Annotated in this window: 195 protein-coding genes, 6 tRNA genes, 1 other RNA gene and 2 riboswitches (1 of these 204 only partly in view); of the genes, 75 read left to right on the forward strand and 127 right to left on the reverse strand. The window is 45.4% G+C overall.

All coding sequences use genetic code 11. The annotated features are described in order from the left end of the window. On the reverse strand, positions 1-193 hold the 5' end (the start) of the coding sequence (cmoM, locus tag OO774_RS10545) for a tRNA uridine 5-oxyacetic acid(34) methyltransferase CmoM (RefSeq protein WP_264902253.1). 608 nt of this gene lie to the left of the window's left edge; only the first 193 of its 801 coding nucleotides appear in the window; the start codon lies at positions 191-193; its stop codon lies off the left edge, out of view. A 114-nt stretch (positions 194-307) separates the two neighbouring features. On the opposite strand from cmoM, the gene elyC reads away from it, so the two are divergent. Further along, positions 308-1,093, forward strand: coding sequence for an envelope biogenesis factor ElyC (gene elyC / locus OO774_RS10550; RefSeq protein WP_264902255.1), 786 nt, complete (start codon positions 308-310; stop codon positions 1,091-1,093). Positions 1,094-1,399: 306 nt separating this feature from the next. Here the strand turns inward: elyC and torR are convergent, their stop codons facing one another. Continuing rightward, positions 1,400-2,110, reverse strand: coding sequence for a two-component system response regulator TorR (gene torR, locus OO774_RS10555; protein WP_264902256.1), 711 nt, complete (start codon positions 2,108-2,110; stop codon positions 1,400-1,402). A gap of 264 nt (positions 2,111-2,374) precedes the next feature. On the opposite strand from torR, the gene torD reads away from it, so the two are divergent. The 5 genes from torD to OO774_RS10580 all read left to right on the forward strand — a co-directional run bounded on the left by torD (position 2,375) and on the right by OO774_RS10580 (position 6,717). Next, positions 2,375-3,022 (forward strand): molecular chaperone TorD, encoded by a 648-nt coding sequence (torD, locus tag OO774_RS10560; protein ID WP_264902258.1) that lies wholly within the window; start codon positions 2,375-2,377, stop codon positions 3,020-3,022. Between the two features lie 431 nt (positions 3,023-3,453). After that, positions 3,454-4,458, forward strand: coding sequence for an HTH-type transcriptional repressor PurR (gene purR / locus OO774_RS10565; RefSeq protein ID WP_264902260.1), 1,005 nt, complete (start codon positions 3,454-3,456; stop codon positions 4,456-4,458). A 265-nt stretch (positions 4,459-4,723) separates the two neighbouring features. Beyond that, positions 4,724-4,812: riboswitch (cyclic di-GMP riboswitch) on the forward strand. Between the two features lie 116 nt (positions 4,813-4,928). Continuing rightward, positions 4,929-5,519 carry a TfoX/Sxy family DNA transformation protein gene (locus OO774_RS10570; RefSeq protein ID WP_264902262.1) on the forward strand — a complete coding sequence of 197 codons (591 nt, stop codon included), beginning with the start codon at positions 4,929-4,931 and terminating at the stop codon, positions 5,517-5,519. Between the two features lie 182 nt (positions 5,520-5,701). Then, on the forward strand, positions 5,702-6,394 hold the full coding sequence (locus tag OO774_RS10575; RefSeq protein WP_264902264.1) for a TVP38/TMEM64 family protein: 693 nt from the start codon (positions 5,702-5,704) through the stop codon (positions 6,392-6,394). Next, positions 6,394-6,717, forward strand: coding sequence for a DUF2007 domain-containing protein (locus tag OO774_RS10580; protein WP_264902265.1), 324 nt, complete (start codon positions 6,394-6,396; stop codon positions 6,715-6,717). The genes OO774_RS10575 and OO774_RS10580 overlap by 1 nt, the downstream gene beginning before the upstream one ends. Positions 6,718-6,917: 200 nt before the next feature. On the opposite strand, the gene OO774_RS10585 is transcribed toward OO774_RS10580, so the two are convergent. The 4 genes from OO774_RS10585 to topA all read right to left on the reverse strand — a co-directional run bounded on the left by OO774_RS10585 (position 6,918) and on the right by topA (position 14,025). Next, a complete protein-coding gene (locus OO774_RS10585) occupies positions 6,918-7,721 on the reverse strand; it encodes an alpha/beta hydrolase (protein WP_264902266.1) in 804 nt (267 codons plus the stop codon). A gap of 126 nt (positions 7,722-7,847) precedes the next feature. Beyond that, positions 7,848-9,320 (reverse strand): glycogen synthase GlgA, encoded by a 1,473-nt coding sequence (glgA, locus tag OO774_RS10590; protein ID WP_264902267.1) that lies wholly within the window; start codon positions 9,318-9,320, stop codon positions 7,848-7,850. Beyond that, positions 9,310-10,527 carry a glucose-1-phosphate adenylyltransferase gene (gene glgC / locus OO774_RS10595; RefSeq protein ID WP_264902268.1) on the reverse strand — a complete coding sequence of 406 codons (1,218 nt, stop codon included), beginning with the start codon at positions 10,525-10,527 and terminating at the stop codon, positions 9,310-9,312. Before glgC ends, glgA begins: the two co-directional genes overlap by 11 nt. Positions 10,528-11,397: 870 nt before the next feature. Next, positions 11,398-14,025: a type I DNA topoisomerase gene (gene topA, locus OO774_RS10600; protein WP_264902269.1), complete on the reverse strand. Its 2,628-nt coding sequence runs from the start codon at positions 14,023-14,025 to the stop codon at positions 11,398-11,400. Between the two features lie 424 nt (positions 14,026-14,449). Between topA and OO774_RS10605 the strand changes: the two genes are divergently transcribed. Next, complete coding sequence (locus tag OO774_RS10605) at positions 14,450-14,698, forward strand: YciN family protein (protein ID WP_264902270.1); 249 nt, start codon at positions 14,450-14,452, stop codon at positions 14,696-14,698. 74 nt (positions 14,699-14,772) lie between these two features. On the opposite strand, the gene aroA is transcribed toward OO774_RS10605, so the two are convergent. Further along, entirely contained in the window at positions 14,773-16,053 is a 1,281-nt protein-coding gene (gene aroA, locus OO774_RS10610) for a 3-phosphoshikimate 1-carboxyvinyltransferase (protein WP_264902271.1), read from the reverse strand. A 161-nt stretch (positions 16,054-16,214) separates the two neighbouring features. After that, on the reverse strand, positions 16,215-16,691 hold the full coding sequence (locus OO774_RS10615) for a glycine zipper 2TM domain-containing protein (protein ID WP_264906105.1): 477 nt from the start codon (positions 16,689-16,691) through the stop codon (positions 16,215-16,217). A 39-nt stretch (positions 16,692-16,730) separates the two neighbouring features. On the opposite strand from OO774_RS10615, the gene aat reads away from it, so the two are divergent. From aat to infA, 3 genes are all read left to right on the forward strand, one after another. Next, positions 16,731-17,441 (forward strand): leucyl/phenylalanyl-tRNA--protein transferase, encoded by a 711-nt coding sequence (gene aat / locus OO774_RS10620; protein ID WP_264902272.1) that lies wholly within the window; start codon positions 16,731-16,733, stop codon positions 17,439-17,441. Beyond that, the gene (locus OO774_RS10625) at positions 17,438-18,139 is read left to right on the forward strand and encodes an arginyltransferase (protein WP_264902274.1); all 702 of its coding nucleotides are present in this window, start codon (positions 17,438-17,440) and stop codon (positions 18,137-18,139) included. Before aat ends, OO774_RS10625 begins: the two co-directional genes overlap by 4 nt. An 82-nt stretch (positions 18,140-18,221) precedes the next feature. Continuing rightward, positions 18,222-18,440 carry a translation initiation factor IF-1 gene (gene infA, locus OO774_RS10630; RefSeq protein ID WP_006075347.1) on the forward strand — a complete coding sequence of 73 codons (219 nt, stop codon included), beginning with the start codon at positions 18,222-18,224 and terminating at the stop codon, positions 18,438-18,440. 156 nt (positions 18,441-18,596) lie between these two features. Here infA and clpA read toward each other — a convergent pair whose 3' ends face one another. Together clpA and clpS are read right to left on the reverse strand one after the other, a co-directional pair. Next, positions 18,597-20,867 carry an ATP-dependent Clp protease ATP-binding subunit ClpA gene (gene clpA / locus OO774_RS10635; protein WP_264902290.1) on the reverse strand — a complete coding sequence of 757 codons (2,271 nt, stop codon included), beginning with the start codon at positions 20,865-20,867 and terminating at the stop codon, positions 18,597-18,599. Between the two features lie 48 nt (positions 20,868-20,915). Continuing rightward, on the reverse strand, positions 20,916-21,236 hold the full coding sequence (clpS, locus tag OO774_RS10640; protein ID WP_264902291.1) for an ATP-dependent Clp protease adapter ClpS: 321 nt from the start codon (positions 21,234-21,236) through the stop codon (positions 20,916-20,918). Between the two features lie 712 nt (positions 21,237-21,948). Between clpS and cspD the strand changes: the two genes are divergently transcribed. Then, on the forward strand, positions 21,949-22,167 hold the full coding sequence (gene cspD / locus OO774_RS10645; protein WP_264902292.1) for a cold shock domain-containing protein CspD: 219 nt from the start codon (positions 21,949-21,951) through the stop codon (positions 22,165-22,167). 149 nt (positions 22,168-22,316) lie between these two features. Here the strand turns inward: cspD and OO774_RS10650 are convergent, their stop codons facing one another. After that, a complete protein-coding gene (locus tag OO774_RS10650) occupies positions 22,317-24,542 on the reverse strand; it encodes an NADP-dependent isocitrate dehydrogenase (protein ID WP_264902293.1) in 2,226 nt (741 codons plus the stop codon). A gap of 310 nt (positions 24,543-24,852) precedes the next feature. Between OO774_RS10650 and OO774_RS10655 the strand changes: the two genes are divergently transcribed. Continuing rightward, positions 24,853-25,554: a pseudouridine synthase gene (locus OO774_RS10655; protein WP_264902294.1), complete on the forward strand. Its 702-nt coding sequence runs from the start codon at positions 24,853-24,855 to the stop codon at positions 25,552-25,554. Positions 25,555-25,629: 75 nt separating this feature from the next. Here OO774_RS10655 and OO774_RS10660 read toward each other — a convergent pair whose 3' ends face one another. Beyond that, positions 25,630-26,292, reverse strand: coding sequence for a DUF2057 domain-containing protein (locus tag OO774_RS10660; protein WP_264902296.1), 663 nt, complete (start codon positions 26,290-26,292; stop codon positions 25,630-25,632). Between the two features lie 166 nt (positions 26,293-26,458). Beyond that, entirely contained in the window at positions 26,459-27,460 is a 1,002-nt protein-coding gene (locus OO774_RS10665) for a porin (protein WP_264902297.1), read from the reverse strand. A gap of 516 nt (positions 27,461-27,976) precedes the next feature. Here OO774_RS10665 and dinG point away from each other — a divergent pair. The 5 genes from dinG (at position 27,977) to xthA (ending at position 32,474) form a co-directional block, all read left to right on the forward strand. Beyond that, positions 27,977-30,052: an ATP-dependent DNA helicase DinG gene (gene dinG / locus OO774_RS10670; protein ID WP_264902298.1), complete on the forward strand. Its 2,076-nt coding sequence runs from the start codon at positions 27,977-27,979 to the stop codon at positions 30,050-30,052. Positions 30,053-30,066: 14 nt separating this feature from the next. Beyond that, positions 30,067-30,852 (forward strand): TSUP family transporter, encoded by a 786-nt coding sequence (locus tag OO774_RS10675; RefSeq protein ID WP_264902300.1) that lies wholly within the window; start codon positions 30,067-30,069, stop codon positions 30,850-30,852. Next, on the forward strand, positions 30,849-31,394 hold the full coding sequence (locus OO774_RS10680) for a primosomal replication protein (RefSeq protein ID WP_264902302.1): 546 nt from the start codon (positions 30,849-30,851) through the stop codon (positions 31,392-31,394). The genes OO774_RS10675 and OO774_RS10680 overlap by 4 nt, the downstream gene beginning before the upstream one ends. Beyond that, positions 31,394-31,561, forward strand: a complete 168-nt coding sequence (rsmS, locus tag OO774_RS10685; protein WP_264902305.1) for a pleiotropic regulatory protein RsmS — start codon at positions 31,394-31,396, stop codon at positions 31,559-31,561. Before OO774_RS10680 ends, rsmS begins: the two co-directional genes overlap by 1 nt. A 106-nt stretch (positions 31,562-31,667) precedes the next feature. Then, the gene (xthA, locus tag OO774_RS10690) at positions 31,668-32,474 is read left to right on the forward strand and encodes an exodeoxyribonuclease III (protein ID WP_264902307.1); all 807 of its coding nucleotides are present in this window, start codon (positions 31,668-31,670) and stop codon (positions 32,472-32,474) included. A gap of 73 nt (positions 32,475-32,547) precedes the next feature. Here xthA and OO774_RS10695 read toward each other — a convergent pair whose 3' ends face one another. The 5 genes from OO774_RS10695 to OO774_RS10715 form a co-directional block, all read right to left on the reverse strand. Continuing rightward, positions 32,548-33,225: an ABC transporter permease gene (locus OO774_RS10695; protein WP_264902309.1), complete on the reverse strand. Its 678-nt coding sequence runs from the start codon at positions 33,223-33,225 to the stop codon at positions 32,548-32,550. Between the two features lie 3 nt (positions 33,226-33,228). Continuing rightward, positions 33,229-33,969 (reverse strand): ABC transporter permease, encoded by a 741-nt coding sequence (locus OO774_RS10700; RefSeq protein ID WP_264902311.1) that lies wholly within the window; start codon positions 33,967-33,969, stop codon positions 33,229-33,231. Positions 33,970-34,050: 81 nt separating this feature from the next. Continuing rightward, a complete protein-coding gene (locus OO774_RS10705) occupies positions 34,051-34,821 on the reverse strand; it encodes an ABC transporter substrate-binding protein (protein ID WP_264902313.1) in 771 nt (256 codons plus the stop codon). An 83-nt stretch (positions 34,822-34,904) separates the two neighbouring features. Beyond that, positions 34,905-35,675, reverse strand: coding sequence for an ABC transporter ATP-binding protein (locus OO774_RS10710; protein ID WP_014231302.1), 771 nt, complete (start codon positions 35,673-35,675; stop codon positions 34,905-34,907). A gap of 230 nt (positions 35,676-35,905) precedes the next feature. After that, positions 35,906-37,360, reverse strand: coding sequence for a flagellar sheath protein A (locus OO774_RS10715; RefSeq protein WP_264902316.1), 1,455 nt, complete (start codon positions 37,358-37,360; stop codon positions 35,906-35,908). Between the two features lie 457 nt (positions 37,361-37,817). On the opposite strand from OO774_RS10715, the gene OO774_RS10720 reads away from it, so the two are divergent. The 8 genes from OO774_RS10720 to OO774_RS10755 all read left to right on the forward strand — a co-directional run bounded on the left by OO774_RS10720 (position 37,818) and on the right by OO774_RS10755 (position 49,845). Continuing rightward, positions 37,818-39,365, forward strand: coding sequence for a DUF3360 domain-containing protein (locus OO774_RS10720; protein ID WP_264902318.1), 1,548 nt, complete (start codon positions 37,818-37,820; stop codon positions 39,363-39,365). 305 nt (positions 39,366-39,670) lie between these two features. Further along, positions 39,671-41,947 (forward strand): formate C-acetyltransferase, encoded by a 2,277-nt coding sequence (pflB, locus tag OO774_RS10725; RefSeq protein ID WP_264902320.1) that lies wholly within the window; start codon positions 39,671-39,673, stop codon positions 41,945-41,947. 360 nt (positions 41,948-42,307) lie between these two features. Then, complete coding sequence (gene pflA / locus OO774_RS10730; RefSeq protein WP_264902322.1) at positions 42,308-43,048, forward strand: pyruvate formate lyase 1-activating protein; 741 nt, start codon at positions 42,308-42,310, stop codon at positions 43,046-43,048. A gap of 157 nt (positions 43,049-43,205) precedes the next feature. Beyond that, complete coding sequence (locus tag OO774_RS10735) at positions 43,206-43,874, forward strand: energy-coupling factor ABC transporter permease (RefSeq protein WP_264902324.1); 669 nt, start codon at positions 43,206-43,208, stop codon at positions 43,872-43,874. A 155-nt stretch (positions 43,875-44,029) separates the two neighbouring features. Beyond that, complete coding sequence (locus OO774_RS10740) at positions 44,030-44,530, forward strand: YfbU family protein (RefSeq protein WP_264902326.1); 501 nt, start codon at positions 44,030-44,032, stop codon at positions 44,528-44,530. 488 nt (positions 44,531-45,018) lie between these two features. Further along, complete coding sequence (locus tag OO774_RS10745; RefSeq protein ID WP_264902328.1) at positions 45,019-46,953, forward strand: PrkA family serine protein kinase; 1,935 nt, start codon at positions 45,019-45,021, stop codon at positions 46,951-46,953. Between the two features lie 49 nt (positions 46,954-47,002). Continuing rightward, the gene (locus OO774_RS10750; protein ID WP_264902329.1) at positions 47,003-48,274 is read left to right on the forward strand and encodes a YeaH/YhbH family protein; all 1,272 of its coding nucleotides are present in this window, start codon (positions 47,003-47,005) and stop codon (positions 48,272-48,274) included. An 11-nt stretch (positions 48,275-48,285) separates the two neighbouring features. Then, the gene (locus OO774_RS10755) at positions 48,286-49,845 is read left to right on the forward strand and encodes a SpoVR family protein (protein WP_264902330.1); all 1,560 of its coding nucleotides are present in this window, start codon (positions 48,286-48,288) and stop codon (positions 49,843-49,845) included. 76 nt (positions 49,846-49,921) lie between these two features. Here OO774_RS10755 and kdsB read toward each other — a convergent pair whose 3' ends face one another. From kdsB to OO774_RS10780, 5 genes are read right to left on the reverse strand one after another with little or no spacing between them, the layout of a single operon-like run. After that, a complete protein-coding gene (kdsB, locus tag OO774_RS10760; protein ID WP_264902332.1) occupies positions 49,922-50,680 on the reverse strand; it encodes a 3-deoxy-manno-octulosonate cytidylyltransferase in 759 nt (252 codons plus the stop codon). Further along, positions 50,680-50,859: a Trm112 family protein gene (locus OO774_RS10765; protein ID WP_005378451.1), complete on the reverse strand. Its 180-nt coding sequence runs from the start codon at positions 50,857-50,859 to the stop codon at positions 50,680-50,682. Before OO774_RS10765 ends, kdsB begins: the two co-directional genes overlap by 1 nt. Beyond that, positions 50,840-51,847: a tetraacyldisaccharide 4'-kinase gene (lpxK, locus tag OO774_RS10770; protein WP_264902363.1), complete on the reverse strand. Its 1,008-nt coding sequence runs from the start codon at positions 51,845-51,847 to the stop codon at positions 50,840-50,842. The genes OO774_RS10765 and lpxK overlap by 20 nt, the downstream gene beginning before the upstream one ends. 3 nt (positions 51,848-51,850) lie before the next feature. Continuing rightward, entirely contained in the window at positions 51,851-53,599 is a 1,749-nt protein-coding gene (gene msbA, locus OO774_RS10775; protein ID WP_264902365.1) for a lipid A ABC transporter ATP-binding protein/permease MsbA, read from the reverse strand. Positions 53,600-53,621: 22 nt separating this feature from the next. Continuing rightward, positions 53,622-55,889: a DNA internalization-related competence protein ComEC/Rec2 gene (locus OO774_RS10780; RefSeq protein WP_264902366.1), complete on the reverse strand. Its 2,268-nt coding sequence runs from the start codon at positions 55,887-55,889 to the stop codon at positions 53,622-53,624. 8 nt (positions 55,890-55,897) lie between these two features. Between OO774_RS10780 and OO774_RS10785 the strand changes: the two genes are divergently transcribed. After that, positions 55,898-56,407 (forward strand): DUF2062 domain-containing protein, encoded by a 510-nt coding sequence (locus OO774_RS10785; RefSeq protein WP_264902367.1) that lies wholly within the window; start codon positions 55,898-55,900, stop codon positions 56,405-56,407. 175 nt (positions 56,408-56,582) lie between these two features. Here OO774_RS10785 and lolE read toward each other — a convergent pair whose 3' ends face one another. From lolE to lolC, 3 genes are read right to left on the reverse strand one after another with little or no spacing between them, the layout of a single operon-like run. After that, positions 56,583-57,827, reverse strand: coding sequence for a lipoprotein-releasing ABC transporter permease subunit LolE (gene lolE, locus OO774_RS10790; protein WP_264902369.1), 1,245 nt, complete (start codon positions 57,825-57,827; stop codon positions 56,583-56,585). 2 nt (positions 57,828-57,829) lie between these two features. Continuing rightward, the gene (gene lolD / locus OO774_RS10795; protein ID WP_264902371.1) at positions 57,830-58,537 is read right to left on the reverse strand and encodes a lipoprotein-releasing ABC transporter ATP-binding protein LolD; all 708 of its coding nucleotides are present in this window, start codon (positions 58,535-58,537) and stop codon (positions 57,830-57,832) included. Next, positions 58,530-59,738: a lipoprotein-releasing ABC transporter permease subunit LolC gene (gene lolC, locus OO774_RS10800; protein ID WP_264902373.1), complete on the reverse strand. Its 1,209-nt coding sequence runs from the start codon at positions 59,736-59,738 to the stop codon at positions 58,530-58,532. Before lolC ends, lolD begins: the two co-directional genes overlap by 8 nt. Before the next feature lie 252 nt (positions 59,739-59,990). Between lolC and OO774_RS10805 the strand changes: the two genes are divergently transcribed. From OO774_RS10805 to OO774_RS10820, 4 genes are all read left to right on the forward strand, one after another. Continuing rightward, positions 59,991-60,560 (forward strand): PilZ domain-containing protein, encoded by a 570-nt coding sequence (locus tag OO774_RS10805; RefSeq protein ID WP_264902375.1) that lies wholly within the window; start codon positions 59,991-59,993, stop codon positions 60,558-60,560. A gap of 5 nt (positions 60,561-60,565) precedes the next feature. Then, positions 60,566-64,027 (forward strand): transcription-repair coupling factor, encoded by a 3,462-nt coding sequence (gene mfd / locus OO774_RS10810; RefSeq protein ID WP_264902377.1) that lies wholly within the window; start codon positions 60,566-60,568, stop codon positions 64,025-64,027. A gap of 7 nt (positions 64,028-64,034) precedes the next feature. Beyond that, positions 64,035-64,805 carry a peptidoglycan binding protein CsiV gene (locus OO774_RS10815; protein WP_264902379.1) on the forward strand — a complete coding sequence of 257 codons (771 nt, stop codon included), beginning with the start codon at positions 64,035-64,037 and terminating at the stop codon, positions 64,803-64,805. Positions 64,806-64,889: 84 nt separating this feature from the next. Continuing rightward, positions 64,890-65,438: a GNAT family protein gene (locus OO774_RS10820; protein WP_264902381.1), complete on the forward strand. Its 549-nt coding sequence runs from the start codon at positions 64,890-64,892 to the stop codon at positions 65,436-65,438. A 294-nt stretch (positions 65,439-65,732) separates the two neighbouring features. On the opposite strand, the gene OO774_RS10825 is transcribed toward OO774_RS10820, so the two are convergent. The 7 genes from OO774_RS10825 to hinT all read right to left on the reverse strand — a co-directional run bounded on the left by OO774_RS10825 (position 65,733) and on the right by hinT (position 71,954). Next, the gene (locus OO774_RS10825; RefSeq protein ID WP_264902383.1) at positions 65,733-67,022 is read right to left on the reverse strand and encodes an NAD(P)/FAD-dependent oxidoreductase; all 1,290 of its coding nucleotides are present in this window, start codon (positions 67,020-67,022) and stop codon (positions 65,733-65,735) included. Positions 67,023-67,576: 554 nt separating this feature from the next. Next, a complete protein-coding gene (ycfP, locus tag OO774_RS10830) occupies positions 67,577-68,116 on the reverse strand; it encodes an alpha/beta hydrolase YcfP (RefSeq protein WP_264902385.1) in 540 nt (179 codons plus the stop codon). Between the two features lie 75 nt (positions 68,117-68,191). Continuing rightward, on the reverse strand, positions 68,192-69,073 hold the full coding sequence (gene thiK, locus OO774_RS10835) for a thiamine kinase (RefSeq protein ID WP_264902387.1): 882 nt from the start codon (positions 69,071-69,073) through the stop codon (positions 68,192-68,194). Between the two features lie 24 nt (positions 69,074-69,097). After that, on the reverse strand, positions 69,098-69,688 hold the full coding sequence (lpoB, locus tag OO774_RS10840; RefSeq protein ID WP_014231275.1) for a penicillin-binding protein activator LpoB: 591 nt from the start codon (positions 69,686-69,688) through the stop codon (positions 69,098-69,100). A 52-nt stretch (positions 69,689-69,740) separates the two neighbouring features. Further along, the gene (locus OO774_RS10845; RefSeq protein WP_014231274.1) at positions 69,741-70,133 is read right to left on the reverse strand and encodes a YcfL family protein; all 393 of its coding nucleotides are present in this window, start codon (positions 70,131-70,133) and stop codon (positions 69,741-69,743) included. Beyond that, positions 70,133-71,530: a hypothetical protein gene (locus tag OO774_RS10850; RefSeq protein ID WP_264902389.1), complete on the reverse strand. Its 1,398-nt coding sequence runs from the start codon at positions 71,528-71,530 to the stop codon at positions 70,133-70,135. Before OO774_RS10850 ends, OO774_RS10845 begins: the two co-directional genes overlap by 1 nt. A 73-nt stretch (positions 71,531-71,603) precedes the next feature. Beyond that, the gene (gene hinT / locus OO774_RS10855) at positions 71,604-71,954 is read right to left on the reverse strand and encodes a purine nucleoside phosphoramidase (RefSeq protein ID WP_264902391.1); all 351 of its coding nucleotides are present in this window, start codon (positions 71,952-71,954) and stop codon (positions 71,604-71,606) included. A 315-nt stretch (positions 71,955-72,269) separates the two neighbouring features. Here hinT and OO774_RS10860 point away from each other — a divergent pair, with 315 nt between their 5' ends. After that, positions 72,270-74,261 (forward strand): methyl-accepting chemotaxis protein, encoded by a 1,992-nt coding sequence (locus tag OO774_RS10860; protein WP_264902393.1) that lies wholly within the window; start codon positions 72,270-72,272, stop codon positions 74,259-74,261. A 154-nt stretch (positions 74,262-74,415) separates the two neighbouring features. Next, entirely contained in the window at positions 74,416-75,576 is a 1,161-nt protein-coding gene (locus OO774_RS10865) for a DUF1887 family protein (RefSeq protein ID WP_264902395.1), read from the forward strand. Positions 75,577-75,700: 124 nt separating this feature from the next. Here OO774_RS10865 and udp read toward each other — a convergent pair whose 3' ends face one another. The 4 genes from udp to OO774_RS10885 form a co-directional block, all read right to left on the reverse strand. Beyond that, entirely contained in the window at positions 75,701-76,459 is a 759-nt protein-coding gene (udp, locus tag OO774_RS10870; protein WP_014231269.1) for a uridine phosphorylase, read from the reverse strand. 311 nt (positions 76,460-76,770) lie between these two features. Next, positions 76,771-79,074 carry a zinc/cadmium/mercury/lead-transporting ATPase gene (locus OO774_RS10875; RefSeq protein ID WP_264902397.1) on the reverse strand — a complete coding sequence of 768 codons (2,304 nt, stop codon included), beginning with the start codon at positions 79,072-79,074 and terminating at the stop codon, positions 76,771-76,773. 175 nt (positions 79,075-79,249) lie between these two features. Then, positions 79,250-79,669, reverse strand: coding sequence for a CBS domain-containing protein (locus OO774_RS10880; RefSeq protein ID WP_264902400.1), 420 nt, complete (start codon positions 79,667-79,669; stop codon positions 79,250-79,252). 196 nt (positions 79,670-79,865) lie between these two features. Beyond that, on the reverse strand, positions 79,866-81,485 hold the full coding sequence (locus OO774_RS10885; protein WP_264902402.1) for an NAD(P)/FAD-dependent oxidoreductase: 1,620 nt from the start codon (positions 81,483-81,485) through the stop codon (positions 79,866-79,868). Positions 81,486-81,693: 208 nt separating this feature from the next. Between OO774_RS10885 and fdxA the strand changes: the two genes are divergently transcribed. Beyond that, positions 81,694-82,017, forward strand: coding sequence for a ferredoxin FdxA (gene fdxA, locus OO774_RS10890; protein ID WP_014231265.1), 324 nt, complete (start codon positions 81,694-81,696; stop codon positions 82,015-82,017). 70 nt (positions 82,018-82,087) lie between these two features. On the opposite strand, the gene OO774_RS10895 is transcribed toward fdxA, so the two are convergent. Together OO774_RS10895 and OO774_RS10900 are read right to left on the reverse strand one after the other, a co-directional pair. Beyond that, positions 82,088-82,822 carry an RNA methyltransferase gene (locus tag OO774_RS10895; RefSeq protein WP_264902405.1) on the reverse strand — a complete coding sequence of 245 codons (735 nt, stop codon included), beginning with the start codon at positions 82,820-82,822 and terminating at the stop codon, positions 82,088-82,090. Positions 82,823-83,047: 225 nt separating this feature from the next. After that, positions 83,048-83,788, reverse strand: coding sequence for a type 1 glutamine amidotransferase (locus tag OO774_RS10900; RefSeq protein ID WP_264902407.1), 741 nt, complete (start codon positions 83,786-83,788; stop codon positions 83,048-83,050). 412 nt (positions 83,789-84,200) lie between these two features. Between OO774_RS10900 and OO774_RS10905 the strand changes: the two genes are divergently transcribed. Continuing rightward, positions 84,201-85,688 (forward strand): aldehyde dehydrogenase, encoded by a 1,488-nt coding sequence (locus tag OO774_RS10905; protein WP_264902408.1) that lies wholly within the window; start codon positions 84,201-84,203, stop codon positions 85,686-85,688. A gap of 95 nt (positions 85,689-85,783) precedes the next feature. Here OO774_RS10905 and OO774_RS10910 read toward each other — a convergent pair whose 3' ends face one another. The 7 genes from OO774_RS10910 to OO774_RS10940 form a co-directional block, all read right to left on the reverse strand. Then, positions 85,784-86,326 (reverse strand): cupin domain-containing protein, encoded by a 543-nt coding sequence (locus OO774_RS10910; protein WP_024372708.1) that lies wholly within the window; start codon positions 86,324-86,326, stop codon positions 85,784-85,786. Between the two features lie 42 nt (positions 86,327-86,368). After that, positions 86,369-87,211, reverse strand: coding sequence for an ABC transporter permease subunit (locus OO774_RS10915; RefSeq protein WP_264902411.1), 843 nt, complete (start codon positions 87,209-87,211; stop codon positions 86,369-86,371). Continuing rightward, positions 87,208-88,125 (reverse strand): putrescine ABC transporter permease PotH, encoded by a 918-nt coding sequence (gene potH, locus OO774_RS10920; protein WP_264902413.1) that lies wholly within the window; start codon positions 88,123-88,125, stop codon positions 87,208-87,210. Before potH ends, OO774_RS10915 begins: the two co-directional genes overlap by 4 nt. Further along, positions 88,122-89,264 (reverse strand): putrescine ABC transporter ATP-binding subunit PotG, encoded by a 1,143-nt coding sequence (gene potG, locus OO774_RS10925; protein ID WP_264902414.1) that lies wholly within the window; start codon positions 89,262-89,264, stop codon positions 88,122-88,124. The genes potH and potG overlap by 4 nt, the downstream gene beginning before the upstream one ends. A 49-nt stretch (positions 89,265-89,313) precedes the next feature. Further along, positions 89,314-90,423, reverse strand: a complete 1,110-nt coding sequence (locus tag OO774_RS10930; RefSeq protein WP_264902415.1) for an extracellular solute-binding protein — start codon at positions 90,421-90,423, stop codon at positions 89,314-89,316. Between the two features lie 44 nt (positions 90,424-90,467). After that, on the reverse strand, positions 90,468-91,817 hold the full coding sequence (locus OO774_RS10935; RefSeq protein ID WP_020332830.1) for an aspartate aminotransferase family protein: 1,350 nt from the start codon (positions 91,815-91,817) through the stop codon (positions 90,468-90,470). A gap of 123 nt (positions 91,818-91,940) precedes the next feature. After that, positions 91,941-93,272 carry a glutamine synthetase family protein gene (locus OO774_RS10940; protein WP_014231255.1) on the reverse strand — a complete coding sequence of 444 codons (1,332 nt, stop codon included), beginning with the start codon at positions 93,270-93,272 and terminating at the stop codon, positions 91,941-91,943. A 409-nt stretch (positions 93,273-93,681) separates the two neighbouring features. Here OO774_RS10940 and OO774_RS10945 point away from each other — a divergent pair, with 409 nt between their 5' ends. Together OO774_RS10945 and OO774_RS10950 are read left to right on the forward strand one after the other, a co-directional pair. Beyond that, entirely contained in the window at positions 93,682-95,070 is a 1,389-nt protein-coding gene (locus OO774_RS10945; protein ID WP_264902418.1) for a glutamine synthetase family protein, read from the forward strand. Positions 95,071-95,105: 35 nt separating this feature from the next. Next, positions 95,106-96,383, forward strand: a complete 1,278-nt coding sequence (locus OO774_RS10950; RefSeq protein ID WP_264902419.1) for an FAD-binding oxidoreductase — start codon at positions 95,106-95,108, stop codon at positions 96,381-96,383. Between the two features lie 344 nt (positions 96,384-96,727). Here OO774_RS10950 and atzF read toward each other — a convergent pair whose 3' ends face one another. From atzF to OO774_RS10990, 8 genes are all read right to left on the reverse strand, one after another. Then, on the reverse strand, positions 96,728-98,491 hold the full coding sequence (gene atzF / locus OO774_RS10955; RefSeq protein ID WP_264902421.1) for an allophanate hydrolase: 1,764 nt from the start codon (positions 98,489-98,491) through the stop codon (positions 96,728-96,730). An 11-nt stretch (positions 98,492-98,502) separates the two neighbouring features. Next, entirely contained in the window at positions 98,503-102,099 is a 3,597-nt protein-coding gene (gene uca, locus OO774_RS10960) for an urea carboxylase (protein WP_264902423.1), read from the reverse strand. A 91-nt stretch (positions 102,100-102,190) separates the two neighbouring features. Next, entirely contained in the window at positions 102,191-102,829 is a 639-nt protein-coding gene (locus OO774_RS10965) for an urea amidolyase associated protein UAAP2 (protein ID WP_264902425.1), read from the reverse strand. A gap of 12 nt (positions 102,830-102,841) precedes the next feature. After that, a complete protein-coding gene (locus OO774_RS10970) occupies positions 102,842-103,582 on the reverse strand; it encodes an urea amidolyase associated protein UAAP1 (RefSeq protein ID WP_264902427.1) in 741 nt (246 codons plus the stop codon). 7 nt (positions 103,583-103,589) lie between these two features. After that, positions 103,590-104,381 carry an ABC transporter ATP-binding protein gene (locus OO774_RS10975; protein WP_264902429.1) on the reverse strand — a complete coding sequence of 264 codons (792 nt, stop codon included), beginning with the start codon at positions 104,379-104,381 and terminating at the stop codon, positions 103,590-103,592. Positions 104,382-104,383: 2 nt separating this feature from the next. Then, positions 104,384-105,205 carry an ABC transporter permease gene (locus OO774_RS10980; protein WP_264902431.1) on the reverse strand — a complete coding sequence of 274 codons (822 nt, stop codon included), beginning with the start codon at positions 105,203-105,205 and terminating at the stop codon, positions 104,384-104,386. Positions 105,206-105,241: 36 nt separating this feature from the next. Beyond that, complete coding sequence (locus OO774_RS10985) at positions 105,242-106,327, reverse strand: putative urea ABC transporter substrate-binding protein (RefSeq protein WP_264902433.1); 1,086 nt, start codon at positions 106,325-106,327, stop codon at positions 105,242-105,244. Positions 106,328-106,394: 67 nt separating this feature from the next. Further along, positions 106,395-106,494: riboswitch (guanidine-I (ykkC/yxkD leader) on the reverse strand. 333 nt (positions 106,495-106,827) lie between these two features. Then, a complete protein-coding gene (locus OO774_RS10990; RefSeq protein ID WP_264902435.1) occupies positions 106,828-108,234 on the reverse strand; it encodes a glycoside hydrolase family 1 protein in 1,407 nt (468 codons plus the stop codon). A gap of 124 nt (positions 108,235-108,358) precedes the next feature. Here OO774_RS10990 and OO774_RS10995 point away from each other — a divergent pair, with 124 nt between their 5' ends. Next, positions 108,359-109,267 carry a LysR substrate-binding domain-containing protein gene (locus OO774_RS10995; RefSeq protein WP_264902437.1) on the forward strand — a complete coding sequence of 303 codons (909 nt, stop codon included), beginning with the start codon at positions 108,359-108,361 and terminating at the stop codon, positions 109,265-109,267. A gap of 76 nt (positions 109,268-109,343) precedes the next feature. Here the strand turns inward: OO774_RS10995 and ffs are convergent. Together ffs and OO774_RS11005 are read right to left on the reverse strand one after the other, a co-directional pair. Next, positions 109,344-109,440, reverse strand: an RNA gene (gene ffs, locus OO774_RS11000) — signal recognition particle sRNA small type. Positions 109,441-109,587: 147 nt separating this feature from the next. Then, complete coding sequence (locus tag OO774_RS11005) at positions 109,588-110,337, reverse strand: hypothetical protein (RefSeq protein WP_264902438.1); 750 nt, start codon at positions 110,335-110,337, stop codon at positions 109,588-109,590. 247 nt (positions 110,338-110,584) lie between these two features. Here OO774_RS11005 and OO774_RS11010 point away from each other — a divergent pair, with 247 nt between their 5' ends. Then, positions 110,585-110,887: a DNA base-flipping protein gene (locus OO774_RS11010; protein ID WP_264902440.1), complete on the forward strand. Its 303-nt coding sequence runs from the start codon at positions 110,585-110,587 to the stop codon at positions 110,885-110,887. 47 nt (positions 110,888-110,934) lie between these two features. Here OO774_RS11010 and OO774_RS11015 read toward each other — a convergent pair whose 3' ends face one another. Continuing rightward, on the reverse strand, positions 110,935-111,369 hold the full coding sequence (locus OO774_RS11015) for a YbaY family lipoprotein (protein WP_264902441.1): 435 nt from the start codon (positions 111,367-111,369) through the stop codon (positions 110,935-110,937). 228 nt (positions 111,370-111,597) lie between these two features. On the opposite strand from OO774_RS11015, the gene tesB reads away from it, so the two are divergent. Continuing rightward, a complete protein-coding gene (gene tesB / locus OO774_RS11020; protein ID WP_264902442.1) occupies positions 111,598-112,458 on the forward strand; it encodes an acyl-CoA thioesterase II in 861 nt (286 codons plus the stop codon). 285 nt (positions 112,459-112,743) lie between these two features. Here the strand turns inward: tesB and OO774_RS11025 are convergent, their stop codons facing one another. Further along, positions 112,744-113,217: an Lrp/AsnC family transcriptional regulator gene (locus tag OO774_RS11025; protein ID WP_264902443.1), complete on the reverse strand. Its 474-nt coding sequence runs from the start codon at positions 113,215-113,217 to the stop codon at positions 112,744-112,746. Between the two features lie 133 nt (positions 113,218-113,350). Between OO774_RS11025 and OO774_RS11030 the strand changes: the two genes are divergently transcribed. After that, positions 113,351-114,445 carry a PLP-dependent cysteine synthase family protein gene (locus tag OO774_RS11030; RefSeq protein ID WP_264902444.1) on the forward strand — a complete coding sequence of 365 codons (1,095 nt, stop codon included), beginning with the start codon at positions 113,351-113,353 and terminating at the stop codon, positions 114,443-114,445. Between the two features lie 277 nt (positions 114,446-114,722). Here the strand turns inward: OO774_RS11030 and OO774_RS11035 are convergent, their stop codons facing one another. The 3 genes from OO774_RS11035 to OO774_RS11045 all read right to left on the reverse strand — a co-directional run bounded on the left by OO774_RS11035 (position 114,723) and on the right by OO774_RS11045 (position 119,489). Further along, on the reverse strand, positions 114,723-115,040 hold the full coding sequence (locus OO774_RS11035) for a DUF1244 domain-containing protein (RefSeq protein WP_014231244.1): 318 nt from the start codon (positions 115,038-115,040) through the stop codon (positions 114,723-114,725). 241 nt (positions 115,041-115,281) lie between these two features. Beyond that, positions 115,282-118,395 carry a vibriobactin export RND transporter permease subunit VexH gene (gene vexH, locus OO774_RS11040; RefSeq protein WP_264902445.1) on the reverse strand — a complete coding sequence of 1,038 codons (3,114 nt, stop codon included), beginning with the start codon at positions 118,393-118,395 and terminating at the stop codon, positions 115,282-115,284. Then, complete coding sequence (locus OO774_RS11045; protein WP_264902446.1) at positions 118,395-119,489, reverse strand: efflux RND transporter periplasmic adaptor subunit; 1,095 nt, start codon at positions 119,487-119,489, stop codon at positions 118,395-118,397. The genes vexH and OO774_RS11045 overlap by 1 nt, the downstream gene beginning before the upstream one ends. A gap of 290 nt (positions 119,490-119,779) precedes the next feature. Here OO774_RS11045 and OO774_RS11050 point away from each other — a divergent pair. The 5 genes from OO774_RS11050 (at position 119,780) to OO774_RS11070 (ending at position 120,595) form a co-directional block, all read left to right on the forward strand. Next, a tRNA-Tyr gene (locus OO774_RS11050) sits at positions 119,780-119,864 on the forward strand. 104 nt (positions 119,865-119,968) lie between these two features. Further along, positions 119,969-120,053, forward strand: a tRNA-Tyr gene (locus tag OO774_RS11055). A gap of 90 nt (positions 120,054-120,143) precedes the next feature. Next, positions 120,144-120,228: transfer RNA gene (locus tag OO774_RS11060), tRNA-Tyr, on the forward strand. 91 nt (positions 120,229-120,319) lie between these two features. Continuing rightward, positions 120,320-120,404 (forward strand) — tRNA-Tyr (locus OO774_RS11065). Between the two features lie 106 nt (positions 120,405-120,510). Further along, a tRNA-Tyr gene (locus OO774_RS11070) sits at positions 120,511-120,595 on the forward strand. Positions 120,596-121,062: 467 nt separating this feature from the next. On the opposite strand, the gene OO774_RS11075 is transcribed toward OO774_RS11070, so the two are convergent. Further along, complete coding sequence (locus OO774_RS11075) at positions 121,063-121,938, reverse strand: Tim44 domain-containing protein (RefSeq protein WP_264902448.1); 876 nt, start codon at positions 121,936-121,938, stop codon at positions 121,063-121,065. A gap of 316 nt (positions 121,939-122,254) precedes the next feature. Between OO774_RS11075 and OO774_RS11080 the strand changes: the two genes are divergently transcribed. From OO774_RS11080 to OO774_RS11090, 3 genes are all read left to right on the forward strand, one after another. Further along, entirely contained in the window at positions 122,255-122,845 is a 591-nt protein-coding gene (locus OO774_RS11080; protein ID WP_264902450.1) for a TetR-like C-terminal domain-containing protein, read from the forward strand. A gap of 13 nt (positions 122,846-122,858) precedes the next feature. Then, positions 122,859-124,733: an MFS transporter gene (locus OO774_RS11085; RefSeq protein ID WP_264902452.1), complete on the forward strand. Its 1,875-nt coding sequence runs from the start codon at positions 122,859-122,861 to the stop codon at positions 124,731-124,733. A gap of 132 nt (positions 124,734-124,865) precedes the next feature. Beyond that, positions 124,866-125,798 (forward strand): putative sulfate exporter family transporter, encoded by a 933-nt coding sequence (locus tag OO774_RS11090; RefSeq protein WP_264902454.1) that lies wholly within the window; start codon positions 124,866-124,868, stop codon positions 125,796-125,798. Between the two features lie 25 nt (positions 125,799-125,823). Here OO774_RS11090 and OO774_RS11095 read toward each other — a convergent pair whose 3' ends face one another. The 7 genes from OO774_RS11095 to OO774_RS11125 form a co-directional block, all read right to left on the reverse strand. Next, complete coding sequence (locus OO774_RS11095; protein WP_264902457.1) at positions 125,824-126,003, reverse strand: hypothetical protein; 180 nt, start codon at positions 126,001-126,003, stop codon at positions 125,824-125,826. A gap of 106 nt (positions 126,004-126,109) precedes the next feature. Next, positions 126,110-127,573, reverse strand: a complete 1,464-nt coding sequence (gene menE / locus OO774_RS11100) for an o-succinylbenzoate--CoA ligase (protein ID WP_264902459.1) — start codon at positions 127,571-127,573, stop codon at positions 126,110-126,112. Further along, the gene (gene menC, locus OO774_RS11105) at positions 127,558-128,547 is read right to left on the reverse strand and encodes an o-succinylbenzoate synthase (protein ID WP_264902461.1); all 990 of its coding nucleotides are present in this window, start codon (positions 128,545-128,547) and stop codon (positions 127,558-127,560) included. Before menC ends, menE begins: the two co-directional genes overlap by 16 nt. Before the next feature lie 130 nt (positions 128,548-128,677). Then, positions 128,678-129,544, reverse strand: a complete 867-nt coding sequence (menB, locus tag OO774_RS11110; protein ID WP_264902463.1) for a 1,4-dihydroxy-2-naphthoyl-CoA synthase — start codon at positions 129,542-129,544, stop codon at positions 128,678-128,680. Positions 129,545-129,570: 26 nt separating this feature from the next. Then, complete coding sequence (gene menH / locus OO774_RS11115) at positions 129,571-130,365, reverse strand: 2-succinyl-6-hydroxy-2,4-cyclohexadiene-1-carboxylate synthase (protein ID WP_264902465.1); 795 nt, start codon at positions 130,363-130,365, stop codon at positions 129,571-129,573. After that, positions 130,352-132,061, reverse strand: coding sequence for a 2-succinyl-5-enolpyruvyl-6-hydroxy-3-cyclohexene-1-carboxylic-acid synthase (gene menD, locus OO774_RS11120; protein WP_264902467.1), 1,710 nt, complete (start codon positions 132,059-132,061; stop codon positions 130,352-130,354). The genes menH and menD overlap by 14 nt, the downstream gene beginning before the upstream one ends. Next, positions 132,058-133,365, reverse strand: coding sequence for an isochorismate synthase MenF (locus tag OO774_RS11125; protein WP_264902468.1), 1,308 nt, complete (start codon positions 133,363-133,365; stop codon positions 132,058-132,060). Before OO774_RS11125 ends, menD begins: the two co-directional genes overlap by 4 nt. Positions 133,366-133,583: 218 nt before the next feature. On the opposite strand from OO774_RS11125, the gene OO774_RS11130 reads away from it, so the two are divergent. The 3 genes from OO774_RS11130 to OO774_RS11140 all read left to right on the forward strand — a co-directional run bounded on the left by OO774_RS11130 (position 133,584) and on the right by OO774_RS11140 (position 136,819). Next, entirely contained in the window at positions 133,584-134,798 is a 1,215-nt protein-coding gene (locus tag OO774_RS11130; protein WP_264902469.1) for a pyridoxal phosphate-dependent aminotransferase, read from the forward strand. 90 nt (positions 134,799-134,888) lie between these two features. After that, a complete protein-coding gene (yfbR, locus tag OO774_RS11135) occupies positions 134,889-135,473 on the forward strand; it encodes a 5'-deoxynucleotidase (protein WP_264902470.1) in 585 nt (194 codons plus the stop codon). A gap of 23 nt (positions 135,474-135,496) precedes the next feature. Beyond that, the gene (locus tag OO774_RS11140) at positions 135,497-136,819 is read left to right on the forward strand and encodes an anti-phage deoxyguanosine triphosphatase (protein ID WP_264902471.1); all 1,323 of its coding nucleotides are present in this window, start codon (positions 135,497-135,499) and stop codon (positions 136,817-136,819) included. Here OO774_RS11140 and OO774_RS11145 read toward each other — a convergent pair. After that, positions 136,816-137,439, reverse strand: a complete 624-nt coding sequence (locus OO774_RS11145; protein ID WP_264902472.1) for a DTW domain-containing protein — start codon at positions 137,437-137,439, stop codon at positions 136,816-136,818. The genes OO774_RS11140 and OO774_RS11145 overlap by 4 nt on opposite strands. A gap of 3 nt (positions 137,440-137,442) precedes the next feature. Here OO774_RS11145 and rrtA point away from each other — a divergent pair, with 3 nt between their 5' ends. Continuing rightward, positions 137,443-137,994 (forward strand): rhombosortase, encoded by a 552-nt coding sequence (rrtA, locus tag OO774_RS11150; RefSeq protein WP_264902473.1) that lies wholly within the window; start codon positions 137,443-137,445, stop codon positions 137,992-137,994. A gap of 83 nt (positions 137,995-138,077) precedes the next feature. Here rrtA and OO774_RS11155 read toward each other — a convergent pair whose 3' ends face one another. The 8 genes from OO774_RS11155 to OO774_RS11190 form a co-directional block, all read right to left on the reverse strand. Continuing rightward, entirely contained in the window at positions 138,078-138,362 is a 285-nt protein-coding gene (locus OO774_RS11155; RefSeq protein ID WP_264906106.1) for a ComEA family DNA-binding protein, read from the reverse strand. A gap of 186 nt (positions 138,363-138,548) precedes the next feature. After that, positions 138,549-140,408: a peptidylprolyl isomerase gene (gene ppiD / locus OO774_RS11160; protein ID WP_264902475.1), complete on the reverse strand. Its 1,860-nt coding sequence runs from the start codon at positions 140,406-140,408 to the stop codon at positions 138,549-138,551. Positions 140,409-140,611: 203 nt separating this feature from the next. Continuing rightward, positions 140,612-140,884, reverse strand: coding sequence for an HU family DNA-binding protein (locus OO774_RS11165; RefSeq protein ID WP_264902477.1), 273 nt, complete (start codon positions 140,882-140,884; stop codon positions 140,612-140,614). Between the two features lie 191 nt (positions 140,885-141,075). After that, positions 141,076-143,427, reverse strand: coding sequence for an endopeptidase La (lon, locus tag OO774_RS11170; protein WP_264902479.1), 2,352 nt, complete (start codon positions 143,425-143,427; stop codon positions 141,076-141,078). 130 nt (positions 143,428-143,557) lie between these two features. Next, on the reverse strand, positions 143,558-144,838 hold the full coding sequence (gene clpX / locus OO774_RS11175; protein ID WP_014231221.1) for an ATP-dependent protease ATP-binding subunit ClpX: 1,281 nt from the start codon (positions 144,836-144,838) through the stop codon (positions 143,558-143,560). A 70-nt stretch (positions 144,839-144,908) separates the two neighbouring features. Then, positions 144,909-145,535, reverse strand: a complete 627-nt coding sequence (clpP, locus tag OO774_RS11180; RefSeq protein ID WP_264902481.1) for an ATP-dependent Clp endopeptidase proteolytic subunit ClpP — start codon at positions 145,533-145,535, stop codon at positions 144,909-144,911. 105 nt (positions 145,536-145,640) lie between these two features. After that, positions 145,641-146,945 carry a trigger factor gene (gene tig / locus OO774_RS11185; protein ID WP_264902482.1) on the reverse strand — a complete coding sequence of 435 codons (1,305 nt, stop codon included), beginning with the start codon at positions 146,943-146,945 and terminating at the stop codon, positions 145,641-145,643. A 292-nt stretch (positions 146,946-147,237) separates the two neighbouring features. After that, entirely contained in the window at positions 147,238-147,423 is a 186-nt protein-coding gene (locus tag OO774_RS11190) for a hypothetical protein (RefSeq protein ID WP_176291170.1), read from the reverse strand. A gap of 46 nt (positions 147,424-147,469) precedes the next feature. On the opposite strand from OO774_RS11190, the gene OO774_RS11195 reads away from it, so the two are divergent. From OO774_RS11195 to OO774_RS11205, 3 genes are all read left to right on the forward strand, one after another. Further along, the gene (locus tag OO774_RS11195; protein ID WP_264902484.1) at positions 147,470-149,278 is read left to right on the forward strand and encodes an ATP-binding protein; all 1,809 of its coding nucleotides are present in this window, start codon (positions 147,470-147,472) and stop codon (positions 149,276-149,278) included. 2 nt (positions 149,279-149,280) lie between these two features. Next, positions 149,281-150,618 (forward strand): sigma-54 dependent transcriptional regulator, encoded by a 1,338-nt coding sequence (locus OO774_RS11200; RefSeq protein WP_264902486.1) that lies wholly within the window; start codon positions 149,281-149,283, stop codon positions 150,616-150,618. A gap of 75 nt (positions 150,619-150,693) precedes the next feature. Next, positions 150,694-150,876 carry a hypothetical protein gene (locus tag OO774_RS11205; protein WP_264902488.1) on the forward strand — a complete coding sequence of 61 codons (183 nt, stop codon included), beginning with the start codon at positions 150,694-150,696 and terminating at the stop codon, positions 150,874-150,876. 42 nt (positions 150,877-150,918) lie between these two features. Here OO774_RS11205 and OO774_RS11210 read toward each other — a convergent pair whose 3' ends face one another. The 13 genes from OO774_RS11210 to OO774_RS11270 all read right to left on the reverse strand — a co-directional run bounded on the left by OO774_RS11210 (position 150,919) and on the right by OO774_RS11270 (position 166,210). Further along, positions 150,919-152,280 carry a TRAP transporter large permease gene (locus tag OO774_RS11210; protein WP_264902490.1) on the reverse strand — a complete coding sequence of 454 codons (1,362 nt, stop codon included), beginning with the start codon at positions 152,278-152,280 and terminating at the stop codon, positions 150,919-150,921. Between the two features lie 3 nt (positions 152,281-152,283). Continuing rightward, complete coding sequence (locus OO774_RS11215; RefSeq protein WP_264902492.1) at positions 152,284-152,973, reverse strand: TRAP transporter small permease; 690 nt, start codon at positions 152,971-152,973, stop codon at positions 152,284-152,286. 69 nt (positions 152,974-153,042) lie between these two features. After that, positions 153,043-154,041, reverse strand: a complete 999-nt coding sequence (locus OO774_RS11220) for a TRAP transporter substrate-binding protein (protein WP_264902493.1) — start codon at positions 154,039-154,041, stop codon at positions 153,043-153,045. Between the two features lie 298 nt (positions 154,042-154,339). Beyond that, positions 154,340-155,455: a sn-glycerol-3-phosphate ABC transporter ATP-binding protein UgpC gene (gene ugpC / locus OO774_RS11225; protein WP_264902494.1), complete on the reverse strand. Its 1,116-nt coding sequence runs from the start codon at positions 155,453-155,455 to the stop codon at positions 154,340-154,342. 5 nt (positions 155,456-155,460) lie between these two features. Continuing rightward, positions 155,461-156,318: a carbohydrate ABC transporter permease gene (locus OO774_RS11230; protein ID WP_264902495.1), complete on the reverse strand. Its 858-nt coding sequence runs from the start codon at positions 156,316-156,318 to the stop codon at positions 155,461-155,463. Then, entirely contained in the window at positions 156,315-157,238 is a 924-nt protein-coding gene (locus OO774_RS11235) for a sugar ABC transporter permease (RefSeq protein WP_264902496.1), read from the reverse strand. The genes OO774_RS11230 and OO774_RS11235 overlap by 4 nt, the downstream gene beginning before the upstream one ends. 82 nt (positions 157,239-157,320) lie before the next feature. Beyond that, a complete protein-coding gene (locus OO774_RS11240) occupies positions 157,321-158,568 on the reverse strand; it encodes an ABC transporter substrate-binding protein (RefSeq protein ID WP_264902498.1) in 1,248 nt (415 codons plus the stop codon). Positions 158,569-158,729: 161 nt separating this feature from the next. Next, positions 158,730-160,172: an ATP-binding protein gene (locus OO774_RS11245; RefSeq protein ID WP_264902499.1), complete on the reverse strand. Its 1,443-nt coding sequence runs from the start codon at positions 160,170-160,172 to the stop codon at positions 158,730-158,732. Then, entirely contained in the window at positions 160,162-160,887 is a 726-nt protein-coding gene (locus OO774_RS11250) for a response regulator transcription factor (protein ID WP_264902500.1), read from the reverse strand. Before OO774_RS11250 ends, OO774_RS11245 begins: the two co-directional genes overlap by 11 nt. A gap of 141 nt (positions 160,888-161,028) precedes the next feature. Continuing rightward, positions 161,029-162,498, reverse strand: a complete 1,470-nt coding sequence (locus OO774_RS11255) for a protein adenylyltransferase SelO (protein WP_264902501.1) — start codon at positions 162,496-162,498, stop codon at positions 161,029-161,031. Between the two features lie 212 nt (positions 162,499-162,710). Continuing rightward, positions 162,711-164,078 carry a TrkH family potassium uptake protein gene (locus OO774_RS11260; protein ID WP_264902503.1) on the reverse strand — a complete coding sequence of 456 codons (1,368 nt, stop codon included), beginning with the start codon at positions 164,076-164,078 and terminating at the stop codon, positions 162,711-162,713. Further along, on the reverse strand, positions 164,075-164,737 hold the full coding sequence (locus OO774_RS11265; protein WP_264902505.1) for a TrkA family potassium uptake protein: 663 nt from the start codon (positions 164,735-164,737) through the stop codon (positions 164,075-164,077). Before OO774_RS11265 ends, OO774_RS11260 begins: the two co-directional genes overlap by 4 nt. Positions 164,738-164,980: 243 nt before the next feature. Next, positions 164,981-166,210, reverse strand: a complete 1,230-nt coding sequence (locus OO774_RS11270) for a DEAD/DEAH box helicase (protein ID WP_264902507.1) — start codon at positions 166,208-166,210, stop codon at positions 164,981-164,983. A gap of 193 nt (positions 166,211-166,403) precedes the next feature. Here OO774_RS11270 and OO774_RS11275 point away from each other — a divergent pair, with 193 nt between their 5' ends. Further along, positions 166,404-167,717, forward strand: a complete 1,314-nt coding sequence (locus OO774_RS11275; RefSeq protein ID WP_264902509.1) for a hemolysin family protein — start codon at positions 166,404-166,406, stop codon at positions 167,715-167,717. 262 nt (positions 167,718-167,979) lie between these two features. After that, the gene (locus OO774_RS11280; protein WP_264902510.1) at positions 167,980-168,627 is read left to right on the forward strand and encodes a 4'-phosphopantetheinyl transferase superfamily protein; all 648 of its coding nucleotides are present in this window, start codon (positions 167,980-167,982) and stop codon (positions 168,625-168,627) included. 335 nt (positions 168,628-168,962) lie between these two features. On the opposite strand, the gene OO774_RS11285 is transcribed toward OO774_RS11280, so the two are convergent. The 5 genes from OO774_RS11285 to OO774_RS11305 all read right to left on the reverse strand — a co-directional run bounded on the left by OO774_RS11285 (position 168,963) and on the right by OO774_RS11305 (position 178,089). Continuing rightward, on the reverse strand, positions 168,963-172,910 hold the full coding sequence (locus OO774_RS11285) for an enterobactin synthase subunit F (RefSeq protein WP_264902511.1): 3,948 nt from the start codon (positions 172,908-172,910) through the stop codon (positions 168,963-168,965). A 33-nt stretch (positions 172,911-172,943) separates the two neighbouring features. Then, positions 172,944-173,822, reverse strand: coding sequence for an isochorismatase family protein (locus tag OO774_RS11290; RefSeq protein ID WP_264902513.1), 879 nt, complete (start codon positions 173,820-173,822; stop codon positions 172,944-172,946). Between the two features lie 62 nt (positions 173,823-173,884). Next, positions 173,885-175,504 (reverse strand): (2,3-dihydroxybenzoyl)adenylate synthase, encoded by a 1,620-nt coding sequence (locus tag OO774_RS11295; RefSeq protein ID WP_264902514.1) that lies wholly within the window; start codon positions 175,502-175,504, stop codon positions 173,885-173,887. Beyond that, complete coding sequence (locus OO774_RS11300; protein WP_346015255.1) at positions 175,501-176,721, reverse strand: isochorismate synthase; 1,221 nt, start codon at positions 176,719-176,721, stop codon at positions 175,501-175,503. The genes OO774_RS11295 and OO774_RS11300 overlap by 4 nt, the downstream gene beginning before the upstream one ends. A 270-nt stretch (positions 176,722-176,991) precedes the next feature. Further along, positions 176,992-178,089 (reverse strand): hypothetical protein, encoded by a 1,098-nt coding sequence (locus OO774_RS11305; RefSeq protein ID WP_264902518.1) that lies wholly within the window; start codon positions 178,087-178,089, stop codon positions 176,992-176,994. 101 nt (positions 178,090-178,190) lie between these two features. Between OO774_RS11305 and OO774_RS11310 the strand changes: the two genes are divergently transcribed. Next, positions 178,191-178,982, forward strand: a complete 792-nt coding sequence (locus OO774_RS11310) for a 2,3-dihydro-2,3-dihydroxybenzoate dehydrogenase (protein ID WP_264902520.1) — start codon at positions 178,191-178,193, stop codon at positions 178,980-178,982. A gap of 56 nt (positions 178,983-179,038) precedes the next feature. Here OO774_RS11310 and OO774_RS11315 read toward each other — a convergent pair. Further along, positions 179,039-179,115 (reverse strand) — tRNA-Arg (locus OO774_RS11315). Between the two features lie 204 nt (positions 179,116-179,319). Between OO774_RS11315 and folD the strand changes: the two genes are divergently transcribed. Continuing rightward, positions 179,320-180,180: a bifunctional methylenetetrahydrofolate dehydrogenase/methenyltetrahydrofolate cyclohydrolase FolD gene (gene folD, locus OO774_RS11320; RefSeq protein ID WP_264902522.1), complete on the forward strand. Its 861-nt coding sequence runs from the start codon at positions 179,320-179,322 to the stop codon at positions 180,178-180,180. 79 nt (positions 180,181-180,259) lie between these two features. On the opposite strand, the gene OO774_RS11325 is transcribed toward folD, so the two are convergent. From OO774_RS11325 to OO774_RS11340, 4 genes are all read right to left on the reverse strand, one after another. Continuing rightward, positions 180,260-181,459 (reverse strand): NupC/NupG family nucleoside CNT transporter, encoded by a 1,200-nt coding sequence (locus OO774_RS11325; RefSeq protein WP_264902524.1) that lies wholly within the window; start codon positions 181,457-181,459, stop codon positions 180,260-180,262. Between the two features lie 240 nt (positions 181,460-181,699). Then, positions 181,700-182,647 (reverse strand): LysR family transcriptional regulator, encoded by a 948-nt coding sequence (locus tag OO774_RS11330; RefSeq protein ID WP_264902526.1) that lies wholly within the window; start codon positions 182,645-182,647, stop codon positions 181,700-181,702. Between the two features lie 74 nt (positions 182,648-182,721). Next, complete coding sequence (locus tag OO774_RS11335) at positions 182,722-183,693, reverse strand: lytic murein transglycosylase (RefSeq protein ID WP_264902528.1); 972 nt, start codon at positions 183,691-183,693, stop codon at positions 182,722-182,724. A gap of 45 nt (positions 183,694-183,738) precedes the next feature. Further along, complete coding sequence (locus OO774_RS11340; RefSeq protein ID WP_264902530.1) at positions 183,739-184,023, reverse strand: YcgL domain-containing protein; 285 nt, start codon at positions 184,021-184,023, stop codon at positions 183,739-183,741. 197 nt (positions 184,024-184,220) lie between these two features. Here OO774_RS11340 and minC point away from each other — a divergent pair, with 197 nt between their 5' ends. From minC to minE, 3 genes are read left to right on the forward strand one after another with little or no spacing between them, the layout of a single operon-like run. Further along, positions 184,221-184,883: a septum site-determining protein MinC gene (gene minC, locus OO774_RS11345; RefSeq protein WP_264902532.1), complete on the forward strand. Its 663-nt coding sequence runs from the start codon at positions 184,221-184,223 to the stop codon at positions 184,881-184,883. A gap of 17 nt (positions 184,884-184,900) precedes the next feature. Then, on the forward strand, positions 184,901-185,713 hold the full coding sequence (gene minD, locus OO774_RS11350; protein ID WP_264902534.1) for a septum site-determining protein MinD: 813 nt from the start codon (positions 184,901-184,903) through the stop codon (positions 185,711-185,713). A 2-nt stretch (positions 185,714-185,715) separates the two neighbouring features. Continuing rightward, positions 185,716-185,979, forward strand: a complete 264-nt coding sequence (gene minE, locus OO774_RS11355) for a cell division topological specificity factor MinE (protein WP_014231174.1) — start codon at positions 185,716-185,718, stop codon at positions 185,977-185,979. Positions 185,980-186,324: 345 nt separating this feature from the next. On the opposite strand, the gene rnd is transcribed toward minE, so the two are convergent. The 7 genes from rnd to OO774_RS11390 all read right to left on the reverse strand — a co-directional run bounded on the left by rnd (position 186,325) and on the right by OO774_RS11390 (position 193,817). Continuing rightward, positions 186,325-187,443, reverse strand: coding sequence for a ribonuclease D (gene rnd / locus OO774_RS11360; protein WP_264902535.1), 1,119 nt, complete (start codon positions 187,441-187,443; stop codon positions 186,325-186,327). Between the two features lie 79 nt (positions 187,444-187,522). Then, a complete protein-coding gene (fadD, locus tag OO774_RS11365; RefSeq protein WP_264902536.1) occupies positions 187,523-189,214 on the reverse strand; it encodes a long-chain-fatty-acid--CoA ligase FadD in 1,692 nt (563 codons plus the stop codon). 105 nt (positions 189,215-189,319) lie between these two features. Continuing rightward, positions 189,320-190,174 (reverse strand): alpha/beta hydrolase, encoded by an 855-nt coding sequence (locus OO774_RS11370; protein ID WP_264902538.1) that lies wholly within the window; start codon positions 190,172-190,174, stop codon positions 189,320-189,322. Between the two features lie 6 nt (positions 190,175-190,180). Continuing rightward, positions 190,181-190,738, reverse strand: coding sequence for a Slp family lipoprotein (locus tag OO774_RS11375; RefSeq protein WP_264902540.1), 558 nt, complete (start codon positions 190,736-190,738; stop codon positions 190,181-190,183). A 47-nt stretch (positions 190,739-190,785) separates the two neighbouring features. After that, entirely contained in the window at positions 190,786-191,091 is a 306-nt protein-coding gene (locus tag OO774_RS11380; protein WP_264902542.1) for a chromosome partitioning protein ParA, read from the reverse strand. Between the two features lie 56 nt (positions 191,092-191,147). Next, positions 191,148-191,849: a tRNA (adenosine(37)-N6)-threonylcarbamoyltransferase complex dimerization subunit type 1 TsaB gene (gene tsaB, locus OO774_RS11385; RefSeq protein WP_264902544.1), complete on the reverse strand. Its 702-nt coding sequence runs from the start codon at positions 191,847-191,849 to the stop codon at positions 191,148-191,150. Positions 191,850-191,906: 57 nt separating this feature from the next. Further along, positions 191,907-193,817, reverse strand: a complete 1,911-nt coding sequence (locus OO774_RS11390) for an ATP-dependent DNA helicase (protein ID WP_264902546.1) — start codon at positions 193,815-193,817, stop codon at positions 191,907-191,909. 216 nt (positions 193,818-194,033) lie between these two features. Here OO774_RS11390 and purU point away from each other — a divergent pair, with 216 nt between their 5' ends. The 3 genes from purU to OO774_RS11405 all read left to right on the forward strand — a co-directional run bounded on the left by purU (position 194,034) and on the right by OO774_RS11405 (position 197,072). Beyond that, a complete protein-coding gene (gene purU, locus OO774_RS11395; RefSeq protein WP_264902547.1) occupies positions 194,034-194,867 on the forward strand; it encodes a formyltetrahydrofolate deformylase in 834 nt (277 codons plus the stop codon). Between the two features lie 206 nt (positions 194,868-195,073). After that, positions 195,074-196,696 (forward strand): serine protease, encoded by a 1,623-nt coding sequence (locus OO774_RS11400; RefSeq protein ID WP_264902548.1) that lies wholly within the window; start codon positions 195,074-195,076, stop codon positions 196,694-196,696. A 4-nt stretch (positions 196,697-196,700) separates the two neighbouring features. Beyond that, on the forward strand, positions 196,701-197,072 hold the full coding sequence (locus OO774_RS11405) for a hypothetical protein (protein ID WP_264902549.1): 372 nt from the start codon (positions 196,701-196,703) through the stop codon (positions 197,070-197,072). Positions 197,073-197,120: 48 nt separating this feature from the next. Here the strand turns inward: OO774_RS11405 and OO774_RS11410 are convergent, their stop codons facing one another. Further along, complete coding sequence (locus OO774_RS11410; RefSeq protein ID WP_264902551.1) at positions 197,121-197,714, reverse strand: VOC family protein; 594 nt, start codon at positions 197,712-197,714, stop codon at positions 197,121-197,123. 219 nt (positions 197,715-197,933) lie between these two features. On the opposite strand from OO774_RS11410, the gene argS reads away from it, so the two are divergent. Together argS and OO774_RS11420 are read left to right on the forward strand one after the other, a co-directional pair. Then, a complete protein-coding gene (gene argS, locus OO774_RS11415; RefSeq protein WP_264902552.1) occupies positions 197,934-199,667 on the forward strand; it encodes an arginine--tRNA ligase in 1,734 nt (577 codons plus the stop codon). A 106-nt stretch (positions 199,668-199,773) separates the two neighbouring features. Beyond that, positions 199,774-200,202, forward strand: a complete 429-nt coding sequence (locus tag OO774_RS11420) for an HIT domain-containing protein (protein WP_264902554.1) — start codon at positions 199,774-199,776, stop codon at positions 200,200-200,202. 67 nt (positions 200,203-200,269) lie between these two features. Here OO774_RS11420 and OO774_RS11425 read toward each other — a convergent pair whose 3' ends face one another. The 5 genes from OO774_RS11425 to znuA all read right to left on the reverse strand — a co-directional run bounded on the left by OO774_RS11425 (position 200,270) and on the right by znuA (position 208,117). Then, the gene (locus OO774_RS11425) at positions 200,270-200,500 is read right to left on the reverse strand and encodes a FeoC-like transcriptional regulator (RefSeq protein ID WP_264902556.1); all 231 of its coding nucleotides are present in this window, start codon (positions 200,498-200,500) and stop codon (positions 200,270-200,272) included. Further along, the gene (gene feoB, locus OO774_RS11430; protein ID WP_264902558.1) at positions 200,497-202,773 is read right to left on the reverse strand and encodes a Fe(2+) transporter permease subunit FeoB; all 2,277 of its coding nucleotides are present in this window, start codon (positions 202,771-202,773) and stop codon (positions 200,497-200,499) included. Before feoB ends, OO774_RS11425 begins: the two co-directional genes overlap by 4 nt. Continuing rightward, positions 202,773-203,000 carry a FeoA family protein gene (locus OO774_RS11435; RefSeq protein ID WP_264902560.1) on the reverse strand — a complete coding sequence of 76 codons (228 nt, stop codon included), beginning with the start codon at positions 202,998-203,000 and terminating at the stop codon, positions 202,773-202,775. The genes feoB and OO774_RS11435 overlap by 1 nt, the downstream gene beginning before the upstream one ends. Before the next feature lie 666 nt (positions 203,001-203,666). Further along, positions 203,667-207,035: an AraC family transcriptional regulator gene (locus OO774_RS11440; protein ID WP_264902562.1), complete on the reverse strand. Its 3,369-nt coding sequence runs from the start codon at positions 207,033-207,035 to the stop codon at positions 203,667-203,669. Positions 207,036-207,235: 200 nt separating this feature from the next. After that, positions 207,236-208,117 carry a zinc ABC transporter substrate-binding protein ZnuA gene (gene znuA, locus OO774_RS11445; RefSeq protein WP_264902563.1) on the reverse strand — a complete coding sequence of 294 codons (882 nt, stop codon included), beginning with the start codon at positions 208,115-208,117 and terminating at the stop codon, positions 207,236-207,238. Between the two features lie 78 nt (positions 208,118-208,195). Here znuA and znuC point away from each other — a divergent pair, with 78 nt between their 5' ends. Then, entirely contained in the window at positions 208,196-208,984 is a 789-nt protein-coding gene (gene znuC / locus OO774_RS11450; RefSeq protein ID WP_264902564.1) for a zinc ABC transporter ATP-binding protein ZnuC, read from the forward strand. Continuing rightward, complete coding sequence (gene znuB, locus OO774_RS11455) at positions 208,977-209,762, forward strand: zinc ABC transporter permease subunit ZnuB (RefSeq protein ID WP_264902566.1); 786 nt, start codon at positions 208,977-208,979, stop codon at positions 209,760-209,762. Before znuC ends, znuB begins: the two co-directional genes overlap by 8 nt. A gap of 127 nt (positions 209,763-209,889) precedes the next feature. Here the strand turns inward: znuB and sucD are convergent, their stop codons facing one another. From sucD to sdhC, 8 genes are all read right to left on the reverse strand, one after another. Continuing rightward, positions 209,890-210,762, reverse strand: coding sequence for a succinate--CoA ligase subunit alpha (sucD, locus tag OO774_RS11460; RefSeq protein ID WP_264902567.1), 873 nt, complete (start codon positions 210,760-210,762; stop codon positions 209,890-209,892). Further along, positions 210,762-211,928: an ADP-forming succinate--CoA ligase subunit beta gene (gene sucC / locus OO774_RS11465; protein ID WP_264902568.1), complete on the reverse strand. Its 1,167-nt coding sequence runs from the start codon at positions 211,926-211,928 to the stop codon at positions 210,762-210,764. The genes sucD and sucC overlap by 1 nt, the downstream gene beginning before the upstream one ends. A 194-nt stretch (positions 211,929-212,122) precedes the next feature. Beyond that, positions 212,123-213,328: a 2-oxoglutarate dehydrogenase complex dihydrolipoyllysine-residue succinyltransferase gene (odhB, locus tag OO774_RS11470; protein WP_264902569.1), complete on the reverse strand. Its 1,206-nt coding sequence runs from the start codon at positions 213,326-213,328 to the stop codon at positions 212,123-212,125. Positions 213,329-213,356: 28 nt separating this feature from the next. Continuing rightward, positions 213,357-216,182: a 2-oxoglutarate dehydrogenase E1 component gene (gene sucA, locus OO774_RS11475; RefSeq protein ID WP_264902570.1), complete on the reverse strand. Its 2,826-nt coding sequence runs from the start codon at positions 216,180-216,182 to the stop codon at positions 213,357-213,359. Positions 216,183-216,346: 164 nt separating this feature from the next. Then, entirely contained in the window at positions 216,347-217,057 is a 711-nt protein-coding gene (locus OO774_RS11480; RefSeq protein WP_264902571.1) for a succinate dehydrogenase iron-sulfur subunit, read from the reverse strand. Between the two features lie 14 nt (positions 217,058-217,071). Further along, complete coding sequence (gene sdhA, locus OO774_RS11485; protein ID WP_264902573.1) at positions 217,072-218,838, reverse strand: succinate dehydrogenase flavoprotein subunit; 1,767 nt, start codon at positions 218,836-218,838, stop codon at positions 217,072-217,074. Further along, on the reverse strand, positions 218,839-219,183 hold the full coding sequence (gene sdhD, locus OO774_RS11490; protein WP_264902575.1) for a succinate dehydrogenase, hydrophobic membrane anchor protein: 345 nt from the start codon (positions 219,181-219,183) through the stop codon (positions 218,839-218,841). Beyond that, complete coding sequence (gene sdhC, locus OO774_RS11495) at positions 219,177-219,569, reverse strand: succinate dehydrogenase cytochrome b556 subunit (RefSeq protein ID WP_264902577.1); 393 nt, start codon at positions 219,567-219,569, stop codon at positions 219,177-219,179. Before sdhC ends, sdhD begins: the two co-directional genes overlap by 7 nt. A gap of 394 nt (positions 219,570-219,963) precedes the next feature. Here sdhC and OO774_RS11500 point away from each other — a divergent pair, with 394 nt between their 5' ends. After that, the gene (locus OO774_RS11500) at positions 219,964-221,253 is read left to right on the forward strand and encodes a citrate synthase (RefSeq protein WP_264902579.1); all 1,290 of its coding nucleotides are present in this window, start codon (positions 219,964-219,966) and stop codon (positions 221,251-221,253) included. 76 nt (positions 221,254-221,329) lie between these two features. Here the strand turns inward: OO774_RS11500 and OO774_RS11505 are convergent, their stop codons facing one another. Then, the gene (locus OO774_RS11505) at positions 221,330-222,088 is read right to left on the reverse strand and encodes a Nif3-like dinuclear metal center hexameric protein (protein WP_264906108.1); all 759 of its coding nucleotides are present in this window, start codon (positions 222,086-222,088) and stop codon (positions 221,330-221,332) included. 149 nt (positions 222,089-222,237) lie between these two features. Between OO774_RS11505 and OO774_RS11510 the strand changes: the two genes are divergently transcribed. Beyond that, entirely contained in the window at positions 222,238-222,990 is a 753-nt protein-coding gene (locus OO774_RS11510; protein ID WP_264902581.1) for a DUF1853 family protein, read from the forward strand. Positions 222,991-223,094: 104 nt separating this feature from the next. On the opposite strand, the gene pgm is transcribed toward OO774_RS11510, so the two are convergent. Together pgm and seqA are read right to left on the reverse strand one after the other, a co-directional pair. Next, complete coding sequence (gene pgm / locus OO774_RS11515) at positions 223,095-224,741, reverse strand: phosphoglucomutase (alpha-D-glucose-1,6-bisphosphate-dependent) (RefSeq protein WP_264902582.1); 1,647 nt, start codon at positions 224,739-224,741, stop codon at positions 223,095-223,097. An 89-nt stretch (positions 224,742-224,830) separates the two neighbouring features. Continuing rightward, complete coding sequence (seqA, locus tag OO774_RS11520; RefSeq protein ID WP_020333373.1) at positions 224,831-225,373, reverse strand: replication initiation negative regulator SeqA; 543 nt, start codon at positions 225,371-225,373, stop codon at positions 224,831-224,833. 152 nt (positions 225,374-225,525) lie between these two features. On the opposite strand from seqA, the gene OO774_RS11525 reads away from it, so the two are divergent. The 3 genes from OO774_RS11525 (at position 225,526) to fldA (ending at position 227,208) form a co-directional block, all read left to right on the forward strand. Further along, positions 225,526-226,293 (forward strand): alpha/beta fold hydrolase, encoded by a 768-nt coding sequence (locus tag OO774_RS11525; RefSeq protein ID WP_264902583.1) that lies wholly within the window; start codon positions 225,526-225,528, stop codon positions 226,291-226,293. Between the two features lie 111 nt (positions 226,294-226,404). Continuing rightward, positions 226,405-226,626 carry a DUF2788 domain-containing protein gene (locus tag OO774_RS11530; RefSeq protein WP_005461613.1) on the forward strand — a complete coding sequence of 74 codons (222 nt, stop codon included), beginning with the start codon at positions 226,405-226,407 and terminating at the stop codon, positions 226,624-226,626. Positions 226,627-226,674: 48 nt separating this feature from the next. Next, positions 226,675-227,208 carry a flavodoxin FldA gene (fldA, locus tag OO774_RS11535; protein ID WP_264902711.1) on the forward strand — a complete coding sequence of 178 codons (534 nt, stop codon included), beginning with the start codon at positions 226,675-226,677 and terminating at the stop codon, positions 227,206-227,208. A gap of 317 nt (positions 227,209-227,525) precedes the next feature. On the opposite strand, the gene OO774_RS11540 is transcribed toward fldA, so the two are convergent. Next, positions 227,526-228,029 (reverse strand): DUF4442 domain-containing protein, encoded by a 504-nt coding sequence (locus tag OO774_RS11540; RefSeq protein WP_264902712.1) that lies wholly within the window; start codon positions 228,027-228,029, stop codon positions 227,526-227,528. A gap of 202 nt (positions 228,030-228,231) precedes the next feature. Between OO774_RS11540 and fcrX the strand changes: the two genes are divergently transcribed. Continuing rightward, positions 228,232-228,681: a ferric iron uptake transcriptional regulator FcrX gene (fcrX, locus tag OO774_RS11545; protein ID WP_264902713.1), complete on the forward strand. Its 450-nt coding sequence runs from the start codon at positions 228,232-228,234 to the stop codon at positions 228,679-228,681. 102 nt (positions 228,682-228,783) lie between these two features. Here the strand turns inward: fcrX and glnS are convergent, their stop codons facing one another. Then, positions 228,784-230,454: a glutamine--tRNA ligase gene (gene glnS / locus OO774_RS11550; protein ID WP_264902714.1), complete on the reverse strand. Its 1,671-nt coding sequence runs from the start codon at positions 230,452-230,454 to the stop codon at positions 228,784-228,786. Between the last annotated feature and the right edge of the window lie 232 nt (positions 230,455-230,686).

Raw genomic sequence — 230,686 nt, forward strand, 5'->3', positions numbered from 1 at the left:
GCTTTTGAGACATTTGTGCTAAACCACCACCCGCATCCAAAACTTCTAGGGGTTGCTGGTCTGCCTCTAATTCACTTAGAATCTGTAGAAAATCTTCCCACACAATGATTTGGCGGATCTCCCCTTTATCGGAGCCGTAAATATTTTTTGCAAATTTGTGGGCGATATCGTCGAAATTGCGGTCTTCTGTCACTTCTGCTGAGTTATCATAACGGATTGTGTCGCTATTCTGGCACAAGGAAAGCAGGAATAAAGAGGAATACCCTCATTTTTATTTTCAATTGATGTTTTTTCGGACTATTTATGTATGTTTGAGCTGAAAAAAGTAGTGTCAGCTTTGCTCATGCCCTTACCAGCATTGCTGCTGATAGGATTATTGGGCCTGGCTCTCATTAGTTTTACCACTAAGCGTAAAACCGGCTGCTTCGTTGTTTTATTCTCTTTTGTCGGCATTTTCCTTGTTGCCTTCCAGCCTGTTTCAACCAAGCTTCTTATGCCACTGGAACGTGAACACAAAGCGTTTCTACCCGTTTCTGGAACCATCGATTACGTGATGGTGCTAGGCAATGGTCACGTTATCGATGACGAAATTCCACCCACTTCTCAGTTAAGTCGTGCCGCGCTAATGCGTTTAACAGAAGGCATTCGTATTTTGCGCATGTATCCTGGCGCTAAATTGATTCTTTCCGGCTATGACGGCGGATCTGAAATCAGCCATGCGCGTATGATGGCAAACGTCGCTCTGGCGCTAGGTGTGGCGAAATCCGATATTATTTTATTGGAAGATGCAAAAGATACTTGGGAAGAAGCACGTCAGGCTGCGGCGTTCGTCCAGCAAAAGGAAATTGTTTTAGTTACCTCGGCCAGCCACATGAGCCGAGCTCTGTATGAATTTAATGCAGCAGGGATTAAACCCCTCCCAGCACCGACAAACTTCTTGGCCATCGAAGAAGTCAATCAAGCTTGGGATAAATACTCACCGAAAGCGCGTTACTTGGAGCAAACCGAACTGTTTTGGCATGAATATCTTGGCAGTATCTGGCAACGCTTGCGTGATATGGTAGGACAAACGCCGATGGTAGAACCTCAATAGCTCATGCGTCGAGTGCTTTACGTAAGGTAACTTTGAGAAACAAAAAAGGAGAGCAACGGCTAAATGCCGTTCGTTTAGTAGCTAACGGCATGTTTAAGTCTCCAGTCATCCTGAACAACGACGAAGGAGTGTGATTCAGGATCTAATTTCCGCGCACTTTATAGCCGAAATTATTTCATTAACAGCTCAGCGCGCTGCGATTAGATTCCTAGTCTCGCTTGAGCTCGCTGGAATGACACAGATAAAATCGTTACGCGATTGGCTTTAAGCTAGCGCTCTCCTTTTGTTGAGCTTGTTTTTTGGGTATTAATCCCCGGCAAACATGTAGCCTTCGCCATGAACCGTGACAAAAATTTGTGGGTTCTTGGGATCAAACTCCATCTTGGCACGCATACGCCTAATTAATACATCTATGGTACGGTCATTGGGCGCATCCACACGATGACTGATCATATTCAAAATACGCTCACGACTCAGCACTTGATTCGGATAAGACGACAACGCCACCAAAAGCTCGTATTCGGCTTTGGTTAGTTTTACTGGCTCACCATTGCGGCTCAACGCTCGACGTTGAATATCAAACGTCCACTCGCCAAAACGAACAATATGTTGCTCGTTGGTTTCGTTTGTCTTGCTTGTCCCATTGCGTGCGGTCGAAATACGCCACAGCAAGTTTTTAACGCGAACTAATAACTCACGAAGTTCAAAAGGCTTGGTGACGTAATCGTCAGCCCCCATTTCCAGGCCAACAATTTTGTCGATGCTATCCGTGCGTCCTGTAACTAATATGATACCAATATCCGATTGGCTGCGTAATTCGCGCGTAAGCATCAGGCCGTCTTCACCCGGCAAATTAATATCCAGCATGATAAGATCAACATCGCCAGCTTGCAGTACCTCACGCATTTGCGTGCCACTCTCTGCTTCACTGACTATATAACCTTCATTTTGAAAATAACCCGCTAGCTTACTACGCGTTACAACATCATCTTCTACGACTAATACGTGATAGCTCATTTACACCACTTTCTGTCATTGATCATTCGAGATGTATTCTATTCATAACTATTAACATTTCTAGTCATAGGCGGACTAAAAAGCAAGATTTAGTGATTTTGTTGATTCAAAACAAGCTTACCAAGCCCTGTTAACAAATGGACATATTTCTCTATAAAACATCATAGTTATAGTTACTGCTGTTCATTTTAATTGATTACACTTAAAGGATATCTGAATTTGATTTTGTGGTGCCAGAAATAGAGCATCATTCAGGAGCCTAAAATGCAAGAAGTGAAAGCTTTTAATGAAAAACGTGCCGAAATTTACTGGTGGTTTTCTAGCTTATTCGCCAAAGAACTAACAGACAAAGAATTGGAGACTTACCATAGTGTCGAAATTCGTAGCTTTTTGGCGGGCTTAGGTGAAAATGAATCTCTCAAGCCCTCGATAGATAACCTTGTAGACGCACTGAACCGCCTACAAGACCGCGCAGATGCTCAGCTAGAGCTTGCTGCGGACTTTTGTGAGCTGTTCTTAAAAACCGAAAAGTACGGTGCGCTTCCCTACGCTTCTATGTACATTGGCGAATCTGGTTTGCTCAATGACAAGCCAGCAGAAGAGATGGAAAAGTTGATGGCTGAGTATGGTGTCCAAGTTGACGACAATCTAAAAGAACCAGCCGACCACTTAGCGGTAGAACTGGACTTCTTGGGTAACATGATCATCCGCTCTAATGAGTTTGAACAAGAAAAACATATGGAAGCAGCCTTCGTTAAACAAAATGCATTTATCGAAGGTCAACTCATGTCTTGGTTACCACAATTCTCGCAAAAGTGTCAGCAATTGGATGACTTTGGCTTCTACGCCAGCGTCGCGCAACTATTAATTGCATTTTGTAAACTGGACAGCGCTTACCTTCTTGGTGAATAATTGCCGCCTGTTTTAGGGAGCCTGGCTATTAGGTTCCCTATTTTTTATTCGTTAACTATTAAAATTGTTCCAAGCGCTCGCTTTCTAGCAATCAAAATGTGACTTCAGAGACACAAAACCATTGCTGAAATTATTGCCAGCCTGCTCGCATAGGGCTAAAATGTGAACGCAAACGATTAAATATGATTTTATGTAAACCGCTGAAATAAAGCGGTTTTTGTGTTTTCTTAATAGGTTGATGACCTTTCTTCACTCGGTTGAAGAAAATGAGCATTATCGACCGCTGTTGCTACTTACCCTCTACCGACTTCGGAGTAACCACTGCTAAACAGACTCAGCGCCATTGTTAATGTTGCGCTAAGTTTACACAAACACTCAGCACTAGGTTTATCTTCCACGGTATATTAGTAGCTCGATACAGGACACCATTTATGGCCACTATAAAAGACGTTGCTCGATTAGCCGGCGTTTCTACCACCACTGTTTCGCACGTTATCAACAAAACGCGCTTTGTTGCAGAAGCAACGCAAGAAAAAGTAATGAAAGCGGTTGATGAGCTTAACTATGCACCAAGTGCGGTTGCTCGTAGCTTAAAATGTAACTCAACGCGAACTATCGGTATGTTGGTAACGCAATCTACCAACCTATTCTTCTCTGAAGTTATCGATGGTGTAGAAAGTTACTGCTACCGCCAAGGCTACACACTTATCTTGTGTAACACTGGTGGTATTTATGAAAAGCAACGAGATTACATTCGCATGCTCGCCGAAAAGCGTGTCGATGGCATACTGGTGATGTGTTCCGACCTGACAGAAGAGCTGAAGCAAATGCTTGACCGTCACGCTGATATTCCAAAAGTAGTCATGGATTGGGGTCCAGAAAGCTCGCAAGCAGACAAAATCATGGATAACTCAGAGGAAGGCGGTTACATCGCGACTAAGTATCTGATTGATAACGGTCATACCGATATTGCTTGTTTAAGTGGTCACTTTGAAAAACTCGCATGCCAAGAGCGGATTGCTGGATTCCGTCGAGCAATGGCAGAAGCAAACCTACCGGTAAACGAAGACTGGTTTTTTGAAGGTAACTTTGAATGTGATACCGCTGTTTTGGTCGCAGACAAAATTACCGCAATGGCAAAACGCCCAACAGCCGTATTCTGTTTCAATGACACCATGGCGTTGGGTCTCATGAGCCGTCTACAACAGAATGGCATTAAGATTCCTGACGAGGTATCCGTCATCGGTTACGACAATATCGAGTTGGCAGAATACTTTTCGCCACCGCTAACAACGATCCACCAACCAAAGCGTCGTGTCGGTAAAAATGCCTTCGAGATTCTGCTTGAACGTATTAAAGACAAAGAACACGAAAAACGCATTTTTGAAATGCAGCCAGAGTTGGTCGTTCGAAATACAGTGAAAAAACTCAATTAATGACCAGTAAGCGCTCACCTGAGCGCTTATTTTTTGTCCGGAAAAATAACTTTATCACCCTTTTGTTCACTTTAGTCAGCAAACGCTTTATAAGTTACTGTTTTTTTTAAACACGATCCACCTCACATCGCCTCAAACTTGTGCTCAGCCTTCAATCTCAAATACGAAACTAAACCCATAAAACATGGTCGTTTTATTGAAGCAATATCACAATTTGATCTCTGAAATGTGATGTTAATTCAAGATAAAAAGTATTCTCTACCTGTCACGCACAGGGCAAACCATCCGAAAGGGTGGGACGCAAAGCTTCCGGCCTTAACCATTCGATAAATGGAAGGTAGCGGGGTTACCGATGGCAAATATGCATATAATGAGTTTACCCTTTAATGACATTGTGCTTGCATGTATTTGCTACTCTCTCGGACCTGACTTTTGGTGGCGTAATATTAATTACACCGAGATAACACATCATGGATAAACCGATACTCAAAGATTCTATGAAGCTATTTGAGGCACTTGGTACGATCAAGTCGCGCTCAATGTTTGGTGGCTTCGGACTTTTCGCTGATGAAACGATGTTTGCACTGGTTGTGAATGATCAACTTCATATACGAGCAGACCAACAAACTTCATCTAACTTCGAGAAGCAAGGACTAAAACCGTACGTTTACAAGAAACGTGGTTTCCCGGTCGTTACTAAGTACTATGCGATTTCCGACGACTTATGGGAATCCAGTGAACGCTTGATAGAAGTAGCGAAGAAGTCGTTAGAACAAGCCAATTTAGAAAAAAAGCAGCAAGCCAGTAGTAAACCTGACAGGTTGAAAGATCTACCCAATTTACGACTAGCGACAGAACGAATGCTTAAGAAAGCTGGTATTAAATCAGTAGAACAACTTGAGGAAACTGGCGCATTAGGCGCTTACAAAGCGATACGTGATACGCACTCCGCAAAAGTAAGCATTGAGTTGCTATGGGCTTTAGAAGGGGCGATTAACGGCACTCATTGGAGCGTTGTTCCCCAATCTCGAAGGGAAGAGCTAAAAAGTGCGCTCTCTTAGCCGAAAGAGATAAACCTTTTCGATGTATAAAAACCGCAGTTTCGACTGCGGTTTTTTTTGAAATTTTTTCCAGCCTCAAACTGTCTGTTATTTTGTATATCAAATGATTGTTATGAGTACCATATTTAACTACTGGTACCTGTTAACGTTTTAGAGCAAGGCTGTTCTTCTGGAGTACGACAATGAATAAAAAACTGGTTTTTGGGTTAATACTGCTGTTAACGATAATTTTATTAGCCGTTAACTTTAGCCAGTACCTCACTTTAGAGAACGCTAAAGCCCAGCAAGACGCACTTAACGCCTATATCGATCAACGGTTTGTCTTTGCTGTTACGCTCTATTTCGTCGCTTATGTCGCGATCACCGCGTTTTCTATTCCCGGTGCAGCGGTCGTCACTCTGTTAGCCGCTGCTCTATTCGGCTTTTGGACTAGCTTACTTCTCGTCTCATTTGCCAGTACGATCGGGGCAACGTTAGCTTTTCTGAGTAGTCGTTACTTATTACGAGATTGGGTACAAACAAAATTTGGTTCAAAGCTCAACGCGATTAACCAAGGCGTCAAAAAAGACGGGGCATCTTACCTACTCTCATTACGATTGATCCCTGTATTTCCTTTCTTTCTAATCAACCTATTGATGGGATTAACCCCGATGTCTGTTGGCCGATTTTATTTGACCAGCCAAATAGGTATGCTTCCAGGCACCGCTGTTTATCTCAATGCAGGTACTCAACTGGCAACGATTGAAAGCCTCTCTGATATCGTTTCACCGAGCGTGTTAGCTTCATTTGCGTTGCTTGGGCTTTTTCCTATCATTGCTAAATGGCTGATGAATAAATTCAGACCCACTCAAGTGCAGCCAAATGGAAACTCTTGATGAAGATATTTATTGCGAAAAACCCGGCAGAAGCGCATATCGTTTGTGAGTTGCTGAAAACAGAGCAAATTTTTTGTGAAGTACGAGGAGAAGGCATTTTCGGATTGAAAGGAGAGTTACCATTCGGCGACGATACCGACCCTTACGTTTGGTTATTGAATCCAGAACAGAAGATGAGAGCCTTGGCTATTATTGAAGCCTATCAAAAACAGACACAGCCAAACACCTATCAAGATTGGACATGCCCTAAATGTTCGGAACTCAATGAAGGCCAATTTGGCGCGTGCTGGCAGTGTGGCTATCAGATAGATGAAAGGGGATAGGTAGTTAAGGGGATGGGTAGTTAAGGCGATAGGTCCTAGATCCTAGGTCCTAGGTCCTAGGATTGCTCGCGGGGACTTCGGTGTTTTTATTGAACGTTGGTATTTGTTGTTTTGGAATACGGTGCGCTTCGCTTACGGAAAACTGAATACAGCAAGAGAGCTAGAGCTCCCCTAGGGCCTAAAACCTAGGACCTTATAGATTACGCAACTAACGTTTGTTGCTTGATGAACTCAATCGAGTACTGATTAAAATCCTCTGGACGTTCTACATTACAAACGTGGCCGCAGTTGGGGATCTCGCGAAGCACACTCAGTTTATGTGCCGCAACCATCTCTTTCACCGGTTGGATGAACATGTAATCTCTGTCCCCCATCAAGTAGAGGGTTGGAATCGCTAATTCTCTGTCTTTAAAGTACTTCATTAACGGGTTCACATCCGCCGCCAAAATAAACCAACGCTTAAACTCTTTTTGACAGAGCTTTTTAGCTTCTCTTATAAACAGGTGCCGAGACTCGCGTTGATTACGCTGTGGCATCACAATATACGCGAACAACTTGTACAGCCACATGTAAGGCAAGATATGTTTGCCAAAGTTACCCAGTTTAACGAGTATTTGTGATCGTGTATTGAGGCGAGTAACCGCACCACCTAACACCATTGAATCCACTCGGTCAGAGGCCAACTCGGCAAGATTTCGCACAATGATCGTACCTAATGACATCCCGACAAAATGCGCAGACTGGATTTTTAAGTGATCCAAAACTTTTAAGATATCTTGAGTCACTTCCGTGAACGTATAGCGACTGGTCATCAATTCTTTCAATAACTGATTTGACTTCCCATGTCCTCGCAGATCTATCAGCACTAAATTAAAGTGCTGTTTATAGGCTTTAATTTGCTTAAACCAAATTGAAGAACTGCCACCAGCACCGTGCACGAAAACCACCCACTCATTACTGGTGGGATGCAAGTAGGTTTTATGGAAAAGTAGCGGCTCAGTCATATACCAGTAATAATAGTATTGTTATTAAATTAGAGGGTGCAATCCTATCACATTAGGGTTACACGCGATAATAAAGGCACCGCTTTAGGTGCCTTTTGTTACAATTTTAGATTAGTGCAAATAATGTCAATGCGGAAAAGAAAACGTTAATGCTGAGTGGTAAAGCTGCAAATATTCTTCTGCAGCTTTACGCCAGCAAAAATCCTGTTGCATTGCATGCAGTTGAACCCGTCTCACTTCCTCAGAGTTTTGTGCATATAGTAACAATGCCCTGAGCATGGTTAACAACAAAGCTTGCGGTGTTGGATCATAAAATACAAAGCCCGTCGCATCAGACGGGTCAGCATCATAATCATTGACACTGTCTTTTAGACCCCCAACGCCTCGCACAATAGGCAAAGTACCATAAGCCATGCTGTAAATCTGATTGAGTCCACACGGCTCAAATTCAGACGGCATCAAAAAGAAGTCAGACCCAGCTTCAACCAAATGAGCCAGCTCATTATCATACGCTTCAACGAAGACAAACTTATCTGGGAACTGTTCAGCAACTTCGGATAAATGTGTAGCAAGAACAGGATCTCCCGTCCCGACTACAACTAATTGGACGTCGTGCTTTAGAAAGTCCGTCAACACTGGCAGCAAATAATGTAGCCCTTTCTGCATTGTCAGGCGACAAACCATGCCAAACATAGCACAGTTGTTCTCGGCCAAGTTCAGGCGTTGTTGCAGTGCTTTTTTACAAGCACTTTTGCCTTCAACCATACTTTGTTCACTGGGTTCAAAATTCAGTGGCAAATAAGCATCTGTTTTAGGGTTCCAGGCACTGTAATCACAACCATTGAGAATACCGACTAAATCATTCGCTCGTTGTTGGAACTCCCAAGCCATTCCATGACTACCAAGCTCTGTCTGCAACTCTTCGGCATAGGTAGGGCTAACTGCGTTGATTTTATCCGCGTTTAATACACCCGCTTTAAGCATCGCGATGTGCGTTGAACTAACCCCTGCATCGGGTACATTTCGACTGTGAAACTCACGCAGGCATTGCACCTCATCGTAGCGAAACACGCCTTTAAACACCGCATTATGAATCGAGATCACGCTGCGGATATTTGCATAAAACGGGTCTGAGCCGTATCGATGCTTCAACAAAAATGGTACAAGGCCAGTGTGCCAATCATTGGCATGGACGATGTCAGGTCTGAAGTCCAGCTTAGGTAGCATGTCTAAGCAAGCCGCACTGAAAAACGCAAAGCGCTCACCATTATCTGAGTAGGCTTCATTATTCTCAGCGTACATTGATGGGCGATTAAAGTAAGATGGGCAGTCAATCAGGTAAACTGGCGTATCACTAAGATACAGCCTCAGTACTCGATACTCGGTGTGCGGCCACGAGGTTAGCTGTGTCTCTAACAGCACCTCCGCCTCAGCCAGCCTTTCAATACCATGGTATGCAGGAATGGTAATACGTACATCTTGCTGAAGACCGTGAAGCGCTTCCGGCAGTGCCTTGGCTACATCAGCCAAGCCACCACTTTTAATCAATCCTTCGACTTCAGACGCTACAAACAGAATAGATAAGTTGTTAGTAGCCAACTCGTGCTCCTTTAGGAATAACCACAATACCATCATCCGACACGTGGAAGAACTTCTTATCTTCTTGAAGGTTCACCCCAATTTGCGTGCCAGGTGCGATATCGGCGTTCTTGTCCACAATTACTCGACGTAAAACACAGCCTTCACCGATTTTGACGTCACCCAAGAGTATACATTCGCTGATATCGCAGGCAGATGCAATATTACTTCGAAAACCAAGTACCGATTTTTCGATTCGAGAGCCCCGAATATAGCTGCCATTACACACTAGGCTATCGATAATTTGCACACGACCGTTGTCTGAATCGGTGAACGTTGCTGGTGGTAAAGGCGGGTAATAAGTATGCAGCGGCCATTTACGGTTATACAGAGAGAATGGCGCATCTTTTTCTAGCAAGTCCATATGCGCTTGCCAGTAAGCATCAATCGTACCGACATCTCGCCAGTATACTTGTTCTTTCTCGCCACTGATTTTATTGGTGCTAAAATCATAGACAAACACATCCCCACGAGGGAACATTTTAGGAATAATGTCTTTACCAAAATCGTGGGTAGATTCTTCATTGCTCGCATCTTCGATCAATTCAGAGAACAATTCTTTCGCTTCAAAGACATAGTTGCCCATCGAGACCAACGCATAGTCAGGCTCTCCAGGAATCGACTTTGGACATTCCGGTTTTTCTTCGAAGCCAATCATACGACCTTCACTGTCGACTTCGATTACACCGAACTGAGAAGCTTCTTTAAGCGGCATACGTAAAGCCGACACAGTCAGCGAAGCTTGCTTTTTGATATGGAAATCAAGCATCTGCTTAATATCCATTTTGTAGATATGATCAGAACCAAAAATACAAACTTGGTCTGGTTCTTCCATTTCCATAAAACGAAGGTTCTGATAGATAGCATCTGCGGTGCCTTCATACCAACGCTTACCGGTACGCATCTGAGCTGGGATAGGATCAATAAAACGATCAGTAATCCCGTTGATGTTCCAACCTTTTTTTAAATGATAAAACAGAGATTGAGATTTAAATTGGGTCAGTACGTAAATACGCATTAAATCCGCATTGACAAAGTTGTTGAGTGCGAAGTCAATCAGTCGATAACTACCACCAAAAGGTACAGCAGGTTTGCTGCGAGATTCAGTTAAAGGTCTCAAACGTGAGCCTTCACCGCCAGCAAGAATCATTCCCAAAACACCAGCCATTGTTGTTCTCCATATCGTTATAGCTTGGAATGGATGCTCACTTAATTGAATGTATTGTGGGGAATCAAGTGAACACATTGTCAGCCACATCCAGCGCTTCTATGAGCACATATCATGCGGGTTAAAAACTGCGGCATTGCTCTGCCAACTTACAGGGTGTGTTAACTTTTCGTGGTTCACGTCTAGTTTAGTCTGAGTCCCAAATTCGTTTTAAACGTGAAAAGAGAATTCAAGGAGGCTCGAATCCATTTCTTTCAACAAAGAGTCAGCACTTTTTCAGTATAGGTACCTAGCCCACTTCCATTGAGCTATCGATATTTGGCAACGCTAAATCGTGATTTGCTTCTCAATAAAAAATGGCAAATCAACAGCGTTATTTATACTAATGCCTTCTACCTCGATACCAATATCATCACGAAATAACACACCTTAAATATTCTTATCTGTCGACACCAATTCAAATGCACTTTGTTGCATTATTTTTGTAATAAACTATCCAATTTGAACATTAATTACAATTTAAAATACGTCATTCTGTGTATTAGATAGATACAACTTGCTCGATACGATATTCAGATCACATTAGAAAATGTAATAGGCTACACTCTGAAAACAATTTACGAACGAAATTAATACATAGATCGTCACCTACTCTGTATACAACGAGCTTGTAAAGGTGATATCGAACTTCACACTACGACATGCATGTGACTGTAAAATGAATCAGACAGGCTTGCTCTAAGGTTTATTTGGGGAAATAGTCAGAGCTTCAGAAATGGGGAGATAAGTTGTCGGCAAGATAAGCGATGACGAAAATTAGATGAAAAAACAAGGCAGCGATCTCGCTGCCTTATTTTTTACTCAATGAGTTTAAGCTTTAGGTTTTTTACGCTTATCGGTGATTTCCCATTTGCCATCAACGAAAAGTGCAGTCCAACCACTTGGCTTGCCATTCTCTTCAGAGCGAACATAGTTCTCTTTCGTTTTACGGCTAAAACGAACCACTGCTGGACGACCATCAGGGTCTTCCTGTGGTGCCGTCGCAAGATACTTGAACTTATCTGGTAATCGTTCTTCGTAAAGCGCAAGCTCTGAAACAAGTGGCGCACGCGTTTCGCGTGATTTAGGGAAGTTGCTGGCTGCCATAAACAGGCCAGACGCCCCATCACGCAACACAAAGTAAGCATCCGAGTTTTCACATGGCAGTTCAGGGAAATGCACTGGATCTTCTTTCGGCGGCGCTACTTCACCGTTCTTCAGAATCTTACGGGTGTTTTTACATGTCTCGCTGGTGCAATCCATGTATTTACCGAAGCGACCATTCTTAAGCACCATGTCAGAACCACACTTGTCACACTCAACAACGGGTCCATCATAGCCTTTAACTTTAAACTCGCCGTATTCAACGATGTAACCTTCACAGTTTGGGTTGTTACCACAAACGTGCATCTTACGTTTATCGTCGATTAGGTACGCGTCCATCGCTGTCTCACAGATTGGACAACGTTTCTTGGCACGAAGCGCTGCGGTTTCTACATCTTCTTCTAAGACGTTGATGATGCCTTCTTCATCGCCTAAGTTGATGGTGGTTTTGCAACGCTCTTTAGGTGGCAGTGCATAACCAGAACAACCTAGGAATACGCCGGTGGACGCTGTACGAATACCCATTGGGCGGCCACATGTCGGACATTCGATGTCTGTCATCACAATGTGGTTAAGCTTCATACCACCTTCAGCCTCGTCAAGGTCGGCTTTTTCAAGGTCGCCGGTAAAGTCGCTAAAGAAGTTATCCAGTACCGCTTTCCAGTTGACTTCGCCTTCGGCAATTTGGTCCAGTTTCTGTTCCATGCGTGCAGTGAAATCGTAGTTCATCAAATCATTGAAGCTGTCATCAAGGCGGTCAGTAACAATTTCACCCATTTTCTCTGCGTAGAATCGACGCTGGTCAACTTTCACGTAGCCACGATCCTGAATCGTCGAGATGATAGACGCGTACGTCGATGGACGACCAATACCACGCTTTTCAAGCTCTTTAACCAGTGCAGCTTCAGTGTAGCGCGCTGGCGGCTTAGTAAAGTGCTGTTTCGGGTCAAGTGACTCTAGGTTCAGCTTATCGCCAAGTTGCACCGCAGGAAGGATTGTATCCTCGTTTTTGCCCATAGGACGCTGTACGCGAGTCCAACCATCAAACTTAAGGATACGACCTTTCGCTTTTAACGTGTATTCGTCAGCTTTTACACTGATGGTTGTGGAATCGTATTCTGCCGGCGTCATTTGACAGGCAACGAACTGGTTCCAAATTAACGCGTAAAGCTTGTGAGCGTCTGCGTCGACACCTTGCAGATCTTCCGCTTTTACATCCACGCTAGAAGGACGAATCGCTTCGTGCGCTTCTTGAGCCCCTTCTTTGCTGCCGTATTTTAACGGTGAAGCAGGAAGGTACTTATCACCAAACTCAGAACCGATGAAGTCACGGACTGAATCCACAGCTTCTGCACTCAAGTTGGTTGAGTCAGTACGCATATAGGTGATGTAACCCGCTTCATATAAGCGCTGAGCTAGCATCATGGTCTTCTTCACACCGTAGCCCAAACGGGTACTTGCCGCTTGCTGCAGTGTAGAAGTGATGTAAGGCGCAGACGGCTTACTTTTCGTCGGGCGGTCTTCGCGTTTGCAGACTTCATAGCTGGCATTTTCCAGCACAGACATCGCTGCGTTGGTTTCTGTCTCATTGACAGGCTTAAAGGCAACGCCGTCTTTCTGAGCAACCAGCAGTTTGAAGTCCGCTTTATCTTTAGTCTTGGTATTCGCGTGAATATCCCAGAACTCTTCCGGAACAAACGCATTGATTTCGCGCTCACGCTCTACCAGCAGCTTAACCGCAACTGACTGAACGCGGCCAGCCGACAAGCCACGCGCAACTTTCTTCCATAGTAACGGAGAGACCATGAAGCCAACCACGCGGTCCATGAAACGACGGGCTTGCTGCGCGTTTACGCCATCCATATTCAGCTCACCAGGCGTTTGGAAAGCTTGCTGAATAGCATTTTTTGTAATTTCGTTAAAAACAACTCGTTTGTATCGCTCTTCATCGCCACCGATGATCTCACGAAGGTGCCATGCGATTGCTTCCCCCTCGCGGTCCAAATCGGTTGCGAGATAGACGTAATCAGCATCTTTGGCTAATTTTTGTAACTCGCTGACCACTTTTTCTTTGCCAGGAAGAATCTGATAATTCGCTTCCCAGTCGTGATATGGGTTAATGCCCATTTTCTTGATCAGTGCTTTGCGATCTTTCTCTTTTTTGACGCGTGCTTTCTCTTCCGCACTCATCCCTTTAGTTGAAATGGCAGCGGCTTTCTCACCAGTGCTTTGGCCGGCCGTAGGCAGATCACGCACATGACCAACACTAGACTTAACAACAAAGTCTTTACCAAGGTACTTATTTATTGTCTTTGCCTTGGCTGGTGACTCCACTATAACGAGTGATTTACCCATAACTGACTCTAACGTCCTTCATAATAATGCGGGTAAACCTCTGACTTGGAAGTCACCCGCATAATGTTCTATTTCATTGCTTCTTTTTTTACTATTGTGCGAGATGAAAAGAAGATCAACTGCTTTTTTGCAATTCGGATTTGATCGGTTGACAATTCATCGTCTTTATACTTAAAACAGACAGGGCTCTAAAAGGTCTGGTCGGCATATCTAAGCAGGCAAACTTTACTACTGCTAATCGAATTGAGGAAATTTTGTTACCCATCACAAAATAATTTACCTTGAGTGCACGTAACCTTAGGCTACGGCAATAGAACCCAAGCATGAATCGAGTAACCTTTAATTGCATTCCATTGGGTATAATCCCCTGTTAATTATGGGTATACTTCATGAATCTGAAGTTGTAATGAATGACGGGAACGTTATGTCTGATAGAAAATTTATTGAAGAATTTGACCTTCTTTTAATCGCGAATCAAATCATCCAAGAGCACGATGATTATATTGAGGGTATGCGCGCAACAAGCGTGGAAGAAAAAGACGACGTTTTAGTATTTAAAGGGGAATACTTTCTTGATGAGAAAGGATTACCGACGGCGAACACGACTGCCGTTTTCAATATGTTTAAGTATCTGGCTCACCATCTTTCAAAAGAGTTCACGCTTAATAAATAGTTGAAACGATTTACTGACCTAAAAAACCAGAGCGAAATTGGCTCTGGTTTTTTATCAGCCTCAGGCTTAGAGACCTAACAACTTAGAGACTTAAGCTTGTCAAAGTAGTCAGGGAACGTCTTCGATGTACACTTCGGATCATTTATGGTTACAGGTGTATCACTCAACGCAACCAATGAAAAACACATCGCCATACGGTGGTCATCATAAGTGTCGATCGCAGCATGTTTTAGCTGAGGAACTGGCTTAACGATGATGTAATCCTCACCCTCTTCCACTTCAGCGCCGACTTTACGAAGTTCAGTCGCCATCGCAGACAAACGGTCAGTTTCTTTTACCCGCCAGTTGTAAACATTGCGAATCGCTGTCGTGCCTTCTGCAAACAGAGCTGTGGTTGCAATCGTCATCGCCGCATCAGGGATGTGATTGTAATCCATATCAATTCCCTTCAGCTGACCTGCACGAGCAATCACATAATCATCGCCCCACTCAATTTCTGCGCCCATTTTTCCAAGCGCATCGGCAAATTGAATGTCACCCTGAATACTGTTTTTACCAATACCGGTAACTTTCACTTCGCCACCTTTGATCGCAGCAGCAGCGAGGAAGTAAGACGCTGAAGAGGCGTCACCTTCCACTAGAAAATCTCCAGGTGCGACATAATGCTGTCCGGCAGGAATCACAAATTCCTGGTAATCATTGTTGATTACATCAACGCCAAACTGCTTCATGATATGTAGCGTGATATCGATGTACGGCTTAGACACCAAATCGCCTTCAATATTGATGCGAACTTCGCCTTCAGCGAGTGGCGCTGACATAAGGAAAGCGGTTAAAAATTGACTCGAAATGGAACCATCAATCGATACCGTACCCGACTTCAAACCCGTTCCCACAATTTTTAATGGCGGGTAGTTTTCATTTTCGAGGTATTCGATATCAGCACCAGCATCTTGTAGTGCGGTAACGAGGTGACCAATTGGGCGCTCTTTCATACGAGGCTCACCAGTCAGAACATACTCACCTTCACCAAGACAAAGCGCAGCCGCTAGTGGGCGCATTGCCGTGCCAGCATTACCTAAAAACAGCTCTACAGGCTCAGACACAGAAAATGGTTGGCCGAGACCTTCCACAACACACTCAGTTTTGTCTTCAGACAACTGATATTGAACACCAAGCGTAGTAAGCGCGTTGAGCATATGACGGATGTCGTCACTATCGAGAAGGTTGGTCAGGCGTGTCGTGCCTTTTGCTAAAGCGGCTAGCAAAAGAGCTCGGTTAGAGACACTTTTTGATCCTGGAAGGTTAACTTCCCCTTGGATTTTATTGATTGGTTGTAACGTTAGGCTTTCCATTGAAAGTTGATAATCCTTTGTGCTCTCAGTTCACGGTTTATTGAGAGCTGAACAATTCTTCGTGGATTCAGACTAACCAAAAAACCAATACAAAACCAGAGCAAATCTACGCTAATTTATGAATAATTAGTCAGCTTATCCATTTGCCTGAAAACTCGGCCCTAATAGACCATATCTACCCGAACACCATCATCAAAATACAAGATACGAACCTCGTCGCCGCGGCCAAATAACATATTTCTATCAACGTCTTGAATGACATTGATAAGTTTGTCGTTATCAACTTTTATCAGCAGTTCAACCAACTGAGATTCAACCGTGTATTGCTCAGTACGTTGATTTTGTGCGACAGCAGCGCCGGTAAGTGCACCAACAGCGGTTGCGACTTCTCTACCGGTTCCGCCACCAAACTGGTTTCCGACCAACCCACCGATTGTTGCACCTAGTAACGTTTTCCAACCATTACTTTTCGATTTAACCACCTCTTGCTGCGTGATATAACGAACAGAGTCAACTTTTCCATAAACCACTTCATTAACGGGCTTTGCTACATTTCTCTCATAAGCCGCATTGGCGAAAAATGGTAAAAGCAGTATGATCCAACACCACACGGTCGCTCGGTTTTGTATTCGCGTCATCATAAACTCCTCTAGTTCAAATGTTGGTAATTAATTTTTATGGCAATTTATTTAACTGAACTTGGTAAAACGTACTCCTTTCCCTCCCCTTACAAAGCATTGAACGACCCTAATGGGCTTCTAGCTTTTGGTGGCGATTTGGACCCGATGAGAATACTTCAAGGCTATCATCAAGGGATTTTTCCTTGGTACGGACCTGGTGAACCGATACTCTGGTGGAGCCCTTCACCTCGCGCCGTTTTTGATCCTTTGACTTTTAAACCATCCAAAAGTCTCACAAAGTTTCAGCGCAAGCATAAATATCAAGTTACCCTCAACCAAGCCACAGAGAAGGTAATTCAACTCTGCTCTTCAACCCGCCCTGAGAGCGAAACCTGGCTAAATGAAGACATGCAGGCATCTTACACAGCACTGGCGGAGCTTGGTTATTGTCACTCGGTAGAAGTATGGCGTGACGGTGACTTAATCGGAGGCTTGTACGGGCTAAGTATTGGCCAACTTTTTTGCGGTGAATCTATGTTTAGCTTAGAGGATAACGCATCGAAAATTGCTTTGTGGTATTTGTGTGAACATCTTAAGTCAAACCATGGTCAATTGATCGACTGTCAGGTCATGAATCCTCACTTGGCATCGCTGGGCGCATTTGAACTTGATCGGGACGAATTTATGCAAAAGCTACTATCTTTAAGAGAAAACCAAATGGCTTCAGGCACTTTTAAGCCACAAGTTCTGCGGAATTCAATATCATGAGCACGGATCTACAACACATTCGCATAGGATTAACCAACAACCACCCTTGTAGCTATTTACCGGAGCGAAAAGAGCGTGTTGCAGTCGCTCTCGATGACAACTTACATACAGAAGAAAATTATCAACTGCTGATGGCGAATGGCTTTCGTCGCAGTGGTGATACGATATACAAACCACACTGTGAGCGCTGCAATGCCTGTCAGCCGATACGTGTGGCAATAAAAGATTTCACTCTGTCAAAAAGCCAAAAACGACTGTTGAAAAAAGGGCAAGGTTTGCGCTGGGAAATGAAACCTCAAATGGATCCAGAGTGGTTTCAGCTCTATAGTCGCTACATTTGCAAGCGTCATAAGAGCGGGACAATGTACCCGCCAAAGCGTGATGAGTTTGCTCGCTTTGCACAAACTAACTGGCTTACCACTCTGTTTTTGCATGTCTATGATGAGTCAGAACAACTAGTTGCCATCGGAGTTACCGATGTGATGCCTCATTGTTCCAGTGCGTTTTATACCTTTTTCGACCCTGATTACCCACTATCACTGGGTACATTGGCAGTGCTTTATCAAATAAAATACTGCCGAGAAAACAACCAGCAATGGCTGTACTTGGGCTATCAGATTGATGAATGCCCTGCAATGAACTACAAAACACGCTTTCAACGCCACCAAAGGCTAGTAAATCAGCGTTGGCAAGGGTAGAATACGCTCCAACTTTACATAATTACTAATTAGCGGCAAAATAAAGCCCGCTAATATTTGCCTAATTTCTAAAGAGGATTAAATGGCTAAAGAAGACGTAATTGAGATGCAAGGCACGGTCCTTGACACTCTACCAAACACTATGTTCCGTGTTGAACTTGAAAACGGTCACGTTGTGACTGCGCATATCTCTGGTAAAATGCGTAAGAACTACATCCGTATCCTTACGGGTGACAAAGTAACTGTAGAGATGACTCCATACGACCTAACTAAAGGCCGCATCGTCTTCCGTGCTCGTTAATCTCTGATTTTCGAATGCAAATAAAAAACGGAGCCTCGCGCTCCGTTTTTTATTTGTGGTCGATAAATGAGTAACCCGTTTATCGCACACGCAACAGTTGCCTTAAACAAAAAAGGATGCCAGCGCATCCTTTTTTAGTTGAGTAACACTGAGGGATCAGTGCATTGCTGCTTCTTTCTCACTCAAGTACTCAAATTGAAGCACATCGTTTACAAGTGAAACCTTCACGGTGCCACCGTTAACTAAAGAGCCAAACAGAAGCTCGTTCGCCAAAGGTTTCTTAAGCTGCTCTTGGATAACACGACCCATTGGACGAGCGCCCATGGCTTTGTCGTAACCTTTGTTAGCCAGCCAGTGACGTGCGTCTTGAGAAACTTCCATCGAAACACCGCGAGCATCCAACTGAACTTGAAGCTCAACAATGAACTTGTCGACAACTTGATGGATAACACTCTCATCCAAGCTGTTAAACCAGATGATATTATCAAGACGGTTACGGAACTCCGGCGTAAATACTTTCTTAATTTCCGCCATCGCATCAAAGCTATTGTCTTGCTGAATCAAGCCGATCGATTTTTTCTCGGTTTCCGCAACACCAGCGTTGGTCGTCATGACAAGAATCACATTGCGGAAATCTGCTTTACGACCGTTGTTGTCGGTAAGGGTGCCGTTATCCATCACTTGCAATAGCAAGTTAAAGATATCTGGATGCGCTTTCTCGATCTCATCCAACAGAACCACAGAGTGCGGATGTTTGATCACCGCATCAGTGAGCAGACCACCTTGGTCGTAACCCACATATCCCGGTGGCGCACCGATTAAACGACTCACTGAATGACGTTCGCCGTATTCAGACATATCAAAACGCAGTAGCTCAATGCCAAGCAATTTAGATAGCTGAACAGTCACTTCCGTTTTACCTACACCTGTTGGGCCAGCAAACAAGAAAGACCCTACTGGTTTGTTATCAACACCCAAACCCGCGCGGGTTAGCTTTATAGCTTCTGATAACGCATCAATCGCATTGTCTTGTCCGAACACTAGCATTTTCATCTTGCGGTCCAGATTCTTGAGAATATCTTTATCCGAGGAGGATACCGACTTCTCAGGAATTCGAGCCATTTTCGCCACCATGGCTTCAATGTCCGCCACACCGACAGTTTTCTTACGTCGGCTTGCTGGTGCTAGGCGACTACATGCACCTGCTTCATCAATAACGTCGATGGCTTTATCTGGCAAGTGACGTTCATTAATGTACTTAGCCGATAGCTCCACGGCAGCACGCAGTGCTTTATTTGTATAACGAACTTCGTGATGCGCTTCGTATTTCGGCTTCAGACCCATCAAAATCTTAGTTGTGTCATCGAGTGATGGCTCAACAATATCGATTTTTTGGAAACGACGAGAGAGTGCGCGCTCTTTCTCAAAGATGTTGCTGTACTCTTGGTACGTTGTGGAGCCGATACAACGAAGCTTGCCGCTGCTAAGCAGAGGTTTAATTAAGTTTGCCGCATCAACTTGACCGCCAGATGCAGCGCCAGCACCGATGATAGTATGAATTTCATCAATAAATAGAATCGCGTCTTCTTCTTTTTCAAGTTGTTTCAGAATGGTCTTGAAACGTTTCTCAAAGTCACCACGGTACTTAGTACCCGCGAGCAAGGAACCAATATCCAAAGAATAAATGACACTATTTTCAATAACTTCAGGCACCTGCCCTTCAACAATTCTCCACGCCAGGCCTTCTGCAATCGCTGTTTTACCCACGCCAGCTTCACCCACAAGCAATGGGTTATTTTTTCGGCGACGGCACAGTACCTGAATGGTACGTTCCAACTCTTTATCTCGACCAATAAGTGGATCAATATTTCCTGCTTTTGCTACTTGGTTTAAGTTAGTAGCAAAACTCTCCAATCGTTCTTCAGCATTCGAATCATCTGCACTTTCAGAACTAAAAGAACCTGGTGAAGATGGGTCTTCGCTCGCACCAGACGCCTTGGTTATGCCATGGGAGATAAAATTGACGATGTCTAAGCGAGAGATATCATTTTTCTTGAGAAGATAAGCGGCGTGAGATTCCTGCTCACTGAAAATCGCAACAAGTACGTTTGCCCCTGTCACTTCATTTCGACCCGACGACTGAACATGAAATACTGCACGTTGCAATACGCGTTGGAAACTCAAAGTCGGTTGCGTTTCACGCGTCTCGTCGCTTTCTGGAATGAGTGGGGTGGTTTGATCGATGAATATATCGAGTTCGTTACGCAAAGCATCTAAATCCGCTTTGCAGGCTAGAAGGGCTTCCTTAGCTGCATCATTTTCCAACAATGCAAGTAGGAGGTGTTCGACAGTCATGAACTCGTGACGTTTGTCGCGCGCACGAGCAAATGCACTGTTAAGGCTTGACTCTAGTTCTTTGTTTAGCATAAGTACCTCCCGAAAAAACAACTGGGTTGTTCGAGCAAGTCTTCTTTATTACGCTTGCTCCATAGTGCAAAGTAACGGATGTTCATTTTCCTTTGCGTACATCGTAACTTGCGCTACTTTTGTCTCGGCAATTTCTGCGCTGTACGTCCCACAAACTGCCTTTCCTTCATAGTGGACCTTGAGCATTATTTGAGTCGCTCTATCTATATCATGTGAAAAGAATCGCTCAAGCACATCTATGACGAAATCCATAGGTGTATAATCATCATTGTTGAGTACAACGTTATACAGCTTAGGTGGCTGAATTTTTGTACTTTCTCGCTCCAGAAGATCAGAGTCTGGAGTGACCCATTCAAAATTTTTACTCATGGCAATTTAAAGTTATCGTATCAAAGGGTTGATGTTTTCGACCTATAAAAACAATCTACCACAAGCATGCAGCGCGGTGTAGTGAGAAGTGACACCGAAATAGAACTTTGATCGATAAAAGTTACTACCTATATAGAGACTAATGCACCTATTGCAGGGGTGCAAATAAAAGATGCTTATCGATACGGTACTCAAAATATTACCGCAACCACTGCTACGATTTCTTCCCCACATTTAATGAATACGATACGAATGCGTAAACCGTATAAGATCACATTTCGTTCTTGTAAGACGATATTTATCACGAATACGTCACTTTTTATGCATTCAGAGGATTTCACTGACTTAACAAACACAAATAGTATGGCTATTTTTTAACTTGTCTCTTTTCAGCTAAAACATCTAAACATCAGCGTACCGCCAGGAAACTCTTTGCAAAATTGTTAATCTCAAAAGTGATTTGTTTTCAATAATGTTTCTGTTTGTTGCAATGCACTATTGACTGTGGGGACTGATTGACTACAGTGGAGAGTGTTGATGCATAAATCATCATCTGTGCGAAGCTATGGTTTTTCGCATAGTGAGGGTTTACATCGGCACGATGAACGAATTGAAATACGTTTGTCAGCAGTCGTTAATAGTAGTTTCAAGTTAAAGGTATAACTTGATCGTAGTAACAACATCAGTAAAGAATGCATGAGGGATGTATAGCATGGCTACAGGTACAGTAAAGTGGTTTAACAATGCCAAAGGATTTGGGTTTATCTGTTCTGACGAAGAAGAAGGAGATATCTTTGCCCACTACTCAACTATCCAGATGGACGGTTATCGTACACTGAAAGCAGGCCAACAAGTCTCATACGAGACGGAAAAAGGTCCAAAAGGCTGTCACGCAAGTAGCGTAGTGCCAATTGAAGACCAAGCTAAATAATTAGAGCGCTGTCGAAAACCATTGCTCTCGTAAAAATGGATGCGACTAAAGTTTAAATCTATTGTTACGTAGAGAAAATTAAACCCGCCAAGTAAGCGGGTTTATTATTATCTGAACAACACACCGCGAACGGTGTGTTCAGCTGGATATTATTTATCGATAATTGAGTTCAGAATTGCACTTGGACGCATTAGTTCAGACGTTAATGAATCATCAAGTAGGTAGTAACCACCTAGCTCACCTTTCACGCCTTGTGCGTTGTTCAACTCAGCAACAATCGCTTCTTCCTGCTCTGATAGTGCTTTTGCAATCGGTGCAAATTCAGCTGCCAGATCAGCATCTGCCGTTTGCTCAGCCAACGCTTTTGCCCAGTACGATGCTAGGTAGTAGTGACTACCGCGGTTATCCAGCTCACCCACTTTACGTGATGGCGACTTGTTGTTATCTAGGAACTCACCTGTCGCTTTATCCAGCGTATCTGCCAGAACTTGTGCTTTCGCGTTGCCTGTAGCGACGCTTAGGTGCTCTAAAGATGCAGCTAGCGCTAAGAACTCACCAAGAGAATCCCAACGAAGATGATTTTCTTTTTCAACTTGTTGAACGTGTTTCGGAGCTGAACCACCAGCACCCGTTTCAAACAGACCACCACCATTCATCAGTGGAACGATTGACAGCATCTTAGCTGACGTACCAAGCTCAAGAATTGGGAACAAGTCAGTCAGGTAGTCACGTAGTACGTTACCTGTAACAGAAATGGTGTCCAGACCTGCTTTGATACGCTCTAGTGAGTACAGACATGCGTCTACTGGTGACAGAATCTTAATTTCTAAACCGTCAGTATCGTGATCAGGTAGGTATGCGTTCACTTTCTTGATAAGCTCTGCATCGTGTGCACGGTTTTCATCTAGCCAGAACACTGCAGGAACGCCTGTTGCGCGAGCACGAGTCACCGCTAGCTTAACCCAGTCTTGGATTGGAGCATCTTTCACCTGACACATACGGAAGATGTCGCCTTCTTCTACTTCTTGCTCAAGTAGAACCTGACCCGCTGTATCAACAACACGTACTGTACCTGCAGCATCTAGGATAAACGTCTTATCGTGAGAACCGTACTCTTCTGCTTTTTGAGCCATTAGACCAACGTTTGGTACGCTGCCCATTGTTGTTGGATCAAATGCACCGTGCTCTTTACAGAAATCAATTACTGCCTGGTAAATACCTGCGTAGCAACGATCTGGAATCAATGCCTTAGTATCTTTTTGCTTGCCGTCAGGGCCCCACATTTGACCAGAAGAGCGAAGCATTGCTGGCATAGACGCGTCAACGATGATGTCGCTTGGTACATGAAGGTTGGTGATACCACGGTCAGAGTCAACCATCGCTAGTTCAGGCTGAGTTTGGTAAACCGCCTGAATTGCCGCTTCAATCTCTTCTTTTTGTGCTGCTGGTAGTGATTCGATTTTCGAGTAAACATCACCAAGACCATTATTTACATCAACGCCAAGCTCTTCGAATAACTTACCGTATTTAGCAAATACGTCTTTGTAGTACACTTTTACAGCGTGACCGAAGATGACAGGGTCAGAAACCTTCATCATGGTCGCTTTCATGTGTAGAGACAGCAATACGTCCTGTGCTTTTGCTTCAGCAATTTCTTTTTCGAAGAACTCAACCAGTGCTTTCTTCTTCATTACTGAACTGTCGATCACCTCTTTATCGAGTAGAGGGAACGCAGCTTTAAGTTCTTTGACTGAACCATCAGCTGCAACAAACTCGATTTTTACGTCTGTCGCACCTGAAACGGTAGTCGATTTTTCACTGCCAAAGAAGTCATTACCAGACATGCTAGCGACATGTGATTTTGAATCCGCAGACCATGCCCCCATTGAATGAGGGTTTTTCTTCGCATAGTTCTTAACAGAAAGCGGAGCACGACGGTCTGAGTTACCTTCACGTAAAACCGGGTTTACTGCACTGCCCTTAATCTTGTCGTAAGCCGCTTTAATCGCTTCTTCTTCATAAGTCGCCGGCTCATCTGGGTAGTTCGGTAGATCGTATCCTTTACCTTGAAGCTCTTTAATTGCCGCTCGCAGCTGCGGGATAGATGCAGAAATGTTTGGCAGCTTAATGATGTTCGCTTCTGGTGTTTGCGCTAGATTACCAAGCTCTGTCAACGCATCGCCAATACGTTGTTCTTCTTTCAAATGCTCTGGGAAGTTAGCGATAATTCGACCTGCTAGTGAAATATCACGAGTATCTACATTGATGCCAGACGATGCAGTAAACGATTGGATGATTGGTAGTAATGAATAAGTTGCAAGCGCCGGTGCTTCATCAGTGATGGTGTAGATAATTGTAGGCTTTTCTGTAGGCATGAAATTTCCCTATTTTTTAATCAACTTGTTGGTTGATCAACTCAAGTTCTGAGTTGGTTTCTTTTACGCACTGCGCTGATGAGAAGTATGATTCAACTCGATAACGCAACATGCGGTGTGCACCCTTTGTTATAGTTTGAAGCGCAGGGCTCTGAATCCATGAGTGCACTGATATAATTAAACAATTAACACGAAATAGTCTATCATTCTGTGCGCGTTTATTAAATTTAGGCGCGCAAATGATATCCGATCATAAGAAAAGTTGAAACTTTCAAATACAGTTCATTTACATTTTTGTAGGGTAGTTAACATGACATCTCGCACAGGGTCTGAAAAAGGTCGTCGTAGTCATCAATCTAAAGAGGGGCATTTTAAACGTTCTGAAAAGTCTAATCGCTCCCGTACGCAGCCAAGTAATAAGCGACGCCCTACCCGCACAGCCCAAAATCAAAAATCACGCATCGACCCTAAGGACCGCAAGGTTGTCGTCTTTAATAAACCTTACGACACGCTCAGCCAATTTACTGATGGTGATGGACGTAAAACACTCGCAGACTACATTCCGGTGAAAGGTGTCTATGCCGCAGGCCGATTAGATCGTGATAGTGAAGGCCTGATGGTACTCACTAACGATGGTATTTTGCAGGCAAAATTAACACAGCCTAAGTCTAAATCGCCTAAAACGTACTGGGTACAAGTCGATGGTGCACCTGAAGAAGCCGATCTTGATAAATTACGTCAAGGGGTAAAACTAAAGGACGGTATGACGCTACCAGCGAAGGTTGAGGTGATGGATGCACCCGAGATCTGGGACAGAACGCCACCGGTTCGCTTTCGTGCCAATATTCCTACGACTTGGTTGGCGATAACCATCATTGAGGGGAGAAACCGACAAGTGAGACGTATGACTGCTCATATTGGCTTCCCTACTCTGCGTTTGGTGCGTTTTTCTATGGGGAATATCGAGTTAGGCGATCTACAGCCGGGTGAGTGGAAAGAAATAGAGCTCTAGCCACTTTAATGAAAAAAGCCAGCAGCATCAGCTACTGGCTCCATAAAAGCAGTCATCTACGTTGAGTAAGTGCGATTACTGTTGGTCAACCAACCACTTACGGAAGGCTTTACGCTCGTTCGGCGACAATTTCAAATACGACATTTTCGCTTTTTGCATTTCCAGGCTATCTGGGCCTGCAGACTTAGCTGCCTGCTGCGTACCGTTTACTAAACTCGTGCCGGCAGCGGGTGCGATTGCACTGCCCGCAAAAGTAATGCCGTTGGCTGCGTTATAAATAGCAAGTTGCTCATCAAGGTTTGAATAAGGGAACGTGCCCTTTTTTCCCACCATTTTGACTTGGTCGTAGTTTATATCGCTGTCATTAAGGCTAACATTCCAATCAATCTTATCGCCTTCAAACACTTTTTTGGCTTGCGTTAGCTCGTTCAGTTGCGGACCGTCGATTTCCAACTCGCCACCATCGACATCCAAAGTAAGAATATAAGGAGCTGAAGTGAAGTTACCGCGCTTTTCACCGCGGCCTAACATTGTATTCATACGCAATACGACTTGATTCGATCCCGTCGCCAGCATAAATGGCTCATCCATCTGTTTTGCATCTTGGCTATTGATAAATAGCACTTCAACCCCCAGAGCCGCATCTAGTTCCGTCAATGAACTGGTATTCGCATACGCATTAGGGACGCTCAGCGCAGAAAGCGCCATTAAAATCGAAGTCCAAATTGTACGTTTCATGATTTAACCCTTTTTTATCATTAAGTTTTATACCCAAATAATCTCAAAGCCTGATATCACCATGCAATTTAAGCTCAGTTGGGTATAACGCTTACCGCTTCCCTATATAATCAAAAAGGCCGCATAAATGCGACCTTTGGATTACATTCAACTTGATATCAAGTTATTAGAATGTGTAGTACATACCTGCTACAACACCTTCACCTTCAACTTTGTTGTTGCTGTCTGTTTTCTGTTCAGCATCAGAGTATTCAATGAACGCTGCGATGTTGCTAGAAACTGCGTAGTCTGCACCAACAGTGTAGTAGTTGATTTCTTCGTCGTTGTCACCTTCAGTGAAACCGAATGAAGTGTAAAGACGTGCTTTTTCGATTTGGTAGTCTAAAGCAGCAGAAACTGTTTCTAGATCTGTAGCGCCATCGATGTCTTCAGACACGTAGTTCACTGCTGCACCGAAGTTAGCTACGCTCATACGTGCCGCTACACCCATGATTTGGTGATCATCACCTAGACCACGGTTGCCTTGATCTTGGTAAGTTGCGCCTACAGTGAACATTTCGTTGAATGCGTACTGAGCAGATACACCGTATGCTACATCTTCATCTTCATCAGAAGATAGGTAAGAGTCAGCAATTAACTTAAGACCACCAGTTGTGTACTTCACTGAAACTGCGTGACCAGCAGACTCTAGAGAGCTCACGAAGTCATCCATGTAACCAATGCCTTCGTTAGTGTTATCGATTGTGATTGCGTCTAGTGAGTCACCGAAATCACCGATTTCACCTGCAGCAATACCGAAGTTTTCACCGATGCTGAAACCGAAGTAAAGGTCATCAGTTTTCATTTCGTGACTGTCATCCGCCAAAACGCCTGACCAGCTGTCGAAACCGTTGCCGTTTTCGATTTCGAAAGAACCGAATGCAGTTACGCTATCGTTTAGCTTGTGAGTTGCGTCGATTTGGATTTTTGCCCATAGGTCTACGTCAACATCAGAAGAAGATTTCGTAGATACACCAGCTTCAGTTTCTGTTACTTCAGCAGAGCTTAGGTAAGTATCGATTTCACCTTTAATGTTGAACGTTGTAGTGCCGTCATCATAGATGTTACCTGCTGCTAGAGCAGAAGTAGATACAGTTGCAACTGCTAATGCTAAAAGAGTCTTTTTCATAATTAATCCACTGCCTTTTCTTAGTTTGGGATATCCTTTCCGAATTCCCTTTTTTTATTTTTTTGAGCGCTAGCGTTAACTAGTTGTTACGCAATGCTTTCCCAAAATCTGCGCTTAGAGTGCAAAAGATTATTCTGCCTGTCAAATTTTCTAAACCTAAATGTAAAAAAACAAAAAATACCTTACTTAACAACAAGTTGACATTTTATGTGTCATTTTTTAGATTAACATCTAAACAATAAACTTGATTCTTTCACAATTACACAACCATCAACGACAGATATAAACACCATGAACAGCGCGAAATTAACTCAAAAGTTTAGATTTAAAATCTAAATTATCCTTATCATTTAGTGTTTTATATAGAAACAGTACTGAACTCAATTTCATTTAGATAAGGTTCAATCTTTTTTTGTGAAGAAGATCCATATTCCGAACAAAAGCATTCCATTTTGTGAACTACTTTACAGCTAGCGATGTGTGCTACTATGCGCCTCCAACGCATTTGAGGCCCGTATGCTGACCAGTAACATTCAAAAATCGATTCGCACTAGCTATCAAAACCTGCAAGCGCAGCTTGATAACTTTGTTCCGAGAAGAGCACAAAACTATCTCGTCGCTGAAATAGCGAAAACACTTTGTGGTCAATATCATAAATCCAACCGAATACTGGTCGCGGAAGCAGGAACGGGAATTGGTAAATCGCTCTCCTATCTGATGGCAGCCATTCCAGTTGCCGTTCATAACAATCGTAAAGTGGTGATATCTACCGCCACTGTCGCCTTACAAGAGCAGCTGATTAACAAGGATTTACCTTTATATCGCCGCCTAACGGATAAAGAGTTTTCTTTTATTCTTGCTAAAGGTAGGCAACGTTATTGCTGCGCTGAAAAACTGGCAACGGCGAGCGGGGTCGATGGCGGCCAATTAGCAATGTTCGAAACCAAACCCAAGAAGAAAGACATTGAGCTATTGGAGACGATGTATCGCTCTCTAGCTCAAGGCAAATGGGATGGGGATCGTGACTCCTGGCCAAAACCCATTGATGACCAGCTGTGGCAACTGATTGTCAGTGATAAGCACAGTTGCAACAACAGCTTACCAGGACATCGTGGCTGCCCGTTTCAAAAAGCTCGCTCAGAACTGGATAAAAACGACGTCATCATTGCAAACCATTCATTAGTCATGGCCGATGCCGACTTAGGGGGGGGCGTGATTTTACCTGAGCCTGAAAACACCATTTATGTGTTTGACGAAGCGCACCATCTACCGCATGTCGCCCGCGATCATGCGTCTGCCTCAGCGAGTTTAAAAGGTGCTGCTGCATGGTTAGAAAAACTCAATCAATCGATCGGAAAATTTTCTTCATTAGCCGATGAAAAACGCGTATCTCGTTTCCGTAATGATTTACAGGAATCAGTGCAAACGCTTATCCCTGAGCTTAGCCAGCTACCAAAACAGTTCGACCCAGCACACTTTGACCAAGACATTTATCGATTTGAACACGGAGAACTGCCAACCTGGCTGGAAAACCAATCAAAAGAGCTCAAACAAGCGAGTAAAAAGGCCAATCAAAGCGTGGCAAAAATCGCCGATCTTATTGCAGAAAGAGTAAAAGATGGCGAACTGGCGACAAGATTAGCCGAGCCTGCATTAGCTGAGCTGGGGTTTTATATTCAGCGCTTAGAGAATCTGGCTCAAGTTTGGAACCTGATGGCGGAGCCTACACGTGAAAAAGGTGCACCTCTGGCGAGATGGCTACAAAAACATCCAGATCGTGAAGGCGACTTCATCGTCAGCGTCTCGCCGTTAGAAATTGGCTGGCAGCTTGATCAGCAAATCTGGAGCCGATGTATTGGTGCGGTATTGGTATCAGCGACCATCAGAGCACTCAATTCGTTTCACTACTTTTGTCATCAAGCTGGCATTGATGGCAAAGCAGAATCCGGTACTCAATTTTTAGCTTTGGCTTCTCCATTTGATTATCAGAATCAGGCGGAGTTACTTATTCCTGCAATGAAGTATGAGCCTCCTGCACCGCAGTTTACTGAATATCTTATTGACATTTTGCCTAAGTACTTGCAAGACAAAAAAGCCAACTTGGTATTATTCTCTTCTTATTGGCAGATGAACCAAGTCGCCGAAGCATTGTCTACAGACTTTGTTAAACGAGGATGGGCGTTGCAAGTACAAGGGGAAAGTTCACGTCAAGAAATTCTAAAAAAACATAAAAAGCTAATAGAAACAAATAAAACCAGCGTTCTATTTGGTACAGGAAGCTTTTCTGAGGGGCTTGACTTACCGGGAGACCTTCTCGAAAACCTAGTCATTACCAAGATACCATTTGGTGTTCCGACTTCTCCTGTAGAACAGGCTCACTCCGAATACATCGAAAAGAAAGGCGGGAATCCGTTTATGCAGATCACGGTGCCGGACGCCAGTAAAAAGCTCATTCAAGGTGTGGGGCGCTTACTGCGAAAAGAGCGCGATTCTGGTAGAGTAACCATTCTAGATAGACGCCTTGTCACAAAACGATATGGGCAAGCCTTAATCGATTCGCTGCCACCATTTAAACGTAAAATAGAATATTAGAAGAAAAACCATTTATGGAAATGATTGAGCCAGGCATGTTGCTGGTGTTGGCGCTAGTCGCTTTTGTTGCAGGATTCATCGATGCCGTTGCGGGTGGCGGTGGTATGCTGACCGTACCCGCTTTATTATCTTTGGGGCTACCACCTCATATTGCTTTGGGTACAAATAAACTCGCAGCAACCTTTGCTTCTTCAACGGCGGCGTTTACTTATTACAAGAAGCGCTTGTTTCGTCCGCAATGCTGGGGAAGAGCCTTTATTGCCACCTTAATCGGCGCAACTTTGGGTACATTGTTTGTCGACGCAATCAGTACAGAATGGCTTGAAAAAGTTTTGCCGCTGATTATTTTGGCTGCAGCGCTGTATACGGTTTTCCATAAAACACCGCAGACGACGCATCAAAGCCCAACGCCTGAGCCTTGCCCTTTATTGCATAAAAAGCAGTATTTCCAAGGTTTCTCTATCGGTTTCTATGACGGACTTGCAGGCCCGGGCACTGGTGCATTTTGGACCGTGAGCTCTATGGCACTATACCGTCTAAATATTTTGCTGGCTTCTGGTCTGGCAAAAGCGATGAACTTTACCAGTAACTTTACTTCTCTGATTACTTTTGCGCTATTAGGGCATATCAACTGGGTGCTAGGCTTAACGATGGGGCTATGCTTAATGGCAGGTGCTTTTGTCGGCGCTCATTCTGCGATTCACTTTGGTGCTAAATTCATTCGCCCAGTATTTGTTACCGTGGTGAGTATACTTGCTATTAAATTGGCTTATGATGCTTGGTTTGTAGGGTTAACATGAACATCGATCAACTTTCAGCACATTTAGAGCAAATGGCAAAACAAGCCGCCATGCTTGATCGTCAAAGGGGTGAGCATCATGTGCCACTTTTTGATGAACGTCTGTTTAGTTGTCGTTCTCGATTACTCACACCATGCGTCAAAGAAGCAAAATCAACACTGAGTACTATTGTCCGCGAACAAGACGAAGGGAAATTAACCGCCCTGCGCGCTGAATATCTGACTGAACGCTTGGTTGCACAGATTGCCGCCATCCAGCGGGAGATTTCAACCACCAAAATTCGTAAGAACGAAATCAAGCACAGCAGCCATTTTCGAAAACCGATCAATGTTCTGTATCAAGAGCTGGCTCAGCATCAGGAGTGGGCTCGTCGTTTACGAGAAATGGTACTTGAAAAAGAGAGAGCAGTAGCAACCGCTCCGAGTTTTATGCGCGCAGAAGCGCAGAAGGTTTTACTAGCGACAGAACAACGGCTGGAACGCTGCGAAGCGGCTTTAGTTAAGCTCGAAAACCAAATCACTCACAGGGAAAAACATCAGTAATGTCTGACCAACCAACCTCTCCTCTTGACGATGCTCCAGATGATGTAAAGCTGGCCGTCGATCTTATCTACTTACTCGAGTCAAATGAAGTTGACCCTGAAGTTGCGCTAAGTGCTTTGAAAATCGTGCAGTTAGATTTAAAGAACAAATTAAAATCTAAACAGTAAGTTGGCTTTAACACTAGCTAGCTACTGCATTTTGTTGAGAACCATTTTCACCGCGATTCAGCAATGCTACCATTCGGGACAAAGACGCCCTCGAGAAGGATAAAAAATGAAAGTAATCAGCTTTAACATCAACGGACTCCGTGCGAGACTGCATCAGCTCCAGGCGCTCATCGATAAACATCAGCCAGATGTTATCGGGCTTCAGGAAATTAAAGTTCATGATGAAGCGTTTCCAATAGCAGATGTCGAAGCCATGGGTTACAAGGTGTACTTTCATGGTCAAAAGGCGCACTACGGTGTCGCAATGCTGTGTAAGCAAGAACCTATCAGTGTGCAGAAAGGTTTTCCAACCGATAACGAAGAACATCAAAAGCGCATGATCATGGCGACCTTTGAAGACGAAAATGGTGAAAAGGTAACGGTACTCAACGGCTACTTCCCTCAAGGGGACAATATCAGCCACGAAACCAAATACCCGTATAAGCGACAGTTCTACAAAGATTTGATGACTTACTTAAATGATCATCATAATAACGACGAACAATTGATTGTTATGGGCGACATCAACATCAGCCCAATTGATGACGACATCGGCATTGGCGAGCCAAACCGTAAACGCTGGCTAAAAACGGGCAAATGTTCCTTCCAACCAGAAGAACGAGAATGGTTGAAAATTTTATTAGACTGGGGCTTTGAAGATACTTTCCGTAAACTGTATCCAGAAGTGAATGATCGCTATTCGTGGTTTGACTACCGTTCTCGCGGTTTTGATGATAACCGTGGTCTACGAATCGATGTGATTCTGGCAACGCCTTCACTGGCACAGAAGTGTATCGAGTCAGGTATCGACTATGAACTGCGTGGTATTGAAAAACCATCTGACCACGCTCCAATTTGGTCAACGTTCAAATAGTTTCAGACGGATTCCAAACCACAAAAAGAGCGCATTAACGCGCTCTTTTTGTGTATCAAACGACAACCATTAGTTAGCTTAACGGACGTGTGTAAGCCAGAAAACGCTTCTCCGCATGCTTAAAGCACCATAGGATGATAAACGTCAGTGACATATAGAATAAACCAGCGGTTAAAAACGACTCGAATGGCGCGTAGTAACGTGAGTTAACCAAACGAGCTGCACCGGTTAGATCCATGATGGTTACAATGCCCGCTACCGCACTACCGTGCAGCATGAAGATCACCTCGTTTGAATATACTGGTAATGCTCTGCGTAGTGCACTCGGTAAAATGATACGACGGTAAGTCTTAAATTTACTCATTCCATACGCTTTAGCCGCTTCTACCTCACCTTTTGGTAAGCCATTAATGGCGCCTCGGATAATCTCCGCCGTGTAAGCTGAAGTATTCAATACGAAAGCAACCAATGCACAAAACCAAGCGTTTTCCCAGAGTGTGTCTTTTACCGGGAAGAACTGATCCATACCGTAATAAATGAGGTAAAGCTGTACTAGCAGAGGCGTACCACGGAAAAAGTAGATAAACGCCCATGCTGGCATGCTCAACGCATAGTTTTTACTGTTTCTTGCAACCGCCATCGGAATAGACACGCACAATCCGATAATCAGTGAAAGCCCCACCAGCCATACAGTGGTCCAAAGTCCACTCAGGTAAATTGGGAAACTTTCAATAATCAGTGAAAAGTCCATAATTTACCTCGCGTGAATACTAAACTTGCGTTCAACAAGTTTAAGTAAACCTGTAGAAACGCTGGTAAAGAATAGAAATATGATGGCGACAGCCATGTAGAACGTAAATGGCATTTTTGTCGAGCCAGCAGCCAAAGAACTCATTCTCACCATGTCATCAAGACCAATAATAGAGACCAGAGCGGTGGTTTTAAGCAACACTAACCAGTTATTACCAAAGCCTGGTAAAGCATGACGAATCATCTGCGGTAAAAGAATTCGTCTGAATGATAAAACCGCGTTCATACCGTAAGCTTTCGCTGCTTCAAGCTCACCTCTGTCGACGGCCATAATCGCACCACGAAACGTTTCCGCCATGTAAGCACCAAAGATAAAGCCAATCGTTAGTACACCAGCAATAAATGGGCTCACGTCGATGTAATCTGGTAGATATGACGTCCACTCATGGTTAGGGTCACTCGACGCAAACCATTCATTTAACGTTTCATTGATAGAATAAAGACTGTTGTTCAAAAGTATTTGTCCACCAAAGAAAATCAGCATCATCAGAACCAAATCTGGGATACCGCGAATAATGGTGGTATAGAGAGTGGCAATGGCTTTTGCCCATTTATAAGGTGATAACTTGGCTAAAGCACCAAGCATGCCCAGTATCACTGCAAGTAGCAGAGAAAGCACTGCAACTTCAATAGTTACTATAGCTCCTGCAAAGATGGAAGCTTCGTATCCTTGTAAATCCAGCATAGGTGAGTTCCTAATCCCTAAACTCAAAAGATCGACCGCTGACTACTTCTAGGAACAGGCCAACGGTCGCTTAATTACGACTTATTCGCCGTAGATATCGTAGTTAAAGTATTTACCGGCAAGCTCTTGGTAAACACCTTTATCACGTAGTGACAAAATCGCCGCGTCTAGTTTCTGCGTCAGGTCTTTATCTTGCTTACGAACCGCAATACCAAAACCTTCGCCGAACCATTTCGGATCAGTAAGCGATGGGCCAACAAATTCATACTCGTCACCGCCAGCTTTGTTTAGTACACCTTCCTCTAACGCCGAAGCATCGCCCAGTACCGCAACAACGCGACCATTGGCAAGATCGAGATAAGCCTCATCAAATGAGCCGTAACGTACGATCTCAACTTTGTCACCGTAATTGTCAGTCAGGTATTTATCGTGCGTAGTTGCACGTTGTACTGCAATCTTTTTGCCATCTAGGTTGTCAAAGTCTAGATTAGCGCCTTTCTTCGCAATGAATTTGTTAGGAATGAGTGCGTATTTACCAGTGAAGTCAACTTTCTTCTTACGCTCTTCGGTAATCGACATTGCTGCAATAATTGCGTCGTATTTACGTGCGAGAAGAGAAGGAATAATGCCATCCCAGTCTTGAGCAACGATCTGACACTTCACTTGCATCTCTTCACAAAGTGCGTTTGCCATATCGACGTCAAAGCCTTTTAAAGAGCCGTCAGTTTCAGTCCAGCTAAACGGAGGATATGCACCTTCAACACCAAAGCGAACTGTTTTCCATTCTTTCGCTTGAACGGCGCCAGATACTGCCGTTGCAGCAAGCGTTGCTGCTAATAACCACTTTTTCATTTCCGTACTCCTGTGATTTCCATTTTATTTGATTTTGTATGTTGTGTTGGCGTGGGAGGCAAAAATCTGCCTCCCAAAGAATCTTAGTAAATCGATGAAATAAACTGCTGTAAACGCGGTGAATCTGGGTTAGTAAATAGCTTAGCAGGATCTCCTTGTTCTTCTACCAGTCCTTGGTGGAGGAACATTACATGGTTCGATACATCGCGAGCAAATGCCATTTCGTGAGTCACTACCAACATGGTACGACCTTCTTCTGCCAAGTCTCTCATTACCCCCAGTACTTCTCCAACTAACTCTGGGTCAAGCGCAGAGGTTGGTTCATCAAACAGCATCACTTCTGGATCGACAGCCAAAGCGCGAGCGATTGCAGCACGTTGTTGTTGACCACCAGATAAATGCCCTGGGTAATAATCCTTACGTTCGTAGAGACCCACTTTTTTGAGTAGTACTTCTGCGTTCTCAATAGCTTGAGCTTTCGGCACACCCAATACGTGCACGGGTGCTTCAATGACATTTTCTAAAACAGTAAGGTGAGACCACAGGTTAAACCCCTGGAATACCATCGCAAGACGAGAACGAATACGCTGTACTTGCTTTTCGTTGGCAGGTACCGATTCCCCAGCTCGGTTATTCTTCATTTGAATAAGCTCACCGTTTACCCAAATTTCGCCGGCAGTTGGTGTCTCTAATAAGTTGATACATCTGAGAAAAGTACTCTTGCCGGAGCCGGAAGAGCCAATGATAGAGATAACATCCCCTTTATGTGCAGAAAGAGAAATTCCCTTAAGGACTTCATTTTGTCCAAACGTTTTGTGCAGGTCTTTTATATCTAGCGCTGGTACATCAGTCATGCGCTTTACTCCCTGTGTTTTTTACTGCTATAAGGGACTCCGCCCTATCTGATTCGGAACAAATTAGCACCCCGGCTCGAAAGTTGCAACAAATGATTAACCTAAATAAATAGAATAGTTAGATAGGATAGCCAAATTAATATGCAATATTTAGTACTATATGCTTTATTTCTTGAATATTATGTATAAAAAAGCCCCTGCAGTGAGGGGCTAATTATATTATAAAAGTGTTAGTTAGTTCTCTCTAACAGCAGTGTTTTTGTCTGAGCAAGACGGTTACTGATCGCCCTGACTTCTTGTTCATTTTTAACGATACCCAGCACATCTTCCATAGTGTCCTGGCCATCACCATTCGCATAAGCGGCTAGGAAATCTGCGACTTTGACATCACCACTTTGTTCTGTGAAAACATAGTTTTGCGTAATTAAAGAATCGTCTGAAATCACAAGACCGCTGGCGGCATCAGACGGCACACTTGAGTAATCAAGTTCAGGTACGACAACGCTATCATTGATGGTTGAATAAATGGAGTGACGTACAACGTATGGCGTTGCGCCCACCGTTGTACCTTCTTGGTAACTCACTCGCTGCAAGCCATTTTCATTACCCAAACCAATACTGTCACTTAAGTAAACCGTACGGTTTAAAACGCCTGGTTTAGTATCTTGAGTGTTGCTTACAGCAAAAAGTGATACGTCATCAACGTCAATAGTCCAATCATCGGCTACAACATCGGTGTATTGTGCATCCCACCCAGAGGTTACAATGGTCCCATCAACACTGAATGCCCATACGTCACCATTTAGTGTGTCGGGGTGGTAGAACTCGCTCGTTCTCTCCACTTCCGCTAAACGATAAGAAAAGTTCTTGTAAATGGTGTCAATATCAATGGTTGTGAAATCAATACCGGAATTATTCACCACTGGAGTAGATGTATTACCAGCAAATACCATGCGGTCATCCGTCCAGTCCTCAAAACCGTATTGGTAAAGGGCGGAACGTGAATCTGTGCGGTACTGCGCAACCATCGTTTTCTCTGTGCTAACGGCGGTCAAGGTTTCACCTTTCGTGAAGCGAGATTCGTTTGCAGTGACAGTTTCATACTGAGAATCGAAGTAGAATGTTGAGTAAGGATTACCTACTGCGTCTTCTGCCACTTTGTAGTCGAGACTTGTCTTGTTTGTCGTTTTATCATTATCGCCCGTTAAACAGGTTGTGTTGCTTACATTGGCTTGTGCGGAAAGGTAGACATTGCGTAATGAAGAATCCGACTCTAACAATTGTTTTGAGAACGTCAGCGCGTTAAGAATAGTGCCGTTCGCTTCTTGAATCGTCACGCTGCCATCATCAGGAATGGATTGTAGGGTGATGGTCAGCTTGTCATTGCTTGCCGTCACTAAATCTCCGGCACGCTCGCCAGTTGCATCAGAATAGTATGCCGTTAACTGACTGTCGAGTACGCCACCTATTGTATGGTAATTGAGGACTTGTTCGATGCCATTTGAGGTAAATCTATCGTAAATCGTACAAGAGCCATTACTTGCTAATGCTTGAGTTTCAGCGGTCACAAAAGTGAACTTATACAGCGTTTTTGGTGTGCTGCTACCGCCACCGCCGCCGCCACCACAACCGACCATTAATCCAGAAATGATTGCCACTAACGGCACTACTTTAAGCTGTTTCATGTTTTTTTCCTAAACTGAGCGGCAATGATTAGCCAAAAAAGTTTTCTTACCCGGTTTAAGCAAGATTAAAGCCAGCTTTAAATGCACTTGAACAATGCCTATATTTTACGTGCCACTAGTGTGATATCGTCTCGAAAATTTCTAGTTTTATGCAACTTGTGTAATGAAATTACGTTACAAATTAGCCTTTTATTCGTGAAACGGACACATTTTGTAGTTTTATTTCACATCGATTATTTAAAGTGATCTAAATCAATCACCCAAAATGGCTATCTTGTTAGACTCCAGCCACCATTTGAGGAAAATTTTGTGCCTCAACACAACAAGTTATTAGCTATGCTTAGGCGCAAGGTTAACATGCAACAAATCTAATAATAGCTAGCATAGGGCGAACCGCTTAATGCGGAACAACGCAACTTAGTTAAGAATTCATAACTTTTAAATATATGAGGAATCTATGTCAGACGCAGTGAATAAAGCGCACTCTGATTCAGATATCGAGACCAAGAGCTACCGAGAGCTTCATCGTCCAGCATCTGAGTTCGACAGCCGTTCAGACTATCTAGACCACGAACTGCAAATCATGAAGCCACGTCGTTTTGGCTTAAACTTGCCGGGTCGTGATTTCCGTTTCGAGCTTGAAGATTTTGTTCCTGCTATTGCGGGTACGATCGGCATTATCGCGATGTATTCTGCAGTAATGATGTCTTGGGCAGAGGGTTTAACCCAGGCTTGGGATCATGTGCATTTGACAAAAGAGTTCGCGATTGAAGTTGCTCGAGTAGAAATGCTTATCCCTGCCCTGCTTTTCTGTATTTTAGCTTCAGGTGTCTTTAACCCTAAAGCTAACCTTGCTGGTAACCATGGTCCAATGATTCCATTGATTGGTACTATCGCTCTGGCAGGTGCTCACCCTCTAGCTCTTGCGATTCTTATCGGTATTTTTGGCCTTCTACTCTCATTTTTTAAAGGCGGCTCAAAACTCGTCAACCTCACTTCTGAAGGTACCGCCGGTGGCTTGCTTATTTTCTTGGGCTTGACGGGTACGATTAGCCAAATCAATTCCATTCAAGCATGGGCGACAGGTCTACAGTCAGCAGATGTAGCAGCAGGTAGCATGGGCTACGTTGGTTTTGTCGTTCTTGGTATTACTGTTGCTATCTACGCTTACCTAGCGAAAATCAACAAACGTTGGCTAGCAATTCCAGTGTGTGCGTTTACAGGTCTGGCTATCGCTCTTATTTTCGGCGCTGGCTTCGATATCAAATTCGAAACTCAAACAGGTTTGCCTAACCTTAACCCTGTATACTGGTGGGGCAGCACAGAAGAAGGCTGGATGCTTGGTTTACCAAATGCAGAGCACTTCATCGCATCACTACCGTTCGCTATTCTTGCTGTTGCTATGTGGTCACCAGACTTCCTTGGCCACCGTATCTTCCAGGAAATGAACTACCCGCGTAAGACAGAAAAGGTACTGATGGACGTGGATGACACCATGACCATGTGTTCATTCCGCCAAATGGTTGGTACTGCAGTTGGTGGTGGTAACATCACTTCATCTTGGGGTACTTACATGATCCCAGCCGCTATCGCTAAACGTCCGATCCCGGCAGGTGCAATTCTTCTTGGCTCTCTATGTATTATTGTCGCAATTCTTGGCTTCCCAATGGACGTTGCGGTATGGCCACCAGTAATGCGCGTTGCACTGCTAGTAGGTGTATCTCTTCCGCTACTTGAAGCCGGTATGCAAATGGTTCGTGACACGAAAGATTCACAAGCTGCTGGTATCTGTATCTTTGCATCGATCGTTGCTAACCCAGTGCTAGCTTGGGCATTAACCATGTTCTTAGATAACAACGGCCTGATCGGTGATAAAGAGCGTGCTTCACGCTTGTCATTCATGGATAAAATTATTATTCCTGTCACCGTATTCATTATCTGTTTGGTTGCTATGCTAGCAGTTGGTATGCTAGAAGCTCAATATGGATTAAAAGCTTGGCTATAATGCTTAACGCTTAAAAAAATGTTTGGGTAGCGCTTGTCGCTACCCCATTTTTATCCAAAAAGTTGAGCATTTATTGATTTAGTTTAAGGTTTGCAAAAAAATTTTAGTTTAACCTGCAATTGTTGCTTCAAAAGGTAGACGGTTAAAACAGTGACAATATTTATAGTTTTGTGACCCCAAATTGTGATTTTAAGACTATAAATATTGTTATTCATAAGAGTGTACTGTTCCCCTATTTTTCTGGGGATAGCTGGCTCAACGGCGAAGCAGTACGTATTTTTTTCTACTAAAAAGGTAGGTATGTCATGGCAGAGCAATTTGCTAAAGCTTGGGAAGGTTTTGCTGCAGGTGATTGGCAAAACGAAGTAAACGTTCGTGATTTCATTCAGAAGAACTACACTCCGTACGAAGGCGACGAATCTTTCCTAGTTTCTGAAGGTACTGAAGCAACAAACAAGCTTTGGGCTAAAGTAATGGAAGGTATCAAACAAGAGAACGCGACTCACGCTCCTGTTGATTTTGATACATCTGTTATCTCTACCATCACTGCTCACGATGCAGGCTACATCGAAAAAGATCTTGAAACTATCGTAGGTCTACAAACTGAAGCGCCTCTAAAACGTGCGATCATCCCTAACGGTGGTATTCGCATGGTTGAAGGTTCATGCAAAGCATATGACCGCGAACTAGACCCACAAGTTAAGAAAATCTTCACAGAATACCGTAAAACACACAACGCTGGTGTTTTCGATATCTACACTCCTGATATCCTTGCATGTCGTAAGTCTGGTGTACTAACTGGTCTTCCTGACGCATACGGCCGTGGCCGTATCATCGGTGACTACCGTCGCGTTGCGCTTTACGGTATCGACTTCCTAATGAAGGACAAACTAGCTCAGTTCACTTCTCTACAAGAGAAATTTGAGAACGGCGAAGACCTTCACATGACGATGCAACTTCGTGAAGAAATTGCTGAGCAACACCGCGCTCTAGGTCAAATCAAAGCAATGGCTGCGAAATACGGTTGCGATATTTCTCGCCCTGCTGAAACTGCACAAGAAGCTATCCAATGGACTTACTTCGGCTACCTAGCTGCTGTTAAGTCTCAAAACGGTGCTGCAATGTCTCTAGGTCGTACTTCTACATTCCTAGACGTGTACATCGAGCGTGATATCGCTGCAGGTAAGATCACTGAAGATCAAGCTCAAGAAATGATCGACCACTTCGTAATGAAACTACGTATGGTTCGTTTCCTACGTACTCCTGAGTACGATGAGCTATTCTCTGGCGACCCTATCTGGGCAACAGAATCAATGGGTGGTATGGGTCTTGACGGTCGTACGCTAGTAACGCGTTCCAACTTCCGTTTCCTAAACAGCCTATACACTATGGGTCCTTCTCCAGAGCCAAACATCACTGTTCTTTGGTCTGAAGCACTTCCAGATGGTTTCAAACGTTTCTGTGCAAAAGTATCTATCGATACTTCTTCTATCCAGTACGAAAACGACGATCTAATGCGTCCAGACATGGAATCAGACGATTACGCTATCGCTTGTTGTGTATCTCCAATGGTTGTTGGTAAGCAAATGCAGTTCTTCGGTGCTCGTGCGAACCTTGCTAAAACTATGCTTTACACCATCAACGGCGGTATCGATGAGAAGCTGAAGATCCAAGTTGGTCCTAAGATGGACAAGATCGAAGGTGAATACCTAGATTACAACGAACTATGGGAAAAAATGGATCACTTCATGGATTGGTTAGCTAAGCAGTACGTGACTGCACTAAACAGCATCCACTTCATGCACGACAAGTACAGCTACGAAGCGTCTCTAATGGCTCTACATGACCGTGACGTTAAACGTACAATGGCTTGTGGTATCGCTGGTCTATCTGTTGCTGCTGACTCACTATCTGCAATCAAGTACGCGAAAGTGAAACCTGTACGTGACGAAGATGGTCTGGCAATCGATTTTGAAATCGAAGGCGATTACCCTAAATTCGGTAACAACGACGCTCGCGTAGATGACATCGCTTGTGAACTTGTTTCTGTATTTATGAACAAGATCCGTGAGCTTAAGACTTACCGTGATGCTATCCCTACTCAGTCTATCCTGACTATCACTTCAAACGTGGTATACGGTAAGAAGACTGGTAACACGCCTGATGGTCGCCGCGCTGGTACTCCATTTGCTCCAGGTGCAAACCCAATGCACGGCCGTGATGAGAAAGGTGCAGTTGCATCATTGACTTCAGTAGCGAAACTACCGTTTGCTGACGCTCAAGATGGTATCTCTTACACATTCTCTATCGTGCCAAATGCACTAGGTAAAGAAGAAACTAGCCAACGTGCTAACCTTGCGGGTCTAATGGATGGTTACTTCCACCACGAAGCTGGCATCGAAGGTGGCCAACACCTAAACGTAAACGTGCTTAACCGCGAAACGCTAGAAGACGCAGTTAAACACCCAGAGAAATATCCTCAGCTAACTATCCGTGTATCTGGTTACGCTGTACGTTTCAACTCTCTGACTGCAGAACAGCAAGCTGACGTTATCGCTCGTACATTCACTGAGTCACTATAAGACTGTCGCGAAATAACGTTTAAGTAATACAATGCGAGCCGGTGCTGAAAAGCATCGGCTTTTTTATTTCTGTCCAGCGATCGCTGTCGTGGGAGCAACTTAGTGCAACCAAAGCTATAGTGCAAATGTCATTTTCACAGTGAAAACTCCAGAGTATAAAGTGTCTCAAACCGACGTTTTGGGTATGGGACTATATTGAGCCTTTACCTCCTTTTAAATAAACTGCTGAACTGTTCAATAAACGACTCATTGACCCATTGATTACTCCTAATACCACCCCTACTCTTACTACAAGACTGTTTTAACCCTGCTTTTTGTAATAAAATAACAGCATTCTTATATAAGTCATGAGAGCAAAAGATGTCAGCAACTGGTCGTATTCACTCGTTTGAGTCATGTGGTACCGTAGATGGACCTGGTATTCGTTTTATCGTCTTCTTGCAAGGTTGTTTGATGCGTTGTAAGTATTGTCATAACCGCGATACTTGGGATACACATGACGGTAAAGAAGTTACCGTAGAAGAAATCATTGCGGAGGCGAAATCATACCGCCATTTCATGAACGCGTCTGGCGGTGGTATCACTTGTTCAGGCGGTGAGGCTATGCTTCAACCTGAGTTTGTTCGTGACTTTTTCCGAGCGGCGAAAGCCGAGGGTATTCATACCTGCCTGGATACTAACGGTTATATTCGTAAGCATACTGATGTGATTGACGAAGTACTCGACTCCACTGATCTCGTGATGTTAGACATCAAACACATGAAAGATGAAATTCATCAGGATTTAGTCGGTGTATCGAACAAAAGAACGCTGGATTTTGCCCGCTATCTAAACAAGATCGGCCAAACAACCTGGATTCGCTATGTTGTGGTTCCTGGTTATACAGATGATCCAGAAGCGGCACACATGCTGGGTGAGTTTATCAAAGATATGGACAACATCGAGAAAGTGGAGCTGCTTCCTTACCACAAGCTGGGGGCACATAAATGGGAGGCGCTTGGTTTAGAGTATCCTCTTGAAGGCGTCAATCCGCCGCCTAAAGAGACGATGGATGAAATACAGTCGATTCTTTCTCAGTACCACCCAAATGTAAAATACTAAGTCAGACAGCTTACCCACTATAAGAAATGCCAGCTTTTTGCTGGTATTTTTTTATTTCGTGGCGTCGGATCTTATTTCAATTACTCGTATGTGTAAAATAGCGCGCTACTCAATTATTTAACGTAGAAGCAACAAAACGTCGCTGTAGGAAATACTCATGGATTGGTTTAACTTGGGAGCATTGATAGTAATCGCATGGGTGGTTATTGCTTTTTGCATACCTGATTGGAAAAAGGTAGTTTGGCCAAAGCTGGAGCAAGAGAAGTCATTCCAGCACATTGTTTTTGCTACTCTTTTTCTGCTAAGTATTTTGTGGTCTGCTCAAGCAGGCGTGAAGGATGGGCTGAAAATACACTTTCTCGCGTTAACGACCTTGACCATGATGTATGGGTGGCGAATGGCGTTTTTGCTCAGTATTCCTGCTATGATTGTTAATCACTGGATACAAGGTGCTTCGCTTATCTTGCTACCAAGTTCATTAGTACTTTCCGCCCTGTTACCTATTCTGATCAGTTACTTTGTATTCCTGATCAGTTACCACTATTTACCACGCAATATTTTTGTGTTTATTTTTGTTGCGGGTTTCTTCAACGGGGCCATTACTGGCAGCTTGCATTTACTGATCAATTCTTTCTACCACTTGTCTGTAGGTCATTACGATTGGGAAACAATTCAGCACAACTACTTCATTTTTGTCCCTCTCCTCGCTTTTCCCGAGGGTTTACTCAATGGGATGTCGCTTGCAGTTCTGACTGTATTTAAACCTGAATGGTTAAGGGTCTTCTCTGATAGAGATTACATATACAACCACTATCACAAAAAATAGCCCCCGCTGGATAGATATGGTCCTGAAAGCTAGATAAATTGCGAATTTGTTGTCATTTTTTCATATTAAACATGTGTTGAGATCATGTTTCACTCTTGTCTGAAGCGTTAACCTAAGCACATTAAAAATGTATTAGATTATTTAGTGAGGTCATCATGGAAATGTCAAACGCTCAACGTTTGATTCTATCAAACCAGTACAACCTAATGTCTCAACTCGATCCAAGTAATGCGGCGAAATACAAACGCTTACAGACTATCGTCGAGCGTGGTTATGAACTACAAATGTGCGAGTTAAACAAAGACTTTGGCCGTATTACAGAAGCAGAATGTCGCGAAATCATCGACATTATGGAGATGTATCACGCGATGCAAGAGTCTAACAATCTGCTCGACAATGACGAGAAAAACAAAGTCGACCAACGTCGCCTACAGTTCTTGGGGTTCGATATCGCTTCGGAAGCTCAACAAGTACATTACGTACGCTTTTTAATTGACTCTGAAGGACTTTACCCACAATTTGACAAAGCAGACCATCATTTCAACAGCCAAATGCCAATGCTAGACAAATACCGTCGTATGCTGCAAACATGGCGTAACTGCCCTCGTCAATACCATCTATGTTCGAACGAACTGGCACAAATCTTTAGTGCCTAGTTATACAAATCATTGAATAGGAGAGCTGCGGCTCTCCTTTTTATTCTCCCTGACACAAACTGTCTTTTATACGTCAGATCTATTTCCCCAATCTTTTATCCAGTCCAACGATGAATCACTAACATTGGCCACCAGATGCCAAATATTTGATTTATCAATGCTGAACACTCCACACAATCCTATCATTTATGTAACAGTGATAAATATGCCACTTTTACAATAAATTCATAATTGTTAAGCAAAATTGCAAATCCCCGACTAGGCTTAAATAGAGAAAGGCTGTGATTGAATTATTCAAATCCACCGCTCACCGTTGTGATGATAAATCTGTACTTAAAGCAAAGTCTTTGGTGTCGAATAACTTACGCCCTGTACAAACCAAATCAGAGGTCAGTACGTATACAGTGAGACAACCAAGAGCATAACAACAGGTGGGTAAGCCTTCATCAACGTTCGTCGGTAGACTGACTATTAAAGGGGAAAACGACATGAGTATTTTCGACCACTATCAATCCAGATATGAAGCTTCCAAAGATGAAGAGATGTCGTTACAGGAGTTTCTAGCCCTGTGCAAGGATGACAAAAGTGCCTACGCTAATGCAGCAGAACGCCTGTTGATGGCCATCGGTGAGCCAGAAGTAATCGACACAGCCAAAGATCCAAGGTTAAGCCGGATCTTCTCAAATCGCGTCATCTCGCGTTATTCAACATTTAAAGATTTCTATGGCATGGAAGATGCGATAGAACAAATTGTTTCGTACCTAAAACATGCCGCGCAAGGTTTGGAAGAACGTAAACAGATTCTTTACTTACTCGGTCCGGTTGGTGGTGGTAAATCATCACTTGCAGAGAAACTGAAAGCGCTGATGGAACAAATGCCAATTTATGTTCTAACCGCAAACGGTCAACGCAGCCCGGTCAATGACCATCCATTCTGCCTATTTAAAGCTTCCGAAGATGGCGAAATTCTGAAAAAAGAATACGGTATTGAACAGCGTTACCTACGCTCAATCATGTCGCCTTGGGCGGCCAAACGTCTGCATGAATTTGGCGGTGACATTACCAAATTTAAAGTTGTGAAAGTCCGTCCTTCTATCCTCGACCAAATCGGGGTGGCGAAAACGGAGCCGGGTGATGAAAACAACCAAGACATTTCATCACTGGTCGGTAAAGTGGATATTCGTAAACTTGAACATTACTCTCAAGATGACCCGGATGCGTACAGCTATTCCGGCGCGCTGTGTAAAGCGAACCAAGGCTTAATGGAGTTCGTTGAGATGTTCAAAGCACCGATTAAAGTACTTCACCCGCTACTAACAGCGACTCAGGAAGGCAACTTTAACGGTACCGAAGGCCTGTCTGCGATTCCGTTTGATGGTATGATTCTTGCTCACTCGAATGAGTCAGAATGGCAAACGTTCCGTAACAATAAAAACAATGAAGCGTTCCTCGACCGTGTTTACATTGTTAAAGTACCTTACTGTTTACGCGTTTCTGAAGAAGTGAAAATTTACCAAAAACTTCTCGAAAACAGTGAACTGTCACAAGCACCATGCTCACCAAGTACGTTAGAAACGCTGGCACAATTCAGTATTCTTTCACGCTTGAAAGAGCCTGAAAACTCGTCCATCTTCTCGAAAATGCGCGTATACGACGGTGAAACCCTGAAAGACACCGATCCGAAGGCAAAAAGCTATCAGGAATATCGTGACTACGCAGGTGTGGATGAAGGCATGAGCGGTCTATCGACTCGTTTCGCGTTTAAGATCTTGTCGCGCGTATTTAACTTCGACCAGACTGAAGTCGCCGCGAACCCGGTTCATCTGTTCTACGTGATTGAACAGCAAGTTGAACGTGAACAGTTCCCGACAGAAACGGCAGAAAAATATCTTGAGTTTTTGAAAGGATACCTCGTACCTCGCTACGTCGAGTTTATTGGCAAAGAAATTCAAACCGCCTATCTAGAGTCTTACTCTGAATATGGTCAAAACATCTTTGACCGTTACGTGACCTATGCGGACTTCTGGATTCAGGATCAAGAGTACCGCGATCCAGAGACTGGCCAGCTATTTGACCGCGCTTCGCTAAACTTAGAGTTAGAGAAGATCGAGAAAACAGCGGGTATTTCTAACCCTAAAGATTTCCGAAACGAAATCGTCAACTTTGTGCTTCGTGCGAAAGCCACTAACAATGGTCAGAACCCAGTTTGGACCAGCTACGAAAAACTGCGCACAGTTATCGAGAAGAAAATGTTCTCTAACACTGAGGAACTTCTTCCGGTTATCTCATTTAATGCGAAAACCTCTTCTGAGGATCAGAGGAAGCATGACGACTTTGTCGCTCGCATGATGGAAAAAGGCTATACCGAGAAACAGGTTCGCCTACTTTCTGAGTGGTACCTACGAGTACGTAAGTCATCCTAACCAGTTATTGAGTTAGGTCGCTTGTGTGAAACATGAAGAGGGCTATTTCATGGCGCAATTTATAGACCGAAGGCTCAATGGCAAGAACAAGAGCGCTGTTAACAGACAGCGCTTCTTGAAGCGCCATAAAGAGCAAATCAAGGAGTCGGTAGCAGACGCAGTGAATCGACGCTCGATCACGAATACGGAAACGGGCGAAGACGTATCTATACCGCACAAAGACATCACAGAGCCGATTTTTCATCAGGGACAAGGTGGGTTACGTGAACGCGTGCACCCTGGTAATGATCAGTTCATTACTGGTGACAAAATCGAGCGGCCAAAGTCCGGAGGGCAAGGTAGCGGCTCTGGAGAAGGTAATGCAAGTCCAGATGGCGAAGGTCAAGATGAATTTGTGTTCCAAATTTCGAAAGACGAGTATCTTGATATTCTGTTCGAAGATCTGGAGTTACCGAATTTAGAGAAAAACCAAATCGCGAAAATCACCGAGTGGAAAACACACCGAGCAGGTTTCCAGACCGCCGGTATTCCCTCCAATATCGCAATTGTACGTTCACTCCAACAATCTCTGGCCCGAAGAACGGCCATGACAGCAGGTAAAAAACGTCTCCTCAAAGAGCTTGAGGATGAGCTCGCACGCATTAAGAATATGGAGCCAGCTCAACCGTTTGAAGAGAGCCGTTTGAAGAAGGAGATTACCGAACTGCGTAAAAAAATCGACAGTGTTCCATTTATCGACACATTCGATTTACGTTTCAAAAACTACGAGAAACGCCCAGTTCCATCTAGCCAAGCGGTGATGTTCTGCTTAATGGACGTATCTGGCTCGATGGATCAAGCAACCAAAGATATTGCTAAACGATTCTACGTCCTGCTTTATCTGTTCTTAACTCGTACTTATGAAAACGTGGAAGTGGTGTTTATTCGTCACCACACTCAGGCAAAAGAAGTGGACGAGCATGAGTTTTTCTACTCTCAGGAAACCGGTGGTACTATTGTATCCAGTGCTCTAAAACTCATGGATGAGATAATCAAGGCTCGTTACCCAATTGGACAGTGGAACATTTATGCCGCGCAAGCATCCGATGGTGATAACTGGGCGGATGACTCACCGAGATGTCGTGACTTATTAGTGAATAAGTTACTGCCTAACTGTCAGTACTACTCATATATTGAGATCACACGTCGTTCTCACCAAACTTTGTGGCATGAGTATGAAAAACTCACTGAAGAGTTCCCGAACTTTGCGATGAAGAATATTCGCGCTGTGGAGGATATCTTCCCTGTCTTCCGTGAACTATTCCACAAAGAAACGGCGTAAGGAGGCTAGCGATGAGTACCGCAACGAAAAACCTCTCCGGTGAAGCTCCAAAAAAGCGCAGTAGCAAAATGCTACCAGACGGTCCCGATTGGACCTTTGAGCTGCTGGAGCGATACCATAAAGAGATAAAACGTGTCGCTGAGCATTATCGCCTCGACACTTACCCAAACCAAATTGAGGTCATCACGTCAGAACAAATGATGGATGCTTACTCAAGTATTGGTATGCCGATAAATTATAACCATTGGTCGTTCGGTAAGAAGTTCATTCAAACGGAGCAAAACTACAAACACGGCCAAATGGGGTTAGCTTATGAGATAGTCATTAATTCCAACCCTTGTATCGCTTACCTCATGGAAGAGAACACCGTGACTATGCAGGCACTCGTCATGGCGCACGCCTGTTACGGCCACAACTCGTTCTTTAAAGGTAACTATCTTTTCCAGACGTGGACAGACGCAAGTTCTATCATTGACTACTTGTTGTTCGCGAAAAAATACCTGGCAGAGTGTGAGGAGCGCTATGGCGTTCTGGAGGTTGAAAAACTTCTCGACTCTTGCCATGCACTGATGAACTTTGGTGTTGATCGTTACAAACGACCAGAAAAAATCTCAATCACAGAAGAAAAAGCACGCCAGGAAGAGCGCGAAGCTTACCTGCAATCACAAATCAATGACCTATGGCGCACGGTACCTAGAGCGAAAACCAAAGAAGAGGATATGGTAGAGCGCTTCCCAAGTGAACCACAGGAAAACTTACTGTACTTCTTTGAGAAACATGCACCGCTACTCGAGCCATGGCAGCGCGAAGTTATCCGTATTGTGCGTAAAATAAGCCAATACTTCTACCCACAAAAGCAAACTCAGGTAATGAACGAAGGTTGGGCAACGTTCTGGCATTACACCATTCTTAACCATCTTTACGATGAAGGTTTGGTGTCTGAAAAGTTCATCCTAGAGTTCTTACACAGCCACACAAGCGTGGTGGCACAGCCAGCGTATAACAGCCCTTACTTTAGTGGCATTAACCCTTATGCGCTCGGATTTGCCATGTTCCGCGACATCAAACGTATCTGTGAAGAGCCAACCGATGAAGATAAGGAATGGTTCCCAGATTTAGCCGGAACCGACTGGCTAGACGCAGTGCACTTTGCAATGCATAACTTCAAAGATGAAAGTTTTATCAGCCAATACCTGTCACCTAAATTGATACGTGACTTTAAACTGTTCGCTATCAAAGATGATGACCATAAAAACTTCATCGAAATATCAGCGATTCATGATGAGAGCGGTTATAAGAGCATAAGAGAGAAGCTCGCGGCGCAATATAACCTATCCAACCTGGAGCCAAATATTCAGGTGTTTAATGTTGATGTTCGTGGTGACCGTTCACTCACGCTCCAATACGTTCCTCACAATCGCATCCCGCTGGATGACAGTTATGAAGAAGTACTAAAGCACGTTTATCGTATTTGGGGCTTCGATGTAGTTCTGCAAGAAGTGAAAGATACGGGTCATAGGGAGACGCTGGCGACATGCCCTAAACGTAATCAATATGACAACAATATTTAACCCATCCCTGATTAAATACCCCAAAAGTAAAAGGCTCCAAGATTGGAGCCTTTTTATTTCACTGAATCTGTAGAGGTTACTTCGCTTCGTTAGCAACTATCGCTCTTACGGTGTCTAAGTCTTCTTGAGTATCAACGCCTGCTGCTGGTGCTTCCTTGGCGACGGCAACATGAATTTTCTCGCCATACCAAAGTACGCGAAGCTGCTCAAGGCATTCAATTTGCTCGAGCGCACTTGGTGCCCAGTTGATGTAAGTATTAATGAAACCTGCACGGTAAGCATAAATACCAATATGGCGCATCAAAGAATTAGCAATGGTTTTATCTTGCTTGGCAAAATTGTCACGATCCCATGGAATCGTTGCCCGGCTAAAGTACATGGCATAACTACGTGAGTCTGCCACCACTTTGACTGCATTTGGGTTGAAGACTTCATCTTCCGAGTCAATTTCAACGGCCAACGTTGCCATTGGAGCATCACAAGCTGCGAGATTATCGGCAACCTGACGAATGATTGATGGTGGGATTAATGGCTCATCACCTTGCACATTAACAATAATGTGATCAGCAGGAATCGCCATTTTCTCAACCACTTCAGCCAAACGTTCAGTGCCTGACTCATGGTTTGGTGACGTCATGCAGACTTTTCCACCAAACTGCTCTACTGCTGCAGAAACACGCTCATCATCGGTTGCAATGATGACATCTTCAGCACCGGCTTGCATGGCTTGTTCGTAAACCCACTGAACCATAGGTTTACCACCAATATCAGCCAATGGCTTGCCCGGTAAGCGACTTGAGGAGTAGCGAGCAGGAATAACGACAGTAAAAGACATTAACGCCCCTCGTCCATGCTCATGGTTCTCGCTTCCGGTTCAAGCAGAACAGGAATACCCTCTTTAATCGGATAAGCAAGACGATCCAATTTGCAGATCAACTCTTGATTATCTTTATCGTACGTCAGCTTACCTTTGCACACAGGGCAAGCTACAATCTCAAGCAGACGGTGATCCATAAGTCGCTTTAACCTCTTTTATTCTATTTAAAATTCGCTCTGCATCGCTAGTTTCAAACTGCGCAGATACAGGCAGATACCACCAATTATTTTGCGCGTATTCACGACACTTAACGGCGTCTTTCTCTGTCATGATCACATTCGCTCCTTGCTGAGCCAATGTCTCTAATTCTTGCTGGTCAAAGTCTTGATGGTCTGCAAACCCTTTGGTGACTTTGACGTCAGCATTCATGTCACTCAAGGTATTAAAAAAGCGCGGAGGGTGTCCAATACCTGCAAACGCCACCAGGTCGTTTAACTCTGAGACTTCAACTTGCTGTTTCGTCTTCAGGTTAATCGCCTTCTCCGGTGCCAGTGACATCGCAATTTCACCTTGGTGAGCCTGACCGCCATTCGTGATCACGAAGTCCACTTCATTCAGTCTTTCGACCTTTTCTCGCAAAGGTCCTAAAGGTATCAGGCTTTCATTACCAAAGCGTCGATTGCCGTCAACGATCACCAACTCAATGTCTCTCGCCAATGCGTAATGTTGAAGACCATCATCCGTAATCACGATATCAACACCTGTGTCCAACAACGCTTTAACCGCATTCGCTCGCACCGGGTCAACTGCAACGGGTGCACCTGTGCGATTATAAATAAGTTTGGGCTCATCACCGCAGTATTTCGCCGGAGTGTCCGCATCTAAAACAAGTGGATATTGGGGGGCTTTGGCACCATAGCCACGAGAAACAACGCCAGGTTTATAGCCAAGATGTTGTAATTGCTCCACTAGCCAGACCACAACCGGGGTTTTGCCATTCCCACCAGCGGTGATATTTCCCACAACGACAACTGGCACAGGAGATTGATACGCCTGCTTGTTACCCTTCAGATACTGTTTGCGCTTCAACTGACTGATTGCACCAAACAACAAACTCAGTGGCCACAAAAGCGGCCACAGGAGAGTTTTGAGCGGGTGGTTTTCAAACCAGATTTTTTCAATCACAACTTAACCGCCAAACTGGATTCGGTGCAATTGAGCATACGCGCCATCTTTTGCAATCAGATCAGCATGGGTGCCACGCTCGACAATCGCACCGTCATCGACAACCAAAATTTCATCGGCTTTTTCAATCGTCGAGAGTCGGTGAGCAATCACCAGCACGGTCTTATCTTTTTGCAGCTCATCTAAAGCAGCCTGAATAGCGCGCTCAGATTCGGTATCCAATGCCGACGTTGCTTCATCCAAAATCAATACTGGCGCATCACGCAATAACGCACGAGCAATAGCAATTCGCTGGCGCTGGCCACCAGAAAGGCTCGCGCCATTCTCGCCAATCATCGTATCGAGGCCGTTGTCCATTTTGCTGACAAACTCCATCGCATGCGCAAGTTCAGCGGCTTTCTCAATATCACTGCGCTGGAAGTTATCTTCGGTAGCGTAGGCAATATTGTTCGCGATCGTATCGTTAAACAAGTGGACATTCTGCGAAACCAAAGCGAATTGCTCACGCAGGTTTCTCAGCTCGTATTCACGGATATCGTGGCCATCAAGCTCAATCGCACCACTGTCCACATCGTAAAAACGATTGAACAAGTTTGCGATGGTACTCTTACCAGACCCCGAGCGCCCCACCAGAGCGACCGTCTTACCGCGAGGAATATCAAAGCTAACATGTTCAAGTGCTGGCTTCTCCGCGCCCTCATAACTGAAGGTGACATCTTTCACACAGATATCACCGTTTGCGCGATCAACTTTGTGCTTACCTTCATTCTTCTCAGGTTCAAGATCGATAAGAGCAAATAAGGTTTGGCTGGCTGCCATACCGCGTTGGAACTGAGAGGTCACGTTAGTCAGTGCTTTAAGCGGGCGCATCAGACCAAACATCGCAGAGAATACGACCGTGAAAGTACCCGGAGTTAGTTGCTCTTTAATTGAGTCAATACTCGCCAGATACAGGACCGCTACAATAGCGACAGAAGCAATCATCTGGATGATAGGGTTCGCCGCCGCCTGAGCAGTCACCAGTTTCATGCTTTGCTGACGCATCTGGTTGCTGACTTTTTCGAAGCGTTGACGTTCGATATCCTGACCGCCATAGCTCAGTACCACTTTGTGTCCCTTCAGCATTTGTTCTGCTGAAGCTGTCACATTACCCATCATGGTCTGCATGTTTTTGGAGATTTTTCTAAAGCGTTTGGAGACAACGCCAATCCCCCAAGCAACAACAGGTGCCACCGCAAAAAGAACCAATGAAAGCTGCCAGCTGTTGTAAAACATCAGTACCAGCAAACCAATAATACTTGCCCCTTCGCGCACAATGCTCACCAGCGCTCGGCTGGTAGCAGCAGAGACCTGTTCTGAATCATAAGTGATACGAGACAGCAGGTTCCCGGTCTTTTCTTTATCAAAGTAAGACACTGGCATATGCATGAAGTGGTTAAAAACCATACGACGAATCTGCATGACTACGTTGCCAGAAACCCAACTCAAGCAATATGTGGAGACAAAACCACTGGTACCACGAATAAACATCATGACGAAAATGATCAATGGCAGTGTACGTAGGAAATCGGAGTCTGCGCTGCCAAAACCTTCATCGAGCAAAGGTTTGAGTAAGGAGATCATATAGGTATCTGAGACAGCATTAATAACTAATGCAATGATAGCAACGATAAGACCTGCTTTATAAAGGCGAATATATAACCATAGACGCTTAAACGTTTGCCAGGTCGTTTCATCAGTATTTATCGACATAGAAGTGCTTTATTTTCTTACATTAAGACTCGTATTCTACCCCCTTACGCACCATCTGCCTATACCATGGTTCAAATGTATCACTACGTTTCTTTTCAAAATCCCACTTATCTTTCTTCACCCGAATCGTTATTTGCCCGCTATCCCCGGTATCAAGCCATAAAGCACCCGCATTGCGGTAAGATGTCACTACCGTCTCCGCAGGCATTCCCCACTGATTATTTTTCGCCAGTGACGCTATCGCTAAGATCGGGTCGACAGCATTAATAAAGCGCGGGTTCGAGGAAGTTTTACTGCCGTGGTGTGGTACGAGCATCACATCACTGCGCAGCTTTTCAGGATCCCGGAGAAGTATCCACTCACTGATAGACTCAATATCGCCTGTAAAAAGCATAGAAAAATCAGAGTCCGGGTCTCTGAGTCTAAAAACACACGAGTGAGGGTTGTACGCTCGTGTGACAATTTTAGGTGGCCAAAGCACCTCGATATCGAGTTGTTGCCACTCCCAGTTATCACCATTCACACAGGGTTGATAACCATCAAAATGTTGACTGCTGCGCATATTAGTTGGAGAGAACTCCGTCTCAATCACACTTCGGCCTCCCGCATGGTCATTGTCCCAATGGCTGAGAATAATGCTATCCACCAACTCGAATCCCCTGCTATGAAGTATTGGAACAATCACCTGCTCCGCCATGCTACCACCCGGCCAAGATTTACCTGTGTCGTAGAGCAGAACTCTTCCATCTTTTTCAATCATCACAGCTAAACCATGACCGACATCGAGCACGTCAATGCGCCAACTTGCACTTTTTCGCCCAGTCAATCCGGTGACAATGATGGTAATGACAACAAGTAGCAGCCAGCCCTGCCATAACAAAAACCGCTTCAGAACCAAGCACGCACACAAAAGAGAAAACATCCACATGAGATCTATCGACAGTGGCTGCCACGAACCAAGGGCAAACTGAAGAGATTCACTTAATGGCCACAAAGAAAGATCCATCCATTGCCAGACAAACTCCGATAATGCGGGTACCAATAAAGAAACTGATAGCGCGATGAATATCAGAGGAACAACAACAAACCCAAACCATGGAATAAAGATAAAGTTATACGCGATTGCTAATAGGCTTACGCCCGAGAAGAAATAGCCACTTATAGGGAGCACGAACAAGCTCAAGGCGATCTGAGTAATAAACAAGGTTCGCAGTTTTCCCAGCCAAGTGCTGCTATTGAGCCGCACAAGGTTGATGACTAAGAGCACCGCGCCAACAGAGAGGTACGAGAGCCAGAAACTCATACTAAAAGAAGCAAAAGGTTGGATAAACAGCTGAAAAGCAACTGCGAGTAATAGCACTCTCCAGGTACTCCAGTGAACCAGAGAAATTTTTAAAACGACATAAATCACACAAACTGAAGCAGCGCGAGTAGTTGGTAGAGAGAAATCGGCAAGCCAGGCATAACATAAAGCAACAGCTAACCCCATAATGGAAGGCATTGCTTGATAACGTGGCAAAGCGAAACGAACACTTCCACCGAGCAATAACCCAAAACTAAAAGCCATTCCGATATGCAACCCAGAAATAGAGACAAGATGCAATAACCCACTGTCTCTCAGCCCTTGCCAATCATCGTCAGAAAGCCAGTTGCGATCAGCAAAAACCAATGCGCTAATCAATGGAAAGTGGTCCAGCTCGGATATATCCTCCGTTACCCGACTAACTATCTTCTGACGCACAGAGCTGCTGGTTCGAATGATCCAATGGGCATCACCAGACACAATGGCTCTGGCTAAAATACCTTTTCCCATTGCCTGCTTTTCAGCGTCGAATCCCGCTTCATTACGTAGTCCAATAATGGGTTTTACCAGCGCCGTCGTCGTAAACTCACTGTTAACGGGTATAGCAAAGTAGGTGATAAAACGGACTTTAGGTTTAAGAAAAGGTAGCAGACGTTGATCATTAACTTGTTTTATCGTCACGATACCTTCATATCCATGACTTATTTGATTAAAAGAGCTGTCAACTTTGCCAATTATGGTACTATTCTCCCCTACATTAAAAAGGGCTTGTCGCTGATACTCCAAAACATTGCCGTGGATGATGACTACCATTAAGCCCCAAATTACGCCTATGCTGATTAAGCCACGACGTAATTTAATTATTGAACCAGTGGTAATTATTCCCAGCAGTAACCAGCGCCAATCTGGCATTGTCGGCCACCATGCCGACGATATAACGCTTGCTACAAATAACACCAAGGTCCAACTTTTTTCTGAGAGAGTCATGCAGTCCTATGCCTAGAAAGCTGATAAAACGCTTCATGCCTGATCACGAGTTGATCAAACGCCAAAAAGCATTAAAAGTCTTCGGCAATGTGTTATACAACCCGAACCTTTGGTGCCTTAATCGTCGCTCAGCGTCTGGCGCGTTTGCTGTTGGTCTATTTATGGCGTTTGTACCGCTTCCTAGTCAAATGATCATGGCAGCAGGTTTAGCCATTTTATTGGGTGTCAACTTACCTCTCTCTGTTGCTCTCGTTTGGGTCAGCAACCCGATTACTATGCCGGTTTTGTTCTACTTCGCATACAAGGTAGGCGCATGGGCCATGCATGTCCCTCCTCAACCATTCCACTTTGAACTGTCGTGGGAGTTTATCATGCAGCAAATGCACACCATCGGTCCTCCTTTCGTGCTCGGATGCATGATGTGCGGCGTAGTCTCAGCCATCATCGGCTACTTTGGCATTCGCGGAGTGTGGCGCTACTCAGTGGCTCGTAGCTGGAATAAACGTAAAGTAAGATAAATCGTCGGTGCAAAAAATTCAGCACTCCGATTATCCGATGAGGGGCAAATAACGCTTAATCTGCAACGTAACGTTAATCGGGTATGACAAACTGATACCACATACACAAAAGGACCGAAATCGGTCCTTTTGTGTTGATATTGCGAACTTTTGTGTATTTGGTATTGCAAATAAGTTACTTGGAACTCAAAACCGCTGCTGGGTTCAACTTAGCCGCCCGAGACGCCGGATACCAAGTCGCGAGTAAGCTAAGGACAATCGCCGTAATCGACACCAGAGCCACATCTGGCCAGTGCAACTGTGACGGCAAGAAATCAACAAAATAAATGTCACCCGATAAGAAGTGGTGCCCAACTAAATGCTCTAATCCAGTAATAAGCGGGGTTAGGTTTAAAGCGACTAAAACGCCAATAACGCTACCAACTAAACTCCCCAATACGCCAGAGAACACGCCTTGCCAGACAAATATTCGTTTAATCAGACTATCTTTTGCTCCCATGGTTCTTAGAATGGCAATTTCTGCCGCTCGGTCTTTAACCGCCATCATTAACGTCGAGACAATATTGAAACAGGCCACACCAATCACCAGCACCATCACCAGATACATAATGGTCCGTACTAACTGAATATCACGGTAAAGAAACCCAAACTGCTGCTGCCAACTTTTAAGATACACGTACACATCGATGAGGCCGCCCACTTCACGAACAATTTCCGGTGCGTTAAGGACATCGTTTGTCTTCAGCGAAACACCAGTAACACCATCGCCTAACCGGGCATATTGCTGGGCATCCGCTAGTGGCACTAACGCAAGAGAGTGATCAATCTGGCCATTCAAAGTCAAGAAACCGATAACTTGTACACGAACACGCTTTGGTGCCTGAACTTTAGTCCCCGTCCCCGTTTGTGGAATCATTAACGTGACATAGTCACCAACTTCGGCATTCAGCTCGGTCGCGACACCCCGGCCCAAAATCACCTGCTGCTGACCCGCGTAGAAGTTCTGCCACGCTTTTGGGTCGATAAAGTCAGACATATTGGAAACGGCTTGTTCAAATGAAGGTTCAACCCCGCGTACTTCAACCGCTTTGAGCTTACTGCCCTTCTCTGTCAACCCAGTGAAACGAACATAGGGCGCAGCCGCAACCACATTTTTGTGCTTCAACGCTTGGTTAATGGTTTTGGTGTAGTTCTGTAGTGGGCCATCGACCCCCTCTAACTCACCATGTGGAATCACTGACAAAACGCGCGACTGTAATTCCCGCTCGAAACCATTCATCGCAGACAGGCCAATGATAATGACCGCAACTCCAACCGCAATACCAATAGTCGAAGATAGAGAGATAAATGACACCATTTTGTTGCGTTTTTTTGCGCGACTAAAACGGCCACCAATCATCAATGCTAAAGATGAAAACAAAATTAGCCCTCCATCACAGATGCTTGTGGAGTCAAACGATCCACCAGCAAACCGTCTTGCATGTGCATTTGGCGATCCATCTTCGCGGCCAACTCTATGTCGTGTGTCACCACCAAAAAGGCGATGTTCGATTCTTGGTTTAACTCGCGCATCAAGTCATAGATAGAAAGCGCTGTATTATGGTCCAAGTTCCCCGTCGGCTCATCGGCCAGCACCAAGTCTGGCTTGTTGACCAATGCACGAGCAATCGCCACACGTTGACGCTCTCCGCCAGATAACTCTGACGGACGATGATCGATACGGTGACCTAGCCCTACTTTCTCCAACAACGCTTTTGCTGAAGCTTTTGCTTGCGGAGCTTTGGTTCCACCAATCAAGAGCGGCATTGCGACATTCTCCAATGCCGTAAAGTCCGCTAACAAGTGATGAAACTGATACACAAAACCGAGGTGCTTATTACGCAGTGCGGCTTGCTTGTTTGAACCGAGTGACGAGAGGTTTTGACCTAAAAAGTCCACCTCGCCGTGCGTCGCATCATCCAGCGCTCCGAGAATATGCAGCAAAGTGCTTTTACCCGACCCCGATGAACCAACAATAGAAACCAGTTCCCCTGTCTCAATATCAAAACTGACCCCTTTGAGCACTTCCGTATCTAGCGAGCCTTCTCGGTAGACTTTACGAATATCACGACATTCTAATAGCTTATTCATAGCGAAGTGCCTCAGCAGGTTTAACAGAAGATGCTCGGAAAGAAGGATAAACAGTCGCAGCCAGGCTCAGAGCAATTGCCAATACCACCACTAACAGGATCTGAAATGAATCAATCAAAATAGGCAGGCGTCCACCAAAAGAGAACAATGCGACACCAGCCGCCTCTAGAATCACATTTAAGTTGAGCGATAACGTCACGCCAGCTAAGCCCCCAACAATCGCCCCAATCACACCACTGCTGGCGCCCTGGACCATAAAGATCGTCATCACTTGAGATTGCGTCATACCTTGAGTTTTAAGAATGGCGACTTCGGCTTGTTTTTCCATCACCACCATGATCAGCGCCGAGATAATATTAAACGCGGCAACACCAACGATCAGGCCCAACATCAAACCCATCATGTTCTTTTCCATTTTCACCGCCTGGAAAAGTTCACCACGCTGGGCACGCCAGTCACTCCACTGCCAACCTTCTGGCATTGGTTTATCAGCGAAATCCGTCACCATAAATGGGTCAGAGAAAAAGACACGCCAGCCAGACACATTATCCATAGGCAAGCGCATCAGCTTGGCCGCATCGGTCATATTGACGATCATAAGCTGCCCGTCGACGTCAGAGCCAGTATTAAAGATACCAGCAACGGTAAAATTACGTTGGCTGGGAATACGGCCAATCGGCGTAAACTGGGTGGCATTTGTCACCATCAAGCGAACTTTGTCTCCGATAGAAACTTTTAAAGAGCGGGCAAGACTGTGACCCAAAAAGACCTGGTATTCACCTGCCTCTAAGGCAGAAAGTCGACCTGCAATCAAGTGATTCGCGATTGGGTCTCCCTTTTTAGGCTCAATACCGATTAAATAACCGGCGGTCAGTTGTGCGGCACTTTGAATGACGGCTTCGCCACGCACGACAGGTTCCGGCTCTGCGACTTGAGAAATCGTTTGGATAAACTCTGGTGCCGTTTCAGTTAACGGCGTATTGCCATCATTGTGAGAAATCACGGCATGGGGCAACACGCCCAGAATGCGTTCTTTCAGTTGCGCTTCGAAGCCGTTCATTACCGACAAAACCGTCACCAACGCCATCACGCCGATAGTGATGCCTGCAGTCGACATATAAGAAACAAATCGGCTAAACCTATCCCCAGAGCGACCCCGGAGATACCTCAAACCGATAAATAATGAGATAGGATGATACATATAAGACAAACCAACCGGCTGTTTTGATATTAAGACTAAACTTTGTCGGCTATCTTACCTTACTCTTCTGATGAAAAAGACAAGATAATCGCTAAATTTGTCAACGACATGCAATAAGTCTGCATTTAGAGCAAAAAGTTCACGCGGAAAAACCGGTAAACTTGATAACTTCATTCAGTTAGCGATAATCAGTGCCTTACTCTCTGTTTTGTGAAACAAGCCGAGAGCGCTCCAAGGCCAAAGGACAACCATATGACAGAGCAAGAATATTTCACTGTTCACCACAACCTCACCATCAACGTGGAAGCGTTAGGTAATGATTTTGCTTTGCCAGATGAAGAAACCTTTGTTGCCGAAATTCCGGCACCTTTCATTGTTGCCAGTGAATTCAGTCAGTTAGATATGCTGGCAGACAACGCTCGTCTGGAATTGCAAAATAAAGACCTAAAACACGTCATCAGCTTGCTCGATACTCAAAATACCAAGCTAAACCTGCTATTAAGCTTTATGCTGTCACAACAGGATGATGCATCCGTCAGATATCAGACAACGCAATTTGGTGCCAGCCAATTGAGCTACCATGCAGATAATGCGTTAGACGCGCAGCAGTTAGTGCGCGTGAAACTCTTCCTCGACAACCCGGCTGCAGCGATATACTGCTACGCTAAAGTCGTAGAGTGTGTCTCGTCGGAGCACGGCTTTGTTATCACTCTGAAATACAAAATGCTCAGAGACGCCGATCAAGATCTATTGATCAAAGCCGCCTTATATCAACAACAAAAACTTTTACGTCAGCGCTCGCTGGAGCGAGATAAAAAATAACTCCTATGACAAAAGCAACAATACTTTCCGTCACCAACCCATCTGAGCGTGGCGATAAAAAACAATTAGGTAATTTACCTGGTGCCGCTCTGCCACTTGCGATTGCAGAACTGGCGAAACAGCATACAAGTCACTCGCTACTTGTTGTGCCTGACCCGCAAATCGCCTTAAAACTGCAAGCCGAAATAGAGCAGTTCACAGACCAACCTGTCAGCCTTTTTCCTGACTGGGAAACTCTGCCATACGATAACTTTTCTCCGCACCAGGAGATTATTTCGGACCGGATTGCACGTTTGTACCAGTTACCGACCCAACACAACGGCATCACTATTGTGCCTGTCAGTACCGCGTTACAGCGTCAATCTCCACGTGACTTCTTGCTGCAACATACCTTGATGGTAAAAACTGGCGATCAATTTTCACTTGAAAAGCTGCGCGTTCAGTTAGAAAACTCTGGCTATCGTCATGTTGATCAAGTATTTGGTCCGGGTGAATACGCAAGCCGCGGCTCTATTTTGGACCTCTTCCCAATGGGTTGCGATGACCCATACCGTATCGATTTTTTTGACGATGAGATCGATACGATCCGCACATTCGATCCAGAGAACCAGCGCTCAATTGAAGACATCCAGCAGATTCAGTTGCTTCCCGCTCATGAGTTCCCGACCACCAAAGAAGCGATTGAAGAGTTTCGCACCCGCTGGCGAACCCAATTTGAAGCGCGTCGTGAGCCTGAATCGATTTACATGCAGGTGACCAAGGGAACGTGGCCGGCAGGGATTGAATACTGGCAACCCCTGTTCTTTGAACATACAGAGACCCTGTTTGATTACTTGCCAGAAGACTCGCAACTGATCACTTATGGCGATATTGAAGCCGCCGTAGAAACGTTCTTAACTGACGTCGAGTACCGTTACGATCAGAAAAAAATCGATCCATTACGCCCACTGCTTGCTCCGCACGATCTGTGGTTGAAGAAAGATGAACTCTTCAGCCACTTTAAACAGCTTCCGCAAGCTCAGTTGCATCTGGACAAAATCGTCCAGCGTGGTGGTCGTCAGAACCTGGCGGTGCAGTCATTAGCAGAACTCGGCGTTCAGCAACAGAATAAAGAGCCACTTTCTCGCCTGCGTCAGTTTAGTGAGCAGTTCACCGGTAAAATCATCTTCTCAGTGGAATCAGAAGGTCGACGTGAAGCGCTCACAGAACTTCTACAAGGCATTAAAGTTCGCCCTGTCGTTCACCAATCCTTCTACCAGGCGCTCGCTTCCAAAGACAGGTTTAGCTTGATTCTGGGTGCCAATGAACATGGCTTTATTCATGATGAGCAGAATTTTGCCCTTATCTGCGAAAGTGACCTGCTTGGTGACCGCGTTATTCAACGCCGTCGCAAAGACAAAAAAACCGTCAACAGCGACACTGTTATTCGCCACCTTGCCGAGCTAAAGCCAGGCCAGCCAGTTGTTCATATCGACCACGGCATCGGTCGCTATATCGGCCTGCAGACTCTCGAAGCAGGAGGTATGAAGACCGAATACGTAACACTTGAGTATCAAAATGAAGCCAAGTTGTACGTACCGGTTTCCTCGCTGAACCTGATTGGTCGTTACTCTGGTGGTGCAGAAGAGAGTGCGCCTTTGCATAAACTCGGCGGCGAAGCATGGGCTAAGGCTCGCCGTAAAGCCGCAGAGAAAGTGCGTGATGTGGCAGCAGAGTTACTTGATGTTTACGCCAAACGTGAACTCAAACCAGGCTATAAGTTTGCCCTCGACCGCGGCCAATACGCCACTTTCAAAGCGACATTCCCATTCGAAGAGACCGACGACCAGGCAATGGCTATCAATGCCGTGATGTCCGATATGTGCCAAGCGAAAGCCATGGACCGCTTAGTTTGTGGTGATGTTGGTTTTGGTAAAACCGAAGTGGCGATGAGGGCAGCGTTTGTCGCGACAGACAACAGCAAACAAGTCGCGGTGCTGGTTCCAACCACCCTGCTTGCCCAGCAACACTTTGAAAACTTCCGTGACCGTTTTGCCAACTTACCCATCCGTGTAGAAGTGCTCTCGCGCTTTAAATCGGCCAAAGAGCAAAAAGCAATTTTACAAGACGTCGCAGAAGGCAAAGTCGATATCGTGGTTGGCACACATAAACTGCTGTCGAGCGATATCCGTTTCAAGGATCTTGGTCTGTTAATTGTCGATGAAGAACACCGCTTTGGTGTGCGTCAAAAAGAGAAAGTGAAAGCAATGCGTGCAGATGTCGACATTCTGACTCTCACCGCAACGCCGATCCCTCGAACGCTTAATATGGCCATGAGTGGAATGCGCGATCTATCCATCATTGCGACGCCGCCAGCACGTCGTCTCGCAATTAAAACCTTTGTGCGCCAGCGTGAAGAGTCGGTGGTACGTGAAGCTATACTGCGTGAGATCATGCGTGGTGGTCAGGTCTACTTCCTGCACAACCAGGTCGAAACCATCGAAAAAACCGCCGAAGATCTGCAAAAGCTGATTCCAGAAGCGCGTATAACCGTCGCACATGGCCAAATGCGTGAGCGCGAGCTAGAACGCATCATGAACGACTTCTATCACCAGCGCTTTAATGTCCTTGTGTGTACTACGATCATCGAGACAGGCATCGATGTTCCAACCGCGAATACCATTATCATGGATCGCGCAGATAATCTTGGTTTGGCTCAGTTGCACCAGTTACGTGGTCGTGTTGGTCGTTCTCACCACCAAGCCTATGCGTATTTACTGACGCCGCATCCAAAAGCGATGACCAAAGATGCCATCAAACGTCTCGATGCCATTGCTTCTCTCGAAGATCTTGGCGCAGGCTTTACACTCGCCACCCATGATTTAGAGATTCGCGGCGCCGGTGAACTGCTTGGTGATGAACAAAGTGGGCAAATTCAATCGGTTGGCTTTACACTGTATATGGAGATGCTTGAACAAGCAGTTGAAGCGCTGAAGGAAGGGAAAGAGCCTTCACTCGATGAGTTGCTGCGCGAACAAACTGAAGTGGAAATGCGTATTCCTGCGCTGTTGCCGGATGATTACATCCCTGATGTAAATACTCGTCTTTCCATGTATAAGCGAATCGCGAGCGTTACCAATGCTGATGAATTGTCAGAATTAAAAGTGGAATTGATTGACCGCTTTGGTCTTTTGCCTGACGCGACAAAAAACCTGTTGGCTGTCTCAGAACTGAAATTTGCCGCAGGTAGTCTGAAAGCGAAAAAGATTGAAGCCCATGATAAAGGCGGATTTGTCGAGTTTTACCCTGATGCTGACATAAATCCAGCGTATTTGGTTAAACTCCTGCAATCACAGCCACAAAAATTTGCGATGGAAGGTCCAACTAAGTTCAAGTTTAGCGTACCATTAACTGACCGACGCAAACGAATTCAGTTTGTTAAAGACTTACTGAATGATTTTAAACAGAATTTATTACCAACGAGCTAATAGTCGAATGAGAATACTGATCCCGTTATTACTTCTTTGTGTCTCCATGCCCTCTTGGGCTCAACGTCAATTTGATATTGAAGTGCTCATTTTCAAACGCACCGTCGACGCGGAGAACACAAGTGAGTCTTGGCCAGACCAACTACCGAAAATCGACATGACCAATGTTGGCAGTTTAGATAGTGACGCTTATCGCTCATCTAAAGGCGTGTCCTTACTGCCTAGCTCTTCGTTTCGCCTAAATCCGCAAGAGGCTGCACTGAATAGTCACGCCGGATTTAGAGTGTTAAAGCATGTAGCTTGGCGACAAGGTGATCGGGGACAAGGCAGTGCACCAACCTTCCGCATTGTGGCTGGTCGCGATTTTTCTGGCTCGTATTATTCAGATGGCAGCCCTATCGATGGTAGCCAAACTACCTTCGCTAGCGATGGTTACAGTGAGTCAAACGTAAACGGCCCATTGTATGAGCTAGATGGCAAAATTCAGGTCTACGTTCAGCATTACTTGTTTGCAGAAACAACAATGGATTTGCGTGCTCCTGGCGTCAGACAAGTTCGTTTTGAGCCGAAACCTGTTGAACAGCTTGCAGAAGAGATGGCTGAAGCTGACGCAAATGTTCAAGTTGGCAACTTAGCAGACGTATCTCCAACCGTGACAGAAGAGAAGTTCCTTAAGACTTACCGCCTTGATCAAAAACGCCGCATGCGAAGCAGCGAAACACATTACCTGGACAGCCCTTTAATGGGAATGATCATCCAGGTACGCCGTGTAAACTAAACCATAAAGATAATAAAAGCGCAGCTCAGGCTGCGCTTTTGTTTTATAACTAAAAAACGACCAGTAAGGGAGTCATATCAATTCATGAGCCCCGATTTTGAAATTATTACGCCGCGCTTAGCTTTACGTCTTATTCCTGCCGATGATGCAAATGCTCTGCATACGCTGCTTGCCGAATCTCCTTCTCTGCATACCTGGTTAGACTGGTGCGGTGAAAACGTGTCACTCAAATACGCACAGGATTTCTTGCTTTCCACACGCTTGAATTGGGTGAAAACAGAAGCTTTTGGCTTTGGTGTTTATGACCGCGAAAGCAATGCCCTTCTTGGCATGGTTGCGATTAATGAGCTTTACCATACCTTTAACATGGCGAGCATCGGCTATTGGATTGCCGACCGTTATCAGCGACATGGCTACGCACAAGAAGCGGTCTGCGCACTAGCCGAATTCTGTTTCGCTAAACTTAGCCTGACGCGTATCGAAATTGTCTGCGACCCTGATAATACTGCCAGTCAGGCACTGATCGAATCCGTTGGTGCACACCAAGAGGCGATTGCGAGAAATCGCTACATCTTTGACGGCAAACCAAAAGATGGCATTGTCTATTCATTGCTACCAGACGATCTTAAGTAACTTTTGGGATTTAGCTGCAGAAAAACACAAAGCCACCGACATGCGGTGGCTTTTTATTTATGCCCAAACATAAACTCGCTTTGCTGAAGCCAAGCAAGCCCTTGCTGTATTATAAATGCCGCTCGTTTAGTAGCTAACGGCATATTTAAGCCTCCGGTCATCCTGAACAACGACAAAGGAGTGTGATTCAGGATCTAATTTCCGCGCACTTTATGGTCGAAATAATTACATTAACGGCTCAGCTTGCTGGAATGACACGGATAAAATCGTTAAGCGATTGGCATTATTGTTGTATTAATGCAGCTTCAAATTAGGACGCAATACACGGTTGATACGACCAACCAGCATCATCAAGCCAGTCTTGAAAAGGCCGTGCAACGCAATTTGGTGCATACGGTACAGTGAAATATACACCACGCGAGCGATACGACCCTCAACCATCATTGAACCTTTAGTCAGGTTGCCCATCAAGCTGCCCACTGTCGAGAACTGGCTCAGAGAAACCAAAGAACCATGATCTTTATACACATAGTCTTTTAGTTCACGACCGTTAATCATCGCAACAATATTGCTGAATGCTCGGCTTGCCATTTGGTGAGCCGCTTGCGCTCGTGGCGGAACAAACGAGCCGTCTTCTTGAGTACACTGAGCCAGGTCACCAATAACGAAGATGTTATCGTCGCGTGTGGTTTGTAAGGTATTTTTCACCACCAGCTGGTTGATTCGGTTCGTCTCCAAACCAGCGATGTCTTTGATGAAATCAGGTGCTTTAATACCTGCAGCCCAAACCATGATTTTAGCCGAGATCTTTTCGCCATCTTTAGTCGTCAAGCCATCTTTCTCAGCTTTTGTCACCATAGTCGCAGTACGCACATTTACACCAAGTTTGGTCAATTCTTGATGTGCTGCTGTCGAGATTCGAGAAGGAAGCGCAGGAAGAATACGTGGACCTGCTTCAATCAAGTTTACATTGAGCTTACTTGAGTCTAAGTCACCAAAGCCGTAAGCACGTAGCTCTTTAATCGCATTATGTAACTCAGCGGACAGTTCAACACCTGTTGCACCTGCGCCAACGATTGCGATATCAACCGTACCATTACCACTTTTCGCATGAAGCTTAAGAAACTCATTGTTCATTTCGCTACGGAATCGGTGAGCCTGCTCTGGGCTGTCGAGGAAAATACAGTTTTCACGAACACCAGGCGTATTGAAGTCGTTTGAAGTAGAGCCTATCGCCATCACCAGAATGTCATATTCCAGTTCACGGCTTGGCATTAGCAGTTCACCATGCTCGTCTTTAAGTTCACTCAAGGTGATAACTTTACGTTCACGGTCAATGTCTTGAAGACTACCCATTTGGAAGTCGAAACTATGATTCTTCGCATGAGCACGGTAGCTCAATGCGTCGACACCCTCGTCTAATGATCCTGTTGCTACCTCGTGTAACAATGGTTTCCACAAGTGGCTCGCTTTACGGTCTACCAGCGTAATTTCCGCGCGTTTCTTTCGACCAAGTGTACGACCAAGCTTAGTTGCCAATTCCAGGCCACCAGCACCGCCGCCTACAACGATAATGCGTGTCACAATGATTTTCCTCTACAAAAATGAATAAATGGGTTCAGCCCGACGCTTCACTATCAGCCACGCTGATGAAAAGCATCCAACCGATGAATTCTTGGTTCTTAGAGGTGTCTCAAGTTGTTGGGATTAAAATAGATGCTTAGTTTTTCTTCATTTTTATCAATTGGTTATTGTGCATCTTCTACTGTGTCTGATGCCTAATAGATCAGACTAAAATGGGCAAGTTTTTTACCTGCTCTCAATAATTTTTTGATATTTGTCAAACAATTTTAATCCCGCTCATTATATAGAGACATGTTTTGAAGGCAACCAAAATCCTTGCTCAGAATACGGTTTGCCTACTTTATCGACCAGTCTACAACACCACCTTCGTGCCACATAGAATCACAACAGTAAAACAGTAGACGGAACACAATAATTGTTTAAAACAACTGCGAATCTGGGTAAGCCTAAAGCCCCGTGGAGAAGTCTCAGAAAGTCATTGTTCAGGATAAATTGAAAAAATAACACTCCGGAGAGTGCCATTTTTGTTCAGAGGCTGGATGAAATAATGCGTATCAGGTATTTTTAAACTCTTTCACTGCTTGTAAGTGATGAGAGATCTTCTTGAACTTATGGGTTTGAGTATCATCCCAAATGATTGGGTAGTGCTTTTCTAGCTCCGCGGCGGTTTCTTTGTTGTCGCGTACTTCGTCTTCTTTAGACAAAATAACCAAGCAATGTCCCTGATTTTTTGCTCGGAACTGGTCTACGCACTTAGTGGCAATATCTTCGTACTCTTCAGGACGGTCAATACGCCCTGCCATGTTTTTCTCAGGATGCAGATTTGGGTTGAAGATCACCTGCTTGATACCACACAGAAAACCAATCCGCTCAGACCAATATCCACCGAGGCCAACACCACAGATCAATGGATTAGGATCATCAGATTGATCAATAACCTTCGACACCTCTTTTAGTAGATGTTGCATATCATGTTTAGGATGAAGCGTACTGTAATTAATAAAGCGAACGTCATCGTCGATAAATTGTAATTGAAGAACTTTTTCGTGGTTACCCGGGCTAGTACTGTCAAAGCCGTGCAAGTAGATAATCATCTGTACCTCTCCCTGTATATATCTGGTACTTTTCGTAAAACTAACACTATTTCCTTACTCTTAAAGGGGAATATGTCACGAGTTATCAAAACAGTGATCGTCGATACACAATAAACCTTTAAACTCGTTAGCACTGTTTAAGTATTGTTCATCTCCCCACAATTGATAGGCCAGTAAATACCAAAGCATCGCCATGACTAACGCTCTTGGTTGCCACGCTCTCACACCATCCATCCAGGCTGAGACATCTTCAATATTTCGAATTTGGCAATAACGTTCTACTCCATCTTTGACCGGCACATCGGCAACCTGCAGTATCAGTGCTAAGTCTAATCGAGGGTCTGCCAACCCAGCATACTCCCAGTCGATAACTTTGACTCCTTCATCGCCCCTAACTAAGTTATAGCAACCTAAATCAAAGTGACACAATGCCAGTGGCAGCTGCTTTATGCTCGGTTCAGTGCGCCACTTCTGATACAAAGCCTCAAACTCTGTCTCTACATAGTTACCGTCTAATTCTAGCCAATAATGATCGATTCTGGACAGATAAGAGAAAGGAGCTACCGGTATGGCCTTGGATGGAAACGTATGAATCGACGCTGCAAGAGAAAGCAACTCGTCCAACTTGATACCAACACTAGTGAGTGTCTCCCCCTCTACCCACTCGACGAGAAGACCTTGTTCGTGGATGAATTCTGGTTTGGGTCCGATGCCAAGAGCCTCAATGGCACTCAGGACCTGATATTCGTTGTGACGAGAAATAATAAATGCCTGACAGACTTTACTCAACGGTCTCCAGACGTAGGCAAGCCCATCCGCCGTCTCTATGCGCCAACAACGGTTGGTCAACCCTCCTGTAAGAGTCTGTACTTTCACAGGAGGTTCTATGAAGAAGACATCAAGCGCATTCAGGGTTGGATCCAGCTGTTTAGCCTGTGGCCAAGAAAACAGTGCCATTGATGACTTCTCCATAACTATCGGTTAGAGACCGAATAAGCTCTTTGATTGCGCTTTGCGGATTTCAGTTTCATCCGCCCACTCGATCAAGCCGGTTTCGAGATCCATCAGTCTCATGGTCATTTTGTAGTACACGTCTTTGTCACTTCCCGCATTCTTCACAATGCTTGAAAGGTTGCCGTAAAGCATGTACTGCGCACCAACCATTTTACCAAACTGGATAGCAGTACTCTGATTGACTAGCTCATCGGTATTCTGGAAGTTTAGTTGCTGACGAACAGACTCGACTCGGTCCATATCGACAAAACGGAACTTACCTGAATTCAGCATTTTAGTAGAAATCGTGTCGGTAATAGACTCAGTATCAATATGCTCGCTGGTCTTATTTTTAATCCGTTCAACAAACACAATAGGACGCTGATCACGAGTAATTGCCGCTACAGAACCAGACATCATCATGCTATCGACCATTTCAGCAGCAATGGTTTGCAAGTCGGTAGAACCAAAATCAATGGTGGTAGTTTCTGTCGCTTGCGCATCACCGTAAGAGACCTTGTTAGAACACCCCCCCAAAATGACGGCAAGACCTAAAAGAGCAATAATACTTTTTTTCATGAGAGTTCCTTAGTTTATTCAATACCTACGCACTCTAGGCGCAAGCTAAAAATTAATTGTCTTGTGCTTCTCTGATTTGTACTCGGAATCGAGTGCCATTTGGATTCACTGTCACTTCAGAAAGTGTCACTGATTCAAAACCACGCACGATCGCTTTTCGCCACGGCCCCGGTTTGGTGTTCACTTCCAGGCCGTTATTGTCATACCAGTAAAAGCGGTAGAGGATATGCTGATCACCTTGATAGTTGCTATTAAGCTGAACCACTCCTCTTGGCCGGTCGTCGACATACGTGGTCGTAATCTTGTCTACCAGTAATCGACTGCCCAACACATTGTCGTTAAAAAAGATTTGCTGCGTCTGACCATCAATTCGGATACCGGCAGTGTTGTCTGCACACCCTGCCAAACCTACAATCAACGCTAAGCCAATAAGCCAAGATCTCATTACAATCTCCCCAGTTGTTTATGCCACACAGTCGAATGAGCCCCTTGACGCGAAACCCAAACTAATGTCGTTTGCTGCGCAGGCACATCAAATTGATAGACTTGATCCCCCAAGTTTAAACGTTGTGTGCCGGGTTTCACGATTTGAGAAGCGGTTTTTACTCTCGCAGGCAGCGTTTGCCAGCTTCGGGTATCAGGCTGTTCGGTTAATGTGTTCCAGACGTTAAACAGAATATTGCCAACATCATCACCTTTCGCCGCTGCTTCTTTGCGCACGCGATCTTTCGCCCAAACTCGGATAGCCTGACGAATAACAATCGTCATCAAACGCTCGTTAAGATCATTTTGGGCCATGGCATTGATATCGGCCAAAATACTCGAATTCAGTGTCGCGCCATTCAGGCTGACACCATTAAACCTCTGTGAACCTCGCTGCGGGTAATAAGGCAGTGCTAACGAGTAGATTGCCCATTTGTTTCGGCTATCATAAATGGGTAAATCGATGCGCCAACCTTGCAACGCTTCAACTACACCTTGTTCATCAAAGATGATAACGCGACCTTGTGCTTTGGTTAGTCCAGAAGGCGCCTTACCATAGCGCTTTTCTAACAGCTTAAGGTCTTCACGCATACCTAATTTCTTGGCAGCATACAGTGTGCTTTCTATCACTTGTTTATTGTCAGGCATCACCGCCAGAGCCCGTCGGTAATCCACATACGCGCTGTTCAGGTCACGCGATGCTTCATACAACAAACCTGAAAGGTAAAACAGATAGCCGTTTTGCACCGCACTGAGTTTTCCCCCTGCATCGGGATAGTTTGCCAGCACACTGCCCAAATTGGCTGACATACCTTGGTTTTTCAGATCTTCTTCTGCGGCTTGTAACGATTTCTCACGTGCTTTTCGTGCCGCTTCCTGTACTTGGTTAGCACGGCGGACCTCAACCAACGCGCCTTCCAGATCGTTTTTCTGCAGGTAATTGAGGCCCAGATATAAGTGCAGAAAGCCAAGCTCATAGTCAGCAGGTTGATAATCTTTGAGGTTATCATTGATGGCTAAAGCCCCGACGCTGGTGGTGGTCTCGGAGAGCGAGATAGTGGCTCGGTCTTGTTGAACACGAACAGCGCGATCGCTTTTCTCCAATGCACTGAGACTGGTTGGGTAGTCTTGAGCGAGAAATGAAAGTCTGCCTTTTTCGAAATTGCCAAGTATCTCACCACCCACATCATTCGACTGAAGTTGTTTGGCTTTCACATATTCTCCAGCAACCACAGCCTGATACATGTCTTGGTTTTGATCACTGTAATGGCTAAATAAATTACCCGCAGACAAATTAGCACAGCCAGTCGCCATAAGAGCCCAACTCACTAGCCCTAATAGCTTCACACCTAATTTCACATTTATCTCCACAAATGTGTGCCCAGAAAAGAGTATAAATTGGGTGGCGTATTCACCACCCTATTGATGCAGACTAACTTACTACCATTGGCCCTAAAGGACGGCCGCCCAATAGGTGCATGTGAATGTGATAAACCTCCTGACCACCATGTGGGTTGCAGTTCACGATCAAGCGGTAACCGTCTTCAGCAATGCCTTCGTCTTCTGCAAGCTTTCTCGCGACGGTAAATAGACGTCCCAGCATCGCTTCATCTTCAGCTTCGACATCATTCACTGTCGGAATCAATTTATTTGGGATAATAAGGATATGGCTAGGCGCGCGCGGGTTAATGTCACGAAAAGCAGTCACTAAATCGTCTTGGTAAAGAACATCAGCTGGGATTTCCTTACGAATAATTTTACTAAAGATAGTCTCTTCCGGCATAGGTACTCCATTTTATAAGTTGTGTAACGTAGTTAGTATGCGCCAACCCTAAGCAGAGCTCAATAAAAACAGTGTTCACTTAACATTATTCATTAAGGTATTTAAAACAAAGCTTTTTTTGTAGCCTGCGTCATAAAATGCGCGTCGCATAGTCAATACAATCCGGTTAATTTTGTTACATTTTTAAGACAACTATAAATTATCTCCAAATTACTTACAGATACTGACCAAATATGGACTAAACCACTACGAAGCCAGCATTTTGACGTTATTTGGAAACCTTTTTGTCTATTTTCTGGGAGAGGACGCTCACGTATGCGAGGTTCAGTAATTAAACGGATGTATGCTGGTTTTGGACTTATCATCATCCTGTTCGCCGTCACTATTGCCATAATGATGGGCGGAATGAATGACATTCATGGCAAGTTTCAGACCGTATCCGAGTCATCTTTACCGCTGGTTTCGCTATCGAACCAAACCAGTGTCGAGTTGCTTTCAGCAGATAAATCTTTCAAAGACTTTCTGACAACAGAGAATAAACAACGCATGGACGAAATGCGTCAGGAATTCGCCAAATCTCAACAACGTTTTGAATCCACCCTGGAGCAATTAAAATCCGCGAGTGAAATCTACCCTTCCCTAGCCGAACCATTTGCCAAGCTGAAATCATTAGAACGAAGCTACTTTACAGAAGCTATCGAAGCGATGGATAACTACGAATCCATGTTCTCAGCCCAAGAAGCGGTTCAGAAATCTTCACGACGCTTCCAAAAGCTGAATACTGAACTTTCTATCGGGCTAAAAGAATACGTTGATGATCAATCTAGTATCTCGGTGAAAGTGATGGCGAAAAGCTACTTCATCAAACTGAAAGACGCCGAAGTGATCACCTCAGATGCCTTAGCCAGCTCTAACTCTGAGTTTGTTACCAAAGCCGTCACTAAAAACCGCAAAGCGATATCGCACTTAAACGACGCGTTCCGTGGTTTGGCTGCACAATTGCCTGAACTTCAAAAGGCCTTTGGCGATTCTGTCGAACAGTTCACCCGTGATGTGGGTAAACGTGGTGGCGTTCTGGATCAACACAACAGCTACCTCACCGCTCGCTCTGCGCTGTATGCCAACATAGCAAACCTTACCAGCAAAGTAGACGCAACCATGGCGATTCTGAAGCAGTTTACAACTACCGCCACAGATAAATTAAATGACTCCCTTGCTGAGGCGGGTGATATATACTCTGCAGGTGTCACAAAAGCCATGATCATTGGTGTTGTCGTCGTGCTGTTTGCTGCCGCCATCGGCTATCACATTGCTCACAGTGTGCGCGAACCTCTGACCAAGATCCTGAACGTACTTGAGAGCTTAACCGAAGGAGATATGACGCAGCGAATAGATATTCGTTACAAAAATGAATTCAGTCGGGTAAGTGGCCACATCAATTCTCTCGCTGACAGCCTGCACAACATTCTGGTTAAATTGAACGATGCGTCTGAAAACTTAGCGTCTACGGCCGCCACTAACGAGCAAACCTCTTCCTTAGCCCAGAGGCAATTGAACTCTCAACGTGAACAGACCGCGAATGTCGCGACAGCCATGACAGAAATGTCTCATTCCGTTCAGGAGGTGGCACAAAATGCTCAAAGTTCTCTAGAAATGGTCCAGCGTGTAGAGTCTGCTTCAGAAGAAGGTCGTAATACGATGAGTGGCAATATAAGCACCATTAATCAACTGGAGACGCGTTTACATGAATCTGTCAGTGCCGTATCTGAATTACAGAAGATGAGCGGACAGATTGGCTCTATTCTGGATGTAATTCGTAACATTGCCGAGCAAACCAACCTATTGGCGCTGAATGCTGCCATTGAGGCCGCTCGCGCTGGCGATCAGGGGCGTGGTTTTGCCGTCGTCGCCGATGAAGTACGTGTGCTTGCCTCCAGAACCACAGAATCCACTACGGAAATTGAATCGATGATCAGCAATCTGCAATCGAGTTCCCTTTCCGCCAACCACGTCATTCAAAGCTGTATGAACGATATGGAAGTCTCTGTGGAGCAAGCTTCAAAAGCCAATAGCTCGATGGAAGAAATTCAGGCTCTTATCATCGAAATCAGTCAAATGAGTACCCATATTTCGCAAGCAGCAGCGGAGCAGAGTGAAACATCAGCAGACATCGCACGTAGCATTGAAGACATCAGCAATATCGCAGATAAAAGCTATCAGGCAATGTCGAGCATCGCACAAACCAGTGAGTCGCTGACCAACCTAGCACATCAACAAAACGCACTGGTGCACCGCTTTAAGCTATAGGGGGCGTTACCGGAACTGGTTCAACCAACTGTGCAAGGGCGACTTTTTATGATGTCGCCCTTGTTTTTTATACGCCGTGTCTACATATCGTTAGTATGGCCGGCTCATCCTCTTGCATATCTATTTTCGAGCGGCCGCATAAAAAGGAAAATCTATGGCTGTTCATGTTGGTATTATTGACCAAGACCCAGTGAGGTTGGTTACTCCCCTGTTGGATAATCGCACACTAAGTTCGCATATAGTCTTCATCGGCGACTCAAGCCAAAAAGAAATGTACAACCGGTTGAGTTCCGTATTAACGCAGCGCGAGATTACCTCCGAATTCTTTGAGATCCCTTCCGCAGTCAATACCTCGTTGATTAAACAGTCGATTCAGAAATTAGCGAAAGACCTTCATGACCGCGGCGAAGAAGTAAAACTCAATGCCAGCTGTGGCCTCAGACATCGTCTACTTTCTGTTTATGAAGTCTTCCGCACTTATCACTGGCCAATCTTTGTGGTTGAACCAAACAGCGACAAATTATGCTGGCTTTACCCTGATGGCCAAGAAGACACCCAGGTAGAAGACCATATTAAGATTGCCGATTATCTGACTATCTTTGGTGCTCGAGGCGAGTTCCAATACCTTGACCTTCCTCCTCTGCTGGATAAAAAGCTATACGATTTAGGTGAACGTTGGGCATCAAACGCTCTTGAGCTTGGCCCTGGCTTAGCGACACTGAACTACCTTGCAACGACTTGCCGTAAAGAGCAGAAGTTGGATGTAGAGCTGTCTGAAAAGCAACAAGGCTATCGCGAGCTCAATATGTTGATTAGCGATCTGGTTGAGGCGCACATTGCCACCTACGAAAACGGTATTCTAACCTTTGCGAATGAAGATGCGCGTCGCTTCTCTAACGGCGAGTGGCTAGAAACTTTGGTGCACAGTACGGTTAAGCAGATTCAAGACACCATGCCAACGATTCAAGACCGCTCATTGAACGTTCAGGTCTACCGTAAGCTTGGTGAAAGTGAAGTGCGCAATGAACTTGATGTGGCTACAGTGGTAAACAACAAGCTTCACATCATCGAGTGTAAAACAAAGGGTATGCGTGATGACGGCGATGACACGCTGTATAAACTGGAATCACTGCGCGATTTGTTAGGTGGCCTACAAGCTAGGGCAATGCTGGTCAGCTTCCGTCCGCTACGTCATAACGACATTACTCGTGCCGAAGATCTGGGATTAGCTCTGATTGGTCCTGATGAGCTAAAAGATCTGAAAACACACCTTACTGCGTGGTTTAAAGCGGCAGGTGGTTCGGACGAAGTTTAATCATCAACAAAATACAAAAAGCAGTGGAAACGCTGCTTTTTGTCATTGTTAGTACAACCAAAAGCAAAAAGCCAGAGGTTTCCCCTCTGGCTTGTTCGATTCTCTTGCGTCAATGAAAGACGAATTAAAGCATTTTACGCGCTGCTTCTACGACAACTTTGATAGAACGAGCTTCTGTCTCTTTCAGAGTTGAGTGATCCGGGATCTCTTTTTGCGTACGGTTGATAATAACACCTGCAACACAACCTGCTTTAAGGCCAGAGCTTGCACACATGGTTAGCAGTGTCGCTGACTCCATTTCAAAGTTCAGCACGCCCATGTCTTGCCACTCTTTCATTGAACCTTGGAAACGCTTAACAACACGGCCAGTAAATGTATCGTAACGTTCTTGGCCTGGGTAGAAAGTATCACTTGATGCTGTTACTCCCATATGAACAGTAGCACCCGACTCTTCCACAGCGGCTTTCATCGCAGTCGCCACATCAAAATCAGCGACCGCAGGGAACTCCATTGGCGCGAAGTGCAGGCTAGCACCATCCAGACGAACAGAACCAGTCGTCACAATCATGTCACCAACGTTTACGTTTGGTTGGATAGCGCCAGTGGTACCAACGCGGAGGAAAGTACGTACGCCAAGCTGAGCTAACTCTTCAACCGCAATAGAAGTCGAAGGGCCACCAATACCAGTTGAACAAACCACAACAGGCTTACCGTCCAACTCTGCACGGTATAGCGTGTATTCACGTTGGCTTGCAAGAAATACTGGGTTCTCCATTTGCTCTGCGATTTTTTGCACGCGGGCAGGATCACCTGGAATAATGGCTAGAGTCGCACCATTAAGATCAGCTTCAGTAACACCTAGATGGAATACAGCTTGAGACATAAGTCGCTCCTTATTGTGGCTTATTTTTTCGGCAATAAGCTCATTAATCTGTGGTTGGGTACAGAAGAACTGTATCGAACCTTAACGGGATATATAGTGATATCAGTCACACCAACAAAATGTAATTCCATACCACTTTCACATAAAATAGATCATGGTCACATTTTTATTGAAACAAAAACATAGTTGCATATTAAATGAGAGGCTATGGACGCCTGACTATCAATCAGGAAAATATTGAGTCTAGGGAAACAAAAAACCCGAGACACTCTCATGTTCCGGGTTAAATATAGTGCAACTTTGTTTCATTACTACCTGTGTTTCGACTTAAAGCGTAACAGTCGCAGGGCATTCAGCGTGACTAAAGCCGTCGCCCCGCTGTCTGCCAGTACCGCCATCCAAAGTCCAGTAATACCAAACAAGCTCGTCACAAGAAAAACGCCTTTCAGGCCAAGTGCTAACGCAACGTTCTGGCGAATATTGTTCATTGTCGCACGTGACAATTCGATCATTGCTGGTAGTTCTGACAGACGATTATGAGTCAGAGCCGCATCTGCCGTTTCAAGTGCCACGTCTGTCCCGCCTCCCATGGCAATACCAATACTGGAAGCCTTCATCGCTGGCGCATCGTTGATTCCATCTCCCAACATTGCAACGGTATGCTGCTTCGAAAGCATTTCAACATAATGTACTTTGTCGGCAGGCAACAAACTGGCTTGATAATCTAACCCTATTTGATTGGCGATGGCTTCCGCGCTACGAGGGTTATCTCCCGTTAACATCACAGAGCTGATACCTAACCCTTTCAGAGCAGAAACGGTAAGTTGCGCATCTTCACGTAACGTATCCTGCCAGGTAATCAAACCCACGATTTTCTGCTCAAAGCGCACAATAACCACTGTTTTCCCCGACGATTCCAGATCAGTAACCTGATCTTGTATATCTTGGGAAAGCTGAAATTCCGCTTTCGACGGGGCTATTACCTGAATTAACTTACCTTCCACGAGCCCTGTTATGCCCGAGCCAACCTGCACAGTTTTTTCGCTTGCTTCTGGTATTGTGATACCCAACTCTTTGGCCTTATTGACCAACGATACGGCTAATGGGTGACTTGACCCCACTTCAATCGACGCAGTATGGCTCATTAACTGCTCTTTAGTTACGCCATATGCCAACACATCGGTGACTTTTGGCTTACCCTCGGTCAGCGTACCGGTTTTATCAAAAGCCACCGACTCCACTTTCCCAAGCAACTCTAATGCGGCACCGCCTTTGATTAATGCACCGCGACGAGCTCCCGCCGCTAAACCTGAAGTAATCGCAGCTGGTGTCGAGATAACCAAAGCGCACGGACAAGCGATCAGCAGCAGTGCCAACCCACGGTAAATCCAAGTCTCCCAAGGTTGAGCAAACAGCACTGGCGGAGCAACAACGACCACCAACGACACTAACATCATTAACGGCGTATACCATCGGCTGAACTTATCTAAGAAACGTTCCAGCGGGGCTTTTCGTGATTCTGCCTCTTCAATCAAATGTAAGATGCGATCAATCGCATTATCGCCCTGACGAGAAGTAACTTGCACCTGCACTACCTTATCGACAACCACGGCACCCGCCATGATTTTGCCGCCTTCTTCGTATTCAACGGGCACGGATTCTCCAGTCAGCGCGCTTTCATCAAAGCTGGCCATTGAGTTCATTAGTATGCCGTCGGCAGGCATACGACCTCCGGGCGCTACTTCAATTACATCTCCTGGCTGCAGTTGAGAGGCTGGTACTTCTTTGCGCACCCCCTCTTGAATCAAGATCGTGTTTTCAGGAACCAAATCCATCAGGGCCTGAATACCACTACGAGCACGCGATGATGCATACGCTTCTAACTTTTCACCAATAAGGAAAAGCAATAGCACCATCGCCGCTTCTGCGGTTTCACCTAAATATAATGCGCCTAACGCTGCAACGCTCATGAGGGTTTCAATCGCAAACGGCGTTCCCCCTTTTGCTAACTTCACCGCTTTGCGTGCGATAGGAAACAGGCCAAGCAGACAGGTGAGAGTGAATATCCATGAGCTCACTTGAGGGCTCACATTGGCAACCACAGCAGCGACTAACATGGCTATAGAGATAGACAAAATTTGCAAATTGTCTGAAATAACACCGCGCCAACCTTTAATTTGATTTTTCTTCATTGGTTTATCGAGTGACGCAAGTGGAAAGCCCGTCTGACGAGCGGTTTGTTCAATAAGAGAGGTAAGTGAATGGTTGTCGAAATCCACGATCAGTTTCTCAGTAGAAAACAACACTTTTGCATTGCTGACACCGTCTAAACTGGTAATGGCTTTTTCAAGCTTTAAAGCACAGGACGGACAGTCCATATCAGAGACCAGCCAACTATTGCGGATAGAAGCATTGGACAGTTTTTCGGGGGCTTCTTCTTCGGGGGAATCTGAACTGCAACCGCCGCCACTGCAGCAAGCGCTTTCTGTTGTATCAACAGAGGCTTGGGTAATATTAGCTGTCGGTTTGGTTGGCTCACAACAGGAGTCACTCGCCCCTAACGGCACCGCCAATTTGATTTTGCCTGATTGGCAACCTTGATGTTTCGTACACATACGTCGCTCCTTACTGGTGAAAAGCTCTTCATCTAACAATAAGGATAAACCTTAGAGTAAGCTCCAAGGTCAAGTAGATTTACTAAAAATCTTTTTCTAGCTAAAACTAAAAAAACTCACACTAAAAACAAAAAGACGCCAGTGCGCCTTTTTGTTTATTTTGATGTTCCGAGGTTTATACCGGATGCATGAAACACTCATCAAGCGTCACACCGATAGCTCTGAGTACGTCACGTCTGGTTATAATCCCAACTAACTTTCCTTTATCATCAACCACGGGATAAACTTTGGGTTTACCAACTTTCATCATATCCGCCAAATCGATGATCGACATTTCTGGCGAGACCGAAAGTACATCATCATGCATACATTCTTGAACCGTATGTGTGTCTTGGCAGTGATAACTTGCTTTAACCAATTTATCCAACAAGTCCTGTTCTGATAAGAATCCCACTACCTTTTTATTCTCATCGATAACTGGCCCACCGAGATTGACACTTTTCATTACCTTGTTCAAAGCGGCTGTAAGCGACATATCTTTGGTGAAGGTCACTGCTTGCAACGTCATGTAATCTTTTACTTTTAATGAAGCCATTCTTATCTCCTTAACACCATTTCTTGCGGCCTTAAGGTAAGTGTCGTCTAATTTTTTGATTTTACTAAATGGAAAGTGCCAATTTTGCTTATAGCCTTAGTCTATTAATCTTTACTCTAAATGAGAAAGAGAACAAACATAAAAAAACCAGTCAGAGGAACTGACTGGCTTTAGGAGCTTGATAAAGGTGGTTAAATTAATCGTTTTCCATCGCAGCAACAATATCGCGTGCGACTGCTTCCGCGACTTTGATACCGTCGATACCAGCAGACAGAATGCCACCAGCATAACCAGCACCTTCTCCCGCTGGATAGAAACCCTTCAAGTTGATGCTCTGGAAGTCTTTACCACGTTTAATACATACCGGTGAAGAAGTACGAGTTTCCACACCCGTTAACAGGCCATCATCTGAAGCAAATCCTTTGATCTTGCGGTCAAAAGCAGGGATCGCTTCACGAATCGCTTCAATTGCGAACGGTGGTAGTGCTTTCGACAAATCAGTCAGTTTAATGCCCGGTGTGAATGATGGTTCCACATCACCCAACTCACTTGGATCGCGACCTTTCAGGAAATCACCAATCTTCTGTGCTGGCGCGTCGTACGTCTCACCACCTAGCGTGTAAGCGCCAGATTCCAACTCACGCTGCAAGCGGATACCTGCAAGCGGATCACCCGGGTAATCCAATTCTGGCGAGATGCCTACAACAATCGCACTGTTCGCGTTACGCTCTGAACGAGAGTATTGGCTCATACCGTTGGTTACTACGCGGCCTTCTTCAGACGTAGCTGCAACCACAGTACCACCCGGACACATACAGAAGCTGTAAACAGTACGGCCATTCTTACAGTGGTGCACCAGTTTGTAATCCGCAGCACCAAGAATCGGATTACCAGCATTTGGACCAAAGCGCGCTTCATCAATCATCGATTGCTTGTGCTCAATACGGAAACCAACCGAGAATGGTTTTGCTTCCATGTAAACGCCACGATCATGCAACATTTCAAAAGTGTCACGAGCACTATGACCAACCGCAAGAACGATGTGGCGAGACTTGATTTCTTCACCATTAGATAGCGTTACACCCGTAATCTGACCATCTTCCATGTGAAGATCATCCACACGTGTGCTAAAGCGGATTTCACCACCCAGTTCGATGATTTTCGCGCGCATTTTCTCGATCATCGTAACCAGTTTAAAGGTACCGATGTGCGGCTTACTTACGTAAAGAATTTCTTCTGGTGCACCCGCATCGACAAATTCAGTGATCACTTTACGACCGTAGAAGTTTGGATCTTTTACCTGACTGTAAAGCTTGCCGTCAGAGAACGTACCTGCTCCGCCCTCACCAAACTGCACGTTTGACTCTGTGTTTAGCGCACGCTTGCGCCAAAAACCGAACGTGTCTTTAGTACGTTCACGTACTTCTTTGCCACGCTCAACAATGATTGGGTTAAAGCCCATTTGAGCCAAAACCAGACCAGCAAACAAACCACAAGGACCGAAGCCGATAACCACAGGGCGCTCTTTCAGGCTTTCAGGTGCTTTCGCGACAAATTTGTACTCCATATCTGGAGTTTGGCGAACATGTGGGTCTTTGGTAAACTTCTCTAGCAGCGCCGCTTCATCACCTTCAACAATGATGTCTAGCGTGTAGATCAGCTGAATATTGGTTTTCTTACGAGCATCGTAGCCGCGTCTAAAGACGTTAAAAGAGATAACTTTCTCAGCAGGAATGCCAAGCTTTTTAGTGATCGCGTCTAATAGCGCGCCTTCCTCATGGTCTAGAGGAAGTCTAATTTCATTAATACGAATCATATCGATGTCTCGGGTAGTTGGTGTCTTAGCCAAAACCCTGCGAAATACAGGGTCAGCTCACAATGGCGCGCATTTTACGAGAAATTGAATTGTCTGTCATACTAAATCAAAGTGAGAGGGGCTATTTAACCTATCGAATGTTGAATTTTACCTTGGGACGAGTATTATCCCCTTTCTTTGATTTTGACTAACTTAAGAGCGGATTATCATGGCATTTGTCGTAACCGATAACTGTATCCAATGTAAATACACTGACTGTGTCGCAGTGTGCCCGGCTGATGCCTTTCACGAAGGGCCAAACTTCATGGTAATCAACCCAATAGAGTGTATCGACTGCGGCTTGTGTGTTGACGAGTGTGACGCTCATGCGATTTTTCAGGAAGATGAAGTCCCAGAAGATCAACAAATCTATACGGCATTAAATGCAGAGCTTGCTGAGATTTGGCCAGTACAGACTGAGGTAAAACCAGCAATGGAAGACGCCGAGAAATGGAACGGCGTGCCAAACAAGCTAGATATGTTGGAAAAATAAAAGCATCCAAAACGAAAAAAGCGTAATAACCGAAGTTGTTACGCTTTTTTTGTCTTTCAATTTCGCTGAATTAGCTGTGTTGACGACGCATATTGTCCAAAATGATGCCAGTCGCCATGGCAACGTTAAGCGACTCTGCACCACCAAAAGCTGGAATGGTGACTTTGTCAGTCACGAATTTCGACGCTTCTTCACGCACACCGTGTGATTCACTGCCCATCAGTAAGATACCTTCGGCAGAGAAATCGGTTTTATGCACGCTTTCCCCTTCCAGAAACGCGCCGTAGACTGGCAAGTTCGCTTGTTCTAAGTAGCTAGGCAGGTCGACAAGACTAACCTGAACTCGGCCAAAGCTGCCCATCGTCGCACTGATGGTTTTAGGATTGTACGGATCCGCACAGTCCGAACTCGCAATAATGTGCTTAATGCCATACCAATCCGCGACGCGAATGATGGTACCTAAGTTACCCGGATCAGACACGCCATCCAATGCAATCATCAAGCCTTTCGCCTGAGGCACTTTCGTACTTGGAATTTCTACGACCGCAATTGCCGCGTTGTTACTAACCAGCGTACTGGCTTTGGTCAGGTCGTCCAGTGATGCTTCGATGCAGTCAAAGTGACCAAGCTCTTGACGGTGCTGTTCAAGAAATTCCGCGGTAGCAAAAATCTGTTTAACCGTTAACGAACTCGTTGCTAACTCCAGTACGTTCTTTTCACCCTGAACCAGAAATAAGCCGTGCGCTTTACGTTGCTTCTTTTGACCCAAAGCACGAAGCAGTTTTAATTGGTTTTTTGAAATCATGAAAATATCCCAGGAGAAAATGGTTAAGTACCGAATAAAACGGAGGGATTATAGAGTAAAGACGTGCGCAGCTAAAGAGAGGTTGAAGTGAGAAGTTAAAGATAGCTAGCGAGTTTAAGCGGTTTCTGACTGGAAGGCCTTTGTCGTCATCTGCAACCGACGACATTCGAATCATTAATAATGCTGATATAGAATGCCGCGGTCACAATGGTAATCCATTCTTTATTAGCCGACTTTCTGCATTTCCTCAGAGCCTATCCTTTGCTGATCACGCGTAAAGAAAGCGTCCATCCAATGCAAAAAAAGAGCAGAATCGTTAGGCTTCTTCAACTGAGCAAACGCATCCTCATACTGACGCTCAGACAGCAGGTGTTGACGCTTTCTCACCAGTAGTTCGGTAAACTCGGAGCTGAATTCGGGATGACCTTGTACGGTTAAAATATGATTGTCTTTAACCAGCATGAAGTTAGGGCAAAAGTCATTGCCAGCGATAACACTCATCTCTTTGGGTACAATCACCACTTGATCTTGATGGCTTACCAGCATACGTGCACTGTTAATGGCAAGATTCATCCATTTCTTAAGTGCCACGACTTTTACCTCATAACTGCCCAAGCCCCAACCTTTCTCAGACTTTTTCACCACCCCACCAAGTGCTCTGGCAATTAACTGATGTCCGAAACAAATCCCGACCAGTGGCTTTCTTCTTGCTTCACAGCAACGGATCCAATCCGCTAAATCCAGAATCCATGGCAAATCATCATAAGCGTTGTGCACGCTACCAGTAATAATAAAACCGTGGCACTCATCAAAACTTGGTAACTCACCTTTTATCGCGTCAAAGTTTTGAAACGTCATCGCGTCATTCACGCTAGCAAAAGCGCTTTCAATCATATCTGCATATTGGCCGTGGCCATCAGACAAAGGTGGATCGACATATCCGCAGGTTATTATCCCAATTTTCATTATTCACCTATCATCCTTGAATTTACATTTCACTTGATTTTAAGCCTTTTGATCATCAAGCGGCGATACTTTTCATTCTAGTATCAAATCGTACGTCATCTATTCCATACCGTAATTCAATTAACGCACCCCAATATTTAACAAGATAGACTAAATACGCAGTTTTTATATCTAAAAATCATAAAATACTGAACACTTTGTTGATTTCTCTACATTCACTATCTACGTTTTGATTAGTTTATTTATCAAACCTTTCGTTCACTGCTATCAATTAGCTCGATTCAAGCACGATTTTTTAACTTTAACGCAATGGAGAGAAAACAGCGTTAAACCTTCTTTGCATATTTAATCGCTAAGTAGGTTCAGCACTTCATCAGAAATACAAAAACAGAAAAAGGAATAAGGACACAGAATGGACACTACAAACTGGCATGATAAAGCCACTGAGTTGAGATTTAACACACAAGCCTACATCAATGGAAAGCTCACTAACGCTATTAGCGATGATACCTTCGAGATTATTAACCCAGCAACGGGCAAACACCTTGCTCACGTGGCGCGTTGCCGAGAGGAAGATGTCGAGATTGCGGTTAAAGCCGCGCGTGATGCTTTTCATTCCCGAGTCTGGGCAGGACTGCCACCAGCGCAGCGCAAGACGGTATTACTCAACTACGCCAAACTTATCGAACAACATAAAGAACAGTTCGCTCTTCTGGAGTCTTTAGATATGGGGAAGCCCATTTCTGATGCAATGGGATACGATGCGCCAGCCACTGCTCGCTGCATACAATGGAACGCCGAAGCGATTGATAAAATTTACGATGAAGTCGCCCCCGTAACTGAAGAAGCACTCGCACTGGTGACAAGAGAGCCTTTAGGTGTCGTCGCTGCCATTGTTCCTTGGAACTTTCCTACCGTGATGGCGGCTTGGAAAATTGGCCCGGCATTAGCCACTGGTAACTCAGTCATCATCAAACCATCGGAAAAATCGCCTCTCACCGCTATTTTACTCGCTGAATTAGCTTCTCAAGCCGGGATTCCCGACGGTGTGCTTCAAGTTCTGCCTGGCTTTGGTCATGAGGCAGGGCAAGCACTCGCGCTTCATCAAGACGTCGACTGCATTACTTTTACTGGCTCTACGGCTATCGGGAAGAAATTATTGACCTTTGCTGGTGAATCCAACCTCAAGCGAACCTTTATGGAGTGTGGTGGCAAGAGCCCTCATATTGTCCATTACGATGTGAAAAACATTGAGAAAGCGGCTGCCACTGCAGCAAGTGCTATTTGCTATAACCAGGGGGAAGTCTGTACCGCTGGATCTCGTCTTTTGGTTCACTCATCCATCAAAGATCAATTCATCGATCTATTAATGAAGAACATGGACAAATGGCAACCTGGCGATCCTCTTAACGACAGCTCACGTGTAGGCGCGATTGTCGATAAAGCTCAGTTTGAACGGGTACTCGATTATATTGAGGTGGGCAAACAAGAAGGTGCAACACTTCGATTTGGTGGCCAACCCGTTCTTGAACATACAGGCGGCTACTTTATTCAGCCTGCTGTCTTCACAGACGTGACACCTGACATGCGTATATTCAAAGAAGAGATATTTGGTCCTGTACTTTGTGTGACGACATTCGACACGATTGATGAAGCGATCGAGCTTGCCAACGACAGTGAATATGGCCTTGCTGCAGGCGTGTGGACTTCCGATATTTCCACTGCGGTAAAATGCTCGCGCACGCTAAGAGCCGGTACCGTATTTGTGAACAACTGGGACGGCGGAGATATGACAATGCCGTTTGGTGGATACAAGCAAAGTGGCAATGGCCGGGATAAGTCTTTACATGCATTAGACAAATACACTGAGGTCAAATCTACATGGATCGAACTTGACTAGTCTTTTTGTCTCATCACCGCATTCACCGTTACTAAAAATGCCCCGTGATTAAAAATGGCCTCGTAACAGAGGCCATTGTTTTCGAAAGCGAGTATCTAAAACGTTGGTGGTGTCGAAGCGCTTATCAACTCACACTCCACCTTGCCTTTATTGCGAAATCGGTGTGGCTTACGCGTCTCAAAATAGTAAGAATCACCGGCTTTCAGTACCTGAGTGCGACTGCCTACCGTGATCTCTATTTCTCCGCGAATCACCACGCCGCCTTCTTCACCTTCGTGCTGCATGAAATCAGTGCCGGTATCAGCACCTGGCGGGTAAACTTCATGCAATATGGCAAGTTTTCGACCTTCTCGTTTCGCACCCACTAACATCAGATTAATTTTGCCATCACCTAAATCCGTCATCTGTTCCGGACTAAAAAAGATGTCATCCTCGGATTCAACGTCTAAGGTAAAAAACTCGCCCATTGAGATGGGAATCGCTTCCAGTATCTTTTTTAGTGACCCGACAGACGGATTAACAAGATTCTGTTCAATTTGAGAGATCATGGAGTTAGTCACGCCGCTTCTCTTCGCAAGCTCTCGTTGAGATAAACCACGCATGGTTCGGATCGTCTTAAGTTGCTTGCCTACATCCATGTCTCTATCCATGTATCTCTCCTAGTTTGTCAGCGAATGCCTCTACTGCTGGCTCATTTTCGCCTCTTGTAATCGCCGTTTCTCCGCTTTAGCGAGCACCCACCACGCAATAAAGGTGGCACAGGAGACAGCTAAAATAATCAACGTCGCGAGGGCATTAATTTTAGGACTAACGCCTAGTCTAACGCTGGAGAATACCACCATTGGTAGCGTTGTAGCACTCGGACCAGATACAAAACTTGCAATCACCAAGTCATCGAGTGATAACGTAAACGCCAGCAGCCAGCCTGCAACAATAGCAGGAGCAATCGTTGGTAAGGTAATTTGCACAAAGACCTTCCAAGGCGGAGCCCCCAAATCCATCGCTGCCTCTTCGATTGAGCGATCAACCTCTTGTAACCTGGAGCTAACGACCACCGTAACGTATGCCGTGCAAAACGTAACATGTGCAATCCAGATAGTCATCATTCCGCGTTGATTAAATAAATCAAACACTTGCCCCATCGCAATGAAGAGTAACAGTAAAGACAGACCGGTGATCACTTCTGGCATCACCAACGGCGCCGTGATCATAAACGCGAATCCGGTTTCACCTCTAAATTTCCCGAAGCGATTCAGGACAAACGCCGCGATAGTACCCAGCACCACAGCGGCGCTGGCAGAGAGAAAACCAATTAACAAGCTCAGCTTTACCCCGCCCATTAATAAGTCATCGTCAAATAGCTCTGAATACCACTTAAAAGAAAACCCGGACCAAACGGTCACTAAGCGGTTTTCATTAAAAGAATAAATTATCAAAATCAAAATAGGTAAATAGAGAAAGGCAAAGCCTAATCCTAAAACCATCCACTTCCATTTATTGTTGTAAACTGGAATATCATTCATCCCTGTACCTCCAATTCACGTTTTTGGTAACGATGGAACCACAGAATTGGCACCATTAGTATCAGTAACATTGTGGTGGCGACAGCCGAGGCAACGGGCCAATCTCGGTTATTGAAAAATTCTTGCCATAACACTTTACCTATCAGGATCGAATCCGGCCCGCCAAGCAGTTCAGGAATAACATACTCCCCAACTGCAGGAATAAAGACCAACATGGAACCGGCGACAATACCCGCCCGAGTTAACGGTATTAACACACTAAACAATGTGGTGATTGGTTTAGCGCCTAAATCACTCGCGGCTTCTATCAGTGAATAATCCACTCGCATCAACGCGGTATACAAAGGCAGGACCATGAAAGGCAGATAGGTATACACAATGCCGATATATACGGCGACATCGGTGTGCAATATCTTTAATGGTTCATCAATCGCCCCAATGGTTAACAGTACGTTATTGAGTAATCCATTGTTTTTGAGGATACCTATCCAGGCATAAACTCGAATTAAGAAACTCGTCCATGAAGGCAGAATGATCAGCATCAGCAGGACGTTACGCGTTGAGGGTGTGGAATGCACGATAGCCCAGGCAATTGGAAAACCGACCACTAAACACAGTAACGTTGAAATGAATGCGATACGTATCGATTCTAAATAGGAAGACACATACAAATCATCTTCCAGCAAGTATTCGTAGTTACCGATATTCAGCAGTAGCTGCAATTGCTGCTCGGCATAACTGAGCAGTTCAGAATAGGGAGGAATCGAGACCTGAGCCTCGGCGAAGCTGATCTTAAATACGATCAAAAATGGGAGTAAGAAGAACAGTAACAACCATCCATAAGGGACAGCAAGCAGTAAGCACTTGGGCGTGGGTATGACACGCCAGATATCGAGTTTGGCTTTCTTTATCATATTTTAAGTACCACGCAGCTTTCCATTTCCCAACTTAGCGTGACCTTCTGTTCCCACGTCGGCATGTCTTTTCTCAAGCGAGTGGTATTTTGTAAGGTTGCCGTGACTAATTTTCCAGAAGGTAAACGCACGTGGTAGATAGATTGATTACCCATATAGGCAATATCTTCAACGATCCCTGTGCAGCTGTTGACCGAATGATTGCTATGTGTGCTCAACGCCATTTTCTCTGGCCTAACCGCAATCATCACGGGAACCCCTGTCACACCAGAAATGCCTTCATTAATACAAATCGGGTGTTCAAGCTCTTGACTGCGCACGGTGCAACTATCGTTTTGATTATTTTCCAATATGCCTTCAAAGATATTTACCGTGCCGACAAACTTGGCAGAGAATTTCGAATTCGGGTGTTCATAGATCGATTCTGGAGAGCCAATTTGCACAAACTGACCTTTATTCATAATCGCCATTCGACTGGCCATGGTCATGGCTTCTTCTTGATCGTGGGTCACCATCACACAAGTCACCCCCACACGCTCTAAGATATCCACCACTTCGAGTTGCATTTTTTCTCTTAAGTTTTTATCTAAAGCGCCCATTGGTTCATCCAGAAGCAGCAGTTTTGGCTTTTTCGCTAAACTACGAGCCAGTGCAACACGCTGTTTCTGACCACCAGAAAGTTGATGAGGTTTGCGTTTGGCATAGTCAGACATATGGACCAGCTCTAGCATCTGTTTGACGGTTTGATTGATTTCTTGGCGTGACATGCCGTCCTGCTTTAAACCAAATGCAATATTGTCTGCAACGGTCATATGAGGAAACAGCGCATAGGATTGGAACATCATATTGACCGGGCGACGATACGGAGGTATCTCGGCAAGATCTTCTCCATCTAAAATAATCTGCCCTGCTGAAGGTTGCTCGAAGCCAGCAAGCATTCTCAGCAACGTTGATTTTCCACAGCCCGATGCGCCAAGCAGGGCAAACAGTTCACCTTGATTGATCGTCAAATCCAAACCATCAACGGCGACGTGACCATCAAAGCTTTTGGTGAGACCTTTGATTTCTAATAAGGGTTTTGGCGGGTTAGAATCCACATGCATATGAGGAACATCATTACAAATTGACATCACTGTCATGGCACTCTCCATAAAAGAGGCGACCCTAGGGTCACCTCTTTGTCTCTATCTAGTTTTTAACAAAATCTGTCCACGCACGAGTCATCGCACGAGCGGTTTTATGAGGTAACATTTTCGCGCTGTAGAGCTTCTCTTGTGTTTCCTCACTAGGGTAGATGCCTGGATCATCCAGAATCTCACTATCAATGAACTCACGCGAAGGTGGGTTTGGATTCGCGTACCAAACGTAGTTACTGATTTCTGCGATAACTTCAGGTCTTAGCAGGAAGTTAATGAAAAGGTGGGCATTTTCTGGATGCTTAGCATCTTTAGGAATGGCCATCAAATCAAACCAAGCTAAAGCGCCCTCTTTCGGAATTGAGTAAGCAATCTCAACACCGTTATCCGCTTCTGCCGCACGATCTGCCGCTTGAAGAACATCTCCGGACCAACCGATGGCGACACAAATGTCTCCATTGGCTAAGTCATTAATGTATTGCGAAGAGTGGAAGTAAGTGACATAGGGACGGACAGTTTTGAGTAACTCAAGCGCATCTTTTTTGTAGTCATTCGGATCCGTACTATTAGGATCTTTGCCAATGTAGTTAAGTGATGCCGCCATGATCTCTGATGGCGCATTCAAAAAGCCCACACCACATTTCGCCAGTTTTTCCATGTTCTCTGGTTTAAAGACTAAATCCCAGCTGTTGACCGGAGCATCTTCTCCAAGTGCCGCTTTGACCTTCTCGACGTTGTAGCCAATGCCTGTCGTGCCCCAAAGGTACGGCACCGAATAAGCATTTTCAGGGTCGACGGTCTCTGACAAAATTCCCATCAGTTTCGGGTCCAGGTTTTTATAGTTGCTCAGCTTTTCTTTATCCAACTCCTGAAAAGCGCCAGCTTTTACCTGTCTGCCCAAAAAGTCATTACTCGGTACAATAATGTCGAAGCCAGTGTTACCTGACAGAACTTTTGCTTCCAGAACTTCATTAGAATCAAAAACATCGTAGACAACCTTAATGCCCGTTTCCTGCTCAAATTTAGCGATGGTATCTTCAGCAATATAGTCAGACCAGTTATAGATATTGAGTACTTTGTCTTCCGCAGCAATTGATGTTAACGGGGCTAACCCAAGAGTCATCCCCAACGCTACCCCACAATAAACCTTCATTTTCTCCATTTGGATCTCCATTCCTTGGTGAGTTTTGGTATTGTTCTCGTCGGCTACTGCTGAACGTCGGCGAGCGTGTTATCTAAAGCCAGTTTTGCAAGTGCAACTAATTCGTCTATTTCTGATTTCGTGATGATCAGTGGTGGTGAACAGATCATTGAGTCTCCTACGGCTCTCAATACCACGCCACTGTTAAAGCAATGGTCGCGACATCGAGTACCCACATCTAACTCTTTATCGAATCGTTGTTTGGTTTGTTTGTCCTTCACAAGCTCAATTGCACCGACCAGACCAACGCTACGCGCTTCACCAACCATTGGGTGCTCAGCGAGCTCTGCCCAGCGTTTGGCAAAATATGGACCGGTCTCTTCTCGTACTTGATTAACAACGCTGAGACGTTGCATCTCTTTAATGTTGGCGATGGCAACCGCACAAGAAGCAGGATGACCTGAGTAAGTAAAACCGTGTGCGAATTCCGTATCTGCATCGGTGAGTACTTTGGCAACATGATCACGAACCATCACACCACCTAGCGGCAGGTAACCTGATGTGATGCCTTTAGCCATACACATAAGATCTGGCTTTATGTTGAAGGTCTGACTTGCGAACCATTCGCCAGTGCGGCCAAAGCCACAAATCACTTCATCAACAATCAATAGAATTTCATATTTGTCACAAATACGTTGGATTTCAGGCCAGTAGCTCGATGGCGGAATAATCACGCCACCAGCACCTTGAATAGGCTCTGCAATAAAAGCAGCGACATTTTCTTCACCAAGCTCCAGAATCTTCTCTTCTAGCTGCCTTGCGCGCTCTAAACCAAATTCGGTTTCATCGACGCCATTTCCTTCACCAAAATAGTAAGGTTGATCGATATGCACGATGTTAGGCAAAGGAAGACCACCTTGCGCATGCATCGCAGACATGCCACCGAGACTTGCCCCCGCCATAGTGCTGCCGTGGTAAGCATTTTTACGGCTGATGATGGTTTGCTTTTGCGGTTTACCAAGGCTACTCCAGTAGTGACGAACCATTCTCACTACCGTGTCATTACACTCAGAACCTGACCCCGTATAGAACACATGGTTCATGCCTTCTGGCGTGACCTCCGCCAGTAAAGTAGAAAGCTCTACCGCTGGTGGGTGTGCGGTTTGGAAAAACAAATTGTAGTACGGCAATTCTTGCATTTGCTTTGTCGCGGCATCAATAAGAGGCTGACAGCTGTAGCCCATATTCACACACCATAAGCCCGCCATACCGTCGAGGATCTTGTTGTCATCCTCGTCATAGATGTAAACCCCTTCCGCGCGCTTAATAATGCGAGAACCTTTGTCATTTAACGCCTTGAAGTTAGTAAAAGGGTGCAAGCAATGTGCACTATCTTGCTCAATCCATTTAGACATAGTTTCATTCCATGGTTGATTAATAACGTGAGCACTACTTTCCCTTTATCCGCAAAGATAAATGGTTCGACGGTAACGTTCGCACTAGGAGAAAGTAGCTTTCACTTGATAATTAAGTTTGACTTATACGTTTAAGAGTAAGAACTCACGCTCCCAAGAGCTGATAACTTGAAAGAACGTTTTGTACTCTTTTCGCTTAATTGCCACGTAAGCAGAAACAAATCGATCACCGAGAATTTCTCTCAGCTCGTCACTGTTTTCCAGCAGCAATAAAGCATCTTCTAATGTATGAGGAAGTGAGTAAGGCTCTGTCGTCATGTCACCTGTACTCTGTGGTGTTGGCGTAAGTTTTTCTTTCATACCCAAGTAGCCACAGGCCAATGACAATGCCATCGCTAAGTAAGGGTTCGCATCCGCACCGGCGTAACGGTTTTCAATCCGGCGGGCATTCTTATCAGAGACCGGAACTCGAAGCCCTACCGTGCGGTTGTCCTCTCCCCAAGCCACGTTGGTAGGCGCTGATTCGCCGAAGACTAGTCGACGGTAGGAGTTAACGTTTGGAGCAAAAAAGGCAATCGCAGCCGGGGTATATTTTTGCATGCCAGCAATATAATTGAGGAACAGTTCGCTGTTAGAACCGTCTTCGTTGGCGAACAGGTTCTTGCCGTTCACATCCACCAAGCTTTGGTGAATGTGCATCGCACTACCTGGTTCATGCTCCATTGGTTTAGCCATAAACGTGGCATAAACATCGTGGCGCAATGCGGCTTCTCGCACCGTGCGCTTAAAAAGAAACACCTGATCTGCCAAATCTAACGGTTCACCGTGATCGAAATTCAGCTCCATCTGAGCGGCACCCGATTCATGAACTAATGTATCAACGTCCAGGCCTTGCGCCTCACAGAAGTCATACATATCTTCAAAAATCGGATCGAATTCATTCACAGCATCGATACTGAAGGATTGTCTGGCCGTTTCTGGTCTGCCATTTCGGCCAATCGGCGGTTCAAGCGGATAGTCCCAGTCCAGATTTTTCTTAACCAAGAAAAACTCTAGCTCTGGTGCCACTATTGGGTTCCAACCCTCTCTTTCGTAGAACGATAAAACGCGACGTAATACCGCTCTTGGGGAAACTTCTACTGGCTCACCATCCACTGTGAAACAGTCATGAATTACCTGACCTGTTGGATCTTTTGTCCATGGAACTAACCTAACCGTATTTGGATCTGGCTCGAGATTCATGTCTTTCTCGGTGAGATCAATCATGCTTTCATCGTCTGGCCAGTCACCGTTTACCGTCTGGAAAAAAATCACTTCGGGAAGATGCATCCCTCCTTCTCGAAGAAATTTTTTGGCGGGCATAATTTTGCCTCTTGCGTTACCAGTAATGTCAGGGATAAGACACTCGACTTCAGTAATACGGTTTTCTTCAATCCATTTCTTGAATGTTTCCATAAATCCTTCTTTGCAATAATTTCGGTCCATGAAATACAGCTTTATGTTTACAGCTTTGCGTCCGCTTAAAAACGACGAACAACAAAATAACACTCGTATGTTTTTCTAATCCCAACTACCGAACCTATCGGGTTGAGTACAAAATCGCCCGTTGCTAACCCACCTCAAAAATCATGGATGTATCAATAAGCCCTATTTAGCATTGTGCCTAACTCGCCCAAAAGTCAACCAATCTGTTAAATATTTTATATCAAGATACAGCATCGGTGAGGTTGAAGTTACAAATGTGTTGCAATTTCCTAAACAATATGTGTATGTTTAATAGGCAAGTAAAGCTGTCTGCGGGGCATTCCTGAGCCCATATAGAACAAGGGATTATTACGTTTAACGCCAAGGAGGCACAGCGGATATGACTAGTCTTGCCAATCAACCGATTAACATTGACCGACTAAAAACCAAACAAGAGCAGCAAGAAATTGCTCATTTTATCGAACAGAATCCAAACATCACGACGATTGATTTGATCCTGTTCGATATGAACGGTGTGGTCAGAGGAAAGCGGATCAACACCACTCAACTGAGCAAAGTGCTGGAACAAGGTATTTGTTTACCCGCATCTGTTTTCGCACTCGATATCTGCGGAGAAACCGTCGAAGAGACCGGGTTAGGGTTTGAAAAAGGTGATGGTGACCGTGTTTGCCGGATTGTGCCAAATTCTTTGCAGGTCGTACCATGGCAAGAAAATAGCGCCCAGGCCATCGTCACTATGTACGAGCCAGAAACTAACCAACCTTTCTTTGCTGACCCTAGACACGTGCTTGAACAACAAGTAAACAAACTGAAAAGCAAAGGCTTTAACCCGTGCGTCGCGGTTGAGTTAGAGTTTTATTTGCAGGACCCTGAACCCGATGATACTGGCTGCCCCCAACCCCCTCTGATGCCAGTTAGCGGCGAGCGAATGACACAAACGCAAGTCTATTCACTCGATGAGCTTGATGAATTTAAAACCTTTTTGGATGAAATCGTAAACGCATGTCAAGCGCAGGGCATTCCGGCAGAAAACATCACCGCCGAATATGCTCCGGGGCAATTTGAAGTAAACCTAAAACATTCCACCGATGTATTACTCGCTTGTGACCATGCCATGTTACTAAAACGTGTCGTTCGTGCGATAGCGAAGAAACATGGATTTCATGCCAACTTCATGGCGAAGCCTTATACAGAACATGCAGGCAGCGGCTGCCACGTTCACATCAGCTTGCAGGACGCAGATGGGATTAACGTGCTTGGGTATAATGACGATTTACTGCTTAATGCCATTGCTGGTGTCTTAGACCACATGGATGAATGCATGGCGATTTTTGCTCCCAATGCCAACTCCTATCGTCGCTTGCAACCGAATATGTTCGTACCAATGCATGCTTCATGGGGTTGGGATAACCGAACGGTTGCCGTGCGTGTGCCAGCCAGCGGCGAAGAAGACAAACGAATCGAGCACCGTTTATCAGGTGCCGATGTTAACCCTTACCTCACTGTATCTGTTTTATTGGCATCCATCCTAGACGGCATTGAAAACAATCTGGTACCGCCAGCGCCCATAGACGGAGACGCAACTCAGCTCGATCTACCGACTCTGCCAAGCTCTTGGGACAGTGCTTTACATGCCTTCTCAGCAAGTGAATTTATGCAATACAGCTTTGGAGAAGAGCTTTGCAAAGTTTACCTCGCCAACAAAAAACACGAGCAGGAAAGGTTTTCGGCTCAAGTTTCACCACTTGAATACCAATGGTACCGATAAGTATTGAATCAAGATTAGAAGAAAAGGATGTCAAGATGAGTACGAAGCATACCCTCTCTTACTATGCTGCATCAAAAAACCAAGATTTGCGCTTTCCTACGTTGAAAGGAAGCCACGTTGCCGATGTATGTGTTGTGGGATCTGGTATAACCGGAGCAACAGCGGCATTGGAACTCGCCAACAAAGGCTATAGCGTCATCGTATTGGAAGCCAATCGTGTTGGTTGGGGGGCATCGGGACGAAGTGGCGGACAGGCAATTTTTGGCTGGGCTTCAGAGCAACATACGCTTGAAAAGCTCGTCGGTGAGTCTGACGCCAAGAAACTTTGGGAACTGTCCATCGAAGCGCTCGCTCTGACCAAAAACAATATCAAAAAGTACAATATTGACTGTGATTGGCGGGATGGCATGGTTCATTTGGGCATGAAATCGCGTCATGATAAAGAGCTTAAAGAATGGTACACCAACCTGACAGAACGCTATCAATATGACTCGCTTGAACTGTGGGACAAAGAACAAGTCAGAGAGAATATTGATAGCGACAAATACACATCCGGCATGCTTGATCGCAATAGCGGTCACTTACACCCATTAAACTACACCCTTGGCTTAACCAATGCCGCCCAAGCCGCCGGAGCTCAGTTCTTTGAAGAAAGTGCGGTGATTAAAATTGAGCACGGTGACCCTGCCACTCTATTTACCAAGCATGGTGAAGTGAAAGCGAACCACGTTATTCTTGCGTGCAATGCTTATATGGAAGGACTGGAAAGCTCGCTAGAAAACAAAGTCATGCCTGTGGGCACCTACATCTGTGCCACAGAACCACTTGAAGAAGACCTAACCAATAAACTGATGAAAAACCGCATCGCAGCGAGTGACATCAATTTTGTACTCGACTACTTCCGCTGCTCCGGTGACAACCGGATGCTATTTGGCGGGCGGGTCAGCTACTCTGGGGTTGCACCATTGAATTTAGAAAAGGCGATGCGCAACCGGATGGTAAGCATATTTCCTCAATTAACTAACGCTAAAATCGATTATGCGTGGGGTGGTAATGTGGCGATCACCATGAATCGCGCGCCTCACTTTGGCCGACTTAAACCCAATGTTTATTTTGCACAGGGGTTCTCTGGCCATGGAATTGCGGTAACAGGTCTGGCAGGCACGCTCATGGCCGAGTGTGTTGCTGCAACCTCTGAACGCTTTGCTATTTTTGATAAAGTGCCTCATATGTCTTTCCCTGGAGGGCGTTTACTTCGAACCCCAGCACTTGTATTAGCCATGTCATACTACCGGGTTCGTGACTTACTTTAACCCCAGACAAAGCTGTTAAAAAGGCCACATCTGCTATATTTCAATCGCTTAACGATTTTTATCGGCGTCATTCCAGCGAGCCGTAGCAAGACTAGGAATCTAATAGCAGCGCGCTGAGCAGTTAAAGAAATATCTTTGGCTATAAAGTGCTCGGAAAGTAGATCCTGAATCACGCTCCTTCGTCGCTGTCCAGGATGACGGGAAACTTAAAGGCAAGTATTAGACAGAATAAAAGGCCCTGCACAAAGAGCTTAATTTATTGAAAGATATGAAAATAAGGAGAAAGATAACTTTCTCCTTATTCTAAGTCTTAAATTTAACTAATCGTTTTTATAAAGATATTTTCATTTAGTCGCCAGATAATTTCGCCACCCGCCTAATTCGGTAATGTCCTCCGCGCCTTCAATACCAATCGCTTCACAGATAAACCCTGTCACCCAACTGTCATCGCTTAGCTCAACTTTGCCTAACCCTAATGGATGTGGGATCTGGCATAACAGAGTACCCAATGCTGATTTCGGGAACGACCAAACTTCTATTTCTATAGCCTGACCATTGCCTTCATCTCGAACCAGCCCCGGACGTGCTGGCGGGCCACCAGCCAGTGCGTACATTCGATAAGACTTGGCCGTTTCACCTTTTGCTTTGAGAATTGCACCCACGCCCGTGAGCTGATGGTTCAACGGAAGCCCTTCCATATGGGCGCCACACACCAGCAGATCAACACGTTCATCCTCAGGTAAAAATTGCCCAGTAGCCCCAAGAGGAAGACAGGTTTCTTTTTGCCACGCTTTTGCAAGCTTGATCAGACCCGAGTCCGTAAACGCAGGCGCAAAAAGCGTAAAGCCAAACGGTAAGCCGGATTCACAAAACGATGACGGAATAGCAATCGCGGTATAATCCAGCAGATTCATGAAGTTAGTGTAGTAGCCGAGGTTACTGTTCAGTTCAATCGGATTCGCTTCAAGTTCTTCTATCGTATAAGTGCTTCCGGCTGTCGGGGTGATAACGACATCCACCTCTTTCAGCAGACGGTCACACTGTACTTTGTAGTCCTGTAGCTGATACATGTACTGAAACGTATCCGCAGCCGTGTAATTTTTCGCGCCGCCAATAATCGTTTCAATCACGGGTAAGCAGCGGCTGCTGTCTTGGTCAAAAAACGACTGAATGGCTGCATAACGCTCAGCGACCCAAGGGCCTTGATATAAGAGTTTCGCTGCATCGATAAACGGTTGCAGATTAAATTCAACCAGCTCTGCGCCCATTGCTTTCATTCTTTCCAGCGCCAAAGCAAACTGTTTTTTGTACTGCTCATTACCAAAAAACGCCAGCTGTTCCTCGGCAGGTACGCCCACTTTCAGACCACGGAATTCACCAGGCAGTGTTTGCTGAACATTTTCACGCGCATAACCATCGGTCTCGTCATACACTGCGGCAACATCAATCAGAGTTTCAAGATCCGCCGCACTGCGTGTAAAGAAGGTAACGCAGTCCAGAGTTCGACAAGCAGGAACAACGCCACTGCAGCTCAATAAACCTCTGGTAGGCTTTAAGCCCAAGATATTATTAAACGCGGCAGGAACACGACCTGAGCCCGCGGTATCCGTTCCCAACGAGAAGAACACCTGATTAAGCGCCACACTGATGGAACTGCCAGCACTAGAGCCACCGGATATATACTGCGGGTCAAAACTGTTTTTGCCTGCTCCCCAAGGGCTACGAACGCCAACTAAACCGGTTGCGAACTGATCAAGGTTAGTTTTCCCCAGCGGTACCGCGCCTGCTTTGATCAACTGTTCTACGACAAACGCAGACTCTGACGGTTGATAAGCAAATTCTTTGCATCCTGCGGTTGTCGGTAAATCTTGCAGATCAATGTTGTCTTTTATCGCAAATGGCACACCGTACAACGGTAGTGATTGACTGTCTTTTGTCTCCAATTCGGAAAGATAGTCCTCCAACTGCGACTCTGAAATCAGAGAAATCCAGGTGTTGTGTGTATCTTCCTTAGCAAGTTGGTATTTCTGTTTAAGAAAAGTTCGGATATTCAGTTCACCGGAACGGTATCCGGCAAGTAATTGTTCGATAGTAACTGGAGTATTCATCCCTTTACTCCTTATGCTGCTTGAGTATTAATAATGACGAGTGGCTGACCAGCACTCACCTGAGCACCTTTATCGGCGCAAACCTGATCAATAATGCCGGACTCTGAAGCGACGACTTCCAGTTCCATTTTCATCGCTTCCAGAACCATAATAACCTGACCGGCTTTGACGCTATCCCCGGGTTTCACCAGTGCTTGCCAGACATTACCGGCAACATGGCTTTCTACCAGAGTCTGCCCTTCTTCGAGCACCAATTGTTCCTGCGCTTCTTCTTCCACTTCTTCAACGACGAAGTTTGCTTGTCCGCTTTCAATCCAGCGTTGACGTTCTGCTTCAAACGCTGTTTGCTGACGCTGTTTGCACGCATCAATCTCTTGAGAATGTTCATCAACCAACGACTGGTAGCTCGCCAGCGAGAACTCCGTCTCTTCAATTTGCAACGGGTACTGGCCTAACGGGTGCTTACGTCGTATCTCCAGCAACTCCTCTGCGCTGACTTCGTAGAACTTAATCTGGTCGAAGAATCGCAGTAGCCAAGGCTGTTCGAACTCTTTAGTTTGACGATAGCGATTCCACATCTGCAAAGTTCGGCCAACAAACTGATAGCCGCCCGGGCCTTCCATACCATAAACGCACAGATAAGCGCCGCCGATACCGACTGCATTCTCAGGCGTCCAGGTACGTGCAGGGTTGTATTTCGTAGTGACAAGACGGTGACGAGGGTCCATCGGCGTTGCCACTGGTGCGCCCAGATAAACGTCTCCCAAGCCCATCACTAAGTAACTGGCATCAAAGACAATTTTTTTCACATCTTCGACAGAATCCAGGCCATTAATACGACGAATGAACTCGATATTATCCGGGCACCAAGGCGCATTTTTACGCACCACTTCGTCGTATTTTCGGATGGCTAAACGCGTTGCTTCATCGTCCCATGACAACGGAATGTGTACCACGCGAGCCGGAACTGTCAGTTCATCAATATCGGTCAACTGCATTTCCAGTTGCTGCAGATATTTAAGTAATTTGTGGCGAGGAAGAGTCAAGTTATCGTAGTGAATTTGCAGCGATCGAATACCCGGAGTTAATTCTTTAACACCGTCAATATCCATGTCTTCTATCTTCATCATCAGTGCATGTACACGGAAGCGAAGACGAATATCCAACACCTGTGGACCGTATTCCACTAACAGGAAGTCTTCGCCACTCGGACGATAAACCACGTCTTCACCAAAGACTTCTTTAGGCAGTGTTTTTATCACCGGCGACGATAGCTCTGCTGCTTCCAGCTCTGCTTCTTCAATATTCAGCGATGCAATCCCATCAAGTTGAGCGCGTTCTGCCATTTCGGCTTGCTCAATAGTCACAGGTACAAAGCGAATTTTGTCACCCGCCTTGAACTGACCGGCTTTCCATAAGTCAGCTTTGATGATGGTCGCTGGACAAACGAAACCACCCAGGCTTGGACCGTCAGGGCCCAAAATCACGGGCATATCACCGGTAAAATCGATCGTACCTACGGCATACGCGTTATCGTGGATATTAGAAGGGTGCAACCCGGCCTCACCACCATCCTGACGTGCCCAGTTTGGTTTCGGACCGATTAGACGAACACCAGTTCGGCTTGAGTTAAAATGGACTTTCCACGTAGCAGAGAAGAAGGCTTCGATGTCTTCATCAGTGAAAAAATCCGGAGCGCCGTGTGGACCGTAAATCACACGAACTGTCCATTCCGTCGTCAGGGTTGGTAATTGAACCTGTGTTCCTTCAGCGGCAGAGTCTACGGCAGATCCTGTAACATGTAATACATCACCAGCCACAATAGCGCGACCTGCATGTCCGCCAAACTGACCTAAAGTGAAGGTTGATTTACTGCCAAGGTAATCTGGACACTGGATTCCACCTTCAAACAACAGGTAACTACGCGCCCCATCTCCTTTGACAAAGCCAGTTTTAAGAATTTGACCCGCTTTGGCTGTCGTCACTGCACCATGCTCAATCGCAACACCATCCAACGTGGCATCAAGATGTGCTCCAGTGAGGACAAAAGATTGCTCAGTATTAAATTTCAGAGTCGGGCCAGAAATAATGATTTCCAGACCTGCGCAAGCTTCATCATTGTTGAGCATTTGGTTACCAAGACGGAAGCTAAGCGAATCCATTGGGCCTGAAGGCGGCACACCAATATGCCAGTAGCCTGAACGGCCTGGGTAATCCTGAATGGTCGTCTGAGTACCACCACTGATCACATCGACAGATGCTGGCTGATAAACAAAGTCATTAAGAGAGCGGGTTAAAACAGTGCCACTTTGCACCAGGTCAGACTGAATCAGTTGCTGTAAATATCTCTGGTTATGCTCGATACCGTAGATAGACATGGTTTGTAGCGACTCAGACATTTTTTCTAGAGCGTCAGCACGAGAATCGCCGAGTGTAATGATCTTCGCCAGCATAGGGTCAAAGAACGGAGAAACCTCAACGCCCGCTTCAATCCAGTGCTCTATGCGTAATCCTTCCACTTGCGGCCATTCAACGTGGCTAAGTAATCCTGCGCATGGCTGAAAGTTTTTGTTGGCATCTTCGGCGTACAAACGCACTTGCACGGCATGTCCCTTCGGCTCACGCTCCGTCAGCAGTTCTGCTTGGGTTAAATCGCCAGCGCCCAGCTTCACCATCCACTCGACAAGGTCGACGCCAAACACTTCTTCGGTAACACCATGTTCAACCTGTAAGCGAGTATTCACCTCCAGGAAGTAAAATTCTTCTGTAGTTTGGTCGACAACGAACTCAACGGTACCGGCGTTACGATAGTTCACTTCTTTAGCCAGGTTAATTGCCGTCTGGTGAAGCGCTTCACGGGTTTTATCGGTTAAGTTTGGTGCTGGAGTCTCTTCAATGACTTTCTGATTACGACGTTGAGAAGAACAGTCTCGTTCACCAAGCGCAACCACCGTTCCATGCCCGTCACCAAAAATCTGAACTTCAATATGACGTGCACGTTCAATGAATTTTTCGAGAAAAACGCCGCTGTTACTGAAGTTGTTCTCACTCAGGCGTTTCACTGAGTCGAACGCTGCAGCCAGTGACGACTCGTCGTAGCAGCATTGCATACCAATACCACCACCACCGGCAGTACTTTTCAGCATGATTGGGTAACCAATGACGTTGGCTTCATCTAACGCTTGCTGTTTGTCTTTAAGCAGCTCGGTGCCTGGCAAAAGAGGAACACCGGATTTTTCTGCAATGGCACGAGCGGAGTGCTTGAGGCCAAACACATTCATCTGTTCCGGTGTTGGGCCAAGGAATACCAAACCGTGAGTTTCACACAAGCCGACAAAATCTGGGTTTTCACTCAAAAAGCCATAGCCAGGGTGAATCGCTTCAGCGCCAGCCTGTTTGGCAATATCGATGATTTTTTTCTGGTTGAGGTAGGTCTCTGCAGCGGCACCCTGGCCTAATGAGTAGGCTTCATCAGCCTGAGTGACGTGGAGACTCTGTGAGTCTGCTTCACTGTAAATCGCAACACTGGTGATACCCAGTTTTTTTAGTGTTCTGATTACTCGGGTAGCGATAGCACCACGGTTTGCGATAAGTACCTTGTTAAACATAGACGATTCCAATTCTTGTCCGGGTCGTCCCGGCTAAAACTCAGAGTCAAAATGTGGGGTCGTCCCCGACTCTATCGTGGATGCGCTGAGTTTAATTCCACACCAACACTTCAACTGGCGTTGGGTTGTAGGCATTACATGGGTTGTTCAATTGAGGGCAGTTTGAGATTAGGACGATCACATCCATTTTGGCTGTGAGTTCCACATATTTGCCCGGCGCACTGATACCGTCTTCGAAGGTTAACCCCCCTGCCTCGGTAATTGGCACATTCATAAAGAAGTTAATGTTGTGCGTGATATCGCGCTTGCTCATGCCGAACTCTTCGTTTTCAGCAACCGCCAGTAGCCAGCTATCACGGCAAGCGTGCATGCATTTCTTATCAATCGCATAGCGCACGGTATTACTCTCGGTCGCACATGCACCGCCTAACGTGTCGTGACGGCCACAGGTATCCGCCACAATTTGCAGCATTTCATTGCCATGGTTTGATACAATCTTAGTGCCTGCAGTCAGGTACACATTACCCTGCTCGCGAATGGTATCGATAGCGCTGTAACGTTCTGCTGGATCATTGGCGTTATAAAACAGAGTGTCGGCGGCCTGGTTTCCTTCCAAATCGAGGATGCGGAATGTCTGACCTGCTTTAACCACTTTCATGTAATAGTCACCAGCAGGCACTATATCTCGGCGAATTGCAGCTTGAGGTTCTAGTTTACTTTCAACAATCATCTTTCATCCTCCTTACTTATGACAGCACGCTGAATGCACGTGGTAACGGCGGTTGTTTTCAAAACCACGGCCATTTTCTTCTCTGGACGTGACACAAGCGTCATCTTCGCGGACTGGTTCAGCTTCAAACAAGGCAATTTCAACCGGTTTGAATGGGTATTCTTCTGCCGGGTTCATTGGGTGAGGACAAGTGGTAAGAACAACCAGCGTATCCATTTCAAAACGCAGTTCGATACAATCGCCCGCTTTACTGTGATCAACCACGTACTGTAGGTTGCCATATTCGTCAGTTTTCACACGACTGAATAAATTCAAATTGGCGGCAAGATCTCGTTGACCAAGACCATATTTAGCCACTTCAACTAACAGCGCATCGTAACCATTTTGTTTCCACTGGTTTCTGTCTTTCTGATAATCACGTTCGCCCCATTTTTCAGCGATTTTTTGTTTGTTGGCAACGCCACAGACGGAATCAATCCAATGGGTATCATCACGCACGATTGAACAGAATACGCGTCCCATATCTGAATAAAGGCAATGTCCGGCGGTCAGTTTAAAAGTATGCTGGCCCTTCAGTGTGTCAGGCGCGTTATAGCGCTCCAGCAAGTTGGTCGGGTTGTAGAACAGCATACTTAGGTTAGCGCCCCCTTCCAGGTCCTTCGCTTGTAATACATGTCCTTTTGGAATGACCATTGACCAGTGTGCGGCCCCTGGAATCGTATCGGTAAAAATAGGTGTGTTAGACGACATCATTGTCCTCCTATGCAATCTTCTTTTCTAATAAACTGTTAACCACTTCGGCTTGCTCTGGTTTTCTCAAATCGATATCAAAAGTAACCTGCGCGCCAAAGCGTTCCGGAGCCTGTTCGTCAATTCTTACATGATCAAACACCCACAATCGGTTGCCTAAGTAAAAGCCTTCACTGAGGTCATGAGTGATCATAAACACGGTGAGCTGTTGCTCCTGACAAAGTGACTTAATTAAGCTGTGCATGTCTTTTCGGATGCCCGGGTCAAGTGCGCCAAACGGCTCATCAAGGAGCAAAATACGCGGCTTTTTAATCAGGGCCTGAGCAATCGATAAGCGTTGTCTCATGCCACCGGAAAGCTCATGAGGGTATCTGTCCAAAGCGTGTCCCAAGCCGACTTGCTTGAGAATCGCCGTTGCTTCTTCCCGGGCTTTTTTCTTGTTCGCCCCAAAACCACGACCGGTTAAAGAGGTCAGAACACTGTTCGATTCTAACTCCATGCCTAACATGACATTTTTGAGTGAAGTCAGGTGAGGAAATACGGAATACTTCTGGAAGACAATGCCTCGTTCGATACCGGGCTCTGTCGATAACGGCTGACCATCAAGCAGAATCTCCCCACGAGTCTGCTTTTCTGTACCCAGTAACATGTTGAGCATGGTCGTTTTTCCGCAACCTGAAGCACCAACGATACTGACAAAATCACCAGGATAGACATCGAGATTCAGTTTCTCTAAAACGATGTTATCGCCGTATTCTTTCCAGACTTGCTTAATCTCAATGATGGGTTTTCTCGTATTCATGCTTATTCTCCCTGTGCTTCGTGATACCAAGGGCATGCCTTCTCAGACAGTTTTCTTAATAACCAATCCATGGTGAAAGCAAGAATGGTTATCCAGACCACGTATGGAAGAATGACATCCATCGACAAATAACGACGGACAAGGAAGATGCGATAACCCAGGCCATCAGTCGCGACAATCGCCTCGGCAGCAATCAAAAACAGCCATGCACTACCCAATGTCAGGCGAACCGCTTCGATCAGACGCGGGAATATCTGTGGCAGTACTACCCGAACAATGATTTGCCAGCTGTTAGCACCAAGTGTCTGGGCTTTAATCAACTGCTCCTGAGGCAGTGACTGAGATTTAAGTTGAAGATCCCTGACGATGATTGGGCAAATCCCAATAAAAATAAGCACAACTTTGGAAACTTCACCCAAGCCAAAAGTAATAAACAAAATGGGAAGTATCGCCATTGGTGGAATCAGAGAAATCGCAGTAACCAGTGGAGACAGCGAAGAACGAACAACCGGTAACATCCCGTTAGCTACACCGATAGCTAAACCGAACAAGGCGCTCGCACCGACCCCAATCGCTAAACGTTGCAGACTGGCTAACGTGTCAGTCCAGAGCAGATAATCTCCAGTACGCTTGCTCGGTGTAAATGCCATACGATCAATGGCATCGGCAAAACTGCTGAACGCGGGTAACAATTTATCGGATGGGTTCACCGCCAAGCGAGCATCAGACGCTGTCATATAAACAAACAGTAATATGATGAACGGCAGTAAACCCAACATTAACTTACTAATGCGAGAAGGTTGACGGTTGATGAGTTTTGTCATGGCAACTCCTAAAACTCTGGGGATGAATATCGAAACTTACAATTTACCGTCTGCTGCCATTTGCATGTATTCAGCAGTGAAACGCAGTTTGATATTGCTTGGGTTACCATAGACACCAGACGGTGTTTCGACTCCAATAAAGCTCGCATCTGGTGCGCCTTCACCCAGAAGACCATGATCGAATGAGAAACCAGCAACCTTCTGCATCGTCGACTTCAGATCTTCACTCTTGGTAAAGTTAACCGCCTCTGCTGCAGAGAAGAACATCTTAGTTGCCGCCAGTTGGTCGTTATAACCCGCTAAATCGGTACCAGACGCTTTCGCCATGTAGGTTTTTGCTTCATCAGCAGCGGCTTTGTCTTCACCAGACATGACCGACATAATTTCATACCATGCACCGGTTAACGCTTTGCCCAGAGCTGGGTTGTCTTGCAGTGTTGCTGTATTTGCGACCATCAGGTCAATGATTTCGCCCGGGATTTTCGATGAGTCAAAAACAAGCGTGCTGTTGGGTTGAGATTTGATTTCGCTGAGAAGAGGGTTCCAGGTGACAGCTGTTGTCACATCATCGGTGCTGAACGCTGCAACCATATCAGCATCGGAGGTATTAACGACTTGAACATCGCGCTCACTAAGGCCAACGCTTTCAAGACCACGCGCCATTAAGTAGTGAGAGACACTCAGTTCAACCAGATTGACATTCTGCCCTTTGATGTCTTCCAGTGACTTGTTATCACCTTTCAACACGATACCGTCGTTGCCATCAGAGAAGTCACCGACAATAACGGCCGTTGAATCCACACCACTTGCCGCAGGGATCGTCAGAGCATCCATATTGGTCATTACAGTGGCATCAAACTGGCCTGCAGTGTATTGGTTTATCGATTCAACGTAGTCGTTCACCTGAATGACATCAATATTAATGCCATATTTTTCCGCCCATTTATCGATAATTCCGGTGTATGTTGCGTAATCCCAAGGCATCCAACCAACGTAGATAGACCAAGCGATAGTGAAATCTTGCTTTTCTTCTGCGAGCGCAGTCGTGGAAATAAAAGGTGCACTAAGCACACTAGTGGATAAAGCGATTGAGATAAGCGAGCGTTTAGAGAAAAGTGACATGGACCACCTCCAATGTGAATCACATAATTGAACAAGCGCGCAGAGACATCACCAATGAAATTGGTTGGCCTCCCGGGCTTTTGTCCCGCCGTGTGACCTCATAAGAGGTTGACAACTCTCGGACCAGTCACTAACCGCAATTAGCCGGAACCCTAGATGTCTATTTTTTACCAAATTGTATCCAGTGCACTCCTATTCACTGGTTGATGACTCTTTGCTACGAACACTTAAACTAGAGCAAAACCGATGCCAAAATAAAATTTATCTATTTTTCAAAAAGTTAAGCACACTCCTCCAGTAATTGCATCTTGATTGCACCAATAAACCCCAGAGTAAGCACCAATTAAGTGCATAACAAAAGTTGAACTAGAACCGCTGTTCGAAAGGACGCATTAATCAGATAGGAATAAGTGGAGGAAGTTATAGGGGAGCAACACAAGCACGTTTGCATCAGGAAGGCTTCGGTAATGATATCACCACCGAAGCCCTTGTTCTTGGTATTATGCTTTTGGTGGAGTCAGCGCTTCACCATTGGTTTGAATCACATTTTGATACCAGTAAAAACTCTTTTTCTTTAAACGACTTAACGTGCCTTGACCGTCGTTATCACGGTCGACATAAATCAGGCCGTAGCGTTTTGACATCTGTGCGGTTGAAGCACTGACTAAATCAATCGGTCCCCAGCAGGTGTAACCCATGATTTCGACCCCATCCTGAAGCGCTTCACCAACCTGATATAAATGGTCATTGAGATACTGAATTCGGTAATCATCTTCAATTTCTCCATTTTCATTGACGGTATCTGCCGCACCAAGACCGTTTTCTACGATGAACAATGGCTTTTGGTATCGGTCATAAAGTAAGTTCAAAACAATACGCAACCCTTTAGGGTCGATTTGCCATCCCCAGTCCGTGGACTCCAGATATGGATTGCTTCCCATTTTGAAAGCTTCCTGATCGGTCATCTCTAAGTTTTCGTTCTGAACACTGACACAACCGGTCATGTAATAGCTGAATGAGATAAAATCGACCGTTTCTTTTAACGCTTCTTTATCTTCATCCGTAATATTAAGAACAACGCCCATTTCTTTGAATTTGCGCATCATATATCCCGGGTAGTAACCACGGCTTTGTACGTCTCCGAAAAATAGCCATTCGCGGTTCTGTTGCATTGCTTCAAACACATCATCCGGATGGCTGGTTAATGCATATTGAATTGCGCCTAACATCATATTACCGATCTTGGCATCTGGCAGCAGCTTATGACAGACTTTGACTGCTTTTGCACTGGCAACCAACTGGTGATGTATTCCTTGGTAAAGTGCCTGAGCATCACTGCCGCGTGGAATTCCGGCCCCCGTGAACGACTCATGTAAAGTGGCATTGATTTCATTGAATGTCAGCCAGTACTTAACTCGATGGCCAAATCGGGAGAATACCGCAGTAGCGTAACGTTCAAAGAACTCAATCAGCTCTCTGCTTGTCCAGCCGTTATATGCCTCAGCTAAATGCAGAGGCATTTCATAGTGAGATAATGTGACGACCGGTGTAATGCCGTGCTTTTCGAGTTCATCAAAAATTTTGTCGTAATAAGCCAGCCCCAACTCATTAGGCTCTAATTCATCACCCTTGGGAAAGATTCGGCTCCAGGCAATCGAAAGGCGAAAACAGGTAAATCCAAGCTCAGAGAATAGTGCAATATCTTGCGGATAACGATGATAAAAATCGATCGCTATGTCTTTGATATTAAAGTCTCCGTCCTGTCGATGCTTTAACTCCCCGAACGAGCCAAAGGGTTGTATATCAGATGTCGACAGTCCCTTACCGTCGGCATTATACGCACCTTCAATTTGGTTTGCGGCCGTTGCCCCACCCCACAGAAATTCATCGGGAAAACGAAAAGACATAGCTTGCTCCTTGAAACTGACCATTAAAATCACATAAGACAAGCTAATTAAAAAGGAATATTTTGGTCGTAACAACTCAATTCGAGTACAGTATGAATTAGCTGAACTAATAGATAAGAACAAGATGGAAAACAAACAGCACGTCGTCTCAAACCTGTATACCTTTAACGTTGCCGCAAAGTGTCTAAGCTTTACCAACGCAGCCGAAGAACTGCATTTAACTCAGGGAGCGGTAAGTCAGAGAATTAAACAACTGGAGCAGCAGTTAGGCTTTAAGCTATTTGTCCGGCTGACCAGAAAACTGGAACTGACGGAGGAAGGGAAACGACTATACGAAACAGTGAATAGTTCTTTTGCTACCATCTTTTCCGACATCGATGATATTCGCTTTAATGAGCTCACCGGAGAGCTATACATCGGGGTCGCACCGACGTTTGCCCAGTCATGGCTGTTGCCTAAGCTGGCAAATTTTCAGGCTCGCTACCCTAATCTGAACTTAAAAATCAGGGTAAAAGCCAGTCACCTCGACTTTCATCACGAGCCAGTGGATTTGGCTATTTACTACAGCCGCGAACCGCAACCTGATATGCATAATGAAGTGTTGTTTGAAGAGTACCTTACTCCTGTTTGCACGCCGCTATATGCAGAAAAACATAAGATTACTGAGCAAATGAGTAGCTTAGCCAACGCCAATTTAATCCACTGTACAGAATCTATTGATTCAGCCAACTACGATTTTGAATGGCAATATTGGCTCAAGAAACAAGCACAGCAGATTACCCTAAACCCCAACTACTATGTCTTTAACCATGGGGAGATGGCCGTATCCGCAGTAAAGAATCATATGGGTATAGGCATGGGACGTGTCGCGCTCATTCAGCCTTATCTGGATAGCGGTGAACTGATTGCACCGTTTGGTGTTATTCCAGCCGACATGAAATACTTACTTATTTGCCCGAAAGGCATGGAGCAACGACCTAGGTTCAAAGCTTTTACGTCATGGTTACGCAGTCAGTTAGTTGAAGATCATTAAACGATTCGACGTTGCAAGAAGCAAAAACGAAAAAAGCCTGCAATGTATTTAAACACTGCAGGCTTTTCAATGGGTGGGACCCCAGCCACATCCCGGCACACAAGTCACACGCTGCGGCTGCTTCCTTCCGGACCTGACCGAGTTCACGAGCTATTGTTGCGAGAGGACCAGAGCCCCATAATTCTTTTGTTGAGGGCTTGCCTCAAACGATGGGGCGATTATTCAGTATCGGACCTCATAATGCAAGGGCAAAAACCTTTAATTTCACCAATTAGCGATCGTTTGAACAAAACTCGGTCAATCTAGAATCTACTGGCAACCTATAGCTCTGCTTGCTCATCGCCGCTGCGCAGGATGTAATCCGTCATCCACGCCGTACCTAATAAACAGATCCACACAACAAAAACGGGTTTAGGTACATCGGTCGCAGGGCTGACAACCAATGCGGCAAAACCAACTGTCGGAAGCGTCCAACAAAGCAGCTTACTCCAGTGAATGGATTGCTTTTGCTTTATCTTTGTCAGTGTCTCCATTGAGGCAAGCATACCTGTCAGACAAAGCGCAACCAATGCAGCATAGGTTAAATCTGCCACCCACAAAGGTAATAACAACAGCAATGGCCACCAGCTATGCTTATTCGAAGCCTTCCAGTGAGTAATTGCCCACCACATGACAATGACCGCAAGCGTCTGCACAACGGTTACCGATGCGGAGCCGTCCAGCTTGCCACCCTGCTGGGTGACCATAATGCCGACTTGCAAGGTCAAGACAATTAACCCGGTGGTGAGTAATACACCAAGAGAACTACGATGAGAGAACACCACCATTAACAGTGGGAATAGAATTAACACCCCAATAGATAGAGCAATGGGCTGCATCGAGAGTGTGGCACCAAAAGCCATCATCGCGCCAAGCAGAACTAGACCTGCTAGCCCACCTTGGGGCAGCAACCATAATGCTGGGATCATGAGAGCAAGGACAGGCAGCTCTCCGCCACTTAAACTCATCGCTCGGGCACACACTACTGCGAGTAGAATCGTGATAAAAAACTGGATTGTAGAAAAAATCATAGCGCCTCCTAGCTTCCCCACCAACTTTGGAACTCAACGACAGATAAGGCACGAACTCGTTCGTCGTTAAATGGGTCTAGACATCATTTTGAATCTCACAGAGTTCACCAATATCGTTACTGCGCTGCGAAAATGTAACGGCGTTCAAACGCGAAAAACTGGGGTGCTACACGCGTCAATAACTAATGGCGAAATACTGGCCGTCTGTATTACCATTCCTTGGCAATCCACAACGGACACTTTGAGTATGGACCAATTCTTAGCGCAAATCTTTGCTGTGATTCACCAAATTCCATCTGGGAAAGTCTCGACTTACGGGGAGATCGCAAAAATGGCAGGTTATCCCGGCTACGCTCGGCATGTTGGTAAAGCATTAGGTAGCTTACCGGAAGGCAGCAAGCTGCCATGGTTTAGAGTCATCAACAGCCAAGGCAAGATTTCATTAAAAGGTCGGGATCTGGATAGGCAAAAAGCCAAGCTTGAGGCAGAAGGGATAGAAGTGTCTGAAATTGGAAAAGTATCGCTCAGAAAATACAAATGGCAGCCCTAAACAAAGCTGCCATCTTTCGTTCGCTCTATTACTTTAACAAACGGAAATTAGCGAACGCCTACCAGTCTGATATCTAGCTGGTGAGTTTGTGCTTCATCAGTAATAACTGCATGACGAGTGTCACTGATGAAACGCAACTTACCACCGACATCAATTCGTGCACGGATACTGTAAGTATGCTTGGCCTGAATTTCGTTGCTGTCGTAGCTAAGTTCAAACGCAAAAGGAACCTGTTTACCTTCTGTTTCAAATGATTGCTTCGCAAGTACTTTTGACGGCGCATCCGCAAGCGACACATCTTCAAGTGAGACGGTGACCACCGCATTTGGCGGTAAAGCAATACGTTCGCGGTAAGCCACTGTACCTGTAATGGTCTTCATTGACACCTCAGCAGAATCCACTTCTGTTGTTTGAGAAGTTTGGCAGCCCACAAGAGCAGCACCAAAAAATAAAGATGCAACAAGCAATAGTGTTTTTTTCATATATTCCTCAGGATGAATATTAAGCCAAGGTAAGTATACGGCCGAATCAGCAAGCTGTCTTTGATAAGTTACTTGATTTAACAGTAGTTTGACGGAGTTAAGAGATACCAAGCATTTGATTTTGTTTCATTATTGTTACAAGGTATACTTTGAGCCGTTTAAGAACCACTTCACAGACCTGTGGGAAATGGGTTAACTTGATATCAACACACTCGGTGAGGAGACACAATGAGTAAACCACTAAGAGAGTTGCTCAGCCTGCTACAACTCGAACAATTAGAAGAAGGCTTATTCCGCGGACAAAGCGAGAACTTAGGTTTACCTCAAGTGTATGGCGGTCAGGTGATTGGACAGGCACTTTCTGCCGCCCGATACACCGTCGAAGAGACTCGCACTGTACACTCGTTTCACAGCTACTTTCTCTATCCGGGCGATTCTGAAAAACCGATTATTTACGACGTGGAAAACCTGCGCGATGGACGCAGTTTTAGTACCCGCCGAGTTAAAGCGATTCAAAATGGCCGCCCTATTTTCTACCTAACGGCTTCCTATCACGGCGATCAACCTGGATTCGATCATCAGAAAACCATGCCTGACATTCCGGGGCCAGAAAACTTTCCTTCCGAGAGCGAGCTGGCGAGCCACATTGCGGAATATCTGCCTGAACGGCTGCGCAAAACGTTTTGTGGTGAAAAACCGATTGAGACACGGCCAGTTACGGTGATCAATCCGCTAAAGCCTACCAAAGCCGAGCCTAAACAATACCTTTGGATTCGCGCTAATGGCGAAATGCCGGACAACCAGTTGATCCACCAGTATTTATTAGCGTACGCGTCGGATTGGGGCTTCCTGGTCACCGCATTGCACCCGCATGGTGTTTCTTTGATGACACCAAACTTCCAAGTGGCAACCATCGACCATTCCATCTGGTTCCATCGTCCGTTTAAGATGGATGAATGGTTGCTGTTTGCAATAGAAAGCCCGACAGCGAGCCATACACGTGGGCTCGTTCGTGGTGAGATCTACAACCAACAAGGTCACCTGGTCGCAACAGCGGTTCAAGAAGGCGTGATGCGTTACACGAAATAGGTTGTGTTTAGGATATTAGTGCCGCTTGCTTAATAGCAGTGGCATCTCCAAACTAGCCCGTCATTCTGGACAGCGACGGAGGAGCGTGATTCAGAATCTACTCACCGAGGTCGTTAAGCTTTGAGCAATGACGACAGGTAGCAGAGTGCGGATATTAGATTCCTAGTCTCACTATGGCTCGCTGGAATGACATTGGTGATTGACAATCAGTTACATTCAAATTGTAAAACTGTCAATCGATGAGCATGGGTGCCTCGCGCTCTTCTGGTCACTCAACGCAAATAGCTAAACACGGCCAATAGGCAATTCAGTCGTGTACTTGATCGACTCCATGGCAAACGTGGAAGTCACATTAGACAGCCCTTTCACACTATTCACTAAACGCTTATAAAACTTATCAAAGCACTTCATGTCTTTGACCAGCACTTTCATCATGTAATCGTACTCGCCCGCCATTCGATAGAATTCCATGACTTCAGGGAAATCACTCACCGTAGTGACAAAATGGTGATACCACTCTTCAGAGTGATCAATCGTCTTAAGTTGTACAAACGCAATGAACGACAGATCCAGTTTTTCCGCACTTAACAGAGCAACTCGCTTTTCAATGAACCCATCGTCCTCCAGTTTCTTTAGGCGCTTCCAACATGGCGTTGTGGTGAGGTTAACCCGCTCAGCCAACTCGTTTAAAGACAGTGTTCCGTCGGTCTGGAGTAAAGCAAGTAGCGTCTTGTCAATCTTATCTAAATTATTTTCCATAACATCTAATTTTAAGAGAATTTATTTCTACAAATTGGTGAACACAAAGTAAATATAGCAAAGTTTTTCTCCCAACTTATAGGTAAATTATTTTTAAACAAAACCTAATTTGTCACTTTCAAGGAGAGACGCTATGTGTACTGACCACCAGTGGATCAATAATGCAGTACGTAAAATTGAAGCGGATTTTCAACGCTCTGCAGATACTCACCTTTTTAAACTCGACCTTCCTTCTCTTGATGGTATCGATATCTATTTAAAAGATGAGAGCACCCACCCTACTGGATCATTAAAACACCGTTTAGCGCGTTCTCTTTTCCTCTATGCGATTTGCAATGGCTGGATTGGCCCTGAGACTACCGTCATCGAAGCCTCGTCAGGAAGCACTGCTGTGTCTGAAGCCTACTTCGCGCGTCTGCTTGGCCTGCCATTTATTGCCGTTATGCCAAAAAGTACGGCCCGAAAAAAAATAGAACAAATCGAGTTTTATGGTGGTAGAGCCCATTTAGTCGAACGCTCAGATCAAATTTATGATGAGTCTCGACGCCTAGCAAAAGAGTTAAACGGGCACTACATGGATCAGTTCACCTATGCGGAACGTGCAACTGACTGGCGTGGGAACAATAACATTGCAAACGCTATCTTTAGCCAAATGAAGTTAGAAGACCATCCCATTCCAACTTGGGTGGTAATGAGTCCGGGGACGGGTGGCACATCGGCAACCATAGGTCGATTTATCCGTTACCAAAAATATGAGACGAAATTGTGTGTTGCTGACCCTGAAAATTCGGTGTTCTATGACGCTTTCCAATCCGGAAATTCGGATTTGAAGTGCGAGAGCGGAAGCAAAATTGAAGGCATTGGTCGCCCTCGGGTAGAGCCTAGCTTTATTGCTGGCGTGGTCGATGAAATGCGCAAAATACCAGATATGGCAAGCGTAGCTACCGCCCATTGGGTATCTCAGCTGATAGGCCGAAAAGTGGGCGCTTCTACAGGAACCAACCTGTATGCGGTGCTTCAGCTCGCTTGTGAAATGAAACTGCGCGGTGAAACTGGCTCTATCGTGACCCTGCTGTGTGATTCTGGTGACCGCTACTTGGACACTTACTTCGATATGGAATGGGTTAAGACAAACATCGGCGATATTCAGCCTTATCTAACCCAGCTCGAAATTATTCAGGCGAAAGGCTGTGTAGAGCCTGCTTGCTGTGAGCCAGTTTTCGCCTAGAGGAGAGAGACAAAACAGCCCAGCGTTAGGTAATACTGTTCGTTTAACAACGAACAGTATTAGCCAGTCTATAGTCATCCTGAAAAGCGACGAAGGAGCGTAATTCAGGATCTTCTATCCGAGCACTTGGTTATTAAAGAGTTTTCCATATCTTCTCAGCACGCTCATATTAGATTCCTAGTCTCGCTAGAGCTCGCTGGAATGACCCGATAAAGGTCGTTAAGCGACTGAGATTAACACGATGCGGGCTGTTATCTATAAATGTCCGTTTATAGCGCTATTTTTTCTGACGTGCTTCAAAAGCCGCTAACTGCTCAGGTGTCGCTGCTGGTTGGTGGTTTTGCTTCCACTCATCGTAAGTCATACCGTAAACACGCTCACGAGCATCATCGATGTCTAAGTCGACACCCAGTTTTTCGGCCTCTGCGGTGTACCACTTACTAAAGCAGTTACGGCAGAAACCCGCTAGGATCATTAGGTCAATATTCTGTACGTCTTTATTTGCATCCAGGTGGGCTAAAAGACGACGGAATGTCGCTGCATCAAGTTTATCTTGTTCTTCTTGTGTAAGATTTTTGTATTTAAATTCAGCCACTTTACTTTCCTTCTCGACTATTTTACTTGCTGCTGCCGGCATATGTTGGAGTAACACAATCGCATCCTTCGTTAAAGCGTGAACAACAAGCACTATTATTGTAAAAATGATTCGTCACACAGGGTAACGCCAAGTTGCCAAAAACGCCATTGCGTCATACGCAAAACGGGGTTAGACAAAACAAAAAAGCACCGAATGAGCAAATCAATCGGTGCTTTATGCCATCAACATATTCGCATTGTTAAGGATGTGCAATACGCCCTTTGGTATCCTGACTCAATGCTTTGTTGAGTTGCGCTTCTACATGACCTGGCGCGCGCGTATTCGCTGCAATTAAGCGGTACATTGCCGGAATGACAAATAGAGTCACAATAGTCGCAAAGGCCATACCAAAGAAGATCACCGTACCAACCGCGACCCGGCTTTCGTAACCCGCCCCTGTTGACGAAATCAATGGGATAGCACCAGCTAGAGTGGTAAATGCCGTCATCAAGATTGGACGCAAACGGCGAGCCGCCGCATCAATGATGGCTTTTTCAAACTCAACCCCACGGTCACGAAGCTGGTTAGCGAATTCAACGATCAAAATACCATTTTTCGTTACCATACCAATCAACATCACCATACCAATCTGGCTGTAAATGTTCATGCCCTGGCTCATTACGATTAAGCCTAAGAAGCCACCAAATACCCCCATTGGAACGGTAAACATCACCACCAAAGGGTTGACGAAACTCTCAAACTGAGCTGCCAGTACCAGATAGGCAACCAGCAAGGCCAGTGCAAAAACAACCGCAACGCTGGACTGATTCTCTTTAAAGTCTTTTGACTCACCAGAGTAACTAACTGAGATATCACCCGGCAGAGAATCAATTGCTTCTTGGTCTAGATAGCTTAGAGCCTCTCCTAATGTATAACCTTCGGACAAGTTCGCGGTAATGGTGATGGATTTCTGTTTGTTATAGTGAGAAAGACGAATCGAAGCCGCTACTTCTTCTATCTTGGTAACGGTATCAAGCGTCACTAGCTCACCACTATTGGTGCGCAAGTAGATCTGGCTTAGATCTGCCGCATTATTAAAGCTATTCTCGTCACCGCGCAAATACACGTCGTATTCTTCACCGCGATCGACATAGGTTGTCTCACTTTTACCGCCCAACATAATTTCAAGCGTATCGGAGATGTCTTTCACACTGACACCCAGTTCCGCAGCGCGTTGTCTATCGACGGTCACTAACAGTTCAGGCGTCTTCTCAGAGTAATCAATCTCTGCACCCTCCATCATTGGTGACTCTTCCGCTTTGTTTTTCAGTTCTTCAGCCCAGACCAGCAGCTCATCATAATCCGAGCCACCCAACACAAACTGAACGGGCTCACTTGAGCCACCTCGGAAGCCAGGCATAAACGGGAACACACGCACATCAGGAACGCCCGCCAATGCGCCACGCACTTGTCCTAAAGCCTGCTGAGCGGTGATGTTTCGATCATTCCAATCTTCCAAAATCATAATCACAAAACCCGTTTGGTCACCTGCCTGACCACCAAATGCCGGAGTCTGGATACTAAATGACTTCAGAAACCCTTGCCCTAACAACGGCATTAAACGGTCTTCGACAATGTCCATGTTGGCAGCCATCCGGTTGTATGAAGTAGCATCGGCACCACGAACAAAGGCAAAAATCACGCCCCTGTCCTCTTGTGGCGTCAACTGCGCAGGAACCTGATTCATCAGAACATAGCTGCCGCCCATACAAGATAAAATAACCAAAGGCGCAATCCAACGCACTTTTAGCGCGCCTTTTAATGCGCCACGATAACCAGCCTCAAGCTTGGCGAACATACGATCGACAGTTTCGTTAAAGCGATTAGGTTTGACGTTCGCTTTTAGAATCTGACTGCCCAATACTGGCGTCAACGTCAGTGCTATCAGTGAAGAAAAAATTACCGACATCGCCAGCAATACTGAAAATTCTGTAAACAGCAAACCAACCATGCCATCCATAAAGGAGATTGGCAGGAATACCATCACCAAAACGAACGTAGTTGCGACAACCGCAAAGCCAACTTCTCGAGTCCCTTTGTAGGCGGCAAGCAACGGGGACTCTCCCCGTTCTATGTGGTGGAAGATATTCTCCACGACCACAATGGCGTCATCGACCACCAGACCGATGGATAGAATCAGCGCCATTAGCGTGATCAAGTTGATAGAGAAACCGAAGTAATACGCGGCGATGAAAGACGAGATCAACGAGACTGGTACCGTCACCGCTGGTATTAATGTCGCTCGAGCCTGACCAATAAAGATATACAGCACCAGAATCACCAGACCGCCGGTAATAAACAGTGTGCTGTACACTTCTTCTATCGAGCGCTCGATAAATACCGTTGCATCATAGTCAATCGCAAGGCGAGTACCTTCCGGTAAGAATTTCTGGATATTATCCACTTCAGAGCGAACACGCTCAGCTACTTCCAACGGGTTAGCATCCGACTGAGGCACAACCCCTAAACTGACGTTCACGACACCATCGCTTTTAAAGGTCGAGTTTTCGTTTTCCGCACCAATAAACACATCCGCGACATCTTTCAGGTAAATGGGCGTGCCATCGTTCGCCCGCTTTACCACCAGGTACTGAAAGTCATCGGGCGTTTTATAGGTTCGTGCGGTCCGTACCGACATCACCGTAGAATCATTTCGCACTTCCCCACCCGGACTCTCGAGGTTTTCATTTCGCAATGCGGTGGTAATATCCGATGCCGTTACTGCTCGACCAGCCATAAGATCTGGTTTCAGCTTTACGTACATCACTTTGTACAAACCACCAGAAAGATCGATGGAACTCACCCCAGAAATCAAACTGAAGCGATCCATCAACACGCGCTCTGCATAATCCGTCAGTTGGGTACGATCCATTTCTGCAGAGCTGAGGTTTATATAAAGAGAAGCCTCGCCAGAACCATTGTTCTTATAAACAATTGGGTCATCTGCTTCGTCAGGTAATGAACGCTGAGCTCGAGCGACAGCATCACGCACATCACTGACCCCAGTGTTGAGGTCGTACCCGAGTTCAAAGGTTATCGTTATCCGGGAAGAGCTATTGCGTGTTGTCGAACTGATTTCATCAATGCCACTGATACCGGAAAGCTGATCTTCGAGAACCGACGTAATCTGGCTCTCGATGATTGTGGCGGAAGCCCCTTCGTAGCGTGTCGTAATTGACACGACAGGGCTTTCGATATCTGGCATTTCGCGTACAGAAAGCTTGCTGAATGACACAAAGCCAAACACGCAAAGCAGCATACTCAATACCAATGACGCGATAGGTCGTTTTACGGAAATGTCAGAAAGTAACATTAGTTTTCTTCCTTATCCGAATCGTTGCTCTGATTAGCGGACGTCATTTTTGGCGATTTGAGCGGAGCGACGATTTCTTCAACCTGAACACCATCACGCATGTTAACGATGCCTTGCACCACGATCTTGTCACCGACTTTTACGCCTGACTCAATCACAACTTCGTTGTCCACGCGAGCGCCAAGCAGCACCTCTGTACGTGTTGCTTTGTTGTTTTCATCAATGACGTATACGTATCGCTTGGTACCAGAATACTCCAGTGCCTGTACTGGTATAATCGGTGCTTCAATCGCAGGAAATGCCAACGATGCATTCATCAGCATGCCCGGCTTTAGACGACTTTCCGGATTATCAAACTGAATACGCACGCGGAGATTCAGTGTTGCGGTATTAATACGAGTATCAATACCGGTCACTTTACCGATAAACGTTTGCTTGCCCCACGCGCTGGTCTTGGCTTCAACGACCATCCCAACAGACAACATCGACAAGTATCGTTCTGGTATCTGCAGGTCCAATTCCATTACAGAAAGATCATCCAGCGTTAAAAGTTCAGCGCCGACACTGACCATTTTTCCTCGGCTGAAGTCAATAAATCCCACAGTTCCAGAAAAAGGTGCCACTATATGAAGATCAGCAAGGTTTGCTTTGGCTGCATCTAAACGAGCATCGGCAATTTGGACACTCGCCCTCTGAGCATCAATTTCCGTCGGAGTAATCGCATTTCGTGCGACTAAGCGCTGATACTCTTTCAGCTTACGTTGCTCATCTTTAAGGTAGGCCTGAGCTTCAACAAGCGCCGCTCTTGCTTTGTCATCGTTTAACTTAATCAGTAACTGCCCTTGCTGAACATTCTGATTCGCTTTTACGGCAATTTGCTCGACTTTGCCCGACACTTCAGGAGCAACAACCACCGACTCTGCAGCTTGCAACTTACCAATCAGAGTCAAAGACTGGTTGATTTCATGCGTTTCTACTTGCTCGGTTACAACCGTAACAGCAGATGGGCCGCGCAGTGCTGCTAACGTAGTTTGCGATGCCAATAATAGAGAAAGCGTTAAAACAGATAAGGGTAAAGTGGCTTTCATATTCATATTCATATTCTTAGTTAAATTAGCGAATAAACTGAGGTCATTAAACTTTCTATAGTTTATCAATTGTTACGAGCCACAACGTCAAGTAGTGTAAATTGTGGTAGAAAATAGGAGATTGCTCTGTACAAAGGACAAACAAAACGCTGACTTTCTAGCATCTTTGCATAAAAAGGCAGCATTCGACGTATAAATGCAAGAAAAACACTTTACAGCCTGAGCGAGTTTGCTATGATTCGCTCCGCACTTGGGAGATGAGTTGGGAAAACAGCTTCTAAGTATAAAAACACCCTGGAGGGGTTCCCGAGTGGCCAAAGGGAGCAGACTGTAAATCTGCCGGCACTGCCTTCGATGGTTCGAATCCGTCCCCCTCCACCATATTTATTCTTGTGACTTTCTTTCGGTTAATAGCCTTTGGATAGATTGTGAGAAACACTTGGAAAACGTGTTGGGAAAACAATTTCTAAGTATAAAAACACCCTGGAGGGGTTCCCGAGTGGCCAAAGGGAGCAGACTGTAAATCTGCCGGCACTGCCTTCGATGGTTCGAATCCGTCCCCCTCCACCATATTTCTTCTTGTGACTATCCTCTGGATAGATTGTGAGAAACACTTGGAAAACGTGTTGGGAAAACATTTTCTAAGTATAAAAACACCCTGGAGGGGTTCCCGAGTGGCCAAAGGGAGCAGACTGTAAATCTGCCGGCACTGCCTTCGATGGTTCGAATCCGTCCCCCTCCACCATATTTCTTCTTGTGACTATCCTCTGGATAGATTGTGAGAAACACTTGGAAAACGTGTTGGGAAAACAGCTTCTAAGTATAAAAATCACCCTGGAGGGGTTCCCGAGTGGCCAAAGGGAGCAGACTGTAAATCTGCCGGCACTGCCTTCGATGGTTCGAATCCGTCCCCCTCCACCATATTTCTTCTTGTGACTTCCTTTCGGTTAATAGCCTTTGGATAGATTGTGAGAAACACTTGGAAAATGTGTTGGGAAAACAATTTCTAAGTATAAAAAACAACCCTGGAGGGGTTCCCGAGTGGCCAAAGGGAGCAGACTGTAAATCTGCCGGCACTGCCTTCGATGGTTCGAATCCGTCCCCCTCCACCATATTGAAAAGCCAGCTCATTGAGCTGGCTTTTTTCGTTTCAGCGATCTATCAACGATTCATACCATATATGGAAAATTAACTGGTCAGGGAACAGGGTTCGATAAACAAACTCTATTTGCCATGGATGGCAAATCGAAGCCCTATAGATGCGTTCTTATAAACATACGGTGCGTGTTTGTGTTCGATGCCTGTTTTCTGGTTCTCTATCATTAAGTATGGCCACTTTCTTACTTAGGTTGGTATCAGAGATACACTAATCATTGTTCATTGATAATCGGTAGAAGAGCGCTTCCGTATTCCGTATTCCGTATTCCGTATTCCGTATTCCGTATTCCGTATTCCGTATTCCGTATTCCGTATTCCGTATTCCAGTAAATCCAAAATTCACCTTTCCAACAACACCAGGCAAAAAAATCCCGCTATAAAAGCGGGATTTTATTGATACTAAATTGAACGCTATTGAATATTAACCTTGAATACCAACAATCAGCCACGGTGCGTTTGGTACCGTAAGGTCACGCTCAAGGTGCCAAATATCAGTGATATCTTCTTCGATACCTTCGACAGCATCGCGGTAACGACCACTAAACTGCAAGCTGAGTTCTGCTTTGTTAGCGTTATGGTCCGCGCGAACAATCTCTGCATCAACGTACATGACATCGGTATGCTGCTCACCGTCTAATTTTGCACGCTCTGCTTTCAGATCATCAAGCAGACTCGGAGAAACATACTCTTCGATAGTGTCTAGCTGATTGTGATTCCACGCACCTTGTAAGACACGGTAATGCTCACGAGCACCATTCACAAACCCTGCTTGGTCAAAGCCCGGTGGATAGTTGTGTGGAACGTCAGCTTGTGCGCCGAAGCCACCAAAACCACCTGCATTTACGTTTGATTGTTGCTCAAAATTTTGTGTGTTCGGCTGCTCGAACTTCGAGCTGTTACCACCAAATGCTGGCTGCTGACGATGCTGATTCATACTGCCCTGCTTCGCCCCTAACATACCGCGCATCAGTTTAAAGATCAGGAATGCAATCAAACCAATAATAAGGATATCCATAAATTGGATACCTTCAAAAGCACCGCCAAAGAATGCTGCGAGAAGACCACCAGCCAAAAGGCCACCGAGTAAACCACCCATTAAGCCTTTCTTACTTGAAGACTTGGTAGCTTGATCTTTACCGACGGTACTCGTGTTTGTCGCTTGCTTTTGTGTCGGTGCAGGTGCTGTCTTATAGCTCTTACCAAAAGACTTACCACCACCAAACTTTTTCGCTTCTGCAATAGGCGTTACTGCAACAGTAAACATTAACAGAGCAACAATCGAAAATATGCGTTTCATCGTTATCCTTACAATTGACGATAGTGATCCAAGAATGTGCCCAACTGAACCATCACTTTAGTGTTTCAGATAGTGGCACGTCAAAGATGAGTGTTGATTCATCATACTCCGTATGCATGCTCATTAAAACAATCTAACCGGTCCGACATGTATCAGAATATTGCCAAACTTACACTCGTTGATTATTTCTCATGCAAGTATCAGTAACAACACACAAATTGCCCCCTTGTAGTGCTCAATTGGCGACAGGATTTATTGACGGTGAATAACTAGCCGACTATCATATTGAACATTGTTCAATAAAGCAGTTTGAAGTATGGCGCGTAGAAACGATCACACCAGAGAAGAGTTAATAAACCTGACCTTAGCAACCGTTAGAGACTTTTTGGAAGAGAATTCCTATCACGAACTTAGTCTTCGTAAAATCGCTAATATGATCGGTTATGTGCCGAGTACATTAGTTAATATTTTCGGTAACTATAACTTACTACTTTTGCATGCTGTTGCTCAGACCCTGGATGAATTATCCCAAGAGTCGAGAAAAGCGACAAACAGTTGCAAAGACGCTCACGAAGCACTGTTTGAACTGGCTTGTTGCTACCACGATTTTGCCCTTAAACATCCTTACCGCTGGCAATTGGTCTTCGAGCACAACATGAACGGAGCGGAACTCCCCGATTGGCAGGCAAAACGCATTGATGACATGACAGGTATGCTAGAGTCACTGCTCGCACAAATTGCGCCACACCGGACAGAGTCCGAAGTGATTCAAGCCAGTCGTGTGTTGTGGTCTGGAGTACATGGCATTACCCTACTCAGCGTAGATGATAAATTTTTCTCGAGTGAACCAGTGGACGGTAAAGTTTTAATAAGTAACCTGCTATCTAACTACCTCAATAACTGGTAATAAAGGATTAGACATGTCACCGGACAGACATCCCTCCTTGCTTAGACAAAGAAAGTTCCTGCCTTATTTTATTACTCAGTTTTTTGGCGCTTTCAATGACAACATTTTTAAGAACGTTTTACTGCTTTTTGTCGCCTTTTCTGGTGCCGATGCTTTACCTATCTCCAGCAACCTGTTCATCAATTTAGCAGCGGGTTTATTCATTCTTCCTTTCTTTCTGTTTTCTGCCTCGGCGGGTGTGTTAGCAGACAAGTACGAAAAATCCTGGTTTATCCGCAAGGTAAAGTTATTTGAAATTGCGATCATGGCTTTGGGCGCAATTGGCTTTGTTACCGAAAGTTATGGCGTGTTATTACTGCTGTTGTTTTTGATGGGCACTCAGTCTGCATTTTTTGGTCCGGTAAAGTACGCCCTTCTGCCACAAAATCTTGATGAAAAAGAGCTGATCCCAGGTAACGCATTTGTCGAAGCGGGTACCTTTATCGCGATTCTGATTGGGACGCTGGGAGCCGGCATTATTGCCTCATCAGAGAATGCCAAATACCTCGCGGCGTTTTGCGTGGTTCTATTTGCACTGCTCGGTTATTTATCAAGCCGCTTCATTCCATTTTCAGCGGCAGGTGCACCGAACTTGACCTTTCGCTGGCAACCATACAAACAAACCAAACACACACTCTCAATTTGTAAATCTGATCGGGTCGTCTTTCAATCTATTATGGCGATCAGCTGGTTCTGGTTCTTAGGTGCGGCTTACCTGACCCAATTTCCAAACTTCACTAAAGTGTATCTAAACGGGACAGAGAGTGCGGTTTCCTTCTTACTTGCCCTCTTCTCGATTGGTATTGCGTTTGGTTCACTGATTTGTAACTGGATCTCCAACCATCGAATCGAAGTCGGCATCGTCCCAATTGGTGCACTTGGCATCACGATATTCGGTTACTTGATGGCTACCTCGATTCCAAGCGACCTACCTCAATTTGAAACCTTTAAGGAGTTCATCGCCTTCCAAGGTTACTGGCCACTGTTTTTCTATTTATTGATGATTGGCGCATCAGGCGGCTTATTCATTGTTCCACTTTACGCTTTAATGCAGCACAGAGCGAAAGAAACTGAGCGCGCTCAAGTTATCGCCGGACTCAATATCTTTAACTCGTTCTTTATGGTTGGTAGTGCAGTGCTAGGCATTGTCTGCTTGAGCGTACTTGAAATGACGATTCCACAGTTGTTTGCTCTGCTTGCAGCACTCAATTTCCTCGTCACTGTGTACCTATTTATGCAGGTACCCATCTTCGTCGTGCGCTTTATTGTTTGGATGCTGACTCACACCATCTATCGGGTCAAACACAAGAACCTGCATCATTTGCCAGAAAGTGGTGGCGCACTGATCGTATGTAATCATGTCAGTTACATGGATGCGTTGCTTTTGAGCGCGGTATGCCCTCGATTAATTCGCTTTGTCATGGAAGAAGATTATGCCAACCTACCTCCTATCCGAGGCTTCTTACGTCGGACAGGCGTTATCCCTATTTCAGCAAACAGCAGGCAATCTATTCGACGAGCATTTAGCGAGGTAGAAAACGCCTTAGCTGAAGGTCATATCGTGTGTATCTTCCCTGAAGGTAAACTGACCTCTGACGGTGAAATGCATGAGTTTATGCGCGGTATTGATATTATTTTGCACCGTAGCCCTGTGCCTGTCATCCCTGTCGCGCTAAAAGGGCTTTGGGGAAGCTACTTTAGTCGGTGCAAAGGCAGAGCCTGTAAAGGGCTTCCAACTCGGTTCTGGTCAAAACTAGAAATCGAAGCGGGCTCGCCAGTCCAGCCAAGTGATGCAACGGCTCAATTTATGTTTGAGAAGGTACGAGAACTGCGCGGTGATTGGCGCTAATAAGTCCCGTTAAATCTATACTTTTGAACACATGTTTAGGATGACTGAACATGTGTTCAAATCATTAAGACAAACTGACCATAAGCGATGCGATATACTCACACTTTCACAAACAATAACGAATAATATACCTTGAATAAAAAGTATCTTCTTTTTGGATTAGCGCTGCTGTTTTGCCTGACCCCTTTTGTATCCTCACCTATCGCGTTAATCATCGGTTTTTTGTTGGCAAGCTTTAATTTTGTGCCGACCGAAATTCCGATTGCATCTTTCACCAAAAAGCTGCTTTCTTATTCCATTATTGGTTTAGGGTTTGGGATTAATTTCGAGCAGGCTCTGGCGGTTACGTCTGATGGTATCGGTCTTATCATCTCAACCATATTCGGTACATTGGTGATCGGTTCGCTCATTGCCAAAGCCATTAAACTTGAAACAATGACAGCGTATTTAATTTCTTCTGGCACTGCGATTTGTGGTGGCAGCGCTATCGCTGCTGTCGCGCCCGCGATCAAAGCCAAAGATGAACAGATTGGATTGGCACTGGCAACCGTCTTCGTCCTGAATTCGGTCGCCCTATTCGTCTTCCCTGTCATCGGCCACGCCCTAAACTTAGACCAACATACCTTTGGTACTTGGGCAGCAATTGCCATTCATGATACTTCATCTGTTGTGGGGGCAGCTTCGGCATACGGAGAGGAGGCGCTTACCACAGCAACGACCCTCAAACTAGCACGCGCGCTTTGGATCATTCCGGTTGCATTAGTTAGTGCAGTGATTTTCTCCCGAGGTAATGGAGAAGATGGTTCAGGTAAGATAGCGATTCCTTACTTTATCTTTTGGTACTGCGCGGCCATCGCGTTCAGTGACTTTTTGCCACAATTTGACGTGATCTATCACGGAATTTTTACTGTGGCGAAGCAGGCTCTGGTGGTGTGTTTGTTCTTGATAGGTTGCAGTATTTCTGTATCTAAACTGAAATCCGCTGGCTCTAAGCCATTACTGTTTGGTGTCAGTTTGTGGGTTTTAGTTTCTGTATCTTCACTTACCTGGTTGATGGTTCACTGAGCCAATCAACCGTAGAAAATATTAATCAAACGCTTCCTGACTCAGTTCTGCCTGGCACACGAGCACTTTGTTGTTTGTGAATAAAAACTAAAGCGATCGCGATGAGAAATGCCGTCAGTTCAGCTAAAGAACGAGCTAATCCTTCACTGTTTAGTGAGATGCCTATTTGAAGCAGAACTGCCGCAATTAACACAGTCTTGACCATACTGAACCTTATGCTTATATTCTCTAGAATGAAGCGTAATTATGATTCAGTGTTATAAGGATACAAAATTCCCTTTATGACTAACACATAGCAAAATTGACTAACCTTATTTGAGACTGGTTAATCCTCCCAGCAACCATTCTTTCACCGCTTTGCGCGATACTTTGATTCCGCCTTCGAATAACGTCTTCGGCATCGAATGATAGGCGATTGGCCACTTGAACTTCTCAAGTTTGGCCTGCAGGAAATGTTCGTAGTACTCTGAACTCATTAACTGGTCGGTTTGAATCACAGCCACAGGTCGGTGACCAAATTCCGCATCTTCGACTGGCACGACAATACTTTGCGCCACAGTCTCGATCTGGTTGAGTACCGCTTCTATCTCTTCACAGTGAACATTCTCACCGCCGGAGATAAACTGATTATCAGCCCGGCCAATAATCTTCAGTTCCTTATGCTGCCATTCACCTAAATCTTTACTGTCAAACCAGCCTGATTCGTCCACCAGCGGCGTAATGTTACCTTGAAAAAAGTAGCCAGATGCTAAGGTTTGTCCACCGATAAAAATACGGCCATCAACTAACTTGATATCGCGATTTTTGAGCACGTGGCCAGCATTACTGGTTTTGTCGATTTGCTTTGCTGTCACGGTAGACGCCGCTTCTGTCATACCGTAGCCCAGCCAGGTTTCGATTCCCTGACTTGCTGCACGCTGTGCTAGCGCATGGTCGACATGGCTGCCTCCCAGCAACACGTGAGACAAAGACAGCTCAACCTTGTCATCCAATAATCGTTTTAGTTGCGTCGGTACTAACGATGCATGAGAAGCGCCTAAAATATCCTTAGCCAGATGCCCAGCGCCGACCTTCAGCGTTGCGCCGGCAAACAACCAGCGGTAAATAATCGCTAGCCCAGAGACATGGTAAAGAGGCAGTGACAACAGCCAAGTGTCCTGTGCAGCGAACTTAAACTCGCTGAGCAAACCATCCGCGGAGGCATAATGTTGTCGATGAGTATGCACCACGGCCTTTGGCACTCCGGTTGAGCCAGAAGTGAAGACAATCGACGCCGCATTGTCATGACGATAGCAACTCTCCTGCTTAGTGCTGGTTTTACTCGAACGATTGTTTGGACAAGTCAGTAGGTTGCAGCTCAGAGCCGTCTTCTCTGTTTTCGAATAAGCGCTAAACCCGCTCTCGGCAAACCAGACATAACGTGACTGTTCTGGCTGGTACAAAGTGTCTAACTTGCTGTTAAGAGCCTCAAACGGTTGTGGCATTGTTAATGCGGCGATAGCACCAATCGATTGTGCCGCCAGATAAAACAACACCGTCTCAGCTTGGTTCTTACCTACCAGCGTAACAATATCTCCGCCCCCTACTCCTTGTTCCTGCAAATAGTGTGCATAGTGCTCAACAAGGGACTCAAGCTGCTGCCAAGTAAAGGATTGTTCTGGTGTCTCTAGCGCATTTGAAAAAGGGCTCGTCTGAGCCCAATATTTCCATGGTGCAATCGCGCTATTCTCTGTGATGAATAGCTCTGTCGCGAATGGCTCTACGCTGATTGCCACACTAACTCCTGCTCAGCGAGAGGGACGATTGGAAGTTCACACTCTGGCCAACCTTGCTCTAACTGGGCTTTAAACAGTCCAATAGTGTCTAATCCCGGAACGTCATCAGGCAGTTGCCATTTCGCAAAGCGTGCAAGTTGAGTCAGTCCCAAACTGGATTCAATACTTGAGCTAATCACCGCTTTCATCCCAAGCGCTTTTGCTTTTTCTATCAGCTTAATACAGAAGTCAACCGAGCCAATCAGTGTCGGCTTAATGATGATAGCCTTCACGCCGGTGAGATCTTCCAGGCGGAAATCTTCACGGCGAGCCGCATCTTGTAAGGTTTCATCCCAGGCGATGGCAATGCCGGTATTAATTGCGAACGACAGACTGTCGCCCGGCGAACGGCAAGGTTCTTCTAAGAATGAGATTCGTTGACGTAAAGATGGCGTTACATACTTGGCAAACTGCTGTGCTTTTTCTGGCGTCCAGGCGCGATTGGCATCAAGTCGTAATGTAAGTTGAGGGATTGATTCCAGAAACAGGTTCACCAACATACCGTCACGAATTGGCTCATAAAGCCCGACTTTGACCTTGGCAACTTTTTCACCTTCCATTGCATTGAGCTTAGGGATCAAGTCATCTGGGTCACCGGTACAAAGTGGGGCCGCTTGATATTGACCATCTTGAGGCAACTCCCCAGCTAATTCAAGTTGAGCCATCGACAAGCCAAAGGCAACCGACGGAACCATATTGGCGTAATCAATCGATAAGCCAGCAACCCAACGCTCCGCTTGGTCTTGTAGCTGAATACCTGCTTCATCGGCACTTTCGAGGCTAAAACCATCGAGAGGGGCAACCTCTCCTAGGCCTACGTTCTCACCGTCACTTAACTCAATAATGTAACCGATACGCTCGGTCAATTTGTTATCACGCAATATAACGCCACTGTCCATCGGAAGGCAGTAACGGTAAATCTTCGCTTTACGCATAGTCCTCTCCTAATCAGATACCGTATAACCCAAACATGTAGCGGTAGAAAACCTGCCAGCCTCCCAGAGGGCGAGGCACTTGGGATTTAAATTCAATTCAGAGAAGCGCTCTGGCCCCTCTTCATACGGGTTAAGGGTTACGAGGGAATTTATCGAAATCGGGGCGACGCTTCTCGTTAAAGGCGTTGCGACCTTCCTGACCTTCGTCAGTCATATAGAACATCATGGTTGCGTTACCCGCAAGTTCTTGCAGGCCAGCTTGGCCATCACAGTCCGCATTTAACGCCGCTTTCAGGCAGCGCAGCGCCATTGGGCTGTGCTGAAGTACTTCACGACACCAGCGAACGGTTTCTTTTTCAAGCTCCTCCAGAGGCACAACGGTATTTACTAAGCCCATATCTAATGCTTCTTGCGCATTGTAGAAGCGACACAGGAACCAGATTTCGCGTGCTTTTTTCTGACCGACGATACGAGCCATGTAAGATGCACCCCAGCCACCATCAAACGAGCCAACTTTAGGACCCGTCTGACCAAACTGCGCGTTTTCCGCTGCAATGGTCAGGTCACACATCATGTGTAAAACATGGCCACCACCGACAGCCCAGCCAGCAACAGAAGCAATGACTGGTTTTGGACAGGTACGAATGTCACGTTGGAAGTCCAGAACGTTTAAATGGTGGGTACCCTGGTCATCTTTATAACCGCCGTAATCACCACGGATCTTCTGGTCACCACCAGAACAGAACGCATCTTCACCCAGACCAGTTAAAATAATCACGCCAACAGCAGAGTCATAACGCGCATCTGCCAACGCATCAATCATCTCTTTCACTGTTTGAGGACGGAACGCATTGCGTACTTGTGGTCGCGCAATGGTTATTTTTGCGATGCCATCTAATGACTTGTGATAATGGATATCGTCATATTTCTCGCTGCAATCTTTCCATTCAACCGGAGCGTAAAGTTCTTCTTCAGAAATGCCTACTGTTTTTGCCATGGTGATTCCCATTGTTATCGTTACTCTCACTGGAAGTGAGATTGAATTATTTGCTCTACGTGTATCGCAAACTGTTTGGGTTGCTCTTGATGGGCGTTGTGCCCTGCTCCCTCAATTTGCCAATACGTCAACCCGCAACTTGCTGCCAGTTGACTAAATTTTTTATCTTTCGCGCCACACAGGTAATAAACCGGTACAGGTTGCGCTTGCAATGCTGGTAACAGATAAGACTGTTTTGCCAGCGACGTCGCCCTCAACATCTTCGCGACCGAAGAGCCAAGATTAGCACTGCGCTTTGCAATTAATGTTTGTCTTTGCTCATGGTTTAGTGAAGAAAACACCGCCTGCTGATACCAATCGCTCAAAACGTGTGCAATAGGTTCATTTTCAAAGCGCAATGCCCAGCGATGATCGTTTTCAAACCTCGCTTGTTTCTCTGACTCCGTCTGTAGCCCGAAGTTTCCTCCCTCAACAATTGCCGCGCAAATATTGAGATCTGGAAAGCCGTTATTCGCTAACCCATGCATGGTAATGCGGCCACCCATTGAGTAGCCGATCAAAATAAGTGGCTGGCGTGAGGGAAATAGTAAAGATAGTGTGGAATGAAGAGATTTGCAGCAATCATCTAAATCAGAGCAAAAAGCCGCCTGACTCGCACCATGACCAGGTAAGTCGATAGTGACCCGATCAAATTCGGTTAACTCATCCAAGCATGCTTGCCAGTCTTCTCCACTTCCCAACAAGCCGTGTAAAAACACTAAAGTGGGTTGGAAGCCACTTTGGTGTTTTTTGTTTGAAGGAAAGTGCTTAGAATTTAGCATGCAAGTTGTTATTAAATATCTTAATAAGTTCAACCGCTTGGCTTGGTGGTGTTTGTATTTCTACCAATAACGTACCTTGGCCATGCTCAAAGTGCTCAGAGACCAGAGCTTGATATTGCTCTAACGTTTTGGGTTGTTGGTAACTCAAACCAAACTGTTTCGCCGCATGTTCAAACTGATAGCCATGAGGCATCTGGTAATAAGTCTGACGATGTTCTTGTGGCACCGGGAGAATGTCAAAAATGGCACCGCCGTCATTATTGGTAATAACAATGACCGTAGGCTGTTTCGAATGAGTAAACAGCGCTAATGAGTTGAGATCATACAAAGCGGAGGTATCACCAATATAAACCAGTAATGGATTGTCACGAGAGCGCTGTACGCCAGATGCCGTAGCCAGAATCCCATCAATACCAGAAGCGCCACGATTGGAAAACACTTCACTATTGCCCAGACGACCAAACATATCGACTAAGCGAACAAATAGGCTATTGCCAATAAAGACGTCTACGTTTTTCGCCCTTTCTTCGATATCAACCGCCACGGCAACTTCATTTAAGTCGAAGGTCGATGCACTTAAAAACGAGTGTCTAATGTGCTGGCTGATTTGCTCAACGTCCGCTTTTAGCTGGCTTGCCCATCCAGACTCAATTGAATTGACAGCAGAGACACGTTCCACCCAGCTTTTTGGCGATTCAACCCAATGTAGTTGCGGCAGATGGCTCTGGTTATTGCGATTTGAACGCGGTGAGATATACCAGTACTGAACTTCCCCACTTCGAGTAACCTGAGTGTCAATCCATTGATTCAATCGTTTCGAGAGTATACGGCTGCCAAGCTGAACAATCAGATCACAGGATTCAAGCTGCTGAGCCAGTTTAGGTACAGGCAACCACAAATCGTAATGTGCCCATTCAGAACTGACACCACTTTGTGGATCCGCCAACACCGGCCAGCCCATCTGTTGAGCAAATGACAGTACGGCTTGAGATTCTTCTAAAGGTAGACTGCCAATAATCACGACCCCTTTCTTGTGTGCAAATGACGGTATATCACTGACAGTTAAAGGGGCGAAACGCTGAGTGTACGTTCGGCCACTATCTCGCCAACCATCAACAGAGCTGAGGTAATCTTGATATTGGCTTTTAAAGCCATTGGAATAGAGTGGCTCAGGGAAAGCACAGTTAATATGGACTGCACTTCCTTCTTGTCGCTGGGTAAACATCACTTCATCAATGGAGGTGAGCAACCAGTTAAGCGGCGTCGTTTCTGTCGGACTTGGAAGATTCAAGCTCGCAGACACATGTTGAGAAAAAATGCCCAATTGATTGATGGCTTGATTTGCGCCGCAGCCAACCAGTTCTACCGGACGATCTGCGGTTAACAGCACCAGCTTCTCACCGGTTAATTTAGCTTCCGCTATCGCTGGCAGTAAATTCGCGACGGCAGTACCCGAAGTCACAATGACCGCTACCGGCCTTTGCCTGGCTTTCGCTAAGCCCAATGCCATAAAGCCTAATCCACGCTCATCGAAGTGGGTATGAATGGTAAAATTAGGATTATCGGCCGCTTCCAGGGTTAACGGCGTCGATCGTGAGCCAGGTGCAATGCAAACATGCTCTACGCCAAATCGATGCAGTTCTATCAGTAGTGTTTCAGACCAAATGCGATTCAATACAGCTTGATCATGACTCATGATGCCACTCCAAGTGGCGGGTGCTCAGAGATGAGCGTTAGCAACGTTGACATTTTCTTATCCAGTTCAGCCCATTCATGCTCGGCAACAGAGCCCGGCACAATGCCTGCGCCAGCAAATAGCTGTACTTGGTCTCCAAGCACCAGAGCGCTTCTTATCGCAACACAAAATTCCGCGCGTTCGTGACTAATGTATCCCATCGAACCCGCATACCAGCCTCGTGCAAACGGCTCATTTTCAAGAATAAACTGCATAGACTCTTTACGAGGTAACCCGGCAACAGCTGCCGTGGGTTGCAACGCGGAAAGCAGTTGTACACCATTGATATCGGCCTTCAGGCTTGCATGAATATTGCGTTTGAGATGCTGCACTTTTCTCAGTCGCACTAATCGGGGATCCGTTTCCACCTCGACTGATTCAGAGTGAGGGGATAAACGTTCAACAATATCATCCACAACATACTGATTTTCTTTTAGGTTCTTTACGTCTGCGGATAGCCAGTTCGCCAGTTCCATATCATGGGTCGCGTTATCACCACGACCAATGGTGCCAGCCAAAGCTTCAGTATAAAGTTCACGACCAATACGAGCATAGAGACGCTCTGGTGTAGAGCCCATAAAGCTGTGTTTTCGATCCAGACTGAACAGAAAATGGAAACTATGATGATTTTGGCTCGCGCTTGCTTTGAGCAATTGCGCCGCACTCAACTCATTATCGAGATGAAGCGTGGAACGGCGAGCCAGAACCACCTTTTTGAAGTCATTGTTCTCGATTCCATTCAACACGTTTTCAACTAGGTCGTTCCACTCTGGCTGAGTCGGTGTATGCTCAATCGATCGAATATGGGAGGAGACTGGCGTTAAGGCTGCTACATCACACGCCAGCTTGTGTAATCCAGCCAAGGTACGGGATGAATCTTCAGCAATATTAACGGCTAAAGACCATTGTTCATCAAAGCGAATCAATTCTATTTGCGGCAAAAAGAAAAAGGATGACATACAGCGGCGATTCTTCTCGTGCTGACCGTCAAAAGAGCGCCCACCCCACACTCGCTGGCCCTCTCCCAGAATCGTATAGGCTGAACCTGGGTCGACAAAAGAATGCAATTGTCCGAGAGCGACGACTTCTTCACGAGTATCACGGGATTGCCAATAAAACTTGGGAAAAAGTGGTTGCGCATCAAGCCAATCAATCAATGAAAAGTGTGGTTTCTCGCCAAGAGGCTCAACCAAACGCATTGGATTGCCTTGTATTTTCTGAACTCGCTTGATAATTCTTTGTACGGCTTGATGGAACTGTGACAAATCAACCTCGTAGTATGTGAGGATAAAGGGTAACTTATGGCTACTCTAAGTTTAGACCCAAAGCAAATCAAGGCTGTATGCGATCTTTTGCAATATCGCGAAACAGCAAACGTGCAAAACGCAACCTACAAACAGATAATTTTACAGATATATATTCTATTAAATTACAAATTATTGTATTTTAATAAAGAAATTAACGAATTTTTAGGAATTAAACAATGCAAAATATCGGGATGTCGTCAAAACTCGATAATGTCTGCTACGACATTAGGGGTCCTGTACTCAAACATGCTAAGCGCATGGAAGAAGAAGGGCATAAAATCCTAAAGCTAAACATTGGTAACCCCGCCCCATTTGGTTTTGACGCCCCTGATGAGATTTTAGTCGATGTAATCCGAAATCTGCCAACTTCTCAAGGCTACGTTGATTCCAAAGGCATCTACTCAGCAAGAAAAGCGGTGGTTCAACATTACCAGCGTAAAGGTATTCGCTCTCTGGACGTAGAAGATGTCTACGTCGGCAATGGTGTGTCAGAGTTGATCATGATGTCGATGCAGGCACTGCTAAACAACGGTGACGAGCTGCTAATTCCCGCGCCGGATTACCCATTGTGGACCGCTTCTGTAGCACTTTCCGGTGGTAAGCCTGTGCACTATATTTGTGATGAGGAATCAGACTGGTACCCAGATTTAGAGGATATCAAGAGTAAAATCACGCCGAAAACTCGCGGTATCGTTTTAATCAATCCGAACAACCCTACGGGTGCGGTTTACAGTCGTGATTTCTTACTTGAATTCATTGAAATTGCTCGTCAGCACAATCTGATCATTTTTGCAGACGAAATCTACGACAAAGTACTTTACGACGGTGCAACACACACCTCAGTCGCAACCCTGACTGAAGACGTCCTCGTGATGACGTTCAATGGCCTCTCGAAAGCATACCGCGTCTGTGGCTTCCGTGGCGGCTGGATGTTCCTTACAGGGCCGAAGCACCTCGCGCCTGGCTATATAAAAGGCTTAGAGTTGCTCTCGTCAATGCGTTTGTGTGCAAACGTACCAATGCAGCACGCGATCCAAACCGCGCTCGGTGGATACCAGAGTATTAATGAACTTATTTTGCCTGGTGGTCGCCTGCTCGAGCAGCGTAATCGCGCTTATGAGCTGATCACGCAAATCCCGGGGGTATCGTGCGTTAAGCCGAAAGGCGCAATGTATCTGTTCCCGAAAATTGATACCAAGATGTACAACATCAAAAACGATCAGCAAATGGTACTGGACTTCCTCAAGCAAGAAAAAGTCCTTCTGGTTCAGGGCACCGGCTTTAACTGGCCAAAACCGGATCACTTCCGCATCGTGACACTCCCACATGTCGAAGATCTTGAAACCGCAATCGGACGATTCGAGCGCTTCTTAACGACTTATAGCCAGTAATGAATCACTGGTAGTAATTAGTACTGATCTCTCATATGCTTAGAGGAACTCCTAGTGAGTTCCTTTTTTACACCAGAAACGGAGAAAGCTATGAAAGAGAGTCATTTTTTCGCCCACTTGGCAAGAATGAAGCTGATCCAACGCTGGCCTTTGATGCGCTCAGTATCACCAGAAAACGTTTCAGAACATAGCTTACAAGTCGCTTTTGTTGCCCATGCCCTGGCTTTAATCAAAAACAAGAAGTTTGGCGGCGCTCTGAACCCTGAACGCATTGCCCTTCTCGCGATGTATCACGATTCAAGTGAAGTGCTTACTGGTGATTTACCAACGCCTGTTAAGTACTACAATCCAGAAATCGCGAAAGAGTATAAAAAGATTGAAGCCGCTGCAGAGCAAAAGCTTCTGTCTATGCTGCCTGAAGAGTTTCATCAAGACTTTGCCCCTTTTCTTCTTTCTCACTCTGCGCACGAAGAAGATGCTAAGATCGTCAAACAAGCTGATTCCATTTGCGCCTATTTGAAATGCTTAGAAGAATTGAGTGCAGGTAACCACGAGTTCGCTTTAGCGAAAAAGAGACTTGAAGTGACATTGCAAGAGCGTCACACACCAGAAATGGATTACTTTCTGACTACCTTTGCACCAAGCTTTGAGTTGTCACTGGATGAAATCAGTTAAGGTCTTAGTCATAGGAGATATTCGTGTCATTTGAATTGCACTCACAATGGCAGCAACGCCATGACGATGAACATAAGATCCGCCGAGATGACCACAGAAGCCCGTACCAACGTGACAGGGCCCGAATCCTGCACTCTGCCGCATTCCGTCGCCTACAGGCTAAAACCCAGGTACACGGTAACAGCTTAGAAGACTTTCACCGCACCCGGTTAACCCATTCACTTGAAGCGGCTCAGCTAGGAACGGGAATCGTTGCACAGCTGAAAAAGAAACAACCGGAATTCCGCGATTTATTGCCTTCCGATAGCTTGATAGATTCGCTTTGTCTGGCGCACGACATCGGGCATCCTCCGTACGGACATGGTGGTGAAATCGCGCTGAATTACATGATGCGAGAACACGGCGGCTTTGAAGGCAATGCACAAACCTTTCGTATCGTGACCAAGTTAGAGCTGTATACGGAACACTTTGGCATGAACTTATCACGGCGAACGCTGCTTGGTCTGATCAAATACCCAGCCCTGATAAGCCAGACTCGCTCAACCATTTTACCTGCGCCAGCAGAACACCAACGAAAACTCAAAGCGCACGAATGGTACCCGGCAAAAGGGATATACGACTGTGACAAAGCACTGTTCGAATGGGTTCTGGAGCCTCTTACAGACAATGACAAAGCTCAGCTTAGCCAAATGCGCAATGAGCCAGAGTCGGACTTAGAACACAGCAAAACGCGCTTTAAATCGCTGGATTGCTCCATCATGGAACTCGCCGATGATATTGCCTACGGGGTTCATGATCTAGAGGATGCGATCGTCCTCGGGATGGTGACTCGCCATCAGTGGCAGGAAGGTGCAGCGAGCCAGTTGGCCGATTGTGGGGATCCTTGGTTTGAGGCACATATCGACTCCATTGGCCAAATGTTGTTCAGTGGTAAACACCATGAAAGAAAAGACGCGATTGGCGGTATGGTGAATGCCTTGCTCACCAGTATTTCAATCAAAGCAGTGGATGTTGCCTTTACCAGTCCGTTACTGTCTTGGAATGCTTGCTTAGAGCCACAAACAGCAAAAGCACTGGATGTGCTGAAACATTTCGTTAGCCAGTATGTCATTCAGGTTCCGCAAGTGCAAATTGTGGAATACAAGGGCCAACAGATCATCATGGATATCTTTGAAGCGCTGACGGCCGCGCCTGAACGTCTACTTCCGATACACACCAAAGCTCTTTGGTGCCAGGCCGACTCTGAAAGCGATAAAATGAGGGTCATTGCTGACTACATTTCTGCTATGACCGACGGCCATGCGCAGAAACTGCATCGTCAGTTGTTCTCGTCTATTGTGCTTTAGTCGTTACTGTCCTTCAGATAGTTGTTTTCAAAAACGCCCGGAGGCATCTGGGCGATTTGAAACTCAATCATCTTTTCAAACACATTCAGCAGAGGCGTAAAATCACGGTTAGGTTCAAGTATGCTTAGTGCATAAAATCCCGCTTCTACCGTTGATAGGCTGTTCTGAGAAGGCGCTTTTCGAATCGTATACCCACCCTGAAGATTTTCAGGGAGCTTCACTGTTGGTAAGCCATGTAGATTGGTTGAAAGCTGCCACATCTTGTACGCTTTCTTCCAGGTTCCATCCAACAAGATAAGACGAATTTTCTTGTTGTTTAAACGCTTCTCTTCTTCAACTTCAGACAGGCATATGGATTGCTCCGATGGATAGAGAATCAAATGCTGATAATAGCCATCCGCAAGTAAGTTGTTTAAGGTTTCATCCTCAGAAAAGTCTTCACCTATCAAACAAGTACAGTTATCTAAGCTTAAATTTAGAATCCGTGCCGTACCAAGGGGACGATGCTCTTCACTACTATGCTGAAGAATGATAAGTTCGACTCCGCTTTCTAGCGGTACAATCCAAGAGCAAATACAAGCTTTGCGCGATTTTCCACACTGAGAACAATAACGAGACATAGAGTGAACCTTTATACTTTGCTGACCATCATCAGCCTTATCTGCGTAGCACTGCAATTTGAACCAATGGCGAGCCTGAACGAGTGGCACGCCTACAATATTCGCCACGGTGAATGGTGGCGAATCGTAACAGGAAATTTAACTCATACCAACTTTGCTCATTTAGGCATGAACTTGGCCGGACTATGGATTATTAGCTTTGTTTTCCGCCCGAGTACAAAAAACTTCCTGATTGTCTTTCTACTGCTGTGTACGTTCGTCGGTGCTTTGAATTTGTTCACCAACATGAAAGTCTATGTGGGACTTTCTGGTGTGCTGCATGGTTTGTTTGGTTTTTGGGCGTTAAGAGAAGTATTCGAAGCAAGGCGAAGCAGCTTATTTTTGGTCGCTGGTTTGATAGCTAAAGTGGCTTGGGAACAACTCCATGGCCCCTCTACGAGTACAGCCGCAATGATTGGGGCACGCGTCGCAATTGATGCCCACCTATTTGGGGCTATCGGCGGGCTAGGCATGGCGCTGCTGGAAAAAGGCTGCCATCGCCGATTATTTGGATAAAAAACCCCGAACCAAGAAAGGGCAGGTTCGGGGAAGTACTAACCGGATACTAAAATCAATAACACGATGTATAAAAGCCGTGGCTAGAGGATGATGCGACCTTCGTTTTTCTTCAAAGTAGCATCTCCGATCCCCTTAACCTTCCCAAGGTCACTCACTGTTTTGAATGGCCCATGCTCGGAACGATAGTCCACAATGTCCTGCGCTTTCTTTTCACCAATCCCTTTAAGCATTGTTGCAATCTCTTCTGCTGTCGCTGAATTGATGTTTACGGTAATTTCAATTCCTTCATATTTATCCGCTGTTGTATCTGCCGCCAACCCAAATGGTGTAAACACGCATAACAATAAAGTCAAAACCCATTTCATATTAAACATTTGCTTTCCTATTCGTTGTGATAACAATTTCAGCAATAGTTTCATCGTTCTTGCTGGTAAAAACATCAGCACTAATGTAGGTAAAGCTCTCTATTGATTGAAGTTTGTTGTGCAGAAAATAAAACGGGCCGCTTACGCGACCCGTTTAAGTTGACATACAAATTACACGATTAGTGCTTAGTTGCTCACAACAAAGTACTCAATGTCAGTATTAGCTCGAAGAACAGCCAGAACAGAAGATAAATCCTGTTGCGAAGATGAACGGGCCATCTGCATCGCGACTTGCTCTTCTAAAGAGCTGTCTAGCTCAGAGATAACCGCATCAAGTTCGATCACAACAACATTGCCTTCTAGATCTTTCGATTGCGCGTACACAGGTTTACCTTCAGCTGGTTTTGCCATCGCAAATACAGTCTGTGCATACGCAGAGCGACGATCGACAGTTTCTTTATCACCGAATGCTAAGTTGTTTTCCGCAAGAACTTCCGTTTTGCCTTCTTTCAGAGCTGCAACAACTTTTGTACCAAGCTCTAGTGCGCCTTGCTCACCTTTAACACGTGAAAGTTCAGTCACCACTTGTTCTTTTACCTCTTCAAGAGGAAGAACAGTCTCTGGGCGAGAGTCTTCGACACGAACAACGATAATATGTTCAGGTGCCACTTCGATCGCTTCCGAGTTAAGCCCATCTTCTTTTACTTCTGGACTTAAAATAGCTTGCATTACTTCAGGGTTACGAAGCACTTCAGGCGCGTCCTCTTGAGAGACAAAATCTGTCGTCTTCACTTCTTGATCAACGGCTTCTGAAGCATCGATGAGTGAGTCTGGGAATTCAAATGCCACTCGCTCTAGCTCATTCTGTAGCTCATAGAATTTGTCGATTGCTTTTTGATCAACCAATTCTTGTTTGATCTCTGCCGCCACGTCAGCAAATGGTTTTGCAACTGAGTCTTTCAGCTCTTCAAGCTTGATAATGTGGTAACCAAAATCAGACTTCACCAGCCCTGATACATCACCAGCCTTCTCAAGTGCGAAAGCCGCTTCCTCGAAAGCTGGATCCATAACATCACGCTCAATCCAACCTAGATCACCGCCATTTTCAGCGCTGCCAAAATCTTCAGATTTTTCTTCTGCAAGTTTTGCAAAATCAGCGCCGCTGTTCAGTTCTTCTAGAATTGCCTGAGCTTTTGCTTCATCACCACCTTCTACAAGAATATGCGCGACACGACGCTGCTCTTCTGAAGAGTACTTATCAAGATGCTCGTCATAGTACTGCTGTGCTTCTTCATCAGATACTTCAATCTGTTTTTTCAGAGTTTCAGCAGACAGTTCAACATAAGCTACTTTAGCTTGCTCAGGTCGAGTAAAGTTATCTTGGTTGGCTTTGTAGTATTCTTGAATTTCTTCGTCCGTTAACTCTACGTTTTTCGCAAACTCTTCGGAATCGATAGTAATCGTGCGAATATCACGAGTTTGAGTGAAAAGCTTACCTTGTACCTGGACTTCACCTGGCAGTGTGAACTCACTGGTTTGTAGAGCATTAAGCAACTGCTCACGAACTAACTCACGACGCATGTATTCTGCAAAAGTATCTGGAGAGAAACCTGCGCGACGTAAAGACGCTTGGTAGATTTCCTGATCGAATTGGCCGTTTGACTGGAACTGAGGCATTTCCAGAATCATGCTACGAACCTGCTCATCGCTGATACGAAGACCAAGTGCTTCTGCTTGCTGATCAAGCAACACATCATTGATCATACGGTCAAGAACCGATTTGCGGAAAGATTCAACGTATGCAGGATCTGCCAGCATTTGAGAGAAGTAGTCACCCAACTGAGCTTGCATACGATTACGCTCATTTTGGTAAGCCATCTCGAATTCGCCACGAGGGATATCCGTGTTACCCACTTTCGCCGCTGAATTGTTACTGCCGCCAACAATGTAGCTGCCTACACCCGCGAATACGAAAGACAGGATGATAAGCCCAAGGATAATTTTGACCGCGATGCTATTCACGCCTTCGCGTAGTCGATCCATCATAATTTAATTGCTCTCCACAATTGAAGCCTACTGCTTCTATCTAATAGAAATAATGCCGCAATAGTACCAGAAAAAGAAATGCGCATCAGTATGATGCGCATAATTTAAGAAAGTTCGGCCCGAAGTTTGTAAATTTTTGTTCGAAACGAATTGTTTGAGCAAAAGTTATTCAAATAGCCTTTTATAGAGTCAAAGCTCTATGATTAGTTCACTGAATCTTTTAATGCTTTACCAGCTTTGAATGCTGGTACTTTTGCTTCTGCGATTTGGATTTCTTCACCAGTCTTTGGATTGCGACCTGTACGTGCAGCACGAGTACGAACACTGAAAGTACCGAAGCCAACTAGAGCAACTTGGTCGCCCGTTTGCAGCGTACCACTTACTGCTTCAATGAATGCGTCTAATGCACGACCCGCTGACGCTTTAGAAATATCTGCATTTTCTGCGATTTGTTCAACTAACTGAGTTTTATTCACTGTAATTTCCCCTTTGTGCCATCTGTGATTATTTTTGTGATGACGTTTCGTTCCATAATTAATAAATATGCCTCACCCCTTATCCATAAAGGGCTGAGAGCTATCAAAACTAACTTAGCTTCCAAAAAAAACGCTGACAAGCCTTTTTAAGCTCATCAGCGTAAACTTTTACTTATTTTTGCTGCACATCACTATTTTTTAGTTTCAAACTCAACGCCTGTCGGGTCTCGCTCGAGTGCAACTTTCAGTACTTCATCAATCCACTGAACCGGGATAACTGTCAGATCTGCGATAACATTCTCTGGAATCTCTTCCAAATCACGTTCGTTATCTTTTGGAATCAGTACCGTTTTAATACCGCCACGATGTGCCGCAAGTAATTTTTCTTTTAGACCGCCGATAGGCAGAACTTCACCACGTAACGTAATTTCACCCGTCATCGCTACTTCAGCTTTCACTGGGTTGCCTGTTAACGCAGATACCAGAGCAGTACACATTGCCGTACCGGCACTTGGACCATCTTTTGGTGTCGCACCTTCAGGCACGTGAACATGGATATCTTTCTTCTCGTAGAAATCGGTGTTGATGCCCAGTTTTTCCGCACGAGAACGAACGACTGTCATTGCTGCCTGAATAGATTCTTGCATGACATCGCCAAGTGAACCAGTTTGCGTCAGTTTACCTTTACCCGGCATAGACTGAGTTTCAATCGTTAGCAGATCGCCACCGACTTCAGTCCAAGCCAAACCAGTTACCTGACCAATGCGGTTGCTTTCATCAGCCTTACCATAGTCAAAACGCTGAACACCCAGGTATTCTTTCAGATTGTCCATCGAAACAGTGACTGACTTGATGTCTTTGTCCAGCAGGATATTCTTCACCGCTTTACGGCAGATCTTAGAAATTTCACGCTCTAGACTACGTACACCAGCTTCGCGAGTGTAGTAACGAATAATGCCGACAATCGCCGAGTCTTCGATAACAATCTCGTTTGGTTTCAAACCATTACGTTGCAATTGTTTATCGACCAAATGGCGCTTAGCGATGTTAAGTTTCTCATCTTCTGTGTAACCAGAAAGACGAATAACTTCCATACGGTCAAGAAGCGGACCAGGAATATTCATTGAGTTAGACGTTGCTACGAACATCACGTCAGAGAGATCGTAATCCACTTCCAGGTAGTGATCGTTGAACGAGTTGTTTTGCTCTGGATCCAGTACTTCTAGCAGTGCAGATGCTGGGTCGCCACGCATGTCGGACGACATTTTGTCGATCTCATCAAGAAGGAATAGCGGGTTTTTAACCCCAACTTTAGACATTTTCTGGATAAGCTTACCCGGTAGTGAACCGATGTAGGTACGACGGTGACCACGGATCTCAGCTTCATCACGCACGCCGCCAAGCGCCATACGAACGTACTTACGGCCAGTAGCAGAGGCAATCGAACGGCCAAGAGACGTTTTACCCACACCTGGAGGACCAACAAGACAAAGGATCGGACCTTTCAGTTTGTTGATACGGTTTTGTACTGCCAAGTATTCTAGGATGCGCTCTTTAACACGTTCCAGACCGTAATGGTCTTCGTTCAGAATCTCTTCCGCCTTAGCCAGGTTCTTCTTCACTTTAGAACGCTTAGCCCAAGGAACACTTACCATCCAATCGATGTAGCTACGCACCACTGTCGCTTCTGCAGACATTGGAGACATCATCTTAAGCTTTTGCAGCTCTTGCTCTGTCTTTTCGCGCGCCTCTTGAGGCATCTTTGATTCTTCGATTTTATTCTGCAGCGTTTCGAACTCATCCGGTGCATCTTCCATCTCACCTAGCTCTTTCTGAATCGCTTTCATTTGCTCATTCAGATAGTACTCACGCTGAGACTTCTCCATTTGCTTTTTAACACGGCCACGGATGCGTTTTTCAACTTGTAGCAGATCGATCTCTGATTCCATTTGGCCCATAAGGAACTCCAAACGCTCAGTAACATCGATAATCTCAAGCACTTGTTGCTTGTCTACCAGCTTTAGTGGCATATGAGCAGCGATCGTATCTGCTAAGCGCGCAGCTTCATCAATCCCATTTAACGAAGTCAGTACTTCTGGCGGGATCTTTTTGTTTAGTTTGATAAAGCCTTCGAACTGGTTGATCGCACTACGAACAATGACTTCTTGCTCGCGCTCGTCCAGCTCAGGTGTCACGATGAACTCTGCCTCAGCTAAGAAAAAATCGCTCTCTTTAAAGTGATTAATCTTCGCACGTTGCTGACCTTCAACCAGTACTTTTACTGTGCCATCAGGAAGCTTCAAAAGCTGAAGAATGGTGGCTACCGTACCTACGTCGAATAGGTCGTCAACCGTTGGCTCATCGGTATCCGCTTGCTTTTGTGCCACAAGCAGAACTTGTTTGTTGGTTTCCATCGCCGTCTCTAGACAGCTAATCGACTTTTCACGACCAACAAACAATGGAATGACCATGTGCGGGTAGACCACTACGTCACGTAGAGGTAGTACCGGGATCTCGATACTCTCGGAACGTTCCAAGTTCATATAATTCTCTCTTCCGCTTTCATATTTAACCTATTACTTAAGGCAGTATATGGGGGCTAATTGTTTGGATTCAATAAGAGAAATAAAAAAAGGAGGTAATTACTTACCTCCTTTTTATTCATGGCTTGATTTACTCTGCTCCAGCAGCCTGATTATCGGCGTTGCTGTAAATTAGCAGCGGTTCTGACTCACCATTGATGACGGATTCATCAATAACTACTTTGCTCACATCTGTTGCAGATGGTAGCTCGTACATGGTTTCAAGCAGAACACCTTCCAGAATTGAACGTAGACCACGAGCACCTGTTTTACGCTCCATCGCTTTCTTAGCAATCGCGCGTAGTGCATCTTCGCGGAACTCAAGCTCTGCATTTTCTAGCTCAAACAACGCTGCGTACTGCTTAGTCAGTGCGTTCTTCGGTTCACATAGAATCTGAATCAGTGCTTCTTCATCCAGCTCAGTCAACGTTGTTGTCACAGGCAGACGGCCAATGAACTCAGGAATCAGACCGTATTTCACTAAATCTTCAGGTTCAACCTGAGTAAATAGCTCACCGACTGTTTTGGTTTCATTCTTAGAACGAACTTCCGCACCAAAACCGATACCAGTACCTGTTGCTACACGCTGTTCGATAACTTTATCCAAGCCTGCAAATGCACCACCACAGATGAACAAGATCTTAGACGTGTCCACTTGTAGGAATTCTTGCTGAGGATGCTTACGACCACCTTGAGGTGGAACAGAAGCAACCGTGCCTTCGATAAGTTTTAACAGTGCCTGCTGAACACCTTCACCAGATACGTCACGCGTAATGGATGGGTTTTCAGCTTTGCGTGAAATTTTATCAATTTCATCAATGTATACGATGCCACGTTCAGCCTTAGCGACATCGTAATCACATTTTTGCAGAAGCTTTTGGATGATGTTTTCTACGTCTTCACCCACGTAACCAGCTTCGGTTAGTGTAGTCGCGTCAGCCATTGTAAATGGCACATCCAAGAATCGAGCTAGTGTCTCCGCAAGTAGTGTTTTACCACTACCTGTAGGACCAATTAGAAGGATATTACTCTTACCAAGCTCTACACCTTCGCTCGTTGTATCACCATTGCGTAAACGCTTGTAGTGGTTATATACCGCAACTGCAAGCACTTTTTTCGCGTAATCTTGCCCGATCACATAGTCGTCAAGGTGTTCGCGGATCTGCTTTGGCGTTGGTAACGCTTCAGATTCTTTCTTAGGGAGAACATCCTTAATTTCTTCGCGAATTATATCGTTACATAAGTCGACACACTCGTCGCAAATGTACACTGACGGACCTGCGATTAGCTTGCGAACTTCGTGCTGACTTTTGCCGCAGAAAGAACAGTACAGCAATTTACCGCTGCCACTTTCTTTGCTTTTATCTGTCATTCGCTAACCTCTTAGCCTTTACTCTTCATGAATGAGTGTATATCAATTTTTGCCAAAATGCGCTGGCAAATTACTCGCCGCGATGGCTTAACACTGCATCCACCAAACCGTATTCTACAGACTGTTCCGCTGACATAAAGTTGTCACGGTCAGTATCGCGCTCAATAATTTCAAGTGGCTGGCCAGTATGCTCAGCTAACAAGCGATTCAGCTTGTTCTTAATTGATAAGATTTCTTGTGCGTGAATTTGAATATCAGAAGCCTGCCCCTGGAAACCACCCAGTGGTTGGTGAATCATCACGCGCGAATTAGGTAGCGCGTAACGCTTACCTGGTGCCCCGCCAGCGAGTAAAAATGCTCCCATTGAAGCAGCTTGCCCCATACATACAGTACTTACATTTGGTTTAATAAACTGCATCGTGTCGTAAATAGACATACCCGCTGTTACACTGCCGCCTGGAGAGTTAATGTATAGGAAAATATCTTTATCTGGATTTTCAGATTCTAGGAAAAGTAGTTGAGCCACGACAAGGTTTGCCATGTGGTCTTCCACTTGACCCGTTAAAAAAATCACACGCTCTTTAAGTAATCGAGAATAGATGTCGTAAGAACGTTCGCCTCGGGAAGTTTGTTCAACCACCATTGGTACTAGTGCGTCCATAATTGGCGACATTGCATTTTTTTCTTGGTAGCTCATATTCTTATGTCCCTAAAATAAATGGCCCGGATGATGAGTATCATACGGACCATTGTTAGCAGAATAGTTAACGTGAAGTCAACCTTCTACGCAAGATAATGCTTATTAAGCAGGTTGTTGCTGGTTAAGTAGCTCGTTGAAGCCTACTTCTTTCTCAGAAACTTGTGCTTTAGCGATGATCGCGTCGATTGCTTGCTCTTCTAGAGCTACGTTACGCATGTTGTTCATCATTTCTTCGTTTTGCTCGTAGTAAGCAATAACTTCTGATGGGTCTTCGTATGCCGTCGCCATTTCTTCGATTAGCGCTTTAACTTTTTCGTCGTCCGCTTTTAGCTCTTCAGACTTGATTACTTCACCAAGTAGAAGACCTACAACTACGCGACGTTTAGCTTGCTCTTCGAACAGTTCACGTGGAAGCTGTGCAGCTGCTTCTGGGTTGCCACCGAAGCGTTGTGCAGCTTGCTGGCGTAGAACTTGAATTTCTTGGTCGATAAGTGCAGCAGGTACGTCGATGTCGTTTTGCTCAACTAGACCGTCAAGAGCTTGCTCTTTGATGCGGTTCTTAACAGCTTGCTTAAGTTCGCGTTCCATGTTCTTACGAACTTCAGCTTTAAGCGCTTCTACACCGCCTTCAGCAACACCGAACTTAGAAACGAATTCGTCGTTAAGCTCTGGAAGTTCACGTGCTTCAACTTTGTTCACTTTGATAGCGAACTTCGCTGCTTTACCTTTTAGGTTTTCAGCGTGGTAGTCTTCTGGGAAAGTCACGTCGATGTCGAATTCCATACCAGCAGTCTTACCTGCGATACCGTCTTCGAAACCTGGGATCATGCGACCAGCACCCATTTCTAGTGGGAAGTTCTCAGCTTTACCACCTTCGAATTCTTCACCGTCGATGGAACCAACGAAGTCGATGCTTACACGCTTGCCTTCTTCTGCTGCTTCTTCAACTTCAGTCCAAGTTGCTTGCTGCTTACGAAGAGTATCGATCATCTCTTCTACGTCTGCATCTTTAACTTCAGTTAGAGGCTTCTCAACAGCAATGTTTTCTAGGCCTTTAAGTTCAACTTCTGGGTAAACTTCAAAAGTTGCTGTGAAAACTAGGTCTGCACCTTCTTTGTTTTCTACAGGAGCGAAAGTTGGCGCGCCAGCTGGGTTAACTTTCTCTTTTACGATCGCTTCGATGAAGTGACGTTGCATAACTTCACCAAGAACGTCTTGACGTACTGCTTTGCCGTACATCTGAGCAACCATTTTTAGAGGCACTTTACCCTTACGGAAACCATCGAAACGACGGTTTTTAGCGATGTTGCGTAGTTCAGCTGTTACAGCGTCTTCGATGTTTGCAGCTGGAACAGTAATGTTTAGACGGCGCTCTAGGCCCTCTAGCGTTTCAACAGTAACTTGCATTATATATAAACCTCTAAAGTGGCTCGGTTTTCCGAGCTTATGAGCGTAACTCACCTGAGTTGACGCTTCATCCTTGTGTTGTGTTCTGTCCGAGCACCTAATTTAAATCGAGTATCGATACTGTTCATCAGTACCGGACTAATCAGTGATATCTTCAGTGTCATCACCAAAGGTATCTCCTATTAGCCTCAAGACAGATTTTTAGACGCGACATTCTAGCGATCTGTTACTACCCTGTCGAGCCAATAGCCACTATGTGGACATTGTCTGCACTAAATTCTCGAATGTTGCCTCATTTTTTGTAAAAAATGCGATAAAACACCCGCATCAGAAACATCGGCATATCTAGAATGGGGACAATAGCGACTTTTTCAAGGGAATCGACCGCTTTTTTTATTGAAAAGCGTAAAAAGAGATCTTGCTCTTGTTTTACTCCACAGACTTGGCAACTAAATCCCCAATCTATCCTACAAGCCATTAACATTTCTTAATTACGAAGATGTAGCAAAGTCAGGAACAAAGGGATGTCACAACGAAACCGTATTCTACTGATTTTTTTCGCCTTATATTTCCTGTGTGCGTTTGTTGGTGGCCACTGGGTGTGGAAAAACAGTTATCAATCGCTACTGGATAAACACCAGTCTCAGCTTGAACAGTTTTCTAGCCATATTAAGAATAAACTGGATAAGTACGCTCATATTCCTAACCTACTGGCAAAAGATGCACCTCTGTTTGAGGCATTGCTGCACCCGAAAAATAGCGCCCAACTTGAAGTAACGAATCGCTATCTGGAATCAGTAAATCAAGTCATCGCCGCTTCCGACACTTATCTCATTGATCAATGGGGAACCACTGTTGCGGCCAGTAACTGGCGTGATAAACGCTCGTTCATTGGGCGTAACTTCGCATTCCGTCCCTATTTCAAACAAGCCATCATCGGTGAGCAGAGCCAATACTACGCGCTGGGGTCAACGTCTGGTAAGCGGGGTTACTACTACTCTTCTCCTATAGTTTACGCAGGTGGCGTGATTGGCGTAGTGGTCGTAAAAATGGATTTGAGTAAAATCGAAGACAACTGGCAGCAACCAGATAGCGTATTTGTCGCCAATGACCCTAACGGAATTGTGTTTATGAGCAGTAGAAATGATTGGTTGCTCAAAAGCCTACAACCGCTTAGTGACGCTGAGAAAAAACAAGTTTGGGCCAGCCGCCAATATCTTGAAACTAAAATTCGTGATTTAAATTTCGTCGGCGACCTGAGCCTGTCCGTTACCGAATTAAAACAAGGCTACCCTTACAATAAAGGAACTCTGGTGGTTTCTTCTCTCGATCTTCCCGAGATAAAACTGACCATGAGGGTATTGTCGCCCAAGCAATCTATCGTTTGGATAACCTTAGGTTACCTGCTGGTACTCACTCTCATTTTTACCATTCTCTTCCTTATTGGCCAGTTGATTTACCACCGTCAGCAACGCCATTTACAACTCGAGCTGATTCAGCAAGAAGCCAATCAAAAACTGGAATATCAAGTGATGGCTCGAACCGCGGAATTACAGGCAGAGATTGCCCAGCGAACAGAAACAGAGCAGACCCTGCGTGTCACTCAGGATGAATTGGTACAGGCAGCAAAACTGGCTGTACTGGGTCAAATGTCCGCAAGTATTAGCCATGAGCTGAATAATCCCCTCGCGGCAATTCGCAGTTTCGCGGAAAACGGTAAGCTATTCTTACAAAAAGAAAAGTTTGATCGGGTCGAAGACAATTTAAGCCGTATTTCAGCGCTCACTGATCGCATGGCTAATATCAGCCAACAACTGCGCTCATTTGCCAAGAAAACCAGTGGCACTGAGCTAACCAAAACCCGACTGTTGCCAGTCGTCGCCTCTGCTAAGGAGTTAATGAAGCCCGCTTTCAAGTCAGCCCGCGTAAACTTGACGGCAGAACTAGCGGCACTGGATGCGGAGGTTTTTATCAACACGATTCAGCTGGAACAAGTCCTAGTCAACCTGCTGAGTAACGCGATTGAAGCGGTCAAAGATCAAGAGAATAGACAGGTCTGGCTTTCGATAGAACATGACCAGAGTCGTCATAACGTCATGGTTCATATCGATGATAATGGACCGGGTATCGGACAACGTTCCCTCACCGAACTTTGTGAGCCATTTTTAACTACCAAAAAAAATGGCCTCGGTTTGGGACTGTCCATCTCACAGCAAATATTGAGTGGAATGAACGGCCAATTAAGTGCTCACAATCAAGCGCAGGGCGGCGCTCGGTTCTCAGTTTGTTTGCCTATTGTTGCAGTACACGCCGAAAAAGGTTCAGAGGAATAATTATGTGTCAGGTATTTTTTATTGATGATGAAGCGGATCTCAGGCTAGCAATAGAACAGACGTTCGAACTGGCCGATATCGACGCGCAGTTTTTCCCCGACGCAGAGTCCGCCCTGTTAGCGATGAAAAAAGGCGATGAACCGGGTGTTGTCATAACTGATATCTGTTTACCGGGCATATCAGGAATGAATCTACTTAATACTCTGGTGCAAAGAGACAGCAACCTGCCGGTGATCATGATTACTGGTCACGGCGACATCTCAATGGCGGTGAATGCGTTACATCAAGGCGCCTACGACTTTATTGAAAAACCATTTTCTCCCGAACAGTTGGTTGAAACCGTCAAGCGCGCGATCGAAAAGCGTCAGCTTACGACTGAAAACGAGAAATTACGACAATCACTCAAAGCCAGTCAGGCTCTCGGCCCGCGAATTATCGGCGAAACGGTCAGTATCCAGATGCTGCGTGATACGATTTCTCACATTGCCGATACGGATGCCGATATTTTGTTGTTCGGAGAGACAGGTACAGGTAAAGAGCTTGTCGCTCGCTCATTACATGAACAAAGCTTGCGCAGAAATCACAACTTTGTCGCCGTAAACTGCGGTGCGGTGCCGGAAAACTTAATTGAAAGTGAGCTCTACGGCCATGAAAAAGGCGCATTTACTGGCGCAGAACGTCGCCGTATTGGTAAGTTCGAATTCGCTCAAGGCGGGACGTTATTCCTGGATGAAATCGAATCCATGCCCATTCAAGCACAGATTCGCTTACTGCGTGTTCTTCAGGAGCGGGTTATTGAGCGAGTCGGCTCAAACGAACTCCTTCCCCTTGATATTCGTGTAATAGCGGCGACCAAAGTGGATTTAAAACGTGCCGCTGAAGAAGGAACATTTCGCCAAGATCTCTACTATCGACTGAATGTGGTCACGCTGGATTTACCCCCTCTGCGGCTGCGAAAAGAGGACATCCCTGCTCTCTTCCATCACTTTTTGCTCGTGGCGGCCTCTCGATACGGAAAAAGCTCTCCGAGCTTGTCGTCTCAGGATCTAGCGACATTGATGGCGCATGACTGGCCGGGCAATGTGCGAGAGCTGAGAAATGCAGCAGAGCGCTTTGTGCTACTTGGGAAATTGATTCAACTCGGAGATACAAGCCCGACTCAAGTTCCTTCTTCTAGCTTGGCAGAGCAAGTAGCCGAATTTGAAAAAGCGGCAATCGAGCGCGCATTACTCGAACATAATGGCAGTATTAAGCAAACCATGACGCAATTGAATGTTCCTCGTAAAACACTGTATGACAAAATGCAACGCTATCAGATTGATAAAGATCTGTATAAATAAAACCTGACATCACATTTGTTGCTTTAGTCAACCTATCTCATACTATTGATAGTTCCATGGTTGGTAGCACTGAGCATGAATGAGAAAACAAAAATACCTGTGGTTAGGGACACGGTGGTTGTCGACGGACATTATCAGGAAGAACGACGCTCCGGAGAGGATCGCAGGAAGAACAAGCAAAAGTGGCATAGCTATGAGCGGAGATTAAACTCTCGGCCAAGAAGACATGACCACAAATCAATAGACGAAGAGGTGTGACATGCCACACCTCTTTTTTTACCCTAGTGAGTTTAAATTAAGTTACTTAGTGATTATCTCCGGCCCCATCAACATCGTCGGTAACCAGGTTGAAACCCATGGAATGTACGTCACTATAATGAGGAACAGGAACATTACCGCCACCCAAGGCAACGCCGCTTTCACCACGCTCATCATTGACATCTTCGCGACCCCAGCGGTAACAAAGAGGTTCAACCCGACTGGTGGCGTGATCATCCCAATCTCCATGTTCACCACCATCATGATACCCAGGTGGATTGGATCAATGCCTAAAGCAATGGCGATAGGAAATACCAGTGGAGCGACAATGATCAGCAAACCAGACGGTTCCATAAACTGACCGCCAATCAAGAGTAGTATGTTCACCACGATCAAGAATGTAATTGGCCCCAAGCCTGCGGAAAGCATCGACTCGGTGATCATTTGCGGGATACGTTCTTCGGTCAGTACATGCTTTAAGATCAATGCATTTGCGATGATAAACAGCAGCATGATCGTCAGTTTGCCGGCTTCAAACAAGGTTTGTTTTGTGTCGTGGTGTACAAAACTCTGAAGGATTTTCACAACGGCAGGTTTGGTATTCTGTTTATCGGCAAACGGCCCCATGTCTTTGTAAACAAAGTTAGCAATTAAGAAGGAGTAAACCGCTGCCACTGCCGCCGCTTCCGTCGGTGTGAAAATCCCGCCGTAAATACCGCCGAGAATAATGACTACCAGCATCAATCCCCAGATAGCATCTTTAGCCGCCGCGATCGCTTCTTTCCAGCCCACAAATGGTTGTTTCGGCAGGTTCTTAACTCGGGCTGCAATGTAGATGGCAATCATCAGCATGACACCAGCTAATAAGCCCGGAATTACGCCACCTAAGAACATACGACCGACTGATACATCTGTCGCTGCCGCGTAAACAACCATTACGATGGAAGGAGGGATCAGGATACCGAGTGTACCGGCGTTACAGATAACCCCTGCGGCAAAATCTTTGGAATAGCCGTTTTTGATCATACCAGCAATAACGATGCTACCAATCGCGACGACGGTTGCAGGCGAAGAACCAGACAGTGCGGCAAACATCATACATGCCACAACCGAAGCCATAGCAAGACCACCCCGGAACCAGCCGACCATAGCAATCGCAAAACGAATGATACGCTTCGCTACACCGCCAGTGGACATAAAACTGGATGCAAGGATGAAAAACGGGATAGCAAGTAAAGTGTAGTGTCCTTCAAATGCATTAAAAAGCGTTTGTGCAACCGATGCTAGCGATGCATCTGAATGCCACATCAAAAACAAAATACTGGATAAACCCAGTGATACAGCGATTGGCACGCCCAAAAGCATGAAGCCAATCACCATCAAGAATAGCCATAAAATGTCCATCGGTTAGCGCTCCTTGTTGTTATTGTTATCTTGGCTTTTGTCTTTGCCTGGCATGGGTTCCATTGCATCACCCGCATCTTTGAGCTCTTCTTTTAGTGCTTCTAACTCTTCTTCGCCTTCATGGCTGGAAATCAGACGGTCAAGCTTGCCAGTCAAGATTTGATAGGCCGCCTGCGCAAAACGAAACGTCAGTAACGCCATACCAATTGGCAGTGCCATGTAAGGAATAAATCGAGGCAGCTTCTCGTAACGCTCGCCTTCGTTGAGCCAGTCAGCCATAAACTGCAACATCTCTGGCATTGGAATATCATCCGTCTCGTACCATGCACGCTCTGTGGCGAACGGGTACCAGTAATTCCATGAACCAATGAGAAGTAGTATTGAAAACGTCAAACAGCATGACACGGCAAGCAAAGCACAAGCTTTTCTAAACTGTTCAGGTAACAAGTTAATCACCACGTCAACACCGATGTGAAAATGCTTTTTCACGCCGTATGAAGCGCCTACGAGAACCATCCAGGCAAAAAGAAAAACGGTAACTTCAAGCGCCCAAAGAATATTGTCATTGAATAAGTAACGCATCACGACGTTGACAAATGTCAGCATCGTCATCGCTCCGAGGAAGAAGGCAATTAAGGTTTCTTCAACCTTGTCGGTAAACTGACCGACTTTCGAAAAAAATGAGTGTTCCATAACGGTACATCGCTCGAATCAGGTAAGTTTGGCTCCCGACGAACGGGAGCCGATTATCATTATGTTGAGTTATTTTTGGTTAGCCGCTAACGCCGCTTCAATTAACTCTGAACCAATGTCTTTTTCAAACTTGTTCCAAACTGGTTTAAGCGCGGTTACCCACTCTTCACGCTGTTCTGGGGTCAGTTCGCGAACCACACCACCTGCTTCGATAACGTACTGTTTGTTTTGTTGTTCTACGCGGTTAGATTCCGCATTTCGGGTCTGAGTGACCTCTTTAAGAATGCTCGCAAGCTGGTCACGTACGTCGTCTGGAAGTCCGTCCCACCACTTCGTGGAAGTAACCACTAGATAATCCAATATTCCGTGGTTAGTTTCGGTTGTACCATCTTGAACCTCGAAGAACTTTTTACCGTAGATATTCGACCAAGTATTTTCCTGACCATCGATAACTTTGGTTTGTAAGCCACCGTACACTTCGGCAAATGACATTTTTTGAGGGTTAGCACCCAATTGCTCAAACTGTGCAACCAGTACATCGGAAGCCTGTACGCGGAATTTCAACCCTTTAGCATCTTCAGGGTGAACCAACGGTTTGTTGGCTGAGATTTGCTTCATACCGTTGTGCCAGAACTCTAGCCCTCTGATACCACGTCGGTTCATCGCGTTTTTAAGCTTCACACCCGCCTCAGAGTTTTGGAAGCGGTCAACAGCATCTACATCATCAAAAAGGAAAGGAAGGTCGAACAGACGGAATTTTTTGGTGAACTTTTCAAACTTAGACAGTGAAGGTGCAGCAAGTTGTACGTCCCCATTCAACATAGCCTCAAGCACTTTGTCGTCATCGTAAAGCGTCGAGTTAGGAAACACTTGCATACACGCCTTACCGTTCATCTCTTCATTGACACGCTTTTCAAGCAGCGACGCCGCGATCCCTTTTGGGTGCTTATCGGTGTTGGTTACGTGACTAAACTTGATGACCATTTCACCTGGGTCACAGTTAGCGGCAGCGTTGAAACTGGTAACAGCAAGAATTGAGGCAGTTAGTAGGGTAACAGGCTTAAACATTATTATTCTCCTTGATAAATGAACAACCCCATCACTGGGTGTTGATTCATCTACTAAAGCAAGGACCGAACCACCTTCTTGAATCACCGACTTATCCTTTTAAATCAGTCATTTAAAAAGACATCATTCAAAGTGTATTTACCTAGATCACAAAATTATTTTTGAAATGGGTGAAATCTACCCACGCCAAATGATTAAGTGGGTAGATTTAGACACACCCGTGAATCAACAAATAAAAATGGCAACCATTTGGCTGCCATTTAAAATTTACGAGTTGTTGAGTTGCCTTACTCCAGCGTTAATGAAACTCGATGCGTTGCTCGGTTGTCGCATCAAAGAAAACCGCCTTTGATAAATCAAAATGCAATGGGGCAACCTGACCAACTTTTACATCGAACTCCGGTGACAATCGACAGGCCACTTCTTGATCGTTAACCTTAATCATCGCGATGGTATCTGGCCCCGTTGGCTCAAGGACTTCAAGCTGTAAATCAAGCTTGGTAGATGCGGCAGACTCTTGATTCTCACTGTCCGTAATATGCTCCGGACGCAATCCAATCACAATCTCTTTGCCATCTTGTTTTCGCATCGAAGCTGGTAGTTTGATGTGATGCTCCTGCGCGTTACTGCCTGTCACTTTTATCACGGGGTTATCCTGAGCATCCAAATCGACCATGGTTTTAATGAAGTTCATCGAGGGTGAGCCCATAAAACCTGCGACAAACATATTATTAGGCTTGCTGTAGATTTCTTGCGGTGTCCCGAGTTGCTGCAGTTCACCGTCTTTCATTACCGCGATACGATCCGCCAGCGTCATCGCTTCAATCTGGTCATGCGTTACGTACACAATCGTCGTATTCAGTTGCTGGTGAAGACGCTTGATCTGGTGGCGCATTTCAACACGCAACTTCGCATCTAAGTTCGAAAGTGGCTCGTCAAACAGATACAGCTTCGGGCGACGAGCAAGCGCACGTCCCATCGCAACTCGCTGGCGCTGACCACCTGATAATTGCGAAGGCTTACGGTCAAGCAGATGATCAATCTGTAGCATTTCCGCCACTCGCTCCACTTCCGCATCAATCGCTTCTTTCGCCATTTTTCGAATCTTAAGACCAAATTCGATATTGCCTCTTACCGTCATATTTGGATATAGCGCATATGATTGGAACACCATCGCAATATCGCGATCTTTTGGTTCCACATTCGACACATTGTTGCCATCAATCACGATATCGCCTGAGCTGATATTCTCTAACCCAGCGATGGTATTCATTAGTGTCGACTTGCCACAACCTGATGGGCCTACCAAGATAAGAAACTCTCCAGAATCAATACTGATATCGATACCTTTCAAGGTTTCTTGTTCCGCTTTTGGATAGGTTTTACGGATTTGTTTAAGTTCTAGAGTTGCCATGATAATTATCCTTTTACCGATCCAGCCGTAAGGCCACGAACAAAGTATTTTCCTGCGAATACGTAAACGAGTAGCGTTGGTAACGCCGCAATGATCGCCGCCGCCATATCGACGTTGTACTCTTTCACCCCTGTACTGGTGTTAACTAAGTTGTTCAGGGCAACCGTAATTGGCTGTGTTTCGGAACCTGAATAGACAACACCAAACAAGAAGTCATTCCAAATGGCGGTAAACTGCCAAATCACCGTCACCATGATGATTGGCGTCGAAATTGGCAGAAGAATTTTAAAGAAAATGGTAAAGAAACCTGCCCCATCCAACTTCGCGGCTTTGACAAGCTCATCTGGAATACTGATGTAGAAGTTACGGAAGAACAGCGTGGTAAACGCCATACCATAAATCACATGAACGATAACCAAGCCTGTGGTGGTATTTGCTAAACCTAACTTACCGAGCACCGCCGCCATTGGTAACAAAATCACCTGAAACGGAATAAAGCAGCCAAACAGCAGCAAGCTGAAGAACAAGTTTGAACCTCGGAATTGCCACTTGGTCACAACGTAACCATTAAATGCCCCTAACAGGGTCGAGATGGCTACAGCAGGGATCACCATTTGAAAAGAGTTCCAGAAATACCCTTTTACCCCTTCACATTTCACGCCCGTACACGCGCTGTCCCACGCTTTATACCAGGCATCAAAAACCCATTCGGTTGGCAGACTCATCAAATTGCCCGCTTTAATATCAGGCAGTGTTTTGAATGACGTCACCACCATCACGAACAACGGCATCAAATAGAACAAGCAAAAAAATACCAATCCAGAATAGATAAACAATCGAGAGAAATTCATACTACGCATCATGACTTTTTCTCCCTAAGCTCTGAGTACAAATAAGGAACTAAAATGGCAAGAATACCTGCCAGCATCATCATCGCGCTTGCCGCCCCCAAACCTATCTGACCACGAGTAAATGAGTGCGCGTACATAAACAGCGCGGGTAAATCTGAAGAGTACCCCGGGCCACCAGCCGTCATCGCTGTTACCAGGTCGAAGCTCTTAATCGCAATGTGTGAAGTGATGATTACTGAACTAAAGAAGACAGGTCTTAAGCAAGGCATAATGATGCGCCAGTAAATGGTTGGCAGACTTGCGCCGTCTATTTGTGCCGCTTTGATTATGGATGAATCAATGCCGCGCAAACCAGCCAGAAACATCGCCATGACAAAACCGGATGACTGCCAAACAGCGGCTATCACCAAGGTGTACACCGACAGGTCAGAGTTTACTAACCAGTCAAATTTGAAATTGGTAAAACCCCAGTCCTGCATCAGTTTCTCTACTCCTAAACCAGGATTGAGAATCCATTTCCAGGCGGTACCCGTCACGATAAAGGAGAGGGCCATCGGATAAAGATAAATGGTCCGAATTGCGCCTTCGTTCCGAATATTTTGATCGAGCAAAATAGCTAAGCCCACGCCAAGAACAATAGCGATGAGCATAAACAGCAGCCCAAAAATACCAAGGTTGCTAATAGAAGTGATCCAACGATCGTTATCCATCAGCTTTTCATACTGAGTAAAACCAACAAAGTTAAAGCTTGGCAGAAAACGGGAGTTGGTCATTGATAATGCCGCCGTCCAGAAGATGTAACCATAGATACATACCACAGTTACCAGAACGGTCGGGGCAAGGACGATTTTCGGCAGCCAGTGCTGAAGTCTGTCCGCCAAACTGAGTTTCGCGTGGGACTTCTTTGAATACCGATTCACAACATGCTCCATAACGAATCCTTACGTCTTAAAGGAAGGGCGTATAAGCTCCCTACAAGCCTGTGCGCCCTTTAGGGTGTGATCTGTAAATGGATTAGATAGCGGCTTTAACTGCTTTCGCTAGCTTTTGTGCTGCTTGTTTCGGATCCGCATTGTCGTCGTTGAAGAAGTTTGTTACGACGTCATAGATTGCACCTTGTGCATAGCTTGTGGTCGATAAGCCGTGTGCCATACTCGGCACTAAATCACCTGACTGCGCACTGGCTTTGAAGGTTTCCATTGAGTCCAGGGCACATTGGTCAAATTTCGCCATATCCATATCAAGACGAACTGGAATGGAGCCTTTATTCAGGTTAAAGACTTCCTGGAACTCTTTGGTCAGAATGGTACGAGCTAAGTCTTGCTGTGCCTTCTTGTTCTCTTCGTTGCTGAGTTCAAAGAAAGCAAAACTATCAATGTTGAACGTAAATTGGCCATCGGTACCTGGTGCAGGTGCACAAATGTAGTCTTTACCCGGAACTTTACCCGCCGCAGTAAACTCACCTTTCGCCCAGTCACCCATTATCTGCATGGCAGCTTCACCGTTAATCACCATCGAAGTCGCTACGTTCCAGTCACGCCCCGGCGAGTTAGCATCTATATAGTCGCGAATTTTCTTAAACTTGGTGAAGACTTCGACCATTTTATCGCCCGACAAGACGTCCATATCTAAGTCAACAAACGCTTTGTTGTAATCTTCACTACCCAGCACATCTAGTGCGACGGCTTCAAATACCGTCGCGTCTTGCCAAGGCTGTCCACCATGAGCAAGAGGAATAAAGCCTGCCGCTTTGATCTTGTCAGCTGCAGCAAAAAACTCGTCCAGCGTTGTTGGCAGCTCTACACCTGATTTTTGCAATACTTCAGGGTTTGCCCACAGCCAGTTCACGCGGTGAACGTTAACCGGAACGGCAACGTACTCATCTTTGTACTTCATGACTTTGGTTACCACTGACGGTAGGATGTCATCCCACTTTTCCTGCTTCGCTGTGCTTTCAAGTGAAGTAAGGAAACCTAAGCTGCCCCACTCTTGAATATCGTGGCCTTTGATTTGAGCCGCTGATGGAGGATTGCCAGATACTGCACGGGTTTTCAGAACCGTCATTGCTGACTCACCGCCGCCCCCAGCAACCGCAAAGTCTTTCCAGGTATGATTTTGTTCTTCTAACATTTGTTTTAAAACAGCAGCAGATTTCGCTTCACCACCAGCCGTCCACCAGTGAAGTACTTCAACTTCACCCGCGTTGGCCATGTTTGCCGCAGATAGCAGAGATAGAGTAAGTAGGGTTTTATTTAGTTTCATTATTATCTTCCATGTATTGGATTAGACATTCAGGTCAACGACTCAATGACCTCAAACGTTCATACTTGAACTTAAGTCAGTCTATCCAACGAGAAAATTTAGATTGAAACAAAGCGTAACCTTAACGTAACAATCATGTTACATTAAGATTTTAGTTGATATTAAACAAACACTTGAACACGTAACCCGCGACTAGGCAAGTTGTCAATTATGAGATCTCCACCATGACCGTGGAGAATGTTACGGCAGATTCCAAGCCCTAATCCATGGCCCTGATCATCATCAGCCAGCCGATAATACGGCTCAAATACCATGTCGATCTGATCTTCTGGAATGCCCGGCCCCTGATCACAAATCTCAATTTTGACCCGGCCATCAAAGTTGGTGAGGGTTATTTCAGCGTGTTCACCATATTTCACCGCGTTATCGACTAAGTTGCTGATGACACGTTTTATCGCCAATGGTTTTGCAACGATTGACTCCGTTGAACTCGGCGAAAACTTCACCCGTGTTTGTTGCTGGTTATAAGGCTCAATCACGCTAGTAATGACATCATTCAGGTCAACATTGACGGTATTTTCATGCAACTCTGTATCTCTTACGGTCTGAAGCGCACCCTTCACCATCATTTCCAGATCATCCAGATCACGGTTAAATTTTTCTCGTTTAGTATCACTTTCCAGCAATTCAGCACGTAAGCGAAGGCGAGTAATAGGCGTCTTTAAATCGTGGGAGATTGAAGAAAACAACTGTTCCCTATCAGAAATATAATGACGAATCCGCTGCTGCATCCGGTTAAAGGCTCTCGTTGCTGTGACGAGCTCACTAGCGCCCTCTTCTTTCAGCGGAGCCTGCTCTACGTTCATACTCATTTCATTGGCAGCTTTTGCCAAGCGCTTCAACGGCTTCACCTGCTTTTTCATCAGCAAATAGGTGAGAGCCAATAAAATCGTGGTAGAAAAAATCAGAAACAGAATCTGCTCTCGCCCAATTAAGGTATCGTCAAGATTGACATAAGGGGCGGGCAGCAAAGCGGCGATGTAGAGCCATTCGTCTTTGGCGAGCTCGAGCTGAACAACTAAAACAGGAGGATCAATAGGGTTCAACGTTAGAGTGTGATGCGCCCACGACTTAGGTAAATCGCTCAAATAGATATCGTTTTTCAGCAAACGCAGGTTTTCGGGCAATGAGAAGTCGACGAGAATCGTGTCAACTTTGGGAAGCTTTTTGTTTAACACTTCCCCGATCGCTTCGATAGATGCCAGCTTTAGTGGCGTATCTTTGATTGGCTCAACAATGAGCTGCTCTCGGTTAAACGAGACAAAAAAGCGCGTTCCGCCCATATTGCGAATCTGGTCGAGCACAATATGACGATAGCTGACGGGCAACGATTGAAAAAAAGTCACCGTTGAGGAGAACATATTCGCCATACTTTGAGACGCATCGCGAATCCCCGCCAGTTCTTTCTGCTTTGACTCGGTATACCAAATGGTTGTTGCCACACCTTGCGCCAAAATCACCGCTAATAACGTTAAGCCCAATGTACGATTGACTAACGAATTGGGCTTAAATCGCTTGAGTAAACGCCGCCACTTACTGTTCATAACTGACTGGCACGGCGAGTAAGTAACCGTTACCGCGCATCGTCTTTATATAATGAGGGTACTTGGCACTCTCACCTAAGCGTTGGCGCAAACGACTGAGCTGAACATCGATACCTCTTTCAAAAGGTAATGCTTCCCGACCACGTGTCTCTACTGAGATCGTATCTCGGTCTATTATTTGATTCGGTCGTTTTAAAAACAGCATGAGCAACGAAAAGTCGCTACCCGATAAGTCATGCGACTGTTGGGTTTCTTGGTGGATAATTCGGTGCGACAAGGTATCCAACAGCCAGTCACCAAAACGAATTGGCTTGGCTGTTAAAGGGCTGACTTGCTCTTCTTTGGTCACTTTAACGCGGCGCAATACGGCTTTAATCCGCGCATTAAGATGACGCGGATTAAATGGCTTGGCGAGATAATCATCAGCGCCGATTTCTAAGCCGATGATCTGGTCGGTGTCATCTGAAACTGCGGTCAGCATAATAATTGGTGTAGACGAATGCCGACGAACCGCCTGACATAAAGAAAAACCATCTTCACCGGGTAGCATCACATCGAGCAAAATGAGGTCAGGGTACCCATGTTGCTCGATGTGCAGGTGCATTTGATCCCCATCATTCACGGCACTGACGATATATCCTTGTTTCGTCAGGTACTCCTGTAGTAACTCACAAATTTCTTGGTCATCATCTACGACCAGAATTCTCGCTGACATTCTTCCACCCAAAGTATTACTAATTGATCTACTGCCAGTGTAATCGGTGCAAGAAATCACATTCAGTGAGTATTTATTAATACTTTGAACCTGCCGCGGATAAATATCACATCTTATTAACAAATCACCATAATAAGTCACTTATGATGAACAGCTGATTTCCATCTTTTTGCCCCACTCTGGTGGTAATTTTGCGTACTCTTCAAACTCAGGCTGAGAATCATAAGGATGACGAAGTAATTCAGCTAAGCGATTCACTTCACTGAAGTCCCCTTCTTCCGCTTTATCAATTGCTAATTGTGCCAAGTAGTTACGCAGAATGTATTTAGGGTTCGCACGGCGCATTTGCTCACAGCGCTGTTCTGTTGTGATTTGTCTGCCTAGCTCATCGACTTCTAACTCGCATCGTGCCAGATAAAGATCCAGCCACGCTTGCGCCGCTTCACGGTGAATAAACAAATCAATGACTTCTTGCGGTGACTTTTGGTCTAAGTTGGATAACGCTCTAAAGAAGCGCGTGTAGTCGGTTTTGTTTTGATTGAGTAACTCAAACATCGATTCAAACAAACGTGCGTCTTCATCGATTTTGGTTTTTAAGCCAAGCTTATCGCGCATTAAAAGGCTAAATTGCTGACTTAAACGCACCTCAAACTGACCAAGTGCAGTTTCTAAATCAGCACGCTCCACTAACGGAGATAACGAATGCGCCAGTGCCGAAAGGTTCCAAAGTGCGACTCGCGGCTGCTGGTCAAACGCATAGCGTCCCTGATAGTCGGAATGATTACAGATATAGCCAGGATCGTAGTCATCCAAGAAGCCGTATGGTCCGTAATCAAAAGTTTGCCCAAGAATAGACATGTTATCGGTGTTCATGACGCCGTGTGCAAAACCAAAAGCTTGCCATTTCGCAATCATGTCGGCCGTTTTCTCCACAATATTGGTAAACATCGCGGCGTAAGGCTTTTCGGCTTGAGCGCATTCGGGTAGGTGCCACTCAATCACCTTATCCGCCAACAGTTTCTGTTCTGCCAGTTGATTGGTGTAAAAGAAGTGCTCAAAGTGACCAAATCGAATATGCGTTTCCGCCATGCGAATTAACAGCGCGCCGTTTTCAGTTTTTTCGCGATAGACCGGCGTGTCACTCACCATCATACCCAGCGCACGGGTAGTCGGTATCCCTAGTCCTTGCATCGCTTCACTGCATAGGTACTCACGAATCGTTGAACGTAGTACAGCTCTGCCGTCACCCATACGCGAATACGGTGTGAGGCCCGCGCCTTTTAGATGAATATCAAACCAAGTGCCATCCTGTCGCTGAATTTCAGCCAGTAACAAGCCTCGACCATCGCCCAAGTCCGGGTTGTAAGTTCCGAACTGGTGCCCTGCATATTTCATCGCTAACGGGCGAAATTCTTCAACCTCACCTTGACCAGAAAACGCCTCTAGCAACGTTTCATTAGGTGTTGATGGTAAGCCAAACTGCTGCGCAAATTTACTGTTCCACACCACCCATTGAGTGTTTATCAATGGCTGTGGTTTTACGAAAGTAAAAAAAACGGAAGGCAGCTGGCTGTAACGATGGGTGAAATTGACCCCTTGCCACACTGACATATTGGGTTCCTTATCTAATAAGACTAACTATTAGTCAGTATACGTCCGATCCCAATGACCATTCAGCCATGAATTCAACATGGGTATTTATTGTATCTATCGCTCAGGAATCAATAAGCCACTCGAAATGAGTGGCTTACGTCTAAAGTGCGGTGAGTGCTCGCAACAATTTCAACAGAGCATTAAAATTCAGGCTTTTATATTTTTCTACATCAACCCGTCAACACCGTATCTTCTGGGTATTTAATCAAAGTAGGTTCTGGGCGAGCTAACATATAAGCCAATGTCAAAGGGCCGATACGGCCAATGATCATCACCACAATCATGATGTATTTGCCCGGTTCCGATAACTCTGCCGTCAGACCTGCGCTAAGGCCGACTGTGGCAAAAGCAGATATCGTCTCAAACATGACTTTATCAAACGCCGCGTCCTCCGTGATCATCAGTAGGAACATTGCCGTTGTCAGGATGGCTCCACTCACCACGATAATCGCGAGCGATTTTGTAACGGTTGGCCAGTTGACCGTGCGTTTAAATATCACTAGGTGTTTCTTTTGGCGTAAAAAAGTCCAGGTCGCCAAAAAAGCAACCGTAAAAGTCGAAACCTTAATCCCGCCACCTGTAGACGTAGACCCTGCGCCGATAAGCATCAAAATAATCATAATAAGTAAAGCTGGCTGAGAGAACTGTGATAAGTCTACACTGTTAAAGCCAGCGGTTCGTGCACTGGCAGATTGAAAAAACGCAGCAAGCCATTGCGCTGACAAAGGTAATGATTCCATCGTATTTGGATTACTTCGTTCTAACAGCCAAAACAGTATCGTGCCTACCAGCAACAATACGGGGGTCGCAATCAACATAATTCGGGTATGAAGATGCAGCGAGTTAAACCCTTTACGCCAGTTTAACCAGCTATCACCGACAACAGTGAAACCCAATCCACCAAAAATGAACAGACCCGCAAGGGTGAATATCACCAACGAATCATTGACGAACCCGGTCATGCTATCCGAAAACAGGGCAAAGCCAGCGTTATTAAATGCGGAAATTGAATGGAACAACGCATAGAACATCCCGGTTTGCCAGCCCATTTCCGGCACCCAGCGAAACGATAGGAAGATAAAACCCAGCGTCTCTGCCACCAAGGCAAATACCATGATCTTTGTAATCAGGTTACGTAGGTTGACATGCCGATCCTGACCGAGCGCTTCCTTAGCCAAAGCTTGTTGACGCAAACTCAAACGCATACCAAACATATAAAGCAACACGGCAGATAATGTCATTTGTCCCAACCCACCGATTTGCATGAGGCACATCAACAGGATTTGACCCGCCAACGTAAAGTGCTGACCCGTATCCACGACGCCAAGGCCAGTTACACTGATCGCAGACGTTGCGGTAAATAGTGCGTCAGTAATCGACAATCCGCTCACCGAAAAGACGGGCAGCGTGAGAAGTATCGCAGAGGGTAATAACACTCCGAGAAAACTCATCAATATAATCCGAGGTTCGCTGCCCTTCTCTTTCGGTCTTTGGCTATCCGGGACGTAAAAGACGCCTTTTTGGTGAAAATGCATCATAGTGATTTCAGTGTGCGAGCCAGTTTTTCTTGCGGACCAACCACAATCATAAGATCGCCAATTTCTAAGCTAACATCCATACTTGGGGCTTTGGTGATCTCCGGCCCTCTTTTAAAGCCAAGAACTTGGACGCCCTCAACCTGACACAGAGACAACTCCCCTAGCTTTTTCCCCATCCAGCGAGAGCCAATCACAAATTCGGTCATCGCAAGGTCACTGCCTAGTGGATGGAAATCTAGCACTCGCCTGTCGAGCATTTTACGCGCAACGCGGATACCCATATCACGTTCTGGCATGATGACATGATCAGCACCAATTTTTTGCAGGACTCTGGCCTGAAATCGATCGTTGGCTTTAACCCAAATCGATCTTACCCCGGCTTCTTTTGCAATTAAGGTGGCGAGAATACTGGCATTCACATCGGTGCCTATTGCAATCATCACCATATCGTAATCATCGAGCCTTAGCTCAGCCACCGTCTCTTCATGGGTACAGTTTGCTACGATAGCCTGGCTGACAAACCCTGCGGCTTCTCTTACTTTTTCTTCGTCAATGTCTACCGCTAAAACTTGAGAACCCGCCTCTTGTAGTTCTTTGCAGACCGCTAAGCCAAACCGACCAAGGCCGATAACAGCGAATTGCTTATCACCTTTTTTCATTTATGCCTCTTTTATGCATTTAGTAGCAATAACGAAAGTCTGCTCTTATTCCACTGCGTGTGCAAACCAGACGACAGAAAATTAACCAAAGCTTTACCGAGCTTAAGTCACAAATGTTAAGCGTATGACATGATTTGATTTTTTCCACCATTAGCGTTAACAAATGTGTGCTAATTCTATATGTTAGAAAACAAAAAAAGCCGCATCGAAATGCAGCTTTCTATTGAAAAGATATTTACTCTCTCAGTTTCTAGTCTGATTCTTATCAGATTGAGAACGATTATCCTGAGGCTTACGCTTATTCTTGGGAACGTAATTAAGAATTGAAATCGGCACGGGCTTTCTTGGCGTAAATCCCTCAATTTCTACACGCTCTAGCAGGTGGCCTAAACGGCTCTCAATCATGCATAAGTTTTTGAAATCGTCCTTCGATACCAGTGAAATCGCTTCGCCTTGCGCACCAGCACGACCTGTACGTCCAATTCGGTGTACATATTCATCTGCCGGGTAAGGCAAATCGTAGTTAATCACCACAGGCAGATTATCAATATCGATACCGCGAGCCGCAACGCCCGTCGCCACTAAGTACTGGATCTCACCCGCTTTAAACTGCTCAATCAGTTCCTGACGCACACGCTGATTACGTCCGCTGTGGAACGCTTCTGCAACGATGCCACGCTTCTCTAGTTGGCTAACCAGCTTCGCAGCACCATGCTTGGTTTCGATAAAGATCAGAACCTGTGACCAGTCATTCTCTTTTAGCATGTGGCTCAACAAAGACGATTTCATGTCTTTATCAACGGTTGTAATCCACTGCTTAATGTTCGACTTCGACGCACTGTGTTTGGCGATAGCAATCTCTTCAGGATCGACAATCGCATTCTTGGCCAGGTCGCGAACCGGGTTCGAAAGTGTGGCAGAGAACAGCAGGCTCTGTACATCCTCTGGCATGCAATCAACGATTTTATCTATTGCATCGATGAAGCCCATGTCCAGCATCTTGTCGGCTTCGTCTAAGACCAGCATCTCGACTTCATCAAAGTGAATCGATCGTTGACCGTAAAGGTCAATCAGACGACCCGGCGTACTGACCACAATGTCCACGCCCTCGATCAACGCTTGTTTTTGTGGTGCGTATTCAACACCACCGAACATGGCCATTGAGCGTAATGGCAGGTTCTTACCGTAAGCTTCAATACTTTGATGTACCTGAAGCGCTAGCTCACGCGTTGGGGTAAGAATGATGGCACGCGCACGTTTTTTACGCTGCGTTTCACCCTGACTAAGCTTCTCTAAGATTGGTAAAACAAAGCTGGCCGTTTTACCGGTACCGGTTTGTGCTGCGGCGATCAAATTGCATCCACGCAGTACAATCGGAATGGCTTTTTGCTGAATAGAAGTCGGTTTTTCATAACCCAGCGCCGTCACTGCATCAGTGATTGGTGCGCTTAAACCAAGCTTAGAAAATGGCATAGAAACGTCTCAACAGAGGAAATGGGCGCGTAGTGTATCAGTAACCAAGTGATTAATCAGCTTAGCTGTACTGAGAAGTACTACCCTGTAAATAAAACATAAGCTTAGCAAGAGAACAGGATTTATCGCCACTTCACATTTACTAAGCAGGAATCTCGCTATGCTATTCACATATGAATGACTGGAAGGCTGCATGGATATTTTATTACTGGTCGGATTGGTTGGTTTAATCACGCTCAATGGCGTCTTTGCGATGTCAGAAATTGCGCTGGTCGCCGCCAAAACAAGCCGTCTAAAAATGATGGCTGAAAACAGCAAGCGCGCAACACTCGCTTTAGAGCTCAAAGATAATCCGACACTGTTTTTATCAACGATTCAAATTGGCATCACAGTGATTGGCCTGTTAAGCGGTATCTTTGGCGAAGCCACGCTATCTGTTCCTTTAGGACAATGGTTAGTCAGCCAAGGAGTAGAGAAAGAAATTGCCAACGTTGTATCCACGTTCAGTGTGGTTTTGTTGATCACCTACTTCGCCATTGTGGTCGGCGAATTGGTCCCCAAACGTATTGCGCAAAATAATGCAGAGATGATTGCTATCAATGTGGCTTACCCAATTCACTGGTTAGCCAAAATAACCCGACCATTTGTGTTTCTTTTGACCTTTACCACCGATACCTTGCTCAGAATATTGGGGCAAAGTGAGAGCAAGAGTGAAGTCGTCACCGAAGAAGATATTGTCGCTGTTGTCAGTGAGGGTTCTGAGTCCGGCGCGATTGAGCCTCAGGAACAGTTGATGATCCGCAATCTTCTTCATCTTAATGATCGCCTTGCACTGTCGTTAATGACACCACGGTCTGATATTCATTATCTGGACGACACGCTACCTATTGATGCTATCCTAAAAAACCTCCGTCAGACCCAACACTCCGTGTGGCCAATATGCAAAGGAAGTCTGGATAACATCATTGGTACAATTTCTTCCAAAGTTCTGTTAGATGAATATGACAAGCTTTCCATGGAACGAATCAATAAACGCCTAAAACAACCTCGCTTTGTACCCGAATCAATGAAAGGACTGCCTTTACTGAATTACATGCAACAGACCAGTACCGAGATGGTATTTATCGTCGACGAATATGGTGATGTGCAAGGGTTAGTCACGCTCTATGACTTACTCAAATCGATCGCCGGAGAGTTGGGAATGGAACCTCAACACATTTGGGCAAAACAGCAAAAAGACGGCAGTTGGTTAATGGACGCACTCATCCCATTGAATGAACTCAAAAACAAACTCCAACTGAGCAACATCGAAGGGGAAGAGAGTGAAGGGTTTCAGACCTTAAACGGTTTCCTGACCTGGTTAATAGACCGTGTACCTGCTCAAGGAGAAATCATCGAGTACCAGAACTGGCGATTTGAAGTGCTGCTGATGAAAAGTAACCGCATCGTACAGGTGAAAGCATCCCAACAAGAGCCAGCTGAAACACCAGAAAACACTGATCCGTAATCAGCCAGAATGATTAACTACCCATTTAGATTGGCTTTACTCATCGCCAATATGGACAGGATAAACGTAGGCTTTTTCACTAAATTATATCTATTTTTTGTATTAATTAGACTCGCCAACTTTAATAAACAACGGTATAAATGGAAATAGTTATTAATTGCATTTTATGGTAGACCGTGTTTTGAATGACAAGAGACTGAAAAACATTCAATCAGGTGAAATACTCTCCCCTGATTGCAGCCACTTTGTAACGAACAATCCCGTGATTCAGTTTATAAAAGCCACACCGGAGATGTACACCACAACAGGATTAGCTTTAGAAGAGAAACAGGTGCAGAAAGCGGTAACAAAACGTCAAAAAGAATTCAGAGCCGGACGTCACGCCGCGCGAGCCGCGATAGCAAAACTGCTTCCAAACAATACCTTTGTGGACCAGATACCCATCTTGATAGGTCCATCCAGAGAGCCCATTTTTCCTGATACCATTAGTGGCAGTATTAGCCATACTGACTCACTTTGCCTTGCTGCGTGCGCACTCAAAAATGCTGTTCCAAGTATCGGGATCGACATCGAAAACAATAACAAGCTCGACAATCACCTTTTCCCAACGATTTACACACCAAATGAACAACACCGCTTACAGAAATCCGACACCATCCCAAACATTCTGATATTCAGTATCAAAGAGAGTATATTTAAGTGCCTGTTTCCATTCGTTAAGGTGTATTTCGACTTTCTTGACGCCGAGATTACGTTACAGCCAGAAACAGCAAATAGCGGACAGTTTCAGTTTGAGTTGATTGGAGATAACCGAAGCCATCTCCAATCCGCCCTGCCAGATCTAACGTTCCACGGTCATTATTGCTTTACCGAAAAAACCGTTTTTTCGCTGTGCTTTTTTAGCGCCTGATTTAGCGAAAGCTCTTAATCAATGATCATTTTTTATCACCATCGTCTGTCGCTCATTGACCAAGGGTAACCGGTTCCTCAAACGTGCCTTCCATGTCGGTGAAACTTCTACGCCACTTGCGTCCAACGGCCTGGTCTGCTTCCAGCAATACCAACCTAAGTAAGAAAGTGGTCATACTTAATGATAGAGGACCAGAAAATAGGCATCGAACACAAACACGCATGCACCCACAATAAAGGTCATCTGGCTAAACCGACTCCAGCTTGCCCCTGAAGTCAGTCAGAGGGGAGACACTCCCCTCCCACTTATTCTCTGGTGCAAATGAATGTCCAGAATTAAACATCGAATTTCGCTCTCAGTTCTTCAACCATTCGGGTTCCAATCAGACGTAACATGTCTGGTCGCATCATGTCTCGGTGAATACAATCAACATCCACAACATTGATTTCACCATCCATGTAATTAAACCAACCATTGCGATCTAAGAATAATTCTTCTGGCGGCTTTTCTGCATTGAAGAACAACATATCGCCCTGATAACGATAATCTACCGAATCTCGTACTCGATGGTTGTTGTTGATCACCACTTCGATCATGGCAGATATGGTCTCGGAACTCAGGTGAGCCATCGACGATCCCGCATCTTGCAGAATCTCAATCACTTCTGGCTTAGTAATACTACTATGCGCCGATTCATCAAACTCAACACCCGCCATTCGAATCAATGCCCCTAGAGCTTGCTCCTCGCCGGGAGGATTCATGGTTTGCCACTGCTCTGTCGGGTAAGAGTCGAGTAGAGTAAGCAGACCTACTTCCTGTCCCTGCTGTTGCAGGATACCCGCCATCAAGTGCGCAATCATGCCACCAATAGACCAACCCAGCAGATGGTATGGCCCGAAAGGCTGCTCCTCGCGGATTGCGGCAACGTAATCTGCGGCCATTTCCATCATATTTTTCGGCAGCGGCGCAGACGGGTCACCAAGGTTACGAGCCTGCACGCCATATAGAGGAATATTAGATGGGATAATCGGCGTCAGCGCTGCATAACACCAGCTTAAACCACCAGCAGGGTGAACACAGAAAATCGCCGCCTTGCCCTCGCGCTTGCGCAGTGGTAATAGCATATTAAGTGCTTCGTCACTTTCACTGCCATTCAGTTTGGCTGCAATGCCAGCAACGGTCGGAGACTCAAACACAGCGGCCAGTGATAGCTCGATACCCATGATCTCTTTCACATGCGCAATAAGCTGCGCCGCTAACAGGGAGTGTCCGCCGAGTTCAAAGAAGTTATCTTCAACGCCCACAGCAGGAAGCTCCAATAACTGGCAGAACAATTTACACAAACGTTCTTCGACTAAGTTACTCGGCCCTTTTGTACCGACCTGACCAGACAAATCGGGTTTTGGTAACGCATTGCGATCGAGCTTGCCATTTGGTGTCAGCGGGAACGTATCTAACTCAACAAAATAGCTCGGTACCATGTATTCAGGCAAAGGATCAGCAAGATGCTTCTGTAGCTGCGCGACATCAATCGCTTGTTCAGCATCTTCCGCAGTCACGTAAGCCACCAGACGTTTATCACCATCGCTATATTCTTGTGCCAGCACCGCGACTTGTGCCACATCGGGATGGCTGGCTAGCGCATTTTCGATCTCTTCCAGCTCGATTCGGAAACCACGAATTTTGACCTGAAAATCACTGCGGCCACAGTATTCTATCGCCCCATCTTCACGCCAGCGTGCCAGATCACCCGACAAGTACATCCGGCTTCCTTTTGGGCCAAACGGGTTATCAATAAAACGCTCAGCCGTCAATTCTGGCTGGCCATGATAGCCGAGTGCCAGTTGACGACCCGCAATATAAAGATGACCGACAACGCCTGGCGGAACCGGATTAAGCGCATCATCCAGGATATAGATTTGCGTATTCCAAACCGGGCGTCCTATTGGCGTTGAGCTACCTTGCGTGTTGGCTTCACTTGGCCAGTAAGTCACATCGACGGCTGCCTCGGTTGGGCCATATAAGTTGTGTAGCGGCGCATCGAAAGATTGGTAATATTGGTTCACCAACTCAATCGGCAAGGCTTCACCACTACAAAATACCTGACGCAGACTTCGGCATAACTGGGCATCCGCCTGTTGTACAAAAATCTGCAGCATCGATGGCACGAAATGCAATGTGGTGATCTTTTGACTATGAATGAGTTCCTGCAGATAAACCGGATCTTTGTGCCCGTCTGGTTTCGCCACCACCAAACAAGAGCCGACGATCATTGGCCAGAAGAATTCCCACACTGACACATCAAAGCCAGCTGGCGTTTTCTGCAGAACACGGTCATTGGCATCAATCGGGTACTGGTCGTGCATCCATAGCAACCGGTTCACGATAGCATCATGGCTCACCACTACGCCTTTTGGTTTACCCGTCGAGCCCGAAGTGTAAATCATATAAGCTGGCGAATGTGGCTCTGGCTGAACTTGAGGTGGTAACGGCTCCACGTTGTTATAAATCGTCGGAAGTGTTTCGTCATCAACCAACTGCACCTCACAATCTTGCGGCAACTTAGACTGCAATGCTGAAGTCGAGAATACAAACTTAGGTGCAGAAGACTCCAACATGTAATGAATGCGACCTTCGGGGTAATCCGGGTCAATCGGCACATACACCGCACCAGCAGCCAGAATGGCTTGTGGTACAACAATTAACGCTTCACTTCGCGGTACACAAACAGCAATGCGATCTCCCGCTTCAACACCTTGAGCAAACAGCCAGTTCATCAACGAGTAGACCTTTCGACCTAACTGCTCGTAGGTGAGTGTTTGATTCTCAAAAATCAGTGCCGGAGCATGAGGCGTCAAGATCCGTTGTCTTGCCATCAAGGCTGATAAGGTGGTTTCTGCAACGGGATGAGCGGTATCATTCCAGATATTAAGCACTTTTTCGCGCTCACCAGATAGCAAAATGCTAACATCACTGATCTTGCACTGACTGGCCCCTTGCTCACGAGCGGCAGCAAAAAAGTCACTCATAAAATGGAACAAACGCTGCTGATGCGCTTGAATTTCAAGCTCTGAATAAAGCTCGGGGTTGGCATCCATATCCACATGCAACTCGCCGCCAAGCTCATAGCAGTACAGAGAAATGTCATCCACAGGCCCGGCTGAAAGGTTATGTGCCTTAGAGTTTAGCTCTCCAAACTTATGCTCATACTCAAACGGCATAATGTTCACCAGCGGACCAAATAGGTTACGGTTGTCTTTGACCAGATTAAGTTCTCGGTGTAACTCTTCATAACGGTAGCCTTGATGACGACGTACAGAAGAGAACTCTTGGTTGACCTGCTTGACCAAGGTTTTGATATCCAGCCCGTCATCAAAGCTGACTCGTACTGGCAGAATATTCACTCGCATCGCTGGCGTTTGTATCGCCACCGACCCTAACCGCCCCATGAGTGGCACACCAAGCACCACTTCTTTCGAGCGAGTCATGCGATGCACGTAAGACGCAATAGATGCGATCAATACACTGTACCAGTGTGTTCGGCACTGCTTCGCCAATAATTCCATCTGTTGAAAATCGCTAGCTGGCATCACACCCTTAAGGCGCAGAAAGTGATCGGAAGTAACGGTTGGCTGACCCGCTAAGTTAACCGTATCTGAATGATCCGCATAGCGCTGCAGGTAAAAGGCACGATCGTTTTGATATTTCGCTGAGGCTTTGTAGTTGTCGTCTTCTGTTAGCATCGCTTGCTGGTCAACAAACTCAACCTTATCAAACGGTTTGCCTTTGATAAGTTGGCTGTAAATATGCGCTACTCGGGACACAATCAGTGACATGCTGTAACCATCAATTGCAATATGGTGCAGTGATAAAAACCAAACGAACTTGTCTTCCGCCAGCTTAAGCAGCGCCATCGAAAACAGTGGCCCCTGCTCTAAGTTGACGGGTTCTTTCAATTGCACTGTCATCCAGTCAATCGCGGCATTCAAAGGCTCTGATTCAGAAGAAAAATCAAAGCGATCCACTTGCCAAGGCTGTCGCTCTATCACCATGCGCGGCCCTTCGGTGGTCGTGACAAATTTAGCGTGTAATGAGTCGACTTCTTCAATTGCAGCCCCGACGGCCTCAGCGAAACACGGCTCATCCACCGCACCGTCAATCAGCAGATATTCGCCAGTTTTATAAATTGGGTTTTCTGGATCTCTCAGCTGGGCAAACCAAATCCCTGCCTGTGCGTCCGTGAGCGGAAGCAACTGCTCCGCAGAATAAGGTAAATCGTACATATCCGTTCCTTTACTACTTGTCCATGTCAGACGCTATGCGCTCTTCTTTTCGATCAATTGCCACCAGTACTGCAAGCAAGGCTGGGCAGCCAGTTCCATAAAGCTCAAATCCAGTCCAGCTTGCTGCCAGTCTCCGACCAGAGACATGATTCGAACCGAATCAAGACCGAAATCCAATAGGCTGTCTTCGGGTTCAATTTCATCGACAAGAACATCGAGCAAGGTCGCTAATTGCTGAGCTAACTCTTGCTCGGATAAAGGGACAGTTTGAGCAGCAGGCACATCCGTTACCTGATTAAGCAGTTGCTGTTTATCCAGCACATAGCCACATCTTCCCGCCACATAATTCAGTGCCATTTCATGATCACGCTCAGAGAAGTCAGCCACTGCATCTGAAACCATAAAAGCTTGAATATCAGTCATAAAAGCTTCAGCAGCCGTCTGTAAACAACCAATATGCGCATATACACCAACGATGATCAGCTGGTCTCGCCCGGTTTCATCCATCATGGATTTAAGCGGCGTGCGCTGGAATGCACTGTAACGCCATTTGGTATAAACGATGTCTTGCTCTGTTGGTGCCAGAGCGGGCAGAATTCGGGTGATGGTGTCATCGGCCTTTAAGCCAGGCCCCCAGAAGTCGGTCAATAACGCTCGTTCTTCCTGACATTGATCCCCTGGTTGCGCGGTATACACCACAGGAATACCCGCTTCGACACAAGCTTGTTTGATCTGTTGGATGTTCTGCGTCAACGTTTGAATCAGTTCGCTGTCCAAATCGTAAAAGTTAACAAAGTACTGTTGCATGTCGTGGATCAACAATACCGCACGATCTGGCTCTACCGACCAGGATACGCGGTTTTGTGGTATCACTTGAGATAGCGGGTAACCCGCAATAGATGGAATTGCCATGGGGCACTTCTCCTAAAATACTGTATTAAATTGTTTCTATTCCAAAGGGGTGGCGTAGCGACTTAAATCAACTCTAGTAGTTTGTTTTTGTTGATCTTTCCCACTGGAGTTTTTGGTAACACATCGACAAAAATGACGCGGTCTGGGATCTTGAAATCAGCCAGGCCACGACTTCTCAGGAAGCGTTTTATTTCGATAGGTTTTGGTTTATCTTCGAGACAAACCAAGGCGGCACAACTGCGCTCACCCAAATAATCATCTGGTATCGCGATGACGGCAGCATCATGGACGGCGTCATGCACCATCAGATGATTTTCGATCTCTTGTGCTGCGATTTTCTCTCCGCCGCGGTTGATCTGTTCTTTATCGCGCCCGACGACTTGTAAGTTCCCTTCTTTGGTTAACAGCACCACATCGCCTGTTCGGTAATAGCCCCCCGCAATAAAGGAACGTTGATTGTGCTCCGGCGCGTTGTAGTAGCCGCGAATCGTGTACGGTCCCCGTGCGCATAACATGCCAGCCGTACCTTGAGGCACAGGTTCACCCATTTCGTTAACAACGAGTATCTCATCAGCAGATGACATCGGCCGCCCTTGCGTGGACACAATGACGGAGTCTGGATCGTCCAACCTTGTATAGTTCACAAGCCCTTCCGCCATACCGAATACCTGTTGCAACGTGCAGTTTAATGTCGGTTTGACACGTTTCGCGGCAGCTTCACTAAAACGTGCTCCTCCCACCTGAAGAACCCCCAGAGAGCTGATGTCGTGCTGGGTTCGGGGCGCTTCATCGAGCCACAACAACGCCAGTGGCGGCACCAGTGCTGCAACCGTAATTTGATGCTGTTCAATCAAATGAAACGCGGTTTGCGGACTTGGATCCGGCGAAAGCACCACCGTTCCACCAGCCATAAAACATCCTAAAGCACCAGGCGAGCTCAACGGAAAGTTGTGCGCAGCAGGCAGGACACATAAATAACGTGTTTGAGGTGAAAACTCGCAAACATCATTACTGGCGCGAACGCTGTAGAGGTAATCAGTATGAGTACGCGGAATTAGCTTAGGTGTCCCCGTTGTTCCACCCGATAACTGGAAAAAAGCAAAATCTTGCTCAGCTTGTCGCTTGTATGCAGCACCCGGCAGGTAAAGCGAGTCTAAATCAACACTACCCGTTGGCATTAAGCTCTTCTCACCAGCCCAGACAATGGTTTCAAGCGTTGACAATTCATTCGCGATCTTTTGCGCAATAACAGCCGTATCGACACCAATTTGAGGCGCTGTGATCAACACTTTAGCCTCGGTAAAGTGACAAAAGTATCGAATCTCATATTCTCTGTGCGCTGGTAACGCTATCACTGGCTGAACACCAATTTTCAGCAGCGCAAAGAAACTCAGGTAAAACGCTCCGATATTAGGCAGGTGCAATACCGCTTTATCGCCAGCCTGTAATTTCAGTGTCTGTTGCAAGCCAGCAGCTAGATTGTCCACTTGTTCAGATAACTGTTGGTAAGTCCATTGTTCTTCACCAGCAACGAGTGCAAGCTGCTGTGGATAGTTGCTGGCGCTGGCTTCAAGCATCTCCGGAATAGTTTGCTCTGTCCAATAGCCCGCCGCCCGATACTCGCGAACGGCATCCTCCGGCCATGGCGTAAAACCAGATGATTTCATGCTAGGAAGCATCACACCACTACCTCCATGTTGTCCTGAACTTCAATGCCAAGTGCATTCAGTACGGTACGCATTTTGTTGCCCGTTTCTTCTAGCTCACTTTGTGGCTCAGAGCCACTGACAATTCCCGCCCCGGCGTAAACACGCAGACGCTTTTTTTCCACTTCTGCGCAGCGAATCACTACGACCCACTCACCATTACCGCGGGCATCCACCCAGCCGACCAGCCCAGTAAAGTAACCACGATCAAAAGGCTCAACTTTTTCGATAAAATCGTAGGCCTGAGCAGTCGGATAACCACATACCGCAGGCGTTGGATGAAGAGCACTGGCAAGCTTAAGCACACTGGTGGCAGAGTCCGAAATCGTACCTTCGATGCGAGTCGACAGGTGCAGCATCGCTTTGGTTTCGATGACAGATGGCACCATTGGAACATAAAGATTGTGGCACCAAGGCTGAAGCGCTTTTTCTACTGTATCAACAACCACTGCATGTTCATGGAGATCTTTACTGCTCTCCATCATCAAATCACCTTGTTGCTGGTTCATCGTCTCGTTATCACAGCGTCGGCGTGATCCTGCTAATGGGTTGGAGCAAACATGCGGTCCTTTACGCGAGACTAGCAGCTCAGGACTAGAACCCATTAAATATGTATCACAACCTTCGCCCCCTAAACGGGTTGAAAAGGTATAACCGCCCGGATTTTGTTTTAGTAGCGTTTTAAGCAATCGGCCCCGATCTATTTCTTGCTCGGTATCCACCTGCATCGTGCGTGAAAGCACAACCTTTTCCAGATCAACCTCTTTGCTAGAACAAGCACTGGCAGCCTGCGCTACACTGCGCATGTATTCTTCAGGATCTGGAATTGGCTTTATCGAAGACGGAGCGCACTGGTTAGAACCATCCACGGTTGCCACTTTGTCCGGACGAATCGGTGATGTGGTACACAGGCGTTCAGGCACAATAAAATGCACAGGGTTGTGCTCAGAAAACGGAATGACACCAACCGCAATAGGGTTATCGCTTTCATCTTCCTTGACCGATTCGAGTAACTGACTAATGCAAGAGTCTAATTCTGAGAACCTGATTTTTTGGGAAAACTCTGCAGCAATGCCTTGTGTCAGTAACGTCACGGTGGGTGAGCTGAAGAAAAACGAAGCATCATCCGAATGAGCGTTGATAAACTCTGTGAGCATAGTAATGCTCCCCATTGAGTTACGAAGCATAATCATCTCTCAAATTGTATTAAACATAGGATCACAAATGAGAACCCCTCTCAATTGCTAAGTGAGAGTACACATACTGTTACAATCGATCAAATACTTTTAATAACTATTATCATTCGTATTATTAATAAATTAGAGATTTGTTCCATTTCGGTAACATAAGGAAAGGCATTGGAAACCAGCGCTAAGATAGGAAATGGTAGATAAAACGGCTGATGCTATCGCTATTCAGCCGCTTATGTTGGCACTACTTATGTCGTTTAACAAGGCGAAACACTAACTCTTGCTGGCAAAACCATACTGTTCATCACTGCGTTCGATAAGCTGATTAAAGCTCTCTTGCATTTTGCCGCCGATGAGATCAACTCGACGCTGCATCTCTCCAACCCACTCACGATCAGCCACCACATCACGAGGAAAAACCATTGTTCTCTGGTTCTCGCCTAGATAAAGAAAGGCGTCAAACAGTTCACCAACTTTTGCATCGATATCATCCATTGCAGCCAGCTTGTAACGTGCTTTTGGCAAAAAATCGATCAAACGTAGATCCCGCATTGGTCCCTGCCCCACTTCCAATACAGCTGGTGATTTCAGTGCATTAAAGGTCTTTACCACCTCGGGGTCGGTCATCGGCCAAATCAAATAAGTGCTATCAGGAAAGGCTTGCTGCAGACGCGTTGCCAGCGGCCAGTCTGTTTCTTGCGTTTTTTTTACATAGTTTGCTGGTGCATTTACTAAGTGAAACGCGCCAAAAATCATCAATGCTTTTTCATTATTCTTGATTCGTTCAGACGCGACTTGATAGAAATGATCGGTCTTATTCTTCGCTGCTTTCTTCCAAACTTTAACGTCCTGCATTTCATCCCAGTCAAAAGGCGCTTCCGCCAGATGCACTTGAATTTTCTTGCCCTCAGGTAAAGCTTCGTTGCGCTGTTTTATGGCTTTGAAAAAGTCTCGGTAGACATCTGGCATCCAAGCCATAAAGTACAACGATCCTCTTAGCATCGTATTCAGTTGGCTCTCACTGACCTCCTCTCCTGCGAGATAATCATCTAAAACCGATTGGTATTTAGCATTGCCAAACTCCACCACCACATGATTCACTTGCTCGGAAAACGCTGGTTTAGACACTAATTTGGTAGCATAACGAATAAACGCCTCGTTCCAGTGATAATCGCCAATCGCAACCAAGTGATGCGTTTCAAATGCCTGCATAATGACATCATCTGCAACTTTTGCTTGCTCTACAACTTGGACGACTTGCTGTTGCGCTAAATCGACCTTGGCATAATGAGGCAAATATTCACAGCCAGCCAAACTCACTAATCCCAGGCTTAATAGCCACGGTTTTACTTTTCGCCCTACTTTACTCATGACTTAATCATTTCCTAGTTAACAAGGTGACAACGATAACAAAAATAATTATCATTTTCACAAATCAAATTTAAAATCTGTATCACGAAAAGGATGTTTAGATGAATGAAAACCGTTCAGAATTCCACGGTAAGTTGTGTCTGGTTACTGGCGCTGGTCAGGGAATAGGCCTAGCCTGCGCTAAAAGTTTGTTAGCGCAAGGCGCACACGTGATTGCCTGTGATGTTAGTGAACAGACGCTAATGAATTTGATGAGTTCGATTCCTGACGAACAACAAGTCAAAACAACCTTTTTGCCATTTGATCTGGCAAGTCCTGAATCTATCCAATCAGCCTGCCAACGTTTAGAAAAGGACAAACTCATTCCTGAATATATTGCGACCTGTGCAGGCACCTTACACCTTTCCCCTGTTCTTGACCTGCCTTTGGATGCCTTGAACAAAACACTGGATGTAAACCTAAAAGGTACTCTGCTTTTAACCCAATCTATGGCTAAGTTATTAGTTAAAAGCGGGAAAAAAGGCGCTATCGTAGCGGTAGGTTCAAATGCAGCCGATACTCCAAGAAGCAATATGTCTGCTTACTGCACATCTAAAGCCGGGCTCCACATGTGGATACAGTGTTTGGGGCTAGAGTTGGCTGAACATGGTATTCGCTGCAATATTGTCAGTCCGGGGTCAACCAGAACTCCAATGCAGGAGCAAATGTGGAATGAGTCTTACGGTGAAAAAGAAACGATTCGCGGCAACCTGGAATCGCATCGTATTGGCATCCCGTTGAATAAAATAGCCGAAACCAAAGACATCACCAATGCGATCGAGTTTCTACTCAGCAACAAATCAGGGCATATCACCATGCATGATTTAAGAGTCGATGGCGGTGCAACTTTTTAGCGGTATAAACGACAAAGCCCCGACAACTCATCGAGTTATCGGGGCTTTTGAATAAATGGCACGCCCTATAGGATTCGAACCTATGACCACATCCTTAGAAGGGACGTGCTCTATCCAGCTGAGCTAAGGGCGCGCTACAGGGAAAGGATTATACGAGTTAAAATGGGTAAATCAACGGCTTTTAGTAACATTCTGATCTGAATGCCTAAAAAAAGGTCACTGAAGCAGTAGATGCTCAAAAACGACCCAGGGCAAACGTTTGCGTATGGATGTTAAATAGAAATTCTGCGACAATGCGCCGCAGATTATCTGCCTTCTAAAATTTATAAGGAAAGTCATGACTGCTCAAAATATAGATGGGACTCTCATTTCCCAAACTGTTCGTTCTGAAGTTGCAGCACGTGTAAAAGCTCGCGTTGAAGCTGGATTACGCGCCCCTGGTCTTGCAGTTGTTCTAGTTGGTGAAGACCCAGCTTCTCAAGTTTACGTGGGCAGTAAGCGCCGCGCTTGTGAAGAAGTGGGTTTTGTTTCCAAGTCTTTTGACCTTCCGGCATCAACCACTGAAGCAGAATTGCTAGCGTTGATCGATGAGTTGAACAATGACAACGAAATTGATGGCATTTTAGTTCAGCTTCCACTTCCTGCTGGAATTGATAGCACTCATGTTTTAGAGCGTATTCATCCAGAGAAAGACGTGGATGGCTTCCACCCTTATAACGTAGGTCGTCTTGCTCAGCGTATCCCTAAACTACGCTCTTGTACGCCGAAAGGTATTATTACCCTGCTCGACCGCTACAATATTAATCTTCGTGGTAAGCACGCGGTGGTAGTTGGAGCTTCAAATATCGTTGGTCGTCCAATGACACTTGAGCTGCTATTGGCCGGCTGTACAACGACGACCTGTCACCGCTTTACTAAAGACTTGGAGAGCTACGTTCGTCAAGCTGACGTTGTCGTTGTTGCTGTAGGTAAACCAAACTTCATTCCTGGCGAATGGATTAAGAAAGGCGCTGTGGTTGTCGATGTAGGTATCAACCGTCTTGACTCTGGTAAGCTGGTTGGCGACGTGGAATACGATAAAGCACGTGAAAGCGCGAGCTTCATTACTCCAGTACCGGGTGGCGTTGGCCCAATGACAGTAGCAAGCCTGATTGAAAATACTATGCTGGCTTGTGAGCAGTTCCATACTGAAAAGTAATGGCAGAATACTAAGTACGAAAAAGGCTCCTGGATAAGGAGCCTTTTTTCTTTATGTGGTGTAAATTTAGTCTAAATCGTTAAAGACTCAAAATCACACCGGCAATGGATGCACTCATCAAGTTCGCCATCACACCTGCGACAATCGCGCGGAATCCATGCTTAGACACGAACGCACGCTTCTCTGGCACCAATGAGCCCAAACCACCAATGAGCATTGCCATGCTTGAGATGTTCGCAAAGCCACATAGTGCAAAAGTCACAATCGCTTGAGAATGGGCACTTAGCTGCGACTTCACTTCTGCAAGTTGAATAAAAGCAACAAACTCATTTACTACGATTTTATTCCCGATCAGAGACCCTGCTGTGATCGCCTCTGCCCATGGCACACCTAACAGCCATGCAACTGGCGCAAATACGTAGCCTAAAACGAGTTCGAAGCTTAATGGCGTGCCAATAAGATCGCCAAACCATCCCAAAATACCGTTAAGCAATGCAATCACACTGATGAAAGCCAACAGCGTGCCACCAACTGCAACCGCGATACGAACACCCGCCATCGCACCATCTGCCAAAGCTTCGACCACATTGGTTGCTCGTGGGATTTCAACTTGGCTAAGATCGATTTCATCAGCTTGGTTTGTGTCTTCCGGCATCAGAATTTTAGCCATCAACAAACCGGCAGGAGCAGACATAAACGCCGCCGCGATCAGGTAATTTAAGTCTACACCCAAAGATGCATAGCCGACCAACGTACCACCAGCAACCGAAGCCAACCCACCAGTCATTACTGCAAAGAACTGTGAATCCGTCATGTGCTTTAAATAAGGCTTAACCATTAATGGCGCTTCAATCGTGCCAACAAAGATATTGGCTGTAGCAGATAAAGACTCGGCACGCCCAATGCCTAACAGCTTTTGGATACCACCACCGATAAAGTTAATCATCCTTGGCATAATACCAATGTGATAAAGGCCAGCAATCAGCGAGGAGAAGAAAATGATGATGCCCAGAACATTAATCGCGAAAGTGAATCCGCCTGTCGCCAAATTGCCGAATAAAAACGCGATGCCTTCCTGACCATAGTTGATTAAGTTCGATACAACGCTGCTCACTGAGTTTAGAGCGTCTCGCCCTGCTGGTACATACAGAACCAATAGTGCAAACAATACCTGTAAGGCAAAGGCAAGTGAGACGGTTCTGATCTTTATATTTTTTCTATTTGTAGAAAGTAGCCATGCTACGAAGAGTATGGCTACGATACCAATAAGTGAGTTCATAAATTGGGTCCGACAGAAGGGGAATGGTAAAGGCGTCGGATTGTATAGCGGACTCAAAATGCTGCAACTTGAGGTTGTTAACAGTGTGAAAAGTTTCAGTGGTCAATATTCAAACTAAACATTAAGCCATTGAATTTAATAATGATAAACGTTTGCTTTTTGTTATTATTTCCATATGGAAAAATTGTTTATAGATTCAGAAAAATTTTTGCGACAAAAATCACCTTATATATACAATCGTCATGACTTAGGAATGGAGATATACGGTGCTAATCTTTGATCCCAATGGCAAGGGTTACCGATCTTCTGTTTTATAAAGTTGATCACCGCAGATATTTTTTTCGGCATGTGCTGTCGGCTCGGATACACCGCATAGAAAGGCATCGACTGGCTGGCTTTCCATTCAGGGAGCAATTGAATTAGCTTCCCAGTTCTGAATTCATCGCCAAGCAAATACGTCGCGAGATAAGCAATTCCCCACCCTGCGATTGCAGCGTCGCGAACCGCTTCAGCAAGATCCACAGAATAGTTACCAGAAACTTTTACATTTAGTTCCTGCTGGTCTTTTGTAAATGCCCATCCGGTGTAATCACGCTCCCAGCTTCTGTAGATCAGGCAGTTGTGCAAAGATAGATCGTCAGGTTCCACTGGCTTATCATGTTTAAGCAGGTAGTCTGGGGACGCCGCGACAACAAACTGGCAATCCGTTAATCGCTGGGCAATGTACCCCTCGGGCAAGTGTTCATTGTTGGTTACCCATAAATCCAAGCCCTCAGCTAACATATCCACCTTATAGTCGAACAAGTGCACTTCAACCTCAAGTTGAGGATACAGTTCCCTTAGCTCCTGAATGGCAGGAATGATATGTAACGTGCCGAATGATTGCGATATGCCCAACCTTACAAGCCCAGCCACTTCATCTCTCTGGCTTTCCATTTCCAGCGTGGCACTGCTGACGGCCTGAACGACCTGCTCACAATGATAATAAAAGGTTTTGCCCGCTTCAGTCGGAGTAAAACTTCGCGTGGTGCGTTGCACCAGCTTGATACCAAGTGAGTTCTCTAATTGGCTAAGTTGTTTACTCACATGGGAGACGGATACGCCGAGGCTTTTTGCTGCCGCCGTAAAGCTTTTGTGTTTGATCAATGCCGAGAAAATGACCATTTGAGCAGCGCGTTCAGATAACACAAATTACCTCGATTTAAATGCAGTAAAAACTAAGGGCTCCGAAGAGCCCTTAAGAACGATAATTTATTCAGGAACTAGTATGTGATGCGATCAGCTAAGTGGCTAACAGCTAGAGCGAAGTAGTAAGAGCGGTTCCACTTCATCAACACATTGTAGTTATTGTAAACCAGATAAGTTCGACCGTTTTCATTGTCAGGCATAATCAGCCAAGCTTTGATATCGTCATCCAGTTTAGGCAACGGGCTGCCATCAAACTTAGTGATACCTAATTTACTCCACTCTTGCAGGTACTTACCTTTCTCTTCGGTTCGTCCTTCTAAGTTGCGATCAATGCCTTTCGGAACTTTTACCTGACGTCCCCAGGTGTAATTGTCATCCCAGCCAGATTTGCTCAGGTAATTCGCTGTTGAAGCAAACACGTCTGCTTTGGTTTGCCAGATGTCTTTCTTGCCGTCGCCGTTGCCATCCGCTGCAAAGCGGAGGAAGGAGCTTGGCATAAACTGACACTGCCCCATCGCACCAGCCCATGAACCTTTGAAATTCTCAAGTTCAATATGGCCTTGATCCAGAATCTGAAGGGCAGCCATGGTTTCTTTACGGAAGAACTCTTCACGGCGACCTTCAAATGCCATGGTAGAAAGCGCATCGATGACACGGAAGTTACCCGTAAACTTACCGAAATTACTTTCCACGCCCCACAACGCAACAATAAAACGTGGCTGAACGCCGAAGGTCTCACCAATGCGTTTAAGAGCCGTGTAGTGCTCTTTGTATAATTCTTTCGCTTGCTTCACCTTCCACTCAGGGACTGCACGCGGAATGTACTCATCCAACGTCAGTTTTTTCTCAGGTTGGTTTCGGTCCGCTTTCACCGCTCGTGGTTTATATTCAACATTAGCGAAAGCGGCGCTGATGACCTGCTCGGAGATGCCTTGAGCGCGCGCTTCTGCACGCAACTTATCTAGGTATTCCTCAAAACCTTCACTACTTGCAAAAGCTGAGGCACACATGCCAACGCTAAGCAGTGTAGCCAGTATTTTTTTCATATTTCCCCTCCTTGAGCAAGGCAGAAGTCTCAGCAAGATATGGAATTATTTCCTGTCTTTTTGCTGAGCTTTTTGTTCTTTATATTTTTCTAACAGATTTTCTGGTGGTGGTGGAACTTGAAGGAAGAAACCGTCATTCAGCAGCGAAACTTTCACTTTTTCAATATCCACCTGTGCCAATGTACGACCATCAAGTTTAATCGTCATGACAGCGATAGGCTTACCGAACATCTGCATCAAGGTGTCAGGAACCTGTGAAAAGTCGTCCTTTTTCGGAATATAGAGATAAGTACCTTCTTTTTTAGAGCTTTTATAAATAGAACAAAGCATGACACGCCTTTTATGCTGATTTACCCGTTTTATGTACGGATTTAGTTGGAAACGTAAAATTGCCGCAAACTTAATAGCAAATTTGAGATTAATTCACCGAATTGCTTGCTAGAGAACTTGCTGCGTCAAAAGATGAAATATAACATGATAGGCCTAGTTTAAGGCAACGCTCTTTCAACAGAGGCAACAAGTCCACGATGACCCATTCACCAGACCTTAAAGGTAGCAGCTTTACTTTGTCAGTTTTACACCTTTCTGACAGCAAGATAGAAAAAACTATCGAATTTTTGCAAGAAAAAGTGTCACAGGCACCGTCTTTCTTTGCATCGGCACCTTTGGTTATCAATATAGCGAAAGTCGAAGGCGACATTGATTTCCCCAAACTCAAGCAAGGCATTGCCGACGCTGGGTTCATTCCGGTCGGTGTAGCGGGCTGTAAAGATAAACGTGTACAGAACCTTGCTTCTGAAGCTGGCTTCGCCATCATGTCTGCAAGTAAATCGCCAAGTCAGGCACCCGCTAAAATGGCGCCGACTAAGTTCGTTCGTACGCCGGTTCGCTCTGGTCAACAAATCTACGCGAAAGACGGTGATTTAGTGGTACTAGCACATGTTAGCGCAGGGGCGGAAGTTATTGCCGATGGTTCTATTCATATTCACGGAACTTTGCGCGGACGCGCAATTGCAGGCGCAAGTGGGCAGCATGAAGCGCGGATTATTTGCCACGATTTACAAGCAGAACTAGTATCTATTGCTGGAGATTACTGGTTAAGCGATCAAATTGAGAGTGAGTATTGGCAGCAGAAAGTAATGATCAGTAAAGCCGAAGAATCATTACATCTCGAAACGCTCACGATTTAGTATAAAAAGGAAAACAAATGGCACGCATTATTGTAGTAACGTCTGGTAAAGGTGGCGTCGGTAAGACCACTTCAAGCGCAGCCATCGCCTCTGGCTTGGCTCTAAAAGGCAATAAGACAGCGGTAATCGATTTCGATATCGGTTTGCGTAACCTCGATCTTATTATGGGTTGTGAGCGCCGTGTCGTTTATGACTTTGTGAACGTCATCAACGGTGAAGCGACGTTAAACCAAGCGCTGATCAAAGATAAGCGCACTGAAAACTTATTTATTCTTCCTGCATCTCAGACACGCGATAAAGACGCACTCACTAAGGATGGCGTGCAGCGTGTGTTTACAGAATTAGATGATATGGATTTTGACTTCATCATCTGTGATTCACCAGCAGGTATCGAGCAAGGTGCTCTAATGGCGCTCTACTACGCGGATGAAGCCATTGTGACCACCAACCCTGAAGTCTCATCTGTACGCGACTCAGACCGTATTTTGGGTATTCTGGATTCGAAATCTCTACGAGCTGAGCAAGGTTTAGAGCCAGTGAAGCAACACCTTCTGTTGACGCGTTACAACCCGATGCGCGTAAACCAAGGTGAAATGCTGAGTGTTGAGGACGTTGAGGAGATCCTTCACATCCCGCTACTGGGTGTGATTCCTGAAAGCCAAGCGGTGCTTAACGCATCAAACAAAGGTGTGCCAGTAACATTTGATGAAGAGACAGATGCGGGCATGGCTTACTCTGACACGGTAGACCGCTTACTGGGTAATAAGGTAGATTTTCGTTTCCTTACAGAGGAGAAGAAAGGACTCTTTAAACGACTGTTCGGAGGATAGACATGTCACTATTAGAATTTTTCCGCCCACAGAAGAAAAAATCCGCAAGTCTAGCCAAAGAGCGTTTGCAAATTATTGTGGCAGAACGACGCAGCCAAGATGATCCGGCACCGTCTTACCTGCCTCAGTTAAAAGAGGATATCCTGAAGGTGATCGGCAAATACGTCGACATTGACCCGAACATGGTTGATTTAACATTTGAGCATAAAGATGATGATATCTCAGTGCTTGAGCTCAACGTAAAGTTGCCTGACGACGAAAAGTAATTGTCCAGTCGGTATTTGTGAAGTGAGCTCGAGTCTTTCGAGCTTGATAACAAACACTCATGCTTGCAATTTTGTCGCTTGCTGTTAGTAGATTCCTGATCTCGCTTATGCTCGTCGGAATGACAGTATTCTGTGGATCATGATTCACCTCGTCATTCTGAACAGCGAGGGACGAGCGTGATTCAGAATCTATGACTAAGGTGCTGGGGTTCGTTAAGTACAGCTCAGAACTGAAATCCTAGTATTGGTATATTCGAGACTCGCTTATGCTCGTCGGAATGACGGTTTGAAAGTCCGTGAGTGAATTAAAAAGGTTGGCTATTTTGCCAACCTTTTTATTTACAGCTACTTAAGCGCTTTATTCATTTTTTCGCCGATAAGTTCAAGACGCCAGTTTTGCATCACATCAGGCAATCTTGCCGGATCACGGTCCTTTTTCCATACCCAACTAAGCAACTGATTGATCTGCTTTTTAGAGGCAAGAAACTCAGTCGCTAAGCCCGATTTCTGTGATGCACTTTTGACAATATCTTTCATGTTCTTGAAGACCTGCTTATAGCCCGGGTAGTCCATAAGACGTTCAATTTTCTCAGGGTACTCATCCACAGGTGTCTGCTTAGCTTTTTTAACGATATCAGCAATTTTTGCACCGTGACGATTAACCGCACGGATATCAATGCCTTCCGCTTCCATTTTCTTGAAGCTTGTTAAACCAAGGCGGGCAACCGTTAATAAGTCCCCTTCTTTGAAAACAAAGTTCAGAGCAAGGTCACGTTTGATTGCCTGGCGGTAACGCCAAGTGGCCAGCGGTTTTAAGATAGCTAACTCAGACGGTTTCAGCTGCCACGCACCTTTGATATCGAGATAAGCATTTTCTTCATTCACTTCACGAATACGCTTCGAAACCAGTAAATCGCTCTCCTGCTGCACCGCATGCCACCAGCCAGCTTCGGTCACTTTGTCGAGCAGGATTTCGTAAAGCGGCATCAAGTAATGAACGTCAGCTGCGGCATAGTCAAGCTGCTTTTGTGTCAGCGGGCGAGCCATCCAGTCAGTTCGAGACTCGCTCTTATCCAGTTCAACACCCAGATATTCTTCCACTAGCGTAGCAAAACCTGTTGATAGTCCATGGCCAAGGAATGCAGCCATAAGCTGAGTATCGACCATCGGAAACGGCGTGCAGCCAAACGCATTCTGGAATACTTCGAGATCTTCACCACACGCATGCAGGACTTTTAATACCGAGGTATCTTTCAAAAGTTCAACGAAGGGTGACATGTCCGTCAGTTCTGTCGGATCGATTAAGGAGAGATTATTGCCGTCGAAAAGCTGAATCAAACCTAGCTGTGGATAGAAAGTTCTGATCCGTACAAATTCTGTATCCAACATAACGACATCTGCGTCTCTTGCTTGAGCGCAAACTTGTTCTAGGTCTTTGTTTTTGATAATAATCTTATAATTCACATGCTTCTCGCTATAAAAAATGCCAGCAAAACGCTGGCATTCTATCATTTTTTAATTCCGGCGACTTCACGAAATCGACTTATGCGCTCTTCTTCGCAAGCTCTGCATCGTTTTCTTCACGAAGAACACGACGCAGAATTTTACCGACGTTAGTCTTCGGTAATTCTTCACGGAATTCAACCAGTTTTGGCACTTTGTATCCCGTTAAATGTTCGCGACAATGCGCAATCACTTCATCTTTGGTTAAGCTTGGATCGCGTTTAACGACATAGATTTTCACCAGTTCACCGGAGACATCGTTAGGCTGACCAATCGCTGCAACTTCCAGAACCTTACCATGCAAGGCGACAACATCTTCAATCTCGTTCGGATAAACGTTGAAGCCAGAGACCAGAATCATGTCTTTTTTACGGTCAACAATATGCAGGAAGCCTTCGGCGTCAAACTTAACAATATCGCCAGTTGATAACCAACCTTCTGCGTTGATGGTGTCTTTGCTTGCTTCCGGGCGTTGCCAATAACCTTGCATCACCTGAGGACCACGAACCTGAAGCTCACCCGTACCGGTATTTGGCAGAGCATTGCCCTCTTCATCGACAATACGAACTTCTGTCGAAGGGACCGGCAAACCAATAGACCCATTATATTCAATAAGATCATGCGGGTAAGCCGCCACCAGAGGAGAACACTCTGTCAGGCCATAGCCTTCTAGCAAATAGCAACCTGTTGTCTTCAACCATTTTTCTGCAACGGCGCGCTGAACAGCCATACCACCACCCACTGAAAGGCGCAGATTGCTGAAGTCCAGCTCATGGAAGTCTTCATTGTTCACCAGTGCGTTGAATAGGGTATTCACCCCAGTAATGGCGGTAAATGGATATTTTTGTAGCTCTTTAACAAACCCTGGAATATCACGTGGGTTGGTAATCAGCAGGTTACGTCCACCCATTTCGATAAACAATAAGCAGTTCACGGTTAATGCAAATACGTGATACAGCGGCAATGCCGTCACAACCAACTCTCTACCCGGAGTCAGCACCGGGCCATACGCACCTTTCGCCTGCAATACGTTTGCGATCATATTGCGATGAGTCAGAATCGCACCTTTCGCTACCCCAGTCGTACCACCGGTGTATTGTAAAAAAGCAATATCATCGCCAGACATAAATGGCTTAACGTACTGCAAACGACGACCTTTGTGTAAGGCCTTACGCATTGAAATAGCACCAGGCAAGTTATATTTAGGCACCATACCTTTAACGTATTTCACGACAAAATCGACAATCGTACCTTTCGCTCGTGGCAGCATCTGCCCAAGGCTGGTCAACACAACATGCTTTACACAAGTGTTCTCAACAATTTGCTCTAACGTATTAGCAAAGTTAGAAACAATCACGATCGCTGTCGCACCAGAGTCGTTTAGCTGGTGTTCAAGTTCACGAGGAGTGTATAACGGGTTCACGTTTACCGCGATGCAACCTGCACGCAAAATACCAAACAGCGCAACTGGGTATTGGAGCAAGTTAGGCATCATCAGAGCAACTCGGTCACCCTTTTTTAGCTTTAACTCATTTTGTAGGTAAGCGGCAAATGCGCGGCTACGCTCTTCCAGCTTTCGGAAGGTCATAACCGAGCCCATGTTCATAAATGCTGGTTGGTCTGCGTACTTTTGTACAGACTGCTCAAACATTTCAACCAAAGACTCATATTGGTCTGGGTTAATGGTTTCAGGTACGTCACTTGGATAACGTGAAAGCCATGGTTTATCCACGATATTACTCCTCGTTCATCGCTGTCTTACGATAACAGCCTTTTTATTTTGAGGGCTATTACAGCACAGCGAAGGTGCTTGAGCACGAAACTCCCAAACACTTGTTTAAATTTTGTTAACTACACCAAGAATTCCGTCTGAAACTTCGAGTATTTGCTCTAAATGACAGTGGTGACCTCCCGAGACAGTGATCACTTGTGGTGAATTCTGCCCCCAATCAGCTTGACTGGAAGGTAAATTTTGGAATCCTTGGTCGCCCAATACGATCAGGTGTGGGCAACGTATTTGGCTGGTGATTGAGTCCGCATGCTCTTGCGCCATTCGGTAAAGCGAAGCGCATTTTAACTTGGGATCATGTCGCCAAAACCAGACGTTTTCACGCTGTACTGTTCCGCGTTCTACGATTGGCAGAAGCTGTTCAGCGGTCAGCTGGTTGGCTTGCATGCGTAACTTTAGAGCCAGTTCAAAGGAAGATAGGGATCGTTCAGGCTTGTTTTGTTGTCGTTGCCGACTCAACACGCCATCACGAAGTCTTTGCAAACTATTCGAGGGTTCCTCAGTAAGAGGACCAGCACCTTCGATTTGCACTAACGCTTCGACCTGCTCAGGAAACGCAGCACTATAGCAACTTGCGACTAAAGCACCAAGTGAATGACCTACTAATACCAGCCTGTTTGGCGATAATTCATCCAATAACTGATATAAGTCGGCAATATAATCGTGGAAGAGGTAATAATTGTCGGATGATTTGTGGCTGGACAAACCATGCCCAAAGTGATCAATGGCTAATAAATGGAGCGCTGGGTTGAGCTGATGCATCTGATCCATCAAGGCTTTAAAGCTACCCGCATTGTCTAGCCAACCATGAAGAAAAACGACTGACAAGTCAGCCGTTTTTTCATTACCTATTTCAAGGGCTGCCACTGTCCCGGCAGCAAGTCTAAATCGACGCTCATGCATGGCAGATTATTTAACCTGTTTGATGACTCTGCCATCTTGCGAGAAATCATGACGCAACATACGGCAGTTAATAGAATAACAAGGGTAGAAATAACTCGTTGTATCGTACGTTCGGACTCGCTCTTCTATCGTCCATAAGCGGTAGCCCTGACCTTTAATCAGCGGGAAGATGTATTCATGCTCGCCAATTTTTCCTGCTTCTTCTCCCGCACTCTTACCAACCACTGTTACTAAACGCCCCTGGCTAAATGCCACCGGCTCTAAATAACCATCGAAGTAAACCGCGAAACGGCCATCAGGCTCCTCACTAATATCAGGCTTACCAGACTCGCTGATAGGTAGGTTGGCTATTTCAACACGTGTTTTGTCTTTGAAGTTGTCAACTTTCGCAATGATACCCCCAAGACGAACATCTTGGCTTGCCATCCCTTCAGACTCAGCAAAGGTTTTATAATCTGTTAATACTTGTTCAGTGCTCGCATTCAACTCTTCAGGGAGAGAGCTGCATGCTGACAGCCCAACCACGGCAAACAAAGCCAGGAGAATTTGTTGAGATAAGGTCATAAATCACCATCTAAATCTACTGCTGTTAAGCGAAACCGCTCCGCCTTTTACACATAAATATCGACACCAAGTAATTGAGCCAGTTCCTCTTTTTTTGCTCGATTCATGACATCCATGTACTGTTCCATCGCTTTTCGTGCATTTCCTTCAGGAAGATCGTACTGCACTTGAGCACGGTGAATCTGGGCTTCATCCACTTGTTTTATGGAATGAGCGACTGCATCGGCAATCTTAGAAGGTTGGCCTACCGACGGTTGTGCCTGAGTCTTTTTTAGCTGGTTCTTTTTACTGACTTTATTAGCGCGGTTTGCCCCTGTCACCAGCGAGGGAGGTAAACCATGAATTGATGCCATAACACTCCATAAAAAAGCGGGGCAACAACCGCCCCGCTCTTATTTCATTTTTTCGATTACTCGCGGCCCGGAAGTTTCTTCCAGGTCACGTTATCACGCAGATAAACCGGGCTCGACTCTTCAACTGGAACCGTGTTGCCTTTTGCTAACTCTTGCTTAGCCAGAATCACGATGTCTTGTGAGTCTGGATAAAGTACGTCACTTGAAGTCATACTGAATGGCAAATTAGCCAGCTCTTCCTGATAAGCCCCCCAACCGGTACCTGCCGTTGTCCAGATTTTATCGTCGGCTTGAGCTTCTTCAACCAGACGCGCTGGCGGAATAACACACTCTTCATCCACACCGGCCCATTCACCATTTTCTTGGCGAGAATAACGCGCCCAGTACACTTCACTCATGCGTGCATCAATCGCAACGGCAACATCCGTCGAACCATGCAGACGGTAGCTTGCTTGTGCCATCGCAGCGAGTGTTGACACACCAATCATCGGCAATTCAGCGCCAAATGCTAAACCTTGTGCAATGCCGATACCGATACGTACACCTGTGAAACTACCCGGACCACGGCCAAATGCAAGTGCGTCCAGTTCTTGTAGAGTCAAACCCGCTTCTTTCAACACTTCGTCAACCATAGGCAAGACTTTCTTGGTGTGATCGCGCGGTGCTACTTCGCTGCGTGAAATCACTTGGTCATTAACCAGTAGCGCAACTGAACAGTTTTCAGTTGCTGTATCGATGGCAAGAATTTTTGCGCTCATTTAACTCTCTACAACTCTATTTGATTTGGTTAGGCCACAATGCTCGTCTGTGACCGACTACTCTGCTTTAAGAAAAGCTTTGATTCGTTCTAAATCTCGTGTTCTTGGAATCGGCGGTAAACTTCCCAAGAAGGTGCCACCATAATCTCGGGTCACCAAGCGATTATCACAAATGATCAATGCTCCATGATCTTTCTGATCCCTAATCAAGCGTCCTACGCCCTGCTTTAACGTAATCACCGCATCTGGAATTTGCACTTCAGCAAAAGGCTCTCCACCACGCAGTCGACAATCTTCGATTCGGGCTTTGAGGAGCGGGTCATCAGGGGCGGTAAACGGTAATTTGTCGATGATAACACAGCTCAGCGCATCACCTCTAACATCGATCCCTTCCCAAAACGCACCCGTTGCCACCAGCAACGCATTTCCGAGTTCCATAAACTCTGCCAAAGTTTTTTGTTTACTCATTTCACCTTGCATCAGAACAGGCAAATCCAGTTTTTCACGGAACTGTTCACCCAACTCACGCATCATGCTGTGAGAGGTACAAAGAAAGAAGCAGCGTCCCTGGTTCTCTTCAATGACTGGCGCTAACATTCTCACTAGTTTATCCGCCAACCCCGGACTGTTTGGTTCTGGTAAATAACGAGGTACACATAAGCGCGCTTGTTTTTCATAATCAAACGGCGATGGCAACGAAAACTGCTGCTTGGGTTTTAAGCCTAAGCGGTCGGTAAAGTGTTTAAAATCCCCCGATACCGCCAAAGTTGCGGAGGTAAAAATCCAAGCACCCTGCTTAATTTCAATTTGCTCATGGAATTTATCAGCAACGGAAAGCGGTGTAATGTGTAACGCAAAATGCCGTGGTGAGGTGTCATACCAATAGGAATAACCGGTGATGTCGACATCACATACACGGTCAATTCGACCTTTAATCAAATTAGCCCGTTCAAATGCAGCATCCAGCAGTTGGCTGCGGCCTAAAGCAATTTTGAGAACATCAATGGCAAGATCGAGACTGTCGGTTAGCCGAACCAATTCACGCTTGATGGATTCCGACTGCATCGCTTCTCGCCAGTTACCACGAAAGCCTGGCTCGCCAAGAACAATACGCATATCCATGGCACTTTGCAGTAACTTATCCCCTACCTTTTGTAATTGACGCATGTCTTTCGCTTCGGTTCGGTAAGCGATTTCAATGTCTTTAGCTAAATCATGAATTTGACGGCTAGAGACCGTCTGGCCAAAATATTCACTGGCAATGTCGGGTAACTGATGCGCCTCATCGAAAATGAACACGTCCGCCTCTGGGATTAACTCACCAAAGCCAGTTTCTTTAATCGCAAGGTCAGCAAGAAACAGGTGATGGTTCACCACCACAACATCGGAGTCCATAGCACGTTTACGCGCTTTCAGTACAAAACAGTCGGTATAGCTTGGGCATTCTTTGCCCAAACAATTGTCATTCGTCGACGTAATCGTTGGAATGATCATGCTGTCTTCCGGCAAATCTTCACAGTCACCTAAGTCACCGGTTTTGGTTTCGGAAGACCACGATCTTACCTTAACTAATTGAGTCAGCAACGTTGGGTCGGACTCATTGGTGTGGCTTTCCACCATCTGACGGCTAAGGCGATCCAGGCAAAGGTAATTGGAGCGCCCTTTCAACAGCGCTACCTGACCATAAAAACCAAGCGCATTCACCATCAGTGGTAAATCTCGATGGTACAGCTGCTCTTGCAAGTTTTTAGAACCAGTACTTATGATGACTTTCTTACCGCTAAGCAGAGCTGGAACTAGGTAAGCAAAAGTTTTGCCTGTCCCTGTCCCGGCTTCCACCACCAGTTGACTTTGATCTTTGATCGCACTACTGACGGCTTCTGCCATATCAATTTGTGGCTGACGAGCCTGAAAGCCAGGTATGGCCTTACCTAAAGCGCCCTCAGAGGAGAATGTTTTTGCGATCATGACTGATATTTTGTTGGGAAAATTGACGAAAGTATATCAGACGATCAAGAGTAACATCAGCCTACAATATGACCCTCTAATTACTCATCGTTGATATTTTGTTGAAACCAGTCGAAGAATAGATTATTTATGGTGGAACATTGCAGTACGGTTGGTCCCTGTAGGCCAACACATTTTTCGTACGCTTCATTTTTATTGCATGGAAGTCCCCAGTTTATGGAAAAGAAAACCCTGTTAACCCATTGTTCTGACGCTCCGGGTTTAATCTCAAAAATCACTAACATTTGTTACAAACATCAACTCAATATCATTCACAACAATGAGTTTGTTGATAATACCAGCGGGCACTTTTTCATGCGAACGGAGTTGGAAGGTTACTTCAACGATCAAACGCTTCTCGCTGATTTGGATCAAGCGTTGCCAACCGGTGCAAAACGCACACTGGTTAGCTCTCGCCGCAAGCGCATCGTCATTTTAGTAACAAAGGAAGCCCACTGTCTGGGCGATATACTGATGAAAAATTACGATGGTGGCTTAGATGTTGAAATAGCGGCGGTCATTGGTAACTACGACAAACTGCAAACGTTGACTGAGCGATTTGATATTCCTTATCACTATGTGACGCATGAGGATCTCAGCCGTGAAGAGCACGAACAAAAAATGCTCGAAGTCATCGACCAATACGATGCAGACTACATTGTACTCGCGAAGTACATGCGTGTATTAACGCCATCATTTGTTGAGAAATATCACCACAAGATCATCAACATTCACCACAGCTTCTTACCAGCGTTTATTGGGGCGAAACCTTACCAGCAAGCGTATGACCGTGGGGTGAAGATCATCGGTGCTACGGCGCACTTTGTGACCAATGATTTGGACGAAGGCCCGATCATCAAACAGGATGTCATTCCCGTTGACCACAACTTTAGTGCACAGGATATGGCACAAGCCGGTCGTGATGTAGAGAAGAACGTCTTAAGTAAAGCACTTAATAAGGTGCTCAATGACCACGTTTTTGTTTACGGTAATAAGACGGTGATTTTGTAATCGCGTCTTCCGTCACATACAAAACGTCGCAGAAACCCGCCTCATCGGCGGGTTTTGTTTTTTCAACTTAATCTAGAAATTTAAACATCACAACTAAGTGATCTGCATCGAAATTTTTCCATTTGCTACAATCATTTACCTCATGAATAATTTGGCTAACCATCTAACCTCCTTATAATAAACCAATTCAATAATAAGGAGTTAAAATGAAAAAAACGTTAGTGGCTTTTCTGGTTGGGCTGACTTTACCTGCAACCGCAATCGCAGATGCCCTTGAGCCTGCTCAGAATGATGTATCCACACGAATTATTGGCGGAGAGCCCGCCAATACCACAGACTGGAAATTTATTGCTTCTCTGGTACGTAAAGAAAAGCCAGCTTCCATTGGACACTTCTGTGGCGGTAGTTTCCTCGGCGGAAAATACGTATTGACCGCAGCGCACTGTGTTGAAGAAACCAATGCGGGCGATATCGATATCGTGCTTGGCCTTTATGACCAAACAAACGAGTCTCAAGCGCAGCGTATTTCAGTTAAGAATATCTACACGCATACCGAATATGATAGCAAGACCCTTAACAACGATATCGCCCTTATCGAATTAGACCAAAGTGTCGATGGCGCGACTATTGAGCTCGCAACCACGACGGTGTTAGATAGTATCCGAGCAGGAAATAAGGTTCATGCAGCTGGCTGGGGCAACACCTCGACTACAGAGAGAGTATTCCCAACCGTACTCCAGCAAGTTGAACTGGAATATGTAGACCGAGGTACATGCCAAAACCTGCAGGGGGATTATTCCAACGTGTCAGATGATGGAATTTGCGCTGGATATTCCTCGGGAGGGAAAGACACCTGCCAGGGGGATAGCGGCGGACCTCTGATCGTCGATGACAACGGCATTAATAAGCTATTGGGTGTGGTTAGTTGGGGCGCGGGATGTGCTCAGCCTAATGCTTACGGGGTTTACGCCAACGTGGCCCACTTTCAGCACAACGGCTGGATAGATAGCCATCGTAATACCATCAGCTATACCCAATATCGCAATCTTCATCTGGTTGAGAGAAAAGCTCAACAGGAAAGCTTTACCATTCGTAATGACGAGGCAGATTCTCCACTAAACATCACTGGTATTACTCTATCAAGTGGACTCACAATCACCGAAAATACTTGTGAAGAGACCCTGAGTCCTTCTGAAAGTTGCCAAATTACGGTGGGTTACTACCCTAGCTATTCGGGTTCCGAGGAAACGATTGAAGTCACCACCGATCACCCGAAACTACCTAAGCTTTCGACTACCTTTGAATATATAGGTGTTGATAAAGCCAGCGATTCGCTAAGCAGTGCCATTCCGCTGACAGGTGTTAATGTCTATACCAATAACTACGCTTGGACAGCCGAAAATGGTGAACTTCACTCTGCAGATATGGGCGCTGCTACTGGTGAGTCTATCTTGTACCTCACCGATCTGCCTAAAGGCAAACTGACGATGGATCTAAAAGTGTTATCCGATGGCTTTGACTATTTTGTCGTCTATATTAATGGTCAAATGTATGATTACACCAACCAGCTTCTAGATTACACCGAGGTTTCAGCCGATCTTTACAGAACGTCAAATACGGTCATGTTTGCTTATCTTAAAAACTACGCAGAGACTGGTGGTTATGACGCACAAGCGAATATTCGCAATATTAAAATGTCAGTTAGCGCAGAGAGCAATAACGACAACGATAATAGTGTAAATAGCAAATCCAGCTCAGGTGGCAGTTTTTCTATTGGTCTGTTGATGCTGCTGGCTGCTGGCTCATTCCTTCGCCGAAAAAAAGGATAATCAGATGATACGTGCATTCAAGACAGTACTGCTTGGTTTGAGCTCTATCAGCTTAGCCGCTTGCTCGGCGAATGCAGAGCTACAGAAAAGCCCGGCTCCTAAGCCTCAGGCGATGATGGTGGAAGCTTACCGAACGAGTGAAAATACGATTTCATTTATCGCCGAGTCTACCGGCTGCAGTCAAAACGAGGACTTTAGCCTGAAAGTAGAGCAAAGCTCGCGTTCAGAGGTTCTAGTCACCATCGTTAGAGACAAAGTGGATCATTGTAAACGAATGCCGTTTGCCAAAACCTTCACACTGCCTCTGGGTAAAGAGTTGCAAGGCAAAAAACTTTCCATCACAAACCCAACAAGCAAGTCGCTGACTAAACAGTGATTAGCTTATTAAAAGGGAGTCTCGGCTCCCTTTTCACTTTCTCGTTTTTTATGCTTCCGACTCGACAATCGCCTTTAGTGAATACGGATGAAGTTTGATACATACCCCTTGGTATTTAAATGCCACCGTTGGGTTGTTGAGACGCTCCCCTTCCCCTTTCGGACTAGAGAGCTTGATTTTCACCCCCATATCTTCCAACTTATAAAACTGCGCACCAAAGTCTGGGTAAGTGTGTTTTAGATCAGCTAGGAACTCATCTGCAGTCTCCGCATGAGATGGGATGACAAACTCTATGTGCTCCCAGCCTTCTGTTGGGTAGAGCTTACCTTCTGCAGGATACGGCAACTCCAAACACTCAATTTTCCAGCCTCGGCTTTCTAGCATTTTAGCAAACTCGATCACGATGATTGGGCGGCCATTGATTTGCGCTTGAGAAATGACTTTACCGTATTGAGCCCAAGCTTGATGTGCTTGTTGCGCAGTTTCAGTGTCGTTGATACGTAACGCGATATGGTCGGCTTGAGCAAGGCTCAAATCCAAACGAAGCATTGACGCCAGTGCTTCAATCTTATCCACAAAGGCGTCCAGGTCTTGGATCATCACTTCTGGTGATAGGCGTTTTTCAACAAGTTGAATAATCATTAGAGCTCTCTTTAAAGGCGATTTATCGTTTTACTCTGGGCGCAATAGTAAACCTAAGTTGAGTGACATTCCATTCAATCGAAAAAGTACGAATTTCCCCAAATCCTCTCTGTATGAAAAGCAATAAAGTTGTTATCATTAGCGCCATTTTTGTGAACTCCAACAGAACTCGACTCCGATTATAACGGGTTCTTAGTCCTCGAATTGAAGGAAACGCGTGTGAATATCCAAGCACTTATTAATGACAAAGTATCTCAGGCTCTAGAAGCCGCTGGCGCACCTGCAGGCAGCCCTGCAGCCGTCCGTCAATCAGCAAAGCCACAATTTGGTGACTACCAAGCAAACGGCGTAATGGGCGTTGCTAAAAAACTGGGTACTAACCCACGAGAATTTGCACAGAAAGTACTGGATGTTCTTGACCTTGACGGTATCGCGAGCAAAACAGAAATCGCTGGCCCTGGTTTTATCAACATTTTCCTAAGCGAAGCGTTCTTGGCGAAACAAGCTGATGCAGCGCTAGCGGATTCACGTCTGGGCGTGGCGGCGGAAGAAGCGCAAACTATCGTTGCAGACTACTCTGCACCAAACGTTGCGAAAGAAATGCACGTAGGCCACCTGCGTTCAACTATTATTGGTGATGCGGTAGTACGTACTCTTGAGTTCTTGGGCCATAACGTGATCCGCGCCAACCACATTGGCGACTGGGGTACTCAGTTTGGTATGCTTATCGCTAACCTTGAGCGTGTACAACAAGAGTCTGGCGAAGTGTCGATGGAGCTGGCTGACCTTGAAGCCTTCTACCGTGAATCTAAAAAGCTTTATGATGAAGACGAAGAGTTCGCAGTTAAAGCACGTAACTACGTTGTGAAACTACAAAGCGGCGACGAGTTCTGCGCAGAAATGTGGAAGAAACTGGTTGACGTAACCATGATCCAAAACCAGCGCAACTACGATCGTCTCAACGTTTCACTAACTCGTGATGACGTTATGGGCGAGAGCATGTACAACGACATGCTACCTAAGATCGTTGCGGACCTGAAAGAGCAAGGTCTTGCAGTTGAAGATGACGGCGCACAAGTTGTTTTCCTAGACGAGTACAAAAACAAAGACGGTGAGCCTATGGGCGTTATCGTTCAGAAACGCGATGGTGGCTTCCTTTACACCACAACAGATATCGCCTGTGCGAAATACCGTTACGAAGAACTAGGCGCGAACCGCGTACTTTACTTCATTGACTCTCGTCAGCACCAACACCTAATGCAGGCTTGGACTATTGTTCGTAAAGCTGGCTACGTTCCTGAGTCGGTATCTCTTGAGCACCACGCATTCGGTATGATGCTAGGTAAAGATGGTCGTCCATTTAAGACTCGCGCTGGTGGCACTGTTCGCCTTGCTGATCTGTTGGATGAAGCAGAAGAGCGCGCAGCGAAACTGATCGAATCAAAGAACCCTTCACTAGACGCAGAAGAGAAAGAGAAAATCTCTCGCACAGTAGCAATGGCTGCCGTGAAATACTCGGACCTTTCTAAGCACCGTACCACCGACTACGTGTTCGATTGGGACAACATGTTGGCGTTTGAAGGTAACACTGCACCATACATGCAGTATGCATACACTCGCGTTGCTTCTATCTTCGCCAAAGCTGGCGTTGCAATGGACGCGCTTCAAGGTGATATCCAGATCACTGACGAGAAAGAAAAAGCGCTTATCGCAAAACTTCTACAGTTCGAAGAAGCGGTTCAATCTGTTGCTCGCGAAGGTCAACCTCACATCATGTGTAGCTACTTGTTTGAGCTAGCAGGCCAGTTCTCAAGTTTCTACGAAGCTTGTCCTATCCTTGTTGCAGAAGACGAGGCCGTTAAACAAAGCCGCCTGAAGCTTGCTGCACTAACAGCGAAGACCATCAAGCAAGGTCTGTCTCTACTAGGTATCGAAACACTAGATCGCATGTAAACTCATCTTAGCTAACGCTTAAAAAACAAAGGCTGACGTGAGAGCGTCAGCCTTTTTGTTTATACTGAATTCAATCAATACAATTAAAAATAAATTGGAAAATAAAATGAGTTTCGAACTGCACCCTCAACTAGCAAAAGACACCACTGTTATTGGCCATTTCCCACTTTGCGTTGCTCTGCTACATAAAGACAATGCCGTACCTTGGGTTATTCTGGTTCCCAAGCGAGCTAATGTAAAAGAGCTGCACCACTTACCGATGCACGATCAGCGACAGTTCTTGTTAGAATCTCAGGCGGTAAGCCAGGCGCTCGAAGCAACTTTCCTTCCAGACAAACTCAATATGGGGGCTCTGGGGAACATGGTTCCTCAGCTGCATATTCATCATATCGCGCGCTTTAAAGATGATATTGCTTGGCCAGGACCTGTATGGGGCAACACTAATGGTGAATTCCGTAGTAAAGGCGAACAGGACGAAGTGCTTGGTCGAATTAAGAATGTGTTATCACTCAGTTCTATTTTCCAAATAGTGTAAGCCTTTGCGCTGATTCCAGAAACGAAAAAGCCGCCCGTTAATAGGCGGCTTCTTTCTGTCCGACGGCTTACATCGTCACTGTCAGTGATAGTCCATCTTGCCGCGTCACTGCATAACGCACGCGAGTCACATGATGAGCGTTATTAGTATCTACCAAACGTGTGATACGACCTTTGTTGATCCACACACTTAGCATTGCGTCGGCGCCATCTTCGCTCATACCAAACTGCTTTGCCAATTCTGCCTGGCTCACTACCCCGTGGTCGTTAATATATTGATAAAGCTGTTTTAAGATCATGCAACTTGTGCCTCCAGCGAGCCTAGCTGTTTCTTACCAATGCGCTTAAAGACACGATAAGTAGCAAAGAAGATTGCTACGATCACTGCCATCCATACTCCACTAGTAATAGGACTGTCCGCAAAGTGCATCATTTGATGATAGAAAGTCGCCGCTAGATAAGCCAGCCCCATTGTCCAAACCGCAATAAAGCGAGCAAAGTTGTTACCAAATTCACGGACATACGCTCCCATTGCTGCCACACATGGTGTGTACAACAGGATGAAGATTAAATATGCAAACGCAGCATGGCCAGAAACAAATTGCGATTTAATGTTGCCAAAGATTGATGAGTCTACCTCTTGCTCTTCCGCCGCTGCATATGTGTCGGTCAGGTCACCCACTTCGATACCAAGAGGATCAGAGTAGCTAAGCCCTGCAAGGTTTTCAGGAACACTCATTACCGCTTCTTCTAGGCTAGCCAATAAGTCAAACTCTGCGTCTTCCTCATCAGATGGAGAAGTATATAAACTATTTAATGTACCAACGACCGCCTCTTTTGCGAAGATACCGGTAATAATACCGACAGTCGCTGGCCAGTTGTCTTCTTGAATGCCGATTGGTGAGAATACGGGCGTTACCACTTGCGCCGCTTTAGATAGTACGGAGTTTTCACTGTCTTCGTTACCAAAGCTGCCATCTGTACCCAAAGAGTTTAGAAAGCTTAGAATTGCAACCACAATCACGATAGTTTTCCCTGCACCCAATACAAAACGCTTTAGTTTTTGCCATGTTTTGATTACTACGTTTTGAAGCGTCGGTAGTTCGTAATTTGGCATTTCCATTACTAAGCTATCACTGCTACCTGGGTATAAGGTGTGCTTTAGGAACAGGCCTGTAAATACCGCAGCAACAATGCCCAATAAATACAGTGCAAACACGATATTTTGCCCCGAACCAGGGAAAAAGGCAGCAGCAAACAGAGCATAAACAGGGAGACGAGCACCACAAGACATGAACGGTGCCATAGCTGCAGCCAGTTTGCGTTCGCGTTCTTGATCGAGAGTACGGGTAGCCATAATAGAAGGAACATTGCAGCCAAATCCCAAAACAAGTGGTACAAAGGCTTTGCCTGGAAGGCCAATTTTCTGCATCACTTTATCCAGAACGAATGCCGCACGAGCCATATAACCAGAACTTTCAAGAACTGCGAGGAACAAATACAAACAAGCAATCACTGGAATAAAGGTAGCAACCGTCTGAATACCTCCCCCGATACCATCGGCTAGAACAGTCACTAACCATACGGGCAAGTGTTCATCGAGTAAGTAGTGGCCGCCATCGACCAGCAACGCACCTACGCCAATATCAAACAAGTCAATAAATGCACTACCGATGTTAATCGAGAACATAAACATCAGGTACATGACCACGAAGAAGAATGGAATGCCCACCCATTTATTCAGAATAAACTGATCAAGCTTTTCTGTTACGCTGCGACTTAGCTTACCTTCACTACGGCGCACTTTCTTACACTGCTCATGCAAGTGTGTGTATTTGGTATCTGCGACATGTAAATCAATATCCAGATCGAGCTTTGCAATGGAGTTCAAAACCGTGCTTCTGTCGTTTTCTGAAAGACTATTCAGAACTAAGGTGTCTTTTTCTAAAGCACGAATAGCAAGTGCACGATGAGAGACCGACTGATCACAAAATAGTGTTGAAATGTTTTCAATTGCTTCTTCCATTTGTTCGCCATAGTTCAGCGACAAATCCTTAAGGGCAATCCCCTGAACGATGGACCTATGCAATCTTTCTTTAAATTCTGCTACTTGTGCTTTGTCCGTTGCCGACAAGCTAAGAACTGGACAACCCAACGTCTTCTCTAGTTCGGCCACGTTAATCATTTGACGCTCACGCTTTAGAGCATCCATCTTATTTAAGACAACAATCATCGGACGACCAAGCTCACGAAGCTGCAGCGTCATGTATAAACTACGCTCTAAGCTTGTTACATCCACAACATTAATGATCAAATCAGCTGGATGAGTCAGCACTGCACGTGAAGCAATTGACTCGTCAATACTGTTGCTATCATTTCCACTATCGAGAGAGTAAATACCAGGAAGGTCCGTGAGCAAAAACTGGTCTCCAGCATGTTGATATTGACCCGTTTTTTTCTCGACAGTCACACCAGCCCAGTTACCAACCTGTTGTTTTGCGCCAGTTAAACCATTAAAAAGAGTCGTTTTACCACTATTAGGGTTACCTACCGTGAGTATTTGATACTGCATTACACTCTCTCCACTTCGATTTTTTGAGCTATCGCTTCTCTCAGCGCCACAGATACACCACGGACTTCAACCTGCAATGGATCCCCCATCGGAGCGCGTCTAATAACTTTGACGACGGTATTCGGCAATAGCCCCATTACCATTAGCTTTTTTCTTACGTCGGATGAAAGACCATCCAATAAACGAATAGTCACCGAATCGCCGGGTATGATTTCTGATAGCTTCATTATGACTCCAACAAGGTTATTGCTAATGATAAATATTTTCGTTTAATGATTTAATGCTGCAATATTACTCCTATGTCTCCATTGATTCATTGTGTGAAATCAAAGTTACCATAGATGCTCTGACCCTTGCACAAAACGTCAACTTCGTTAATTTTATTCACGTCATTTTCGTCAAAACTCTCTCAACTGGTGATTATTAATTTTAGAAAAATAATACGACCCACAAGGAAACTCATAGTTATTCCTTATATATCATTCACTTAAATTAACCAGGTAAATATTGTCGCTTTTTTCATACTAAAGTGTCGTTATTTTTATAAGAAAAATAAGTAACCCCTCGTATAGTTAACTCATCGAGAGGGCGTCCTCTCAAATGTATTCCAGAGGTGGCATGTCACATGCCACTCCGGCAGCAAGCGAAGGTGTCCTTGACACCCGTGGTATAGTCCCCCCGGCTATACCACGATATTTTTTTCAATGTTCCCTCCCCTTTGAAGCACTATTCAAACTACTCATTTACTTTCCGAATTGATATAGCTTTACACTGATATACAAAGACGCACCTATGCTTTAAACACGTCAGCACCTAAAATGCTATGGCATTAACCAAGTGAAGTTTGGAGCGCTATAGGGTGCCATAACGACAAGTAACATGACGTGACTGAATTATTGATTCTCTTGAGTCAGTGCAAACTTCGAAGGAGGCAAGCCAAAATATAATCTGAACTTCTGGCTAAAGTAAGACGGGTCGTTGAAACCACAATTAAATGCAACTTCACTGATTTTTTCTCCGGCGAGTAGCTGCTCACAGGCGGTTTCTAAGCGTACTTCCGTTAAATAATCTTTTAACGTTCTTGACGAAGCTGATTTGAAACGTCTTTGCAAACTACGTTCAGACATAAACAACATTTTTGCCGCGGTTGCAGTACCGAACTCAGCGTCATGGTAATGCTCAGACACAAGCTGGTAAACCTTTTGCAGCCACTCATCTTCTGGGCTAACCAAATTTTCACTCTCTTTTTCTGGCTCAAACTCTGATAACACATCTTCTACGTGGCTCAACTCTTGAGCTACTGGCCATGTAATTTCGATTTTGTTTTGCGCATCAGAAGTGAATACCGCCAAATGGCCGCCACTCTCGCTGACTAATTGTGAAACGCTGTCCATTCCTAGCTCGTTAGGACTGCCACTTACCCCCCGACCTAACGATAACTTGTTCGTCAATTGGCTACCGTAATCTATAAAATTTAACCAGACGAGTTCGTCTCCCTCAGACAATACGATCTTGACCGTTTGACCACGATAAGAGCGCTTAATGATATTGGCAAAAACAGTGTTAAAAATGACGTCTAAGTTGAAGCTTTCCAGAGCGATCCTGCTCGATTTATCTTCATCAACAAGCTCGACCTGAATACCCACTTTTGCAAAGTCTTCTTTCCATACATCAACTACAGACTGGGTTATTTGGCTCAAGTTATAGTTTTGACTACCGCCTTTGGAGTCATCTGGCACACTTCTTAATTCATTTAATTGCCAATAAACTTTAGCAAAGTGATCTTGTGTGGGTGCGTCAATCACTTGAGGAAACTTTGAAGCGAGACAATCAACGCTTGACTTGATTGACTGAGCCACATGATCCACCAATAAGTTTCTCACTTGAATCTGTTTACGAAGTTGTTGGTTGCTGGCCAGAAGAACACGACTTTGATGTCTAAGCTGGTTGGTTTTGAGTGTAACTTGTGCGGCCAATGCTCGATTGACTTGGACCATATAACGAGATCGCCAATAGGTAAGTAAACCCATAATGATCAGCGTAGAAGCAAGGAAACAGAAGATTGCCAGTGAAGATAAATACCATGGCTGCTTTACCTTAAAGCGCGACTCTAATCCAATCAAACCAGCTGAAACTTGAGATTGGCTACTTACCTGAAGATGATACTCACCGGCATTTAGGTGCTCTAAAGTAAGTTGGCCACCTTCCAATGATTGCCATGGCTCACCGTCACTTAGACGGTAATACAGGTTTTGGCTATCGGGCCTTGGCATAGTACCAAAACGGAAGCTTAATGATGAACCATAAGGTAGTTGCACGTCATCAAGGTTGGCACTTCCTACCTGAATGACTTCATTTTCATGCACTACTTGGCTGACGATAAACGTGGACTCGGGCGCATTGGATACCAGTAGTGTTGAAGTTTTCGCTTTGACCAAGCCATATTTTGAGCCTAATACTAGCTCACTACCCCCACCTTCTTCTCCTTGCATGTCAGTACATATACCTGGCAGAAATTCATTGTTTATCAAACCGGATGAAGAAGAAAAGTGCTTTACCAGCTCTCCAGAAAGATTGTAAAAGCTTAATCCGACTGACGAAGCGAGCCAAACGCCTTGAGCGTCACTGATCATACAAGCAGGTCTGGCATTAGAAACACTCAACTCTACGACTTGTTTTGAATCACCGACATTAACTGTTTTAAATAAACCAAAAGATGAAGCGAACCAACGGTTGCCATCGACAGCAGTAACAATATCTAAGGATTCTCCAAATTTTTCTGAAAAACGCTTGAAACGAATTTGTTCATTGTCGTATTCGTAAACACCATGGTCAGTACCGATCAATAGGCGATCTTCGGTATCGTGCAAACTTGTTATCTTTGCTGGTAAGTGTTGACCAACCAACCATTCGCTGCCAAGGTTCCGTACCCGCTGATTAGCGATATCAACGTTATACAGTTGATTACCACTTGCTACCCAAAGGCGTGAAGCATCATCGACGGCAAGGTGCTCAACCGGATGTCCGGCCATAACTTGTAAGTAGGGGAAAGTGACCGCTCTTAAACCATCGAGATCGAATACTTCTAAACCCTTCGATGTTGCAAGCCAAAGCATCCCCTCTTGAAAAACCAGATCATTTATTGGAGAACGAGATTCGAGGATGATTTCATTACCGTATAACCCTCTTCGGTAGAGTTTGTAGTCATCAGCGAACCATAGAGAACCATCAGGCCCAGCCACTGTTTTTCGAATTCTGCCCGATAATGTTTGTGAATCGTAGCTACTGAATGTAATCCGCTCAAACTTTTTACTGAACAAAGAGTAATAGCGAATTCCCTGACTGGTTGCTATCCACATTCCCCCCATGTTGTCACTCAACAGTGAAGATATCTTGTTGCTGTCCAGTTCCAATTCAAGAAAACTGGCAGACTCCACTTGCGTCACCTCTCCGGTCAAAAACGAATACAAGTACAGACCATGTTCGGTTCCAACCCAATACTCGTGGTTAGTCTCTGCAAACGTTAACACATGTGAGCCACCGACTTGGTTGACTTGTTTATCCGGCTCATTAATGTTGAAAATCAATGCACCTCGAAGCGTCCCAACCAATATTTCACGTCGCGTAGGCGAAAAGTAGATTTTTTCAATATATTTCTGACCAGATTCAACAACATGATCAAAGGAACTTCCTTCGGACAAATAAAAGCCAGAAGTGGTGGCAAGTGCCCACTTAGTTTCTATAAAAATTGCATCGTTAATATAGACGTAACTGTTGTTACTGTGTTGATAGAGCTGGAGTAATGAAAACGTCTTTAACTCACTGGTTTCGATATCGTAAGTATAGAAATGTGCACCGTCACTGACCCAAATATAGTGCTCGGAAGCGCCGATTTTTCTTATTTGGGAGCCGGGGTTGAGGCTGAACACCAAACGCCTCTCTTGATTTGGATAAGTTTGGTAGACCTCGTTTTCAACAAAGGTCCAAAACGCGCCTTTATAGTAGGCGAGCTGTTTGGCGGGGTTGCTTAAAAAACTGCCTGATTTGGGGAGTATATTCTGACCATCATAGAATAAAACACGCCCATGAACATCGTGTATCCAGAGGCCACCATGCTCGCCTAAATACAAATTTTTTGCCGCAACAAAAGTTCCCTTAACCTGAGTAGGCAAAGGATAAAAAATAGCATTGGCTTTATTAAACGCAAATGCATGGCATGAAATAACAGCTCCCACGAGTATAAGAGCCAGATAGCGTAGCAAGACGAAACCTTTAATATCTAAATTTATACCAACTCGGAATGTTTCATGCCTTTCTTAGCACGCTTATTTCGAGTCGCTAATTATTAGATAATAATATCTCAATTAGCTTTAGAGAAAAGGTTCGTCTTAGCAAAGGTTGCAATTCTTATTGCCAGATCACGCAAAAAAGAAATTTCTGACAGAGAAAAACAACCTCATAACTATTTTTTGCTCAAACACTGTTCAAAACTATCTGCCATACCGGACAGGAAGGTGAAGTAACTCCCAGGCTGAGCTTCAATAGCACTGCCCAATGGATCCAGCTCACCTTTAGCCACGTGACTTCCGCGCATAACACTTTCAACGACCGCTGGTGTAAATTGCGGTTCAGAGAATACACAAGCAACATCCCCAGAGCTGATTGCTTTACGAATTTCAATCAATGTTTTTGCTCCAGGCTTGCGCTCTGGACTCACAGTAAAGACACCAAGCTGATTAAGTTGATAACGTTCCTCAAAATAACCGTAAGCATCATGAAATACGAAATAGCCTTTATCTTTTACTGCAGCGAGTTTTTGCTTAATTTCATTATCTGTAACCACTAATTGCGCTTTAAATCGGGAAAGGTTCTCTCTGTACTTATTTGCATTAGCAGAATCAACTTCGACAAGCTTGCCCGTCAATGCTTCAGCCACTTGTTTGACTGGCTCGACGCCAAGCCAGAAGTGAGGATCATGAGAACCATGATCATGACCATCATGTTTATGACTGTGCTCGCTATCAAATTCTCGTAATGCTAAGTTGGGGATACGACTGATCGTTACAGTATTTGCTTTATCGGCGACGACTTTTTCAAGAAAAGGTTCTAAGTCATGTCCGTACCAAATGACCAGATCCGCTGAAGCGACTTTCTTTACGTCTGAAGGGCGCAAAGCATAATCATGTGGAGAGGTATTTGATTTCAATAATAACTCAGGTTCGTTAACACCTTGGGTAAGCTCTGTCACTAGTAATTGGATAGGTTTTATACTAGTAATTACGGTGACCGCCTGCGCAGGTAACGTAAGGATTGCCGAAGCAACAAGAATTAAGGCTCTTTTCATAGTTTTACTTGGGATATCGAATGGAAAGTGTAATAATGTTACATTATAACATTGTAGATTTGCAAACGAGTTTCATTCATGTCTTCATTAGTCCATCTGGAACACTTAAGCGTCGAGTTCAATGATCGCAGGGTTCTGGACAACATCAGCATGGAATTAGTAAAGGGTAAAATAACGACCCTAATTGGTCCCAATGGTGCGGGAAAATCAACATTAGTAAAGGTCATCTTAGGATTACAAAAGCCGACGAGTGGGAAAATAACCAGGAAAAAGAAACTAAAAATTGGTTATGTTCCGCAAAAATTGAAACTCAATGATTCCCTACCACTGAATGTTTCCCGCTTTTTAAACTTAGCAGGGAAATACAGCAAGCAGGAGTGTATTGACGCATTAAGACTTGTAGGAGCTGAGCACTTAATCCGAAGTAATATGCACAGCCTCTCCGGAGGTGAAAACCAACGCGTCCTTCTTGCTCGTGCGCTACTTCAGCGCCCTGAGCTTCTTGTCCTTGATGAGCCAGCCCAAGGTGTGGATATACAAGGACAGATTGACCTTTATGACTTAATAGAGAGCATTCGTCACCGCTTTGACTGCGCAATTTTTATGGTCTCTCACGACTTGCACTTAGTGATGGCTAAAACCGATGATGTAATTTGTTTACAACATCATGTTTGCTGCTCAGGTTCACCCGCGACAATTACTAAACACCCGTCATATATCGCATTGTTTGGTACTGCCGCTCGCGAGTCTTTAGCATTTTATCATCATGACCATAATCATCATCACCACGATTTAGCTGGTTCACCCGTTTCCGGTGACGCCGATTCTTGTTCAAATCACTCGCACGGGCACCACCATCATGATTGAGTTTTTATTACCTTCAATTCTGGCTGGCATCGGTATCGCTATTATCGCAGGACCGCTTGGTTCTTTTGTCGTATGGCGAAAAATGGCCTACTTTGGAGACACGCTGGCTCACGCTTCTCTAATGGGATTAGCACTTGGTTTCTTACTGAATATAAACCTTTATCTTGCTCTAGTTGTTTGTTGTTTGGCACTGGCTGCTTTACTGGTGACTTTGCAAAAACAGCAGTTAGTCGCAACCGACACTCTACTCGGTATTTTGGCGCATAGTGCTCTATCGATAGGCTTAGTGTCTGTTAGTTTTCTGGACAATGTTCGTGTCGATTTAATGAGCTATCTATTTGGTGACTTATTGGCTGTGTCTCCACAAGATTTAATGTTCATTTATACTGGTGTCGTAGTCGTAAGTGTTTGTTTATACATTTTCTGGCGCCCACTGCTTTCGAGCACAGTCAGTGAAGAGCTGGCTGAAGTAGAAGGCGTAAATACTGATTTGGTTCGTCTGGTACTGATGTTAATGGTCGGCATCGTTATTGCTGTAGGCATGAAGTTTGTCGGTGCTCTGATCATGACTTCCCTTCTGATTATTCCTGCAGCCACAGCACGAAAAGTGTCCTCTTCGCCAGAACAAATGGCACTGTTTGCCTCAATTATTGGCTCTGTAGCCGTCCTGATCGGATTGAGTCTTTCATGGCACTTTGATACTCCGGCCGGCCCTTCCGTTGTAATAAGTGCAACTTCGCTGTTTATGCTAAGCCAAATCATCCAACGCAAAGCATAGCAATGGTGTCTATCTGAGTTTGATTATTGCGAAGTTTCACTCGCTTGACTTGTCTTCATTCTTAACCAAACTCCACGATCAAAAAAGCCTGGCGATGCCAGGCTTTTGTATTCTAACAAGTTGGAAATTACCAGCCTGTTACTTCACGTAGACCTTTACCGATCTCTGCTAGAGATTTAACTGTCTTAACGCCAGCTTCTTCTAGTGCAGCAAACTTGTCTTCAGCAGTACCTTTACCACCAGAGATGATCGCACCAGCGTGACCCATACGCTTACCTGGAGGCGCAGTTACACCAGCGATGTAAGAAACTACTGGCTTAGTCACGTTTTCTTTGATGAACGCTGCCGCTTCTTCTTCTGCTGTACCACCGATTTCACCGATCATAACGATCGCTTCAGTTTCTGGGTCTTCTTGGAACAGTTTCAGGATATCGATGAAGTTTGAACCTGGGATTGGGTCACCACCGATACCAACACACGTAGACTGACCAAAGCCTTCGTCTGTAGTTTGCTTAACTGCTTCGTAAGTTAGAGTACCTGAGCGAGATACGATACCTACTTTACCTTTCTTGTGAATGTGACCAGGCATGATACCGATCTTACACTCATCAGGAGTGATAACACCCGGACAGTTAGGACCGATCATGCGAACGCCAGTTTCTTCTAGCTTCACTTTCACGTCGATCATATCTGTTGTAGGGATACCTTCAGTGATAGTTACGATTAGCTCGATACCTGCGTCAACCGCTTCTAGGATTGCATCTTTACAGAAAGGTGCTGGTACATAGATTACTGTCGCTGTTGCGCCAGTTGCTTCTACTGCTTCACGAACTGTGTTGAATACAGGTAGACCTAAGTGAGTTTGGCCGCCTTTACCTGGAGACACACCACCAACCATTTGCGTACCGTATGCGATAGCTTGCTCTGAGTGGAAAGTACCTTGACCACCAGTGAAACCCTGACAGATTACTTTAGTGTCTTTGTTAATTAATACAGACATTATTTAGCCTCCGCAGCAGCAACAACTTTCTGAGCAGCATCTGTTAGCGACTCAGCAGCAATGATATCAACATCAGAATTAGCAAGAACTTCGCGACCTAGGTCTGCGTTAGTACCTTCTAGACGAACAACAACTGGTACGTTTACACCTACCTCTTTAACCGCACCGATAATACCTTCTGCGATCATGTCACAACGTACGATACCGCCGAAGATGTTTACTAGTACTGCTTTCACGTTGTCATCAGATAGGATGATCTTGAATGCTTCTGCAACACGTTCTTTAGTTGCACCGCCACCTACGTCTAGGAAGTTAGCAGGTTTGCCGCCGTGTAGGTTTACGATATCCATCGTACCCATTGCAAGCCCAGCACCGTTAACCATACAGCCAACGTTACCGTCTAGTGCTACGTAGTTCAGTTCCCACTGAGCTGCGTGCGCTTCACGCTCATCTTCTTGTGATGGATCGTGCATTTCACGAAGTTTAGGTTGACGGTATAGTGCGTTTGAGTCGATGTTGATTTTGCCATCAAGACATAGCAGGTTGCCTTCACCAGTAACAACAAGCGGGTTGATCTCTAGTAGAGCCAGGTCGTACTGAGCGAACATCGTGCCAAGACCCATGAAGATCTTAACGAATTGTTTGATTTGGTCACCTTCAAGACCAAGTTTGAACGCAAGCTCGCGACCTTGGTAAGCTTGTGGGCCTACTAGTGGATCAATTGCTGCTTTGTGGATCAGTTCCGGAGTTTCTTCCGCAACTTTTTCGATTTCCACACCGCCTTCAGTAGAAGCCATGAAAACGATCTTACGGCTAGCACGGTCAACTACCGCGCCTAGGTAAAGTTCGTTAGCAATGTTTGATGCTTCTTCAACAAGGATTTTTGTTACAGGCTGACCATTTGCATCTGTTTGGTAAGTTACTAGGTTCTGGCCTAGCCACTTTTGCGCAAACTCTTTTACGCCATCTTTGGTATCGTGCAACTCTACGCCGCCCGCTTTACCGCGGCCACCAGCGTGAACCTGACACTTAACGACTTTCTTAGCTGTACTGATACGGCCTGCTGCTTCAAAAGCTTCTTGTGGTGTATCACACGCGTAGCCTTCTGGCACAGGTAAACCGAATTCTGCAAACAGCTGTTTGGCTTGGTATTCATGCAAATTCATTTCGATATTCCGTTTGTTTTTTCCCAAAGGGATTTATTATTTCCATAACGCTGCAGTCTTGGCTGCTTGTACGTCTGTAGGGTCTTCTCAAATCAATCACTCAGTGATTCAGATGAAGGCCAGACGTCGAGCTAGTCTAGCCATTGTAATTTTGAACGTCTAGCCACCCAAGGCAACTAGACGTTTTAGCGATATTAAACGTCTAATAGGAGACGTGCTGGATCTTCTAGCAGCTCTTTAATCGTTACTAGGAAGCCAACAGACTCACGGCCATCGATTAAACGGTGATCGTAAGATAACGCTAGGTACATCATTGGCAGGATTTCAACCTTGCCGTCAACCGCCATTGGACGCTCTTGGATTTTGTGCATACCCAAGATAGCCGCTTGAGGTGGGTTGATGATTGGCGTGGACATCAGAGAACCGAATACACCACCATTTGTGATAGTGAAGTTACCACCCATTAACTCATCAACAGTTAGCTTGCCGTCACGGCCTTTGATCGCCAGCTCTTTGATGCCTTTTTCGATGTCAGCGAAACCTAGCGTGTCACAGTCTTTTAGAACTGGTGTAACTAGACCACGTGGCGTTGATACCGCCATGCTGATGTCGAAGTAGTTGTGATAAACGATATCATCGCCATCGATAGAAGCATTCACTTCCGGGTAGCGTTTTAATGCTTCCGTTACCGCTTTCACGTAGAAAGACATAAAGCCAAGACGCGTGTCGTGACGCTTCTCGAACTGGTCTTTATACTGCTTACGAAGATCCATGATTGGCTTCATGTTGACTTCGTTAAACGTCGTCAGCATTGCTGTGCTGTTCTTCGCTTCTAGTAGACGGTTAGCAACAGTCTTACGTAAGCGAGTCATAGGAACACGTTTCTCGCTGCGTGCCGCAGCAGGAGCTTCAACGGCTGGCGCTTCAGCTTTAGGCGCTGCTTTCGCGTTCGCTAGATGTGCTTCAATATCTTCACGAGTGATACGACCGCCAACACCAGTGCCTTTCACTTGGCTAGCTTCTAGGTTGTGCTCAGCCAGAAGACGACGAACTGCAGGACTTAGCGCATCGTTGCTCTCTTCAGTAAGTGCCGCTTTGTGACGCTTATCTGGAGACGCTTGAGTGCCTTCTGTTGTATCTGCTGTTGGTTCACCAGCAACTGCACCCGGCTTGATTTTAGCCAGAAGCTGTTTTGAAAGTACCGTCGCACCTTCTAATTCAACAATAGCTTCTAAAACACCAGCTTCCGGAGCTGGCACTTCTAACACTACTTTATCTGTTTCGATATCAACCAGTACTTCATCACGCTCAATAGCGTCGCCTGGTTGTTTGTGCCATGTCGCAACGGTTGCATCTGCAACTGATTCAGGTAAATCTGGAACCAGAATTTCAATTGTCATATCTGTTTCTTCCTTTAACTTCTAGTTCTTAATTCGAAGTTTTTGAGTTCACGTTCAGAGCGTCTTCAACCAACGCTTTTTGCTGTTTCAAGTGCACCGACATGTAGCCAACTGCTGGCGAAGCAGAAGCTGGGCGACCTGCGTATTTAAGATCTGCACCTGCAGGAATAGCGGCACGGAAGTTATGTTGACTACAGTACCAAGCACCTTGGTTCTGAGGCTCTTCCTGACACCACACGAAGTCTTCAACGTTAGTGTATTGAGCAATAGCAGCTTGCACTTGTTCCATTGGGAATGGGTAAAGCTGTTCAATACGCACAATCGCGACGTCTTCTTGTTCGTTGTTGCGACGTTGCTCTAACAGGTCGAAATAAACCTTACCAGAACAGAACACAACACGTTTCACTTTGCTTGCTTCCAGATTATCCACTTCTGGGATAGCTGCCTGGAACGAACCTTCCGCAAGGTCTTCGATAGAAGAGGTGCAAAGCGGATGACGAAGCAATGATTTAGGAGACATGACAATCAGTGGTCGACGCATTGGGCGTACAACCTGACGTCGAATCATGTGGTAAACCTGTGCTGGCGTTGAAGGAACAACAACCTGCATATTTTGCTCTGCACACAATTGTAGGTAACGCTCTAGACGCGCAGATGAGTGCTCTGGACCCTGACCTTCATAACCGTGAGGTAGAAGCATGGTTAAGCCACATAGACGAGCCCACTTCTGTTCACCAGAAGAGATAAATTGGTCGATAACCACTTGAGCGCCGTTAGCGAAATCACCAAACTGTGCTTCCCAAATCGTTAAGCCGCCTGGCTCTGCGGTTGCGTAACCGTATTCAAACGCCAATACCGCTTCTTCTGACAATACAGAGTCGAATACCTGGAAAGGACCTTGCTTATCATGAACGTTCGCTAACGGAATGTACGTGCTTGCATCCGTTTGGTTGTGGAGAACCGAGTGACGGTGGAAGAAAGTACCACGGCCTGAGTCCTGACCAGAAATACGGATACGCTTGCCATCGTCAACCAATGTTGCGTAAGCCAGTGTTTCAGCCATACCCCAGTCAATCGCTTTTTCACCACTCATCATCGCCAAACGGTCGTTGTAAAGCTTGTTTACTCGACTTTGTAGCTTATGACTTTCTGGGTACTGACATAGACGAGTACCAAGTTCAATCAGACGTTGCTTGTCGTATTGAGACTCCCACTGCATGTCCCACTCGTGACCTAGGTATGGAGACCAGTCAACGGAGTGCAATGCCATTGGACGCCACTCTTTCACCACAACTTCACCGCGGTCAAGCGCATCACGGTATTCGTTGACTAACTGAGTTGCAGTTTCAATATCTGATTCATTTTTATCGATTAGAACATCGGCGTAAAGCTTACGTGGTGTTGGGTGTTTTTTGATTTTTTGGTACATTAAAGGCTGAGTTGCATTTGGCTCATCAGCCTCGTTGTGGCCATGACGGCGATAACATACCAAGTCAATCACAACATCGCGTTTAAACTCGTTGCGGTAATCCAATGCGATACGCGTAACAAACGCAACCGCTTCTGGATCATCGGCATTAACGTGGAAAATCGGTGCCTGTACCATCTTCGCGATATCAGTACAGTACATGGTCGAGCGAGTATCACGTGGGTTAGATGTCGTGAAACCTACTTGGTTGTTAACAACAACGCGAACCGTACCACCAACACAGAAACCGCGCGACAGAGACATGTTGAATGTTTCCGCAACCACGCCCTGACCAGCAACAGCTGAGTCACCATGAATAGTGATAGGAAGAACTTTACTGCCTTCTTTGTCACCTAAACGGTCTTGACGGGCGCGCACAGAACCGATAACCACTGGGTTTACGATTTCTAAGTGCGATGGGTTAAATGCCAGCGCTAAGTGAACGTCGCCACCCGGAGTCGCGAAGTCCGCAGAGAAACCTTGGTGGTATTTAACGTCACCCGTTCCCCACGTTTCATCATGCTTGCCTGCGAACTCATCAAACAGATCTTGTGGTTTCTTACCGAGTACGTTCACCAACATGTTCAAACGACCGCGGTGAGCCATACCAATAACCACTTCACGCATACCACTGTTACCTGCATGACGGATCAACTCTTTGGTCATTGGGATAAGCGCGTCACCACCCTCTAGAGAAAAGCGTTTTGCGCCTGGGAATTTAGCGCCTAAGTAGCGCTCAAGGCCTTCCGCTGCTGTCAGTTCTTCTAGGAAAGTACGTTTTTCATCGTTGTTGAATGATGGCTGGCCTGAGACAGACTCCAGACGTTGTTGAATCCAACGCTTTTGTTCTGTGTCAGTCATGTGCATGTATTCAGCACCGATGGAGCCGCAGTAAGTTTTATTGAGGGCTTCGTAAATGTCTCTCAACTTCATGGTTTCTTGCCCAATAGCAAAAGAACCTACGTTGAAAGTTTCTTCGAAATCTTCTTCGGTAAGATTATGAAATGCTGGATCCAACTCAGCAACGGTTGGACGTTGCCATAGACCTAGTGGATCTAATTCTGCAGCTTCGTGTCCGCGGAAACGGTATGCGTTGATTAGCTGTAGAACTTTTACTTGTTTTGCATCGACATCTGGGTCACTAACTTGGACATTGTAATGCTTTGTTTCTTGAGCGAGTCGTCGGAAGTAGTCACGGACACGTGAATGCGGCTGTTCTGCCACTTCTTTTGAAGGCTTAGGCAAGCCGTCAAAAACACGTTTCCACTCCTCACTTACCAGATCGGGATCACTTAGATACAGTTCGTAGAGTTCCTCTACATACGTTGCATTGGCGCCAGCCAAGTGTGAAGACTCGAGCCATGCCTTCATCACGCCGTTGTGCATATTTTCCCTTAACCAGTAGTTTTCACGTTTGCTTCGGTCTACGCCGAGCTATAAATAGCCGACTTAAAAAATCGGCAATTTTAATATTCTTCTACTCGAGTTTTGCAGTTGCAGTGAAGTGATTTATTTTACACAACACTGCAACTGTATCCATTGCGAGTAAATTACACCGAGCGATTTACCAGCATCGACTTAATATGGCCGATTGCTTTCGTCGGGTTAAGTCCTTTAGGACAAACACTTACACAATTCATGATGCCGTGGCAACGAAAAACGCTAAATGCGTCATCAAGATCTGACAGACGTTCATCTGTCGCAGTATCACGGCTATCAATTAACCAGCGGTAAGCCGCTAGAAGGCCTGCAGGACCAATAAATTTGTCCGGATTCCACCAGAATGATGGACAAGACGTTGTACAACATGCACACATGATACATTCGTACAAACCGTCTAGATGTGCACGGTCATCTGGAGACTGCAGATTCTCACGCGAAGGCGGTAATGCACCATCATCGATTAAGAATGGCTTAACTTTCGCATAGTTATCATAGAATTGCGTCATGTCAACAATAAGGTCACGTACCACAGGTAGACCTGGTAGAGGACGAATTACGATCTTGTCGCCTTGTAGTGCAGATAACGGTGTTATACATGCCAGACCATTTTTACCATTCATGTTCAGGCCGTCAGAGCCACAAACACCTTCACGGCATGAACGACGGAATGCGATGCTTGGATCTTGCTCTTTAAGCAGAATCAACGCATCTAGAACCATCATGTCTGAGCCTTCGTCGACTTCAAGCGTGTAGTCTTTCATGTAAGGCTTAGTGTCTACGTCCGGATTGTAACGGTACAAAGAGAAGTTCAGTTTCATAGTCATATCCTCCCTTAGTATGTACGTACTTTCGGCGGGAACGCGTCACGATGTATTGGCGTCATGTTAACATCACGCTTAGTCATCGCTTCAGTTTCCGGGTTGTAGATTGAGTGGCATAGCCAGTTCTCGTCATCACGATCTGGGAAGTCGAAACGAGCGTGTGCACCACGGCTTTCCGTACGGTAGTTCGCAGCAACAGCGGTTGAGAATGCCGTTTCCATCAAGTTGTCTAGTTCTAGACACTCGATACGTTGCGTGTTGAACTCTGAAGATTTGTCCGCCAGGTGCGCATCTTTCAGACGTTCACGGATAACTTTCAACTCTTCCAGACCTGTTGCCATTGCATCACCTTCACGGAATACCGAGAAGCTGTTTTGCATGCAGCTTTGCAGATCTTTACGGATTTGTACTGGATCTTCACCACCTGTGCTGTTTTCCCAACGCATAGTACGCGCCAGAGAAGCTTCGATGTCAGATTCAGTTGCAGGACGCGCTTCCGCTTGCGCCGCTAACGTCTCACCTAGGTGAAGACCTGTTGCACGGCCGAATACCACCAAGTCTAGTAGTGAGTTACCACCTAGACGGTTTGCACCGTGAACCGATACAGAAGCGATTTCACCACATGCGTAGAGACCCTGAACTTCAGCCTCGCTGCCGTCAGCCTTTTGCGTAATAGCCTGACCAGAAACCTGAGTAGGAACACCACCCATCATGTAGTGACAGGTTGGAATGACTGGGATTGGCTCTTTCACTGGATCAACGTGCGCGAACGTACGAGATAGCTCACAGATACCTGGTAGACGAGATTCAAGTACGTCTTTACCTAGGTGATCAAGTTTCAGCTTGATGTGTGGACCCCAAGGGCCATCACAGCCACGGCCTTCGCGGATTTCGATCATCATAGAACGAGCCACAACGTCACGACCAGCAAGGTCTTTTGCGTTTGGCGCGTAGCGTTCCATGAAGCGCTCGCCGTCTTTGTTTAGAAGGTAACCACCTTCACCACGACAACCTTCTGTTACAAGAACACCTGCGCCAGCGATACCCGTTGGGTGGAACTGCCACATTTCCATGTCTTGCATTTGAACGCCAGCACGTAGTGCCATACCAACACCGTCACCAGTGTTAATGTGTGCATTAGTTGTCGAAGCATAGATACGACCTGCACCGCCAGTAGCCAGGATAGTTGCTTTTGATTTGAAGTAACAGATTTCGCCTGTTTCCATACAAATCGCAGTACAACCCATGATCGCGCCATCTTGGTTTTTCACCAAGTCTAACGCATACCACTCAGAGAAAATGGTTGTTTTATGCTTAACGTTTTGTTGGTAAAGCGTATGTAGAAGCGCGTGACCGGTACGGTCTGCCGCTGCTGCAGTACGAGCAGCCTGCTCACCACCAAACTCTTTTGACTGACCACCAAATGGACGCTGATAGATAGAGCCATTATCAAAACGAGAAAATGGAAGACCCATTTTTTCTAGTTCGATAACAGACTCAGGTCCATTCTTACACATGTATTCGATAGCGTTTTGGTCACCAATGTAGTCAGAACCTTTTACGGTATCGTACATGTGCCACTGCCAATCATCCTTGTGCGAGTTACCTAGAGCTACGGTGATACCACCCTGCGCAGATACTGTATGAGAACGAGTTGGGAATACTTTAGATAGCAAAGCACATGAAAGGCCTTGCTCTGAAATTTGCAGTGCAGCGCGCATACCTGCACCACCAGCGCCGATTACTACGGCGTCAAACTCACGAACTGGAATAGACACTTACGCACCCCACAAAATAAATAGACCAGAGAAGACATAACCGAACAGAACGGCAATAACACCAAGTTGTAACGCGCCACGAAGTTTCGCGCACTTAATATAGTCGGTGAACACTTGCCACATACCAACCCAAGCGTGAATCAGTACCGAAACAAGAGCCAACATGGTGAAGACTTTGGTGCAAGTACCACCAAAGAATTGGGTCCAAGATGCGTAAGATATATCTGAAAATGCACAGAAGCTAACCAGATAAATCGTGTATAGAGTCATAATGATGGCAGTAGCACGAATCAGTAGGAAATCGTGTACACCGTTACGACCGAATGATGAAACGTGTTTTACCATACCATTATCCCCGCCAATAGTGACAATACTGCTGTCGCACCAAAAGCAACTTTCGCGCTCATCGTGCCTGAATCTAGCTCTTCAAAATAGCCTAGATCCATCATCAAATGACGGATACCACCAGCGATGTGGTATGCAAGTGCAGTTAAAATGCCCCATAGGATGAATTTTACGAAGAAGCTATCGACGATATCGGCGGCTTCCATAAAACCCATTGGGGATGACAGAGAAATGGACAGTAACCAAAGTAGTATACCTACCGCAACAAACGTGATTACCCCGGACACACGGTGCAGGATGGATGCGATTGCTGTGATAGGAAAGCGGATGGTCTGTAAATCTAAATTAACAGGTCTTGACTTTCTTTCTTTCACGGGCTTGCTCACTCAGCTCCATTGAGCATTTATTGTTATAACCAATTTCAGCGTCCAAATGTACAAAAGTTAACATTTATTTAACAGATACAACCGATAATCACCGAGAATATTGTAAACAAGTTGTTAACACCGGGAGCCACTACCAAACCTCACACTTTGTTATAGCCCCGAATTTATAAGGATTTAACTAAAATTTTCTTTGCCAATATACGGCGAGCAACATTCTAATACAATTGGTGTAACAAATTATGCTACATAGAACAGATTTTTAACGATTCTCAAAGAAAAAATCATAACAAGTGCACACAAAAATGGAGAAAAATTGACTTTATGCCTTAACAACAGTAAAAACATGGCACACAAACATCCTGGACGGATTAAATAATAAACAAAGGAGATTGTTATGGCGGATAAGAAAGCGACCCTTCATGTTGAAGGCAAAGCGCCAATCGAATTGCCAATTATGGACGGTACACTAGGTACTCCTGTAATTGACGTTCGTAAACTGGGAGCTAATGGTTACTTTACTTTTGACCCTGGTTTTCTTGCCACTGCATCTTGTGAATCATCAATCACATATATCGATGGCGGCAAAGGTATTCTTTTGCACCGCGGTTACCCGATTGATCAATTAGCCAATAACGCAGATTACCTAGAAGTATGTTACATTCTTCTTTATGGTGAAGCCCCTACCCGAGACCAATACGAGCAATTCAAGAAAACGGTTACTCGTCATACTATGGTACATGAGCAAATCGCAAGCTTTTTCCACGGCTTCCGACGTGATGCTCACCCGATGGCGGTGATGTGTGGCGTAGTAGGTGCATTAGCAGCCTTCTACCACGATTCGCTCGATATTAATAACGACGAACACCGTGAAATCGCGGCCTACCGTCTAATTTCGAAAATGCCTACGCTGGCAGCGATGTGTTACAAATACTCTATCGGTCAGCCATTTATCTACCCACGCAACGATTTAAGCTACGCGGAAAACTACCTACACATGATGTTTGCAAACCCATGTGAAGAGTACGAAGTGAACCCTGTTGTTGCACGTGCTATGGATAAAATCTTTACACTTCACGCGGATCACGAACAAAACGCGTCAACATCAACAGTGCGTCTTGCTGGTTCTTCTGGCGCTAACCCATTTGCATGTATTGCCGCTGGTATCGCATCTCTTTGGGGTCCAGCGCACGGCGGTGCAAACGAAGCGTGTTTGAAGATGCTGGAAGAGATCGGCAGCGTCGATAATATTCCTGAGTACGTTGAACGCGCGAAAGACAAAGATGACCCATTCCGTTTGATGGGCTTCGGTCATCGTGTTTACAAGAACTACGATCCACGTGCAACCGTAATGCGTGAAACGTGTCACGAAGTTCTTAAAGAGCTAAACATCCAAGACCCTCTACTAGATGTTGCAATGGAACTTGAGCGTATCGCGCTTTCTGATGAATACTTTGTCTCTAAGAAACTATACCCGAACGTAGATTTCTACTCTGGTATCATTCTGAAAGCTATCGGTATTCCAGTATCAATGTTTACGGTTATCTTCGCTCTATCTCGTACCGTGGGCTGGATTGCTCACTGGAACGAAATGCACAGCGATCCACTAAACCGCATTGGTCGTCCACGTCAGCTATACATGGGTGAGGAACAACGTGAATTTTCTCCGCTTCATGAGCGCGAATAATCACTGAGTGAAATGCCAAATAAAAGAGGGGTTGAGATGTGAGTCTCAACCCTTTTTATTTTCTTATGATTCTGCGCTAAACCGGATTATCAATATCCACAAACTCGACTTGTAAACCGTACTCATCGGCTAACCACTTACCAAGTGCTTTGATACCGTAACGCTCTGTTGCATGATGTCCCGCGGCGAAATAATGAATGTCCATTTCTCGCGCAGTGTACGTTGTGCGTTCCGATATTTCACCGGAAATAAAGGCATCTAACCCGTGCTGCACAGCCAATTCAATAAAGTCTTGCCCGCCACCGGTGCACCAACCTACGGTCTCAATCATTTTCTCTGCATTTTCTGGCGCAATATGCAGGGGCTCTCTCTCAAGTACTTGACTGATCTTGCTCGCAAATTCAGCACCCGTCATCGGCTTTTTTAAACGTCCATACATCGCGACTGACTGCGGATGACCTTCTAAACCGCCTTCAACGTCAATTTCCAGCAATTTTGCCAGCTCAGCGTTGTTGCCAAGTTCAGGGTGAATATCAAGAGGAAGGTGATAACCGTATAAGTTAATGTCATTTTTCATTAAGCTACGGATTCGATTTCCTTTCATGCCACGAATGGGTTCAGGTTCACCTTTCCAAAAGTATCCATGATGGACAAGCAATGCGTCGGCATTAAGTTCAACTGCTTTATCGATCAAAGCCTGTGAAGCCGTAACACCAGTAACTATGCGGTTTACCGTTGGAATCCCTTCGACCTGCAGCCCATTCGGTGCGTAATCTTTAATTAACTGTGGTGATAGTTTATCGTTAAGAATCTGTTCTAGCTTTAAGTTATTCATCATCACTTCCAATTTTTAGTGCATATTTAAAGTGTATATCGAACCTAGATACTGATGCCAGGCATCGTGTCCCCATCGATGGCAAATTTCGTTACAATAATGCGGCTTCGTCACTTTATTGCTAAAACTAAGGGTTAAAAGGAAACGGGATGAATCAATTGCAACGCTTTTATGATTGGATCGCAACATCACCACCACTTTTTCAGTTGTGTCCACCGTTTGCAACATTAGAAGATTTATCCGTAGCGCCGTTATGCGAATCTGAACAATATAATGGTAATCCAAGACTGGGTTTTTTATATCAGCATTTGTGCACGGCTGTGCTTTCTAATTCCGAACGATACCAAGTAGTCGCCGAGGAGATTCAACTCAATGACCACACTGGAAGAACGATTGGTGCCGTGGATTTAATGTTGCAGAATACGGAGTCAGGTCAGTTGGAACATTGGGAAGTGGCGATTAAGTTCTACCTGCTTCATCAAGGCGTTTGGTACGGCCCCAATGCCCATGATCAATTACATAAAAAACTGGATAGAATGCTGACTCATCAATTAAAAATGAGCGAAAGACCAGAGTTTCAGCAAATATTGCCTCTTGAAGCACCACCGGAAGAGCGACTCCTGATGCAGGGCCGTCTCTATATTAATCCGTTTTCTTCGGAGACAACGCCAACGGAATGTTTGGGTTATGAGCTTAATGCCTCTCAAATAAGCGGATATTGGTGCTACCAAAGTCAATGGGACTTGATTCCAAAGCCGCTTTATCATCTGAGCAAACCTTGTTGGGCGATGGGTAACGACGACTTTTCCCACCCTATTGAGAAACCGTCGGGCCGATTTGAGCATGCACAGACGCAAGATGGTGAATTCTGGTTTATTGTGCCGGATCAGTGGCCAAACTAGCTTTGAAGCGCTGAATGCTATCTTCTTTAATCTAGGAAAACCAAAATAAAAAGGGTTGATGCTTTCACATCAACCCTCTGTTTTCCATTCAAAACTGTTGAATCTTAAAGACCAGCGGCTGCAAATACCTGATTAACAATTTCTTGTGCTTCGGCTTCGATCTGTTTTAGGTGCTCTTCACCCTTGAAGCTTTCGCAGTAAATTTTGTAGATATCTTCTGTACCAGATGGGCGAGCCGCAAACCAACCGTTTTCCGTGGTGACTTTTAGACCGCCGATCGCCGCACCGTTACCAGGAGCGTGAGTGAGTCGTGCCGTAATTGCATCACCAGCGAGTGTTTCTGCAGAGACCATTTCCGGAGACAGTTTTTTCAGTACGTCTTTTTGAGGACCGTTTGCTACTGCTTGAATTCGGTTGTACTTAGATTCACCATGCTTCGCCGCCAGCTCTTCGTAGTACTCTTGAGGGTTTTTACCCGTTACTGCTGTGATTTCTGCTGCTAGTAGACAAAGTAGGATGCCATCTTTATCTGTTGACCACGGAGTGCCATCTTTGCGTAGGAAAGATGCACCCGCACTTTCTTCACCACCGAAGCCGAACTTACCCGTGTAAAGGCCATCAACAAACCATTTAAAACCAACGGGTACTTCACATAGCTCGCGACCAAGATCCGCCACAACACGGTCGATAAGTGCGCTCGAAACCAGAGTCTTACCAACCGCGACGTCTTTACCCCACGCATCACGATGACGGTATAGGTAGTCGATACATACAGCCAGGTAATGGTTTGGATTCATCAAACCTTTTGGTGTCACAATACCGTGGCGATCATAGTCTGGGTCATTACCAAACGCCAAATCGTATTCATCTTTCAGCGCCAACAGACCTGCCATTGCGTATGGTGAAGAACAGTCCATACGAACCACGCCATCTTTATCCAGTGACATAAATTGGAAAGATGGGTCGATTGCTTCACTAACCAAAGTCAGATCTAGGTTGTAAGCTTTACCAATTTGGCGCCAGTAGTCGATACCACTGCCACCTAATGGATCAACACCGATTTTTAGGTTGGCTTTTTGAATCGCTTCCATATCGATGACGTTAACCAAGTCATCGATGTATGGTTTTACTAAGTCGACTTCCACAAACAAATCAGAAGATTTTGCTTCTTGAAGTGGCAGACGTTTCACACCTGTTAGATCTTCTGCAATCAGTGCATTCGCGCGGTCTTCAATCGCCTGAGTCAGTTCGGCTTCCGCAGGGCCGCCATGAGTCGGATTGTATTTGATACCGCCGTCTTGAGGTGGGTTGTGCGAAGGAGTGATCACAATGCCATCTGCTTTCTCATCGTGTTTGATATTGTAAGTCAGAATAGCGTGTGAGATACCTGGGGTTGGTGTGTAACCATTGTCTTGCTGAACGATCACTTTTACGCCGTTCGCAATCAATACTTCGATAACACTAGAAAAAGCTGGCTCTGATAATGCGTGCGTATCTTTACCGACAAACAGTGGCCCTGTCGTGCCCTGCTCTGCACGCACTTCTGCAACCGCTTGTGCAATAGCCAATATATGATTTTCGTTAAAGGTATGCTTGTCTGCAGTACCACGGTGACCTGATGTACCGAATTGAACCTTGTGGTCTGGATTGGTCGAATCAGGTTGAAGTAAGAAATAATTCGCAACTAACGCCGGAATATTATGAAGATCTTCCTGCTGCGCTTTTTGCCCAGCACGAGGGTGCATAGCCATGTCTGACATCCTTTCTATAAAAATAACAAACTAAAAAGCCTCATAATATCCGCTAAATGCTAAACATTATGAGGCTTCTATCAGGTTTCTTAGATTGAACCTGTTACTTTTTCTATCAAGTCCGGTTGGAATCCCATGTGTGCCATCACTTGTTCAACCATTTGTCTCTTGCGGCTGGTATTATTATTTGTGATAACCCAGAACGGTGTTTCTGGAATGGCCTTAGGTTTGGTGGTATTGCCGTTAGCCAGCAGGGTTTCTTCATTATCAGCAAAGTAAACGCGCTTGCGTCCCTTCACATTTGTCGCTTGTGCGAATCCTTCTGGATTTAATTTGTGTAATGTTGATAGAACCAACATGAAGCGATCAATCGCTTTCTTAAGATCAGCAAACTCATCAGATATTAGCAGTGAACGCATTTCTTTCACTGTATCTATTTGCTCTGTTTTACCTGCATCTTTACTTACTACAATCCCTTGTGGCTTCTCTACTACAGGCGCAACTTTTGCTTCCTGCAACTCACCATCAAGGTTTAAAAGGCGTCGCAAAATATCCGAGGCACTTTCGCCGATATGCTTAGTTTGACCAGCAATGTAACGGTATAGATCCTCATCAACCTCAATTGTTTTCATTCGCTTTTCACATTCTCAATGTTTAAACTCTGTGGAATTATACCCAAATAACTTCAAGAAGCTAGGTTCAACGAGAATGACTTGAAGTCATTAGGGTATACAACCAGATCCTTGCGGATACTCCACGTTAAACCCATCACGAATAAGATAAAATGTCAGCATTACTCAACTATAAGCAAGAAGGCCAAGGCCAAACAGTAGTTTTGATTCACGGATTGTTTGGCAGTTTAAGTAATCTGGGCCTTTTGGCTCGAGACCTTGTCCAAGATTACTCTGTGATCAGTATTGATCTTCGTAACCATGGCCTCTCTTTCCACTCGGACACACATACTTACACCGAAATGGCGCAAGACGTTGCCGAATTGCTTCGTCACTTGAACATTGAACCGTCGATCATTATTGGACATTCCATGGGTGGTAAAGTCGCGATGAAGCTCGTAGACATCGCACCACAATTTGTGGAGCAGTTAGTCGTGCTGGACATCGCTCCTGTTGCCTACACAACAAATCGTCATGAAAATGTGTTTAATGGTCTGCAGGCCGTCATTGCCCAGAAGCCAACAAGCCGCCAGCAGGCGATGGACGTGCTTGCACAACACGTGGAGATCGATGGTGTCAGACAGTTTCTTTCAAAGTCTCTGTTTAAAGACGGTGATAAAATGGCATGGCGTTTTAACGTAAAAAGTCTGCTGGAAAATTACGCTGAAATTATTGGCTGGCAAGAGATTGAGCCAACTGAGATACCAACCCTCTTTATTAAAGGTGGTGAATCAGACTATTTAATGCCAGAGCATCAACCTGCCGTACAGAGACAGTTTAAGCAAGCGAAAGCACATATTATCGCCAACACCGGTCATTGGTTACACGCAGAAAAGCCGGGTGAAGTCATGCGAGTGATCAGGAAATACATTTCAGGTTAACAAATTCACCAACAACCCTTGATTATTGAAATAACCGCCCTGGTATTGCATTAACTTTACCGATTAACAGTGGTATAGTGCGCGCAATAATTTTCGGCATGAAGGACTACAATGCTCTACGACTACATGGATATGCTCGAATCTATCGGGCTCGATCTTCTTTTTGCTGCTATCTTCTTCTTCATCGGGATGGCAATAAAAGATGTGCTAAAGCAAGGCAATGTACCTGTTTTTGGTCGTCGTATTGTATGGTTAGTCCTTTTTCTAGGCTGTGCTGGTTTTATCGCAAAAGGGATAATTCAGCTAACGTGGGAAGGCTCGGGGTTAGGCTAAACCCTTAGTACCATCGCCAACAACAAACAATGTAAAGGTATAGACTCTATGGCAAGTGTAGGTATCTTCTTCGGTAGCGACACAGGTAATACTGAAGCCGTTGCAAAGATGATTCAAAAGCAACTAGGTAAGCAACTGGTTCACGTTCAAGACATCGCAAAAAGCAGCAAAGAAGACATTGATAACTTTGATCTTCTGCTTCTAGGTATCCCAACTTGGTACTATGGTGAAGCGCAATGCGATTGGGATGACTTCTTCCCAGAGCTTGAGCAAATTGACTTCTCTACAAAGTTAGTCGCTATCTTTGGTTGTGGTGACCAAGAAGACTACGCAGAGTACTTCTGTGATGCGATGGGTACCGTTCGTGACATCGTCGAAGCAAAAGGCGGTACTATCCTTGGCCATACATCGACTGAAGGCTATGAATTCGAAGCGTCTAAAGCGTTGGTAGAAGGTGATGATAGTCAGTTTGTTGGTCTGTGTATCGATGAAGACCGTCAACCAGAGTTAACCGATGAGCGTGTTGAAAGCTGGGTAAAACAGATTTACGAAGAGATGTGTTTAGCTGAGCTTGAAGGCTAATACAGATCCTGAATTAGGACCTCCTTTACGGAGGTCTTTTTGTATGTATACCCAAACAACCTCGAGATGCTAGGTTCAGCGAGAATGACTTGGTTTACAGGCGCGGCAACGATTTGAAGTTCTAGTGATTCTAAATCAAAAATCGTTAACAAAGGCTGTGAGCCAAGACAACTCGCCCTTCGGGAGCGTGTCACTGACATGATTTCTGCGTCAAATAACTTGGAAAGAGCTCGCTATTCCGCTGCGTTATTTTCCTTGAACTTATGCCAATGACAACGCTCTGAATCCTGCATCTTGAAGTCGTTTGGGTATAACGGTTACGAAGCTTCCGTGGCAACCTCTTCCTCTCGGTACTGTGGCTTTTTACGAACATACAACTTACGTTTTACTTCAGACACCACATTCCCGTCGCTATCTTTGACATGAATAATAAACTCAGGGAACCATTTCTCACCATTGCGCGTTTTGTTGAATATATCTTCAATCATCCCTTGTGAGATTTCAAAGTCTGCAAACAAGTCACTGTGTCCAGGTTTGATAAAGTTAATGCTCGCTTCTTTATCCCAGACATAATACTCCTCACGTAATATCCCGATCAGCATCATCGAATAAATGGGGTCAGTAAGAGAAAAGATACTTCCACCATATTGAGTTCGATTGGCGTTTTTATTCCACCAATTCAGCTTCAAACGTACTTTAACCAGACGAAAGTCATCAGAAATATGTAAGATTTTGATTCCAGCTCCCCAGAATGGGGGCCAAAGATTAAGCCCAAATTTTATGATTCCTGGTTTATAAATTTTGGCAATCCGCTTATCCATTGCAATCCCTGCTCTCTACGCGATTTATGTTACTAATTTGTAACAGGTAAGAGCTCTAATATAATTGACCGATTCCTAATTTACAAAGAAAGAATATATTAACCCTTTGAAGTTCGTGGTTTAATGTTTTTTACCATTCGCCTATAATGGTATCAATATTGAATTCTGTTAAATCGCTGCAGATGATCCAACGGGAAAGTATATGTCAGATAATAATCAGGCGCTGAAAGACGCGGGTTTAAAAGTAACCCTTCCAAGGCTAAAAATTCTAGAAGTACTTCAGCAGCCAGACTGCCAGCACATCAGTGCTGAAGATTTGTACAAAAAGTTGATTGATCTAGGTGAAGAAATCGGTCTAGCAACCGTTTATCGAGTACTAAACCAATTCGATGATGCTGGGATTGTTACTCGCCACCATTTCGAAGGTGGTAAATCCGTCTTCGAACTGTCAACTCAACACCACCATGATCACCTAGTGTGTCTAGATTGTGGTGAAGTTATCGAGTTTTCAGACGATCTTATCGAAGAACGACAAAAAGAAATTGCTGCTAAGTACAACGTGACTCTGACTAACCACAGCCTTTACCTATACGGTAAATGTGGTGATGGTAGTTGCAAAGATGATCCAAACGCACACAAGCCAAAGAAATAATCATTAACTAATAATAAAGCGCTCAAAGAGCGCTTTATTTTATCAGTATGACAAACATAAAAAATGCCAGTCCTAAGACTGGCATTTCTATTTTTAGCTCAATTACTTAGCTTCAATCTTCGCCCATGTATCACGAAGTCCAACAGTGCGGTTGAACACCAGATTATCTGCGCTTGATTCTTTCGAATCAGCACAGAAGTAGCCCATACGCTCAAATTGGTAGCCTTCTTCTGCTTGTGCAGACGCTAGACTTGGCTCAACGAAACCATTAATCACAACAAGTGATTCTGGGTTAATCGTCGAAGCAAAATCTTCAGCAGCAGCAGGATTCGGAACCGTGAATAGACGGTCGTATAGACGAATTTCCGCTGGTAATGCTTTATCCGCTGATACCCAGTGGATTACACCTTTTACTTTACGGCCGTCAGCAGGGTTTTTACCCAGTGTATCAGCATCGTAAGTACAGAAAATCGTAGTGATGTTGCCTTCTGCGTCTTTTTCAACACGCTCAGCTTTGATCACGTAAGCACCACGCAGACGCACTTCTTTACCTAGCACCAAGCGCTTGTACTTCTTGTTCGCTTCTTCGCGGAAGTCTTCACGCTCAATCCAAACTTCACGAGTAAACGGTACTTCGCGCTCACCCATTTCTGGTTTATTCGGATGGTTTGCAAGAGATAGGTTTTCTACCTTACCCTCTTCAAAGTTTTCGATCACAACTTTTACAGGGTCGAGTACAGCCATTGCGCGCGGTGCATTTTCGTTTAGGTCGTCACGAATACAAGATTCAAGCGAGCCAAACTCAATCATGTTGTCTTGCTTTGTCACACCGATGCGTTTACAAAACTCACGGATTGATGCTGGAGTAAAGCCACGACGACGTAAACCAGAAACGGTTGGCATACGTGGATCGTCCCAGCCGTTTACCAGTTTTTCCGTCACTAGCTGGTTCAGCTTACGCTTAGACATGACTGTGTATTCTAGGTTTAGACGGCTGAATTCGTACTGATGTGGACGACATTCAATGGTAATGTTGTCTAGTACCCAATCGTAGAGACGACGGTTATCCATAAACTCAAGCGTACAAATTGAGTGCGTAATACCTTCTAACGCATCAGAGATACAGTGAGTGAAGTCGTACATCGGGTAAATGCACCACTTATCGCCAGTTTGATGGTGAGTCGCGAAACGAACACGGTATAGTACCGGATCACGCATAACCATGAATGAAGAACCCATGTCGATCTTCGCACGAAGACAAGCTTTACCTTCTTCAAACTCACCTGCACGCATTTTTTCAAATAACGCTAGGTTTTCTTCTACCGAACGATCACGGTATGGGCTTGGTTTACCTGGTGCTTTTAGCGTACCACGGTACTCACGAATCTGCTCTGGACTTAGCTCATCTACATACGCTAAGCCTTTATTAATCAATTCAATTGCATATTCGTAAAGCTTGTCGAAGTAGTTTGATGAGTAACATACTTCACCACTCCACTCGAAGCCCAACCAGTTTACATCTTTCTTGATAGACTCAACGTATTCGATGTCTTCTTTTTCAGGGTTTGTATCGTCGAAACGTAAGTTACATTGGCCCTGGTAGTCCTGAGCAATACCGAAGTTCAAACAGATAGACTTAGCATGACCGATATGCAGGTAGCCATTTGGCTCCGGCGGAAATCGAGTATGCACGCTAGTGTGTTTGCCATCCGCTAGATCCTTATCAATGATCTGGCGAATAAAGTTTGATGGACGAGCATCAGCTTCACTCATCTATAGCACCTCAAAAATAGTAGTATTGTCAGAGAAAACGGCACTCCACATCCTAGTAAGGAAATGCAGAGTGAATTACTTCTAATGATCCACAATTCTAAGCAATTAGACAACAAGAACTGGTGCTAAATCGTCAATATTTATCGAGTTAGCATGAAACCACAGCAGAATAGAAGCAACAAAATAAAAAAAGACCTCCTTGAGGAGGCCTTTTCGATCATGTGTAGGGTGT

This window comes from Vibrio sp. STUT-A11 (genome assembly GCF_026000435.1).
Classification (GTDB): Bacteria; Pseudomonadota; Gammaproteobacteria; order Enterobacterales; family Vibrionaceae; genus Vibrio.

Excerpts from the sequence above, each read along its gene's own strand:
- elyC (WP_264902255.1), top strand. The coding sequence starts at position 308 with ATGTTTGAGCTGAAAAAAGTAGTGTCAGCTTTGCTCATGCCCTTACCA.
- torR (WP_264902256.1), bottom strand. The coding sequence starts at position 2,110 with ATGAGCTATCACGTATTAGTCGTAGAAGATGATGTTGTAACGCGTAGT.
- torD (WP_264902258.1), top strand. The coding sequence starts at position 2,375 with ATGCAAGAAGTGAAAGCTTTTAATGAAAAACGTGCCGAAATTTACTGG.
- purR (WP_264902260.1), top strand. The coding sequence starts at position 3,454 with ATGGCCACTATAAAAGACGTTGCTCGATTAGCCGGCGTTTCTACCACC.
- OO774_RS10570 (WP_264902262.1), top strand. The coding sequence starts at position 4,929 with ATGGATAAACCGATACTCAAAGATTCTATGAAGCTATTTGAGGCACTT.
- OO774_RS10575 (WP_264902264.1), top strand. The coding sequence starts at position 5,702 with ATGAATAAAAAACTGGTTTTTGGGTTAATACTGCTGTTAACGATAATT.
- OO774_RS10580 (WP_264902265.1), top strand. The coding sequence starts at position 6,394 with ATGAAGATATTTATTGCGAAAAACCCGGCAGAAGCGCATATCGTTTGT.
- OO774_RS10585 (WP_264902266.1), bottom strand. The coding sequence starts at position 7,721 with ATGACTGAGCCGCTACTTTTCCATAAAACCTACTTGCATCCCACCAGT.
- glgC (WP_264902268.1), bottom strand. The coding sequence starts at position 10,527 with ATGGCTGGTGTTTTGGGAATGATTCTTGCTGGCGGTGAAGGCTCACGT.
- topA (WP_264902269.1), bottom strand. The coding sequence starts at position 14,025 with ATGGGTAAATCACTCGTTATAGTGGAGTCACCAGCCAAGGCAAAGACA.
- OO774_RS10605 (WP_264902270.1), top strand. The coding sequence starts at position 14,450 with ATGTCTGATAGAAAATTTATTGAAGAATTTGACCTTCTTTTAATCGCG.
- aroA (WP_264902271.1), bottom strand. The coding sequence starts at position 16,053 with ATGGAAAGCCTAACGTTACAACCAATCAATAAAATCCAAGGGGAAGTT.
- OO774_RS10615 (WP_264906105.1), bottom strand. The coding sequence starts at position 16,691 with ATGACGCGAATACAAAACCGAGCGACCGTGTGGTGTTGGATCATACTG.
- aat (WP_264902272.1), top strand. The coding sequence starts at position 16,731 with ATGGCAATTTATTTAACTGAACTTGGTAAAACGTACTCCTTTCCCTCC.
- OO774_RS10625 (WP_264902274.1), top strand. The coding sequence starts at position 17,438 with ATGAGCACGGATCTACAACACATTCGCATAGGATTAACCAACAACCAC.
- infA (WP_006075347.1), top strand. The coding sequence starts at position 18,222 with ATGGCTAAAGAAGACGTAATTGAGATGCAAGGCACGGTCCTTGACACT.
- clpA (WP_264902290.1), bottom strand. The coding sequence starts at position 20,867 with ATGCTAAACAAAGAACTAGAGTCAAGCCTTAACAGTGCATTTGCTCGT.
- clpS (WP_264902291.1), bottom strand. The coding sequence starts at position 21,236 with ATGAGTAAAAATTTTGAATGGGTCACTCCAGACTCTGATCTTCTGGAG.
- cspD (WP_264902292.1), top strand. The coding sequence starts at position 21,949 with ATGGCTACAGGTACAGTAAAGTGGTTTAACAATGCCAAAGGATTTGGG.
- OO774_RS10650 (WP_264902293.1), bottom strand. The coding sequence starts at position 24,542 with ATGCCTACAGAAAAGCCTACAATTATCTACACCATCACTGATGAAGCA.
- OO774_RS10655 (WP_264902294.1), top strand. The coding sequence starts at position 24,853 with ATGACATCTCGCACAGGGTCTGAAAAAGGTCGTCGTAGTCATCAATCT.
- OO774_RS10660 (WP_264902296.1), bottom strand. The coding sequence starts at position 26,292 with ATGAAACGTACAATTTGGACTTCGATTTTAATGGCGCTTTCTGCGCTG.
- OO774_RS10665 (WP_264902297.1), bottom strand. The coding sequence starts at position 27,460 with ATGAAAAAGACTCTTTTAGCATTAGCAGTTGCAACTGTATCTACTTCT.
- dinG (WP_264902298.1), top strand. The coding sequence starts at position 27,977 with ATGCTGACCAGTAACATTCAAAAATCGATTCGCACTAGCTATCAAAAC.
- OO774_RS10675 (WP_264902300.1), top strand. The coding sequence starts at position 30,067 with ATGGAAATGATTGAGCCAGGCATGTTGCTGGTGTTGGCGCTAGTCGCT.
- OO774_RS10680 (WP_264902302.1), top strand. The coding sequence starts at position 30,849 with ATGAACATCGATCAACTTTCAGCACATTTAGAGCAAATGGCAAAACAA.
- rsmS (WP_264902305.1), top strand. The coding sequence starts at position 31,394 with ATGTCTGACCAACCAACCTCTCCTCTTGACGATGCTCCAGATGATGTA.
- xthA (WP_264902307.1), top strand. The coding sequence starts at position 31,668 with ATGAAAGTAATCAGCTTTAACATCAACGGACTCCGTGCGAGACTGCAT.
- OO774_RS10695 (WP_264902309.1), bottom strand. The coding sequence starts at position 33,225 with ATGGACTTTTCACTGATTATTGAAAGTTTCCCAATTTACCTGAGTGGA.
- OO774_RS10700 (WP_264902311.1), bottom strand. The coding sequence starts at position 33,969 with ATGCTGGATTTACAAGGATACGAAGCTTCCATCTTTGCAGGAGCTATA.
- OO774_RS10705 (WP_264902313.1), bottom strand. The coding sequence starts at position 34,821 with ATGAAAAAGTGGTTATTAGCAGCAACGCTTGCTGCAACGGCAGTATCT.
- OO774_RS10710 (WP_014231302.1), bottom strand. The coding sequence starts at position 35,675 with ATGACTGATGTACCAGCGCTAGATATAAAAGACCTGCACAAAACGTTT.
- OO774_RS10715 (WP_264902316.1), bottom strand. The coding sequence starts at position 37,360 with ATGAAACAGCTTAAAGTAGTGCCGTTAGTGGCAATCATTTCTGGATTA.
- OO774_RS10720 (WP_264902318.1), top strand. The coding sequence starts at position 37,818 with ATGTCAGACGCAGTGAATAAAGCGCACTCTGATTCAGATATCGAGACC.
- pflB (WP_264902320.1), top strand. The coding sequence starts at position 39,671 with ATGGCAGAGCAATTTGCTAAAGCTTGGGAAGGTTTTGCTGCAGGTGAT.
- pflA (WP_264902322.1), top strand. The coding sequence starts at position 42,308 with ATGTCAGCAACTGGTCGTATTCACTCGTTTGAGTCATGTGGTACCGTA.
- OO774_RS10735 (WP_264902324.1), top strand. The coding sequence starts at position 43,206 with ATGGATTGGTTTAACTTGGGAGCATTGATAGTAATCGCATGGGTGGTT.
- OO774_RS10740 (WP_264902326.1), top strand. The coding sequence starts at position 44,030 with ATGGAAATGTCAAACGCTCAACGTTTGATTCTATCAAACCAGTACAAC.
- OO774_RS10745 (WP_264902328.1), top strand. The coding sequence starts at position 45,019 with ATGAGTATTTTCGACCACTATCAATCCAGATATGAAGCTTCCAAAGAT.
- OO774_RS10750 (WP_264902329.1), top strand. The coding sequence starts at position 47,003 with ATGGCGCAATTTATAGACCGAAGGCTCAATGGCAAGAACAAGAGCGCT.
- OO774_RS10755 (WP_264902330.1), top strand. The coding sequence starts at position 48,286 with ATGAGTACCGCAACGAAAAACCTCTCCGGTGAAGCTCCAAAAAAGCGC.
- kdsB (WP_264902332.1), bottom strand. The coding sequence starts at position 50,680 with ATGTCTTTTACTGTCGTTATTCCTGCTCGCTACTCCTCAAGTCGCTTA.
- OO774_RS10765 (WP_005378451.1), bottom strand. The coding sequence starts at position 50,859 with ATGGATCACCGTCTGCTTGAGATTGTAGCTTGCCCTGTGTGCAAAGGT.
- msbA (WP_264902365.1), bottom strand. The coding sequence starts at position 53,599 with ATGTCGATAAATACTGATGAAACGACCTGGCAAACGTTTAAGCGTCTA.
- OO774_RS10780 (WP_264902366.1), bottom strand. The coding sequence starts at position 55,889 with ATGACTCTCTCAGAAAAAAGTTGGACCTTGGTGTTATTTGTAGCAAGC.
- OO774_RS10785 (WP_264902367.1), top strand. The coding sequence starts at position 55,898 with ATGCCTAGAAAGCTGATAAAACGCTTCATGCCTGATCACGAGTTGATC.
- lolD (WP_264902371.1), bottom strand. The coding sequence starts at position 58,537 with ATGAATAAGCTATTAGAATGTCGTGATATTCGTAAAGTCTACCGAGAA.
- lolC (WP_264902373.1), bottom strand. The coding sequence starts at position 59,738 with ATGTATCATCCTATCTCATTATTTATCGGTTTGAGGTATCTCCGGGGT.
- OO774_RS10805 (WP_264902375.1), top strand. The coding sequence starts at position 59,991 with ATGACAGAGCAAGAATATTTCACTGTTCACCACAACCTCACCATCAAC.
- mfd (WP_264902377.1), top strand. The coding sequence starts at position 60,566 with ATGACAAAAGCAACAATACTTTCCGTCACCAACCCATCTGAGCGTGGC.
- OO774_RS10815 (WP_264902379.1), top strand. The coding sequence starts at position 64,035 with ATGAGAATACTGATCCCGTTATTACTTCTTTGTGTCTCCATGCCCTCT.
- OO774_RS10820 (WP_264902381.1), top strand. The coding sequence starts at position 64,890 with ATGAGCCCCGATTTTGAAATTATTACGCCGCGCTTAGCTTTACGTCTT.
- ycfP (WP_264902385.1), bottom strand. The coding sequence starts at position 68,116 with ATGATTATCTACTTGCACGGCTTTGACAGTACTAGCCCGGGTAACCAC.
- thiK (WP_264902387.1), bottom strand. The coding sequence starts at position 69,073 with ATGGCACTGTTTTCTTGGCCACAGGCTAAACAGCTGGATCCAACCCTG.
- lpoB (WP_014231275.1), bottom strand. The coding sequence starts at position 69,688 with ATGAAAAAAAGTATTATTGCTCTTTTAGGTCTTGCCGTCATTTTGGGG.
- OO774_RS10845 (WP_014231274.1), bottom strand. The coding sequence starts at position 70,133 with ATGAGATCTTGGCTTATTGGCTTAGCGTTGATTGTAGGTTTGGCAGGG.
- hinT (WP_264902391.1), bottom strand. The coding sequence starts at position 71,954 with ATGCCGGAAGAGACTATCTTTAGTAAAATTATTCGTAAGGAAATCCCA.
- OO774_RS10860 (WP_264902393.1), top strand. The coding sequence starts at position 72,270 with ATGCGAGGTTCAGTAATTAAACGGATGTATGCTGGTTTTGGACTTATC.
- OO774_RS10865 (WP_264902395.1), top strand. The coding sequence starts at position 74,416 with ATGGCTGTTCATGTTGGTATTATTGACCAAGACCCAGTGAGGTTGGTT.
- udp (WP_014231269.1), bottom strand. The coding sequence starts at position 76,459 with ATGTCTCAAGCTGTATTCCATCTAGGTGTTACTGAAGCTGATCTTAAT.
- OO774_RS10875 (WP_264902397.1), bottom strand. The coding sequence starts at position 79,074 with ATGTGTACGAAACATCAAGGTTGCCAATCAGGCAAAATCAAATTGGCG.
- OO774_RS10880 (WP_264902400.1), bottom strand. The coding sequence starts at position 79,669 with ATGGCTTCATTAAAAGTAAAAGATTACATGACGTTGCAAGCAGTGACC.
- OO774_RS10885 (WP_264902402.1), bottom strand. The coding sequence starts at position 81,485 with ATGATTCGTATTAATGAAATTAGACTTCCTCTAGACCATGAGGAAGGC.
- fdxA (WP_014231265.1), top strand. The coding sequence starts at position 81,694 with ATGGCATTTGTCGTAACCGATAACTGTATCCAATGTAAATACACTGAC.
- OO774_RS10895 (WP_264902405.1), bottom strand. The coding sequence starts at position 82,822 with ATGATTTCAAAAAACCAATTAAAACTGCTTCGTGCTTTGGGTCAAAAG.
- OO774_RS10900 (WP_264902407.1), bottom strand. The coding sequence starts at position 83,788 with ATGAAAATTGGGATAATAACCTGCGGATATGTCGATCCACCTTTGTCT.
- OO774_RS10905 (WP_264902408.1), top strand. The coding sequence starts at position 84,201 with ATGGACACTACAAACTGGCATGATAAAGCCACTGAGTTGAGATTTAAC.
- OO774_RS10910 (WP_024372708.1), bottom strand. The coding sequence starts at position 86,326 with ATGGATGTAGGCAAGCAACTTAAGACGATCCGAACCATGCGTGGTTTA.
- OO774_RS10915 (WP_264902411.1), bottom strand. The coding sequence starts at position 87,211 with ATGAATGATATTCCAGTTTACAACAATAAATGGAAGTGGATGGTTTTA.
- potH (WP_264902413.1), bottom strand. The coding sequence starts at position 88,125 with ATGATAAAGAAAGCCAAACTCGATATCTGGCGTGTCATACCCACGCCC.
- potG (WP_264902414.1), bottom strand. The coding sequence starts at position 89,264 with ATGACAGTGATGTCAATTTGTAATGATGTTCCTCATATGCATGTGGAT.
- OO774_RS10930 (WP_264902415.1), bottom strand. The coding sequence starts at position 90,423 with ATGGAGAAAATGAAGGTTTATTGTGGGGTAGCGTTGGGGATGACTCTT.
- OO774_RS10935 (WP_020332830.1), bottom strand. The coding sequence starts at position 91,817 with ATGTCTAAATGGATTGAGCAAGATAGTGCACATTGCTTGCACCCTTTT.
- OO774_RS10940 (WP_014231255.1), bottom strand. The coding sequence starts at position 93,272 with ATGGAAACATTCAAGAAATGGATTGAAGAAAACCGTATTACTGAAGTC.
- OO774_RS10945 (WP_264902418.1), top strand. The coding sequence starts at position 93,682 with ATGACTAGTCTTGCCAATCAACCGATTAACATTGACCGACTAAAAACC.
- OO774_RS10950 (WP_264902419.1), top strand. The coding sequence starts at position 95,106 with ATGAGTACGAAGCATACCCTCTCTTACTATGCTGCATCAAAAAACCAA.
- atzF (WP_264902421.1), bottom strand. The coding sequence starts at position 98,491 with ATGAATACTCCAGTTACTATCGAACAATTACTTGCCGGATACCGTTCC.
- uca (WP_264902423.1), bottom strand. The coding sequence starts at position 102,099 with ATGTTTAACAAGGTACTTATCGCAAACCGTGGTGCTATCGCTACCCGA.
- OO774_RS10965 (WP_264902425.1), bottom strand. The coding sequence starts at position 102,829 with ATGATTGTTGAAAGTAAACTAGAACCTCAAGCTGCAATTCGCCGAGAT.
- OO774_RS10970 (WP_264902427.1), bottom strand. The coding sequence starts at position 103,582 with ATGATGTCGTCTAACACACCTATTTTTACCGATACGATTCCAGGGGCC.
- OO774_RS10975 (WP_264902429.1), bottom strand. The coding sequence starts at position 104,381 with ATGAATACGAGAAAACCCATCATTGAGATTAAGCAAGTCTGGAAAGAA.
- OO774_RS10980 (WP_264902431.1), bottom strand. The coding sequence starts at position 105,205 with ATGACAAAACTCATCAACCGTCAACCTTCTCGCATTAGTAAGTTAATG.
- OO774_RS10985 (WP_264902433.1), bottom strand. The coding sequence starts at position 106,327 with ATGTCACTTTTCTCTAAACGCTCGCTTATCTCAATCGCTTTATCCACT.
- OO774_RS10990 (WP_264902435.1), bottom strand. The coding sequence starts at position 108,234 with ATGTCTTTTCGTTTTCCCGATGAATTTCTGTGGGGTGGGGCAACGGCC.
- OO774_RS10995 (WP_264902437.1), top strand. The coding sequence starts at position 108,359 with ATGGAAAACAAACAGCACGTCGTCTCAAACCTGTATACCTTTAACGTT.
- OO774_RS11005 (WP_264902438.1), bottom strand. The coding sequence starts at position 110,337 with ATGATTTTTTCTACAATCCAGTTTTTTATCACGATTCTACTCGCAGTA.
- OO774_RS11010 (WP_264902440.1), top strand. The coding sequence starts at position 110,585 with ATGGACCAATTCTTAGCGCAAATCTTTGCTGTGATTCACCAAATTCCA.
- OO774_RS11015 (WP_264902441.1), bottom strand. The coding sequence starts at position 111,369 with ATGAAAAAAACACTATTGCTTGTTGCATCTTTATTTTTTGGTGCTGCT.
- tesB (WP_264902442.1), top strand. The coding sequence starts at position 111,598 with ATGAGTAAACCACTAAGAGAGTTGCTCAGCCTGCTACAACTCGAACAA.
- OO774_RS11025 (WP_264902443.1), bottom strand. The coding sequence starts at position 113,217 with ATGGAAAATAATTTAGATAAGATTGACAAGACGCTACTTGCTTTACTC.
- OO774_RS11030 (WP_264902444.1), top strand. The coding sequence starts at position 113,351 with ATGTGTACTGACCACCAGTGGATCAATAATGCAGTACGTAAAATTGAA.
- vexH (WP_264902445.1), bottom strand. The coding sequence starts at position 118,395 with ATGTTACTTTCTGACATTTCCGTAAAACGACCTATCGCGTCATTGGTA.
- OO774_RS11045 (WP_264902446.1), bottom strand. The coding sequence starts at position 119,489 with ATGAATATGAAAGCCACTTTACCCTTATCTGTTTTAACGCTTTCTCTA.
- OO774_RS11075 (WP_264902448.1), bottom strand. The coding sequence starts at position 121,938 with ATGAAACGCATATTTTCGATTGTTGCTCTGTTAATGTTTACTGTTGCA.
- OO774_RS11080 (WP_264902450.1), top strand. The coding sequence starts at position 122,255 with ATGGCGCGTAGAAACGATCACACCAGAGAAGAGTTAATAAACCTGACC.
- OO774_RS11085 (WP_264902452.1), top strand. The coding sequence starts at position 122,859 with ATGTCACCGGACAGACATCCCTCCTTGCTTAGACAAAGAAAGTTCCTG.
- OO774_RS11095 (WP_264902457.1), bottom strand. The coding sequence starts at position 126,003 with ATGGTCAAGACTGTGTTAATTGCGGCAGTTCTGCTTCAAATAGGCATC.
- menC (WP_264902461.1), bottom strand. The coding sequence starts at position 128,547 with ATGCGTAAAGCGAAGATTTACCGTTACTGCCTTCCGATGGACAGTGGC.
- menB (WP_264902463.1), bottom strand. The coding sequence starts at position 129,544 with ATGGCAAAAACAGTAGGCATTTCTGAAGAAGAACTTTACGCTCCGGTT.
- menH (WP_264902465.1), bottom strand. The coding sequence starts at position 130,365 with ATGCTAAATTCTAAGCACTTTCCTTCAAACAAAAAACACCAAAGTGGC.
- menD (WP_264902467.1), bottom strand. The coding sequence starts at position 132,061 with ATGAGTCATGATCAAGCTGTATTGAATCGCATTTGGTCTGAAACACTA.
- OO774_RS11130 (WP_264902469.1), top strand. The coding sequence starts at position 133,584 with ATGCAAAATATCGGGATGTCGTCAAAACTCGATAATGTCTGCTACGAC.
- yfbR (WP_264902470.1), top strand. The coding sequence starts at position 134,889 with ATGAAAGAGAGTCATTTTTTCGCCCACTTGGCAAGAATGAAGCTGATC.
- OO774_RS11145 (WP_264902472.1), bottom strand. The coding sequence starts at position 137,439 with ATGTCTCGTTATTGTTCTCAGTGTGGAAAATCGCGCAAAGCTTGTATT.
- OO774_RS11155 (WP_264906106.1), bottom strand. The coding sequence starts at position 138,362 with ATGAAATGGGTTTTGACTTTATTGTTATGCGTGTTTACACCATTTGGG.
- ppiD (WP_264902475.1), bottom strand. The coding sequence starts at position 140,408 with ATGATGGATCGACTACGCGAAGGCGTGAATAGCATCGCGGTCAAAATT.
- lon (WP_264902479.1), bottom strand. The coding sequence starts at position 143,427 with ATGAACTTGGAACGTTCCGAGAGTATCGAGATCCCGGTACTACCTCTA.
- clpX (WP_014231221.1), bottom strand. The coding sequence starts at position 144,838 with ATGACAGATAAAAGCAAAGAAAGTGGCAGCGGTAAATTGCTGTACTGT.
- clpP (WP_264902481.1), bottom strand. The coding sequence starts at position 145,535 with ATGAGCTACCAAGAAAAAAATGCAATGTCGCCAATTATGGACGCACTA.
- tig (WP_264902482.1), bottom strand. The coding sequence starts at position 146,945 with ATGCAAGTTACTGTTGAAACGCTAGAGGGCCTAGAGCGCCGTCTAAAC.
- OO774_RS11190 (WP_176291170.1), bottom strand. The coding sequence starts at position 147,423 with ATGGCTTGTAGGATAGATTGGGGATTTAGTTGCCAAGTCTGTGGAGTA.
- OO774_RS11195 (WP_264902484.1), top strand. The coding sequence starts at position 147,470 with ATGTCACAACGAAACCGTATTCTACTGATTTTTTTCGCCTTATATTTC.
- OO774_RS11200 (WP_264902486.1), top strand. The coding sequence starts at position 149,281 with ATGTGTCAGGTATTTTTTATTGATGATGAAGCGGATCTCAGGCTAGCA.
- OO774_RS11205 (WP_264902488.1), top strand. The coding sequence starts at position 150,694 with ATGAATGAGAAAACAAAAATACCTGTGGTTAGGGACACGGTGGTTGTC.
- OO774_RS11210 (WP_264902490.1), bottom strand. The coding sequence starts at position 152,280 with ATGGACATTTTATGGCTATTCTTGATGGTGATTGGCTTCATGCTTTTG.
- OO774_RS11215 (WP_264902492.1), bottom strand. The coding sequence starts at position 152,973 with ATGGAACACTCATTTTTTTCGAAAGTCGGTCAGTTTACCGACAAGGTT.
- OO774_RS11220 (WP_264902493.1), bottom strand. The coding sequence starts at position 154,041 with ATGTTTAAGCCTGTTACCCTACTAACTGCCTCAATTCTTGCTGTTACC.
- ugpC (WP_264902494.1), bottom strand. The coding sequence starts at position 155,455 with ATGGCAACTCTAGAACTTAAACAAATCCGTAAAACCTATCCAAAAGCG.
- OO774_RS11230 (WP_264902495.1), bottom strand. The coding sequence starts at position 156,318 with ATGATGCGTAGTATGAATTTCTCTCGATTGTTTATCTATTCTGGATTG.
- OO774_RS11235 (WP_264902496.1), bottom strand. The coding sequence starts at position 157,238 with ATGGAGCATGTTGTGAATCGGTATTCAAAGAAGTCCCACGCGAAACTC.
- OO774_RS11240 (WP_264902498.1), bottom strand. The coding sequence starts at position 158,568 with ATGAAACTAAATAAAACCCTACTTACTCTATCTCTGCTATCTGCGGCA.
- OO774_RS11245 (WP_264902499.1), bottom strand. The coding sequence starts at position 160,172 with ATGAACAGTAAGTGGCGGCGTTTACTCAAGCGATTTAAGCCCAATTCG.
- OO774_RS11250 (WP_264902500.1), bottom strand. The coding sequence starts at position 160,887 with ATGTCAGCGAGAATTCTGGTCGTAGATGATGACCAAGAAATTTGTGAG.
- OO774_RS11255 (WP_264902501.1), bottom strand. The coding sequence starts at position 162,498 with ATGTCAGTGTGGCAAGGGGTCAATTTCACCCATCGTTACAGCCAGCTG.
- OO774_RS11260 (WP_264902503.1), bottom strand. The coding sequence starts at position 164,078 with ATGATGCATTTTCACCAAAAAGGCGTCTTTTACGTCCCGGATAGCCAA.
- OO774_RS11265 (WP_264902505.1), bottom strand. The coding sequence starts at position 164,737 with ATGAAAAAAGGTGATAAGCAATTCGCTGTTATCGGCCTTGGTCGGTTT.
- OO774_RS11270 (WP_264902507.1), bottom strand. The coding sequence starts at position 166,210 with ATGCCATTTTCTAAGCTTGGTTTAAGCGCACCAATCACTGATGCAGTG.
- OO774_RS11275 (WP_264902509.1), top strand. The coding sequence starts at position 166,404 with ATGGATATTTTATTACTGGTCGGATTGGTTGGTTTAATCACGCTCAAT.
- OO774_RS11285 (WP_264902511.1), bottom strand. The coding sequence starts at position 172,910 with ATGTACGATTTACCTTATTCTGCGGAGCAGTTGCTTCCGCTCACGGAC.
- OO774_RS11290 (WP_264902513.1), bottom strand. The coding sequence starts at position 173,822 with ATGGCAATTCCATCTATTGCGGGTTACCCGCTATCTCAAGTGATACCA.
- OO774_RS11300 (WP_346015255.1), bottom strand. The coding sequence starts at position 176,721 with ATGATTATGCTTCGTAACTCAATGGGGAGCATTACTATGCTCACAGAG.
- OO774_RS11305 (WP_264902518.1), bottom strand. The coding sequence starts at position 178,089 with ATGAGTAAAGTAGGGCGAAAAGTAAAACCGTGGCTATTAAGCCTGGGA.
- OO774_RS11310 (WP_264902520.1), top strand. The coding sequence starts at position 178,191 with ATGAATGAAAACCGTTCAGAATTCCACGGTAAGTTGTGTCTGGTTACT.
- folD (WP_264902522.1), top strand. The coding sequence starts at position 179,320 with ATGACTGCTCAAAATATAGATGGGACTCTCATTTCCCAAACTGTTCGT.
- OO774_RS11325 (WP_264902524.1), bottom strand. The coding sequence starts at position 181,459 with ATGAACTCACTTATTGGTATCGTAGCCATACTCTTCGTAGCATGGCTA.
- OO774_RS11335 (WP_264902528.1), bottom strand. The coding sequence starts at position 183,693 with ATGAAAAAAATACTGGCTACACTGCTTAGCGTTGGCATGTGTGCCTCA.
- OO774_RS11340 (WP_264902530.1), bottom strand. The coding sequence starts at position 184,023 with ATGCTTTGTTCTATTTATAAAAGCTCTAAAAAAGAAGGTACTTATCTC.
- minC (WP_264902532.1), top strand. The coding sequence starts at position 184,221 with ATGACCCATTCACCAGACCTTAAAGGTAGCAGCTTTACTTTGTCAGTT.
- minD (WP_264902534.1), top strand. The coding sequence starts at position 184,901 with ATGGCACGCATTATTGTAGTAACGTCTGGTAAAGGTGGCGTCGGTAAG.
- minE (WP_014231174.1), top strand. The coding sequence starts at position 185,716 with ATGTCACTATTAGAATTTTTCCGCCCACAGAAGAAAAAATCCGCAAGT.
- OO774_RS11370 (WP_264902538.1), bottom strand. The coding sequence starts at position 190,174 with ATGCATGAGCGTCGATTTAGACTTGCTGCCGGGACAGTGGCAGCCCTT.
- OO774_RS11375 (WP_264902540.1), bottom strand. The coding sequence starts at position 190,738 with ATGACCTTATCTCAACAAATTCTCCTGGCTTTGTTTGCCGTGGTTGGG.
- OO774_RS11380 (WP_264902542.1), bottom strand. The coding sequence starts at position 191,091 with ATGGCATCAATTCATGGTTTACCTCCCTCGCTGGTGACAGGGGCAAAC.
- tsaB (WP_264902544.1), bottom strand. The coding sequence starts at position 191,849 with ATGAGCGCAAAAATTCTTGCCATCGATACAGCAACTGAAAACTGTTCA.
- OO774_RS11390 (WP_264902546.1), bottom strand. The coding sequence starts at position 193,817 with ATGATCGCAAAAACATTCTCCTCTGAGGGCGCTTTAGGTAAGGCCATA.
- purU (WP_264902547.1), top strand. The coding sequence starts at position 194,034 with ATGGAAAAGAAAACCCTGTTAACCCATTGTTCTGACGCTCCGGGTTTA.
- OO774_RS11400 (WP_264902548.1), top strand. The coding sequence starts at position 195,074 with ATGAAAAAAACGTTAGTGGCTTTTCTGGTTGGGCTGACTTTACCTGCA.
- OO774_RS11405 (WP_264902549.1), top strand. The coding sequence starts at position 196,701 with ATGATACGTGCATTCAAGACAGTACTGCTTGGTTTGAGCTCTATCAGC.
- OO774_RS11410 (WP_264902551.1), bottom strand. The coding sequence starts at position 197,714 with ATGATTATTCAACTTGTTGAAAAACGCCTATCACCAGAAGTGATGATC.
- OO774_RS11420 (WP_264902554.1), top strand. The coding sequence starts at position 199,774 with ATGAGTTTCGAACTGCACCCTCAACTAGCAAAAGACACCACTGTTATT.
- OO774_RS11425 (WP_264902556.1), bottom strand. The coding sequence starts at position 200,500 with ATGATCTTAAAACAGCTTTATCAATATATTAACGACCACGGGGTAGTG.
- feoB (WP_264902558.1), bottom strand. The coding sequence starts at position 202,773 with ATGCAGTATCAAATACTCACGGTAGGTAACCCTAATAGTGGTAAAACG.
- OO774_RS11435 (WP_264902560.1), bottom strand. The coding sequence starts at position 203,000 with ATGAAGCTATCAGAAATCATACCCGGCGATTCGGTGACTATTCGTTTA.
- znuA (WP_264902563.1), bottom strand. The coding sequence starts at position 208,117 with ATGAAAAGAGCCTTAATTCTTGTTGCTTCGGCAATCCTTACGTTACCT.
- znuC (WP_264902564.1), top strand. The coding sequence starts at position 208,196 with ATGTCTTCATTAGTCCATCTGGAACACTTAAGCGTCGAGTTCAATGAT.
- znuB (WP_264902566.1), top strand. The coding sequence starts at position 208,977 with ATGATTGAGTTTTTATTACCTTCAATTCTGGCTGGCATCGGTATCGCT.
- sucD (WP_264902567.1), bottom strand. The coding sequence starts at position 210,762 with ATGTCTGTATTAATTAACAAAGACACTAAAGTAATCTGTCAGGGTTTC.
- sucC (WP_264902568.1), bottom strand. The coding sequence starts at position 211,928 with ATGAATTTGCATGAATACCAAGCCAAACAGCTGTTTGCAGAATTCGGT.
- odhB (WP_264902569.1), bottom strand. The coding sequence starts at position 213,328 with ATGACAATTGAAATTCTGGTTCCAGATTTACCTGAATCAGTTGCAGAT.
- sucA (WP_264902570.1), bottom strand. The coding sequence starts at position 216,182 with ATGCACAACGGCGTGATGAAGGCATGGCTCGAGTCTTCACACTTGGCT.
- OO774_RS11480 (WP_264902571.1), bottom strand. The coding sequence starts at position 217,057 with ATGAAACTGAACTTCTCTTTGTACCGTTACAATCCGGACGTAGACACT.
- sdhD (WP_264902575.1), bottom strand. The coding sequence starts at position 219,183 with ATGGTAAAACACGTTTCATCATTCGGTCGTAACGGTGTACACGATTTC.
- OO774_RS11500 (WP_264902579.1), top strand. The coding sequence starts at position 219,964 with ATGGCGGATAAGAAAGCGACCCTTCATGTTGAAGGCAAAGCGCCAATC.
- OO774_RS11505 (WP_264906108.1), bottom strand. The coding sequence starts at position 222,088 with ATGAATAACTTAAAGCTAGAACAGATTCTTAACGATAAACTATCACCA.
- OO774_RS11510 (WP_264902581.1), top strand. The coding sequence starts at position 222,238 with ATGAATCAATTGCAACGCTTTTATGATTGGATCGCAACATCACCACCA.
- pgm (WP_264902582.1), bottom strand. The coding sequence starts at position 224,741 with ATGGCTATGCACCCTCGTGCTGGGCAAAAAGCGCAGCAGGAAGATCTT.
- seqA (WP_020333373.1), bottom strand. The coding sequence starts at position 225,373 with ATGAAAACAATTGAGGTTGATGAGGATCTATACCGTTACATTGCTGGT.
- OO774_RS11525 (WP_264902583.1), top strand. The coding sequence starts at position 225,526 with ATGTCAGCATTACTCAACTATAAGCAAGAAGGCCAAGGCCAAACAGTA.
- OO774_RS11530 (WP_005461613.1), top strand. The coding sequence starts at position 226,405 with ATGCTCTACGACTACATGGATATGCTCGAATCTATCGGGCTCGATCTT.
- fldA (WP_264902711.1), top strand. The coding sequence starts at position 226,675 with ATGGCAAGTGTAGGTATCTTCTTCGGTAGCGACACAGGTAATACTGAA.
- OO774_RS11540 (WP_264902712.1), bottom strand. The coding sequence starts at position 228,029 with ATGGATAAGCGGATTGCCAAAATTTATAAACCAGGAATCATAAAATTT.
- fcrX (WP_264902713.1), top strand. The coding sequence starts at position 228,232 with ATGTCAGATAATAATCAGGCGCTGAAAGACGCGGGTTTAAAAGTAACC.
- glnS (WP_264902714.1), bottom strand. The coding sequence starts at position 230,454 with ATGAGTGAAGCTGATGCTCGTCCATCAAACTTTATTCGCCAGATCATT.